Annotated in this window: 184 protein-coding genes and 6 tRNA genes (1 of these 190 running past the window's edge); 111 read left to right on the forward strand and 79 right to left on the reverse strand. The window is 75.1% G+C overall.

The window, feature by feature from the left end; translation table 11 throughout:
• Window positions 1-315, reverse strand: the start of a protein-coding gene (locus KPF22_RS23165) for a GTP-binding protein (protein ID WP_208822634.1). The gene continues 687 nt to the left of window position 1, outside the view; only the first 315 of its 1,002 coding nucleotides appear in the window; it begins with the start codon at window positions 313-315; its stop codon lies off the left edge, out of view.
• Window positions 316-413: 98 nt separating this feature from the next.
• Here KPF22_RS23165 and KPF22_RS23170 point away from each other — a divergent pair, with 98 nt between their 5' ends.
• Window positions 414-1,436 (forward strand): carbohydrate kinase, encoded by a 1,023-nt coding sequence (locus tag KPF22_RS23170; protein WP_224403266.1) that lies wholly within the window; start codon window positions 414-416, stop codon window positions 1,434-1,436.
• Window positions 1,437-1,439: 3 nt separating this feature from the next.
• On the opposite strand, the gene KPF22_RS23175 is transcribed toward KPF22_RS23170, so the two are convergent.
• Window positions 1,440-2,549 (reverse strand): glycoside hydrolase family 16 protein, encoded by a 1,110-nt coding sequence (locus KPF22_RS23175; RefSeq protein WP_224403267.1) that lies wholly within the window; start codon window positions 2,547-2,549, stop codon window positions 1,440-1,442.
• A gap of 348 nt (window positions 2,550-2,897) precedes the next feature.
• Here KPF22_RS23175 and KPF22_RS23180 point away from each other — a divergent pair, with 348 nt between their 5' ends.
• The gene (locus tag KPF22_RS23180; protein WP_224403268.1) at window positions 2,898-3,299 is read left to right on the forward strand and encodes a cupin domain-containing protein; all 402 of its coding nucleotides are present in this window, start codon (window positions 2,898-2,900) and stop codon (window positions 3,297-3,299) included.
• 128 nt (window positions 3,300-3,427) lie between these two features.
• Here KPF22_RS23180 and KPF22_RS23185 read toward each other — a convergent pair whose 3' ends face one another.
• From KPF22_RS23185 to KPF22_RS23200, 4 genes are read right to left on the reverse strand one after another with little or no spacing between them, the layout of a single operon-like run.
• A complete protein-coding gene (locus KPF22_RS23185; protein WP_224403269.1) occupies window positions 3,428-4,462 on the reverse strand; it encodes a PHP domain-containing protein in 1,035 nt (344 codons plus the stop codon).
• Window positions 4,463-4,472: 10 nt separating this feature from the next.
• Complete coding sequence (locus tag KPF22_RS23190) at window positions 4,473-6,059, reverse strand: CHAD domain-containing protein (protein WP_224403270.1); 1,587 nt, start codon at window positions 6,057-6,059, stop codon at window positions 4,473-4,475.
• Window positions 6,060-6,119: 60 nt separating this feature from the next.
• On the reverse strand, window positions 6,120-7,607 hold the full coding sequence (locus KPF22_RS23195) for an FAD-binding oxidoreductase (protein WP_224403271.1): 1,488 nt from the start codon (window positions 7,605-7,607) through the stop codon (window positions 6,120-6,122).
• A 40-nt stretch (window positions 7,608-7,647) separates the two neighbouring features.
• Window positions 7,648-8,601 (reverse strand): FAD-dependent oxidoreductase, encoded by a 954-nt coding sequence (locus KPF22_RS23200; RefSeq protein WP_224403272.1) that lies wholly within the window; start codon window positions 8,599-8,601, stop codon window positions 7,648-7,650.
• A gap of 73 nt (window positions 8,602-8,674) precedes the next feature.
• On the opposite strand from KPF22_RS23200, the gene KPF22_RS23205 reads away from it, so the two are divergent.
• Window positions 8,675-9,286 (forward strand): MSMEG_1061 family FMN-dependent PPOX-type flavoprotein, encoded by a 612-nt coding sequence (locus tag KPF22_RS23205; RefSeq protein ID WP_305080362.1) that lies wholly within the window; start codon window positions 8,675-8,677, stop codon window positions 9,284-9,286.
• Here the strand turns inward: KPF22_RS23205 and KPF22_RS23210 are convergent.
• A complete protein-coding gene (locus tag KPF22_RS23210) occupies window positions 9,273-10,244 on the reverse strand; it encodes an o-succinylbenzoate synthase (RefSeq protein ID WP_224403273.1) in 972 nt (323 codons plus the stop codon). The genes KPF22_RS23205 and KPF22_RS23210 overlap by 14 nt on opposite strands.
• A 50-nt stretch (window positions 10,245-10,294) precedes the next feature.
• On the opposite strand from KPF22_RS23210, the gene KPF22_RS23215 reads away from it, so the two are divergent.
• Genes KPF22_RS23215 through KPF22_RS23230 form a run of 4 tightly spaced genes read left to right on the forward strand, consistent with a single transcriptional unit; the run spans window position 10,295 to window position 13,988 of the window.
• The gene (locus KPF22_RS23215; protein ID WP_224403274.1) at window positions 10,295-10,900 is read left to right on the forward strand and encodes a TetR/AcrR family transcriptional regulator; all 606 of its coding nucleotides are present in this window, start codon (window positions 10,295-10,297) and stop codon (window positions 10,898-10,900) included.
• Window positions 10,901-10,926: 26 nt separating this feature from the next.
• Entirely contained in the window at window positions 10,927-11,688 is a 762-nt protein-coding gene (locus KPF22_RS23220; RefSeq protein ID WP_224403275.1) for a siderophore-interacting protein, read from the forward strand.
• A 52-nt stretch (window positions 11,689-11,740) separates the two neighbouring features.
• Window positions 11,741-12,481 carry a response regulator transcription factor gene (locus KPF22_RS23225; RefSeq protein WP_062400865.1) on the forward strand — a complete coding sequence of 247 codons (741 nt, stop codon included), beginning with the start codon at window positions 11,741-11,743 and terminating at the stop codon, window positions 12,479-12,481.
• 4 nt (window positions 12,482-12,485) lie between these two features.
• Entirely contained in the window at window positions 12,486-13,988 is a 1,503-nt protein-coding gene (locus tag KPF22_RS23230) for a cell wall metabolism sensor histidine kinase WalK (protein ID WP_224403276.1), read from the forward strand.
• Here KPF22_RS23230 and KPF22_RS23235 read toward each other — a convergent pair.
• The 3 genes from KPF22_RS23235 to KPF22_RS23245 form a co-directional block, all read right to left on the reverse strand.
• Window positions 13,977-14,771, reverse strand: coding sequence for a MerR family transcriptional regulator (locus KPF22_RS23235; RefSeq protein WP_224403277.1), 795 nt, complete (start codon window positions 14,769-14,771; stop codon window positions 13,977-13,979). The genes KPF22_RS23230 and KPF22_RS23235 overlap by 12 nt on opposite strands.
• Before the next feature lie 354 nt (window positions 14,772-15,125).
• Window positions 15,126-15,665, reverse strand: coding sequence for a spermidine N1-acetyltransferase (speG, locus tag KPF22_RS23240; protein ID WP_224403278.1), 540 nt, complete (start codon window positions 15,663-15,665; stop codon window positions 15,126-15,128).
• 62 nt (window positions 15,666-15,727) lie between these two features.
• Entirely contained in the window at window positions 15,728-15,928 is a 201-nt protein-coding gene (locus KPF22_RS23245) for a hypothetical protein (RefSeq protein ID WP_062400862.1), read from the reverse strand.
• A gap of 165 nt (window positions 15,929-16,093) precedes the next feature.
• Here KPF22_RS23245 and KPF22_RS23250 point away from each other — a divergent pair, with 165 nt between their 5' ends.
• Together KPF22_RS23250 and KPF22_RS23255 are read left to right on the forward strand one after the other, a co-directional pair.
• Window positions 16,094-17,752, forward strand: a complete 1,659-nt coding sequence (locus KPF22_RS23250; protein ID WP_224403279.1) for an AMP-binding protein — start codon at window positions 16,094-16,096, stop codon at window positions 17,750-17,752.
• 53 nt (window positions 17,753-17,805) lie between these two features.
• Complete coding sequence (locus KPF22_RS23255) at window positions 17,806-18,717, forward strand: sucrase ferredoxin (RefSeq protein WP_224403280.1); 912 nt, start codon at window positions 17,806-17,808, stop codon at window positions 18,715-18,717.
• On the opposite strand, the gene KPF22_RS33280 is transcribed toward KPF22_RS23255, so the two are convergent.
• Both KPF22_RS33280 and KPF22_RS23265 read right to left on the reverse strand, forming a co-directional pair.
• A complete protein-coding gene (locus KPF22_RS33280; RefSeq protein ID WP_208822608.1) occupies window positions 18,714-19,499 on the reverse strand; it encodes an HAD family hydrolase in 786 nt (261 codons plus the stop codon). The genes KPF22_RS23255 and KPF22_RS33280 overlap by 4 nt on opposite strands.
• A complete protein-coding gene (locus KPF22_RS23265) occupies window positions 19,496-20,014 on the reverse strand; it encodes a GNAT family N-acetyltransferase (protein ID WP_224403281.1) in 519 nt (172 codons plus the stop codon). Before KPF22_RS23265 ends, KPF22_RS33280 begins: the two co-directional genes overlap by 4 nt.
• 231 nt (window positions 20,015-20,245) lie before the next feature.
• Between KPF22_RS23265 and KPF22_RS23270 the strand changes: the two genes are divergently transcribed.
• The 5 genes from KPF22_RS23270 (at window position 20,246) to KPF22_RS23290 (ending at window position 28,295) form a co-directional block, all read left to right on the forward strand.
• Window positions 20,246-22,363 (forward strand): glycosyltransferase family 39 protein, encoded by a 2,118-nt coding sequence (locus KPF22_RS23270; protein WP_224403282.1) that lies wholly within the window; start codon window positions 20,246-20,248, stop codon window positions 22,361-22,363.
• Window positions 22,364-22,446: 83 nt separating this feature from the next.
• Window positions 22,447-23,733: a bifunctional glycosyltransferase family 2/GtrA family protein gene (locus KPF22_RS23275; protein WP_208821371.1), complete on the forward strand. Its 1,287-nt coding sequence runs from the start codon at window positions 22,447-22,449 to the stop codon at window positions 23,731-23,733.
• Window positions 23,730-25,937 carry a glycosyltransferase family 39 protein gene (locus KPF22_RS23280; protein ID WP_224403283.1) on the forward strand — a complete coding sequence of 736 codons (2,208 nt, stop codon included), beginning with the start codon at window positions 23,730-23,732 and terminating at the stop codon, window positions 25,935-25,937. Before KPF22_RS23275 ends, KPF22_RS23280 begins: the two co-directional genes overlap by 4 nt.
• Before the next feature lie 172 nt (window positions 25,938-26,109).
• Entirely contained in the window at window positions 26,110-26,661 is a 552-nt protein-coding gene (locus tag KPF22_RS23285; RefSeq protein WP_208821367.1) for a PH domain-containing protein, read from the forward strand.
• Complete coding sequence (locus KPF22_RS23290) at window positions 26,658-28,295, forward strand: PH domain-containing protein (protein WP_208821365.1); 1,638 nt, start codon at window positions 26,658-26,660, stop codon at window positions 28,293-28,295. Before KPF22_RS23285 ends, KPF22_RS23290 begins: the two co-directional genes overlap by 4 nt.
• 8 nt (window positions 28,296-28,303) lie before the next feature.
• Here the strand turns inward: KPF22_RS23290 and KPF22_RS23295 are convergent, their stop codons facing one another.
• Window positions 28,304-29,866: a helicase HerA-like domain-containing protein gene (locus tag KPF22_RS23295; protein WP_208821363.1), complete on the reverse strand. Its 1,563-nt coding sequence runs from the start codon at window positions 29,864-29,866 to the stop codon at window positions 28,304-28,306.
• A 79-nt stretch (window positions 29,867-29,945) separates the two neighbouring features.
• Here KPF22_RS23295 and orn point away from each other — a divergent pair, with 79 nt between their 5' ends.
• The 5 genes from orn (at window position 29,946) to KPF22_RS23320 (ending at window position 32,505) form a co-directional block, all read left to right on the forward strand.
• Complete coding sequence (orn, locus tag KPF22_RS23300; protein WP_208821361.1) at window positions 29,946-30,578, forward strand: oligoribonuclease; 633 nt, start codon at window positions 29,946-29,948, stop codon at window positions 30,576-30,578.
• A 64-nt stretch (window positions 30,579-30,642) separates the two neighbouring features.
• Window positions 30,643-30,715: transfer RNA gene (locus KPF22_RS23305), tRNA-His, on the forward strand.
• A gap of 81 nt (window positions 30,716-30,796) precedes the next feature.
• Window positions 30,797-30,869: transfer RNA gene (locus KPF22_RS23310), tRNA-Lys, on the forward strand.
• A 23-nt stretch (window positions 30,870-30,892) separates the two neighbouring features.
• Window positions 30,893-30,965 (forward strand) — tRNA-Lys (locus tag KPF22_RS23315).
• A gap of 94 nt (window positions 30,966-31,059) precedes the next feature.
• Window positions 31,060-32,505: an MFS transporter gene (locus tag KPF22_RS23320; RefSeq protein WP_224403284.1), complete on the forward strand. Its 1,446-nt coding sequence runs from the start codon at window positions 31,060-31,062 to the stop codon at window positions 32,503-32,505.
• 73 nt (window positions 32,506-32,578) lie between these two features.
• Here KPF22_RS23320 and KPF22_RS23325 read toward each other — a convergent pair whose 3' ends face one another.
• On the reverse strand, window positions 32,579-33,052 hold the full coding sequence (locus KPF22_RS23325; RefSeq protein WP_224403285.1) for a VOC family protein: 474 nt from the start codon (window positions 33,050-33,052) through the stop codon (window positions 32,579-32,581).
• An 11-nt stretch (window positions 33,053-33,063) separates the two neighbouring features.
• Window positions 33,064-33,822 carry a GntR family transcriptional regulator gene (locus KPF22_RS23330; protein WP_208821357.1) on the reverse strand — a complete coding sequence of 253 codons (759 nt, stop codon included), beginning with the start codon at window positions 33,820-33,822 and terminating at the stop codon, window positions 33,064-33,066.
• Window positions 33,823-33,969: 147 nt separating this feature from the next.
• Here KPF22_RS23330 and KPF22_RS23335 point away from each other — a divergent pair, with 147 nt between their 5' ends.
• From KPF22_RS23335 to KPF22_RS23345, 3 genes are read left to right on the forward strand one after another with little or no spacing between them, the layout of a single operon-like run.
• Window positions 33,970-34,602 (forward strand): class I SAM-dependent methyltransferase, encoded by a 633-nt coding sequence (locus KPF22_RS23335; RefSeq protein ID WP_224403286.1) that lies wholly within the window; start codon window positions 33,970-33,972, stop codon window positions 34,600-34,602.
• A gap of 9 nt (window positions 34,603-34,611) precedes the next feature.
• Window positions 34,612-35,853 (forward strand): FAD-dependent oxidoreductase, encoded by a 1,242-nt coding sequence (locus KPF22_RS23340; protein WP_224403287.1) that lies wholly within the window; start codon window positions 34,612-34,614, stop codon window positions 35,851-35,853.
• A gap of 32 nt (window positions 35,854-35,885) precedes the next feature.
• Window positions 35,886-36,857, forward strand: a complete 972-nt coding sequence (locus KPF22_RS23345) for an asparaginase (RefSeq protein WP_224403288.1) — start codon at window positions 35,886-35,888, stop codon at window positions 36,855-36,857.
• A gap of 9 nt (window positions 36,858-36,866) precedes the next feature.
• Here the strand turns inward: KPF22_RS23345 and KPF22_RS23350 are convergent, their stop codons facing one another.
• Window positions 36,867-37,844: a YafY family protein gene (locus tag KPF22_RS23350; protein WP_208821351.1), complete on the reverse strand. Its 978-nt coding sequence runs from the start codon at window positions 37,842-37,844 to the stop codon at window positions 36,867-36,869.
• Window positions 37,845-38,047: 203 nt separating this feature from the next.
• Between KPF22_RS23350 and KPF22_RS23355 the strand changes: the two genes are divergently transcribed.
• Complete coding sequence (locus tag KPF22_RS23355; RefSeq protein ID WP_020623433.1) at window positions 38,048-38,377, forward strand: putative quinol monooxygenase; 330 nt, start codon at window positions 38,048-38,050, stop codon at window positions 38,375-38,377.
• A 22-nt stretch (window positions 38,378-38,399) separates the two neighbouring features.
• Here KPF22_RS23355 and KPF22_RS23360 read toward each other — a convergent pair whose 3' ends face one another.
• The 3 genes from KPF22_RS23360 to KPF22_RS23370 form a co-directional block, all read right to left on the reverse strand.
• Window positions 38,400-39,404: a TerC family protein gene (locus KPF22_RS23360; protein WP_208821349.1), complete on the reverse strand. Its 1,005-nt coding sequence runs from the start codon at window positions 39,402-39,404 to the stop codon at window positions 38,400-38,402.
• A gap of 109 nt (window positions 39,405-39,513) precedes the next feature.
• A complete protein-coding gene (locus KPF22_RS23365) occupies window positions 39,514-40,413 on the reverse strand; it encodes a hypothetical protein (protein ID WP_224403289.1) in 900 nt (299 codons plus the stop codon).
• An 18-nt stretch (window positions 40,414-40,431) separates the two neighbouring features.
• Window positions 40,432-41,748: an SLC13 family permease gene (locus KPF22_RS23370; protein WP_208821345.1), complete on the reverse strand. Its 1,317-nt coding sequence runs from the start codon at window positions 41,746-41,748 to the stop codon at window positions 40,432-40,434.
• A gap of 205 nt (window positions 41,749-41,953) precedes the next feature.
• Between KPF22_RS23370 and KPF22_RS23375 the strand changes: the two genes are divergently transcribed.
• The 4 genes from KPF22_RS23375 (at window position 41,954) to KPF22_RS33290 (ending at window position 46,362) form a co-directional block, all read left to right on the forward strand.
• A complete protein-coding gene (locus KPF22_RS23375) occupies window positions 41,954-43,231 on the forward strand; it encodes an NAD(P)H-dependent oxidoreductase (protein ID WP_224403290.1) in 1,278 nt (425 codons plus the stop codon).
• On the forward strand, window positions 43,191-43,916 hold the full coding sequence (locus tag KPF22_RS33285; protein WP_224403291.1) for a GntR family transcriptional regulator: 726 nt from the start codon (window positions 43,191-43,193) through the stop codon (window positions 43,914-43,916). Before KPF22_RS23375 ends, KPF22_RS33285 begins: the two co-directional genes overlap by 41 nt.
• A gap of 68 nt (window positions 43,917-43,984) precedes the next feature.
• A complete protein-coding gene (locus tag KPF22_RS23385; RefSeq protein WP_062404310.1) occupies window positions 43,985-45,268 on the forward strand; it encodes an MFS transporter in 1,284 nt (427 codons plus the stop codon).
• A 698-nt stretch (window positions 45,269-45,966) separates the two neighbouring features.
• Window positions 45,967-46,362 carry a MarR family transcriptional regulator gene (locus KPF22_RS33290; protein ID WP_308010455.1) on the forward strand — a complete coding sequence of 132 codons (396 nt, stop codon included), beginning with the start codon at window positions 45,967-45,969 and terminating at the stop codon, window positions 46,360-46,362.
• Between the two features lie 50 nt (window positions 46,363-46,412).
• On the opposite strand, the gene glpK (KPF22_RS23395) is transcribed toward KPF22_RS33290, so the two are convergent.
• Both glpK (KPF22_RS23395) and KPF22_RS23400 read right to left on the reverse strand, forming a co-directional pair.
• Window positions 46,413-47,930, reverse strand: a complete 1,518-nt coding sequence (gene glpK, locus KPF22_RS23395) for a glycerol kinase GlpK (protein WP_083474585.1) — start codon at window positions 47,928-47,930, stop codon at window positions 46,413-46,415.
• Window positions 47,927-48,688: an IclR family transcriptional regulator gene (locus KPF22_RS23400; RefSeq protein WP_178374095.1), complete on the reverse strand. Its 762-nt coding sequence runs from the start codon at window positions 48,686-48,688 to the stop codon at window positions 47,927-47,929. The genes glpK (KPF22_RS23395) and KPF22_RS23400 overlap by 4 nt, the downstream gene beginning before the upstream one ends.
• 176 nt (window positions 48,689-48,864) lie before the next feature.
• On the opposite strand from KPF22_RS23400, the gene KPF22_RS23405 reads away from it, so the two are divergent.
• The 7 genes from KPF22_RS23405 to KPF22_RS23435 all read left to right on the forward strand — a co-directional run bounded on the left by KPF22_RS23405 (window position 48,865) and on the right by KPF22_RS23435 (window position 56,525).
• Entirely contained in the window at window positions 48,865-49,728 is an 864-nt protein-coding gene (locus KPF22_RS23405; RefSeq protein ID WP_208821336.1) for an MIP/aquaporin family protein, read from the forward strand.
• A gap of 60 nt (window positions 49,729-49,788) precedes the next feature.
• Window positions 49,789-51,306 carry a glycerol kinase GlpK gene (gene glpK, locus KPF22_RS23410; protein WP_208821334.1) on the forward strand — a complete coding sequence of 506 codons (1,518 nt, stop codon included), beginning with the start codon at window positions 49,789-49,791 and terminating at the stop codon, window positions 51,304-51,306.
• 130 nt (window positions 51,307-51,436) lie between these two features.
• Window positions 51,437-53,149 carry a glycerol-3-phosphate dehydrogenase/oxidase gene (locus KPF22_RS23415; protein ID WP_374107522.1) on the forward strand — a complete coding sequence of 571 codons (1,713 nt, stop codon included), beginning with the start codon at window positions 51,437-51,439 and terminating at the stop codon, window positions 53,147-53,149.
• 16 nt (window positions 53,150-53,165) lie between these two features.
• The gene (locus tag KPF22_RS23420; RefSeq protein ID WP_224403293.1) at window positions 53,166-53,486 is read left to right on the forward strand and encodes a hypothetical protein; all 321 of its coding nucleotides are present in this window, start codon (window positions 53,166-53,168) and stop codon (window positions 53,484-53,486) included.
• A 93-nt stretch (window positions 53,487-53,579) separates the two neighbouring features.
• Entirely contained in the window at window positions 53,580-54,173 is a 594-nt protein-coding gene (locus tag KPF22_RS23425; RefSeq protein ID WP_208821327.1) for a DinB family protein, read from the forward strand.
• A gap of 163 nt (window positions 54,174-54,336) precedes the next feature.
• Window positions 54,337-55,293, forward strand: coding sequence for a pyridoxal-phosphate dependent enzyme (locus KPF22_RS23430; protein WP_224403294.1), 957 nt, complete (start codon window positions 54,337-54,339; stop codon window positions 55,291-55,293).
• Window positions 55,294-55,361: 68 nt separating this feature from the next.
• Window positions 55,362-56,525, forward strand: coding sequence for an FAD-dependent oxidoreductase (locus KPF22_RS23435; RefSeq protein WP_208821323.1), 1,164 nt, complete (start codon window positions 55,362-55,364; stop codon window positions 56,523-56,525).
• On the opposite strand, the gene KPF22_RS23440 is transcribed toward KPF22_RS23435, so the two are convergent.
• Together KPF22_RS23440 and KPF22_RS23445 are read right to left on the reverse strand one after the other, a co-directional pair.
• A complete protein-coding gene (locus KPF22_RS23440; RefSeq protein ID WP_224403296.1) occupies window positions 56,502-57,023 on the reverse strand; it encodes a DUF2127 domain-containing protein in 522 nt (173 codons plus the stop codon). The two genes, KPF22_RS23435 and KPF22_RS23440, sit on opposite strands and share 24 nt — an antisense overlap.
• Complete coding sequence (locus KPF22_RS23445) at window positions 57,020-57,481, reverse strand: YncE family protein (RefSeq protein WP_224403297.1); 462 nt, start codon at window positions 57,479-57,481, stop codon at window positions 57,020-57,022. The genes KPF22_RS23440 and KPF22_RS23445 overlap by 4 nt, the downstream gene beginning before the upstream one ends.
• Before the next feature lie 123 nt (window positions 57,482-57,604).
• On the opposite strand from KPF22_RS23445, the gene KPF22_RS23450 reads away from it, so the two are divergent.
• Entirely contained in the window at window positions 57,605-59,338 is a 1,734-nt protein-coding gene (locus KPF22_RS23450; protein WP_224403298.1) for an MFS transporter, read from the forward strand.
• Window positions 59,339-59,404: 66 nt separating this feature from the next.
• Here KPF22_RS23450 and gndA read toward each other — a convergent pair whose 3' ends face one another.
• Window positions 59,405-60,841, reverse strand: coding sequence for an NADP-dependent phosphogluconate dehydrogenase (gene gndA / locus KPF22_RS23455; protein ID WP_224403299.1), 1,437 nt, complete (start codon window positions 60,839-60,841; stop codon window positions 59,405-59,407).
• A 177-nt stretch (window positions 60,842-61,018) separates the two neighbouring features.
• Window positions 61,019-61,891 carry an alpha/beta fold hydrolase gene (locus KPF22_RS23460; RefSeq protein ID WP_224403300.1) on the reverse strand — a complete coding sequence of 291 codons (873 nt, stop codon included), beginning with the start codon at window positions 61,889-61,891 and terminating at the stop codon, window positions 61,019-61,021.
• A gap of 74 nt (window positions 61,892-61,965) precedes the next feature.
• Between KPF22_RS23460 and KPF22_RS23465 the strand changes: the two genes are divergently transcribed.
• A complete protein-coding gene (locus KPF22_RS23465; protein ID WP_224403301.1) occupies window positions 61,966-62,811 on the forward strand; it encodes a sulfite exporter TauE/SafE family protein in 846 nt (281 codons plus the stop codon).
• A 62-nt stretch (window positions 62,812-62,873) separates the two neighbouring features.
• On the forward strand, window positions 62,874-65,153 hold the full coding sequence (locus KPF22_RS23470; protein ID WP_224403302.1) for a UvrD-helicase domain-containing protein: 2,280 nt from the start codon (window positions 62,874-62,876) through the stop codon (window positions 65,151-65,153).
• Here the strand turns inward: KPF22_RS23470 and KPF22_RS23475 are convergent.
• The 4 genes from KPF22_RS23475 to KPF22_RS23490 form a co-directional block, all read right to left on the reverse strand.
• Window positions 65,150-65,983 carry an SCO1664 family protein gene (locus KPF22_RS23475; protein ID WP_224403367.1) on the reverse strand — a complete coding sequence of 278 codons (834 nt, stop codon included), beginning with the start codon at window positions 65,981-65,983 and terminating at the stop codon, window positions 65,150-65,152. The genes KPF22_RS23470 and KPF22_RS23475 overlap by 4 nt on opposite strands.
• Before the next feature lie 50 nt (window positions 65,984-66,033).
• A complete protein-coding gene (locus KPF22_RS23480) occupies window positions 66,034-66,618 on the reverse strand; it encodes a DUF3090 domain-containing protein (protein WP_224403303.1) in 585 nt (194 codons plus the stop codon).
• A 97-nt stretch (window positions 66,619-66,715) separates the two neighbouring features.
• The gene (locus KPF22_RS23485; RefSeq protein ID WP_073575458.1) at window positions 66,716-67,423 is read right to left on the reverse strand and encodes a histidine phosphatase family protein; all 708 of its coding nucleotides are present in this window, start codon (window positions 67,421-67,423) and stop codon (window positions 66,716-66,718) included.
• 29 nt (window positions 67,424-67,452) lie between these two features.
• Window positions 67,453-68,274 (reverse strand): undecaprenyl-diphosphate phosphatase, encoded by an 822-nt coding sequence (locus KPF22_RS23490; RefSeq protein WP_224403304.1) that lies wholly within the window; start codon window positions 68,272-68,274, stop codon window positions 67,453-67,455.
• A gap of 168 nt (window positions 68,275-68,442) precedes the next feature.
• Between KPF22_RS23490 and KPF22_RS23495 the strand changes: the two genes are divergently transcribed.
• Both KPF22_RS23495 and KPF22_RS23500 read left to right on the forward strand, forming a co-directional pair.
• The gene (locus KPF22_RS23495) at window positions 68,443-69,390 is read left to right on the forward strand and encodes an aldo/keto reductase (protein ID WP_208821301.1); all 948 of its coding nucleotides are present in this window, start codon (window positions 68,443-68,445) and stop codon (window positions 69,388-69,390) included.
• 105 nt (window positions 69,391-69,495) lie between these two features.
• Window positions 69,496-69,780 carry a DUF5703 family protein gene (locus KPF22_RS23500; RefSeq protein ID WP_062400830.1) on the forward strand — a complete coding sequence of 95 codons (285 nt, stop codon included), beginning with the start codon at window positions 69,496-69,498 and terminating at the stop codon, window positions 69,778-69,780.
• A 13-nt stretch (window positions 69,781-69,793) separates the two neighbouring features.
• Here the strand turns inward: KPF22_RS23500 and KPF22_RS23505 are convergent, their stop codons facing one another.
• The 3 genes from KPF22_RS23505 to KPF22_RS23515 all read right to left on the reverse strand — a co-directional run bounded on the left by KPF22_RS23505 (window position 69,794) and on the right by KPF22_RS23515 (window position 72,393).
• A complete protein-coding gene (locus KPF22_RS23505; protein WP_062400829.1) occupies window positions 69,794-70,171 on the reverse strand; it encodes a VOC family protein in 378 nt (125 codons plus the stop codon).
• Between the two features lie 45 nt (window positions 70,172-70,216).
• The gene (locus KPF22_RS23510) at window positions 70,217-70,987 is read right to left on the reverse strand and encodes an SDR family oxidoreductase (RefSeq protein ID WP_208821299.1); all 771 of its coding nucleotides are present in this window, start codon (window positions 70,985-70,987) and stop codon (window positions 70,217-70,219) included.
• Window positions 70,988-71,061: 74 nt separating this feature from the next.
• The gene (locus KPF22_RS23515) at window positions 71,062-72,393 is read right to left on the reverse strand and encodes a M20/M25/M40 family metallo-hydrolase (protein ID WP_208821297.1); all 1,332 of its coding nucleotides are present in this window, start codon (window positions 72,391-72,393) and stop codon (window positions 71,062-71,064) included.
• Window positions 72,394-72,492: 99 nt separating this feature from the next.
• Between KPF22_RS23515 and KPF22_RS23520 the strand changes: the two genes are divergently transcribed.
• Window positions 72,493-72,577: transfer RNA gene (locus tag KPF22_RS23520), tRNA-Leu, on the forward strand.
• Between the two features lie 174 nt (window positions 72,578-72,751).
• Here the strand turns inward: KPF22_RS23520 and KPF22_RS23525 are convergent.
• Window positions 72,752-73,948: an MFS transporter gene (locus tag KPF22_RS23525; RefSeq protein WP_224403305.1), complete on the reverse strand. Its 1,197-nt coding sequence runs from the start codon at window positions 73,946-73,948 to the stop codon at window positions 72,752-72,754.
• A gap of 124 nt (window positions 73,949-74,072) precedes the next feature.
• Here KPF22_RS23525 and KPF22_RS23530 point away from each other — a divergent pair, with 124 nt between their 5' ends.
• On the forward strand, window positions 74,073-75,266 hold the full coding sequence (locus KPF22_RS23530; protein WP_208821293.1) for an aminotransferase: 1,194 nt from the start codon (window positions 74,073-74,075) through the stop codon (window positions 75,264-75,266).
• Window positions 75,267-75,292: 26 nt separating this feature from the next.
• On the opposite strand, the gene KPF22_RS23535 is transcribed toward KPF22_RS23530, so the two are convergent.
• Window positions 75,293-77,185 carry an ABC transporter ATP-binding protein gene (locus tag KPF22_RS23535; protein WP_224403306.1) on the reverse strand — a complete coding sequence of 631 codons (1,893 nt, stop codon included), beginning with the start codon at window positions 77,183-77,185 and terminating at the stop codon, window positions 75,293-75,295.
• Between the two features lie 84 nt (window positions 77,186-77,269).
• Here KPF22_RS23535 and KPF22_RS23540 point away from each other — a divergent pair, with 84 nt between their 5' ends.
• Both KPF22_RS23540 and KPF22_RS23545 read left to right on the forward strand, forming a co-directional pair.
• Window positions 77,270-78,706, forward strand: a complete 1,437-nt coding sequence (locus KPF22_RS23540; protein WP_224403307.1) for an MFS transporter — start codon at window positions 77,270-77,272, stop codon at window positions 78,704-78,706.
• A 56-nt stretch (window positions 78,707-78,762) separates the two neighbouring features.
• Window positions 78,763-79,890: a diguanylate cyclase domain-containing protein gene (locus tag KPF22_RS23545; protein ID WP_224403308.1), complete on the forward strand. Its 1,128-nt coding sequence runs from the start codon at window positions 78,763-78,765 to the stop codon at window positions 79,888-79,890.
• Between the two features lie 10 nt (window positions 79,891-79,900).
• On the opposite strand, the gene KPF22_RS23550 is transcribed toward KPF22_RS23545, so the two are convergent.
• Entirely contained in the window at window positions 79,901-81,556 is a 1,656-nt protein-coding gene (locus tag KPF22_RS23550) for an FAD-dependent oxidoreductase (RefSeq protein WP_224403309.1), read from the reverse strand.
• Window positions 81,557-81,719: 163 nt separating this feature from the next.
• On the opposite strand from KPF22_RS23550, the gene KPF22_RS23555 reads away from it, so the two are divergent.
• A complete protein-coding gene (locus tag KPF22_RS23555) occupies window positions 81,720-82,874 on the forward strand; it encodes a DegT/DnrJ/EryC1/StrS aminotransferase family protein (RefSeq protein WP_224403310.1) in 1,155 nt (384 codons plus the stop codon).
• A 25-nt stretch (window positions 82,875-82,899) separates the two neighbouring features.
• On the opposite strand, the gene KPF22_RS23560 is transcribed toward KPF22_RS23555, so the two are convergent.
• Window positions 82,900-83,559: an ATP-binding protein gene (locus KPF22_RS23560; protein ID WP_224403368.1), complete on the reverse strand. Its 660-nt coding sequence runs from the start codon at window positions 83,557-83,559 to the stop codon at window positions 82,900-82,902.
• 124 nt (window positions 83,560-83,683) lie between these two features.
• On the opposite strand from KPF22_RS23560, the gene KPF22_RS23565 reads away from it, so the two are divergent.
• The 4 genes from KPF22_RS23565 to KPF22_RS23580 all read left to right on the forward strand — a co-directional run bounded on the left by KPF22_RS23565 (window position 83,684) and on the right by KPF22_RS23580 (window position 87,651).
• Complete coding sequence (locus KPF22_RS23565; RefSeq protein WP_224403311.1) at window positions 83,684-84,283, forward strand: sigma-70 family RNA polymerase sigma factor; 600 nt, start codon at window positions 83,684-83,686, stop codon at window positions 84,281-84,283.
• A 185-nt stretch (window positions 84,284-84,468) separates the two neighbouring features.
• Complete coding sequence (locus tag KPF22_RS23570; RefSeq protein WP_208821282.1) at window positions 84,469-85,275, forward strand: DUF5134 domain-containing protein; 807 nt, start codon at window positions 84,469-84,471, stop codon at window positions 85,273-85,275.
• Window positions 85,272-86,678 (forward strand): PepSY domain-containing protein, encoded by a 1,407-nt coding sequence (locus tag KPF22_RS23575; protein WP_224403312.1) that lies wholly within the window; start codon window positions 85,272-85,274, stop codon window positions 86,676-86,678. Before KPF22_RS23570 ends, KPF22_RS23575 begins: the two co-directional genes overlap by 4 nt.
• A gap of 79 nt (window positions 86,679-86,757) precedes the next feature.
• Window positions 86,758-87,651: an oxidoreductase gene (locus tag KPF22_RS23580; protein ID WP_208821280.1), complete on the forward strand. Its 894-nt coding sequence runs from the start codon at window positions 86,758-86,760 to the stop codon at window positions 87,649-87,651.
• 54 nt (window positions 87,652-87,705) lie between these two features.
• Here KPF22_RS23580 and mftD read toward each other — a convergent pair whose 3' ends face one another.
• Window positions 87,706-88,923, reverse strand: coding sequence for a pre-mycofactocin synthase MftD (mftD, locus tag KPF22_RS23585; protein WP_062400817.1), 1,218 nt, complete (start codon window positions 88,921-88,923; stop codon window positions 87,706-87,708).
• Window positions 88,924-89,508: 585 nt separating this feature from the next.
• Between mftD and KPF22_RS23590 the strand changes: the two genes are divergently transcribed.
• From KPF22_RS23590 to KPF22_RS33300, 7 genes are all read left to right on the forward strand, one after another.
• Entirely contained in the window at window positions 89,509-90,390 is an 882-nt protein-coding gene (locus KPF22_RS23590; RefSeq protein WP_062404296.1) for a LytTR family DNA-binding domain-containing protein, read from the forward strand.
• 104 nt (window positions 90,391-90,494) lie between these two features.
• Complete coding sequence (locus tag KPF22_RS23595) at window positions 90,495-91,499, forward strand: hypothetical protein (protein ID WP_224403313.1); 1,005 nt, start codon at window positions 90,495-90,497, stop codon at window positions 91,497-91,499.
• Between the two features lie 783 nt (window positions 91,500-92,282).
• Window positions 92,283-94,646, forward strand: coding sequence for an LCP family protein (locus KPF22_RS33295; protein WP_224403314.1), 2,364 nt, complete (start codon window positions 92,283-92,285; stop codon window positions 94,644-94,646).
• A gap of 140 nt (window positions 94,647-94,786) precedes the next feature.
• Window positions 94,787-95,785, forward strand: a complete 999-nt coding sequence (locus KPF22_RS23605; RefSeq protein WP_224403315.1) for an ABC transporter substrate-binding protein — start codon at window positions 94,787-94,789, stop codon at window positions 95,783-95,785.
• 53 nt (window positions 95,786-95,838) lie between these two features.
• Window positions 95,839-96,840 (forward strand): iron ABC transporter permease, encoded by a 1,002-nt coding sequence (locus KPF22_RS23610; RefSeq protein WP_208821392.1) that lies wholly within the window; start codon window positions 95,839-95,841, stop codon window positions 96,838-96,840.
• A complete protein-coding gene (locus KPF22_RS23615; RefSeq protein ID WP_208821394.1) occupies window positions 96,837-97,889 on the forward strand; it encodes an iron chelate uptake ABC transporter family permease subunit in 1,053 nt (350 codons plus the stop codon). The genes KPF22_RS23610 and KPF22_RS23615 overlap by 4 nt, the downstream gene beginning before the upstream one ends.
• Window positions 97,886-99,334 carry an ATP-binding cassette domain-containing protein gene (locus KPF22_RS33300; RefSeq protein ID WP_308010457.1) on the forward strand — a complete coding sequence of 483 codons (1,449 nt, stop codon included), beginning with the start codon at window positions 97,886-97,888 and terminating at the stop codon, window positions 99,332-99,334. The genes KPF22_RS23615 and KPF22_RS33300 overlap by 4 nt, the downstream gene beginning before the upstream one ends.
• 19 nt (window positions 99,335-99,353) lie before the next feature.
• Here the strand turns inward: KPF22_RS33300 and KPF22_RS23635 are convergent, their stop codons facing one another.
• Complete coding sequence (locus KPF22_RS23635; protein ID WP_308010458.1) at window positions 99,354-100,991, reverse strand: asparagine synthase-related protein; 1,638 nt, start codon at window positions 100,989-100,991, stop codon at window positions 99,354-99,356.
• A 253-nt stretch (window positions 100,992-101,244) separates the two neighbouring features.
• On the opposite strand from KPF22_RS23635, the gene KPF22_RS23640 reads away from it, so the two are divergent.
• From KPF22_RS23640 to KPF22_RS23655, 4 genes are all read left to right on the forward strand, one after another.
• Entirely contained in the window at window positions 101,245-102,675 is a 1,431-nt protein-coding gene (locus tag KPF22_RS23640) for an NAD(P)/FAD-dependent oxidoreductase (RefSeq protein ID WP_208821398.1), read from the forward strand.
• Between the two features lie 91 nt (window positions 102,676-102,766).
• On the forward strand, window positions 102,767-103,210 hold the full coding sequence (locus KPF22_RS23645; RefSeq protein ID WP_224403316.1) for a nuclear transport factor 2 family protein: 444 nt from the start codon (window positions 102,767-102,769) through the stop codon (window positions 103,208-103,210).
• Between the two features lie 247 nt (window positions 103,211-103,457).
• Window positions 103,458-103,769, forward strand: coding sequence for an integration host factor, actinobacterial type (gene mihF, locus KPF22_RS23650; protein WP_020621796.1), 312 nt, complete (start codon window positions 103,458-103,460; stop codon window positions 103,767-103,769).
• A 118-nt stretch (window positions 103,770-103,887) separates the two neighbouring features.
• A complete protein-coding gene (locus KPF22_RS23655) occupies window positions 103,888-104,880 on the forward strand; it encodes an alpha/beta fold hydrolase (RefSeq protein ID WP_224403317.1) in 993 nt (330 codons plus the stop codon).
• Here the strand turns inward: KPF22_RS23655 and KPF22_RS23660 are convergent.
• Window positions 104,862-105,560: a response regulator gene (locus KPF22_RS23660; RefSeq protein ID WP_073575477.1), complete on the reverse strand. Its 699-nt coding sequence runs from the start codon at window positions 105,558-105,560 to the stop codon at window positions 104,862-104,864. The genes KPF22_RS23655 and KPF22_RS23660 overlap by 19 nt on opposite strands.
• Entirely contained in the window at window positions 105,557-107,185 is a 1,629-nt protein-coding gene (locus KPF22_RS23665; protein ID WP_224403318.1) for a sensor histidine kinase, read from the reverse strand. Before KPF22_RS23665 ends, KPF22_RS23660 begins: the two co-directional genes overlap by 4 nt.
• A 144-nt stretch (window positions 107,186-107,329) precedes the next feature.
• On the opposite strand from KPF22_RS23665, the gene KPF22_RS23670 reads away from it, so the two are divergent.
• The 6 genes from KPF22_RS23670 to KPF22_RS23695 all read left to right on the forward strand — a co-directional run bounded on the left by KPF22_RS23670 (window position 107,330) and on the right by KPF22_RS23695 (window position 112,424).
• Window positions 107,330-108,358, forward strand: coding sequence for a Bug family tripartite tricarboxylate transporter substrate binding protein (locus KPF22_RS23670; RefSeq protein ID WP_374107523.1), 1,029 nt, complete (start codon window positions 107,330-107,332; stop codon window positions 108,356-108,358).
• A gap of 224 nt (window positions 108,359-108,582) precedes the next feature.
• A complete protein-coding gene (locus KPF22_RS23675) occupies window positions 108,583-109,545 on the forward strand; it encodes a tripartite tricarboxylate transporter substrate binding protein (protein WP_224403320.1) in 963 nt (320 codons plus the stop codon).
• Entirely contained in the window at window positions 109,542-110,075 is a 534-nt protein-coding gene (locus tag KPF22_RS23680; protein WP_224403321.1) for a tripartite tricarboxylate transporter TctB family protein, read from the forward strand. Before KPF22_RS23675 ends, KPF22_RS23680 begins: the two co-directional genes overlap by 4 nt.
• Window positions 110,075-111,583, forward strand: coding sequence for a tripartite tricarboxylate transporter permease (locus KPF22_RS23685; protein WP_208821408.1), 1,509 nt, complete (start codon window positions 110,075-110,077; stop codon window positions 111,581-111,583). The genes KPF22_RS23680 and KPF22_RS23685 overlap by 1 nt, the downstream gene beginning before the upstream one ends.
• A 157-nt stretch (window positions 111,584-111,740) precedes the next feature.
• Window positions 111,741-112,115, forward strand: coding sequence for a hypothetical protein (locus KPF22_RS23690; protein ID WP_208821410.1), 375 nt, complete (start codon window positions 111,741-111,743; stop codon window positions 112,113-112,115).
• A gap of 156 nt (window positions 112,116-112,271) precedes the next feature.
• Complete coding sequence (locus tag KPF22_RS23695) at window positions 112,272-112,424, forward strand: hypothetical protein (RefSeq protein ID WP_224403322.1); 153 nt, start codon at window positions 112,272-112,274, stop codon at window positions 112,422-112,424.
• Here the strand turns inward: KPF22_RS23695 and KPF22_RS23700 are convergent.
• Together KPF22_RS23700 and KPF22_RS23705 are read right to left on the reverse strand one after the other, a co-directional pair.
• On the reverse strand, window positions 112,421-114,007 hold the full coding sequence (locus KPF22_RS23700; RefSeq protein WP_224403323.1) for an AMP-binding protein: 1,587 nt from the start codon (window positions 114,005-114,007) through the stop codon (window positions 112,421-112,423). The two genes, KPF22_RS23695 and KPF22_RS23700, sit on opposite strands and share 4 nt — an antisense overlap.
• The gene (locus KPF22_RS23705; RefSeq protein WP_073575484.1) at window positions 114,007-115,158 is read right to left on the reverse strand and encodes an acyl-CoA dehydrogenase family protein; all 1,152 of its coding nucleotides are present in this window, start codon (window positions 115,156-115,158) and stop codon (window positions 114,007-114,009) included. Before KPF22_RS23705 ends, KPF22_RS23700 begins: the two co-directional genes overlap by 1 nt.
• 67 nt (window positions 115,159-115,225) lie before the next feature.
• Here KPF22_RS23705 and KPF22_RS23710 point away from each other — a divergent pair, with 67 nt between their 5' ends.
• From KPF22_RS23710 to KPF22_RS23720, 4 genes are all read left to right on the forward strand, one after another.
• Window positions 115,226-115,840 (forward strand): TetR/AcrR family transcriptional regulator, encoded by a 615-nt coding sequence (locus KPF22_RS23710; RefSeq protein WP_062400803.1) that lies wholly within the window; start codon window positions 115,226-115,228, stop codon window positions 115,838-115,840.
• 269 nt (window positions 115,841-116,109) lie between these two features.
• A complete protein-coding gene (gene sfnG / locus KPF22_RS23715; protein WP_208821499.1) occupies window positions 116,110-117,228 on the forward strand; it encodes a dimethylsulfone monooxygenase SfnG in 1,119 nt (372 codons plus the stop codon).
• 147 nt (window positions 117,229-117,375) lie between these two features.
• Window positions 117,376-117,447, forward strand: a complete 72-nt coding sequence (locus tag KPF22_RS33730; protein ID WP_350590274.1) for a putative leader peptide — start codon at window positions 117,376-117,378, stop codon at window positions 117,445-117,447.
• Between the two features lie 193 nt (window positions 117,448-117,640).
• Window positions 117,641-118,879 carry an acyl-CoA dehydrogenase family protein gene (locus tag KPF22_RS23720; RefSeq protein ID WP_208821416.1) on the forward strand — a complete coding sequence of 413 codons (1,239 nt, stop codon included), beginning with the start codon at window positions 117,641-117,643 and terminating at the stop codon, window positions 118,877-118,879.
• A gap of 97 nt (window positions 118,880-118,976) precedes the next feature.
• Here the strand turns inward: KPF22_RS23720 and KPF22_RS23725 are convergent, their stop codons facing one another.
• Window positions 118,977-120,290 carry a TMEM165/GDT1 family protein gene (locus KPF22_RS23725; protein WP_224403324.1) on the reverse strand — a complete coding sequence of 438 codons (1,314 nt, stop codon included), beginning with the start codon at window positions 120,288-120,290 and terminating at the stop codon, window positions 118,977-118,979.
• Window positions 120,291-120,607: 317 nt separating this feature from the next.
• On the opposite strand from KPF22_RS23725, the gene KPF22_RS23730 reads away from it, so the two are divergent.
• The 3 genes from KPF22_RS23730 to KPF22_RS23740 all read left to right on the forward strand — a co-directional run bounded on the left by KPF22_RS23730 (window position 120,608) and on the right by KPF22_RS23740 (window position 124,173).
• Window positions 120,608-121,777 carry a thiolase family protein gene (locus KPF22_RS23730; protein WP_208821418.1) on the forward strand — a complete coding sequence of 390 codons (1,170 nt, stop codon included), beginning with the start codon at window positions 120,608-120,610 and terminating at the stop codon, window positions 121,775-121,777.
• Window positions 121,778-121,794: 17 nt separating this feature from the next.
• Window positions 121,795-122,541 carry an E3 ubiquitin ligase family protein gene (locus KPF22_RS23735; protein WP_224403325.1) on the forward strand — a complete coding sequence of 249 codons (747 nt, stop codon included), beginning with the start codon at window positions 121,795-121,797 and terminating at the stop codon, window positions 122,539-122,541.
• A 111-nt stretch (window positions 122,542-122,652) separates the two neighbouring features.
• Window positions 122,653-124,173 carry a S1C family serine protease gene (locus tag KPF22_RS23740; RefSeq protein ID WP_224403326.1) on the forward strand — a complete coding sequence of 507 codons (1,521 nt, stop codon included), beginning with the start codon at window positions 122,653-122,655 and terminating at the stop codon, window positions 124,171-124,173.
• Window positions 124,174-124,316: 143 nt separating this feature from the next.
• On the opposite strand, the gene KPF22_RS23745 is transcribed toward KPF22_RS23740, so the two are convergent.
• Genes KPF22_RS23745 through KPF22_RS23755 form a run of 3 tightly spaced genes read right to left on the reverse strand, consistent with a single transcriptional unit; the run spans window position 124,317 to window position 126,221 of the window.
• Entirely contained in the window at window positions 124,317-124,973 is a 657-nt protein-coding gene (locus KPF22_RS23745) for a VTT domain-containing protein (RefSeq protein ID WP_224403327.1), read from the reverse strand.
• Window positions 124,970-125,770 (reverse strand): MBL fold metallo-hydrolase, encoded by an 801-nt coding sequence (locus tag KPF22_RS23750; RefSeq protein ID WP_224403328.1) that lies wholly within the window; start codon window positions 125,768-125,770, stop codon window positions 124,970-124,972. Before KPF22_RS23750 ends, KPF22_RS23745 begins: the two co-directional genes overlap by 4 nt.
• Window positions 125,771-125,786: 16 nt before the next feature.
• On the reverse strand, window positions 125,787-126,221 hold the full coding sequence (locus tag KPF22_RS23755) for a TIGR03618 family F420-dependent PPOX class oxidoreductase (RefSeq protein ID WP_224403329.1): 435 nt from the start codon (window positions 126,219-126,221) through the stop codon (window positions 125,787-125,789).
• 211 nt (window positions 126,222-126,432) lie between these two features.
• Here KPF22_RS23755 and KPF22_RS23760 point away from each other — a divergent pair, with 211 nt between their 5' ends.
• Window positions 126,433-127,128 (forward strand): hypothetical protein, encoded by a 696-nt coding sequence (locus tag KPF22_RS23760; protein ID WP_224403330.1) that lies wholly within the window; start codon window positions 126,433-126,435, stop codon window positions 127,126-127,128.
• 164 nt (window positions 127,129-127,292) lie between these two features.
• Entirely contained in the window at window positions 127,293-127,859 is a 567-nt protein-coding gene (locus KPF22_RS23765; RefSeq protein WP_224403331.1) for a class F sortase, read from the forward strand.
• Here the strand turns inward: KPF22_RS23765 and KPF22_RS23770 are convergent.
• The gene (locus tag KPF22_RS23770) at window positions 127,799-129,046 is read right to left on the reverse strand and encodes a citrate synthase (protein ID WP_224403332.1); all 1,248 of its coding nucleotides are present in this window, start codon (window positions 129,044-129,046) and stop codon (window positions 127,799-127,801) included. The two genes, KPF22_RS23765 and KPF22_RS23770, sit on opposite strands and share 61 nt — an antisense overlap.
• Window positions 129,047-129,116: 70 nt before the next feature.
• Here KPF22_RS23770 and KPF22_RS23775 point away from each other — a divergent pair, with 70 nt between their 5' ends.
• From KPF22_RS23775 to KPF22_RS23795, 5 genes are all read left to right on the forward strand, one after another.
• Window positions 129,117-130,289 (forward strand): citrate/2-methylcitrate synthase, encoded by a 1,173-nt coding sequence (locus tag KPF22_RS23775; RefSeq protein ID WP_224403333.1) that lies wholly within the window; start codon window positions 129,117-129,119, stop codon window positions 130,287-130,289.
• Window positions 130,290-130,391: 102 nt separating this feature from the next.
• Window positions 130,392-131,864, forward strand: a complete 1,473-nt coding sequence (locus KPF22_RS23780; protein WP_224403334.1) for an MFS transporter — start codon at window positions 130,392-130,394, stop codon at window positions 131,862-131,864.
• Between the two features lie 541 nt (window positions 131,865-132,405).
• Window positions 132,406-134,355, forward strand: a complete 1,950-nt coding sequence (locus tag KPF22_RS23785) for a 3-oxoacyl-[acyl-carrier-protein] synthase III C-terminal domain-containing protein (RefSeq protein WP_208821430.1) — start codon at window positions 132,406-132,408, stop codon at window positions 134,353-134,355.
• 184 nt (window positions 134,356-134,539) lie between these two features.
• Complete coding sequence (locus tag KPF22_RS23790; protein WP_224403335.1) at window positions 134,540-140,161, forward strand: biotin carboxylase N-terminal domain-containing protein; 5,622 nt, start codon at window positions 134,540-134,542, stop codon at window positions 140,159-140,161.
• Window positions 140,158-140,925 (forward strand): beta-ketoacyl-ACP reductase, encoded by a 768-nt coding sequence (locus tag KPF22_RS23795; RefSeq protein ID WP_062400793.1) that lies wholly within the window; start codon window positions 140,158-140,160, stop codon window positions 140,923-140,925. The genes KPF22_RS23790 and KPF22_RS23795 overlap by 4 nt, the downstream gene beginning before the upstream one ends.
• Window positions 140,926-140,983: 58 nt before the next feature.
• Here the strand turns inward: KPF22_RS23795 and KPF22_RS23800 are convergent, their stop codons facing one another.
• Complete coding sequence (locus KPF22_RS23800; RefSeq protein ID WP_224403336.1) at window positions 140,984-141,943, reverse strand: YafY family protein; 960 nt, start codon at window positions 141,941-141,943, stop codon at window positions 140,984-140,986.
• Window positions 141,944-142,009: 66 nt separating this feature from the next.
• Between KPF22_RS23800 and KPF22_RS23805 the strand changes: the two genes are divergently transcribed.
• On the forward strand, window positions 142,010-143,119 hold the full coding sequence (locus KPF22_RS23805; RefSeq protein ID WP_224403337.1) for an epoxide hydrolase family protein: 1,110 nt from the start codon (window positions 142,010-142,012) through the stop codon (window positions 143,117-143,119).
• Window positions 143,120-143,128: 9 nt separating this feature from the next.
• Here KPF22_RS23805 and KPF22_RS23810 read toward each other — a convergent pair whose 3' ends face one another.
• Window positions 143,129-144,340 (reverse strand): glycoside hydrolase family 3 N-terminal domain-containing protein, encoded by a 1,212-nt coding sequence (locus tag KPF22_RS23810; RefSeq protein ID WP_374107524.1) that lies wholly within the window; start codon window positions 144,338-144,340, stop codon window positions 143,129-143,131.
• A gap of 94 nt (window positions 144,341-144,434) precedes the next feature.
• Window positions 144,435-145,424: a glutathione S-transferase family protein gene (locus KPF22_RS23815; RefSeq protein ID WP_208821443.1), complete on the reverse strand. Its 990-nt coding sequence runs from the start codon at window positions 145,422-145,424 to the stop codon at window positions 144,435-144,437.
• A gap of 35 nt (window positions 145,425-145,459) precedes the next feature.
• Here KPF22_RS23815 and KPF22_RS23820 point away from each other — a divergent pair, with 35 nt between their 5' ends.
• The 3 genes from KPF22_RS23820 (at window position 145,460) to KPF22_RS33310 (ending at window position 148,690) form a co-directional block, all read left to right on the forward strand.
• Complete coding sequence (locus tag KPF22_RS23820) at window positions 145,460-146,665, forward strand: acetyl-CoA hydrolase/transferase C-terminal domain-containing protein (protein WP_224403339.1); 1,206 nt, start codon at window positions 145,460-145,462, stop codon at window positions 146,663-146,665.
• A 340-nt stretch (window positions 146,666-147,005) separates the two neighbouring features.
• A complete protein-coding gene (locus KPF22_RS33305) occupies window positions 147,006-147,857 on the forward strand; it encodes a class I SAM-dependent methyltransferase (RefSeq protein ID WP_307799341.1) in 852 nt (283 codons plus the stop codon).
• Window positions 147,854-148,690, forward strand: a complete 837-nt coding sequence (locus tag KPF22_RS33310; protein WP_307799342.1) for a methyltransferase domain-containing protein — start codon at window positions 147,854-147,856, stop codon at window positions 148,688-148,690. The genes KPF22_RS33305 and KPF22_RS33310 overlap by 4 nt, the downstream gene beginning before the upstream one ends.
• 47 nt (window positions 148,691-148,737) lie before the next feature.
• Here KPF22_RS33310 and KPF22_RS23830 read toward each other — a convergent pair whose 3' ends face one another.
• The 6 genes from KPF22_RS23830 to KPF22_RS23855 form a co-directional block, all read right to left on the reverse strand.
• Window positions 148,738-148,962 carry a hypothetical protein gene (locus tag KPF22_RS23830; RefSeq protein ID WP_208821447.1) on the reverse strand — a complete coding sequence of 75 codons (225 nt, stop codon included), beginning with the start codon at window positions 148,960-148,962 and terminating at the stop codon, window positions 148,738-148,740.
• A gap of 26 nt (window positions 148,963-148,988) precedes the next feature.
• Entirely contained in the window at window positions 148,989-149,900 is a 912-nt protein-coding gene (locus KPF22_RS23835; RefSeq protein WP_208821449.1) for an alpha/beta fold hydrolase, read from the reverse strand.
• Window positions 149,864-150,439 (reverse strand): GtrA family protein, encoded by a 576-nt coding sequence (locus KPF22_RS23840; RefSeq protein WP_224403340.1) that lies wholly within the window; start codon window positions 150,437-150,439, stop codon window positions 149,864-149,866. Before KPF22_RS23840 ends, KPF22_RS23835 begins: the two co-directional genes overlap by 37 nt.
• Before the next feature lie 127 nt (window positions 150,440-150,566).
• Entirely contained in the window at window positions 150,567-151,121 is a 555-nt protein-coding gene (gene pcaG, locus KPF22_RS23845; protein ID WP_224403341.1) for a protocatechuate 3,4-dioxygenase subunit alpha, read from the reverse strand.
• Window positions 151,118-151,816 (reverse strand): protocatechuate 3,4-dioxygenase subunit beta, encoded by a 699-nt coding sequence (pcaH, locus tag KPF22_RS23850; RefSeq protein WP_062400788.1) that lies wholly within the window; start codon window positions 151,814-151,816, stop codon window positions 151,118-151,120. The genes pcaG and pcaH overlap by 4 nt, the downstream gene beginning before the upstream one ends.
• A 29-nt stretch (window positions 151,817-151,845) precedes the next feature.
• Window positions 151,846-153,069: a 4-hydroxybenzoate 3-monooxygenase gene (locus tag KPF22_RS23855; RefSeq protein WP_224403342.1), complete on the reverse strand. Its 1,224-nt coding sequence runs from the start codon at window positions 153,067-153,069 to the stop codon at window positions 151,846-151,848.
• Window positions 153,070-153,138: 69 nt separating this feature from the next.
• Here KPF22_RS23855 and KPF22_RS23860 point away from each other — a divergent pair, with 69 nt between their 5' ends.
• Window positions 153,139-153,897, forward strand: coding sequence for an IclR family transcriptional regulator (locus tag KPF22_RS23860; RefSeq protein WP_224403343.1), 759 nt, complete (start codon window positions 153,139-153,141; stop codon window positions 153,895-153,897).
• A 57-nt stretch (window positions 153,898-153,954) separates the two neighbouring features.
• Window positions 153,955-155,082: an epoxide hydrolase family protein gene (locus KPF22_RS23865; RefSeq protein WP_208821461.1), complete on the forward strand. Its 1,128-nt coding sequence runs from the start codon at window positions 153,955-153,957 to the stop codon at window positions 155,080-155,082.
• A gap of 4 nt (window positions 155,083-155,086) precedes the next feature.
• Here the strand turns inward: KPF22_RS23865 and KPF22_RS23870 are convergent, their stop codons facing one another.
• Complete coding sequence (locus KPF22_RS23870; RefSeq protein WP_208821464.1) at window positions 155,087-156,316, reverse strand: FIST N-terminal domain-containing protein; 1,230 nt, start codon at window positions 156,314-156,316, stop codon at window positions 155,087-155,089.
• Window positions 156,317-156,392: 76 nt separating this feature from the next.
• On the reverse strand, window positions 156,393-156,701 hold the full coding sequence (locus KPF22_RS23875) for a S24/S26 family peptidase (protein WP_208821468.1): 309 nt from the start codon (window positions 156,699-156,701) through the stop codon (window positions 156,393-156,395).
• 112 nt (window positions 156,702-156,813) lie between these two features.
• Between KPF22_RS23875 and sodN the strand changes: the two genes are divergently transcribed.
• The 3 genes from sodN (at window position 156,814) to KPF22_RS23890 (ending at window position 158,151) form a co-directional block, all read left to right on the forward strand.
• Window positions 156,814-157,221 (forward strand): superoxide dismutase, Ni, encoded by a 408-nt coding sequence (sodN, locus tag KPF22_RS23880; protein WP_062400785.1) that lies wholly within the window; start codon window positions 156,814-156,816, stop codon window positions 157,219-157,221.
• A 124-nt stretch (window positions 157,222-157,345) separates the two neighbouring features.
• Window positions 157,346-157,678, forward strand: a complete 333-nt coding sequence (locus tag KPF22_RS23885) for a helix-turn-helix transcriptional regulator (protein WP_208821471.1) — start codon at window positions 157,346-157,348, stop codon at window positions 157,676-157,678.
• The gene (locus KPF22_RS23890; protein WP_224403344.1) at window positions 157,675-158,151 is read left to right on the forward strand and encodes an SRPBCC family protein; all 477 of its coding nucleotides are present in this window, start codon (window positions 157,675-157,677) and stop codon (window positions 158,149-158,151) included. Before KPF22_RS23885 ends, KPF22_RS23890 begins: the two co-directional genes overlap by 4 nt.
• A gap of 9 nt (window positions 158,152-158,160) precedes the next feature.
• Here KPF22_RS23890 and KPF22_RS23895 read toward each other — a convergent pair whose 3' ends face one another.
• Window positions 158,161-158,589, reverse strand: a complete 429-nt coding sequence (locus KPF22_RS23895; protein ID WP_308010461.1) for a MarR family transcriptional regulator — start codon at window positions 158,587-158,589, stop codon at window positions 158,161-158,163.
• A gap of 490 nt (window positions 158,590-159,079) precedes the next feature.
• Between KPF22_RS23895 and KPF22_RS23900 the strand changes: the two genes are divergently transcribed.
• Window positions 159,080-159,634, forward strand: coding sequence for a DUF1697 domain-containing protein (locus tag KPF22_RS23900; RefSeq protein WP_208821477.1), 555 nt, complete (start codon window positions 159,080-159,082; stop codon window positions 159,632-159,634).
• Between the two features lie 255 nt (window positions 159,635-159,889).
• Entirely contained in the window at window positions 159,890-160,489 is a 600-nt protein-coding gene (locus KPF22_RS23905) for a superoxide dismutase (RefSeq protein ID WP_224403345.1), read from the forward strand.
• 62 nt (window positions 160,490-160,551) lie between these two features.
• Here the strand turns inward: KPF22_RS23905 and KPF22_RS23910 are convergent, their stop codons facing one another.
• Window positions 160,552-161,844 (reverse strand): competence/damage-inducible protein A, encoded by a 1,293-nt coding sequence (locus KPF22_RS23910; RefSeq protein WP_224403346.1) that lies wholly within the window; start codon window positions 161,842-161,844, stop codon window positions 160,552-160,554.
• Window positions 161,845-162,249: 405 nt separating this feature from the next.
• Here KPF22_RS23910 and KPF22_RS23915 point away from each other — a divergent pair, with 405 nt between their 5' ends.
• Window positions 162,250-163,695 carry a glycosyltransferase family 2 protein gene (locus tag KPF22_RS23915; protein ID WP_224403347.1) on the forward strand — a complete coding sequence of 482 codons (1,446 nt, stop codon included), beginning with the start codon at window positions 162,250-162,252 and terminating at the stop codon, window positions 163,693-163,695.
• 43 nt (window positions 163,696-163,738) lie between these two features.
• Here the strand turns inward: KPF22_RS23915 and KPF22_RS23920 are convergent, their stop codons facing one another.
• Complete coding sequence (locus tag KPF22_RS23920) at window positions 163,739-164,215, reverse strand: thioesterase family protein (protein WP_224403348.1); 477 nt, start codon at window positions 164,213-164,215, stop codon at window positions 163,739-163,741.
• Window positions 164,216-164,470: 255 nt separating this feature from the next.
• On the opposite strand from KPF22_RS23920, the gene KPF22_RS23925 reads away from it, so the two are divergent.
• The 3 genes from KPF22_RS23925 to KPF22_RS23935 all read left to right on the forward strand — a co-directional run bounded on the left by KPF22_RS23925 (window position 164,471) and on the right by KPF22_RS23935 (window position 166,259).
• The gene (locus tag KPF22_RS23925) at window positions 164,471-164,863 is read left to right on the forward strand and encodes an STAS domain-containing protein (protein WP_043280132.1); all 393 of its coding nucleotides are present in this window, start codon (window positions 164,471-164,473) and stop codon (window positions 164,861-164,863) included.
• Between the two features lie 6 nt (window positions 164,864-164,869).
• A tRNA-Sec gene (locus KPF22_RS23930) sits at window positions 164,870-164,962 on the forward strand.
• Window positions 164,963-165,005: 43 nt separating this feature from the next.
• Window positions 165,006-166,259 (forward strand): amidase family protein, encoded by a 1,254-nt coding sequence (locus KPF22_RS23935; protein ID WP_208825003.1) that lies wholly within the window; start codon window positions 165,006-165,008, stop codon window positions 166,257-166,259.
• Between the two features lie 13 nt (window positions 166,260-166,272).
• On the opposite strand, the gene KPF22_RS23940 is transcribed toward KPF22_RS23935, so the two are convergent.
• Together KPF22_RS23940 and selD are read right to left on the reverse strand one after the other, a co-directional pair.
• A complete protein-coding gene (locus KPF22_RS23940; RefSeq protein WP_224403371.1) occupies window positions 166,273-167,319 on the reverse strand; it encodes a PLP-dependent cysteine synthase family protein in 1,047 nt (348 codons plus the stop codon).
• 74 nt (window positions 167,320-167,393) lie between these two features.
• Complete coding sequence (gene selD / locus KPF22_RS23945; protein WP_208825005.1) at window positions 167,394-168,428, reverse strand: selenide, water dikinase SelD; 1,035 nt, start codon at window positions 168,426-168,428, stop codon at window positions 167,394-167,396.
• A 151-nt stretch (window positions 168,429-168,579) separates the two neighbouring features.
• On the opposite strand from selD, the gene KPF22_RS23950 reads away from it, so the two are divergent.
• The 5 genes from KPF22_RS23950 (at window position 168,580) to KPF22_RS23970 (ending at window position 173,733) form a co-directional block, all read left to right on the forward strand.
• Window positions 168,580-169,461, forward strand: a complete 882-nt coding sequence (locus KPF22_RS23950) for a hypothetical protein (RefSeq protein WP_224403349.1) — start codon at window positions 168,580-168,582, stop codon at window positions 169,459-169,461.
• 68 nt (window positions 169,462-169,529) lie between these two features.
• A complete protein-coding gene (gene selA / locus KPF22_RS23955; RefSeq protein ID WP_224403350.1) occupies window positions 169,530-170,861 on the forward strand; it encodes an L-seryl-tRNA(Sec) selenium transferase in 1,332 nt (443 codons plus the stop codon).
• Window positions 170,862-170,864: 3 nt separating this feature from the next.
• A complete protein-coding gene (locus tag KPF22_RS23960) occupies window positions 170,865-172,685 on the forward strand; it encodes a selenocysteine-specific translation elongation factor (protein WP_224403351.1) in 1,821 nt (606 codons plus the stop codon).
• Between the two features lie 48 nt (window positions 172,686-172,733).
• Window positions 172,734-173,147 (forward strand): STAS domain-containing protein, encoded by a 414-nt coding sequence (locus tag KPF22_RS23965; protein ID WP_062400770.1) that lies wholly within the window; start codon window positions 172,734-172,736, stop codon window positions 173,145-173,147.
• Window positions 173,148-173,406: 259 nt separating this feature from the next.
• A complete protein-coding gene (locus tag KPF22_RS23970) occupies window positions 173,407-173,733 on the forward strand; it encodes a WhiB family transcriptional regulator (protein WP_060710891.1) in 327 nt (108 codons plus the stop codon).
• 95 nt (window positions 173,734-173,828) lie between these two features.
• On the opposite strand, the gene KPF22_RS23975 is transcribed toward KPF22_RS23970, so the two are convergent.
• A complete protein-coding gene (locus tag KPF22_RS23975; RefSeq protein WP_208825014.1) occupies window positions 173,829-174,314 on the reverse strand; it encodes a hypothetical protein in 486 nt (161 codons plus the stop codon).
• Window positions 174,315-174,779: 465 nt separating this feature from the next.
• Window positions 174,780-177,077: a SpoIIE family protein phosphatase gene (locus KPF22_RS23980; protein ID WP_208825016.1), complete on the reverse strand. Its 2,298-nt coding sequence runs from the start codon at window positions 177,075-177,077 to the stop codon at window positions 174,780-174,782.
• Window positions 177,078-177,292: 215 nt separating this feature from the next.
• Between KPF22_RS23980 and KPF22_RS23985 the strand changes: the two genes are divergently transcribed.
• The 4 genes from KPF22_RS23985 (at window position 177,293) to KPF22_RS24000 (ending at window position 180,321) form a co-directional block, all read left to right on the forward strand.
• Window positions 177,293-177,721 (forward strand): STAS domain-containing protein, encoded by a 429-nt coding sequence (locus KPF22_RS23985; protein ID WP_178374162.1) that lies wholly within the window; start codon window positions 177,293-177,295, stop codon window positions 177,719-177,721.
• An 82-nt stretch (window positions 177,722-177,803) separates the two neighbouring features.
• Entirely contained in the window at window positions 177,804-178,235 is a 432-nt protein-coding gene (locus tag KPF22_RS23990) for an ATP-binding protein (protein ID WP_208825018.1), read from the forward strand.
• A gap of 1 nt (window position 178,236) precedes the next feature.
• Window positions 178,237-179,013: a SigB/SigF/SigG family RNA polymerase sigma factor gene (locus KPF22_RS23995; RefSeq protein WP_208825020.1), complete on the forward strand. Its 777-nt coding sequence runs from the start codon at window positions 178,237-178,239 to the stop codon at window positions 179,011-179,013.
• Window positions 179,014-179,103: 90 nt separating this feature from the next.
• A complete protein-coding gene (locus KPF22_RS24000) occupies window positions 179,104-180,321 on the forward strand; it encodes an NAD(P)/FAD-dependent oxidoreductase (protein ID WP_208825022.1) in 1,218 nt (405 codons plus the stop codon).
• Between the two features lie 53 nt (window positions 180,322-180,374).
• Here KPF22_RS24000 and KPF22_RS24005 read toward each other — a convergent pair whose 3' ends face one another.
• A complete protein-coding gene (locus KPF22_RS24005) occupies window positions 180,375-180,596 on the reverse strand; it encodes a DUF3618 domain-containing protein (protein ID WP_208825024.1) in 222 nt (73 codons plus the stop codon).
• A 221-nt stretch (window positions 180,597-180,817) separates the two neighbouring features.
• On the opposite strand from KPF22_RS24005, the gene KPF22_RS24010 reads away from it, so the two are divergent.
• The 5 genes from KPF22_RS24010 to KPF22_RS24030 all read left to right on the forward strand — a co-directional run bounded on the left by KPF22_RS24010 (window position 180,818) and on the right by KPF22_RS24030 (window position 183,589).
• Window positions 180,818-181,882: a spore photoproduct lyase family protein gene (locus tag KPF22_RS24010; RefSeq protein WP_224403352.1), complete on the forward strand. Its 1,065-nt coding sequence runs from the start codon at window positions 180,818-180,820 to the stop codon at window positions 181,880-181,882.
• 7 nt (window positions 181,883-181,889) lie between these two features.
• Window positions 181,890-182,282, forward strand: a complete 393-nt coding sequence (locus KPF22_RS24015; protein WP_161151331.1) for an HNH endonuclease signature motif containing protein — start codon at window positions 181,890-181,892, stop codon at window positions 182,280-182,282.
• 86 nt (window positions 182,283-182,368) lie between these two features.
• Complete coding sequence (gene bcp, locus KPF22_RS24020) at window positions 182,369-182,836, forward strand: thioredoxin-dependent thiol peroxidase (protein ID WP_208825028.1); 468 nt, start codon at window positions 182,369-182,371, stop codon at window positions 182,834-182,836.
• Window positions 182,837-182,871: 35 nt separating this feature from the next.
• Window positions 182,872-183,516, forward strand: a complete 645-nt coding sequence (locus KPF22_RS33315; protein ID WP_224403353.1) for an HNH endonuclease — start codon at window positions 182,872-182,874, stop codon at window positions 183,514-183,516.
• Window positions 183,516-183,589 (forward strand) — tRNA-Leu (locus tag KPF22_RS24030). Before KPF22_RS33315 ends, KPF22_RS24030 begins: the two co-directional genes overlap by 1 nt.
• 18 nt (window positions 183,590-183,607) lie before the next feature.
• Here KPF22_RS24030 and KPF22_RS24035 read toward each other — a convergent pair.
• Window positions 183,608-184,321 (reverse strand): TVP38/TMEM64 family protein, encoded by a 714-nt coding sequence (locus KPF22_RS24035; RefSeq protein WP_208825032.1) that lies wholly within the window; start codon window positions 184,319-184,321, stop codon window positions 183,608-183,610.
• A gap of 177 nt (window positions 184,322-184,498) precedes the next feature.
• Between KPF22_RS24035 and KPF22_RS24040 the strand changes: the two genes are divergently transcribed.
• Window positions 184,499-184,897 (forward strand): carboxymuconolactone decarboxylase family protein, encoded by a 399-nt coding sequence (locus KPF22_RS24040; RefSeq protein ID WP_208825034.1) that lies wholly within the window; start codon window positions 184,499-184,501, stop codon window positions 184,895-184,897.
• A gap of 4 nt (window positions 184,898-184,901) precedes the next feature.
• Here the strand turns inward: KPF22_RS24040 and KPF22_RS24045 are convergent, their stop codons facing one another.
• The 10 genes from KPF22_RS24045 to KPF22_RS24090 form a co-directional block, all read right to left on the reverse strand.
• Window positions 184,902-185,585 (reverse strand): non-canonical purine NTP pyrophosphatase, encoded by a 684-nt coding sequence (locus tag KPF22_RS24045; RefSeq protein ID WP_224403354.1) that lies wholly within the window; start codon window positions 185,583-185,585, stop codon window positions 184,902-184,904.
• Entirely contained in the window at window positions 185,582-186,382 is an 801-nt protein-coding gene (rph, locus tag KPF22_RS24050; RefSeq protein WP_224403355.1) for a ribonuclease PH, read from the reverse strand. Before rph ends, KPF22_RS24045 begins: the two co-directional genes overlap by 4 nt.
• A 22-nt stretch (window positions 186,383-186,404) precedes the next feature.
• Window positions 186,405-187,190, reverse strand: a complete 786-nt coding sequence (locus tag KPF22_RS24055) for an MBL fold metallo-hydrolase (protein ID WP_208825038.1) — start codon at window positions 187,188-187,190, stop codon at window positions 186,405-186,407.
• An 8-nt stretch (window positions 187,191-187,198) separates the two neighbouring features.
• Window positions 187,199-187,600, reverse strand: coding sequence for a hypothetical protein (locus KPF22_RS24060; RefSeq protein WP_208825040.1), 402 nt, complete (start codon window positions 187,598-187,600; stop codon window positions 187,199-187,201).
• Window positions 187,593-187,967, reverse strand: coding sequence for a hypothetical protein (locus tag KPF22_RS24065; protein ID WP_073576167.1), 375 nt, complete (start codon window positions 187,965-187,967; stop codon window positions 187,593-187,595). Before KPF22_RS24065 ends, KPF22_RS24060 begins: the two co-directional genes overlap by 8 nt.
• 62 nt (window positions 187,968-188,029) lie before the next feature.
• Window positions 188,030-188,860 (reverse strand): glutamate racemase, encoded by an 831-nt coding sequence (murI, locus tag KPF22_RS24070; RefSeq protein WP_062400757.1) that lies wholly within the window; start codon window positions 188,858-188,860, stop codon window positions 188,030-188,032.
• 3 nt (window positions 188,861-188,863) lie between these two features.
• Window positions 188,864-189,460 (reverse strand): rhomboid family intramembrane serine protease, encoded by a 597-nt coding sequence (locus KPF22_RS24075; protein WP_208825042.1) that lies wholly within the window; start codon window positions 189,458-189,460, stop codon window positions 188,864-188,866.
• A 49-nt stretch (window positions 189,461-189,509) separates the two neighbouring features.
• Window positions 189,510-190,457 carry a PLP-dependent cysteine synthase family protein gene (locus KPF22_RS24080; protein ID WP_208825044.1) on the reverse strand — a complete coding sequence of 316 codons (948 nt, stop codon included), beginning with the start codon at window positions 190,455-190,457 and terminating at the stop codon, window positions 189,510-189,512.
• Window positions 190,458-190,519: 62 nt separating this feature from the next.
• A complete protein-coding gene (locus tag KPF22_RS24085; protein ID WP_062404265.1) occupies window positions 190,520-190,795 on the reverse strand; it encodes a MoaD/ThiS family protein in 276 nt (91 codons plus the stop codon).
• A gap of 115 nt (window positions 190,796-190,910) precedes the next feature.
• Window positions 190,911-191,405 (reverse strand): M67 family metallopeptidase, encoded by a 495-nt coding sequence (locus KPF22_RS24090; RefSeq protein WP_100880863.1) that lies wholly within the window; start codon window positions 191,403-191,405, stop codon window positions 190,911-190,913.
• A gap of 134 nt (window positions 191,406-191,539) precedes the next feature.
• Between KPF22_RS24090 and KPF22_RS24095 the strand changes: the two genes are divergently transcribed.
• The gene (locus KPF22_RS24095) at window positions 191,540-193,228 is read left to right on the forward strand and encodes a bifunctional UDP-sugar hydrolase/5'-nucleotidase (protein WP_224400908.1); all 1,689 of its coding nucleotides are present in this window, start codon (window positions 191,540-191,542) and stop codon (window positions 193,226-193,228) included.
• 16 nt (window positions 193,229-193,244) lie between these two features.
• Here the strand turns inward: KPF22_RS24095 and KPF22_RS24100 are convergent, their stop codons facing one another.
• Entirely contained in the window at window positions 193,245-193,796 is a 552-nt protein-coding gene (locus KPF22_RS24100; RefSeq protein WP_062400754.1) for a DUF2017 domain-containing protein, read from the reverse strand.
• 2 nt (window positions 193,797-193,798) lie between these two features.
• Window positions 193,799-194,107, reverse strand: a complete 309-nt coding sequence (clpS, locus tag KPF22_RS24105; protein WP_060710877.1) for an ATP-dependent Clp protease adapter ClpS — start codon at window positions 194,105-194,107, stop codon at window positions 193,799-193,801.
• Window positions 194,108-194,145: 38 nt separating this feature from the next.
• On the opposite strand from clpS, the gene pncB reads away from it, so the two are divergent.
• On the forward strand, window positions 194,146-195,039 hold an 894-nt coding region (gene pncB / locus KPF22_RS24110), incomplete at its 3' end, for a nicotinate phosphoribosyltransferase (RefSeq protein WP_224403356.1).

Raw genomic sequence — 195,039 nt, forward strand, 5'->3', positions numbered from 1 at the left:
CAGCGTGCCGGGCTCGGCGATGCCGCTGGCCTCGATGACGACGACGTCGATCTCGTCGCGGCGGCGGGTCAGCTTCTCCAGCACCGAGGAGACGCCACCCTCACCGACCTCGCAGCACAGGCAGCCGTTGCCGAGCCCGACGACGTCGCCGGCCTGACCGGCCACGCGCATCGCGTCGATGCCGACCGACCCGAAGTCGTTGACGACCACGCCGATCCGCGCGTCCCCGCCCGCGGCGAGGAGGTGGTTCAGCAGTGTCGTCTTGCCGGCTCCGAGGAATCCGGCCAGCACCACGACCGGGATCTTCCGGGGCATCCGTCATGCCTACCACGTGCGTGTCGACGCACCGTGACGTGGTCGTGACCCGTCACGGACCTGTCCGGGGACCCCGATCGGACCACTACAGTGCGGCCATGCCCGACACAGCTGCCGGACGCCCGCCACGCGGAGTGATCGCCGTCGCCGGAGAAGCCCTCGTCGACATCGTCCCCGTGACCGCGCAGCGGGAAGCGCAGGCGGACCGCGCATCGACACAGCAGTACTGGGAGCTCGCGCCCGGCGGCAGCCCCGCGAACGTCGCGGTCGGGCTGTCCCGTCTCGACGTGCCGGCCCGGATGCTGGCCCGGCTCGCCGACGACCTGCTCGGGCGCAAGCTGCGCGACCATCTCGCGGACAACGGCGTCGACCTGTCGCACTCGGTCGAGGCGGACGAGCCGTCGTCGCTGGCGATCGTGGAGCTGGCCGCCGACGGGCAGGCGTCCTACGACTTCCGGATCGCGGGCACCGCGGACTGGCAGTGGACCGACGACGAGCTCGCCGGTGCCCTCGACGAGGGCCCGGCCGGCCCGGTCGTCGCCGTCCACTCCGGATCGCTGGCGCTGACCACCGCGCCCGGTCACGACGCGCTGCGCGAGCTGCTCGCCTCCGCTGTGGACACCGCGACGGTGAGCTACGACCCCAACTTCCGGCCGCTGCTGATGGGTACGCCGGAGGAGATCCTGCCCGGCGTGCACGAGCTGCTCGGCGTGGCCGACGTGGTGAAGGTCAGTGAGGAGGATCTGGGCTGGTTGCACCCGGGCCGCGAGCCCGGCGACGTCGTCGGCGAGTGGCTCGAGCTCGGTCCGGCGGTCGTCGTGGTCACCCTCGGGGCGAACGGGGTGCTGGCCGGGACGTCGTCGGGGCTGCACCTGGTGCTGCCCGGCCGCGCCGTCGAGGTCGTCGACACCGTCGGTGCCGGGGACAGCTTCTCCGCGGCGCTGCTCGCCGGTCTGCACCGGCGCGGGCTGCTCGGTGCGACCGCCCGCGACGACCTCTACCGCATCGACCGGCCGACGCTGGAGGCCGTGCTGACCGAGGCCGTCGCGGCGTCGGCGATCACCTGCTCGCGGCACGGCGCGAACCCGCCCACCCGCGCGGAGCTCGACGCCGCGGTCTGAGCCTCAGCGGTGCTCGCGGGCGAGCATCGCGGTCTGCGCCTGCTGCTCGGGCTCCGACAGCTCGCGCGGCTTCCGGTCGGGGAAGTCGCGGGGCTGCCCGGTCGCGGCCGAGCCGGGCGGCAGGCTCAGCGTGGCCACGGTGCTCTGCGGCAGCGCCCACTGCCGGGCCCAGTCCATGTGCATCGCGGTGGGACCGCCGGCGTTGCCGAAGTAGTCCAGCTGCATGGTCATGTTCATCGGGCGCGGCGGGAACTGGTCGGTGTCGGTGTTGGAGTACCACTCCTTCCCGTTCACGTACGCGGTGATCTTCTCCGGGGTCCATTCCAGCGCGTAGGCCGACCACTGCGTCGAGTCGTGCTTCACCGACCCGTAGTCCTGGTCGTTGCCCGGTCCGTAGTGGAGGAAGAAGCTGGTCTTCTGGCGGGAGTCGTCCATGATCTCCATCCAGTCGACCTCTCCGCCGACCGGGAAGTCCTCGGCCACCGGCCAGAGCAGCAGCAGGGCGTTGATCCCGCCCCGGCCCTCGTCCGACTTCACGCAGGCCTCCCACCGGCCGTAGCGCTGGCCGGGGTGCCAGCTGACGGCGCCGGTGTTGCCGTCGGCGTCGGCGGAGATGGTCATCGCCCCGTCGGCGACGGTGACCGCCTCCGGGGTGCGGGTGCCCTTCTTGTTGTGGCCGGGCTCGGGACCGTAGGGGTGCCAGTCCGGCGGGACCGTGGTGCCGTCGAAGTCGGACTCGCGGGCGGGCGCGCCCCAGCCGAGCTCCTGCGCCGCGGTCTCGGTGCAGTGCGACGACGCCGGGGGCGCGGCGGGGTCGGCCGGGGTCGCCTTCGCCGTCCCGCCGACCGGGCCGCCTCCCGGGGTCGCGGTGCCCGCGGCCGGGCCGGTCGGGTCTCCGCCGGCCGGGCCGGCCGGGTCTCCGCCGGCCGGGGCGGTGGGGGCGGGCGCGGCCGCGCCGCTGTCGTCCCGCGGGGGCACCGGGTCGTCGGCGACGGTCCGGGTCACGGCGGCCGCCGGAGCCGCGGGTGCCGCCGACGCACCGGCCGTCGTGACCGCCGACAGCGCGAGCGTCGCGGCGAGCACCGCCACCGTCGTCCTGGTCCTGGTCCGCACCGTGGATCACTCCCGTCACTCGGTCACCTGCGGTCCCATCTCACGTGCGCTGGGTGAGGAGCACCAGTCGAACCACCCGTCCGGGGAGCGCGCGGACGGGTGGGATGCGGTCGCCTGTGGACGGACGGTGATCCTCCTGCGGGTACCGGTGACGTCGGGTGACCGGCCGGTGCGCGACGGCGGGTGTGGCACCCGTCGCCGCGCGGGGCGCCCCGGGGACGGAGGTGTCGCACCCCGGCGGGGGCTCCCGCACCCGCCGCGACGGGTGCGGCGACCGCGCCAGGGGTGCGACGCGCCCCGGGGTGGGGACCGGGGACGGACCGCGCGTCCGCCTGCCACAGTGGCGGCGTGGCTCGCCCCGACCTCGCCGTCGCGCTGGACCTCGCCCCGCACCCGGAGGGTGGCTGGTACCGGCGGACCTGGACCTCACCGGTCGTCGTCGCGACCCCGTACGGTCCACGCCCCTCGGCGACGGCGATCCTCTACCTCTTCGACGCCCCCGGCCGGTGGCACCGCGTCCGGTCCACCGAGCTGTGGTGCCGGCACTCGGGCCCCGAGGCCGACCTGGTCCTCGGTGGTGACGGGCCGGACCCCGTCCCCGGCGCCCGGTTGCGCCTCGGGCCGGTCGGCCCGCAGCAGGAGGTCCCGGCCGGGGTGTGGCAGCGGGCGGAGCCGGCGGGGCCGGGGGCGGTCCTGGTCAGCTGCGTCGTCTCACCCGGCTTCGACGTCGCCGACTTCGAGTTGCGCTGACCCGGGCGCCCGGGTGTCCGCCGGCGCAGCGGGCCGGCGGCGCGGCCCTCACCGGCGCAGCGGCTCAGCGGCAGGGCGGCGCGGCAGGGCGGCAGCGCGGCACGGCGGCAGCGCAGAGACGCAGCGGGTCAGCGGCGCAGCAGGCCCGCGAGGTCGCGGGTGTTGCGGATCCGCTCCGGGTCCACCCCGCAGGCGACGGCGCGGGCGCAGCCGTGGTCGAGCCAGTCGAGCTGCCCGGGGGCGTGCGCGTCGGTGTCGATCGTGAACTCGCACCCGGCCTCGACGGCCAGGCGCAGCAGCCGCTTGGGCGGGTCGAGGCGCTCGGGCCGGGCGTTGATCTCCACGGCGACGCCGTGTTCCGCGCAGGCGGCGAAGACGGCGTCGGCGTCGAACTCGGACTCCGGGCGCGTGCGGCGGCCGGTGACCATCCGGCCCGTGCAGTGCCCGAGCACGTCGACGTGCGGGTTCGCGACGGCGGTGAGCATCCGCTCGGTCATCTCGTCGCGGGGCATCCGCAGCTTCGAGTGCACGCTGGCCACCACCACGTCGAGCGAGGCGAGCAGGTCCTCGGACTGGTCGAGGGCGCCGTCGTCGAGGATGTCCACCTCGATGCCGGTGAGCACCCGGAAGTCCGACCCGGACGCGGTGATCCGCTCGTTGAGCCGCGCGATCTGCTCGACCTGGCGGCGCAGCCGGTCCGCGGACAGCCCGTTCGCGACGGTCAGGCGCGGTGAGTGGTCGGTGACGACGAGGTAGTCGTGGCCCAGCCCGATCGCGGTCTCGGCCATCTCGGCGAGCGGGGAGCCGCCGTCGGAGGCGTCGGTGTGGCTGTGGCAGTCCCCGCGCAGACCCTCGCGCAGCCGCAGCGCCGCCTCGGCCAGGGGCACCCCGGTGGCGTCGGCGCGGGCGACGGCGTCCTCCAGCCGTCGCAGGTAGACCGGTTCCTCCCCGGCGACGGACTCCCCCACGCAGCGCGCGGTCACCTCGCCGACGCCCTTCAGGTCCGTGAGGGCGCCCGAGGCGTGCAGCCGGGCCAGCTCCTCGGCGTCGCGACCGCGCAGCGCGGCGGCCGCGGTCCGGAACGCGCGCACCCGGTAGGTCGACTCCTGGGCGCGTTCGAGGAGGAACGCGATCCGGCGGAGGTCGGCGACGGCGTCTCTCACCCCGCGCAGGCTAGCGGCGCATCCACCGGCGGGCGCGCCGCGTCCACGCCGTCTCCCACACCGTGGGCAGCCTGCGCTCCAGGTCGAGCATCGTCGCGGTGTCCCGGCCGTGCAGCACACCGAAGGTGAACCCGTTGTCCCGCTCGGCGCCGGCGCGGGCCCCGAGCGTCCGCAGGGTCTCCCGGGAGACGACGGCGTCCTGGTGCTCGCCGAGCACGTCAGAGACCTTCTTGAGCCTCTTCGCGAACGTCCGCGCGTCCTTCCCCACACTGGGCCGGGCGACCTCGGTGGCGTAGCGGAGCTGCTTGCCGGTCTTGCGGGCGTCGTGCAGCGAGTCGGGGGCGACCTGACCGGCGTCGAGGTCGGCCAGCGCGCGTTCCATCCGCCGCTCCAGCTTGCGGGCCGTGCGGCCCACCATCGCGGGGAGGACGGTGATCGCGGGCTTGCGGGCCCGGCGCGACAGCGGCGGGTCGGCGAGCAGCCGGCGCAGCGCGCCCTGCAGCGCGGCGTAGCGCTCCCCGTCGACGACGTCGAGCACCGCCGCCCCGGTCTCGGCGCGGGTGCGGGCGAAGTGCCGGGTGACGGCGGCCCGCACCGGTCCCAGCAGCAGCTCCGGCTCCAGTGCGGTCAGCCGGGCGTTCAGGCGCTCCTCCTGGACCTCGGCGTCGCGCTCACCGGCCAGCGCCCGGCCCAGCCAGCGCAGCTCGGCGACCAGGTGCGCGGCCCGCGGGCCCTCCAGGAGCCCCGCGTAGGTGCGCAGCGCGCTCCGCATCCGGCGGGCGGCGATGCGCATCTGGTGCACCGCGTCCGGGCGGTCGGCGCGCAGGTCCTGCTCGCGCGCGGCGAGCGCGTCGACCTGGTCCCCGAGGTAGCGCAGCAGCAGCGCACCGGCGCTGCCCCTGCGCCCGGTCCGCCGCGGCGGGTCGACGGGCGCCGCCTCGGCCAGCAGCGCGGTGAGCCGGGCGTACCCGCCGCGCGGGGCACGGACGAGGCCGGTGGTGCGCAGGGCGTCGTCGAGCTGCTGCAGCAGGGCGGTCCCGGCCGTCCCCGGTTCGACGACGGCCTCGGTCCAGCTCTCGACGGTCGCGGACCCGCCCAGCGTCGCGACGTCGACCTGCTCGCGGGTCAGGGTGGCCAGGTCGCGCCCGGCGTCGTCGCGCAGCCTGCTGACGGCGCGGGTGACGTGCACCCGACCCACCGGCACCAGCGGCGCGTCGCCGCGGACCCGGCGGACGAACGCGTCGATGCCGTCGGGGACCGACCGGTCGGCGACGCCCTCCACCTCGCTGCCGGACAGCGGGACGCGCAGGTCGTCGTCGGGACCGGCGTCGGGCAGCCGCAGCACCCAGGCCGAGCCGGGCGCCACCACCGAGGCCCGGTCGGGCACCACGTGCTCGACGACGAGCTCGATGCCCGCGGAGAACAGCCGCAGGTCGGCGGTGTCGAGGCGTTCGACCTCGCGGACCTCGGCCGCCACCACCGGCACCACCTCGTGCACGCCGTCCACGCCGGACAGCCGCGGCGCGCCGGTGTGCGCCGGACCCCGGTAGGTCAGGGCGAGCGCGGACGGGACCAGGGCCGGGTCGGTCGTACTCATCCTCCGGGGTTCCCCGGCGCGGGGACGATCACGCGCGGCCATCCGGGCGATACGGCCGGTTCAGACGGCCTTGCCCGGGTTCAGGATGCCGTCCGGGTCCAGGGCCGCCTTCACCGCCCGCTGCAGGGCGAGCACCTCCGGGCCGAGCTCGCGCTCCATCCCGTCGCGCTTGAGCAGGCCGACGCCGTGCTCGCCGGTGACCGTCCCGCCCAGCTCGACGGCCGCGCCGATGATCTCGTCGAACGCGGCGCGGGTGCGGTCCCGGGCGTCCGGGTCGTCGTGCGGGGTGAGCATCAGCGGGTGCAGGTTCCCGTCGCCGGCGTGCGCGACGGTCGCGATCCGGACCCCGCGGCGACGGCCGATGTCCTCGATCCGGGCGAGCATCTCGGCCATCCGTGGCCGGGGGACGCAGACGTCCTCGGTCAGCATCCCCATCCCGAGCTGCTCCAGCGCCGGGTAGGCCATCCGGCGGGCGGCGAACAGCGCCTCGGACTCGGTCTCGTCGGTCGAGGCCATCGCCTCGGTCGCCCCGTGCGCGGTGAACGCGGCCAGGATCGCCTCGGCCTCGGCCTGTGCGGCGGGCTCGGGCAGGTCGGTCTGGGCGATGAGCAGCGCCGCGGCACCGGTCGGCAGGCCCGCGTTGCGCCACGCGTTGACCGCGGCCAGGCACTCCCGGTCGACCAGCTCGAACACCGCGGGCTGCAGCCCCTGCTCGGTGACGGCGGCGACCGCGGCCCCGCAGTCGGCGAGGGAGTCGAAGAACCCGACGACGGTGCGCGGCGCGGCCGGGCGGGCCGGGCGCAGCTTCACGGTGATCTCGGTGATGATGCCGAGCGTCCCCTCCGAGCCGACCATCAGCCCGGCGAGGTCGTAGCCGACGACTCCCTTCGCGGTGCGCCGCCCGACCCGCACGACCTCACCGGCGGCGGTGACGACCTCGAGGGCGAGCACGTAGTCGCGGGTGACGCCGTACTTGACGCAGCACAGCCCGCCCGCGTTGGTCGCGACGTTGCCGCCGATCGTCGACCAGGGCGCCGACGCCGGGTCCGGCGGGTACCAGAGGCCCTGCTCCGCGCAGGCGGCCCGCAGGTCGTCGTTGACCACCCCCGGTTCGACGACGGCGAGCCTCTCCCCCGCCGAGATCTCGCGGATCGCGGTCATCCGTTCCAGGCTGACCAGGACACAGCCGTCGACCGCGTTCGCCCCGCCGGACAGCCCGGTGCCCGCACCCCGCGCGACGACCGGGACCCGGTGGGCCGCACAGGCCCGCACGGTCGCGGCGACGTCGGCGGTGGTCCGTGCCCGCACCACGCAGAGCGGCGTGCCGTACTCGGCCCACTCGGCCTCGTCGTGGACGTAGGGGCGCACGACGTCGGGGTCGGTGAGGACCCGGTCGGCGTCGAGCGCGGCGGCCAGCTCGGCGAGCACCGCGCGCCCGGCGGCGTCCGGGCCGGCGGCGTCGAGCTCCGCGGGCGCGGTGGACCCGCCGAACGGCCGCCCCTCCGGTTCGACGACGACGGGGGCGGCAGCGGTGGCGCGGTCGGGCATGCCCACGACGGTAGGTCGCCGACGCCGACGCGGCCAGGGATCAGCGACCCAGGCGTCCCGCGAGCTCCCCGGCCAGCTCCAGCCCGGACAGCCAGGCCGTCTGCACCCGGGACCGGCCCCAGCCGTCCCCGGCCAGGGCGACGCCGTCGTCGTCGAGGTGGAAGGGCTGCTCCCGCGTACCGGCGGGGGCGGCGAAGCGCCAGCGGTGCACGTGCGTCCAGTCCGGCTCCGCGGTGATGCCCAGCAGCTCCCGGACGGCGGCGGTCATCGCGGGCACCGCGCCGGCGGGGTCGGCGTCGTGGGCGCGGGCGAGATCGCCGGTGGAGTGCGCGACGAGCACCGGGGCGTCGTCGCCGCGGCGGTCGCCGTCGTCGGCGACGAGGGACAGGACGGGGTGGTCGTTGACGAACGCCGCGGGCAGCCGCGGCCAGTCCCGCGCGGCGAACCCGGCGGTCAGGGCGAGCACCGGGTTCCACTCCCGCCCGGCGACCGCGGCGCCCGCGGGGGTGTCCGGGTCGAGCAGCCGGGCGGCCTGCGGGTCGGGCATCGCCAGCACGACGGCGTCGGCGCGCTCGCCGTCGACGGTCGGGCCGTCCGGGCCGGGGCGGACCCGCTCGACGGTGCGGCCGGTGCGGACGACGAGGTCACGGGCGGTGTCGGTGACCAGCGACCGCAGCCCGGCCGGCGCCGCGAACCGCAGCGGGCCCGGGTTGTCCGCGCCCCGGCCGGTGCCGTCGAACACCGCGAGGGTGTCGGTCCACCCGCGGACCAGGCCGTCGTCGCGCCAGCGGCGGACGCGGGCGTCGAACCGGTCGTCGGAGACGGTGAAGTAGGCGGCACCGATGTCGGCGGGACGGCCGTCGTGGCGGTGCACCGCGAGCCGTCCCCCGGCTCCGCGGGCCCGCTCGAACACCGTCACGTCCACGCCGCGGGCGGCCAGCTCCGCGGCGCAGGTCACCCCGGCGATGCCGGCCCCGATCACGATCACGCCCACACCGGGACCCTAGGCGGGGGTCGCCCCGGCAGCACGTCCACGGTTAGGGTGACCTAACAACGAGGGGGATGCGATGGAACACGTGACCGACGAGGCCAGGCTCCGGGAGATCATCGGCGAGGTGCCCGCGTTCATCCGGGACAAGGCGCGCGACCGGGTCGACCCGGTGACCGCGGAGTTCCTGGCCGCGGCGCCGTTCTCCCTGCTGGCGACGACCGGGCCGGACGGCGTCGACGTCTCGCCCCGGGGCGACCCGGCGGGCTGTCTGCTGGTCCTCGACGAGCACACGATCGCCTTCGCCGACCGCAAGGGGAACCGCAGGCTCGACTCGATGCGCAACATCCTGCACGACCCCCGGGTCGGGATGATCGTCGTCGTGCCGGGGTCGAACGACACCGTGCGGATCAACGGGCGGGCCCGGATCGTGTACCGGCCGGACTTCGCCGACCGGCTCACCGTGAAGGGCTCGACGCCCGAGGTGGCGATCGTCGTCGAGATCGACGAGCTGTTCCTGCACTGCGCGAAGGCGTTCCTGCGCTCGGCGCTGTGGGACACGGCGACCTGGCCGGGCACGGGCGCGGTGCCCAGCGCCGGGAAGCTGGTGAAGGGCCAGTACCGGGTGCCCGGGCCGGCGCGGGCGATCGACGCGGCGCTGCGCCGCGACGGGCGGGTCAACCAGTACTGACCCGGCCGGCGCCGGTGGCCGCGTCGAGCAGGGCGGCGACGCGGTCGTGCCGGTCGCGCCACCAGGCGGCGCGGTCCGGGGCGGCGGCGACCGCGACCCGGTGCACCGGCTCGGGCGCGACCCGCGGCACGGGCAGGAAGCCCCGCTGCGGGGCGAGCGGCTCGGCGACGACGTCGGCGGCCAGCAGCGAGACCGTCCCGAGCCCGCAGGCGTGGTGCAGCTCCGGCAGCGCCCCGGCCAGCGCGAGTCCGGCGGCGAGCCCGACGCTCGACTCCACCGCCGAGGACACGACGACCGGCAGCCCGACCTCCTCGGCGATCCGCAGGGACCGGCGCACCCCGCCCAGCGGCGACACCTTCAGCACGACGACGTCGGCCGCCTCGGCCCGCACCACCCGCATCGGGTCCTCGGCGCGACGGATCGACTCGTCGGCGGCGATCGGCACGTCCACCTTCCGGCGGACGGCGGCGAGGTCCTCGACCTCCCAGCAGGGCTGCTCGACGTACTCCAGTCCCCCGGCGGCCCGGTCCAGCTCGCCGATCGCGGCGACGGCCGTGTCGACGTCCCAGGCGGCGTTGGCGTCCACCCGGACCAGCCCGGTGGGGCCGAGCGCGTCGCGGACGGCGGCGACGCGCTCGACGTCCCCGGACAACGGGGCACCGGCGTCGGCGACCTTGACCTTCGCGGTGGTGCAGCCGGAGGCGCGCACGATCCGCTGCGCGTGCTCGGGGCCGACGGCGGGCACGGTGCAGTTGACCGGCACGCGGTCGCGCACCGGCTGAGGCCAGCCCACCTCGGCCGCCTCGCGGGCCGCGGCCAGCCACGCGACGGCCTCGCGGTCGTCGTACTCAGGGAAGGGGCAGAACTCCCCCCAGCCGGCCGGGCCGGGCAGCAGGAGGCCCTCGCGCACGGTGATCCCGCGGAACCGGGTGGTCATCGGCAGGGAGTAGACGTCCATTCCCGCTCGCTTCCTACCGCCAGTAACTTACTGCGGGTAAAGTCTCCGACGTGACCGCGCAGACCGTACCCGGCCCCCGCCGCCGCGTGCCCAGGGCGGAGCGGGAGCGTCAGATCGTCGACGCGGCCGTCGCCGTCTTCGGCGAGCGGGGCTACGCCGAGGTCTCGATGGAGCAGGTCGCGGAGCGGGTCGGGGTCACCAAGCCGGTGCTCTACACCCACTTCGGGTCCAAGGAGGGCCTGCTGCTGGCCGCGATCGCGCGGGCCCGGTCCGAGCTGCTCGACGTCGTCGCGCAGGCGGCGGGGGCCGCGGAGTCGCCGGAGGCGATGCTGCGGGGCGGGACGCTGGCCTTCTTCCGCTACCTCGACCGGCGGGCGCCCGCCTGGCAGCTGTTCTGCTCCGAGGCCGGGGTCACCGACACCGCGCTGGAGGAGATCCGCGCCCAGCAGACCGACTTCACCGCCGCCCTGCTGGCCGCGCAGGTCCCCGGCACCGAACCGGCCCGGCTGACCGGCTGGGCGCAGGTGATCGTCGGGGCCTGCGAGCGGCTCGCCGTCTGGCGCGGCCAGGACGAGTCGGTCACCGCCGAGCAGGCCACCGAGTACCTGATGGACCTGGTCTGGACCGGCCTGGCGGGCCTCGGCCACCGGGCCTGAGTGCGCGTCCGGGACAATTCCCGGCCATGAGCACGACCGCACCACGCCTGCTGCAGGTGGCCCGCACCGAGCGGGTCACCCCCGGCATGGTCCGGGTGACCCTGACCGGCGAGGAGCTGGCCGGGTTCCCCGGGCACGGCCCGGACCGCCGGATCAAGATGTTCTTCCCGGTCGAGGGCCAGGAACGGCCCGCCGTCCCGCGCGCCTCGACCGGCGGACCGGTCTGGCCCGCCGGGGAGGCCCGCCCGGCGATCCGCACCTACACGGTGCGCCGCTTCGCCCCCGACGCCGGCGCCCACGGTGAGCTCGACGTCGACTTCGTCGTGCACGCCGGGCACGGCCCGGCCGCCGCCTGGGCCGTGTCGGCCGCTCCCGGGGACTGGGTCGGGGTGTCCGAGCCCGGCGGGCGCTGGGAGCCGGACCCGACCGCCGCGCACCACCTCGTGATCGGCGACGAGTCCGCGCTGCCGGCCATCGCGACCGTCTGCGAGACCCTCGCCGAGGCCGCCCCCGGGGTGTCGGTCCGGGTCGTCGCCGAGGTCGCCGACGCCGGCGAGGAGCAGACCCTGCCCGGCGACGCCGCCGTCACCTGGGTGCACCGGGGCGACGCCCCGGCGGGTGAGCCGCTGGTCGCGGCGGTGCGGGCCGCGCAGCTGCCGGGCGGGCGCGGCCAGGCGTGGCTGTCCGGGGAGTCCGCCGCGGTCAAGGAGCTGCGCGCGCACCTGCTCGGCGAGCGGGGGTTCGACCGGCGCGCCGTCTACGCCACGGGGTACTGGCGCGCCCGGTGAACCGACAGCGGGCGCACAGCCGTCGCACAGGTTCGTGCGGTGTGCTCCTAGCATGACCGAGGTGATGGACCGGGACGCCGACCCGCTGCGCCGCGCCGACGGCGGCCCGATCCGGGTGCTCGTGGTGGACGACGAGTCGACGCTGTCGGACCTGCTGTCGATGGCCCTGCGCTACGAGGGCTGGGAGGTCCGCGCCGCCGCCGACGGCATGTCCGCGGTGCGCCACGCCCGCGAGTTCCGCCCGGACGCGATCGTGCTGGACGTGATGCTGCCCGACGTCGACGGCTTCGAGGTGCTGCGCCGGGTCCGCGCCGACACCCCCGAGGTGCCGGTGCTGTTCCTGACCGCGCGCGACGCCGTCGAGGACCGGGTCGCGGGCCTCACCGCGGGCGGCGACGACTACGTCACCAAGCCGTTCTCGCTGGAGGAGCTGGTCGCGCGGCTGCGCGGGCTGCTGCGCCGCGCCGGGATGGCCGCCGCCCAGCGCTCCTCGGAGCTGGTCGTCGGCGACCTGGTGCTCGACGAGGACGCGCACGAGGTGTCGCGCGCCGGCGACCCGGTGGAGCTGACCGCGACCGAGTTCGAGCTGCTGCGCTACCTCATGCGCAACCCGCGCCGGGTGCTGTCGAAGGCCCAGATCCTCGACCGGGTGTGGAACTACGACTTCGGCGGCCAGTCCAACGTGGTCGAGCTCTACGTCTCCTACCTGCGCAAGAAGATCGACGCCGGGCGCCGGCCGATGATCCACACGGTGCGCGGCGCGGGCTACGTGCTGCGTCCCGCGGCGGAGTGACCCGGTGGTCGTCACCCGCGTCTCCGGCCGGGTCCGCTCGCTCCGGGCCCGGCTGGTCGTCACGGTGCTGCTGCTGTTCACGGTGGCCTGCGTGGCGATCGGCGTCGCGACGACGCTCTCGCTCGACCGCTACCTGTCCACCCGGCAGGACCACGAGCTGTCGTTCTCCCTGGAGGGCTTCGTCGCCCAGCAGACCGGGCGCGCCCCCGGGCGGCTGACCCAGGACGACGGCGACGGGACCGGCGCCCCGTCCGGGGACGGCGGCCGGCGCCCCGGCCCACCCGACGGGGTGTTCCTCGGTCCCGGGCCGAGCGCGAACGCGATCGGCGCGGTGTTCGACGACGGCCGTGTCGTCATGGCCCGGCTCGCCCAGCGCGGCGGCACCAGCACCGCGGTGTCCGGCGACGACCTCGGCGCGCTCCGGTCGGTGCCCGCCGACACCGCACCGCACGACGTCACCCTGTCCCTGGGCGACTACCGGGCGATCGGCTGGACCGAGGGGACGACGACCTACCTGATCGCCCAGCCGGACAACGCCGGTGCCACCGTGACCAGGCTCGTCGTCACCGAGCTCGTCGTGCTGGGCGGGGCGGTGGTGCTCGCGGGCATCGCGGCGGCCGTGCTGGTGCGCCGCGAGCTGCGCCCGCTCGAACGCGTCGCCGGCGTCGCCGCGCAGGTCGGGGACCTGCCGCTGGACCGGGGCGAGGTCCACCTCGCCTCCCGCGTCCCCGACCCCGACCCCCGCACCGAGGTCGGCCAGGTCGGCACCGCGCTCAACCACATGCTCGACAACGTCGAGGGCGCGCTCGCCGCACGCCAGGAGTCCGAGACCCGGCTGCGGCGCTTCGTCGCCGACGCCAGCCACGAGCTGCGCACCCCGCTGACGGCGATCCGCGGCTACGCCGAGCTGTCGCGCCGCGAGCGCGACCCGGTCCCGGAGCGGACCACGCACGCACTGGCCCGGATCAGCTCGCAGGCCGAACGCATGTCCACCCTGGTCGAGGACCTGCTGCTGCTCGCCCGGCTCGACGCGGGCCGCCCGCTGGAGCGCGCCGAGGTGGACCTCACCCGGCTGGTCCTCGACGCCGTCGGGGACGCCCACGTGGCGGGCCGCGACCACCGCTGGTTCCCGCAGCTGCCCGACGAGCCGGTCACGGTCACCGGCGACGCCCACCGGCTCGCCCAGGTGGTCACCAACCTGCTCGCGAACGCCCGCACCCACACCCCGCCCGGCACGACGGTCACCGTCTCCCTCGACCGGCCCGTCCCCGGCCGGGTCCGGTTGCGGGTCGCCGACGACGGCCCCGGCATCGCACCGGACGTGCTGCCGCGGGTGTTCGAGCGGTTCGCCCGCGGCGCGGAGGGACGCACCCGCGCCGGGAACGACACCCCCAGCACCGGGCTGGGCCTGGCGATCGTGGCCGCGGTCGTCGCCGCCCACGACGGGACGGTCGGGGTCGACAGCGCCCCCGGCCGGACGGTGTTCACCGTCGACCTACCGGTCTGAGTACGGCTCCGCGGCCCCGGGGTCGACGGGCGGGTCGGCCGGGGCGAGGTCGGTGGACAGCCGGCGGATGAAGTCGTCCATCGCCTGCTGCATCGTCTGGCGGAAGGCGCCGAGCAGCGACTGGGTGGCGACCGGCTGCAGGGCCTCGACCGCCGTGCGCAGGTCCGCGACGCCGCTGCGGGGCAGCCCGGCCGCGACGTGCGCCGCCCAGACCTGCTCCCGGAACAGCTCGACGAAGATCTCGGCGATCTCACGGGTGCGGGTCAGCAGCTCGTCGCCGACCTGCTGCACCGCCTCCGGGGCCAGACCGAGGGCGACGGCGTGCGCCCCGGACCGGACCATCGACGGGTTGAGCACGCGCAGCCGCCCCGGTCCGGTGCGCTCGATCATCCCGGAGGCGACCAGCTGCCCGACGAACTCGGGGGACGTCCGGGCGCCGGCCCACTCGGCCAGGTCCTCCTCGGCGATCTCGACCGGCTCCTCCGGCTGCCACGGGGCGAGCATGCCGCGGTAGAGGCGCAGCGCCTCCTCGGCGCTGCCGGAGGGGGTCTGGTTGATCAGCACACCGATCGCGGCGAGCGAGAACCCGCGCCGCTGCAGGCCGGCGATCAGCTCCAGCCGGGCCAGGTGGACGGGGCCGTACCAGGCGGTGCGCCCGCGCATCTCCCCCGGCTGCAGCAGCCCGCGGGACAGGTGGGCGCGCACGTTGCGGACGGTCATGCCGGCACGCGCGGCGAGCGTGTCGATCGGGAACTCATCCCCGGCCGTCGGCGTTCCGGACATCGGGGCGGATCCTACCCGGGGCAGCCGGGCGCGCACGGCGACGACGGGCGGGCCGCAACCACCCCGTGACCCGCGGCGACGACGGTAGCGGGCACTCACCCGACGATCAACGATGTCATCGGTTGCCCGATTCGCACCGCGACATCGCGCTGACACCGACCCACACCCGGTTCCTGCTGGTCATGGGCGCAGCGTAGCGGAACGTTGACACGAGTACGTGGCGGGATAGTACTGTTCATGGGTGTCGTCGTCATCATGGTCGACGCGCCCGACCCCGGTCGCATGCCCGCGACCGGTGCACGCCGGGCCGGCCGACGGGTCCCCCTCCCTGCCGGCCGGTCCGGTCCGGTCCGGTCAGCGCGGTCCGTCGACGGTGCGCCCGAGGTGCTCGCGCTGCAGCACCGCCATCCGGTACGCGTCGTGGTAGCGGCCGCTGGCGAAGTACTCCTCGCGCAGCTCGCCCTCGACGGCGAAACCGGTGCGTTCGTAGGCGCGCACGGCACGGGCGTTGTCGACGTCGACGACCAGGTACACCTTGTGCAGGTTCAGCACGCCGAAGGCGTGGTCGAGGGCCGCGGCGGTGGCGCGGGCGGCGAGACCCCGGCCCTGGAAGGCGGGGGCGACGATGATCTGGAACTCCGCGTTGCGGTGGATGTAGTCGATCTCCACCAGCTCGACCAGGCCGGCGCGCTCGCCCGCGCAGTCGATGATGAACCGCCGCTCGCGGTTGTCGTGCACGTGCCGGGCGAAGATCTCCTGCAGCTCGACGAGCGACTCGTAGGGCTCCTCGAACCAGTACGACATGATCCCGGAGTCGTTCGACAGCCCGTGGACGAACGGCAGGTCCTCGCGCTCGAGGGCGCGCAGCCGCATCTCGGGGGTGGGCGTACTCATGGGGCCTCCGCGGTCGGCGGACCCGGTGCCCGCCGACCCGGGAACCTACGAGGCCGGGGCGTTCAGCGCCCGGCGCGGGCCCGCTGCGGCGTGCAGGACGGACAGTCGCGCCACGGCAGGGCGCGCGCGTCGGCGGGCCGGGCCGCACCGCAGCGGCAGACACCGGCGAGGCCGCCGAACCCGGGCATCGACTTGGTCGGACGTCCCGCGCGGACCAGGGTGCGGCCGGAAGCGGACGTGCGTGTGGGCAGGTAGAGGCGCATCAGGATCCCCGACGGTCTGTGGTGGAGAGTGCGGCGACCTGTGGGTCACCGAAAGACACATCGTCTTCACCCTACGAAACATGACGGACATACTCAGTGACCTCTGACACAGATCACCGCACCGGACCCGGCGACCCGACGGGTGGCCCTGCCAGACTGCGCCGCATGGCTGGCTCCCCGCTGCTCCAGAACCTCTCCGGCACCGCCCGTACCGCCTACGAGCTGGGCAGCGGCACCGCCCGCGCCGCCGTGGCCCTGACCCGCTCGGGTGTCGTCCGCCCGCTCGGCCCCGGGAAGCTGTACGGGATGGGCCGGGCCCTGGTGCGCTACGGCAACAGCATCACCGCCGCGTTCGCCGTCGGAGCGGCCCGCCACCCGTACCGGCTCGCCGTCGTCGACGACGACGGGGTCACCACCTACGCCGAGCTGGAGGCCCGCACCGACAGCCTCGCGCTGGCGCTGCTCGACTCCGGTGCCGGGCCGGGCGCCCCGGTCGGCGTGCTGTGCCGCAACGCCCGCGCGCCGATCGAGGCGATGGTCGCGGCGGGCAAGGCGGGCGCCGACGTCGTGCTGGTGAACACCGGGCTCTCGGCCGAGCAGCTGCGCGGGGTGCAGGAGCAGCAGCAGCTGCACACCCTCGTCGCCGACCCGGACTTCCTCGACATCGTCCCGGACGGGCCGCGCGTCGTGCTGACCCGCACCCCGGACGGGCCGCGCCCCGCGGGCGACCGCGCGCTCGACGACCTCGAGGCGATGGTCGGGCGCGGCGGGCCGGGCGAGCTGCCGTTCAAGCCGGAGCCGTCCAAGCAGATCGTGCTGACCTCCGGCACCACCGGTACGCCGAAGGGCGCCAAGCGGCCGCACCCGTCGACCCTCGCCCCGGCGGCGTCGATCCTGTCGGCGATCCCGCTGCGCGCCGGTGAGCCGACGCACATCGCCGCGCCGCTGTTCCACACCTGGGGCAACGCGGGGTTGCTGCTCGCCTCGCTGCACGGCGCGACCGTCGTACTGCGTCGCAGGTTCACCCCCGAGGGGTTCCTCGACGCCGTGCGCGAGCGCCGGTGCACGACGGTGTTCGCGGTGCCGGTGATGCTCCAGCGCGTCCTGGAGTCCGAGGCCGAGGGCTGGGGCGACGCCGAGGGCCCGCGGATCGTGGCCGTCTCCGGGTCGGCGCTGCCCGGCGGGCAGGCCAACCGGTTCATGGACCGCTTCGGCGACTGCCTCTACAACCTCTACGGCTCCACCGAGGTCTCCTGGGTCTCGATCGCCGGACCGGAGGACCTGCGCGACGCCCCCGGCACCGCGGGCCGCGCCCCGGCCGGGACCACCCTGGTCATCCTCGACGACGACGACCGGCCCGCCGCGGCAGGCGTCGACGGCCGGGTGTTCGTGGGCAACGACCTGCCGTTCGAGGGCTACACCGGCGGCGAGGACGGCCTGGAGGAGCGCGACGGGCTGCTCGGGACCGGCGACGTGGGACACCTCGACGAGCAGGGACGGCTGTTCCTCACCGGCCGGGCCGACGACATGATCGTCTCGGGCGGGGAGAACCTGCACCCCGGCCCGGTCGAGGAGCTCGTCTCGGGGATGGACGGGGTGCGCGAGGCCTGCGTGCTCGGGGTGGACGACGACGAGTACGGCCAGCGGTTCGCCGCCTGGGTGGTGCTCGAGCCGGGAGCCGACGTCACCGCGGACGCGATCCGCAGCCGGGTGAAGTCCGACCTCGAGAAGTTCGCCGCCCCACGGGACGTGCACTTCCTGGACGAGCTGCCGCGCAACCAGACCGGCAAGGTCCTGCGCACGGAGCTCCCCGGCCGGGAGTGACCCGACCGGGCGTCCCGGGTTGAGGTCAGGGAAACCTTCCCTAAGATGGCCCGATGACGGTCACCGCGGCACGTGGCGCACTCGGCGGCCCCCCCGCCGGGGCGCCCGCCGGGGGCTGTGCCGGGCTGAGCGAGGCCGTCGGCGAGCCGATGACCGGCACCGCGCCGCACGTGCGCCGCCTCGTCGCCGTCGAGCACATCGGGGCGTGGCCGCGGAAGGTCGCCGACCACCCGGACCCGGCGGTCACCGCGCTGTCCGACCGGCTCCGCGCCGACGACGTCATCCTCCTGCTGATCCGCCGCCCCGGCCGCGAGGGCCGCTGCGACGCCGACGGCGACCGGACCGTCTACGTCGCCGACCTCGCCCCGGGCGGCTCGCGGGCGTGGTCGCGCACCGTGCGCGGCACCGACGACCTCGCCCGCATCGACCTCGACCCGGGCGCGGGCACCCCGGTCACCGATCCGGTGATGCTGGTGTGCGCGCACGGCAGGCGTGACGTCTGCTGCGCCGTCCGGGGCCGAGCGCTCGCCGGGGAACTGGCCGCCGAGGGCGCCGACGTCTGGGAGTGCACCCACCTGGGCGGGCACCGGTTCGCACCGACCGCACTGGTGCTTCCCACCGGCTACGCCTACGGCCGCCTCGACACCGGCGGCGCGCTGGCCGCGTTGAAGGCCGCGGCCGGGGGCGGCGTCGACCCGTGGGGCTGCCGCGGGCACACCGGGCTGGACCCGGTCCGCCAGATCGCCGAGCTCGCCGTCCGCGAGCACACCGGCACCGGCGACGTCGCCGCGCTCCTCGTCGACGCCGTCGACGGACCCGGGGACGTGACCGTCCGGTCCCGCGACGGCCGGACCTGGACGGTGCCGGTGGTCCTCGACACCTCGCTGCCGCCCCGGCCGCCGTCCTGCGGAGCGGCCCTCGAGGCGGCGACGCCGCTGGTCGCGGGCACCCCCGTCGAGCACTAGCCGAACACGCGCTCCAGGGCGCGGGCCAGGCCGTCCTCCGCGACGGTGCCGGTGGACTCGTCGGCGTCGGCGTGCACCTGCGGCGGGGCCTGCCCCATCGCGATCCCGCGGCCCGCCCAGCGCAGCATCGCGCGGTCGTTGTCGCCGTCGCCGACGGCGAGGACCTCGGAGCGGTCGACGCCGAGCCGGGCCGCGACCCGCGCGAGCCCGGACGCCTTGGACACCCCGGCCGGCACCAGCGTCACCCACGGCAGCTCGTGGTCCAGGGTCGGCTCGGTGCCGGGGACGTGCAGCCGGGCCGCGCGGGCGGCGGTCTCGTCCGGGTCGTGCCCCGGCCAGTACATGACGAGCTTGGGCGTCGGCTCGTCGAGCAGACCGGCGCGGCCGACCTCGGTCACGGTGCCGGCGAGCACGCCGTCCGGGAACGGGGCGCTGACCCGCTGCCCGACGCCGACGTGCTCGCAGGCGAACACCGCTCCCGGGAACAGCTCGGTCATCGCGTCGAGGGCCGCGGTCACGGCCTCGGGGGCGAGCCGCTCCATCGCCAGCACCCGGCGGGTCGCGGTCTCCATCTCGACCGCACCGTTGGAGGTCAGGGTGACGCCGTCGCGCAGCCCGATCGCGTCCAGTGCGCCGGCCACGCCGACGACGGTCCGGCCGGTGCACAGCATCACCTCGGCCCGGGTCCCGGCGAGCGCGATGGCATCGAGGACCGCGGGGCTCGGGGGCCTGCGCCCGTGGACGATGGTGCCGTCGATGTCGAGCGCGACGAGCCTGATCACGTGGTCGACCCTACGTCGAGCCGGAACCGTGCGACGCCGTCGCGGGTCCCGGTGGGGCGCATCCCGATCCGCTGCAGCACCCGCTCCGAGGCGGGGTTGCCGGGCTCGACGCCCGCGACCAGCGGTGACGCCCCGGCCGAGCGGGCCAGCGCGAGCAGCAGGCGGGCGGCCTCGACGGCGTAGCCGCGGCCGCGCCGGGACGGCACCACGCCGTAGCCGAGCTCGACGGCGGCCGGGCCGTCGTCGGGGGCGGGGAACAGACCCGCGCCGCCGACGACCGTGCCGCCGTCGCGTTCGACGAGCAGCCGGTGTCCGAGCTCGCCCCAGCCCGGCCCGGCCGGATCGCGGGCGAGCAGCCGGGCGATCGTCCGGTCGCCCTCGGCGGGGAAGTCCGGCGCCCAGTCGCCGCGCCGGGTCCCGGCGACGACGGCCGCCGCGACCTCCGGGGTCCAGCCGGGCAGCAGCAGCCGTGGCCCGGCCGGGACCGAATCCGGGGTCGACGCGGGGACCGGCACGTCGCCGATCCTCCCCCGCACCCGCCCACCCCGCACCGCGGCGCCGTCCCGCGTCACACCACCCGCGTCCGCCCGGCGTCCCTGCGTCCCTGCGTCGATCAGTACATGAGGGCCGGCACGGCCCGGGCTCGCAGCGCTCAGGTACTGATCGACGGACCGGGGGTGACCGGCACAGGTGGTTCACAGGTCGATCACCGGTTCCGCACAGCGCGGCGGAGCAGCGTCGCCCGGGTGACGAGCACCCTGTCCCGGCCCCGGCCCGCCCCCGCACCGTCTCCGCCGCCGACCCGCCGGTGGCGGCACCTGCCGCTCGCGGTGCTGCTCGCCGCGACGGCCGCGCTGTACCTGTGGGGGCTGTCGGCCTCGGGCTGGGCCAACGCGTTCTACGCGGCGGCCGCGCAGGCGGGCGGGCAGAGCTGGTCGGCGTGGTTCTTCGGCGCCTCCGACGCCGCCGGCGGGATCACCGTCGACAAGGCGCCGGGGGCGCTGTGGCCGATCGGGCTGGCGGTGCGGCTGTTCGGACTGTCGAGCTGGAGCGTGCTGGTGCCGCAGGCGCTGATGGGCGTCGGCGCGGTCGCGTTGCTGCACGCCGCGGTCCGGCGCGTAGCCGGGCCGGGGGCCGGGCTGGTCGCCGGGGCCACGCTCGCGCTCACCCCGGTCGCGGTGCTGATGTTCCGCTTCGACAACCCCGACGCGATGCTCGTGCTCGTCCTGACCGGCGCCGCCTACGCCCTCACCCGGGCGGTCGAGCAGGGCCGCACCCGGTGGCTGGTACTCGTCGGCCTCCTGGTCGGCTACGGCTTCCTCACCAAGATGCTGCAGGCGTTCCTGGTGCTGCCGGCGTTCTCCGCCGTGTGGCTGCTCGCCGCCCCGCTCGCCTGGTGGCCGCGGATCCGGGCGCTGCTCGCCGCCGGTGCCGCGCTGCTGGTCTCGGCGGGCTGGTGGGTGCTCGTCGTGGAGCTGTGGCCGGCCGCGGACCGGCCCTGGATCGGCGGCTCCCAGGGCGACAGCGTGCTGGAGCTGGTCTTCGGCTACAACGGCTTCGGCCGGCTCACCGGCGACGAGGTCGGCTCCGTCGGCGGCGGCGCGGGCGGACGCGCCGGTGGCTGGGGCGAGACCGGGCTGCTGCGGCTGTTCGGGTCGGAGATGGGCCGGGAGGCGTCCTGGCTGCTGCCCGCGGCGCTGGTGCTGCTCGGGGTCCTGCTGTGGTGGACCCGGCGGGCACCGCGCACCGACCCGCTGCGTGCGGCGACCGTGCTGTGGGGCGGCTGGTTGCTGGTCACCGGGCTGACGTTCAGCCTGATGGCCGGGATCGTGCACAGCTACTACACCGTCGCGCTGGCCCCGGCGGTCGCCGCGCTGGTCGGGATCGGCGGGGCGACGCTGTGGCGGGACCGTGCGTCCGCGGCCGCCCGCTGGTGGCTGGCCGCGGCGGTCGCGGCGACGGCGGTGTGGGCGTACGCGCTGCTGCCCGCGGCCTGGCTCGGGTGGCTGCGCCCGGCGGTGCTCGTCGTCGGGCTCGGCGCGGCGCTCGCCCTGCTCGGGGTGCACCGGATGTCGCGGGTGCTGGCCACCGGGGTGCTCACCGCGGCGCTGCTGGCGGGGGCCGGTGGGACGACGGCCTGGGCGCTGGCGACGGCGGCGACCCCGCACACAGGCGCGATCCCGAGCTCCGGGCCGGAGGGCTACGCGTCCGGACCGGGCGGGGGCCGGGGTGGCCCCGGCGGGATGCGCGGGCCGTGGGCCGGTCCCGGGTCCGGCGCCCCGGGTGGCGCATCCGGCCCGGCCGGAACCGTCACCGGTGGGGCCGTCGGGGCACCGGGCGCGGCCGGGGGCGGACCGGCTGCGGGCTCGGCCGGGACCGGCGGGGCCGCGGGCGCACCGGGTGCCGCGACGGCGGGCGGGCCGGGCGGCCGGTGGGCCGGTGGCGGACCCACCCGGGGGCCGGGCGGTGCCGGCGGGCGCGGCGGCGGCCCGGGCGGCATCCTCAGCGCCCCCACGCCGTCGTCGCAGCTCACGGGGTTGATCGCGGCGGACGCGGACGACTTCACCTGGGCCGCGGCCACGGTGAGCTCCATGCAGGCGGCGGGCTACCAGCTCGCCTCGGGGGCACCGGTGCTCGCCGTCGGCGGGTTCAACGGCACCGACCCCTACCCGACGCTCGCGCAGTTCCGGCAGATGGTGGCGCAGCACCGGATCCACTGGTTCATCGGCTCCGCGGGCAGCGACATGATCTCCACCGCCTCAGGCGGCAGCGACGACGCGCGCCTCATCGCCGAGTGGGTCGCGGCGACGTTCCCGGCCCGCACCGTCGACGGCGTCACCCTCCACGACCTGAGCGCGTCGTGACCCGGCGGGCGGCCGACCGGCTCACAGCCGACGCACAGGTCGATCACACGGCCGCGACAGCGCAGGCCCCGATCGTCGATCCCATGACCACAGTCGTCGCCGGCCCCGCCACCGGCACCCACCCGGGCCACCCCGAGGCGCGTCCGTCCGACCGCGGCCGGACCGTGCTCGACATCGTCGTCCCCGTCTTCGACGAGGAGCGCGACCTGGAGTCCTCGGTGCGGCGCCTGCACGCGTTCCTCACCTCCGGGTTCCCCTACTCCTTCCGGATCACGGTCGCCGACAACGCCAGCACCGACGCCACCCCGGTGATCGCCGGTCGGCTGGCCGCCGAGATCCCCGAGGTCCGCACGGTGCGCCTGGAGCAGAAGGGCCGCGGCCGCGCCCTGCGCCGGGTCTGGTCGGACTCCGACGCCGATGTCCTCGCCTACTGCGACGTCGACCTGTCCACCGACCTCGGCGCGTTGCTCCCGCTCGTCGCCCCGCTCGTGTCCGGGCACTCCGACCTCGCGATCGGGACCCGGCTGGGTCGCGGCTCGCGGGTGGTGCGCGGCCCGAAGCGGGAGTTCATCTCGCGCAGCTACAACCTGATCCTGCGCGGCGCGCTCTCGGCGCGCTTCTCCGACGCCCAGTGCGGGTTCAAGGCGATCCGCTCCGACGTGGCCCGGCGGCTGCTGCCGCTGGTCGAGGACACCGGCTGGTTCTTCGACACCGAGCTGCTGGTACTGGCCGAGCGGTCCGGTCTGCGCATCCACGAGGTGCCCGTCGACTGGGTCGACGACCCGGACTCCAGCGTGGACATCGTGGCGACGGCCGTCGCGGACCTGAAGGGCGTGTGGCGGGTCGGCCGGGCACTGGCGACGGGTGCGCTGCCGCTCGCCGAGGTCCGCGCGCAGCTCGGGCGGGCGCCGCTGGCCCCGCCGGAGGTGCCCGGGGTGCCCCGGGCGATGCCGTTCCAGCTGGCCCGCTTCGCCGCGATCGGCGTCGCGTCGACGGTGGCGAACCTGCTGCTGTTCCTCGCGCTGCGCGGGATGCTCGGGCCGATCGCGGCGAACGTCGTCGCGCTGCTGGTCTGCGCGGTCGCCAACACCGCGCTGAACCGGCGGTTCACCTTCGGGGTCCGTGGCCGGGACCGCGCGGTCACCCACCAGTTCCAGGGGCTGATCGTGTTCGCGCTCGGCCTCGTCCTGACCACCGGCGCCCTCGCCGTGCTCGGCGCCGTCGCACCCGGCGCGCACCTGGCCGTCGAGGCCGCGGTGATCGTCGGGGCCAACCTGGTCGCGACGGTGCTGCGCTTCGTCCTGTTCCGCTCCTGGGTGTTCCGCACCCGGTCCACCACCGCACCGCTCGAGAAGGCGACCGCCGCATGACCAGCACCCTCGACCGGTTCCCCACCCGGTCCGACGCTCCCCCGCCCCCGTCCGGCGGGCCGCACCGCTGGCCCCGGCCCGTCTCCGTCGCCGCGCTGCTCGTCGCGACGGGCGCGTTCTACCTGTGGAACCTGGGCGCCTCGGGCTGGGCCAACTCCTTCTACGCCGCCGCGGTGCAGGCCGGGGCGGACGACTGGACGGCGTTCTTCTTCGGCTCCCTCGACCCGGCGAACGCGATCACCGTCGACAAGCCGCCCGCGTCACTGTGGCCGATGGAGATCTCCGCACGGATCTTCGGGTTCTCGTCCTGGAGCCTGCTGGTGCCGCAGGCGCTGATGGGCGTCGCCGCGGTCGGGCTGCTGTACGCCGCGGTGCGCCGGGTGTCCGGGCACGGCGCCGGGCTGCTCGCCGGGGCGCTGCTGGCGCTCACGCCCGTCGCGGCGCTGATGTTCCGCTTCGACAACCCCGACGCGCTGCTGACGCTGCTGCTCGTCGCGGCGGCGTACCTGCTGGTGCGGGGCCTGGAGGACGGCCGGACCCGGTGGATCGCCGCGGTCGGGCTGGTGCTCGGGTTCGCGTTCCTGACCAAGTCGCTGCAGGCGTTCCTGGTGCTGCCCGGTCTGGTCCTGGCCTGGCTGTGGGCCGCACCCGGCCGTCCGTGGCGACGGGTCTGGCAGCTGCTCGTCGGCGGTGCCGGGATCGTCGTCGGCGCCGGCTGGTGGCTGCTCGCCGTCGCGCTGTGGCCGGTCGACGCCCGCCCGTACATCGGCGGGTCCGGCGACGACACCCCGCTCGGCCTGGCCTTCGGCTACAACGGGCTGGGCCGGATCGTCGGCGGCGAGGGCGGCCGCGGCCGTGACACCGTGGGCGACGCCGCGGCCGGTGCGTTCCCGGGTGGCGCCCCCGCCGGTGGCGGCATGCCGCCGGGCGGTCCGGGTGGTGGGAGCTTCGGCGGTCAGGCCGGGTTCCTGCGGATGTTCGAGACGTCGTTCGGCACCCAGATCTCCTGGCTGCTCCCGGCCGCGCTGCTGCTGCTCGTCGCAGCGCTGGTGGTGCGCGGCCGCGCGGTGCGCACCGACGCCGTCCGCGGCTCGCTGCTCGTGTGGGGCGGCTGGACGCTGGTGACGGTGCTGGTGCTGTCGTTCATGGAGGGGATCGTCCACCCCTACTACACGGTCGCGCTGGCGCCCGGGATCGCGGCGCTGGTCGCGGTCGGCGGTCGCGAGCTGCTCGGGCACCGGGACGCCCGGTGGGTCCGCGGGGTGCTCGCCGTCGCCGTCGCCGGGACCGCGGTGTGGGCGTTCGTGATGCTCGGCTGGTCGCCGCAGTTCCTGCCCTGGCTGCGCTGGGTGGTGCTGGTGGCGGGTGTCGTGGCCGGCGCGGCCCTGCTGGTCCCCGCCCGCGGACGGCGGTGGCTCGCCGTGGCACTCGGCGTCGCGGTCCTGAGCGGGGTCGCCGCCCCCGCGGCCTACGCGGTCCAGACCGTGGCGACCCCGCACGAGGGCTCCATCCCGACCGCCGGGCCGGAGGTCGCCGGCGGCGACCGGGGCCCGGGCGGGTTCCGCGACCGGCGGGGCGACCGGGACCGGGGCCTGGACGGGACCGGCGCGGCGGCTGCCGGCGCTCCCGGGGCCCCGGCGGCGGCAGCTCCCGACGGCACCGGGGCCCCGGTAGCGGCAGCTCCCGGTGGTACCGGAACCCCGGCCGGTGCCGACCCGTCGGCTGGCGGCGGACTCCCGGCCGGTACCGGGCAGGGCGCTGCGTGGCAGGGCGGAACCGGGCCGAGCAGAACCGGGCAGGGCGGCGCGGGTGGGCCGGGCGGGACGTCCGGCGGCGGTCCGGGGACCGAGCGGACCGGCGCGCAGGTCGTCGCGCTGCTGCGGGACGCGGGTCCGGCCCGCTGGGCCGCGGCGACCGTCGGCTCGCAGGGCGCGGCGTCGATGATGCTCGCCGCGGGCGGGGACACCGCCGTCATGGCGATCGGCGGCTTCTCCGGCAGCGACCCCTACCCCACCCTGGACCGGTTCCGGCAGTACGTCGCGCAGGGCGACGTCCGGTACTTCGTCAGCGGCGGCGGGCGAGGTGGTCCCGGCGGTGGCCGCGGCGGCACCGGGGCGGAGATCACCGCCTGGGTCGCGCAGCACTACACCGCGACGACCGTCGACGGCACCACGGTCTACGACCTGTCCGCGCCGGCCCACTGACCGTCCTCGCCCGCCGAGTGGCACACCACGTACCCGGACCCGGATCCCGGACGCTCGGGGTGTGCCCACTCGGCGGCACCCTCTGTCGGCCGCGCCCCTCTTTCGGCCACAGTGGGATCTCCGACGGCGTGCTCGGATGCTCCCGCCGGGTGCCGTTCGGCAGAGTGGGACCATGACCGCCACCGGCCCCCGCACCGGCGACCCCGGACCCGGGATCCCGACCGACGCGCTGCCGCTCCCGTTGCGCCCACCCGCGAACCGGGTCGACCCCCGCGCGATCTGGTGGTGGCGGCTCTCGGCGGTGCCGGTCCCGCTCGTGCTGCTCGCCGGCCAGGTCGTCGCGTGGTTCCTGCTCCCCGCGGTCCCGTGGCACGGGGTGCTGATCGCGACCGTGGTGCTGACGGTGCTGTGGCTGCTGGTCGGGACGCTCGTCGTGCCCGGTCTGCGGTACCGGCTGCACCGCTGGGAGGTGACCGAGGACGCCGTCTACACCCGGTCGGGCTGGCTGGTGCGGGAGTGGCGGATCGCGCCGATCCCGCGGGTGCAGACCGTCGACACCGAGCACGGCCCGCTGCAGCAGGCGCTGCGCCTGGCGACGGTGACCGTCACGACCGCGTCGGCCCGCGGCCCGGTCCGCATCGCCGGGCTCGACGCCGACGCCGCCGCCGAGCTCGCCCGCCGGCTCACCGAGACGACCGGGCGGCACAGCGGGGACGCGACGTGACCGAGCCCGCACCCGTCGCACCCGCGGACGGCACCGGCACGACCCCCGACGAGGTCGGTTGGCGACGGCTGCCGGGCCGGATGCTGCTCGTCGGCCCGGCCACCGCGCTGCTGCGGCTGGCCCCCGCGCTGGTCGTGCTGGTCCTGTTCGGCGCGGGCAGCGGCAACTCCACCCAGGTCTGGATCGCGGGGGCGGCGGTCGTCGTCGCGGTCGCGGTGGGCGTCGTGCGCTGGCGCACCACCCGCTACCGGATCACCGACGAGCGCGTCGAGCTGCACAGCGGCCTGCTGAACCGGCAGCGCCGCTCGGTGCCGCGGGACCGGATCCGCACCGTCGACCTGACCGCACCGCTGCTGCACCGGCTCGTCGGGCTGTCGGTGGTGAAGGTCGGCTCCGGGCAGAGCGGGTCGGACGCGGGCCTCGACCTCGACGCCGTCACCACCGACGAGGCCGAACGGCTGCGCCGCGAGCTGCTCGCCCGCCCCGCCCCGGCACGCGGACCGGCCGCGGTCGCCGGCGGGGCCGGGGCGGACCGGGCCCGGGTCGAGGAGGACGGCGCCGACGGCAACGGTGCCGACGGGGACGCGGCCGCCGGCGACGGGACCGCAGGGCCGGCGGTTCCCGTCGACCCCGCGGGCGAGGAGCTCGACCGGATCCACTGGTCCTCGCTGCGCTTCGCCCCGCTGACGGTCAGCTCGCTGGCCGCGATCGGTGCGCTGGCCGGCGCCGGCTGGAACGTGCTCAACGAGACCGGCCTCGACCCGCGCTCGCTGCCCGGCGCGGACGCCGTCGCCGGGGAGCTGTCGGCCGCACCGGTCTGGGCGACGGCGCTCGTCGCGGTCGGGCTCCTGCTGCTGGTCATGGTCGCCGGCAGCATCGTGCTGTTCGTGGAGCGCTGGTGGGACTACCGGCTCAGCCGCGAGCCCGACGGCACGCTGCGGGTGCGACGCGGCCTGCTGACCAAGCGGTCGCTGTCGGTGTCCGAGCAGCGGCTGCGCGGGGTGACGGTGTCCGAGCCGCTGCTGGTGCGTGCCCTGGGCGGCGGTGCCCAGGCCGGGGCGCTGACCGTCGGGCTCGCCGGGGAGGACAAGGACTCCGGCGGTGGCGCCCTCGGCCCGCCGGTGCGCCGCGCGCACGCCCACGCCGTCGCCGCGACGGCCGCACGCGCGACCGGCCCGGTCACCGACGGCCCGCTGCGGGCGCACCCGGCGCGGGCCCGGACCCGGCGCCTGGTGCGCGCGGTCGGCCCCGCGCTCGTCCCGGCCGTCGCCCTCGGGGTGGTCGCCTGGTTCGACGCCGCGGTCTGGCCGGTCGTCGTCGGCGTTGCGCTGGTCGTGGTGGCCGTACCGCTCGCGCTGGACCGCTACCGCGCCCTGGGGCACCGGCTCGACGAGCGCTACCTCGTCGCCCGGCACGGGTCGCTGCTGCGCACGACGACCGCGCTGCGCCGCGACGGCGTCATCGGATGGCGGGTGCGGCAGAGCCTGTTCCAGCGCCGCGCCGGGGTGCTGACGCTGGAGGCGACCACCGCCGCGGGCGGCGGGGCGGTGCAGGTGCTGGACCTCGACCCCGCCGACGCCGTCGCGCTGATGGCCGCGGTGACCCCGGACGCGGTCGCCCCGTTCCGGGCCTGACCCGTGGGTCAACGACGCCGGCGGGTCCCGAACAGGCTGCGGGTGATCTCGCGGGTCACCGTGTTGGTGAGCTGACGACCGGTCGGCGACTGCAGGAAGTCCCCGATCGTGGAGAAGAACCCGCCGCCCGGCGAGTCCTGCGGCGGGGGCGGCGGGGCCTGGCCCGGTTCCGGGGCGGGGGCCGGGGGCGCCTCGACCGGCGTCGCCTCGCCGCCCGGCCCGGCCGCGATGCTCGCGGTGAGCTTCTCGTAGGCGGACTCGCGGTCCACCATCTGGCCGTACTTCGCCTGCAGCGGTGAGGCGGCGGCGTCGGCGCGGACGTCGTCGACCGGCAGGGCCGCCATCAGCGAGCGCGGGGCCCGCAGCCGGGTCCAGGCGACCGGGGTGGGCGCGCCGCGCTCGGACAGCACCGTGACGACCGCCTCACCGGTGCCCAGCGAGGTCAGCGCCGACTCCAGGTCGTAGACGTCGGACTTCGGGTAGGTCCGCACCGTGCGCGACAGCGCCTTCTGGTCGTCCGGGGTGAAGGCCCGCAGCGCGTGCTGGATCCGCGCGCCCAGCTGGGACAGCACCTCGTTCGGCACGTCGGTGGGCAGCTGGGTGCAGAAGAAGACGCCGACGCCCTTGGACCGGATGAGCTTGACGGTCTGCTCGATGCGGTCGAGGAACGCCTTCGAGGCATCGGTGAACAGCAGATGGGCCTCGTCGAAGAAGAACACCAGCTTGGGCCGGTCGAGGTCGCCCGCCTCGGGCAACTCCTCGTACAGCTCGGCGAGCAGCCACATCAGGAACGTGGAGAACAGCACCGGGTTCGCGGCGCGTTCGGCCAGCTCCAGCAGGGTGACGACGCCCTTGCCGTCGATCTGACGCATCAGGTCGGCGGGGTCGAACTCGGGCTCGCCGAAGAACTCCTCGCCGCCCTGGGCCTCCAGGTTGACCAGCGCGCGCAGGATGACCCCGGCCGTCGCCGGGGAGACCCCGCCGATGCCCTTGAGGTCGGCCTTGCCCTGGTCGGAGGTGAGGTGCTGGATGACCGCGCGCAGGTCCTTGGTGTCGAGCAGCGGCAGCCCGCGCTGGTCGGCCCAGTGGAAGATCAGGCCGAGGGTGGACTCCTGGGTGGCGTTGAGGCCGAGCACCTTGGCCAGCAGGATCGGGCCGAACTGGGTCAGCGTCGCCCGCACCGGTACGGCGACGCCGCCGTCGCCCAGCGACAGGAACTGCACCGGGTACGCGGTCGGGACCCAGTCGTCGCCGGTGTCGGTCGCGCGGGCGGTGACCTTGTCGTTCGGCTCGCCCGCACGGGCCATGCCGGACAGGTCGCCCTTGACGTCGGCGAGCAGGACCGGGACCCCGGCGTCGGACAGCTGCCCGGCCAGGGCCTGCAGGGTCTTGGTCTTGCCGGTGCCGGTCGCCCCGGCCACCAGGCCGTGCCGGTTCAGCGTCGCGAGCGGGATCCGGACCCGTGCCTGCGGGTCGCACACCCCGTCGACCAGGACGGCGCCGAGCTCGAGCGCGGCCCCCTCGGTGGCGTATCCGGCGGCGATGGTGCGGGCAGGTGTGTCGTCAGCCACGGCGCGAGCCTAGGGCACTCCCCCGACGGTGACGGCCGAGGCTCGCGCCGGTCGCGACGACGTCACCTAGGCTGTGGCGATGACCGATCGGCTGGTGTGGATCGACTGCGAGATGACCGGGCTGGATCTGGGCTCCGACGCCCTGATCGAGATCGCGGCACTGGTCACCGACGGCGACCTCAACATCCTCGGCGAGGGCGTCGACGTGGTGATCGCCTGTGACGACGCGAAGCTCGACGCGATGCCCGACGTCGTGCGCGACATGCACGCCCGGTCCGGGCTGACCGAGGAGGTCCGGCGCGCGACGGTCACGATCGAGCAGGCCGAGAAGATGGTGCTCGACTACGTCCGCACCCACGTCCCGGACGCCCGCTCCGCGCCGCTGGCCGGCAACTCCATCGCGACCGACCGTGGCTTCATCGCCCGGGACATGACCGAGCTCGACGGTTACCTGCACTACCGGATGATCGACGTCAGCTCGGTGAAGGAGCTGGCGCGGCGCTGGTTCCCGCGGGTGTTCTACGCGAAGCCGGAGAAGGGCCTCGCGCACCGCGCGCTCGCCGACATCCGCGAGTCGATCCGCGAGCTGGCCTACTACCGGCAGGCGCTGTTCGTGGCCCCGCCCGGTCCGACGACCGAGCAGGCGCAGGCCGCGGCGGCCGCGGTCGCGCACGTCGCGGCACCCCCGGAGGGTGGTACGACCCCCGCCTGACACCCCCTGGAGCGGGCGGGCTACAGTGGTTCAGCGCTTCCGGGAGTGCCCGGGAGAACGCATGGTGGGTGTAGCTCAGTTGGTAGAGCACCTGGTTGTGGTCCAGGGGGCCGCGGGTTCAAGTCCCGTCACTCACCCGGTCGCCGCCTCGGCGATCGATCCCACCGCACGTCCGGGATCGATCTTCCGTGCGTGGGCGAGGCACGACAACTCCACAGGCGCCGTTAGCTCAATTGGCAGAGCAGCTGGCTCTTAACCAGCGGGTTCGGGGTTCGAGTCCCTGACGGCGCACGCAGTGCCACAACTGAACACATGCGCCGTTAGCTCAATTGGCAGAGCAGCTGGCTCTTAACCAGCGGGTTCGGGGTTCAAGTCCCTGACGGCGCACCGCCACGGCCGTCCTCCTCACACGGGAGGGCGGCCGTCGTCGTTCCCGGGTTATCGTCGTCCCAGTTTCGTTAGCTCCGGACAAGGAGATGTCGTGGGGAACGACGTCGTCGTACCGGCCGGTCCCGCCGGACGCCGGCACCGGCTGCTGATCCTGGCCGTGCTGTGCACGAGCATCCTCGTCGTCTCGATGGACGTCACGATCATCAACGTGGCGCTGCCCGCGCTGGTCACCGACCTGCGCGCCTCGATCACCGAGCTGCAGTGGACCGTCGACGCCTACACCGTCGTCCTGGCCTGCTTCCTGATGCTGGCCGGTGCGACGGCCGACCGGGTCGGGCGCCGCCGCGTCTTCCAGACCGGGCTCGTCCTGTTCGGGATCGGGTCGCTGCTGTGCAGCCTGGCCCCGACGGTCGGCTGGCTGATCGGGGCACGGGTGGTCCAGGCGCTCGGCGGCGCGATGCTCAACCCGGTCGCCATGTCGATCATCACCAACGTCTTCACCGACGTCCGGGAGCGGGCCCGCGCGATCGGGGTGTGGGGCGCGATGGTCGGCATCTCGCTGGGCGTCGGCCCGGTGCTCGGCGGGCTGCTCGTGGACAGCGTCGGCTGGCGGGCGATCTTCTGGGTGAACATCCCCGTCGTGCTGGCGGCCTGGGTCCTGACGGCCCGGCTCGTCCCGGAGTCGCGGGCCGCCCGTCCGCGGCGGGCCGACCCGGTGGGTCAGCTCCTCGTGGTGGCGCTGCTCGGGTCGACGGTGGCGGCGGTGATCGAGGGGCCGCGGCTGGGCTGGTCGTCGGCGGGGGTGCTCGGGCTGGCGGTGCTGGCCGTCGTCGCGCTGGTGTCCCTGGTCGTCTGGGAGCGGCGCCACCCCGAACCGCTGGTGGAACTGCGGTTCTTCCGGAGCGCCCCGTTCGCCTCGGCGACGGTGATCGCGGTCTGCGCGTTCGCCGCGTTCGGCTCGCTGCTGTTCCTGTCCGCGCTCTACCTGCAGGACGTCCGCGGGCTCGGTGCGCTGCAGGCCGGGCTGACCCTGCTGCCGGCCGCCGTCGCCACCACGGTGGTCGCGCCGCTGTCCGGGCGGATGGTCGCCGCCCGCGGGGCACGCCTGCCGCTGGTCCTGGGCGGGAGCGCGATGGTGCTGGTCGCGCTCACCTTCTCCCAGCTCTCCCCGACGACGCCGCTGTGGCTGATCCTGCTCGCGCACGGGGTGTTCGGCTGCGGGTTCGCCCTGCTCAACCCGCCGATCACGAACACCGCGGTCAACGGGATGCCGCCGGAGCGGGCCGGGGTCGCCGCCGCGGTGGCCTCGACGAGCAGGCAGGCCGGGCAGTCGTTCGGCGTCGCGGTCAGCGGGACCGTGGTCGCCACCGCGGCGAGCACCGCCGCCGGGGTCGCGACGGCGTGGGCGGTCGTGACGCCGCTGACGGTGGTGGTCGTGGTGCTCGGCGTGCTGGGGACGACGGCGCGGGCCCGTGCCTCGGCAGCACGGGTCGCGGCGCTGTTCCCCGCGGCCCCGTCCCCCGCCCGCGCGTCCTGAGCGGGGGGCGGCGGCATCCCGCCGATGACCCCGGCCGCGGGCCGTCCGGGGACGGGCCGCGACCGGGTACGGCTCAGACGGCGAAGAGCTGCTCCGGGTCGGCGAAGGCCTTGAACTCCAGCGCGTTGCCCGCGGGGTCGAGGAAGAACATCGTCCACTGCTCCCCCGGCTCGCCCTCGAACCGCACGTAGGGCTCGATGACGAAGTCGGTGCCCGCGGCGGTGAGCCGCTCGGCCAGCGCGCGGAACTCCGGGACGCTCAGGACCAGGCCGAAGTGCGGGACCGGCACGTCGTGGCCGTCGACGGGGTTGGTCCCGGCCACACCGGCGCGCGGGGTGTCCGACGGCTCGCCGACCTGGTGGGTGACGACCTGGTGCCCGGCGACGTTCCAGTCCGTCCAGCGCTCGGCGGAGCGGCCGCGGCCGAAGCCGAGCAGCGTGCCGTAGAACTCCCGGGCCGCCTCGATGTCGTCCACCGGGATCGCCAGGTGGAACGGCGGGCGGACGGACGTGACGATCGCGGGGGTTTCCGTGGTCGGTGCGGACACTGGGGTACCTCTCATCCTTCGGTGTCGCGGCCGGACACGATGGCGTCCAGACGCAGGGGATCCCCGGGCCGGAGCCGGCCGAGGAGGTCGATGTCGCACCTCGCCTCCCGTGCCGCCCAGAACGCGGACAGCTCGCCCCGGTCGGCCGACCAGGCCGCGTGCAGGCCCTCCTGGCCGCCGTCGATGTGGGCCAGCACGAGACGGCCGAGCTCGTCGGCGTCGCCGTCGGCCAGTGCCTGCACCATGCCCCGGTGCTCGTCCTGCACGCGCTCGTAGGCGCCGGTGCCGTGCACGTAGAACCGGGAGTAGGGCTCCAGGCGGTGGTAGAGCTGGGAGATCAGCTCGTAGCGCAGCGGCAGCCGGGCGAGCCGGTACATGTCGAGGTGGAAGGCCAGGTTGGTGCGGGACCACTCGGCGGCGCCGGTCCGGGCGACCTGGTCCATGTCGCCGGCCATGCCGTCGAACCGCGCGACGTCGCGCCGGGACACCCGGTCCGCGACGTGCGGGGCGAAGCTCGGCTCGACCATGCGCCGCAGGTCGTAGATCTCGTCGATCTCGGCCAGGTCCAGCTCGGTGACGAAGGTGCCGCGGCCGGCCTCGCTGCGCAGCAGGCCCTCGCCGACCAGGGTGCGCAGCGCCTCCCGCAGCGGGATGCGGCTGACGCCGTAGCGGTCCGCCAGCTCCTCCTGCACCAGCCGGTGGCCGGGCGGGTACACGCCTTCCACGATCGCGCGACGCAGGGCGTCGACCAGCGGGCCTTCCGGTGCCATGTGCTCTGTATACGGTGGCTACAGCGTGTACGGAAGCCCCTCGGCGCTCGCTCGACAGGAACGACACCGACCGACACACGCCCGTCGCCGGGTGACCCGGATCGCCCGGACATGACCGGGACCGCGCGAACGGCCACGATGTACCGCATGGGCCGACCCGACCACGCCGTCTTCCTCAAACGCTCGTTCTCGAAGATGGACCAGCTCGCGACCCCGTTCCTCACCGGACGGCGACTGTGCCGCCAGCTCGCCGCCGTCGTCCCGCGCGGGACGAACGGCGTCGTCGTCGAGCTCGGCGCCGGACCGGGGGTGCTCGCCGAGCCGATCCGCGAGCGGCTCGGGCCGCACGCGCGCTACCTCGCGATCGAGATCGACTCCGAGCTGGTCGCGCACCTGCGCCGGCACAAGCCGTGGCTGGAGGTCGTGCAGGGCGACGTCGCCGACCTGGACCGGATCCTCGACGAGGCCGGTATCACCGAGGTCGACGCGTTCGTCTCGACCCTGCCGTGGGCGGTGTTCCCGCAGACCCTGCGCCTGCAGGTCATGGGCACGATCGCGCGCCGGCTGGTCCCGGGCGGGGTGATGAGCATGATCATCACCTGGATGGCACTGCCGAACCGGGTGCGGGTGCTGCGCGACCTGCTCGACACCCACTTCGACGAGGTCGTGGAGACCGCGACGGAGTGGCGCAACCCGCCGCCCGCCCGCACCTTCCTGTGCCGCCGACCGCTCCCCCAGTTCAACTCTCTCGATGGGCAAGACACTCGCTCGGCGAGTTAACATCGCCGGGTGACCGCGGAACGGACGATCGTCGCGGGCGGTGGCCCCGGCGGCATGCTGCTCGCCTACCTGCTGGCCCGGGCGGGCCTGCCGGTGACGCTGCTCGAACGCCACCGGGACTTCGACCGCGACTTCCGCGGCGACTCCCTGCACCCGTGGACGCTCGAGCTGTTCGACCGGCTCGGGCTCGCCGGACGCCTGCTGGAGCAGCCGCACGTCCCGGCCCGGCGGTTCCGCTTCCGCACCGGTCGCGGGACGGTCACCACCACCGACTACGGCCTGCTCGACACCCCCTACGACTACGTCGCGCTCATGCCGCAGGCCCGGTTCCTCGACTTCCTCGCCGCCGAGGCGGCGACCCTGCCGACCTTCGAGCTGCGCACCGGCGCCGCGGTGAACGGCCTGCTCGGCGCGGGCACCGCCGACGACCCCGTCCGCGGGGTGACCCTGCGGTCCGGAGAGCGGATCGACGCCGGGCTGGTCGTCGCCGCCGACGGCCGGTTCTCCCGCCTGCGCACCCTCGCCGGCCTGACCGCGGAGTCCCAGGGGGCCACCACCGACCTGCTGTGGTTCGCCCTGCCCCGCCACGACGACGACCCGCCCGACGCCGCCGTCGACCTGTTCCTCGGCACCCGCAGCTACGTCGGCCTGCTCGGCGGCGAGGACCGCTGGCAGGTCGGCCTGTCGCTGCCCAAGGGCGGCTATCCGGCGCTGCGCGAGGCCGGGGTGGAGCACGTGCGCCGCGAGGTCGCCGGGCTGGTGCCGTGGCTGGCCGGCCGGGTAGGGATGCTCACCGACCTCAACCAGGCGACGCTCCTGTCGGTCGACATCTCCCGGGTCCCGGACTGGCACCGACCGGGGCTGCTGCTGATCGGCGACGCCGCGCACGTCATCTCCCCCGTCGGCGGCAACGGGATCCTGATGGCCCTGCAGGACGCGCTCGCCGCGGCGAACCACCTGGTGCCCGCGCTGCGGGCGGGCACGGTCGGCACCGCGACGCTCGCCGCGGTCCAGGCCGAGCGGGAGCCCGCGATCGTGTCCGTGCAGAGCCGACAGGTCCGCGTCGAGCGGGGCGTCGCACGGGCCCGCGAGCGCGGCCGCACCATCGCCCCGCCCGCGATCGTCCGGCTGCTGATGCGCCTGCCCCCCGTGCGGCGGCGCTCGGCCCGGGACAACGCCTACGGGCCCGTCCCGGTGCATCCGACGCCGGAGCTGGCACGGGAGCTGGGTCTGGCCCCGGTCCCCGCCTGAGCTCCCGCCGCGGCGGACGTAGCGTCGGCCGCATGAACACGGCAGGCACCGTCCCACCCGTCCTGGCCGCCGCCGTCCCGCTGGCCGTCGTGGAGCGGGCGGGCACGGTGGAGTCGGTGCACCTGGGCACCGTCGCGGTGCACCGCCCCGGCGGCACCGTCACCGGCTCCGGCGACCCGGACGTGGCGTTCCTGCCGCGCTCGGCGCTCAAGCCGGTGCAGGCGGTGGCGATGCTGCGGGCCGGACTGGACCTCGACGGCGAGCTGCTCGCGCTGGCCTGTGCCTCGCACTCCGGCGAGCCCGGCCACGTCGACGGCGTCCGGCGCATCCTCATCGGTGCCGGGCTCGACGAGGCCGACCTGGACAACACCCCGGACCTGCCGCTGGAGCCGGCGGCCGCGGCGGCCGTCCGCGCGGCGGGGACGGGACCGTCGCCGGTGCTGCAGAACTGCTCGGGCAAGCACGCCGCGATGCTCGCCGCCTGCGTGGCCGCGGGGTGGCCGACGGCCGGCTACCGCGACCCCGCGCACCCGCTGCAGCGGCTGGTCCGGGAGACCGTCGCCGAGCTGACCGGGGCGCCGGTCGGCGTCACCACCGTCGACGGCTGCGGCGCCCCGCTGTTCGGCACCACCCCGGCCGGGCTGGCCAGGGCCTTCGCGACGCTGGCGACGGCCGCACCGGACACCCCCGAGGGGCGGGTCGCGGCCGCGGTCCGCGCACACCCGTGGTGGGTCGGCGGCACGGACCGGCCGGTGACCCGGTTGGCCGGTGCGGTGCCGGGCCTGGTCGTCAAGGACGGCGCCGAGGGTGTGCTGGCGGCCGCGCTGCCCGACGGGCGGGCGTTCGCCGTCACCGTGCTGGACGGGTCGCCGCGACCGCTGCCGGTCGTCGCCCGCGCCGTGCTGGAGTCCCTCGGCGCCGGGTCCGACGCGCTCACCGCCGCGACCCGCACCGACGTGCTCGGCCACGGCGCGCCCGTGGGCGCGGTCCGCGCCGTGGGCTGAGCGGTCCGGTCAGCCGCCGCCGTTCGCGCGCGCGTGGTCCGCGGCCCGCCCGAGGCGGGCGGCGACCGCGTCGAGGTGCTCCACCAGCTCGACCGGCTCGACCACCTCGAAGTCGACGCCGAAGAAGCACAGCCACACCGCCAGCGACTCCAGGGTCCAGGCCCCGGCCGCGAGCTCGCAGCGGTCCCCGCCGAGGTCGGTCACGATCCCCGACGCCGGGGTGACGTGCTCGGCGATCCGCTCCGCCGGGGCGTGGAACACGATCCGCGCCCGGTGCGGGTAGGCACCCGAGGAGATGCCGCGCTGGGCGAACGCGGCGAGCCCGCCGTCCGGTTCCGGGCGCGGGACGAAGCGCGGCCCGGCGGGCAGCTTGGGCCGCATCCGGTCGACCCGGAAGGTGCGGCGGTCGTCGCGGCCGGTGTCCCAGGCGACGAGGTACCAGCGGCGCCCGGTGTGCACGAGACCCTCCGGCTCGGCGACCCGGCGGGTCTCGGTCCCGTCCCCCGCGACGTAGTCGAACCGCACGACCTCGTGGTCACGGCAGGCGGCGGCCAGTGCCGACAGCACGTCCGCGTCGACGGTCGGGCCGCGCGCGGCGAGCGTGGACGTCGCGGTGCCCAGCGCGGCGACGCGGCGGCGCAGCCGGTTCGGCAGGACCTGCTCCAGCTTGGCCAGGGCCCGGACCGAGGTCTCCTCGATGCCCGAGACCGACCCGCCCGCGGCGGTCCGCAGCCCGACCGCGACGGCGACGGCCTCGTCGTCGTCGAGCAGCAGGGGTGGCAGCGCGGCCCCGGCGCCGAGCCGGTAGCCGCCGGTCACCCCGGGTGTGGAGTGGACCGGGTAGCCGAGGGTGCGGAGCTTGTCGACGTCGCGGCGGACGGTGCGCACGTCGACGTCGAGGCGCTCGGCCAGGGCGGGCCCCGTCCAGTCGCGCGGCACCTGCAGCAGCCCGAGCAGGCGCAGCAGCCGCGCCGATGTCCCCATCACGACGACCAGTGTGCCGCCGATTCCGGTCCGATCCTGTCCTGGATGGCGGCGGGCGCATCGGAGTGGACCGGAACCACGGCACCCGAGGAGATCGTCGGCGCCGCCTCCGGTGCGGAGGGGCGGCCCCGGCGACGCCGACCAGCCCGCCGGCCGAGCCCGCCCCGGCCCCGCGACGCCGGGAGGGGCCGTCTACGGTCGCCGCCGTGGACACGAGCGAGCGGGTCGGCCGGTACGTGCGGATGGTGGCCCTGGAGGGACAGGGGACCGAGCTGGCGGGCGCGCTGCTCCGCGTCGCCGACGACATGGCCGCCCAGCCCGGCTGCCTCGCCTACGTCGTGAACGCCACCCCGGACGAGCCCGACGTCGTCTGGGTCACCGAGATGTGGTCCGACGCCGCGTCGTCGGAGGCGGCGCTGAGCCGCGACATCGGCGAGAGCGGCCTGGGCGACGTGCTGGCGCTGCTCACCGCCCCGCCGGACTACATCGAGGTCACCCCGCTCGGCGGGCCCGGCCTGGCCGGCCTGCCCGGCTGAGCGCCGGGCCGGCCGGACCGGCTCAGTCGCGCTGCTCGGAGCGCTCCTTGCGGGCACGCAGCGACCCGGCGTGGGCGGTCATCGACGGGTCGTTGCGCGTCTTGATCAGGCTCGCGACGGTGACCACGGCGAGGATCCCCAGGATCACGACCAGGCTGGCCATGGTCGGGATCTCCGGGACGGCCGGGTTGATGTCGACGTGGGCCCAGTGCAGGACCAGCTTCACCCCGATGAAGCCCAGGATGACCGCCAGGCCGGTCGAGAGGTAGACCAGGCGGTCCAGCAGGCCCTTGACCAGGAAGAACAGCGCCCGCAGGCCGAGCAGGGCGAAGGCGTTCGCGGTGAAGACGATGAACGCCTCCTGGGTCACGCCGAACACCGCGGGGATCGAGTCGAGCGCGAACAGCAGGTCGATGCCGCCGATCGAGACCAGCACGATGAACATCGGGGTGGCGACCCGGCGGCCGTTGTCCCGGGTGAACAGCTTCCCGCCGTCGTACTCCTCGGTGACCGGGAAGAGCCTGCGCGCACCCTTCACGACCATGTTGTCCTCGATGTCGGGGTCCTCGTCCTTGTGCCGGTAGAGCTGCACGGCGGTCCACAGCAGGAGCAGACCGAAGACCAGGAACATGAACGAGAACAGGTTCAGCAGCGTCGCCCCGACCGCGATGAAGATCGCGCGCATGATCAGGGCGAGCACGATGCCGAAGGTCAGCACCTTGTGCTGGTGCTCCTCCGGCACCGCGAACGTCGTCATGATCACGACGAAGACGAACAGGTTGTCGACCGACAGGCTCTTCTCGACGATGTAGCCCGTGAAGTACTGGGTGCCGAAGTCCCAGCCGTGGATCGTCGCGAACACCAGCCCGAACGCGATCGCGACCAGGATGTAGAACACCGACCAGGCGGTGGCCTCCTTGAATCCCACCCGGTGCGGCCGCAGCCAGCCCAGGACGAGGTCGAACGCGAGCAGCGCGATGATCACGCCGATCGTGACGGCCCATTCGAGGCCGCTGATCTCGAGCACCGGGGTCCTCCTGCAGGTCACCACACCGACCACGATGGTCGGTTGCGGAGCGCACCATATCGGGCAGTCGGGACACCGCGCCCGTCCTGAGGCCGGGCGCGGAGTGCGATCAGCCCTTCGGACGCGCCGCGAAGACCCCCTCGGCGGGGAACGCCCCGTTCGCCAGGGCCGTCCGGACGAACGCCCCGCCGAGCTCCCCGAGCCGCGCGGCTCCGTCGGCGCCGAGCGCGGACCACGGGGCGGCGCCGAGGCGATGGGTGTCGTTCTCGATCCGCTTGCGCAGCGCCGTGCCCTCCTCGGTCAGGACCGGTTCGACGGCGTCGTCCCCGGCCGTGTCGGCCGGCTGCAGCAGGCCGCGGTCCGCGAGTCCGGCGACGGCGGCGTTCCACTCGGCGGCCGACCAGCCGCGGCTGCCGCGGGCGAAGGCCACGGTGAACCCGGTGCCCGTCGCGGTCGCGGTGACCAGCGCCTCCAGCCCGGACAGCCCGGCCTCGACCAGCAGCGCGATGTGTCCGTCGCCGCGGTGCTCGCGCAGGATCGACAGCGCGTGCCAGAGGACCAGGTGCGGCGCGGTCGGCCAGGTCACGTCGAGGTGCCCGGCGGCGAGCGGGCGCCCGTCGGGGGTGACGGCCCCGGCCGCGGTCCGGGCCAGCCCGGCGGCCTCGGCCATCTCGGGCGAGGCGACGGCGTCGTCGCCCAGGGTGCGGCGCAGCGAGGCGTCGGCGACGGCGAACCGCACGTCGAGCAGGTCCGGTGCGGACACCAGGTCCCACGCCCGCGGGACCGACTTCGCGACCAGGCGCGGGGAGAAGTTGTAGAACGTCGCGGTGACCACCGAGGCGCCGACCGCGCCCATCGGTGCGGCCCGCGGGGCGAAGTAGCTCATCCGGCCCGGCTCCAGCCCGGCGGCGGTGTAGGCCGGTTCGCCCTCGGGGGCGAAGTAGACCTGGGAGTGCAGCGGTTCCAGCCCACGGGCGAGGCGCCCGGCGGCGACGGCGGCGTCGTTCATGCCCGGACGTTAACCCGTTCAGAGCACCCCGGGCAGTACGAGCAGTGCCCAGGCCAGCAGCGGACCGACCAGCACGACCACGCCGGCGTAGGCGAGCATCTGCCGGTAGAAGCGGTCCCGGTCGACGTCGGCGGGCGCGTTGGCGAGCACCAGCGCCCCGTTCGTGGAGAACGGGCTGACGTCGACGACGGTCGCGGCCACCGCGAGCGCCGCCACCATCCCGACCGCGGACACCTCACCCTGCTGCAGGAACGGCAGGGCCAGCGGGATCGCGACGCCGAGGATCGCCACCGAGGACGCGAACGCCGAGAGCACGCCGCCGACGTAGCAGAGCAGCAGCGCCGCGAGCAGCGGTGCGCCGATCCCGCTGATCCCCGAGGAGACAAGGTCGACCGCACCGGCCTCCAGGAGCACGCCGACGTAGGTGACGACACCGCAGATCAGCAGGACGGTGGACCAGGAGATCCTCCCGACGACGTCCGGGCGGCGCGGGGCGACCAGCCGCAGCACGATCGCGACGGCGAGCGCGACGACGCCGACGTCCCAGCCGAACGCGGCGGAGCCGACGGCCATGAGCGCGATGCCGGCCAGCGTGATGCCCTGCTCCAGCCCCACCCGGCCGACGACCGGGGCCCCGGTCACGGTGCCGGCCGCGGCGCCGCTCCCGGCCCCGGTGCCCCCGGCGGGGGCGGCGTCGGCGTCGGCGTCCGGAGCCTCGACCGGGTCGACCGTGCGCCCGACGAGCGACCGGCCTCCGAGCACCAGGAAGATCACGACGGCGATCACGACGTTGACCACGAGCGGGGTCAGGAACAGCGCGATCGGGTCGCTGGGCAGGCCCACGCCCGCCATCGTCGAGTTCACGAACGCGCCGTAGACGGTGATCGGCGAGAACGCCCCGCCGAGCGCGCCGTGCACGACCATCATGCCCATGAGCAGCAGGTTGATGCCGTAGCGCCGGGCGAAGGGCATCGCCAGCGGTGCGACGATCGCGACCGCGAACAACGCCCCGAGCCCCGAGAGCCCGCACGAGATCGCGAAGAACACGAACGGCGCGAGCACCAGCCGTCCGCGGACCGCCCGCATCGCCCAGTGGACGATCAGGTCGACGGTGCCGTTGGCCGTCGCCAGCGCGAACAGGTAGGTCAGCCCGACGAGCAGCAGGAACAGGTCTCCGGGGAAGCCCGCGAGGACGTCGTCGAGGCTCAGCCCCAGCACGCCGATCCCGACCGCGGTCGCGCCCAGCAACCCCAGTGCGCCGAGGTTGACCGGCATCGTCGTGGCGATCACGAACATGACCACCAGCACGGCGATCGCGATGATCTCGGGCCCCATCGGCCTCGCTCCTCGGTGTCGACCGGCCCGGACGGCGGTGACCGGGCCGGTCGACACCGTGACAGATCACCCACATCGTGAGCAAGCGACCACATCGCGGCGTTCCAGAGTCTGGTCAACCATTGACAGTCGACCGTGCACCGGCGCACGGTGCGATCGTCGGCCACAGCGGGGTGGCACGGCGGCGCGGCGTGGAGGGCACCGGATGGGTCTGTTCGAGACGATGCAGCAGCGCTCCACACCGGTCCGGGCCGGCGTGATCGGTGCGGGCACGTTCGCGACGATGTTCCTGCACCAGGCGGCCCGTGTGCCGAACCTGCAGGTCAGCGCCGTCGTCGACCTCTCGGAGGAGCGCGGCCGCGCCGCGCTGGACACCGCCGGGCTCACCGGGACCCGGGTCGCGACCTCGGTCGACGCGGTGCTCGGGGCCGACGACGTGGACGTCGTCGTCGAGGCGACCGGCTCCCCCGTCGCGGGCGCCGCGCACGCGCTGGGCGCGATCGAGGCCGGGCAGCACGTCGTGATGGTGACCGTCGAGGCCGACGTGCTCGTCGGTCCGGTGCTCGCGGCCCGTGCGGCCGATCGGGGCGTGGTCTACACGATGGCCTCGGGCGACCAGCCCAGCCTGATCTGCGAGCTGGTGGACTGGGCGCGGACCAACGGCTTCGCTGTCGTCGCCGCCGGGAAGGGGACCAAGTACCTGCCGGAGTACCACCGCTCTACGCCGGAGACGGTGTGGGGGCACTACGGGTTCACCCCCGAGCACGCGGCGGAGTCCGGGCTGAACCCGGTCATGTTCAACTCCTTCCTCGACGGCACGAAGTCCGCGATCGAGATGGCCGCCGTCGCGAACGCGACCGGCCTGCTCCCGCCGGAGGACGGGCTCGCCTTCCCGCCCGCGGGCACCGACGACCTGCAGCAGGTGTGCATCCCGCGCGAGGCCGGCGGGGTGCTGGACCGGACCGGGACGGTGGAGGTCGTGTCGTCGCTGCACCGCGACGGGAGCCCCGTGGACCGGGACCTGCGGTGGGGCGTCTACGTGACGCTGGAGGCGCCGAGCGACTACGTCGCGGGCTGCTTCGCGAACTACGGGCTGCGCACCGACCCCTCGGGCCGCTACACCGCGATGTACCGGCCGTACCACCTCATCGGGCTGGAGCTGGCCCAGAGCGTGTGCGCCGCGGGGGCCCGCGGCGCGGACTCCGGGCGGCCGCGGGGCTGGGTGGCCGACGTCGTCGCCACCGCCAAGCGCGACCTGGTCCCCGGGGACCGGCTCGACGGCGAGGGCGGCTCGACCGTGCACGGGGTGGTCCGCCCGGCCGCCGCGGCCCGGACCGGCGGGTTCCTGCCGATCGGGCTGGCCGACGGTGTCACGCTGCGCCGCGCCGTCGCCGCGGGCGCCGCGGTGACCCGCGACGACCTCGAGCCGGTGACCGGGTCCGGTGTCGCCCACCGGTTGCGGGCGGAGCTGGAGGCCGGATGACCAGCCCGACGCCGAGGTCGGGGACCTCGCCGCCCATCCCGGCCTCGGCGACGCGGCGGCCGACCGGGTGCGGGGCCTGATCCTGTCCGGGGAGCTGCGCGACGGTGACCGGCTGGTCGAACGCGAGCTCGCCGCGCGGCTGGGGATCAGCCGCGGCCCGGTCCGCGACGCGCTGCGCAGGCTCGACGCCGAGGGGCTGGTCGTGCTGCTCCCCCGCCGCGGCGCCCGGGTCGCGACGCTGACCGCCGACGACGCCGAGGAGATCATCGCGCTGCGCGCCGCGACCGAGCCGCTGGCCGTGCGGGCCCTGGCCACGACCGGATCGGCGGAGCACGCCCGGGAGCTCGGCCGGATCGTCGACGACCTGCACGCCGCCTGCGCCGCGCGGGACAGCGCCGCCGCGGTGACCCTGGACTTCGCACTGCACCGCCGGATCCACGAGCTCTGCGGACGACGACGCCTGCTGCACACCTGGGAGACGATCTCCGCGCCGCTGCAGCACGTCTTCCGGCTGTCCCGCGACCTCTACGACGACCTGGGCGACATCGCCGACAGCCACCGCACGCTGCTCGACGACATCACCTCCGGCGACCCGGCCCGCGCCGAGGCCGCCGCGCGGGCCCACGTGACCCGCTTCGGACCGGAGCTGCTGCGGCGGATGCCGCGCGAGGAGGGGGACCAGTGACCGAACCGGACGCATCGACCGGACCGGGTGCGACGAGGGGGCCGGCCGCGGGGACCGCCGCACCGACCATGTCGGCGCAGCGCATCGCCGTCGCCAGCTTCATCGGCACCGCGATCGAGTTCTACGACTTCTACATCTACGGCACCGCCGCGGCCCTGGTCTTCGGCACGCTGTTCTTCCCCGACCTCGACCCCCTGGTCGGCACGCTGGCGGCGTTCGCGACCTTCGGCGTCGGGTTCGTCGCACGCCCGGTCGGTGCGGTCGCCTTCGGGCACTTCGGCGACCGGGTCGGCCGCAAGGCGACCCTGGTGGTCTCGCTGCTGACGATGGGCGTCGGCACCGTCGCGATCGGACTGCTGCCGACGTACTCCACGATCGGGATCGCCGCGCCGGTACTGCTGGTGCTGTGCCGGTTCCTGCAGGGCTTCGGGCTCGGCGGCGAGTGGGGCGGTGCGGTGCTGATGGCCACCGAGCACGCGCCCGAGGGACGTCGCGGGCTCTACTCGAGCTTCCCGCAGGTCGGCCCGGCGGTCGGGTTCATCATCGCGAGCGGGGCGTTCCTCGCGCTCTCCGCCGCCCTGACCGACGCCCAGTTCGCCGCCTGGGGCTGGCGGGTGCCGTTCCTGGCCAGCGCGGTCCTGGTGGTCGTCGGGCTCTACATCCGGCTGCGGATCGCCGAGACCCCGGTGTTCGAGAAGGCGATGCGCGAGCAGGAGCGTGAGAAGGCGCCGGTCGCCGAGGTGGTGCGCCGCCAGCCCCGGTCCCTGCTCCTCGCGACCGGCGGGATGATCATCACCCACACGATCTTCTACACGGTCACCACGTTCAGCCTGTCCTACGGCACCTCCGAGCTCGGTCTGTCCCGGACGACCCTGCTGGTCGCGGCCATGGTCGCGGCGGCGGTGATGGGCGTGGCGACCCCGGTCCTCGCGGTGCTCTCGGACCGGGTCGGACGGCGCCGGGTGTGTCTGTGGGCCTGCATCCTGGCGGTGCTGTGGGCGTTCCCGCTGTTCTGGCTGCTCGGGACCGGCGACGGGGTCCTCATCGCCGTCGGCTTCTCGGTCGCGATGATCGCCTTCGCCGGTGTGTTCGCCCCGATGGGTGCGTTCCTGCCGGAGCTGTTCGCGACGCGCTACCGCTACACCGGCGCGTCGATCGGCTACAACGCCTCCAGCATCGTCGGCGGCGGCATCACGCCACTGCTCGCGACGAGCCTGGTCGCCACGACCGGCGCGTCCTGGCCGGTGTCGCTGCTGATCGCCGGACTGGCCGCCGTGTCGGGCCTGTGCGTGTGGGGCCTGCACGAGACCCGCACCGCCGACCTGACCGACGCCGGGGCGTTCACCCGCTGACCCACCGCACCACCCCGCGGCCCACCGGCACCGACACGGGCACCACGATCGCGAACCGTCCGACGGATTCCGGCGCGGCGGACCGGCAGGACTGCTACCGCTTCCCCATGCAGCGCGACACGGACCACGCCACAGCCGGTGGCGGACCCGACCGGGGCCCGCGGGGTACCTCTGTTCCGCGAATTCGCTTACCGGGTGAGCGAATTCGCGGAACAGGGTCCCCGGGTCCGTCCGACAGCGGCACATCGCCCGCTCCCGGCGCCATCTCCGACTCCGACGTCGGCTGCGGCTCCGGCCCCGGCTCCGACGTCGGCTGCGGCTCCGGCTCCGGCTCCGGGGCGGGTCGTCCGAGTGCGGAGGACGATCCGGCCCGGGCGCCGGGTGGGGAGGTCCGAGGAATTCGCTTACCCGGTAAGCGAGTTCGTCCGAACCTCCCTCCGGGGAGCCGGAGCACCGACCCCGTCGAGCCGCCGGAGTCCGACGGAACGACCGGGGACCCCGGGGACACCGATCGGGAGGACCCCGATCATCGGGACACCGGCCGGCAGGTCACCGAGCGGGACGCACGTGCGAGGCAGGCGGAGGAGGACCGGCTGGTCCGGGACGAGACCGCGGAGGAACTCGGACCGCTCCTCGCCCGGGCCGAGCTGCTCGGCTTCTACCGGATCCGGTCGGTTGCCGGGCGCTTCGGACTGACGGTGCACGAGTACACGGTGCTCGCCGAGCTGCTGCTGGGCCGGCGGGCCATGACGGGCGCCGAGGTCGCGGAGACCGTCGGGCTCGCCACCGGGGGTACCGCCCGGCTGCTCGCACGGCTGGAGGAGCGCGATCTGATCGAGCGAGAGCCGGACCCCGAGGACGGTCGACGGCTGCTCGTCCTCGCGACCGCGCGGGCCCACGAGATCCTCTGGAAGGACGTGACCGACACCGGCGCCCGGCGGATCGTGACCGGTGTCCCCGCGGAGTGGGTCGACTGGTTCCGGCCGGTGGCCGGGCGCCTGCTCGACGTCGGTGTGCGCCGGGTCCAGGAGATGCGGGACCGCGAGTACCGGGACCGGGTCCGACGGCGTCGACGGCGGGCGGCAGAAACGTGAGGGGTGCGCGGCACCGCCCGCCGAGGCGGGGCGGGCCCGGCGGCCGAGGCTCAGTCCGGGCGCGCCCACCCCGTGCTCCGCTGCACCGCGCGGCGCCAGTTGTCGTGCTCGCGGCGGCGCAGGCCGGGGTCCATCGTCGGCTCCCAGGCGGCCGCCCGGTGCCAGTTGCGGCGCAGCACCTCCGGGTCCGGCCAGTAGCCGACGGCCAGGCCGGCCGCGTACGCCGCGCCGAGCGACACCGCCTCCGAACCCAGGGGGCGTTCCACCGTGAGATCCAGGACGTCGGCGACGCACTGCATGAGCAGGTGGTTCGCGGTCATGCCGCCGTCGACCTTCAGGCGGGTGACGGGCAGGCCGGAGTCGGCGTTCATCGCGTCGAGCACCTCACGGGTCTGCCACGCGGTCGCCTCCAGCACCGCGCGGGCGAGGTGGCCGCGGTGGATGTAGGAGGTCAGACCGACGATCACGCCGCGGGCGTCGGGGTACCAGTGCGGGGCGTAGAGACCGGAGAAGGCGGGGACGACATAGCAGCCGCCGTTGTCCGGGACGGTCAGTGCGAGCGTCTCGATCCGGGCCGCCGTCGAGATCATGCCCAGCGCGTCGCGGAACCACTGCACCAGCGAGCCGGTCATCGCGATCGAGCCCTCGAGCGCGTAGACCGGCCGGTCGCCGAACAGGTAGCCGACGGTCGGGATCAGGCCGGCCTCGGACCCGGCGATGCGGGAGCCGGTGTTCTTCAGCAGGAACGCACCCGTGCCGTAGGTGCACTTCGCCTCGCCGGGCGCGAAGCAGGTCTGGCCGACCAGCGCCGCCTGCTGGTCGCCGAGGGCACCGGCGACCGGCACACCGTCCAGCAGACCGGAGCACCGGCCGTAGACGCGGGCGTTCGGCACGATGGTCGGCAGCATCCCCCGCGGCACCCGCAGCGCCGAGCACAGCGCGTCGGACCACTCCAGCGTGCGCAGGTCCATCAGCATCGTGCGGCTGGCGTTGGTGACGTCGGTGACGTGCACGCCGCCGTCGGGGCCGCCGGTGAGGTTCCAGATCAGCCAGGACTCCATCGTCCCGAACAGGACCTCGCCGCGTTCGGCGCCGTCGCGCGCGCCCGGCACGTGGTCGAGCAGCCACTGCAGCCGCGGTCCCGCGAAGTACGTCGCCGGGCCGAGCCCGCTGACCCGGGCCCAGCGGGCGGCGTCGGCGTCGGCGGCGAGACCGGCGACGATGTCCGTGGTCCGGGTGTCCTGCCAGGTGATCGCCCGCGCGAGCGGGACCCCGGTGCGGCGGTTCCAGACGACCGTCGTCTCGCGCTGGTTCGCGATCCCGAGCGCGACCACGTTCTGCGGCCCCAGGCCGGCGCGGCGCAGCGCGGCGGGCACGACCCGGGTCACCGCGCGCCAGATCTCCGAGGCGTCGTGCTCGGCGCGGCCCGGGCTCGGGAAGTGCTGCCGGTGCTCCCGCTGGGCGACCGCGACCATCCGGCCCGAGCGGGTGAACAGCAGGCAGCGCGTCGACGTCGTCCCCTGGTCGATCGCGGCGACCACCCGCTCCCCCGGCGACAGGCCGCTCACGTCAGTCCCTCCAGCCCGTCGGCGATCTCGGCGGCCGCGGCGACGAGCTCGACGACGACCTCCGGGCGGGCGCGGCCGTCCGCGGCGAACAGCTCCTCGACCGGGGCGCCGATCCCCAGCGCCGCGACGGTCAGCCCGCCCCCGCTGCGGACCGGCACCGCGAGCCCGCCGGCGCCCGGCTCCCAGCCGCCGGCGTCGGCCGCCCAGCCGCGCCGCCGCGTCGCCGTGATCTCCCGGGTCAGCGCCGCCGGGTCGGTCACGGTCGCCCGGGTGTAGGTCTCCAGCGGCTCGACCGCCCGCACCGACGCCGGCGCGAAGGCCAGCAGACACCTCCCCCACGCCGTCGCGTGCAACGGCTGGGTGGTGTTGGTCCGCAGCCGCTGCGGTGTGTCGTCCGGCCGGAACACGTGGTGCACCAGGTCGACCCCGGCCCCGTCGGCGGACGGCACTCCCAGGTACACCGCGCAGCCGGTGCCCGCCGCCAGCGCGTCGGCCCAGTTCATCGCCCGGGCGCGCAGGTCGTGCCGGTCCCACGGGGTGCCCAGCCGCCCCAGCCCCTCGCCCAGCAGGTAGCGGCCCGACGACGACTCCTGCGCCACCAGCCCCTCCTCGCGCAGGGTGCGCAGCAGCCCGTGCGCGGTCGGGCGCGGCAGGTCCAGCGCCGCCGCCAGCTCGGCCAGCGCCAGCGGGCGCCCCGCACCGCCGAGCAGCCGCAGCAGCGCCGCCGCCCGCTCCACCGACTGGATCGCCCGTGCCACGCAGCGATCCTAGGCCGTCCGGACGCTCCGCGGACTGGATCATGGACCGATCGACCCGCAACGTTCGGCATCGTCGAACGATCCTCGTTGCCCACGACCGCGAGCACTCCTAGCGTCCCACGTCACACAGCGGGGCCGCCCGGTCCCGTGAGGGGGACTCACCAGGAGGGGGTTCGATGACGAGCTCCGAGAACACCGCGGCCGATCCCGCACCCGCGGAACGGACCACACGGGCGACCCCGTCGGCCGCCCCGAAGGCGCCGTCGCTGATCGGCGAGCTGAGCGCCGAGTTCGCCGGGACGATGATCCTGATCCTGTTCGGCGTCGGCGTCGTCGCGCAGGTCGTCACCACACCCGACGGCTCGAAGGGCGCCTACGACTCGATCGCCTGGGCCTGGGGCTTCGGCGTGATGCTGGGCGTCTACGTGGCGGGCCGGATCTCCGGCGCCCACCTCAACCCGGCCGTCACTGTGGCCTTCGCCGTCTACGAGGGCTTCCCGTGGCGGAAGGTCGCGCCGTTCGTGCTGGCCCAGACCCTCGGCGCGTTCGTCGCCGCGCTGATCGTCCGGTTCGTCTACGCCGACTTCATCCGCTCGGTCGACCCCAACCTGACCGACACCCAGGGCATCTTCTCGACCTCCCCGGGCGACCCGACGACGATCACGACGGCGTTCTTCGACCAGGTCGTCGGCACCGCGATCCTGGTGTTCGTGATCTTCGCGCTGGTCCACCCGCGTAACAAGGGCCCGCTGTCCAACATGGCCCCGTTCATGATCGGCATCCTGGTCGTGGGCATCGGCATGGCCTGGGGCGCGAACGCCGGCTACGCCATCAACCCGGCCCGCGACTTCGGCCCGCGCCTGGCATCGTGGATCACCGGGTACGAGACCGCGTGGGTCACCGGTGACGGCACGCCGTACTGGTGGCTGCCGATCGTCGCGCCGCTGATCGGCGCCCTCGTCGGCGGTGGCCTGTTCAAGCTGCTGATCGACCGCTACATCCCCGCCGAGGACGCACCGCAGGAGGTCGGGCGGGCCTGACCCGGCCGAACGCCGTCCCCACCGCACCCACGCCCCGATCCCCGCAAGAAGGAGAGCTCAATGGCCGAGTTCGTCGGCGCCGTCGACCAGGGCACCACCTCCAGCCGCTTCATGATCTTCGACCACAGCGGCAACGAGGTGGGTCGCCACCAGCTGGAGCACGAGCAGATCCTGCCGCAGGCCGGCTGGGTCGAGCACGACCCGATCGAGATCGTCGAGCGCACCAACACCTGCCTGCAGCAGGCGCTCACCAAGACCGGACTGTCCGCGTCCGACCTGGTCGCACTGGGCATCACCAACCAGCGGGAGACCACCGTCGTGTGGAACCGGCGCACCGGGCGCCCGTACTACAACGCGATCGTCTGGCAGGACACCCGCACCGACCGGATCGCGACCGCGCTCGACCGCGACGGCCGCGGCGACGTCATCCGTCGCAAGGCCGGCCTCCCGCCCGCCACCTACTTCTCCGGCGGCAAGATCCAGTGGATCCTGGAGAACGTCGACGGCGTCCGCGAGGCCGCGGAGAACGGCGACGCGGTCTTCGGCAACACCGACACCTGGGTCATCTGGAACCTCACCGGCGGCACCCACGGCGGACTGCACGTCACCGACGTGACCAACGCCAGCCGCACCATGCTGATGGACCTCGAGACCCTCGACTGGGACGACGAGCTGCTCGGCTTCTTCGGCATCCCGCGCCAGATGCTGCCGGAGATCAAGCCGTCGTCGTCGGCGACCGCGTTCGGGACGACCCTCGGAGGGGGCCCGCTCGGCGGCGAGGTCCCCATCACCGGTGACCTGGGCGACCAGCAGGCGGCGACCGTCGGCCAGGTCTGCTTCGCCCCCGGCGAGGCCAAGAACACCTACGGCACCGGCAACTTCATGCTGCTGAACACCGGCACCGAGCTGGTCCGCTCGGAGTCCGGCCTGCTCACCACGATGTGCTACCAGTTCGAGGGCGAGCGTCCGGTCTACGCGCTGGAGGGCTCCATCGCGGTCACCGGCTCGGCCGTGCAGTGGCTGCGCGACCAGCTCGGCATCATCTCCGGCGCCTCGCAGTCGGAGTCGCTGGCCCGCCAGGTCGAGGACAACGGCGGCGTGTACTTCGTCCCGGCGTTCTCCGGCCTGTTCGCGCCGTACTGGCGTTCCGACGCCCGCGGCGCGATCGTCGGCCTGTCCCGGTTCAACACCAACGCGCACCTGGCGCGGGCCACGCTGGAGGCGATCTGCTACCAGTCCCGCGACGTCAGCGACGCCATGACCAAGGACTCCGGGGTGACCCTGGAGACTCTGAAGGTCGACGGCGGCGTCACCCAGAACGAGCTGTGCATGCAGATCCAGGCCGACGTGCTGGGTGTGCCGGTCTCGCGGCCCGTCGTCGCCGAGACCACCGCGCTCGGTGCGGCCTATGCGGCCGGGCTGGCCGTCGGGTTCTGGAAGAACACCGACGAGCTGCGGGAGAACTGGAACGAGGCCCGGCGCTGGGAGCCGACCTGGTCGCAGGAGCAGCGCGACGAGGGCTACGGCCGGTGGAAGAAGGCCGTCGAGCGGACCCTGGACTGGGTCGACGTCGAGTAGGACCACCCGCCCGGTGTCGCCCTCACCACACGTGGGGGCGACACCGGGCACACCCGCGATCGGACGGGTGTTCAGCGGGTAGTCCCCCGGCGGGACAGCACGAGCACGAACCACTCAGGAAGGTCTGATCATGAAATCGGTGGCGCTCTCCCCGGAGGCCCGTACCACGGCGCTGCAGGCGATGGGCGACCGCGAACTGGACGTGCTGGTCGTCGGCGGTGGCGTCGTCGGCGCCGGTGCCGCCCTCGACGCGGCCACCCGTGGTCTGTCGACCGGGCTGGTCGAGGCCCGCGACTTCGCGTCCGGTACGTCGAGCCGTTCCTCCAAGCTCATCCACGGCGGCCTGCGCTACCTGGAGATGCTCGACTTCCGCCTGGTGGCCGAGGCACTGCAGGAGCGGGGGCTGCTGATCCAGACCCTCGCACCGCACCTGGTCCGCCCGGTGCCGTTCGTCTACCCGCTCAAGCACCACGTGTGGGAGCGCTTCTACGCCGGTGCCGGCGTCGCGCTCTACGACTCGCTCGGGCTGCTGTCCGGCCGCGCCCGCGGCCTGCCGCACCACCGGCACCTCACCCGTCGCGGCGCCCGCAAGGTCGTGCCGTCGCTGCGCAAGGACGCCCTGGTCGGGGCCCTGGAGTACTACGACGCCCAGGTCGACGACGCCCGCCACACCATGGAGATCGCCCGCACCGCGGCCGCCTACGGCGCGCACGTGGCGACCCGCGCCCGCGTCGTCGGACTGCTGAAGGACTCCGGCCGCGTGATCGGCGCGACCGTGCAGGACCTGGAGTCCGGGGACCGGTTCGAAGTCCGCGCCAAGCAGGTCATCAACGCCACCGGGGTGTGGACCGACGACACCCAGGGCCTCGCCGGCGAACGCGGCCAGTTCAAGGTGCGCGCGTCCAAGGGCATCCACCTGGTCGTCCCGCGTGACCGGATCCGCGGCGACGCCGGGCTGATCCTGCGCACGGAGAAGTCGGTGCTGTTCGTCATCCCGTGGGGCCGGCACTGGATCATCGGCACCACCGACACCGACTGGGACCTGGACAAGGCGCACCCGGCGGCGAGCGCGGCCGACATCGAGTATCTGCTCGCGCACGTCAACGAGGTGCTGGAGCAGCCGCTGACCCACGAGGACGTCGAGGGCGTCTACGCCGGTCTGCGCCCGCTGCTGCACGGCGAGTCCGAGGCGACCTCGAAACTGTCCCGCGAGCACGCCGTCGCCACCCCGGTGCCCGGGCTGGTCGTGGTGGCCGGGGGCAAGTACACGACCTACCGCGTGATGGCCGAGGACGCCGTCGACGCGGCCGTGCACTCGCTCGACGCGAAGGTGCCCGCCTCCTGCACCGAGAAGGTCCCGCTGCTCGGCGCCGAGGGCTTCACGGCGCTGCGCAACTCGACCCACCAGCTCGCCGCGCGCAGCGGGCTGCACCCGGTGCGGATCGAGCACCTGCTCGGCCGGTACGGCTCGCTGATCGACGAGGTCCTCGACCTCCTCATCGCCGACCCGACCCTTGCCGAGCCGCTCACCGGCGCCGAGGACTACCTGCGGGCCGAGGTCGTCTACGGCGCCTCGCACGAGGGCGCGCGGCACCTGGAGGACATCCTCGCCCGCCGCACCCGGATCTCGATCGAGACCTTCGACCGGGGCGTGGGTGCCGCCGAGGAGACCGCGACGCTGGTCGCCCCGGTGCTGGGCTGGAACGACGAGCAGATCGCCCGCGAGGTCGACCACTACGTCAAGCGGGTCGAGGCCGAGCGGGAGAGCCAGAAGATGCCCGACGACGCCACCGCCGACGCCGCCCGCCTCGGCGCGCCGGACGTGGTGCCGGTCAGCGGCTGAGCACCGCCGCCATCCCGTGAGCGAACCCGAGCGGACCCCGGACGGGCGGTACATCGTCGTCCGGGGCCGCCGGTGGCGCGCCACCGACCCGACGATCCCCGACGACGTGCGGTCCGCGCTGCAGCAGCACCTCGGGAGGGCCCGCGCCGAGGTCGGGGCCGGCAGGCGGACCGGCGACGACGAGCGCGTCGCCGCCGCCCGGACACGGGTGTCCGCGGCCAAGCACGGCCTCGGCGAGCGCGGCACCCCCTGGTGGGAGCTGGACGACGACGCCCGCCGGGAGCGCTGGGAGACCGCGCTGCACGACCTCGGCGACCGCCCCGCCGGCAGTTCCTGATCGAGGACCGGATCCGTCCGCGATCGGTCCTATCGTCGTTCCCGTCGGACCGGGACGGCCCCGGTCCGCGGACCCCGAGAGGCGGCCCCGGAGATGAACGCCACCGACGAGAAGCAGGCCCTGACCGGCGAGCGTGCCGAGCTGATCGCCACCCTGGAACGGCACCGCGGCTTCCTGCTGCAGACCGCCGACGGGCTGACCGAACAGCAGGCGCGCACCCGCAGCACGGTGAGTGCGCTGACGATCGCCTCGCTGCTCAAGCACGTCGCGGACACCGAGGAGCAGTGGTTCCGCTTCGCCGTCGAGGGCGCCGCCGCGTTCGGTGACGTCGAGGTCTACAACGACTCCGTCGACTGGGACGCCGTCGACGCCGAGGCCGGCGCGAACGGCGGTGACTGGTCCGCCTCCGGCGAGGAGTGGGTGGACACCCGGTTCGTCCTGGCCGACCACGAGACCCTGGAGTACCTGCGGGCCCGGGTCGAGCAGGTCGCCGCACGCACCGAGGAGGTGCTGCGGACCGCGGACCTGGACTCCTCGCACGCCCTGCCGGTCGCGCCGTGGTTCGAGCCGAACACGTCCTGGTCGGTCCGCCGGGTCGCGATCCACATGCTCGCCGAGACCAGCCAGCACGCCGGGCACGCCGACATCATCCGCGAGGCGATCGACGGCGCGCGCACGATGGGCTGAGCCGGGCGAACGGCGCCGCACGGATCCCGGGCGGGTTCGACGCGGTCGTGCCGACCCGCCCACCGCCGGTTCCGCGGCGGCCGCCACGGGCCACACGGCCGCCGCCCGGGGCGGCCCCGGACGGCCGCGGGGCCGGGGTTACGTTGCGGCGGTGGCGGACCAGGTGAGCATCGCAGACATCGTGACGGCGGCGGAGCGGATCGCCGGGGGCGTGGTGCGCACCCCGACCGTCCCCTCCCCCGGACTGTCCGCGGCCCTCGGCGCGCCCGTGCTGCTCAAGCTGGAGCACCTGCAGCGGGCCGGGTCGTTCAAGCCGCGCGGGGTGCTGGCCAAGCTCGCGTCGCTGACCGACGCCGAGCGCGCCGCGGGCGTCGTCGCGGTGTCGGGTGGCAACCACGGGCTCGCCGTCGCCGAGGTCGCGGGCGCCGCGGGGGTGGACGCGGTCGTCGTCATGCCGCGCACCGCGCCGGCCCGGTCGGTCGCCGCGGCCCGCGCCGCCGGTGCCGACGTACGGCTCACCTCCGACGTCGCGGCCGCGTTCGCGCAGGCCGAGGAGCTGCAGCGGGCCGGGCGGACGCTGGTGCACCCGTTCGACGACCCGGTGATCGTCGCCGCGCAGGGCACCGTGGGGCTGGAGCTGGCCCGCGACGCCGTCGCTCTCGGCGAGCCGCCGACCGACGTGCTGGTCTCCGTCGGCGGCGGGGCGCTGATCTCCGGGGTCGCCACCGCGGTCCACGCGCTGCTGCCCGGCACCCGGGTGTGGGGTGTGGAGACCGTCGGCGCCGAGGCGATGTCCGCCGCACTGGCCGCGGGCGGCCCGACGCCCGTCACGATCTCCTCGGCGATCACCACGTTGTCCGCGCCGTCGGCGTCGCAGCTGACCTACGACCACGTCCGCGCGCTGGTGCACGAGGTCCTCGTCGTCGACGACGCCGAGGCCTGCCGCGGCACCCTCACCCTCGCCGAGCACGCCGGGATCTGGGCCGAGCCGGCCGCGGGCTGCCTGGTCCCGGCCGCCCGCCGGATCGTGCAGCGGCACCCGGACGCCCGGCTCGCCCTGGTGGTCTGCGGCGCCAACGCCGACGTCGCCGACGTGGTCCGCGCCGCGGCGCAGCCGTGATCACCGGTCGTGGGCGCGCAGCGTCCGCGAGGCGGACGTGATGCTCCCCCAGCGGTGATCACCGCGGGATGACCGTGTGCGGCCGGGGCGTTGACCCGGGTGTGGAGCGGACCGGGGTCGTGGTGATCGGCGCGGGCCAGGCGGGCCTGTCGGCGGCGGCCGGGCTGCGGCGCGGCGGGCTGGAGCCGGGCCCCGGGTTCGTCGTGCTCGACGGCGAGGACGGCCCCGGCGGCGCGTGGCGGCACCGCTGGCCGACGCTGCGGATGCGCACGGTGAACGGCATCCACGACGTCGCCGGGGTCCGCTCCGGGTTCGACGACCCCGGCGCCGACCCGGACCTCCCCGCACGCGACGCCGTCCCGGCCTACTTCGGGCGCATCGAACGCGAGCTGGACCTGCGGGTCGTGCGCCCGGTGCACGTCCACCGGGTGTCCGACACCGGCGGGTCGCCGGACGCCGACGCCGGCGGGCCGCCGGCCGTCGACACCGGCGGGCCGCTGACCGTCGACACCGACCGCGGCACCTGGGTCGCCGACCACCTGATCAACGCCACCGGCACCTGGACCCGCCCGTTCGTCCCCGCCTACCCGGGCCTCGCGACGTTCCGGGGCACGAGCCTGCACGCCCGTGGGTACCCCGGTCCCGCGGCCATGGCCGGCCGGCGGGTCGTCGTGGTCGGCGGCGGGATCACCGCGGTGCAGCTGCTGCTGGAGATCGCCCCGTACGCCGCCGCGACGACCTGGGTCACCCGCCGGGAGCCCGAGTGGCACAGCACGCCGTTCGGGCCCGAGCAGGGGCGCGCCGCCGTCGCCCGGGTCGAGGAGCGGGTCCGGGCCGGGCTGCCGCCGCGCAGCGTCGTCGGCGTGACCGGGCTGGGGCTCACGCCCGGGGTGCGGGCCGGGATCGCGAGCGGGGTGCTGGCGCGCAGGCCGATGTTCGCCCGGGTCGTGCCGGACGGGGTGGAGTGGTCCGACGGCACCCGCGAGCCCGCGGACGTGCTGCTGTGGGCGACCGGCTGGCGGCCCGCGCTGGGCCACCTCGCCCCGCTGCGGCTGCGCGGACCGGGCGGCGGGATCGTGATGGGCGGGCCGCGCGACACCGGCGTCGTCGCCGACCCGCGGGTGCACCTGGTCGGCTACGGCCCCTCGGCGAGCACGATCGGCGCCGACCGGGCCGGTCGCGCCGCGGCGCGCGCGGTCCTGGAGCGGCTACCGGTCGCTGCCGGTGCCTGAGTCGGCGGCCTCCCGGCCGAGCAGCCGGTACTCGCGGATCACCATCACGATGATCGCGAGGTCGAGCGCGGCGAGGAACGGCAGCACGACGGAGTGCGTGTGCCAGGCGTGGACCAGCTCGTACACGACGAACACCGCCAGGATCACCGCCGCGGGCGGGTAGGCGGGTCGCCAGCGGGTCAGCAGCGCCGCGACCAGGCCGAGCTTGAGCACGCCGTGCAGCCCGAGGTAGACGATCACGAAGGTGCGGTCCCCACCGGCGAAGCGGTCGACGCCCTCGGTCAGGTGCCGGGCCAGGGTGCCGTCCGGCGGGCCGATCAGGTCGCGGGCGAGGATCTGCGCGACGACCCGGTGCAGCCAGTCCCCCGACACCAGCACCAGCGCGACGGCGCCCAGCAGCTCCGCCGCCCCGTCGATGCCCTTCACGACCAGGGCGACGCGGAACAGCTGCTCGGTCCGGCGGGCCGAGGTCGTCGTCGCCGTCGGTCCGGCGGTCATCGGGTGATCCCGGTGTGGCCGAGGGAGTAGCGGCCGGGCTGCGGCCACACGCACAGACCGTGCGGGCCGTCACCGACCGGGCTCCGCCGGATCGGGTGCCCGTCGTCGGTGGAGAGCACGTACACCTCCCGGTCGTAGCGCCCGGACAACCACAGGGTCCGGCCGTCGTCCGAGACGTTACCCATGACGGGACCCGCCTTCCCGGGGATCCGCCAGAGCGCCTCCGTCGCCCCGGTGCGGGAGTCCGAGAAGTCGGCGATGGAGAACATCGAGCCATCCGGCGCGGGTGTGGTGGTCGGCGGAGCGGACGGGGCGCCGGGCACCGGGGACGGCGGCGGGGACGCCGTGGGGCCCGTGAAGCACCCGCCCGTCGCTGCGAGCAGGGCTGCGGCGGCCGCCGCGCGCAGCACCTCGCGCCGGGTCGTCCCGGCGGACGGCTCCACCCCTCGCCACCTCACGCCGCGGACTGTAGACCCCGTCCGACCTGGGAGTTCCTTTACCCGAGGGAGGATCGGGACGGACCGGACGAGCCGGGCGAGACCGTGGCGCGAACATGCACCGGAGAGCTACAGTTATTAGCGATGCTCAACAAATCGGGACCGGCCGACCGGTACAAGTGGGTCGCACTGTCGAACACCACGATGGGCGTGCTGATCGTGACGATCAACATGTCGATCCTGCTGATCGCGCTGCCGGACATCTTCCGCGGCATCGGGATCGACCCGCTGGCGCCGGACGACATCGACTACCTGCTGTGGCTGATCATGGGGTACCTGGTCGTCACGGCGGTGCTGGTGGTCAGCTTCGGCCGGCTCGGCGACATGTACGGCCGCACCCGGATGTACAACCTGGGCTTCGCCGTCTTCACGGTGTTCTCGGTGCTGCTGGCCGCCACCTGGATGCAGGGCGACGCCGGCGCGGTCTGGCTGATCACGATGCGGGTGCTGCAGGGTGTCGGCGGGGCGCTGCTGCTCGCCAACTCCACCGCGATCCTGACCGACGCCTTCCCGGTGCACCAGCGTGGCCTCGCGCTCGGGATCAACTCCGTCGCGGCGATCGCCGGCTCGTTCCTCGGACTGGTCGTCGGCGGGGTGCTCGCCCCGGTGAACTGGCACCTGGTGTTCCTGGTGTCGGTCCCGGTCGGGGTGTTCGGCACGATCTGGGCCTACGCCCGGCTCCGCGACACCGGCGCCCGCCGCGCGGCGCGGATCGACTGGTGGGGCAACCTGACGTTCGCGGTCGGGCTCGTCGCCGTCCTGATGGGCATCACCTACGGCATCCAGCCCTACGGCGACGGCGTCATGGGCTGGACCAGCCCGCTCGTCCTCGGCCTGATCCTCGGCGGGATCGCGGTGCTGGCGCTGTTCACCTGGATCGAGCGCCGGGTGCCCGAGCCGATGTTCCACGTCTCGCTGTTCTCGATCCGCGCGTTCACCGCGGGCAACATCGCGAGCCTGCTGGCCGCGCTCGGCCGCGGCGGGCTGCAGTTCATCCTGATCATCTGGCTGCAGGGCATCTGGCTGCCCGAGCACGGCTTCCCGTTCGAGACCACGCCGCTGTGGGCAGGCATCTACATGGTCCCGCTGACGATCGGGTTCCTCGTCGCCGGGCCGGTGTCGGGCATCCTGTCCGACCGCTACGGCGCCCGCGCCTTCGCCACCGTCGGGATGCTCGGTGCGGCCGCGACGTTCCTCGCGCTGCTGGCGCTGCCGGTGGACTTCGACTACCGGGCGTTCGCGCTGCTGCTGGCGCTCAACGGCCTGGCGATGGGCCTGTTCAGCTCCCCGAACCGGGCGGCGATCATGAACTCGCTGCCCGCGCACCAGCGTGGCGCCGGGGCCGGCATGACCTCGACGTTCCAGAACGCGGCGACGGTGCTGTCGATCGGGGTGTTCTTCTCGCTGCTCATCGCGGGCCTGTCGACGACGCTGCCCACGTCGCTGCACGACGGGCTCATGGCCCAGGGCGTGCCGGAGCTCGCGGCGGACCGGGTCGCGGCGCTGCCGCCGGTCGGGATCCTGTTCGCGGCACTGCTGGGCTACAACCCGATGGCGACGCTGCTCGGCCCGCAGGTCCTCGGCGCGCTGGCGCCCGCACAGTCGGCGTACCTGACCGGGCGGGAGTTCTTCCCGCAGCTGATCTCCGGCCCGTTCGCCGACGGGTTGACCTTCGCGCTCGGGTTCGCCGCCGTCGCCTGCCTGGTCGCCGCGGTGGCGAGCGCGCTGCGCGGCGGGAGGTACCACCACGACGACGGGCCCGTGGCGACCGACGGCGACGCGATCGGCACGGTGCGGCCGGCGGCCGCCCACGGCTGAGGGCCCGCCCGGCACACCGCGACCCCGGCCCGGCGGTGCCGGGGCCGGGGTGTCACGGCGCGGAGGTCAGTCCGCGGCGACCTCGCTGCCGTCCTGGCTCCAGCGGGTGTGGAACTTGCCGTCGGCGTCGGTGCGCGCGTAGGTGTGCGCGCCGAAGTAGTCGCGCAGCCCCTGGATGAGGTTGGCCGGGCCGCGCTCGCGACGGTAGCCGTCGTAGTAGGACAGGCTGGAGGAGAACGCGGGGATCGCCACGCCCTGCTCGGTCGCGGTCACCACGACCCGGCGCCACGCGTCCTGTGCGTTCGCGACGGCCTCGGTGAAGTACGGGACCATCAGCAGGTTGTCCAGGTCCGGGTGGGACTCGTAGGCCTCGGTGATCCGGTTGAGGAACTGTGCGCGGATGATGCAGCCACCGCGCCAGATCCGGGCCATCGCGCCGAGGTCGAGGTCCCAGTCGTTGGCCTGCGAGGCGGCGCGCATCTGCGCGAAGCCCTGGGCGTAGGCGACGACCTTGGACGCGTAGAGGGCCTGGCGGATGTCCTCGACGAGCTCGTCGCGGTTCTTCCCCGAGCCCGGGGTCGGGCCGCCCAGCGTGGTCGAGGCCTCCCGGCGCTCGTCGCGCAGGTTGGACAGCGTGCGGGCGAACACGGCCTCGGTGATGCCGGTCAGCGGGACGCCGAGGTCGAGCGCGTCGATGGCCGTCCAGCGGCCGGTGCCCTTCTGCTCGGCCTGGTCGACGATGACGTCGACGAGCGGCTTCCCGGTCTTCTCATCGGTCTTGGCCAGCACGATGCCGGTGATCTCGATGAGGAAGGACTCGAGGTCGCCCGAGTTCCACTCCTCGAAGATCTTCCCGATCTCCGGCGCGGACAGCCCGGCGACGTGTGTGAGCAGGTCGTAGGCCTCGGCGATGAGCTGGATGTCGGCGTACTCGATGCCGTTGTGCACCATCTTCACGTAGTGCCCGGCGCCGCCGGGGCCGACGTGGGTGCAGCACGGGGTGCCGTCGACGTTCGCGGCGATCGCGGTGAGGATCTCCTCGACCTCGCCGTAGGCCTCCTGCGGTCCGCCGGGCATGATGCTCGGCCCGTTGAGTGCGCCCTCCTCGCCGCCGGACACGCCGATGCCCATGAAGCGCAGGCCCCGCTCCTCGCAGTACGCGGCGCGACGGTCGGTGTCGGGGAAGTGCGAGTTGCCGGCGTCGATGATGATGTCGCCGGAGTCGAGCAGCGGCGCCAGCTCGTCGATGACGGCGTCGACCGGCTTGCCGGCCTTCACCATGACGACGATCTTGCGCGGGGTCTCCAGCGCGTCGACGAACTCCTGCAGCGACTCGGTGCCGGTGAAGGCGCCCTCGTCGCCGTAGTCCTTGATGAACTCGGTGGTCTTCGCGGTGGTGCGGTTGTGCACCGCCACCGGGAAGCCGCGGCGGGCCATGTTGCGGGCGAGGTTCGCCCCCATCACCGCCAGCCCGGTGACCCCGATCCGGCTCTTCTCCGCCATCCTGCGTCCTCCGTGTCGATGCGTCCGTAGCGTCGCGCGGTCCGCGCGTCCGATGTGCACGCCCACCCGCTCCGGGGCCGGCGTGGGCCGGCCCCCATCCTGGCCCGCTGCGGGTACTCCGCGCGCGGGACGGTCGTGTCCGGTTGGTCACGACCGGGTTCCCACCGGCCCGCCGGATCAGTCCCGGGCGGCGGCCAGGAAGTCCACGAGCAGCGCACTCGCAGCCTCCGGCGCCTCCTCCGGGATCCAGTGCCCGCAGCCTTCGACGCGCTCGAAGCGGAAGTCGTCGACGTACGCCGAGGAGCCCCGCATCTGCCCCTCGGTGAGCGCGAGGTCGCCGTCGCTCCACACCCCCATCGTCGGCACCGTGATCCGCGGGGGTTGCGGGATCGTGGTGGGCACGAACGTGGCCGGGTCGATGTTGGCGCGGTACCAGTTCAGCGACGTCGTCAGGGCGCCCGGCCGGGACAGGTCGGCGATCTGGCGGGCGGCCATCGGGTGCCTCTCGGGCAGCGTCGCGTGCAGCCAGCCGCGCAGGAACTGCCAGTCGTCGGCCGGCATCACCTGCTCGGCGACGCCGGGGAACTGGAACCAGAGCATGTACCAGGACATCGCCTTCTGCCGGAACCCCGCGGTGGCGAACGCGGCGGGATGCCCGACGGAGAACGCGGCGTAGCGGGTCACCCGCGGCGAGGCGAGGGTGAGGGCCCAGCCGAGGGAGGCGCCCCAGTCGTGCCCGGCGAGGGCGAACCGGTCGATGCCGAGCGCGTCCGCGACGCCGAGGACGTCGGCGGCCAGGGCCCGCATCCGGTAGTGCTCGACCTCGGCGGGCCGGTCGGAGTCCCCGAAGCCGCGCAGGTCCGGGACGACGACGCGGTACCCGGCGTCGGCGAGCGCGGCGGCCTGGTGGGTCCACACGGTCGCGCGGTCCGGCCAGCCGTGCAGCAGCAGGACGGGGTCGCCGTCGCCGCCGGTGTCGTGCACGGACAGGGTGATCTCGGGCAGCGTGGTGCCGGGGACGGTGATCCGCTGCGGGGCGGGGAGCGTCATGGCCCGACCGTAACCGGTTCCCGCCCGCTGGGACGGCGTGCTCCCGCGGGCCGGGCGGGGGTGACACTGGCCCGATGGCCCGCCTCTCCCCCACCACCGACGAGGACGGTCGCGCCGGACCGGTGAGCGTGGTCGGGGTGGTCGGCGGCGTCGTCGGCGGCATGATCGGCGGCGGGAGCGGGGTGCTGTTCGTCCCCGCGCTGGACCGGTTCACCGCGCTGTCGCGGGCCCGGGTCCACGGGTCGACCACGATCTCGAACATCGGCGTCTGCGTCGCCGGGGCGGCCGCCTACGCGGTCGGCGGCGGCGCGCTGGACCTGCGGACCGGGGCCGGCCTGATCGTCGGCGGGACGGTGGGCGGCTGGATCGGCCCGAAGCTGCTGGCCCGGGCGTCGGAGACGCTGCTGCGGGTGCTGCTGGTCGCCGTCCTGGTGGTGACGGCGGCGAAGCTCGTCGTCGATGCGCTGGGCCTGCCGCTGCTCGCCGGGGCGCTGGTCCCCCCGTGGCTGGTCACGCAGCCGTGGTTCCTGTACCCGACGGCGACGCTGGTCGGCCTGGTCATCGGCGCCTGGGCGGGCGCGATGGGGCTGGGCGGCGGGCTGCTCGCGGTGCCCGCGATGGTGCTGTTGTTCGGCACCGACCTGCACGTGGCGGCCGGGACCTCGCTGCTGATGTTCATCCCGAACTCGATCGTCGGGACGGTGGTGCACCTGCGTCAGGGCACGGCGTCGGCGCGCTGGGGCACGCTGCTGGCGGTGACCTCGGCGCCCGGCACGGTCGCCGGTGCGGCGCTGGGGCTGGCCCTGGACGCCCGGGTCCTGGGGCTGGTCTTCGGCACCTTCGCGACGGCGATGGCCGTCCTCGAGACGGCCGGACTGGTCCGCAGACGGCGGGAAGAGATGCGCAACACGAGCCGATAACGCTACCCTGTGGGGTGCGCCCAGAACACGAGAACGTGGACCTGCACTTTCACTCTAGCACGATGGGGAAGCCCGCGGCGACCCCCGACTCCGGGTACGCGGCGGAGCTCGCCGAGGAGACCCGGGACCTGCTCCGGCTGCACGCCCTGCTCGACGCGGAGCTGGCCGACGCCGACGGGCTCGCCCGCGGCGCGGCCGCCGAGCGCGCCGGGGAGCAGCTGAGCGCCCGCTGGGAGCGCGACGTCTCGGTGCAGCGCTGGTCGGACCGGGCACGGGCGCTGACCGCGGCCCGCGCGGGGCTGTGCTTCGGGCGGCTCGACCCCGCCGCGGACCCCGACGGCGGGATCGGGAGCGCCCCGCCGACCCGGGTGGGGCGCATCGGGCTGACCGACCCGGCCGACGGCGAGAGCGCGCTGGTCGACTGGCGGGCGCCGGCGGCGCAGCCGTTCTACTGCGCCACCCCGGTCACCCCGCTCGGGATGCGCCGGCGGCGCCACTACACGGTCGCGGGCACCGCGCCGCGGGAGCGCGTCGTGGCCTTCCACGACGACCTGCTCGACGGCGACGGCGGTCTGCCCGGGGCGACGTCGTCGGCGTCGGACCCGGCGCTGCTCGCGGCGCTCACCGCGCCGCGCGGGTCGCGGATGCGCGACATCGTCACGACGATCCAGTCCGAGCAGGACGAGATCATCCGGCTGCCGCTGTCGGGCACCGTCGTGATCGAGGGCGGCCCCGGGACGGGCAAGACCGCCGTCGCGCTGCACCGGATCGCGTACCTGCTCTACACCCACCGTGACCGGCTCGCCCGCAGCGGCGTGCTCGTCGTCGGGCCGAGTGCGGGTTTCGTGCACTACGTCGGCGGTGTGCTGCCCGCGCTCGGCGAGTCCGCGGTCGTGTTCACCACCCCGGGACGCCTCGCGCACGGCGTCGTCGCCGACGCGACCGACCCGCCGGGGACGGCCCGGCTCAAGGGCGACCTGGTGATGGTCGACGTGCTGCGCCGCGCCGTCGACGCCCGCCAGGAGCTGCCCGGGGCACCGATCCCGATCGAGCTGGACGACGTCACCGTCGAGATCGACACCGCGCTGGTCGCGGAGGCGCGCCGCCGGGCCCGCGCCACCGGGCGTCCGCACAACACCGCCCGCGCCACCTTCCGCGACACCCTCGGACGGCTGCTCGTCGACCGGGGGCTGGAGCGGCTGGAGATCGGCCTGGAGGACCCGCCGGAGCTCGCGGAGCTGCTGGCCGGGCTGGACATCCCGGAGGTCGAGCCCGCCGGGGCGGCCGAGGTGTCGGCCGAGATGCGGGCCGAGCTGCGCGACGCGCTGCGCACCGACCCCCGGTTCCACGCGGCCGTCGAGCGGCTGTGGCCGGTGCTGACCCCGCAGCGGGCTCTGGCCGAGCTGTACGCCGACCCGGACCGGCTGGCCGCCGCGGGCGCTCCGGAGTCGCTGCGGCGGGAACCGGGCACGCCGTGGACCGTGGCCGATGCGCCCCTGCTCGACGAGCTCGCCGAGCTCCTCGGCCCGGTCCCGGACGGGACACCGGCCGCGGCACCGGAGCCGGACAGCGCCTACGCCGCCGAGGTGCTGACCGTGCTGGAGTCCGCGGACCGGTCGCTCGCCGGGGAGGACCCGGACGAGCTGCGGCCCACCGACTTCGTGACCGCGGACATGCTCGCGCAGCGGCACGTCGCCGGGGTGCCGCTGACCGTGGCCGAGCGCGCGGCGTCGGACCGGGACTGGCGCTACGGGCACCTCGTCGTCGACGAGGCGCAGGAGCTGTCCGCGATGGACTGGCACGTGCTGCTGCGGCGCTGCCCGGCGCGGTCGATCACCGCGGTCGGCGACCTCGCCCAGCGCAGCGCCCCGGCCGGCGCCCGGGCCTGGGCCGACGTGCTCGCCCCGCACCTGGCCGGACGCTGGACGCACCGCACGCTGACGGTGAACTACCGGACGCCGTCGGAGATCATGGACGCCGCCGCCGCGGTGCTGGCGACCTACGCCCCGGACCGTCGTCCACCGGAGTCGGTGCGCAGCACCGGTGAGCAGCCGTGGACGCGCACGGTCCCGGCCGGGGAGCTCGGCGCCGCCGTCCGCGCCGCCGTCGACGACGAGCGCGCCCGCCGCCCCGACGGCACGGTCGCCGTGATCGCCCCGGCCGGGACGGACCCGGGGGTACCGGGCGTGCCGGTGCACACCCCGGTGTCGTCGAAGGGCCTGGAGTTCGACGCCGTCGTGATCGTCGCCCCGGACCGCATCCGGGCGGCCGACCCGGCGGACCTCTACGTCGCGATGACCCGCGCGACGCAGCGGCTCGGGCTCCTGGAGGTGACCGGCTAGAACGCCGGCCAGGGGATGGCCGGGCCGTAGCCGTCCGGGCCGGGGAAGCGCGGCTCGGCGAGCAGGTGGTCGATCCGGGAGCGCAGCGCCGCGACCTCTCGGCGGGTGACGTGCTCGCCGAGGACGTCGGCGAACTCGCCCGCCAGCCGGGCGCGCAGTTCCTTGAGGACGGCCGTGTGCTCCTCGCCGAGCTCGTCCCCGACCCAGCCCCACAGGACGGTGCGCAGCTTCGGCTCGGTGTGCAGGGTCAGGCCGTGGTCCACGCCGTAGACGTCGCCGTCCCCGGCGAGGATCACGTGCCCGCCCTTGCGGTCGGCGTTGTTGACGACGACGTCGAACAGCGCCATGTCCCGCAGCTGCGGGTGGTCGGCGTGGACCAGCACCACCGGGTCCCCCGCGCCGTCCCGGGCACGGAGCACCGGCAGCCAGCCGCCGGGGACCTCGTGCGGCTCGCACAGCTCGACCAGCGACTCGGTGGCGAGCTGGACGGTCTCCTCGGTGATGTCGCCGTCCAGCTCGTCGCCCGCGCCGTCGGCGGGCGGCTCGGACAGGGCGCTCTCGTCCCCCGAGGAGACCCAGGCCTGCACCATGCCGGTCCCGAACGGGGCCTGGTCGCGCAGCACCGTGGGCGGGACGACGTCGAGCCCGGAGATCTGGGAGACGAGGAAGGCACCGACCTCGCGCCCGGCGAGGGTGCCGTCCGGGAAGTCCCACAGCGGGCGCTCCCCGCGCACCGGCTTGTACACGCAGCGCAGCTCGACGCCGTCGAGGGAGACGGTGCCGAAGAGGGTGGCGTTGGAGGCGTCGACCATCCGGCCGGTGATGTCCATGCGGCCGGTGCGCAGGACCTCGAACACCGCGGGGTCGCGCAGGTCGAGCGTCACTCCGTCCCGGCCACGGGGTTGCGGTCGTGATAACCGTTGAGGCGCACGCAGACGTGGCCCGCCGGGTCGAGCGGCTCGGCGCACAGCGGACACGGGGCACGGCCGGCGTCGACGACCTTCTCGGCGCGCTCGGCGAAGGCCTTCGCCGCCGTCGGGGACAGGAACACGCGCAGCGCGTCCGGGCCCTCCTCGGTGTCGTCGAGGACGACCGACTCGTCGATCTCCTCCTCGGTGACCGCGAGCAGCTCGACGACGATCGAGCTCGAGTCGGCGTCCCAGCCCAGGCCCATCGTCCCGACCCGGAACTCCTCCTCCAGCGGGACCGCGAGCGGGTCGTTGTCCGAGGACCCCGTGGTCACGGCCGCGCCGAGCAGGTTGTCCTCGCCGAAGCGCTTGGACACCTCGCCCAGCAGCGCCGTGATGCGTTCGGCCAGCACCGAGACCTGCTGTTTCTCCAGCAGCACACTGATCGTGCGGCTGCTCTCGATCGCCTGCAGGTAGAAGGCGCGATCGCCGGGCTCGCCGACGGTCCCGGCCACGAAGCGGTCGGGTCGGCGGAAGACGTGGATGACGCGTGCCATGACCCTTCCCAGGGTAGGCGTATCCGGCTGCGGGGGCATCCCCGCGGTCACCCGTGGGTGCGTCCACCAGGGACGATGCGAGGTGGATCACCCCGCCTCACGCGTTCGTGGAACCCCCGACCACGGCGTCGGAGGCGTTCACCGGCTGCTCCTCGCCCTCGGCGGGCTTCGGCTTGGGGACCAGGCTCGCGACGTCGCCGGACTGCTCGTTCATCCGCGCGACGAACGGCCGCAGCTCGGTGTAGGTGACGACGCTCACCGAGCAGGTGTCGACGACGATCCGCTGGAAGTTGTCGAGGTGGCTGGCCAGCGCGTCGGCGAGGATCGCCTTGATCACGTCACCGTGGCTGCAGGCCAGGACGATCGCGTCCTCCCCGTGCTCGGCCCGGACCCGGGCGACGTGGCGACGCACCGCCGCGACCGAGCGGGCCTGCATCCCGGCCAGGGACTCGCCGTCCGGGAAGGTCGCGGCCGACGGGTGCGCCTGGACGACCTTCCACAGGTCCTCCTTGAGCAGGTCGGTGATCTTCCGCCCGGTCCACGCGCCGTAGTCGACCTCGGCCAGGTCGTCCTCGACGACCGGCTCCAGGCCGCGGGCCGCCGCGAGCGGCGCGACGGTCTGGCGGCACCGCTCCAGCGGGGAGGTCACGACCGAGGCGATCGGCAGGGCCGCGAGCCGGTCGACGACGGCCGCCGCCTGCTCCCGGCCGCGGTCGTCGAGCTCCACACCCGGGGTGCGCCCGGCCAGCACGCCCGCGGTGTTCGCGGTGGACCGGCCGTGCCGCAGCAGGATCAAGGTCGTCACGCCGACCGAGGCTACGGGAGTGACGGCGGTCAGTACGCGCTGACCGCGCCGAGCGACAGGGCGGCGAGCAGGGCGGCACCCAGCGCGATCCGGTAGGCGACGAACACGTAGACGGTGTTGTTCTGCACGAACCGGAGCAGCCACGCGATCACCGCGTAGCCGACGACGAACGCGACCACCACCGCCACGAGCATCTGCGCCCCGGACGGGCCGTCGCCGGCGAACACGTCGGGCAGCGTGAACAGGCCGGCCCCGAACACCGACGGGATCGCCAGCAGGAACGAGTACCGGACGATCGCGGGCCGGGTCAGCCCCAGGAACAGGCCGGCGGTGATCGTGCCGCCGGACCGCGAGACGCCCGGGATCAGCGCCATGGCCTGGGCGAAGCCGAGCAGGATGCCGTCCTTGACGGTGATCCGTTCGACCGGCTTGACCTGCTTGCCGAAGCGCTCGGCCAGGCCGAGCAGGACACCGAACACGATCAGCGTGGTCGCGACCAGCCAGAGGTTCCGGGCGACGCCCTCGATCTGGTCCTTGAACAGCACCCCGAGCACCGCGATCGGGACCGACCCGATGACGACCAGCCAGGCCAGCCGGTAGTCGTCGGTGGCGCGGACCTCCGCGTCGCGGAACCCGCGCACCCAGGTGAGGAACAGGTGCCAGATGTCCTTGGCGAAGTAGACGATCACCGCGGCCTCGGTACCGAGCTGGGAGACGGCGGTGAACGCCGCCCCCGGGTCCCCGCCGAAACCGACCGCCGAGACGATCCGCAGATGCGCCGAGGAGGACACCGGGAGGAACTCGGTGAGCCCCTGGACGATCCCGAGGACGACGACCTCGAGCCAGCTCACGAACGGCTCCCGTCGCGGCCGCGGTCCGGGGTGCTCCGGTCCGGGGTCGTCCGGTCCTGGCGGCTCGGCTCCTGGATGATCACGGGCCGTCACCGTACTCGCCGAGACGGGGGTCACTCTGCGCGCCCTCACCGGCCCCGCGGGCCCGCGCGCCTAGGCTCGACGACCGTGCAACGCAGACCGGTGGGCGGCAGCGGCCTCGAGGTGTCGCGGGTCGGCCTGGGCACCATGACCTGGGGCGAGGACACCTCCCCGGCCGACGCCGCGGACCAGCTGCGCGCGTTCGTCGACGTCGGCGGGACCCTCGTCGAGACCGCCGAGGACTACGGCGGCGGCGCCGCCCAGCAGGTGCTCGGCGGGCTGCTGCGGGGCACCGTGCGTCGCGACGACGTCGTCCTCGCCGGGCGCGGCACGGCCGCCCCCGACGCGGGTGAACGGGCCTCGCGGACCGCGCTGCTGCGCTCACTGGACCGCACGCTGCGCCGGCTGGGCACCGAGCACCTGGACCTGTGGCAGTTCCCCGGCTGGGACCCCCGGGTGCCGCTGGACGAGACGCTCTCCGCGGTACAGGTCGCCGTCTACTCCGGACGGGTGCGCTACGCCGGGCTGGTCGCCCCGGCCGGCTGGCAGCTGGCGACCGTCGCGGGTGGCGCCACCGCCGGGCCCGACCCGGCCGTCTGCCGTCCGGTGTCGGCGCAGGTGGAGTACTCGCTGCTCGCCCGGGAACCGGAGGCCGAGCTCCTGCCCGCCGCCCGGCACCACGGCCTCGGGCTGCTGGCCTGGGCCCCGCTCGGCCGGGGAGTGCTGACGGGCAAGTACACCGACGGCACCCCGGCGGACTCGCGGGGCGCGAGCGCGCTGCTGGCCTCGTACGTGGAGGCGCGCCGCACCGAGCACTCGGCGCGGATCGTCCAGTCGGTCCTCACCGCCGCCGACGGGCTCGGCACCTCGCCGCTGTCGGTGGCGCTGACCTGGGTGCGGGACCGCCCGGGGGTGGCCTCGGCCGTCGTCGGGGCGCGGGACGCGGCCCAGCTGCGGGCCTCGCTCGCAGCCGAGGACCTCGTGCTGCCCGCCGAGATCCGCACCGCGCTCGACGACGTGAGCGACCCCGTCTGAGCCTCCCCCGCCGGCCCGGGTGCCCTTTACAGTGGGAATGCCCGACGCGACACCCGCCGTTCATCCGGTGGGCACCGACGAGCACGGCACGACCGGGAGGCACGCATGACCGAGGGCGCTGGGAACGGGTCGGAGGACTCCGCCGCCGGGAATCGGGTGGCCGGGACTCGGGACGGCGACGGCTGGACCGACGACCGGTACGAGTACCGCCCGGTGCGCATCGAGGGGGACGTCTCCCGGCTGACGGCGTCGGTGCGGCTGGCGATCCAGGCCGAGTTCTCCGGCTGGGAACTGTCCCGGCTGCGCCTCTACCCCGGCGGCGTGCGCAAGATCGTGCTGCGACGACGGCTCGGTGCCCAGCAGGGCCTGCTGCCCGAGCCCACCTTCTGACGGTCCCCGCCCGTCAGCCGCCGTAGGGCACCGTGATGAGCTCCATGCGGTGCCCGGACGGGTCGTCGAAGTACACGCCCCGGCCGCCGTCGTGGGTGTTGATCTCGCCGGGACGGCTCCCGCCGGGGTCGGCCCAGTACTCCTGGCCGCGGGCGGTGATCCGGGCGAACGCGGCGTCGAACTCGTCGTCGGAGACCAGGAACGCGTAGTGCTGCGGGACGATCGTCGCCGGGTCGGCGTCCATGAAGTCCAGGTCGACGCCGTTCGCGACGCGCACGACCCGGAACGGCCCGAACGACGTCGGCTCGGGCAGCCCCAGGATCTCGGTCAGGTACGCCGCCCCGGCGCGCTTGTCACGGGAGTGGACGATGGTGTGGTTCAGCTCGGCCATGCCCCCAGGATGTGACCTGCACCGCAGTCGAGGTCAAGACCCGTCTCAGGCGTCCTGCCAGCCGACCTCCGGCGGCGTGCCCGCCCCGCGCGGGCTGGGCACCCCCCGGAAGCCGTAGGGCGCGGGCTCGCGGCCGGGCTGCACGTACCAGCACTCCCCCGGCTCGCCCCGCTCCAGGATCTGCTCGACGGCCGCGGCGACGTCGTCGGCCCCCAGCAGCGGGAAGTCGCCGAACTGGGCGCGGACGTTGCCGATCAGCGGGGTGTCGGCGAACCCGGGGCACACGGCGGTGACCCGGATGCCCTCCCCCGCCAGCGCCGGGCCCGCGGCCCGGACGTAGCCGACGACGGCGTGCTTGGTCGCGGTGTAGAGCGCGTCACCGGGCAGGCCGATCAGCCCGGCCAGCGACGCGGTCGCCACCACGTGCCCGCCCCCGGCGCGGCGCAGCGCCGGAACGGCGGCGTTGAGCCCGAACACCACGTGGTCGAGGTTCACGCCGAGGATGCGCCGGTAGCCGTCCAGGTCGAGGTCGGTGACGCCGGACTGGCCCGCCGTGATGCCGGCGTTGAGCAGCACGATGTCGAGCCGCCCGAAACGCTCCTCGGCCGCGGCCACCGCGGCGGCCATCGCCGCGGGGTCGGTGACGTCGGCCGCGTGGGCGAGCCCACCGGCCCTGTCCGCGACGGCCGCGGCGCCGTCGGCGTCCCGGTCGACGACCACGACCTGCGCACCCGCCGCCACCAGCCGGTCGACCGCGGCCGCGCCGATGCCCGACGCGCCTCCGGTGACCAGGGCGACCTTGCCCGAGAGATCCATGCCGCCACCCTGCCACCCGGCGGCCGGTGCCGTCACGGAGCGGGGTGCCGGGCCGGCCGGGCCCGGCGTCCCCGTCACACCGTGCGCAGGAAGCGGTCGAGCACCCGGGTGCCGAACCTCAGCGCGTCCACCGGCACCCGCTCGTCGATGCCGTGGAACAGCGACGCGAAGTCCAGCTCCGGGGGCAGCCGCAGCGGCGCGAAGCCGTAGCACTTCATGCCCAGCGTCGAGAACGCCTTCGCGTCGGTCCCCCCGGACAGCATGTACGGGACGATCTCGGCGGTCGGGTCCTCGGTGCGCAGCGCGGCCTGCATCGCGTCGGTCAGCGCACCCTCGAACGGCGTCTCGACGGCCGGCAGGTCGGTGACCCACTCGCGCTCGACGTCCGGGCCGAGCAGCTCGTCGACCTCGCGCAGGAACGCCTCCTCGCGGCCCGGCAGCACCCGGCAGTCGACGACCGCCTCGGCCGTCGACGGGATGACGTTGGCCTTGTACCCGGCGTCGAGCATCGTCGGGTTCGCGGTGTCCCGGACGGTCGCGCCGATGATCCGCGAGATCGGTCCGAGCTTGGCCAGGGCGCCCTCGAGGTCGTCCTCCGGGTACTCGACGCCGGTCAGCTCGGTCATCCGGTCCAGGAACGCCTGCACCGTGTCGGTGATCGTGAGCGGGAACGTGTGGTTCCCGAGCCGGGCGACGGCCTCGGCCAGGATGGTGACGGCGTTGTCGTCGTGCAGGAACGAGCCGTGGCCGGGCTTGCCCTTGGCCCGCAGCCGCATCCAGGCGATGCCCTTCTCCGCGGCCTCGATCAGGTACGCCCGCTGGTCCTCACCGAGGGTCAGCGAGAACCCGCCGACCTCGCCGACGGCCTCGGTGCACCCCTCGAAGAGATCGGGCCGGTGCTCGACCAGCCACTGCGCGCCCCACTTCCCGCCGGCCTCCTCGTCGGCGACGAAGGCCCACACGATGTCCCGCGGCGGCACGACCCCCTCGCGCTTGAAGCGGCGGGCGACCGCCAGCATCATCGCGTCCATGTCCTTCATGTCGACGGCGCCGCGGCCCCAGACGTAGCCGTCCTGCACGGCCCCGGAGAACGGGTGCACCGACCACTCGCCCGCGTCGGCGGGGACGACGTCGAGGTGGCCGTGCATCAGCAGTGCACCGCGGGTGCGGTCGGCGCCCTCGAGCCGGGCGATCACGTTCATCCGCCCGGGCATGCCGGACTCGACGAGCTCGACGTCGTAGCCGACCTCGCGCAGTTTTTCCGCCACGTAGTCGGCCGCCTCGGCCTCACCGACGAGGGTCTCCGGGTCGGCGGTGTTGGTCGTGTCGATCCGGATCAGCTCCGAACACAGCTGCACGACCTCGTCCTCGGCACTGCTCGGGTCGTCGTTCGCTGAAGCGGTCATGGGCGTCGTTCTACCACCGGCGCCGCGTGCCGACCCCGCCGCAACCCGGCCGTGGGCCTCGGTTATGCTTCCCCCACGACGCGATCGAGAGACCGCGACGTCCGAGTGGCGGAATGGCAGACGCGCTAGCTTGAGGTGCTAGTCCCCGTATAAGGGGGTGGGGGTTCAAGTCCCCCCTCGGACACACATCCTCCGAAACCGGTCACGGTCCTCCGTGGCCGGTTTCGTGCGTTCCGGGCCCGTCGCCCACCCGTGAGGGTGGATCGGCGCGCCGTGGTCGTCGCCGGACGGGCGGGACAGGCACGGCGCGCCACCACCGGCGGCAGGTCCCGGGGACGGGCACGGCCCCACAGCCGGGTCAGCGCGGATCACGGACCCGGGTGCCGACGGCCAGCACCGCCCCCACCGCCGCGGCCCCGGCGAGCACCGCGAACAACTGCGGGTAGCCCCCGAGCGGCCCGGCCAGCGCCGCGCCGGCCCACGGCGAGACCGCCACCGCCACCGTCGCGGGCGCCGACAGCAGCCCGCCGAGCCGCCCGTAGAACCGCGACGGCCACCGGTCCGACACCGCTGTGGCCTGCAGCAGCGTCGTGATCCCGCGGGCGGCGCCGGCCAGCACCGCCGCGCCGACCAGCAGCCACGCCGGGCCGGGCAGCAGTCCTAGCAGCGCGGTCGACGCGGCCAGCGCCGCCAGGACGAGCACCGCCCGTGCCGGTGGGGCCAGCCGTCCCACGGCGCGGGTGTAGAGGGCCCGCCCGGCGACCTGCCCGACCCCGCCGAGCCCGAGCGCCCAGGCCGCCGTCCGTACGTCGAGTCCCCGCTCGATGAGCAGCGGCACCTGGTTCACCGCGACCGCGAACCCGCAGAACGTGCCGAGGAACACCGCGGCCACGATCAGCAGGAACGGGCGGCTGCGCGCGATCGCGCCCGGGTCGGCGTGCTCGGGCGGGGCGGGGGCCTCCGGCCACGGGCCGCGCAGCCCGAACAGGTGCGCGGGGACCGTCACGACCAGTAGGACGACGGCGAGCACCAGGTAGCTGCCGCGCCAGCCGAATCCGCCCAGCAGCGCCGCCGACAGCGGCGCGAACACCGTGCTGGCCAGGCCTCCGGCCAGGGTGAGCCCGGTCAGCGCGCGCACCCGGTCGCTCCCCCACCAGCGGGTCAGCGCTGCGAACGCGGGCGGGTACAGCGTCGCGGACTGTGCGAGCCCCGCGACCAGCCACGCGGCGAGGAACCACGGCCAGGACGGTGCGACGGCGATCCCGACGACGGCGGGCACCCCCAGCAGCGATCCGGCCGTCATCACCCAGCGCGGGCCCCACCGGTCCAGCAGCCGTCCGACGACGATCCCGGCCAGCGCGGACACCCCGAGGCCCACGGAGAACGCGCCGGTCACCGCGCTCACCGACCAGCCGGTGTCCGCCGAGATCGACGGCGCGAGCACCGGGAACGCGTAGTAGAGGACGCCCCAGCTGGTGATCTCGGTGAGGCACAGGACGAGCAGGACCCGGCGGCGGAACCCCGCGCCGGGCGCCGTCCGGACCTCCTCGACCACCGTGCCACCTCGCAACGCCTCGTGCGGCGACCGTATCCCGAGGGTCGCTGGACCGCCCGGACCTCGTCGGCGACGATCGGACCGCAGGACCGACGCAGGACGACCCGGAAGGCGGCATCCCACGGTGCGACTCGACCCCACGACGGCGGCCGGCAGCGACTCCCCCATCGGTGCGGCCCTCGCGCTGGCCGGCGAGCGGGACCCGGCGCGGAACGCGAGGCACCCGTTGCTGGACCTGTCGCAGGCCGCGCCGCCGTACCCGCCGGCACCCGAGGTCGTCGAGCGCGTCGTCGAGGTCGCACGGGACCCCGGCCTGTCCGGCTACGCGCCGGTGCCGGGCATCCCGCCGCTGCGGCGGGCGATCGCCGACGAGCTGGCCCGCGAGCACGGCGGGGACCTCACGCCCGACGACGTCGTGGTCACCGCGGGCTGCAACCAGGCGTTCGCCGTGGTCGCCGACGCGCTCGCCGGACCGGGCGACGAGGTGATCTCGCCGCTGCCCTACTACTTCAACCACGACATGTGGCTGCGGATGCGCGGCGTCACGCCGGTGTATCTGGAGCCCGACGCCGACCTGGTCCCCCGCGCCGCCGACGCCGAGGCGCTCCTCACCCCGCGCACCCGGGCGATCGTGCTGGTCACCCCGGGGAACCCGAGCGGGGTGACGGTCCCGCCCGAGGAGATCACCGCGTTCGCCGAGCTGGCCCGGCGCCACGACATCGCGCTCGTCCTGGACGAGACCTACCGCTCGTTCCGCCCGGACACGACCGAGCCGTCGCACACGCTGTTCGCCGACCCGGCGTGGCGTTCGACCGTGGTCGGCCTGCACTCCTACTCCAAGGATCTGGCCATCCCGGCGTACCGGGTCGGATCGGTGATCGCGGGCCCCGAGTTGCGACGCCAGGTGCTCAAGCTGCTCGACTGCATCGCCATCTGCGCGCCGCGGACCGGGCAGGAGGCCGCGGTGGCCGGGCTCACCCGCGCCGGGGCGTGGCGGGCCGACCGGGTCGCGGAGATCGCCCGGCGGCGGGAGTGGGTCGGTGCCGCACTCGCCGACCGGCCGGGTGGGTTCGAGGTCGCCGCCCTCGGCGGGTTCTTCGCCTGGGTGCGCCATCCGTTCCCGGACCGCCCGACCCTCGACGTCGTCCGGACGCTCCTGCTCGACCACGACACGCTGACCATCCCCGGCACCGCGTTCCTGCCCGAGGACCGGCAGATGCTGCGGCTGTCGGTGGGGCGGGTGGACGAGGCGGCCGCGGCGCTGCTGGCCGAGCGGCTCACCGAGGCCGGGCGGCGGGCGGGAGTGGTCACCGGCTGACCCCGGCCGGGACGCGGCCGCACGGTTCACAGGGCGGCGTAGGCGGCCCCCTGCAGGGTGAAGAGCTCCCGGTAGGGGCCGTCGGCCGCCATGAGCTCGGCGTGCGTGCCCTGCTCGATGATGCGGCCGCGGTCGAGTACGACGATGCGGTCCACGCCGCGGATGTTCGCCAGGCGGTGCGTGACGAGGACGGTGATCCGGTCACGGCCACCGGACGGCTCGCGCAACGCGCCGAACACGGCGTGCTCGGCGCGGGCGTCCAGGGCGGCCGTCGGCTCGTCGGCGACGACGACGGCCGCGTCGCGGTAGAGACCCCGCGCGACCGCGATGCGCTGCCACTGCCCACCGGACAGATCCCGGCCGCCCCGGAACGCCCGGGACAGCACCGTCGCGCCGCCGTCCGGCAGGTCGTCGAGCACCGCGCGGGCCCCGGACCGCTCGACGGCGTCGGCCAGCGCGGTCCCACCGGCGTCGGGACGGTCGAGGCGGCCGAGGCGGATGTTGTCCTCCGCCGACACCGGCCAGTGCACCGGCTCCTGCAGCACGAGGGCCACCCGGTCGTGGAGTGCGCGCTGGTCGAGGCCGCCGGTGTCGAGGCCGTCCCACCGGACGCTGCCGGTCTGCGGCCGATAGAGCCCGACCGCGAGCTTGGCGAGTGTGGACTTCCCCGAGCCGTTCTCCCCCACCAGCGCGACGACCTCGCCGCGGCGGAGGGTGAGGTCGATCCCCGCCAGTGCCGGATCGGGCTGGCCGGGGTAGGTGAAGGTGACGCCGGAGAAGCGGATCTCGTCCGGATCTCCGGCGGGCGCAGCGGTCCCGCGGGACCGGCGGTCGCGCGCTTCGACGAGACACCGGTCGTAGAGCTCGGCGAACAGTCCGGCGTCGAACAGGTTGTTCACCCCCAGCACCACCCCCACCGCTGACGACGTCGCGGTCCGGAGCGCGATGACCCCCGTGCCCGCGAGCGCCAGCGGGAGCCATCCGCCGTGGAGCAACAGGCCGAGAACCGCATACCCCGCTCCGGCCCCGACGCCCCCGAGGACGCGGCCGACCGCGGTGACGAGCGTGGCGCGGTGGCCGACCCGGACGGATTCCTCCGCGACCACCGCGGCGATGCGCGCGTGCTCGGCCAGGAGTGTGCCCTGCACGGTGAAGGCGCGGACCTCGGCCGCGTCGCCGCGGCTGGTCAGCAGGCCGCCGCTGAGGGCGAGACGTCGGTGGTTGGCCATCATCCGCAGGTGGGACAGAAAGCTGTTGCGGATCGTGCGCAGGGTCGCCCACGCCTGCGGCAGGGCGGCGAGAAGCACGACCGGGATCAGCAGGGGATGGACCACGCCCACCGTGGCGGCCGCGGCGAGCAGGCCGATGCAGTTCCCGAGCAGATCGCCGACCATCCGGACGCCCTCCCTGATCCGGGCCGTCGCCTGATCGGCCCGCTGCACGAGCAGCGTGAAGTCGGCGTCGTCGAAGGCGATCAGCTCGACCTCGGCGACGTGCTCCAGCAGCTCGCGCTCGACCAGCCGCTCGACCCGGGGAGCGAGCGTCGTCGTCACGGCACGGACGGCGAGCTCGAGAGCTGCGCGCGCCGACAGCGCCACCACGACGAGGGCGACGGCCGGCAGGGACGCCACCACCCGTTCGGGGGTCGGACCGTCCGCGAGCAGCCGGGTGAACACGTCGGCCGTGGCGAGCAGTCCGAACGCGGTCGCGACACCGGCCAGCAGATGCACGATCCCGGCCAGCAGCGTCCATCCCGGCGCGGCCCGCCACGCCCACCGGGTCAGCGACATCGCGGTCCTCGGCACCGACCGGGCGACGGCGAGGACCCCGGCCTCGGCGGCCACCTGCATCGTCCGCGCCCACTCCGGGACCGCCAGGTCCTCGATCCCGATCAGCGGCCGCGCCGCCCGTTCCGCCATGGCCGACAGTGTGCAGGCACCCCCTGACAGGAACGGCACGTCGCGGCGACGGAAGAGACCAGGACATGCCGGTGTTCGCCGACCATGGACACCGGACTGCGCACCGGCACCGCGGCCGGCCGTTGGGTCATCACGGCCTGCGTGCTCGGCTCGGGCATGGCGATGCTCGACAACACCGTCGTCACGATCGCCCTGCCCCGCATCGCCGAGGACCTCGGCGCCGGATTCGCCGGTCTCCAGTGGACGGTCAACGGCTACACGCTGACCCTGGCCGGGCTGATCCTGCTCGGCGGCTCGCTGGGCGACCGGTTCGGCAGGCGGCGGATCTTCGTGACCGGGGCGGTCTGGTTCGCGCTGGCCTCGCTGCTGTGCGGGCTGGCGCCGAGCGTCGAGGTGCTCGCCGCGGCCCGCGCCCTGCAGGGGGTGGGCGGGGCGCTGCTGACCCCGGGCAGCCTGGCACTGATCTCGGCGTCGTTCCACGGGGCGGACCGGGCGGCGGCGATCGGGGCCTGGTCCGGTCTCGGCGGGGTCGCGGGGGCGCTGGGCCCGTTCGTCGGCGGGACGCTCGTGGAGTGGTCGTGGCGGGCGGTGTTCCTGATCAACCTGCCGCTCGCGGCGGTCGTCGTCGCGGTGGCGGTGCGGCACGTGCCCGAGTCGCGTGACCCCGACGCCGCGCACCGGCTCGACGTCCCGGGCAGCGTGCTCGCGGTCGCCGGGCTGGCGTTGCTGACCTGGGCCGGGACCGCGGCCGGCGCCGGTGCGTCCCCCGGGCTCCAGGTGTGGGGCGCGGGCCTCGCCGGAGTGGCGGCACTCGTGACGTTCGCACTGGTCGAACGGCGCAGCCGGTCCCCGCTGGTGCCGCCGGAGCTGTTCACCGGCACCGGCGACGCCGGGGACGGGCGCCGGTTCACCGGCGCGAACGTCGTGACCGTCGCCGTCTACGCGGCGCTGGGGCTGCTGTTCGTCATGCTCGCCGTGCAGCTGCAGATCGTGGCCGGGCTCTCCCCGTTGCTGGCGGGGACCGCGACCCTGCCGGTCACCGTGCTCATGCTGCTGCTGTCGGCCCGCGCCGGGCGGCTCGCGACGCGCACGGGCCCGGCGCCGCTGGTCACCGGCGGGCTGCTGCTGGCCGCGGCCGGGATGCTGCTGGCGTCGCGGATCGGGCCCGGCGCGACCTGGCTCACCGACGTGCTCCCGGCGACGGCGCTGGTCGGGCTGGGCCTGTCCGCGGCCGTCGCGCCGCTGACCACGGCGGTGCTCGACGCGGCGGCGGACCGGCACGCGGGCGTCGCGTCGGGGGTCAACAACGCGATCGCGCGGGCGGCGGGCCTGCTCGCGGTGGCGGCCGTGCCCGCGATCGCGGGGATCCGCGGGGACGCCCCGGCCGACCCGGCGTCTTTCGGGCCGGGGTTCACGAGCGCCATGTGGATCGGGGCGTCACTCCTCGTGATCGGTGCGGTACTGGCCGCTGCACTGTTACGGGGAGGGACCGAGACTCGCATCACACAGGCAACCGCTTAACCGTTCACGCACGTATAACTTTGTGACAAGCGTTACTGCAAATGAGTGAGGCGTGAGTGATCGGTGCCGGGGACTCCGCAATCATGCCCGGCGTCGCGCACCGCCCCTCACGGACCGTCACGAAGCCGCTGCTCGACGCGCTCGCCCTGGCGATCGAGGAGTTCGCCCTCGCCCCGTCCCGGGACCGGCCGATGGCGGTCGTCGGGCTCGTCCAGCGGTCGGAGTACCTCCGGCCGGCGCTCGGCGTCTGGGACCGGCTCGCCGCCGTCTGCGGGGACGGCGCCGTCGTCGCCACCGTCGGCGACGCCCCCGACGGGCTCCCCGACGGCCTCGGGCACATCCGGCTCACCGACGGCGAGGACGCGGCCCGCGAGTGGAGCGTCACCGTCCTGACGCCGCGGTCCGGGGCGACCGTCGTCGCCCACGACCTGGAGGCCGTCGACGGGGCGGCGCGCTCGCTGGAGCGCGGCAGGCTGTTCTCCGCCCGCTGGTCCTTCCGGCACGCCGACGCCCACTCCGAGCTGCTGCGGCTGCGTCACCAGCTCGGCGCGCGGCTCGGCTCGCGGCACACCGGCGGCCTCGACGAGGTGCTCTCCCGGGTCGTCCCCATCCCCGGCACGGCCACCGACCACCGTTACGACGCCGCCGCGGACACCCTCGCCCGTGAGCTGTCGCTGGAACGCCGTCGCGCCGACGCCGCGCAGACCCGGCTCGACGAGCTCGAACCCGGCGCCGAGCGCGACCCGCGCAGCGGGCTGCCGACCCGGGCGTTCCTGGACCGCTGGCTCGACGGGTCCGCGCCGGGGACCCTGCCGCTGGGCCTGGTGCTGCTGCGGGTGCAGGGGCTGGGGTCGATGACCCGGCGGCACGGGTTCCGTGCCGAGACCGCGGTGCTCCGCGGGATCGCCCGGCTGCTCACCGGGCAGGTCGGGTCCGCCGGGCGGCCGGTGCGCGTCGGGCGCGAGGAGTTCCTCCTCCTGCTGCCCGGCGCCGACGTCCGGTCCCTGGCCGCGGCCGCCCACCGGCTCTGCGAGACCGTCGCCGGGCTGGCGGCGGTGTTCCCGTTCGTCCCGACGCCGTCGCACGCGGTGATCACCCGGACCCGGCACCGCCCACTCCCCCTCGAGGAGATGTGGGCGGCGCTCGACGACGCCGGGACCGGCGTCACGCTGCTGCGCGGCTGACCGCGCGGGCTCAGCCCCGGACGTCGGCCGCGATCAGCTCCGCGGTCCGGCAGGCCAGTGCGACCAGCGCCAGCGTCGGCCCGACCGCCCCGGCCGACGGGAACACCGCGCTGGAGGCGACGTGCACGTTCGGCGTGCCGTGCACCCGGCACTCCGGGTCCACGACGCCGGTGCGCGGCGAGTCCGACATGCGCAACAGGCCCATCTGGTGGGTGCCGTCGGTCATGTCCATGTCGTGCACGCGCTCCACGTCGGACAGGTCGACGTGGGCGAGCCCGGTCCGCTCCAGCTCCTTGCCGATCAGGGTCAGCGACGTCACGATCGCCTCCCGGTCACCGGCGGAGACCCGGTAGTCGACCCGCAGCCGGTGCTGGCCCAGCGCGTCGCGCTCGCGGTCGAGCGTGACCCGGTTCGCCGGGTCGGGGGTCTGCTCGGCGTCGAACCGCAGCCGGCAGTGCGCGGAGTCCAGCGGCATGAACGACGGCACCCGCCGCTCCCCGGTGATCCGCGGCCGGGCCCACCCGCGGGCGAAGCGTGCCACCCGCAGCGGGTCGGCGGCGACGTTGCGCATGTGGTGGCCGATGTCGGTGGTGTGGCTGTACTGGGCGTGCGTCCCGGCGGCCTTGAACCCGGTGCGGAGCTTGCCCAGGCCCCAGTAGGTCAGTGCGAACGTCGACAGCAGCGCGTCGCCGTGCTCGGCGTCCTTCGGGTCGGCGAACCACAGCGCCGCCTTCAGGTTGCCCAGCCGGTGGTCGGCCTGGACCTGCGGGGACAGCGAGAGCATCCGGCGGGCGTAGACGCCGTCGTCGGTGGGCAGATAGCCCAGGCCCAGCGTGCGCCCGGCCGTGGTCAGCCGCAGCCGCCCCACCTCGCCCACCGGGTGGGTCATGTAGTGCCGCCCGACCTGGCCGTACTCGTCGCCGATCCCGGCTCCGGTCCCGGTGCCGCCGTAGCCGTCGGAGGCGAGCAGGATCCGGACCGACTCCAGGCCCCCCGCCGCGACGACGAAGTGCCGCGCCCGGATCCGGATGTCGCATCCCGGCCGCGGGACGACGACGGCCTCGGTCGCGGTGCCCGACACCGGGTCGCGCTCCAGACGGGCGACGGTGGCGTGCAGGAAGAGCCGGATCCGCCCCGCCTTCGCCATGTTCTCCACGGTCGGCGCGAACGACGTCGGCGGGCTCCAGCGCCACAGGTCGTCCCAGCGCAGGGTGTCGCTGTGGATCCCGGGTGGGCCGGCCGGGAAGCCCGACTCCGGGGCCGAGTACTCGCAGGCGCCGGCGTCGAGGTGCCGCTGGGCGGCCGGGTACCAGGCGCGCAGCTCCTCGTGCCGGATCGGCCACGTGGCACCGGGCATCCACTCGCGGTCGGAGAAGTCGACGTCGTCGAGCGGAGCGCAGCGCCCGCCCCACACCAGGGAGGTGCCGCCGAGGCGCTTCTGCCGGACGGCGTCGACCGGGTCGTGCTTGCCCCGCCCGGTGATGCCCCGGTAGGTGTCGCGGGCGGTGCGGCTCAGACCCGGGCCGCCACCCTCCAGGACGACGACGCGCAGGCCGCGGTCGGCCAGCTCGGTCGCGGCAGCGGCCCCGGCCGGACCGCTGCCGATCACGCAGACCTCGGCCTCGAAGATGGAGCCGGGGAGCGCGCGCCGGGTGTCGATGAGCATGGAGGGCGGTTCCTTCCGAACGTGGTGCGGTACTGCCACCGATGGTGCCCCGGCTCGGCTGTGAGGACGCTGTGGCTGCTCCCACCCTCCCTTCCCGGGGCGTGCCGACCCGCCCGGTACCGTCGTGTCCGGTTCACACGGTTCGCATCCGGAGGAGCACGGTATGGGACTCGCCGCCATGGCGACGACCGCACGGGGGATGGCCGCGACGGTCCGGGTCCTCGGGCGCGGGGAGCTGGGCCGCTTCACCGGTGGCGACCGCTCGGAGGTCGCACGGTTCGAGTCCGAGCTCGCCGGGTTCCTCGGGACCCCGCACGCACTGGCCGTCAACAGCGGCACCAGCGCCCTGGTCGCGGCACTCGTCGGTGCCGGGGTCGGCCCCGGCGACGAGGTGCTCGTCCCCGCCTACACCTGGGTGTCGACGGCCGCCGCGGCACTCGCCGTCGGCGCCGTGCCGGTCCTGGTCGAGGTCGACGACTCGCTCACCATGGACCCGGCCGACCTCAAGGACCGGATCACCCCGCGCAGCCGGGCGGTGCTGCCGGTGCACATGCTCAACCACGTCGCCGACATGGACGCGATCATGGACGTCGCGGCCGCCCACGACCTCGTCGTGATCGAGGACGCCTGCCAGGCCATCGGCGTCACGTACCGGGGGCGCCCGGCCGGGTCGATCGGCCACGCCGGCGCCTTCAGCTTCAACCAGCACAAGAACATCCGCTCCGGCGAGGGCGGCGCCCTGGTCACCCGGGACCCGAAGCTGTTCGAGCGGGCGTCGATGTACCACGACGTGGGCAGCTACGAACGCGCCGGATTCGCCGGGGCCGACGCGGACCTGATCGTCGGGGTCAACCTGCGGATGCCCGAGCTGTCCGCGGCGGTGCTGCGTCCGCAGCTGGCCGGCCTGCGTGCGCAGATCGCGCGGCGCGGGCGGCACCGCGACATCATGCTGTCGGCGCTGTCGGACCGGATCGGGCGCGACCTGGAGCCGGTGCCGCACCACGACCCGGCGCACGCCGCCGGCCTGGCGCTGGCCTTCCCGTCCCCCGAGGCGGCGGCGGAGTTCGGTGCCCGCCGCGGCGTGCACCGGCTCATCGACACCGGCCGGCACGTCTACACGAACTGGCGCTCGCTGCGGGCCCGCAACCCGCTGCACCCCGGGTTCGACCCGTACGCGGCGAACGGCACCGAGATCGACCACGGCCCCGGCGCCTGCCCGCGCACCCTGGAGATCCTGGCCCGGACCTGCGTGGTCGACCTCGCCCCCGAACTGCCGACGCCGGCGTTCCGGCTGCTCGCCTCCCGCACCGCGGGCTGAGCCGCCCGGCGGTCCCGGCCCGGTCTCAGCCGGCCGGGGCCAGCACGGCCTGCACGTGGCCGTCGCGGGCGACGGTGCCGGTGACCGCGACCGGCACGTCGTGGGCGAACCCCGGCCCGCCGGTGACGAAGGTGTGGAACTCGCCGTTCTCCCCGCACGGGTCCATCCCCGGTGGCAGCGCGGCCAGGAACTCCGCGTCGAACGCGGCCCCGGCGAGCCGCGCGGGGACCCGGCCCGGGTCGACGGCGACGACGACCGCCCGCAACCCGGCGTCGAGCATCCCGGCGGCCAGCGCACCGGTCGCCCCGCCCCACAGCGGGAACACCCCGGTGACCCCGGTGCCGTCGAGGACCTCCTCGCGGAAGGCACGGACGTCGGCCAGCGCCAGGTCGCCGTGCACCAGCCCCGTGACACCGGACGCGGCGGCCGGCGCGAGCGCGGCCCGCAGCCGGGCCCGGTACTCCCGGTCCGGGCACGACGGCGGCAGCTCCACCCGGTGCAACGGCAGGCCCAGCGCGTCGGCCTGGGCGGCGACGAGCGAGGCCCCCACGCCGTGCACCGCGATCTCCGCGCCACCGGGCCCGGCCGTGACGGTGCTGAGCAGCCCGGTCACCCGCGCTCCGGCCCGCCGCGCGGCGGCCAGCGCCGTCGCCGCGTCCTTGCCCCCGGACCAGCTGACCCACATGTCGGACACCCTGCGACGGTAGCGTCCGGACAGCATCGATCCGGTCACACACCGTGCTCCCACGGAGCGGACGGTGACCGGGTCGGGCTTCTGCCCCGCACGGCCGACGGCTACCGTGACCGGCGTGCCCGAACGCCACGACGACGCCACCGTGACGGCGTGGGCGTTGGCCGCGGGTGCCGGTGACACCGCAGCGCTCGCGGAGTTCGTGCGGGCGACCCAGGTCGACGTCCACCGCTTCCTCGTCCACCTCGCCGGCCGCGACGACGCCGAGGACCTCACCCAGGAGACGTTCCTGCGGGCCCTGCGGTCGCTGCCCTCGTTCGCGGGCCGCTCCACCGCCCGCACCTGGCTGCTGTCGGTCGCCCGCCGGGTCGCCGTCGACGCGGTGCGCACCGCGGTCCGCCGGCCCCGCGTGCGGGACCTGGGCGAGGACACCCAGGAGGTGCTGGAACGCGCGGTGCCGCGCACCGGTGCGCAGGAGGCCGTCCTGCTGCGGACACTCGTCGACGCGCTGCCCGACGACCGCCGTGAGGCGTTCGTCCTGACCCAGGTCCTGGACCTGGGCTACGCCGAGGCCGCGCAGGTCTGCGGCTGCCCGGTCGGCACCATCCGGTCCCGGGTCGCCCGGGCCCGCGAGGACCTCCTGCGCGCGCTCGGCGAGGACGGGACAAGGACCGCCGGGGCGGCCGCGCCCGGCGTCCGGCGCGCCGTCCGCCCCTGAGACCGCGCCGCACCCGACGGGTCCCACCGGGCCTCCGCGCCACCCGACCACCGCGGTCCGACGGTCTCGACGGGAGTGACCGGCGTCGCACCCACCGGACCGGTACGGGCGGGAACCGGACGGGCCCCGCCGGCGACCACTCCCGGCGTGCGCCCCCGCACCTCCCCCGCCCCCGAGGAGTACCCGTGATCTCGTCGTTGCCGCTGGCCTGGGCCCTGACGGCGGTGTTCGCCGCCACCGGGTTCTACGCGCTGGCCCGCTGGGCCGCCGCGGTCTCGGAGCGCCGCTCCGCCGCCCACCGCACCGCGGAGCTCGCGCACCTGCTGATGAGCGCGGCGATGGTCGTCATGACCTGGACCTGGTACGGCAGCGCCGGGCTGTGGACGCAGATCGTCCTGTTCGGAGTGCTGGGCGTGTTCTTCCTGGTCACCGCGTCGCGCGGGGTGCCCTGCGGCCCCTCGGGGCGGGTCGCGGGCGCGGCGCACGCGCTGATGGCCGCGGCGATGGTCTGGATGCTCGCCGCGATGCCGCTGATCATGGCCTCACCGGTGGCGGCCGCCGGCGGTGGCGGTTCCCACGCCCACCACGGCGGCGACACCATGGACATGTCCGGGACGGCCCACGCCGCGGGCCCGGCCGGATGGGCGGTCGCGGTGACCGTGGCGCTGTGCGCGGTGCTGCTGGCCGCCGCCGGCTACTGGGGCGCCCGCGCGCTGAGCCACGACCGCGACGCCGGGGACCCGCTGACCCCCGACGACGCGTCGACGGCCGCCGAGGGGACCGACCGGGCCGCCTGCGACTGCGCAGACCCCACGGCGGCCGCGCAGCCGGCGCCGGACGGGTCGGCGGGGGCGACCACCGCGCTCGCCGAGCGGGTCGGGGCGCCCGCGCGACCCGCGGGCAGGCTGGGCGCGCGCTCGGACGCCGCCTGCCACGCCGCGATGAGCGTCGGCATGGTCGTCATGCTCGCGGCGATGGTGGCGGGCTGGTGAGCGCCGGCCTCGACACCCGGCCCGGGGCGCCCGTCCCGCCCCCGGAGCGGCCCCCGCTGTTCCGGGGCCTGAAGGGCCTCATCACCCGCATCCACTTCTACGCGGGCCTGTTCGTCGGCCCGTTCCTGCTGGTCGCGGCGCTGACGGGGCTGCTCTACACGCTGTCGCCACCGATCGAGCGCTGGATGTACGCCGACGCGCTGACCGCCCCGGTCAGCGGCCCGGAGCTCCCGCTGTCCCGGCAGGTCGAGGCGGCCGTCGCGACCCAGCCCGGCCTGCCCGTCACCGAGATCCGGCCGTCGCGCGAGCCCGGCGCGACGACCCGGGTGTCGTTCGACGCCGACCTGCCCGAGAGCTACAGCCGCACCGTGTTCGTCGACCCGTACACGGCGCAGGTGCGGGCCACCCTCGACACCTACGCCGAGTGGCTCCCCGCCCGCGGCGCGATCGACAACCTGCACCGCTCGCTGCTGCTGGGCGCCCCCGGGCAGGTCTACACCGAGCTCGCGGCGTCCTGGCTGGCCGTGCTCACCCTGTCCGGCCTCGTGGTGCAGGTGACCCGCCGGGTACGACGACGCCGGGAGCGGCTGCTGCCGCGGACCGGTGGGTCGTCGCGGTCGCGGCTGCGGTCCTGGCACGGCGCGGTGGGCGTCTGGGCCTCGGCCGGGTTCCTGTTCCTCGCCGCGACCGGCCTGACCTGGTCCCAGTTCGCCGGCGCCAACGTGGGCGCGCTGCGCACCGCCCTGGACTGGACGACGCCGTCGGTCAGCAGCACGCTGCCCGCGGCCGGTGGCGACGCGGCCGCGCCCGTGACGGGTGCCGCGACCGCAACGGTGGCGCCGCGGGCGGTCCCGGCCGTCGCCCAGCGGGTCCTGGACGCCGCGCGCGCCGACGGCCTCTCCGGACCGGTCGAGCTCACCCCGGGCGAGCCCGGGGAGGCCTGGACGGTCCAGCAGACGGTCCGCAGCTGGCCGTCGCAGCAGGACTCCGTCGCCGTGGACCCGGCGACCGGGACGATCACCGACCGGCTCGCCTTCGCGGACTGGCCGGTCGCGGCGAAGCTCGCCCGCTGGGGCATCGACGCGCACATGGGCCTGCTGTTCGGCACCGTCAACCTGGTCGCGCTCGCCGCACTCGCGTCAGCCGTGGTCGTGCTGGTCGTGTGGGGCTACCGGATGTGGTGGCTGCGCAGGCCGACCCGGCCGGACGGGTCGCGCGGACTCGCCGGGCCGCCGGGGCCCCGGGAGCGGCCCTCCCCCGCCGCGGTGGCGCTGGTCGGGCTGGCCGCGGTGGCGGCCGGGCTGGTGCTGCCGGTGCTGGGGGTCTCGCTGATCCTGTTCCTGCTCGTCGACGCCCTGGTCGCGGCCCGGCGGGACCGGCGGACCGGCGAGCCGGCGGGCTGACCCGTCCGGGGCGCGGACGCGCGGGGCCCCGCGCGAGCGGGTAGACCTGGGGTCCCGTTCCCCGCGAAGGAGTCCTCCCGTGTTCCGGACCTCACCCGCCCCCTGGACGACGGCGGACATCCCGCCCCAGCAGGGCAGGACCGTGATCGTCACCGGCGCCACCAGCGGCCTCGGGCTGGAGACCACCCGGGCCCTGGTGCACGCCGGTGCGCGTGTCGTGCTGGCCGTACGGGACACCCTCCGCGGCGAGGAGATCGCCTCCGAGCTCGGTGGCGCTGTGTCAGTGCGCCGCCTGGACCTGGCCGATCTCACCTCGGTCCGCGAGTTCGCCGCCGGGTTCGAGGGCACCGCCGACGTGCTGATCAACAACGCCGGCCTGATGGCGGTGCCGTTCTCCCGCACCGCGGACGGATTCGAGACCCAGCTCGGGGTCAACTTCCTCGGCCACTTCGCGCTGACCGGTCTGCTGGCCGACCGGATCACCGACCGCGTGGTGACGCTGTCCAGCGTGGCCCACCGGATGGGCCGGATCGGCATCGACGACCTGAACTTCGAGCGCCGCCGCTACGAGCGCTGGACCGCCTACGGCCAGTCCAAGCTCGCCTGCCTGATGTTCGCCTACGAGCTGGAGCACCGGTTCGTGGCGGCCGGGTCGCGGCTGCGGTCGATGGCCGCGCACCCCGGGTATGCGGCGACGAACCTGCAGTCGCGCACCGAGTCCGTCCAGGACGCACTGATGGGCGTGCTCAACAAGGTGGTCGCCCAGTCCGCGTCGGCCGGGGCGCTGCCGACGCTGTTCGCCGCGACCGTCCCGGACCTGCCCGGCGGGGCCTACATCGGGCCGGACGGCATCGGCGAGGCCCGCGGCACCCCGCGGCCGGTGGGGTCCACGGCGGCCTCGCACGACCGCCGGATGCAGCGGGCGCTCTGGGAGCGCGCCGAGGAGCTGACCCGGGTCACGTACCCGCTGTGAGCACGCGGTGGTGCGGGGGCCCGGTCGCGCCCGGCCCCCGCACCGCCGGGTGTCTCAGAGCTTCGAGACGCGGGTGAAGTTCTCCGGGACGATCAGGTCGTCGCGGGAGAGCTCGTGGATCGACTTCTTGCCCAGGCCCAGCAGCGCCTCGTCGATCCCCTTGTAGAGGATCGACAGGACGTTGGTGACCCCGCGCTCGCCCTGCGCGGCCATCCCCCACAGGTAGGCGCGGCCGATCAGGACCGCGCGGGCACCGAGCGCGAGCGCCTTGACGACGTCGGCGCCGCGTCGGATGCCGCCGTCCATCACGACCTCGACCTGGTCCCCGACGGCGTCGACGATCGCGGGCAGCGCCCGGATCGCGGCCGGGGTGCCGTCGAGGTTGTTGCCGCCGTGGTTGGACACCGAGACCGCGGTGGCGCCCGCGTCGACGGCGCGACGGGCGTCGTCGGGGTGCATGATGCCCTTGATCATGAACGGGCCGCCCCACTTCTCGCGGAGCCAGGCGATGTCGTCCCAGGTCGGCAGCGGGGTGGTCCACCAGACGCCGTAGGCGCCGAAGAAGGTGGGGGCGTCGCCGCCGCCGGGGGGCGCCATGTTCGGGGCCTTGAGGTCCGGGATCCTCCCGGACTTCGCCCAGTCCAGCACGTAGCGCGGCTTGGTGATCATCTCGGGCGCGAACTGCAGCGCGGCCTTGACGTCGACCTTCTCGGGGATGGGCGGGCTGCCCCAGTCGCGGCGGGTGGCGAAGGTCCAGTCCAGGGTCACGATGAGGCCCTTGGCGCCCGCCCGCTTCGCACGCAGGGCGCGCTCGAGGATGTCCTCCTTCGACCCGGCCCAGTAGACCTGGAAGAAGACCTTGTCGTGGACCGCGCAGACGTCCTCGACCGAGCGGGACGCGAACGACGACAGGCCCATCGCCGTCGACACGGTCTGCTCGGGGTTGAGCGGGTTCTGGATGTTGGAGCTGTGCGCGGCGCGCGCGACCGCGACCTCGCCCTCGGGGTCGACGGCCTGCACACCGGTCGGGGAGATCATGACCGGGAAGTCGATGTCGACGCCCATCACCGACGTCTTCTGCTCCCGCTGCGGCGGCAGCCCCGCGATGTGCGGGCGGAAACCGAGCTCGTCGAAGGCGGCGACGTTGTCCGCCAGCGTGATCCCCTGCTCCGCGCCGGCGACCAGCGCGTAGTAGACCGACTTCGGCAGGCGCTTGCGCGCCCGGCGCTGCGCCTCCGCGACCGTCTCGAACCAGTCCTTCGTGCTCGCCATGCCTGCCCCTTCGCAGTCGGAGGTGTGCGCCCGGCCACCGTCGGTCGCGGCCGGCCCGACACGCCGACCGGGTACGAGACGGTCCCACGTGGCGGGTCTCACGGCACGGTAGCGTTTCGGCACCGAGTGCCACAATGGCACCCGCCCGCAGCCCGTCCGATCGGCGGGGGAACGACCCTCCGCCCGACCAGCCACGACGCCGTCCCACGCCCGGAGAACGGACCGCGTCCACGACCGGCTGCCACGACTCGTGACGCTCCGCTGTCAGGTCCACTCTGAAGGCCCACCCCGGATCGTGTGGGGCGGGAGGCCGGACCGGCCGTCGGTGACGCTCCGCTGTCTCGATACGGTGTGCCCGCAGTCACCGGTCAGCGGGCGGTGTGCCCGCGGCAAGGAGGAGCCGTGTACAGCCACGCGCGGGGTGGGCACGCTTCGGGCGCGACGCCCGCCGGCCCGGTCGGCCACGTGCTGCAGCCCGGGTACGGCGCCGCGAGCAACCACCGGCCCATCGGGGTCCCGGGACAGCTCCGCGCCCCGGAGCCGCCGCAACCACCGCCTGCCGCCCCGGCGGGGACACGGCTCACCGTGCTCGCCGTCGACGACGAGGAACCGGCCCTGCTCGAGCTGGCGCACCTGCTCGGCGAGGACCAGCGGGTCGCGACCGTGCTGACCGCGCCGGACGCCACCGAGGCGCTGCGCATCCTGCACGGCTCGCAGGCCGACGCGAGCACCCCGACCGTCGACGTCGTGTTCCTCGACATCCGGATGCCCGGCCTCGACGGCCTGGAGCTCGCCCGGGTGCTGAACGCGATGGCCGACCCGCCGCCGGTGGTGTTCGTGACCGCCCACGACGACCGCGCCGTCGACGCCTACGAGGTCGGCGCCGTCGACTACCTGCTCAAGCCGCTGCGCACCGAGCGCCTGTCCGGCTCGCTGGACCGCACCATGGCGCTGCGCGCGGCCCGCCGGGCCGAGAGCGGCCCGCCGCCGGCACCGCCGCGCCACGGCGTCGAACAGGGCGGCAGGCCCGATCCCGCGGCCGCCCGCCGGGGCGCCCCCGCCGCGACCACCGACGACGAGGTGGTGCCGGTCGAGCTGGCCGGCACCACGAAACTCGTCCCCCGCTCCTCGATCCGGTTCGTCGAGGCCCAGGGCGACTACGCCCGGCTGCACACCAGCGAGGGCAGCCACCTGGTCCGGATACCGGTCTCGGTGCTGGAGGACCGCTGGGGCGAGGCCGGGTTCGTGCGGATCCACCGCGCCTACCTGGTGTCGCTGCCGCTCATCACCGAGCTGCGCATGTCCGGGTCCGGATACGTGGTCCGCCTCGGCAACGGGCCGGGTGCGGTCGAGCTCCCCGTCAGCCGGCGGCACACCGCGGGCCTCAAGCGGATCCTGCGGGGACGTCCGCCGCGTCCGCAGCGCGGGCCCGAGGACGGCCCGGACGGCCCCGTCGTCCCGCGCTGACGCGGGGCCGCCGACCGCGGCGGGTCACGGCCCGTCGCGTGGCCGACACGCCCGGTCACCGTCCGTGCTGCCGTGCGCGATCCTGTCGCCTAGCCTGGTGACCGGTGTCCATCTCGGGTGAGTCCTCGCACGTCCTGTCCGTCACCAGCCGTCGTCGCCGCATGCGTCCGCCTGCGTTGCTCGTGGCGCTGCTGACCGCGTGCGCGCTGGTCGCGGGCTGCTCCGCGAACGCCGCCGCCCCCGCCCCGGCTCCGGCCGCCCCGCCGTCCCCCGCGCAGCCGGCGCCCACCTCCGCCGCGCCCGCGGTGCCGGAGCTCCCCGGTGGTGGCACCGAGGTCTTCCCGGGCCGCCGGATGGCAGCGCTCTACGGACACCCGGGCACCCCGTCGATGGGCGTCCTCGGCGAGCAGGACCTGCCACGCTCGATCGCCCGCGCGAAGGACCTCGCCGCCGACTTCCAGCCGCTCGTGCGCGAGCCCGTCGTGCCGGTGTTCGAGATCATCACGACGGTCGCCGACCGTGCCCCCGGCCCGGACGGCGACTACTCGGCGGAGATGAGCGTCGAGGAGCTGCGACCGTGGGTCGAGCAGGCAGGGAGGGCCGGCGTCTACGTGGTGCTGGACCTGCAGCCCGGGACCACCGACTTCCTGACCCAGGCGAAGCGCTATGCCGAGCTGCTCGCGCAGCCGCACGTCGGGCTCGCGCTCGACCCCGAGTGGCGGCTGGAGCCGGGCCGGCGCCACGGCGTGCAGGTCGGCTCGGTGACCGCGGCCGAGATCAACCGGACCTCGGAGTGGCTGGCCGGGCTGGTGCGCGAGAAGAGGCTGCCGCAGAAGGTGTTCCTCATCCACCAGTTCCGGGTCTCGATGATCTCCGACCGGCAGACCGTGGTCACCTCCCACCGCGAGCTCGCGACCGTGCTGCACGCCGACGGCTACGGCACCCGCCAGGAGAAGACCGAGACCTGGAACGCACTGCACGCCGCACCCCGTCCGCCGGGTCTGTGGTGGGGCTGGAAGAACTTCATCGACGAGGACGAGCCGACCTTCACCCCGCGCGAGACCTACGCCGTCCGGCCCGAGTCGCCCGTCTTCGTGTCCTACCAGTGACGGGTATGTCCGCCCTGCCCGGCGCCACCCACCGGGGTGGGTGGCCGCTCACCGAGATCGTGATCACGGCAAGTACCCTCACCGGGACCCGAGCGCCGTCGTCGCCGCCGGGTGCCCAGGCACGTGCCGCGGCTCCTCCGCGCGGCACGGCCACCCCGCCCGTGCCGACCAGTGAAGGGGGTGCTCCGGGTGGACGAACGACCGCAGGAGGGCTCCCGCCCGACCGGTCCGGACCGGCCACGACGACCCGGCCCTCCCGAGCGCACCCGCCGCGACGACCGCCCGCACCTGCGGGACGAGGCCCGGCGTGGCACCCCGCCCCGGGACCGCGGTGAGACCCCGCCGCCGCCCGCCCGTGGCGGTGGCACACCCCCGCCCGGCCCCACCGGGCCCCCGGCCCCGCAGTCCGGCAGGCCCGCTGACCGCAGGCCCCCGCAGTCCGGGAGGCCTCCGCAGGAGCAGCCGTCGGGCCCCCGGCGACGACCCGGTCCGCCCGCCCCCGGTGCGTCACGCCCGCCCGCCGGTGACCCGCGCCCCGGGTCCGGTCCCGCGGCGGGTCCCGGTGGCAGGCCCCCCGGCCCGCCGGACGGTGCCGGGCGCCCCGCCGAGGACGAGTCCTGGCTCCCCCGACGCGAGCGCGAGGCCCGGGCCGCGGCCCGGCGGGCCGCCGCCTGGTCGTCCCGCTCGGCCCGGGAGGAGACCCCGGGCCGTGGTGGGCACAGCGACAGCAGGCCCACCGACATCCGTTCCATCCGCGCGACCCGTCGTGGCATCGGTGACACCGTGAAGGTCCCCGGCCGGCCGGACACCGCCGCGGAGCACCGGCGGCACCGCGCCTCCGAGCCCGACGCCCCGCCGGAGGAGCGTGACCGCGCGGCCCGGCTCAGCGGCGAGCTGCCGATCGTCCCGCGCCGGCCCGGTGGCCCGGACCCCGGTGGCGCAGTGCCCGGTGGTGCCGGTGCGTCCGCGCCCACGGGTTCGCGCCCGGACGCACCGTCGCGCCCCGGCGGCCCCGCGGTCCCGAGCGGTCCGGGTCGGTCGCGTCCGGGCCGGGCGGGCCCGGGGCCGCTGCCGCCGGGTGGTCCCCGGCGACCCGGTGAGACCCGTCCAGGTGCTCCCGACCCGCGGTCCGGCGGCCGGCCCGACAGCGGACCGCAGGCCGTACCGGGCCGTCCCACCGCGACCGGGCAGCCCGGCGGCGCCACCGCGCCCCCCTCCGGTGCACGGTCGTCCGGCGCCGCCCGCCCGGACGGCGCCCCCGGCCGGCCCGACACAGGCAGGCCGGACGGCCCGCAGGGACGCCCCGCCGACACACGCCCGGCAGGTCCGGGCGGGTCCGCGCCGGAGGCCCCGCGCGACACCGCGCGTTCCGCTCCCCCGCGGCCGCCGCACACCGGTCTCGCCGCCGGTGCCGCGGCAGGCACCGCCGCAGCAGGCTCGGCGGGGGGAGGCTCCGCGGCGACGGCCCGTGGTGGCCGTGGCGAGGCGCGCGAGGGGAACGTCGCGCTGTCCCCGGCCGCCGGCGGGTCGGCCGCACCCGACCCCGCGCGGCGCACCCTCGCCGCCGCGCTCGGCCTCACCGCGGCGTCCACCGTGGTGCCCGGCAGCGGACATCTCGCGCTGCGCCGCCGTCGTACCGGTGGGCTGATCCTCGGCACGGTGGTCGCGATCATCGTCGGGCTGGCGGCGCTGGTGCTCCTGGCCCGGCGCTCGACGCTGCTCCAGAACCTGCTGTCGACGACCACGCTGACCGTGATCGCGGGGGCGCTGGTGGTCGCCGGGATCGCCTGGATCGCCCAGGTCGCGCGGACCTACGCACTGGCCCGGCCGCGCGGGATGCCGCTCGGCCAGAAGATCCTCGGCACCGGGACCGCGGCCCTGCTGTGCCTCACCGTCGCCGTGCCCTTCGGCTACGGCGTCGAGCTGGTGAACTCCCAGCGCGGACTGCTGAACTCGCTGTTCCAGGGCGGCGGGACCTCGGCGGCCGAGGCGCTGGGCAAGCCCCGGCTGAACGTGCTGCTGCTGGGCAGCGACGCCGGCGACGACCGGACCGGTACCCGTACCGACACCATGATGGTCGCCAGCATCGACACCGGTTCCGGCCGGACGACGCTGTTCAGCCTGCCCCGCAACATCCAGCGGGCCGAGTTCCCGCCGGGCAGCCCGGCCGCGGAGAAGTTCCCGAACGGCTTCCACGACCCGTCGCAGCCGCTGTCGGGCGACTACCTGCTCAACGCCATCTACGCCTACGCCGAGCAGCACCCGGAGATCGCGCCGTCGGGACCGACGCCGTCGCCGGGCATCAACCTGCTCCAGTCCTCGATCGCGTACATGACCGGCCTGCCGCTGGACTACTACCTCGAGGTCAACATGGCCGGGTTCTCCTCGATGATCGACGCCGTCGGCGGGGTCACCGTGAACGTCGGGCCCGAGCCGATCCCGGTCGGTGGCGTCACCGCGTTCGGCAGGCACGTCACCCCGGACCGCTACATCAGCCCCGGGGTGCAGACCCTGGGCGGCGAGGACGCGCTCTGGTTCGCGCGCTCCCGCCGGGACGGCACCGACTACCAGCGGATGGGCCGCCAGCGCTGCCTGATCCAGGCGGTCATCTCGCAGACGACCGCGACCGAGCTGATCTCCCGGTTCCAGAGCATCGCCGCGGTCACCCGGGACAACGTCGCCACCGACATGCCCCAGCAGGTGCTGCCCGCGCTGGCCGTCCTGGCCGATGAGGGGTTCCGGCTGGAGAGCGTCGCGTTCGACCCGTCGCTGCCGGACCCGAACTCCTCGACGGGCTACTTCGTGACCGCCGACCCCGACGTCTCCTACATGCGTGAGGTCGTCCGCAACGCCATCGCCGACCCGGCCCCGGAGCCGGCGCCCGGGACCGCCCCGGCGCTCGCCGCCCCGACGACGCAGCCGTCCCCGAGCACGGAGTCGTCGCGGTCGTCCTCGGCGAGCGCGTCGCCGACCCCCGACCCGGCCGCGGCGCTGCCGCAGTCGGTCGAGGAGTCCTGCGCGGCGACGGGCGCGGCCGACGTCCCCGCCGGGGGCGAGCCCGGCACGTCCCAGGACCCGTCCGCGACCGGTTCGACCGGGGTCTCCGGCTCCGATCAGGTCGACGGCCTCCGTCCCGACCAGGACTGAGCGCTCCGCACCCGGGCCCGCCGTACCGGGGGCCGCGCGGCGGCAGTTGTGGCGCAGACGGCTGCGGTCCGCCCTTCCGTTCGCCGCACCCGGGATGATGAAGTAAGGGTCACCTGTTCAGTGGAAAGGCGGCCCTTATCGTGCGTCGAACGCTCCCCCTGTTCGCCGGTCTGCTCACCGTGGTGATGGTGCTGGCCGGATGCGGCTCACCGGCGCCCGCGCCCGCGCCGGGGACGGCTCCGTCCGGGGACGGCGCGTTCCCGGTGACGATCCCGACCGCGTTCGGCGACGTCACCGTCCCCGAGCAGCCCCGCCGGGTCGTCGCCCTCGGGTGGAGCGACGCCGAGACCGCACTGGCCCTGGGCGTCGAGCCGGTCGGGGCCGCGGACTGGCTGGCCGTCGGCGGCGACGGCCTCGGACCGTGGGTGCAGGCCCGCTACACCACCCCGCCGCAGATCCTCGGCACGCTCGAGGTCGACCTGGAGGCCGTCGCCGCGCTGGACCCGGACCTCGTCCTGGACACCCGGGCATCCGGCGCCCGCGACCGCCACGACCGGCTGACCCAGCTCGGCGTCCCCGTGGTCGGCATCCCCGCCGGCGCGGAGAACTACAAGACGACCTGGCGCGACCAGCTCCGCATGGTCGGCGCCGCCCTGGGGAAGCCGCAGGAGGCGGCGCGCGCGCAGGCCGACCTGGAGCAGCGCTTCGCCGACGCCCGGGCACAGCACCCGCAGCTGCAGGGCGCCACCGTCGTGTCCGGGGCCCGCAACACCCTCGGCGAGTACGCCGCCTACACCGGTGACTCCGGGCGCCTGGCGTTCCTCCAGGAGCTGGGCATGGTCAACGCCCCGCAGATCGCGGCGCAGCGCACCGACGGCTTCTCCGTCCCGATCTCGCGGGAGCGGATGAATCTCCTCGACGCCGACGTCACCGTCATGCAGGCGATCTCGAAGGACACCTCGGCGATCGCGAACGACCCGCTGTGGAGGGCCGTGCCGTCGGTCGCCGCCGGTCGCGGCGTGCTGCTGTCGGACCGCGACGTCTCCCAGGCGTTCTCCAGCGCCTCGGTCGACGGCTGGCGCTACGCCCTCGACCGCACCGTGGCCCCGCTCGCGGACGCGGCGGCGAAGGCGCGGTGACCGCCCCGGCGACCACCGCCCCCGTCCCGCCCACGCCGGGCGCACGTGCGACGGTGCGGCGCCGGCGGTGGCCCGCCGCGGCCGGGCTGGCTGCCGCGCTGCTGACCGTGGCCGCGCTCGGCCTGCTGGTCGGCGCCCGGCCGCTCGCGCCGGGGTTCGTGCTGGACGTGCTCACCGGCGCCGTCGACCGGACCTCGCCGGACGCGCTCGTCGTCACCGAGGTGCGGCTGCCGCGCACGGTGCTGGCGGTCCTCGCCGGGGCCGCGCTCGGCGTGGCCGGGGTGCTCGCGCAGGGCATGACGCGCAACCCGATCGCCGAGCCCGGCATCCTCGGGCTCAACACCGGCGCCGCGCTCGCCGTCGTGCTCGGGATCGCGCTGCTCGGCGTCGACACCCTCACCGGTTACGTCTGGTTCGGCTTCGCCGGGGCGGCGGTGGCGGCCGTCGTCGTCGCGGGGGTGGCCGGGATCGGCCGGCGCGGCAGCGTCTCCCCCGCCACGCTGGCCCTGGCGGGCGCCGCGCTCGCCGCGGGCCTGCAGTCGATCACCACCCTGTTCCTGCTCACCGACCCCCAGGCCTTCGACGACTACCGGTTCTGGCAGGTCGGCTCGGTCGCCGGACGGGACCTGGGGATCGCTGCGCAGGCCGCACCGTTCGTCGTCGCGGGGCTCGCGCTGGCCCTGACCTGCGGTCCGCGGCTCAATGCGCTGGCGCTGGGCGACGACGTCGCCCGGTCGTTCGGCCGCGCGGTCGGGACCGACCGTGCCGTGTGCGGGGTGGCCCTGGTCGTGCTGGCCGGGGCGGCGACCGCCGCCGCGGGACCGATCGCCTTCCTCGGGCTGGCCGTGCCGCACCTGGTGCGTCGCCTCGCCGGGACCGACCACCGGGTGGTGCTGCCGCTGGCGGCGCTCGCCGGGCCCGTCCTGCTGCTGGCCGCGGACGTCCTCGGGCGGGTCGTCACCCCGCCCGGCGAGGTCCAGGCCGGGGTGGTGACGGCCGTGGTCGGCGCCCCGCTGTTCGTCGCGCTGGTCCGGCGGCGGAGGTTCCTGCGATGACGACCGCCGCGACCCTCGACGACGACCCCACCGCGGTGCTGCGTCGGCTCCGGGCCCGATCCCGACGCCGGCGCGCGGCGGCCGGGCTCGCCGTCACCGCGGCCGCGCTCGCCGCGTTCGTCGCCTCCCTCTCGGTCGGTGCGCAGGGCCTCGGTCCCGGCGACGTGTCGGCCGCGCTCGCCGGGCTCGGCACGCCGCGCACCGAGCTGGTGGTCCTGCGGCTGCGGATGCCGCGGGCGCTGACCGCGTTGCTGGTCGGCGCGGCGCTCGGCCTGGCCGGGGCGCTGTTCCAGCGGGTGCTGCGCAACACCCTGGCCAGCCCGGACGTGATCGGCGTGGGTGCCGGTGCGGCCGTCGGTGCGGTCACCGCCTCGGTCGTGCTCGGCCTGTCCGCCACCGGGACCTCGGCCGGCGCGGTCCTCGGCGCCGTCGCGGCGGCGCTGCTCATCACCGTCCTGGCCCGCCGCGACGGCCTCGGCGGCACCCGCTTCGTGCTGGTCGGGGTCGGGATCGGGTCGGCGGCGATGGCCGTCGTGTCCTACCTGATGATCACCGCGTCGCTGACCACGGCGCAGCAGACGCTGGTCTGGCTGACCGGCAGCGTCACCGAGACCGGCTGGTCCACCGCGGTCCCGCTGGCGCTCGCCTGCGCCGTGCTCGTCCCGGCCGGGCTGCTGCTGGCCCGCGCGCTGCCCCGCCTGGAGCTCGGCGACGACACCGCGACCGCGCTCGGGCTGCCCGTCGGCCGGGCCCGGGCCGCGCTGCTGGCGGTGGCCGTCCTGCTGGTCGCCGCCGCGGTCGCCGCGGCCGGGCCGGTCTCGTTCGTCGCGCTCGTCAGCGGGCCGCTCGCCGCGCGGCTCGCCGGCCCCGGGCGGGCGTCGCTGCCGCACGCCACCGGGGTCGGGGCCGCACTGGTGCTGCTCGCCGACGTCGTCGCCCGCACCCTGATCGCCGAGGTCGCGCTGCCCGCGGGCGTCGTCACCGGCGCGATCGGCGCCCCCTACCTGATGTGGCTGCTCGCCCGCTCCCGGACCGGAGGAACCCCGTGACCACGCCCGCCACCGCCCCCGCCGGGCCCGCGCTGGACGCCGACGACCTGGTCCTGCGCTACGACGAGCGCGTCGTCGTCGACGGCCTGACCGTGCACGTCCCGCCCGGCCGGATCACCGTGATCGTCGGTCCGAACGCCTGCGGCAAGTCCACGCTGCTGCGGGGGCTGGGTCGGATCGTCGCCCCGGCCGCCGGGACCGTGCGTCTCGACGGCACCGACGTCCGGACGCTGCCCGGCCGAGAGCTGGCCCGGCGGCTCGGGCTGCTCCCCCAGTCCCCGACCGCCCCGGACGGCATCACCGTCGCAGACCTGGTGGAACGCGGCCGGTCGCCGCACCAGGGCTGGTTCGGCGGCCGCGGCGACGCCGACGACGCCGCCGTCGCCGACGCGATGCGCGCGACCGGGGTGCTGGAGCTGGCCGACCGGCCGGTCGACGAGCTGTCCGGCGGTCAGCGCCAGCGCGTGTGGATCGCGATGGTGCTGGCCCAGGACACCGGGGCGCTGCTGCTCGACGAGCCGACCACGTTCCTGGACCTGCCGCACGCGGTCGAGGTGCTGGACCTGCTCGTCGACCGGAACCGGGAGCGGGGCAGCACGGTCGTCGTCGTCCTGCACGACCTGAACCTGGCCTGCCGCTACGCCGACCACCTGATCGCGATGGCCGACGGCGCGATCGTCGCGCAGGGCCCGCCCGCGACGACGATGACCGCCGACCTGGTGCGCCGGGTGTTCGGGATGGAGGCGCGGGTGGTGCCCGACCCGGTCGCGGGCACCCCGATGGTCGTCCCGGCCGGCCGGCACCACCCGCTCGCCGCACCGGGCACCGGCGCGGCCGACGATTCCGGGATCCGGACCGAGGAGGACCTGCGCGCCGTCGTCGCGGAGCCGCACCCGCTGGTCGCGCACAAGTCCACCGACCGGGTCGACGAGGCCGCCGCCCGGTTCGTCGCCGCGTCGCCGCTGGTCTTCCTGGGCACCACCGCCGCCGACGGCACCGTGACGGTGACCCCGCGCGGCGACGCGCCCGGCTCCGTGCGGGTCCTGGACGGCGGTCGCCGCCTCGCCGTCCCGGAACGACCGGGCAACCGCCGCGTCGACAGCATGCGCAACCTGCTCGCACGCGACGGCGTCGGCCTGACGTTCTGCGTGCCGCGCTCGGCCCACGTGCTGCGCGTGCACGGCCGGGCCCGGGTCACCCGGGACCCCGGGGTGCTGGCGCTGTGGGGGCCGTCCGACGCCGACGCCCGGGGCCCGGCGGCCCACCGGCCACCGCCGCTGGCGCTGCTGGTCGACGTGCACGACGCCTACGTGCACTGCGGCCGGGCGCTGACCGCGGCCGGGCTGTGGGACCCGGACAGCTGGGGCGACGGCGACGACACCCCCGGTCTGAAGGAGCTCGCCGACGCGTCCCGCGCCGACCGGGCGGCCCGGGCCCGGGGCTGACCCGGGGCCGACCTGCGGCTCAGGCCGTCGCGAACGCCCCGAGCACGTGGTCCGGCCGGATCCCGTCGAAGTGGGAACGCCAGATCCCGTGGTAGAGGACCTCCTCCTCGCTGCGCAGCGGCCAGGAGTCGGACGGGTGCTCGGGCACCCCGTCGGTCTCCCCGGCGTCGGCCGCGGCGGCGGCCTTGCGGGCGGCCAGCTCGGCGAGCACGGTGCCGGCGCCGGAGCCGGCGCCGAACTGCTCCTTGCCGCGCCACAGCAGGTCCTCGGGCAGCCAGCCCTCGAACGCCTCGCGCAGGATCGCCTTCTCGGGGCGGCCGTCCGGGCACTGCTTCCACTCCGGCGGCAGCGCCAGCGCGGCCCGGACCAGGCCGGAGTCCAGGAACGGCTCGCGGGCCTCCAGGCCGAAGTACATGGTGGTGCGGTCGCAGCGCTGCAGGTTGAGGTGGTGCAGCTGCTCCAGCGAGCGGACCAGCTCGGCCTGCAGGGTGTCCGGGTCGGCGTACTCGGGGCCGTGGATGTAGGAGTAACCGGCGAACAGCTCGTCGGCGCCCTCCCCGGTGAGCACGACCTTGACCTTCTTCGCCGCCTCGCGGGCGAGGATCAGGTTGGGCACCGCGCTGCGGACCAGGGCCGGGTCGTAGTGCTCGATGACCTCGACGGCGTGGTCGAGGGCCTCGGCGATGTCCTCGGGGGTCACCAGGATCTCGTGGTGGTCCGACCCGATGTGCGCGGCGACCTTGCGGGCCGCGATCAGGTCACCGGACTCGGCGGTCCCGACGGCGAAGGTGGGCAGCTGCTCGCCGCGGGCCCGGGCCTCCTGCGCGGCGATGGCCGCGACCAGCGCCGAGTCCAGGCCACCGGACAGGAACACGCCGACACCGACGTCGGACATCATCCGGCGACGGACCGCGGACACCACGGCCTCGCGCACCCGGGACAGGTCCGCGTCGTCCCAGCCGGGACGGATCGCGCGGCGTGCCGGGCGGACCTCGACCGGCACGGCGTCGGCGAACCGCACCAGCCCCGACGACGGGCTCCACAGGCAGCCGGGCGGGAACGAGCGCACGTACGGGCGGTCCTCGGGGTCGAACGCGCGGAGCTCGCTGGCGAACAGCACCGTCTCCGACGGGTCCGGCGCGGTGTACGGGACAGCCCCGGCCGCGCCGCCGCCGTCACGGAACTCTGCCGGCGGCACCCAGTACAGCGGCTTCACGCCGAACGGGTCCCGGGCGACGAGCCCGGCGCCGTCGGTGCGCCCCATGGCGACGGCGAACATGCCGTTCAGGGAGGCGACCGCGGCCTGGCCGTCCCACATCACCGCGTGCAGCGCGGCCTCGGTGTCGGACTTGGTGCGCACCGTGCCGTCCGGGAACGCCTTGGCGATGCGCTCGTGGTTGTAGATCTCGCCGTTGCCGACGATCCACGCGGTGCGGGCGACGTCGGACATCGGCTGGTGCCCGCCGCTGACGTCCATGATCGACAGGCGCTGATGCCCGAGCCAGGTGTTCCCCACGACCTGCACGCCGGTGTCGTCGGGGCCGCGGTGCGCCACCCGGGCGAGCATCCGCTCGTACTTCCCGGGGTCGGCGGGCTCACCGCCCGGCCACGCCGTGGGTCCACCGAACGCAGCCACGATCCCGCACATGGGCTCCATCGTCGCACGGTCGCGCGCACCCGCATCCCGGCTTCCGCTCCCCCACCGTGTGAGTTCGGACTCTGAAAGGCGTTTCCGGAGCGATCCGAATTGCCCCGGCGGCCGTGGGTTCGTACGGTCGGAGACCGGCCAGGACGGCCGCCGTCCACCGCCGACACCAGGACTCAGGGTCCGGAGGCGGGGACCGACACCGGCCATCGAGCAGGTGCGCGGTGACGCCGCGCCAGGACCGACCGACAAGGGGCGGACTCAGGTGAGCACGGCAGAGCACGACGAGCGGCAGGGCCGGCACAAGGTCGTGATCGTCGGCGGAGGGTTCGGCGGTGTGCAGGCCGCCAAGGCGCTCAAGGGCGCCGATGTCGACGTGACGATCGTCGACCGCACGAACCACCACCTCTTCCAGCCGCTGCTCTACCAGGTCGCGACGGGCATCCTGTCCCCCGGCCTGATCGCCCCGGCCCTGCGCCGGGTGCTGAAGAAGCAGAGCAACGTGCGCACCCTGCTCGCCGAGGTCGGCGACATCGACCTCGAGGCCAAGGTCGTCCACGCGGCCGCGCCGGACGGGCAGCGGATCGTGCTGCCCTACGACACCCTCGTCGTCGCCGCCGGCGCCACGCACGCCTACTTCGGGCACCCGGAGTGGGCCGAGCACGCGCCCGGCATGAAGTCGATCGAGGACGCCCGGCTGCTGCGCTCGCGCATCCTGGGTGCCTACGAGCTCGCCGAGGTCGCGACGACCGAGGAGGAGAAGCAGGCGTGGATGACCTTCGTGGTCGTCGGAGCCGGCCCCACCGGCGTCGAGCTCGCCGGTCAGCTCGCCGAGCTGGCGCAGTACGTGCTGCCGCGTGAGTACCGGTCGATCGACACCCGCTCCGCGCGGATCATCCTGCTCGACGCGGCACCGGCGGTGCTCCCGCCGTTCGCGAAGAAGCTGCAGAACTACACGCGCAAGACGCTGGAGAAGAAGGGCATCGAGGTCCGCCTGAACACCATGGCGACCGGGATGGACGCCGACTCCATCACGGTGAAGGGCCCGAACGGCGAGGAGCGCATCACCGCCCGCACCAAGGTGTGGGCCGCGGGCGTCCAGGCGTCGCCGCTGGGTGAGCTGCTGGCGAAGGCCTCCGGTGGCGAGGTGGACCGCGCGGGCCGTCTCACCGTGGACCCGGACTGCAGCCTGCCGGACCGTCGCGACGTGTTCGCGATCGGCGACATGGTCTCCACCATCGACCGGCTCCCCGGCGTCGCGCAGGTCGCGATGCAGCAGGGCACCTACGTCGGCAAGCTGATCAAGGCGCGGGCGAAGGGCGACGACACCACCCCGGCCCCGTTCAAGTACTTCGACAAGGGCTCGATGGCCACCATCGGCGCCCGCGAGGCCGTCGCCGACGTCCGCGGCATCAAGCTCACCGGCTGGATCGGGTACTTCATCTGGTGCTACGTGCACGTGATGTTCCTGATCGGCTGGGGCAACCGCTTCGGCACGCTCTACAACTGGCTGCGGTCGCTGCGCTACGCCCGCTTCCGCGGGCACCGGCTGATCAGCGTCACCGCCTCCTACGACAAGGCGGTCGACCCGGAGAAGCCGCTGGGCGAGAAGACCGACGAGCGCGCCGAGCTGGACCCGCGGGTCTCGCCCGGCACGCCGCCCGCGCCCGAGGAGCGCCCGGCCGCCACGGCCTGAGCCGGCCACGCACCACGACCGACGCCCGGGGGCACGTGCCCCCGGGCGTCGTCGCGTGCGCGGGTGGGCCGGGGCGTGGCACCGTGATCGGGTGACCCCGGCGATGCAGGTCCTGATGCGTGACATCGCACGGCTCTGGGACGCCGCGGCGGACGCGCTCTACGCCGCGGGCGACCCCGGCCCGGCGACGGCCGCGCTGGCCACCGACGTGAGCTGGACCGAGCTGCCGACCGGCGCCGGGGGCCACGGCCGGGACGCGGTCGCCGCGCACCTGGCCGCCCTCGCGGCGGCCCGGCCGTCCGGGCTGACCCGGACCCGGGTGTCGCGCACCGTCGACGTCCGCCGGGTGGTCGACGAGGTCCGCGTCCGCTTCACCCACGACCGGGAGCTGCCGTGGCTGGTGCCCGGACTCGCCCCCACCGGACGCGCGGCGGAGGTGCTGGCGGTGCAGCTGGTGCGGGTGCGGCAGGGCCGGATCGACGAGGTCCGGACCCTCTGGGACGTCACGGGACTGCGCTCCGTGCTCGACGGGTGAGCCCGACGTCACCGAACTCGGGCCTTCATGCCGCTGACCTGCGGCAACAGCCCCGACCCCGCGCCGTGCGACGGGCGGTCGCCCGGGTGCGGTGAGCAGCGCCACGGACGGCCCCGAACAGGGCCGACACGCCCTGAGGAGGGGGTTCCCGCAGGTCGTGGCGATGTCTCTGCCAGTCTGTAACGCGATCGGAGATGGCAGTCCACCCCGGTGAGCGGGGTGCGTGAACCGAGAGGAGTTGTCAGCGATGGCTCTGCCCACCCTGACCCCGGAGCAGCGCGCCGAGGCGCTCAAGAAGGCGGCTGCGGCCCGTACCGCCCGCAAGGAGCTCCGCGACAAGATCGCCAGCGGCGAGGAGACCATCCCCGCGGTGCTGGGTCGCGCGAAGACCGACCAGATCGTCGGGAAGACCAAGGTCGCGGACCTGCTCAAGAGCGTCCCGGGCTGGGGCCCGGCGAAGGTCTCCAAGGTGATGGAGGAGGCCGGCATCGACGTGTCGCGCCGTGCCGCCGGCCTCGGCGACCGTCAGCGCGCCGCGCTGATCGAGAAGGTCGGCTGACCTTCCCCAGCTCCGCGCGACGGCCCGGTACGCACGCTGTGCGGACCGGGCCGTCGCGCGTTCCGGGTAGGGCCCGGTCGGCGGAGGCGGGTCGTCACCGGTCTGGCAGCCTGCGCATGTGGAGATCGCCGGCACCGTACGCGAGGTCGAGACCGAGCCGGGCGTGACCCTCTGGGTGCAGGACCTGCCCGCACACCGGCCGACGCCGGCGGCGCCGGTGCTGCTGGTGAACGGGGCGGGCTCGGCCGGGTACGGCTGGCCGGACGCGCTGGTCGAGGTGCTGCGCGAGCGGCACCGGGTGGTCCGCTACGACCATCGCGACACCGGCCGTTCGACCCACGCGTTCGAGGACCGGCCCTACGCCGTCGCCGACCTGGCGACCGACGCACTCGCGGTGCTCGACGGCTGCGGGATCGACCGGGCGCACCTGGTCGGGATGGCGATGGGCGGGACGCTGGTCCAGCTGCTCGCGCTCGACGCGCCGCACCGCATGGTCAGCGCGACGCTGCTGTGCACCGCGGCGCTCGACACCGGCGACGCCGACCTGCCCGGCCCGACCCGGGACGTGCAGCGGATGTGGCAGGAGCTGGGCGACCCGCGTGACGAGGCCGGGGAGCTGGCCTGGCGGGTCGAGTACTGGCGACGCGTCTCCGGCGGGGTGCTGCCGTTCGACACCGCGGAGTTCGCCGCGCGGGAGCGGCGGATCATGGAGCACGCCGGGCGGGTCGAGCCGTGCACCGCGCACGCCCAGGCCGATCCCGACGGGCTGGACCGCGGCGTCGAGCTGGGCTCGGTCACGGTGCCGACGCTCGTCGTCGAGGCGCCGGAGGACCCGGTGCACCCGCCGCCGCACGCCGACCACCTGGCGGCGCGGATCGGGGCGGCCGCGCAGCTCGTCACGGTGGACGGGATGGGGCACGCCCTGCCGGACCTGCTGTGCGAGCCGATCGCGGCGGTGCTGCTGGAGCACGCCGCCGAGGCCGAGGAGGCGGAGGCCGAGCCGGCGGCACCGCAGGCGGAGGCCGACCCGGCGGCACCGCAGGCGGAGGCCGAGCCGGCGGCATCGCGGGCGGAGGCGCTGCGGGGGGCCGGTCAGCCGACCCAGCGGTAGCGGCGCTCCGGACGGCCGGTGCCGCCGTAGCGCAGTCGTACGGTGACCTGCCCGGTCGACACGAAGTGCTCCAGGTAGCGGCGTGCGCTGACCCGGGACAGCCGGGTGGCCTCGGCGCACTCGGTCGCCGACAGGTCCGCCTCCGCGTCGGTCCCCGAGTGCGCGCGCAGGGTGCCCGCGACGAGCTCCGCGGTCGGGGTGGTCAGCCCCTTCGGCATCCGTTCCGGGCCGCCGGGGGTGCGGGCCGGGGCGGCGCCGGTGCCGCCGAAGAGCCGGTCGATGTCGGACTGGTCGCGGACCCGGTCCAGGTCGCGTCTGATCCGCGTCGCGCGGTGCACCTGGGCGGCGAGCGCGGCGGAGTCGAACGGCTTGACGAGGTAGTGCAGCGCGCCGCCGTGCAGGGCGGCGGCGACCGTGTCGGAGTCGTCGGCGGCGGTCACGACCAGCACGAACGGGTCGTCGGCGGCCCCGGTGCGCAGCCGCGTCAGCACCTCCAGGCCGGACATGTCGGGGAGGTAGACGTCGAGCAGCACCAGCTCCGGGCGGAGCCGGGCGGCGGCGTCGAGGGCGTCGGCGCCGTTGTGCGCGACGCCGACCACGGTGCAGCCCTCGATCCGCTCCACGTAGCCGGAGTGGACCTTCGCGACCATGAAGTCGTCGTCGACGACCAGGACCCTCACACCCGCACCCCCGTCGGCGCCACCGGCAGCACCGCCTCGAACACCGCACCGACCCGGCCCGCCGGCGCCGGCCGCACCGCGATGGTGCCACCCCGGCGCAGACACGCCTGCCGGGCCAGGGCCAGGCCGAGCCCGCGGCCGCCGATCTCGGCGGCCTTGGTCGAGTAGCCGGCCCGGAACACCTCCTCGGCCAGCTCGGAGGCGATCCCGGGGCCGGAGTCGCGGACCTCGACCCAGACCTCGTCGCCGTCGGTGTCGCCGCCGCCGGCGAGCCCGATCTCGATCCGGCGCGGGCCGTCCCGCCCGGCGGTCGCGTCGATCGCGTTGTCGATCAGGTTGCCGAGCACGGTCACGAGGTCGGCGGACAGGTCCGGGTCGTGGTCGGGGTCGGTCGGGTCGAGCCGGGACTCCGGGTCCAGGGCCAGCTCGACGCCGCGCTCGGCGGCCTGGCTGTTCTTCGCGACGAGCAGCGCGGCCGTCGCCGGGTCGCCGACGCTGGCGGTGACCTCGCGGCGCCACCCCTCCGAGGCGGCGACGATCCCGGCGACGAACCGGCGCACCTCGTCGTGCTCGCCGAGCTCGGTGAGCCCGGCGATGGTGTGCAGCCGGTTGGAGAACTCGTGGGCCTGGGCGCGCAGGGTGTCGGTGACGGTGTGCGAGGCGTCGAGCCGGTGCTGCAGGGTGGTGAGCTCGGTGCGGTCCCGCAGGGTGACCACGGCGCCCACGTCGCGGCCGTCGACGCGGACCGGGCGGCGGTTGAGCACCAGGGCCCGGGTGTCGCGCAGCACGAGCTGGTCCTCGCCGTCGGCGGCACCGGTGAGGACCTCGCGGAGCCGGTCGTCGAGGCCGAGGGCGGCGACGGCGTCGCCCTCGCGGGCGCCGGGCAGCTCCAGCAGCTCGCGGGCGACCGGGTTGAGCAGGGTGATCCGGTCGGCGGTGTCCAGCCCGACCACGCCCTCCTTGATGCCGAGCAGCATCGCCTCGCGGCGCTGCACCAGCTCGACGATCTCGTCGGGCTCCAGGCCGAGGGTCTGGCGGCGGACCCGCCGGGCGAGCAGCAGCGACCCGAGGACGCCGACGCCCAGGGCCAGCCCCAGCAGCGCGCCGGTCTCCGCGCGGGCCCCGGCGAGGGACTCCCACAGCGACGGGGCGCGGATCCCGGCCGACACCAGTCCGGCGACGGCGCCGCTGTCGTCGATCACCGGCACCTGGGCGACGACGGCGCGCCCGTCGGGGTTGCCGACCCAGGCCCGGCCCTGCGGCGCGGTGCTGGCACCGGGGTCGAACCGCTGCCGGACCCGGGACGGGTCCGGTGAGGTGCGCACGACCAGACCGGCGTCGACGATCTCGATCTCGTCGGCCCCGGACAGGTTCTCCGCGCTGCGGGCGAACGACGGAAGCAGGTCGTAGCGGCGGGTCTGCAACGCCTCGCGCACGGTCGGTACGGACGCGACGTCCTCGGCGACCGACAGCATCCGGCGTCCCTGGGTCTCGCGGAACGACTCCGAGGACTGCACGGCGGCCAGCGCCGCGACCGCGCCGAGCAGCACGACCACGACCACCAGCTGCCAGACGAGGAACTGGCGGGCCAGCGGTCCACCCGTCCCCCCGGCGCGCCGTCGCATGCGCCCAGCGTAGGACGTGCGGCGACGGCGGCGGCCACGCGAGGCGGTGGGACCACGACGCGTCGCGCGGCTCACCCTCGGTGGACCGGCCCGGCCGCGGACGCGCAGACTCACCGGCGGCGGCACGGCGACGGGCGGGTGGGCATGGCGGGGACGGTGACGCGGCCCGGCGGGATCGCCCGCCGCGCCCGCCGGGGACCGGTCGTCTCGCTGGTCGTGGTGCTCGTGCTGGCCCTCGCCGCGGTCGTCGTCCCGATCGTGCTGACCGACGGGCCGCGGCCGCTGTCCGACCTGCGCATCCTGGTCCCCAACCCACCCGGCGGCGGCTACGACGTCACCGCCCGCAGCGCGGCCAAGGTGCTGTCCGACACCGGGATCGCCGGCCCGGTCGAGGTGTTCAACCTGTCCGGTGCCGGCGGGATCGCCGGGCTCGGCCGGGTCGAGGGCGAGGCGGGCAACGGCAGGCTCCTGATGAGCATGGGGCTCGGGATCGTCGGGGCGACCGCGTCCCGCGACACCCCGCTCTCGCTCGCCGGCACCACGCCGATCGCGCGGCTGACCGAGGAGTCGGAGATCGTCGTCGTGCCCGCGGACTCGCCCTACCGCGACGTCCGCGCGCTGCTCGACGCCTGGCGCGCCGCCCCCGGCGGGCTCACCGTGGGCGGCGGCTCGAGCGTCGGCGGGCCGGACCACCTCGCCACGATGCTGCTCGCCGAGGGCACCGGCATCGCGCCCGCCCGGGTCCGCTACCTGTCCTACGAGGGCGGGGGCCCGTTGCTCGCGGCGGTGCTGCGCGGCGAGGTGGCCTTCGCGGTGTCCGGGGTGGGCGAGTTCGCCGACCAGATCGGGTCCGGTGACCTGCGGGTGCTCGCGGTGACCGCGGGCGAGCGGGTACCCGGCCTCGACGTGCCGACGCTGCGCGAGGCGGGGGTGGACGTGGAGTTCAGCAACTGGCGCGGGCTGGTCGCGCCGCCCGGGCTGAGCGACGCCGACCGCGCCGCGCTGGCCGACGCCGTCTCCGCGATGCGCGACACCCCCGAGTGGCGGCAGGTGCTGGCCGCGAACGGGTGGCGCGACGCCTGGCTCCCGGGCGCGGACTTCGCCCGGTTCACCGCCGCCGAGAACGAGCGGGTGGAGCACGTCCTGGGCGAGCTGGGGCTGCGGTCACGCTGACCCGCGCACCCGGGCCGCGGTGACCGTAACGACCACAACGACCGTTGTGGCCGTTACGGAGACATCGGAGGCGTGACTCCGCACACTTCACCGCGTTCGCTTCGCAACGGTGAGATCGGACGCAGATGCCTCAGACGGCTCCTCCACGAACGCAGGACCGGCCCCCGCCGGACGACCCCACGTCGCCCGTGCCGCGGCCCCGGGTCGGCCCTCTCCTCGGCACGGTGGTGGCCGTGCTGGCCGCCCTGCTCCTCGTCCCGCCCGCGGTGGGCGCGATCGGGGGCGGCGGCGACGGCACCCAGCTCCGCGGGCTGCGCATGCTGGTCCCGAACGCCCCCGGCGGCGGCTACGACGTCACCGCCCGCAGCGCGGCCAAGGCCATGGAGGACGCCGGGCTGACCGGGTCGGTCGAGGTCTTCAACCTGCCCGGTGCGGGCGGCACGGTCGGTCTCGGCCGGACCGTCAACGAGGCCGGCGACGACCGGCTCGTGATGAGCATGGGCCTGGGCGTGGTCGGGAGCGTGTACTCCAACGACTCGCCGGCCACGCTCGAGCAGACCACACCGATCGCGCGGCTCACCGAGGAGACCGAGATCGTCGTCGTCCCCGGTGACTCGCCCTACCGGAACGTGGGCGACCTGCTGGCCGCCTGGCGGGCGGCCCCCGGGAAGACCCCGGTCGGCGGCGGCTCCTCCCCCGGCGGCCCGGACCACCTGGCCCCGATGCTGATGGCCGAGGGCGCCGGCGTGGACCCGCGCGCGGTCAACTACGTCTCCTACGACGGCGGCGGCGAGCTGCTCGCCGCCGTCCTCGGCGGCAAGGTCGCGTTCGGGGTGTCCGGGCTCGGCGAGTTCGCCGACCAGATCGCCTCGGGCGACCTGCGGGTGCTCGCGGTGACCGCGGGCGAGCGGATCCCCGGCCTCGACGCGCCGACGCTGCGCGAGTCCGGCATCGACGTCGAGTTCACCAACTGGCGCGGTGTCGTCGCGCCGCCGGGGCTGGACCCCGAGGGCGTCGCCGAGCTGGAGCGCGCCTACGCCGAGCTGCACACGACGCCGGAGTGGCGCGAGGTGCTGGCACGCAACGGCTGGCAGGACGCGTACCTGCCGGGGCCGGAGTTCGGCCGGTTCCTGGCCGACGAGGACGCCCGCGTCGAGCGGGTACTGACCGGGCTGGGGCTGACGTGACGACCATCGGGGACACGGGGGACACCGGGACCGCTCGCTCCTGGTGGAAGGAGCACTCGGAGCTGGGTGTGTCGGTGCTGCTGGCCCTCACCGGCCTGCTGGTGCTCGGCGACACCCTCGCCGAGGGCGGCGGCGGCAGCGCGTCCGACCCGCTCGGACCGCGCACCGTCGCGTTCGTGCTCGGCGCGGCGCTGCTGGTGCTGGCGGCGCTGCTGACCGTCGACGTCCTGCGCGGCGGCCGCGGCGAGGCCGAGGGCGGCGAGGACGTCGACCTCGGCACCGCCGCGGACCTGCGCACGGTCGGGATGCTGGCCGGGGTGATCGTCGCGACGGCGGCGCTCATCCCGCTCGCCGGCTGGCCGATCGCCGGGACCGTCCTGTTCGCCGGCGCCACCTACGCGCTCGGCTCGCGCGCGGTGCTCCGCGACCTCGGCATCGCCGCCGCGGTCTCGCTGCTGACCTGGGTGCTGTTCGACGGCGTGCTCGGCGTCGACCTCCCGGGCGGCCCGCTGATGGGGGTGTTCGGCTGATGGGCACGTTCGATCTGCTCATGAACGGGTTCGCGCACGCGCTGACCCCGCAGAACCTGCTGTTCGCCGCGTTCGGGGTGCTGCTCGGCACCGCGATCGGCGTGCTGCCGGGCATCGGCCCGGCGATGGCGGTGGCACTGCTGCTGCCGGTGACCTACGCGTTCGACCCGACCGGTGCGTTCATCATGTTCGCCGGCATCTACTTCGGGGCGATGTTCGGCGGGTCGACGACGTCGATCCTGCTGAACACCCCCGGCGAGTCCGCCTCGGTGATGGCGGCCATCGAGGGCAACCCGATGGCGAAGTCCGGGCGCGGCGCCCAGGCGCTCGCCACCGCCGCGATCGGGCACTTCATCGGCGGCATCGTCGGCGTGACCGGGCTGGTCCTGGTCGCCCCGCTGATCGCCTCGGTGGCCGTCGACATCGGCGCCCCGGACTACTTCGCGATCATGGTCCTGGCCTTCGTCGCCGTCAGCGGCGTGCTGGGCGCCTCGCGGGTCCGCGGGTTCGCCGCGCTCGCCCTGGGCCTCACGATCGGCCTGGTCGGGCTCGACCCGATCTCCGGGCAGCCGCGGCTCACCTTCGGGGTGCCGCAGCTGGCCGACGGCATCGACGTCATCATCGTCGCGGTCGGGCTGTTCGCGATCGGCGAGGCGCTGTGGGTGGCCGCCCACCTGCGACGACGCAAGCAGGAGGTCATCCCGGTCGGGCGTCCGTGGCTGGGCCGCGAGGACCTGCGGCGGACCTGGAAGCCGTGGCTGCGCGGCCCGTTCATCGGCTTCGGCTTCGGCTCGATCCCGGCCGGCGGCGCCGAGATGTCGACCTTCATGGCGTACGTGACCGAGCGGAAGCTCTCGAAGCACCCGGAGCAGTTCGGGAAGGGCGCCATCGAGGGCGTCGCCGGGCCGGAGTCCGCGGCCAGCGCGTCGTCGGCGGGGACGCTGGCGACGATGCTGACCCTCGGCCTGCCGACGACGGCGATCGCCGCCGTCATGCTCGCCGCGTTCCAGCAGTTCGGCATCCAGCCCGGCCCGCTGCTGTTCCAGAAGGAGCCGGACCTGGTCTGGACGCTCATCGCGAGCCTGTTCATCGGCCTGGTCATGCTGCTGGTGCTGAACCTTCCGCTGGCCCCGGCCTGGGCGAAGCTGCTGCGGATCCCGCGGCCGTACCTCTACGCGGGCATCCTGTTCTTCGCCTGTGTCGGCGCCTACGCGGTGTCCGGCCAGCCGGTCGACCTGCTGGTGCTGCTCGCGATCGGCGGCATCGGGTTCCTGATGCGCCGGTTCGGGCTGCCGGTGCTGCCGGCGATCATCGGCGTCATCCTCGGACCGGACGCGGAGCTGCAGCTGCGCCGCGCCCTGCAGATCGCCGACGGCGACGTCACCACGCTGGTCTCCACCCCGCTCGCGATCGTCGTGTACTCGCTGATCGCGATCCTGCTGGTCGCCCCGGTCGTGCTCCGCGCGGTCCGCGCCCAGCGGGGAGACCGGGAGTCCGAGACGGTCTGACCCGGTCGGTGCCCCGACACGCCCCGTGGCCGCACCGGCCGCGGGGCGTCGTCGTCCGCGCGGTGATCCGTGCGCCGCGCGCGTCCGGACGCACGCGCGGCACGGATCACCGCGCGCGCAGCGGATCACCCCACGGCGGGTGGGGCAGGATCGGGTCATGGGGTTCGACGCCGCCCGCGCGCTCGCCGAGACGCTGCTGGCCCACCAGCGCCCGGAGCTGTGGGAGCGCGCCCAGCGGGCGGCGATCGCGGCCCGCGCCGCCGCCGAGGACGGCGGGCACGACCGGGGCCTGCTGATGACGGCCGCGGTGCTGCACCCCATCGGGCACTCGCCGGTCGCCCGCCGGACCGGGGACCCGCAGCGCGACGCCGCCCGGTTCCTCGAGGTCCGCGGCTACGACGCGCGGGTCGTCGAGCTCGTCGCCGGGCGCGGCCCGCTCGCCGGTGCGCTGCTCGCCTGCACCGACGCGGCCACCGTCATCCCACCGGACCCGGACGATCCGCCCGCAGGAGCGGCGCCGACGGTGTCGTAGCGCAATCCTGGGCCGGTGGCGATCACCGAGGCCCCGCGGCGGGTCCGCAACCGGGTGGACTCCCGGCTCCTGCAGGACGCGCACCGTCCCCGACCGGCAGGGTCCGCACGCCCGGCCCGAACCGGAGCACCCGCGCCACGCCTGGTGGAAGGTCATGTGCCTGACCGGCGTCGGACCGAAGGCAACCCGGTGCGCCACTTCAACCGGTACCTGTCCACCGGCGTCGGTGAGGTCGCCCCGATCACCCGGGAGATCCTGCGGGAGGCCGAGCCCGACATGGCCCGGCGCCCCGTGGTGCGTGTCGGCTAGGGCGGACCGTAGTGGCCGGCGTGGGTCTCGCGGACGACGTTCTTGCGGATCTTCCCGGTCGAGGTGCGCGGCAGCTCGTCGGCGACGATCACCGCCTTCGGGACCTTGTAGGGGTCGAGGTGCTTGCGCAGCGCGACCAGCAGCGCCTCCGGGTCGACCGTCGCGCCGGGCCGGGGCACGACCACCGCGGTGATCGCCTCGCTCCACCGCTCGTGCGGCAGCCCGACCACGACCGCCTCCGCGACGTCCGGTGCGGCCGCGTAGACGGCCCGCTCGACCTCCAGCGAGGCCACGTTCTCGCCTCCCGTCTTGATCACGTCCTTGACCCGGTCGGCGAACCACAGCACGCCGTCCTCGCCGAGCCGGCCGACGTCGCCGGAGTGGAACCAGCCGTGCCGGAACGCCTCGTCGGTCGCGGCGCGGTCGTCGAGGTAGCCGTTCATGGTGGACGGGCCGCGGTAGACGATCTCGCCCTCCTCCCCCGGGCCGAGCAGGGTCCCGCCGGAGTCCATGACCGCGACCCGGACCCCGGTGATCGGGGTGCCGACCGCACCGATGTGGGTCAGCTGGTGCTCGGGACGGAACAGGGTGGTGCACGGGCTCATCTCGGTCTGCCCGAACAGCAGCGCGAAGTCGCAGCCGAAGCCGTCCAGGCAGGCCCGGATCAGCGGCTCGGGCATCGGCGCCATCGCGTACACCGCGCGCCGCAGCGACGACAGGTCCCGCCCGGCGAACGAGGGGTGATCCAGCGCCGCCCGGTACATCATCGGCAGTCCGAACACCTGGGTGATCCGCTCGCGCTCGACGGTGTCGAGGAACGCGGCGGGCTCGAACCCCCGGGAGAGGTGGATCGTCGCCCCGACCAGCACCGCCGGGGTGCAGAACGCGTTGAGCTGCGCGGTGTGGAACATCGGCATCATCGCCAGGAAGCTGTCCGCCGCCGACCAGCCCGAGTCCAGCGCCGCGGAGAACGACTCCAGGGTGACCGCCAGGTGCGAGGTGACGACGCCCTTGGGGAACGACGTCGTCCCCGAGGTGTACAGGTAGGACAGCGGGTCCCGGTCCTCGACCAGCACCTCGACCGGCCCGGCGCCGTCCCCTCCCCCGGCCTCGACGTCGGCCAGCGGGACCCCGGTGCCGGCCGGCCCGCCGGTGCCGGGCGCGACGAACACCTCGGTCACCGCGGGAGCCTGCTCCCAGGCCGGCGCGAGCGCCGCGACCAGCTGCGCCTCGACGACGATCCCGCGGGCCCGGGAGTGGCCCAGGACGTAGGCGACCTCGTCCGGGCGCCAGCCCAGGTTCACCGGCACGCAGACCAGGCCGAGGCGGGCGCAGGCGTAGTAGACGGCGAGGAACTCGGCGCTGTTGCCCGAGGCCAGCGCGAGCGCGTCGCCGCGGGTCCAGCCGCGCGCGGCCAGCCCGCGGGCCAGCCGGTCCACCCAGGCGTCCAGCTCGGCGTAGGTCCAGGACCGCTCCCCGTCGACGACGGCGGTCCGCCCCGGCCGGGCGGCGGCGCTGCGGCCGAGCGCGTCGGCGACGTTGACCCGCCCGATCAGGTTCCGGTCGAGCTCGCCGGCCCCCATCAGTACGACCTCGGCAGTCCGAGCCCGTGCTGGGCGACGTGGTTGAGGATCATCTCGCGGTTCACCGGCGCGACCTGCATGAGCCGGGCCATCCCCCAGTACGGGATCAGCCCGTACTCGCTCGCCAGACCGTTGCCGCCGTGGGTCTGCATGGCCGCCTCGACGGCGTGCGTCGCCGCCTCGGCCGCCGCGTACTTGGCCATGTTGGACTCCTCGCCCGCGGGCATCCCGCGGTCGTGCAGCCACGCGGCCTTGCGGGTCATCAGCGCCGCGAGCTCGGTCTCGATCCGGGCCCGCGCCAGCGGGTGCGAGACGCCCTGGTGGGCACCGATCGGGGTGTCCCAGACCTGCCGGGTGCGGGCGTAGTCGGCCGCCTTGGCCAGCGCGAACCGGGCGATGCCGACGCCGAGCGCGGCGCCGGTGATCCGCTCGGGGTTGAGCCCGCGGAAGACCTGGCGGAACCCGTCGCCCTCGGCGCCGACCAGGTTGCCCGCCGGGACGCGGACGTCGTCGAAGTGCAGGACGTGCTGCTTGTCCGGGGCGATGAGGTCCACCGGCAGCGGGGTGCGGGTCAGCCCGGGCGAGTCGACCGGCACGACGAACAGGCTCAGGCGCGCCTTCCCGTCCGGCGCCCTCCCGGTCCGCGCGACGACCAGCACGGCCTCGGCGTCGTCGGTGCCGGAGATGTAGTGCTTGGTGCCGGTGAGCACCCAGTCGTCGCCGTCGCGGTCGGCGCGGGTCGCCATCCGGTGGGTGTTGGACCCCGCCTCCGGCTCGGTGATCGCGAAGACCACCTTGGTCGAGCCGTCGGCGAGCCCGGGCAGCCAGCGACGGCGCAGCTCCTCCGAGCCGAACTCCCCGATCACCTCGGCCGAGATCGCGGCGGACACCAGCACCAGCAGCAGCGGGGCGCCCTGTGCCGCGGCCTCCTCGCAGACGATGGACAGCTCCACGAGCCCGCCGCCACCGCCCCCGTGCTCCTCGGCGACGTTGACGCCCAGGAACCCGGCCTGCCCCATGGCCTTCCACAGCTCGTGGGTGTGCCTGCCCTCCCGGGCGCACCGCAGGTAGTACTCGCTGCCGTAGGAGGCCGCGATGGCGGCGACGGCCGCCCGCAGATCGCGTTCCTCGTCGGTCTCGGTGAAGTCCACGCCGACTCCCTAGTGATCCGTTGTTCACTTATGGCGGACCGTACCGCGCGGATGCGATGCTGGATAGATGCCGACGCGAACCAGCTCCGGAACCGCGGGACCCCCGCGGCGGCGCGACCCGGAACGCGGGGAGCGGATCCTCGAGGCGGCGGCCCGGCTCGCGGCCGGTCGCGGCTTCCACACCGTCGGGATGGCCGAGATCGGCGCCGAGGCCGGCATCGTCGGGTCCGGGATCTACCGGCACTTCGCCTCGAAGGAGGCGGTCCTGCTCGCCCTGCTCGACCGCGGCATGGCCCGGCTGGAGGCCTCCGCGGCGGCGGCGCTGGCCGCGGGCACGCCCGAGCGCGAGACGCTGACCGTCCTGGTGGCCGACCACATCCGGCTGGTGACCGAGAACCGCACCGAGTTCGCCGTCTACTACGGCGAGGTCCACACCCTGCCCGCCGAGGCCCGCCGCGACCTGCGTCGCCGTCAGCGCCACCACGTCGAGGACTGGGTGCACGTGCTCGCCCCGCTGCGTCCGGACCTGTCCGACGGCGAGCTGCGCGTGCTGGTGCACGCCTGCGTCGGCGCGATCCAGTCGACGCTGTTCTTCCGCAGCGGCCTGGACCAGCACCGGCTCGTGGGGTTGCTCGGCGGCCTGGCGCACGGTCTGCTCGGCGTCGACCCGGTCCACCGGTGAGGACCCGTGGTGATCTCCCCGGCATCCGGTTGACAACAACCCGCTCCACGGGTTCGGTGGAAGCGTGACCGGCTTCCTGCTGACCCGACGCCGTCACGTCGACAACCTCGTCGTCGTGAGCCAGGCCTGTCGCTGATCGCGTCACCGCAGGTCCGTTTCCTCCCTCTTCCCTCACTTTCCGGCGCCGTCGTGTGCCCGTCTGCCGTGCCCGGCACACCCCCGAGGAGTCTCCCGTGTCCGATGCTCTCGCCACCACGCCCAACACCCGGATCCAGGAGCCGCTGAAGTTCGCGTACTGGGTCCCGAACGTCTCCGGCGGGCTGGTCACCAGCACCATCGAACAGCGCACCGACTGGGGCTTCGAGTACAACAGGAAGCTGGCGCAGACCGCCGAGAACAACGGCTTCGAGTACGCGCTGTCCCAGATCCGCTACATGGCCAGCTACGGCGCCGACCACCAGCACGAGGCCACCGCGTTCTCCCTCGCGCTGGGCCTGGCCACCGAGCGGCTCAAGGTGATCGCCGCCGTCCACCCCGGCCTGTGGGAGCCCTCGGTGCTGGCCAAGTGGGTCGCGACCGCCGACCACCTGACGAACGGCCGGCTCGCGGTCAACATCGTCTCCGGCTGGCTGAAGGCCGAGTTCACCGCGATGGGCCAGCCGTGGCTCGAGCACGACGAGCGCTACCGCCGCAGCAACGAGTTCATCCGGGTGCTGCGCGAGATCTGGACCTCCGACGGCGGCGCCGAATTCGCCGGCGACTTCTACCGGATCCGCGACTTCGACCTCAAGCCCCGCCCGGTCGAGGTCCCCGGCCGTCCGCACCCGGAGATCTTCCAGGGCGGCAACTCCACCGCGGCCCGCTACAACGGCGGCACCGTGTCGGACTGGTACTTCTCCAACGGCAAGGACTACGACGGCTTCTCCGAGCAGGTCGAGGAGGTCCTCGGCCACGCGAAGACCGCCGAGCGGCTGCAGCCCGTCCGGTTCGGCCTGAACGGCTTCATGATCGCCCGGGACGGCGAGAAGGAGGCCCGGGACACCCTGCGCGAGATCATCGAGAAGGCCAACCGGCCCGCCGTCGAGGGCTTCCGCGACGCCGTCCAGCAGGCCGGCAACTCCACCGGCGACAAGCGCGGGATGTGGGCGGACTCGTCGTTCGAGGACCTCGTCCAGTACAACGACGGCTTCAAGACCCAGTTGATCGGCACCCCGGAGCAGATCGCCGACCGCGCGATCGAGTACAAGCGGCGCGGCGCGAACCTGCTGCTGCTCGGCTTCCTGCACTTCCAGGAGGAGGTCGAGTACTTCGGCGCGAAGGTGCTGCCGATCATCCGCGAGAAGGAGGCCGAGCTGGCCGCCCGCGAGCCGCAGCTCACCACCGTCTGAGCGACACCGTCCGCACGGGCCCGGCGACCGTCGTCGCCGGGCCCGTCCGCGTTCCCGGGGCCCGTCCTGACCGGACATCCCGCGCCGCGTCCCATTCCCGGGAACGTCTCGTTGACTTCCACCGTGCTCTCCCCGAACACTGGGGCCGTGCTGTTCACCGAGCTCACCCGTCGACGCCACGTCGACCTCTCGCGTGTGACCTCGTCGCTCTGTCGCTGACCGGCATCCCCGCGGAGCAGGCTCCCTGACCTGCGCCGCGGCCGGCGACCCCGGTCGCCGGTGACCGCCCCGACAGTTCCCTCCCGTCCGGGCCCACCGTTCTCCGCCGATCCGGTGCGCATTCCCGCGCGTATCCGCCGAATCGTGCGCCGCCGCGCCCGGACACCTTTCTCCGACGACGAGGAGACACACCGTGACCACGACCGAGAACCGTTCCGAGCCCACCACCGTCGAGTCGCTCGACTGGTCCACCACGCCCACCGACGCACCGGGCTGGCTGGCCCGGGCCCGCGACGTCCGCCGTGTCCTGGAGCGTGACGCCGCGGCCCGCGACCGGGCGGGCGCCACCCCGCACGACGAGGTCGCCCTGCTCAAGGACTCCGGCCTGGTCACCATCCTGGGGCCGGTCGAGCACGGGGGCGGCGGACAGGAGTGGCCGCTGGCCTACCGGGTGATCCGCGAGGTCGCCGCGGGCGACGGCTCCATCGGCCAGCTGCTCGGCTACCACCTGCTCTGGTTCTGGGCCGCCCGGCTGGTCGGGACGCCCGAGCAGATCGCGGCGGTCGAGGCCGACGCCACCCGCAACCGCTGGTTCTTCGGAGGCGCGGTCAACCCGCGCGACGCCGAGCTGACCATCCGCGACGAGGGCGACGAGCTCGTGTACTCCGGCCGCAAGTCCTTCTCCACCGGCAGCAAGGTCTCCGACGTGACCGTGCTGGAGGGGGTGATCGAGCAGACCGACACCCACGTCTTCGCCATCGTGCCGAGCCACCAGGAGGGCATCGTCTTCGGCGACGACTGGGACAACATCGGCCAGCGCCTCACCGAGTCCGGCAGCGTCACGATCACCGACGTCCGGGTGCCGTGGGCGGCGGCCGCCGGGTTCACCGACAGGGTGTTCACGCCGCGGGTCTACAACACGCTCAACGTTCCGATCATCCAGCTCGTCTTCGTGGAGTTCTACCTCGGGATCGCCCGCGGGGCGCTCGAGACCGCGGCGCGCTTCACCCGCGAGCGGACCCGGCCGTGGCTCCACGGCGGCCACGAGCGCGCCGTCGACGAGCCCTACCAGCTCGACCTCTACGGCGACCTGCACGCGAAGCTGTGGGCGGTGGAGGCGCTGGCCGACGCCGTCGCGCAGGAGCAGCAGGTGATCCACCGTGACGCCGACGGCGTCACCGCCGAGCAGCGTGGCCGGCACGAGGTGCGGGTCGCCGCGGTGAAGGCGCGTGCCACCGACGTCGCCCTGGAGATCACCTCGGGGATCTTCGAGGGCCTCGGGGCCCGCGCGACGACCACGGAGCTGGGCTTCGACCGGTTCTGGCGCAACGTCCGCACGCACACCCTCCACGACCCGGTCGCCTACAAGCGGCGCGAGGTCGGGGCGTGGGTGCTGCGCGACGAGCTGCCCGAGCCGACCTGGTACTCCTGACCCGCCCGCGGACCCCGGTCCCCGGCGACGACACCGCCCGCCCCGGTCGCGCCGGGGCGGGCGGTGTCGTCGCCGCGGTGGCGTCGCGGCGGGCCGCTCAGCCGACGGTCGTGCGGTCGCCCTCACCCGCGGGGGTGCGGTCGGTGCGGACCCGCGGGAGGAACCGGCCGGTCCGGGCGCGGTACTCGTCGTACTCGGCGCCCAGTGCGCTGCCCAGACCGGGCTCGTAGACCGCACGGGCCTGGATCTGCACCGCGACCAGGATCAGCACCCCGGCGAGCACGCCGAGCAGGGTCGGGGCCATGAACAGCATCCCGGCGCACCCGACGATCAGGCCGGTCAGGGCGGGGTTACGGACGCGGCGGTAGATCCCGCCGGTGGCGAGCACCGGGCGTCGTGCGGCGTCCGGGTCACCGGCCGCGGCCGCTCCGGCCTCGGTGGCCGAGCGGCGCCACACCGTACCGAGCTGCAGCATCGCGACCGCGGCGACGGCGAAACCGAGCAGCAGCAGCCCCGCCCCGACGACGGCGACCGCCGGCCGGGCCAGCACCGAGATCGGCTGCAGCACGTCGAGGGCGACCAGCAGCGGCGCACCGAACCCGAGCACCGCGGCCAGCACGAACAGCGTGCGGGCCCACCAGGCCGGGCTGCCCGGGGTCCGGGCGACGTCGAGCCTGCGCTCCCCGCGGGCGCGGTGCGCACGACCGCGGAACCACAGCCCGGCACCGACGGCGAGGGTCCCCAGCACCAGCGCGGCCCAGCCGAGCCCGTGGTGCCCGGCGACGTCGACCACGCGGCCCCAGGCGTCCTCGCCCCACACCTGCGGGACGGCCTCGTAGAGCAGCCAGGCGCCGAAGACGAAGAACATCACCGCGGCGCCGATCGAGATGGCCCGCTCCGGGAGCCGCTTGCCGAGCTGACGCCCGACGACGATGGCCAGCCCGTCCGCGGCGACCATGCCGACCGTGGACCCGGCCCAGATGCCGATCGACCCGGCGAGGGTCCCGTGCTGGGCGGCCAGGGTGATCGTCGCGAGCATCGTCTTGTCACCGAGCTCGGCGAGGAAGAACGCGACCGACGCGGCGACGACGGCGGACCCGCCGGCCCGCTTGGCCTTCGCCTCCTCGTCCTCGGAGAGGCTGTCACCGCGCAGTGTCCAGGCACCGAACGCCAGGAACGCGACCGCCGCGACCAGCGCGATCCAGCCGGTCGGGATCGACGCGCCCAGGCCGTAGCCGACGGCGACCGACACGAGGTGGGTCACCGAGGTGGCGATCGTGATCCCGATCAGGACCGGGACCGCGTTGAAGCGCGTCGCGAACGTGAGGGCCATGAGCTGCGACTTGTCGCCCAGCTCGGCCACGAAGATGACGCCGAAACTGATCGCGAACGCGATCAGGAATCCGTCCATGTCCATCCCTCGATCTCGACCGGACCGAGGTTGGGGTGCCCTCGACCCGGTGCATCCGGATCGAAGGTCTCGCTCGCCTGGTGGTGGTCAGGCCGCTGCACCCGGGTCGGCCGTCGGAGTACGAGGCGGACCAGTATGTCGAGCGCAGCGTTGGGAGCTACTCCCCTTCGCGTACGCCGGAGACGGTACCTCATCGATCCAGAGCGCCTCGACACCTGATGCGCATCCGGCGCTGTGATCACCCTCTCAGCGCCGACCCCGTCCGATGGCTTAGCGTCGCGAACGAGTCGTGTCACCGGTGACCGAGGAGGACCCCCATGCCCGAGGCCGTCGTCTGTGCCGCCGTCCGCACACCGATCGGGAGGCGGAACGGGTCCCTGGCCGAGGTCCACCCGGTCGACCTGTCCGCCGCCGTGCTGAGCGCCCTGGCCGAGCGGACCGGGATCGACCCCACCGTCGTCGACGACGTCGTGTGGGGCTGTGTGAACCAGGTCGGCGACCAGGCCGCACAGATCGGCCGCTACGCGCTGCTCGCCGCGGGCTGGCCGGAGACGGTGCCCGGGGTGACGGTGAACCGCGCGTGCGGGTCGAGCCAGTCCTCGTTCGACTTCGCGGCCGGGATGGTGCTGGCCGGGCAGTACGACGTCGTCGTCGCCGGTGGGGTGGAGTCGATGACCCGGGTGCCGCTGGGCGCGGGCCGCGACCTGGGACGTCCCTACGGGCCGCTGGTGCGCGAGCGCTACCGCGCCGACCTGGAGTCCGGGGAGTTCCCGAACGGGGACTTCAACCAGGGCGTCGGCGCCGAGCGGATCGCCCGGGACTGGGGGCTGTCGCGGACCCGGCTCGACGAGTACGCGGCACGCAGCCACGAGCTCGCCGCCGCCGCGATCGACGCCGGAGTGTTCGACGACCAGCTCGTCGACGTGCCCGGAGCACCCGGGTTCACCGCCGACGAGGGCCTGCGCCGTGGCACCACCGCCGACACCCTGGCCGCGCTGAAGCCGTCGTTCGCCGCGGACGGGGTGATCCACGCCGGGAACAGCTCGCAGATCTCCGACGGCGCGTCGGCGGTGCTCGTGACCACGCCGGAGCGGGCCCGCGAGCTCGGCCTGACCCCGATCGTGCGCTACCACTCCGGGGCCGTGTCCGGCGCGGACCCGCTGCGGATGCTGACCGGGCCCGTCCCGGCGACGCAGAAGGTGCTGAAGCGCTCCGGGCTCTCGATCGGCGACATCGGCGCGTTCGAGGTGAACGAGGCGTTCGCGCCGGTCCCGCTGGCCTGGCAGGCCGAGCTGGGCGCCGGCGACGCCGTGCTGAACCCGCTCGGCGGGGCGATCGCCGTCGGGCACCCGCTGGGCGCGTCGGGGACCGTGCTGCTGACCCGGCTGGTGCACCACATGCGCGACCGCGGGATCCGCTACGGGCTGCAGACCATGTGCGAGGGCGGCGGCACCGCCAACGCCACGATCGTGGAGCTGGTCGCCTGACCTGCTAGGTTCCGCCCGTGCTGTGGGTGGGGATCATCGCGCTGCTGGCCGGGGCCGCCTGCATCGGGGTCGCGGTCCGCACCCAGCGCCGGGTGCACGCGATGATGGCGGCCGAGACACTGTCGGTACCCGAGCTGCTCGACCTCGCGGGCGTCGCGGCGGAGCTCGCCGGACGGCCGGGCACGTTCCGGAAGGTCTGCGAGGTCGTCGGGCAGACCGCGCCCGCCCCGGTCGGGGTGCTGCGCTCGGACCTCGCGGGCGTCGACTGCGTGTGGCACATGCAGCGGGTCGAGCGCCGGTTCGAGCGCCGTGAGCGCGACGACGAGGGCCGCACCCGGACGCAGACCCACACCGAGACCGTGTCCGAGCGGACGTCCCCGCACGGCTGGGCGCTGCTGCGCGACGGGCACACCATCGGCGTCGACCCGGGCGGGCGGCACCCGGACCCGGTGGAACGGGTGCTGGACCGGTTCGACCCGGCCGACGACCGGGGCCGGGGCGGGGACCGGACCGTCGGCTACCGCAACCAGGAGTGGGTGCTGCGCCCCGGCGTCGCGATGTACGTCCTCGGCGAGGTCGACGACCGCGACGGGCCACTGGTGATCCGGCCGCCGCAGGACGCCGGCGGGACGTTCGTGCTGTCCACCCGCACCGAGGCCGAGCTGACCGCCTCCGACCGGCGCGCGCAGCGGCTGTGGGCCCGCGGCGGGGCCGCCCTCGCGGTGCTGGGACTGGTGCTCACGGTGGTCGGCGCGATCTCCTGACCTGCCCGGACCGCCGGTGAGGACCCGCGTGCCGGGCACTCTCACCCGATGCCCGAGCGATTCCCAGCGCGGTCACAGGGTCGTCTCAGGGTCACGGCGCACAGTTGCCCCATGACCGAGAACGGGCCGGGAACGGGCGAGCCGTCCGACGGACGGACCTCCACCGGAGGCGGCGCCACCGACCCCGTCCGGCCCGCACGGCGTCACGAGGGGGCGGTCCCCGCCCACCCGGCCGGCGACGACGGCACCCACGCACAGGAGGCGACCACCGTGACCGACACCGACCACCGGCAGCAGGGCGGCAGCCAGGGGGGCGACCCGGGCGGCGGCCACGGGACCCAGACGCCCCCGCCGTGGGCGACGACGAGCAACCCCACGATCCCGGCCTACGGCGCGGGGAGCCCGCCCACCTCGGTGTACCCGCCGTTCCCGCAGCAGGGTCCGGCACCGAGGCCGCCGCGCCGGTTCGGTGCGGGCCTGGCCGCCGTCGCGCTGACGGCCGCCCTCGTCGGCGGTGCGGCCGGCGTCGGCGGCGCCTACCTGGTGCTCGACGGTTCCTCCACCCCGGCCACGCTGACCAGCGCCGCCGCCCCCGGTACCCCGGCCACCCCCGCCGACGGCTCGATCGCCGGTGCCGCGGCCGCGATCACCCCGAGCACGGTGGACATCCAGGTCCGCACCGCGCAGAGCGTCGCCGAGGGGTCCGGGGTCGTCCTCACCTCCGACGGCCAGATCCTCACCAACAACCACGTGGTCGCCAACGCCACCGACGGCGGCCGGATCACCGTGTCCACCGCCGACGGGAGGCAGTACACCGCGACCGTCGTCGGCACCTCCCCCAGCTACGACCTCGCCGTCATCAAGCTGCAGGGCGCCGAGGACCTCAAGCCCGCCACCCTCGGGGAGTCCTCGAGCGTGCAGGTCGGCGAGCAGGTCGTCGCGAACGGCTCGCCGCAGGGCCTGTCCGGCACCGTCACCGCGGGCATCGTCTCGGCGCTGAACCGGACCGTCACCGCGGGTGGCGACGGCCAGGCCCCGGTCGTCTACAACGGCCTGCAGACCGACGCCCCCATCAACCAGGGCAACTCCGGCGGCCCGCTGGTCAACCTGGCCGGGCAGGTCGTCGGCATCAACTCCGCGATCGCCACCGCCGGGCAGAGCTCCGGCTCGATCGGGCTGGGCTTCGCGATCCCGGTCGACACCGCCAAGCGGGTCGCCCAGGAGCTGATGGACTCCGGCGTCGCGACCAAGCCGCAGCTCGGTGTGCAGGGCTCGGTGTCGGCCTCCGGCAGCGCCCCGAGCGGGACCGCGGGCGCCCAGATCACGACGGTGGAGCCGAACTCGCCGGCGGCCGCCGCGGGCATCACGGCGGGCGACGTCGTCACCAAGGTCAACGAGTACCCGGTGTCGAGCTTCGCGGACCTGATCGCCCGGGTCGGCAACTTCACCCCCGGCCAGCAGGTCACGCTGACCGTCGGCAGCGGGTCCGGTGCCCGCGAGGTGCCGGTGACGCTCGGCAGCGTGCGCGACACCGCCGCCGCGACCGCCCAGAACGGGGCGCGCACCGTGCCCGAGGGCGGCTCCACCGGCGAGCTGCCGTTCGGCATCAACCCCTTCGGCGGCGGCAACTGACCTGATCCCCCCGGGGCGACGCCACGCCCCGGGCACCCGCCCCGGCCGGGCGCGACATCCCCCCTCCCGTCGCGCCCGGCCGGTTCCGTGTGCGCCGGCGGACGGGCGTGCCGTACGCGTGCCGGGACGGCGGCCGCCGGGGCTCAGCCGGTGGGGTGCCGGGCCCGTAGCCGGGTCCGCACCCGCCCGGCCAGCGCGGTGACCGCCGCGACGACGGCCACCAGCCCGACCGCGAGCAGCGCGGCCACCAGCGGGGAGTCGGTGAGGTTGCCGGTCAGCACCCCGAGCACGCCGTAGAGCAGCGTCCACAGCACCGCCCCGGCCGCGACCGCGGGCACCAGCTTCGCCCAGGCCATCCCGGAGACCGCGGCGGCGATCAGGGTCGGCACCCGCCCCGCAGGGGCGACCCGTCCGACCAGCACGACCAGCCAACCGCGCTCGGCGAACGCGCCGCGCATCCGTTCGATCCGGGCCGCGGTGCGCTCACCGCCGAGCCGCCCGCCGGCGACGGCGGCGCGGACCGGGTCACCGGCCAGGCGGGCGACGGCGAAGGTGATGACGTCACCGAGCAGGGCCGCGGCGAAGGACAGCAGCAGCACCACCGGCAGCGACAGGGCGGAGCTGGTCATCGCCGTCGCGGCGGCGGCGCCGACGATCGCACCGGTCGGCACGACCGGCACCACCGACCCGAGCAGCACTCCCCCGGCGACGACGAGGTAGGCGATCCGCCCGGCGTCCGGGCTGAGTTCGGCGTCCAGCCACTCCTGGGCGGACGCGGCCAGCAGGTGCGGCGCGCTCACGCCGGCGTTCCGACGGCGGCGCCGGGCGGGAGCACGAGGGTGCGGGTGGGCAGCCCGGCCGCGGCGACGGCGTCGGCGAAGTCGTGCGGCGGGCGCACGAGCAGCTCCCGCATCCGGGACCCGGTCCGCCCCGGGACCGAGCACAGCCCGGCCACGGCGAGGGTCCCCCAGTGCACCGGCAGCGCGACGGCCGGTGCGAGCCGACGGACGGCCTCGGCGGCGCCGGCCGGGTCGAGGTGGCCGGGGCCGAGGTTCGGGCCCCACCCCCACACCGGCAGCGCGGCGAGGTCGATCGGGCCCTGGGCGGCGACGTCGTCGAGCCCGGGGAACAGGCCGGTGTCACCGGCGACGTAGACGCGCAACCCGTCGCCCTCCAGCAGGTGCCCCATCGCGTCGGCCTGCGGGCCGTGGGTGAACCGGGGCCCCCACCGGTGCCCGGAGTGGTCGGCCGGGGTGCCGGTGACGCGCAGCCCGTCGAAGACACGGGTCTGTCCCACGGCGAGCTCGGACACCCGGGCGACACCACGACGGCGGAGCCAGTCGCCGGCGCCCGCGGGGACCACGACCTCCACCGCGCGGGGCAGCCGGCGCAACGAGGCGAGGTGCAGGTGGTCGGCGTGCAGGTGGGAGATCAGGACCAGGTCGGCGCCGGCGGGCCCCGCCGGGTCGACGGCCGGCGCGGCACGGCGCAGCGGCCCGACCGACCGCCCCAGCACCGGGTCGGTCAGGACGGTGCGCCCGCCGATCCGCAGCCGCAGGGTGCTGTGGCCGAGGAAGGTCGTCTCCGGCAGGTCCACACCGTCGAGTATCCCCTCAGGCGTTGCCGAGGACCCGGTCGACGGCGATCTGCAGCACCACCCGTGCGGGGTTCTCCCGGGGCTGTTTGTACTCGGCGGCGTAGCGGCGCTCGGCGTCGGCGACGACGTCGGGCTCGTCCCGCACGACGGCGCGGCCCTCCAGCGTGGACCAGGTGCGCCCGTCGACGACGGTGACGCTGACCCGCGCCCCGTCCGGCCCGGCCGCGGCGACGTTGCGCGCCTTCTGCGACCCGCCGCTGCAGATCACCCGGGCGGTGCGCCCGGCCACGTCGACGGTCACCCCCACCGGGACCGCGTGCGGGGTGCCGTCGCGGCGCGGGGTCACCAGGACGCACGGGCGGCGCTGGGACCAGAGCTCGACGAACGCGTCGGAGACACCGTCGTTGAGGGACCGGCGGCGGCGCCGGGGCGGTTCGGGGGTGGTCGTCACGGTCGCCATCCTGGACGTCGTGCCGGGCCCCGCGCGCCCCGGCACGCCGAGGCACCGGTCACTCCGGGCGACGCCACCCGCCCCGGTGATCCCCGTACGGGCGACTTCGCTGGCCCTGTCGACGGGGTGTCGCTTCACTCTCCGCCATCGGACTGGGCGTCACGTTCGCCCCACCGGTCACCAGGATCACGTTCGTCACAGGGAGTGCATCATGACCGCACGTTCGCTCGTCCGCCGCACCGGCGCCGTCGCCGCGTCCCTCACCCTCGCCGCGCTCGCCGGCGTCCCGCTGGCCGGAGCGGCGTCGGCCGCGGAACCGGCCCTCACCCCGGTGGCGGGCGCCGTCACGGTCCCGGCCGCCGTCGCCACCGCGGGCCCGGTCGTGACCGCCCCGGCCCAGGAGGACACCGAGGAGCCGCCCGCCGAGGAGCCCGCGGACGACGCGACGGCGGCCGACGAGGACCCCGGCGACGGCGCCCCGGACGCGACCGGTCCCGAGGAGACCGCGCCCGAGGAGACCGCCGCGGCCCCGGAGGCGACCACTCCCGCGGCCGGGGCTCCCGCCGCCGGGCGCGGCAGCGACCTGGACTGCGTCGATCTCTCCCGTGCCCAGGCCCAGGCCGTGCTCGCCGCCGACCCCACGGACCCGAACAACCTGGACCGCGACGACGACGGCCGGGCCTGCGAGGGCTCGGACCTCGTCGCGGCCGCCGGTACCGGGCAGGTCCGCGCGGTTCCGGGTGGTGGTGTCGAGGCCGGTGACGGCTCCGGCGGCGCCGGGGTCGACCCGGCGGTGTTCCTGCTGGTCGGGACGGGCGCGGTCCTCGCCACCGGGGCGGGCGTCGTCGTGTGGAGCGGGCGTCGCACCGGCCGCGCCGCGCTCCCCCTGACCACCCGTCACTCGTGACCCCCGCCCCCGCTCCGGCGGCCCCGTGGGGACACCGCACGCGCGCCGCTCCGGAGAACGCGCTCCCGATCGGGAACGCGTCCGCCGACCCCGCGCGCGTCCGCGGTCCGCGGGGGCCGCTCGGGCCCCGTGCCGTGCGACGGGTGTGGTGGGGGGTGCTCGTCGTGCTGGCACTGGCCGTCCCGCTCGGGGCACCGCCGGTGGCGATCGGCGGAACGGTGCCGCCGCTGCCCACGACCACGCTCCGCCCGGCGGCGGCCCCGCTGCCGCCGTCGGGGCCGGTGCGGGTGCGGGCGCCCTCGATCGGGCTCGACAGCGGGCTCGTCCCGCTCGGCCTGACCGGGCGGGGGACGCTGGAGGTGCCCCCCGACGGTGTCGCCACCGGCTGGTACACCGGCGCCCCCGCGCCGGGCTCCCGGGGGCCGGCGGTGCTCGCGGCGCACGTCGACTGGGACCACGAGCCGGGCCCGTTCCACCGGCTGCACACGCTCTCCCCCGGTGACCTGGTGTCGGTCGACCGCGCCGACGGCACCACCGCGACCTTCGAGGTCCAGGCCGTCCGCCGCTACGCCAAGGACCGCTTCCCCACCGCGGCCGTCTACGGCGACCTGCCCGGCGCGGGCCTGCGGATGATCACCTGCGGCGGGACGTTCGACCGGGGTGTGCGCAGCTACACCGACAACGTCGTGGTGCTCGCCTCGCTGGTCGACCCGGGCCGCGGCCCGGTGTAGACGCCGGTCGGCCGGAACCGCAGGCCGGGTTCGGCGTACTCCTCCAGGGCGTGCGCCACCCAGCCGACGGTCCGGGCGCAGGCGAACAGCAGCTCGCCGGCGTCGGGGCGCAGGTCGTGGGCGTGCATCAGCGCGGCGAGCGCGAGGTCGACGTTCGCGGCGGGGCCGTCGCCGCCGCGGTCCATCCCCGCGACGACGGCGTCGACGCAGGCCATGACGCGGTCCGCGGCCGGGTCCGCGCGGAGCCGGTCGAGCAGCACCGTGGCGCGCGGGTCGGTGCCCCGGTAGACCGAGTGGCCGAAGCCCGGGACCCGCTCGCCGGCCCGCAGCCGCTGGGCGAGCGCGCCGGGCGGGTCGTCCAGGGCGTCGGCGAGGAAGCGGTGCGCGAGCCCGCTGACCAGTCCGTGCCGGGGCCCGTCGAGGGCACCGAGCCCGGCCGAGACGACGGCGTGCACGTCGGCCAGGGTGCTCGCGGCGACCCGGGCCGCGACCGTCGACGACGCCAGGCCGTGGTCGGCGAGCAGGACCAGCGCGGCGCGGACGTGTCCGGCCGTTGCCGGCGCGGGTGCCCGGTCCGGGTCACGGACCAGGGCCGGAAGCAGCCGCTCCGCCAGGCCGGCCCCCGCGACACCCGGCCCGCCCGCGGCTCCCGGGTCCCCGGCGAGCGCGGTCACGACCGTCCCCAGCAACGACGACGCCGTCGCCACCACCGCTCCCGGCCGCGCGTCGGCGCGCAGCGGGTCGGCCGCGGCCACCGCGGCGACGGCGAGCCGGAACCGGTCGGTCGCCCGGGCCCCGGCGGGGGCGGCGGCGAGCACGGCACGCGCCGGGGCGAGCAGGTCCGGGTCGGCGTCGAACGGCACCCGGCCGGGGACCTCCCACAGCAGCGCCGCGACGTGCTCGAGATCCTCCGACCCCGCGAGCGCGGGCACCGCCAGCCCGCGGAACCACGGCCCGCCGTCGGCGACGAGTGTGATCCGCGTCCTGATGCGCTCGACCGTCCCGGACGGCTCGCCCGACTCGCGGCCGCGCGCGGCGAGGGCCTCCACCTCGTCCTGGGCGAACCGGCTGCCCCGCCGCTGCGCGCCGCGCACGCTGGTCAGCAGCCCGCGGCTGGCGTAGGCGTACACGGTCTCCCGCTTCACCCCGAGGCGTTCCGCGGTCTCGGCGACGGTCAGGTACTCCACGACGTGGACCGTATCAACATTGACTGCATCAATATTGACAATGGTTCCCGACGGGCGGACGGTCCCCGTCATGACCAGCACCGACAGCATCGGCGCCGCCGCCGGGCAGGTCCCACCGGGCCTGCGCGGCGTCGCCGTCACCAGCACCCGCATCGGGGACGTCCGCGGCGACGAGGGCTTCTACCACTACAGCCGGTACTCCGCGGTCGACCTCGCGCGCACCCGCACCTTCGACGACGTGTGGTTCCTGTTCGTCCACGGCCGTCTCCCGGACGCGGGCGAGGCCGCGGAGTTCGCCGCCGCCACCGCGGAGCGCCGGGCACTGCCCGACGCCGTCGCCGCGCAGCTGCCCGCGATCGCCGACGCCTGCGGGCCCGACCTGCTCGCCGGGCTGCGCACCGCGCTGTCGCTGCTCGGCCCGCAGCGCGGGATGCGCCCGCTCTGGGACGACCCGGCGGCGGGCACCCGCGACGCCGCGACCGTCTGCGCCGCGACACCGACCGTCCTCGCCGCGCTGCACCGGCTGCGGCACGGCCTCGACCCGGTCGCGCCGCGCACCGACCTGTCCTCCGCCGCGAACTGGCTGTGGATGCTGGACGGGGCCGAGCCCGCGCCGGCGCACGTCCGCGCGCTCGACGCCTACCTCGTCGCGACGGTGGACCACGGCTTCAACGCCTCCACCTTCACCGCCCGGGTGGTCGCCTCCACCGGCGCCGACGTCGCGTCCTGCGTGGTCGCCGCGCTCGGGGCGTTCGCCGGGCCGCTGCACGGCGGCGCCCCCGACCGGGCGCTGGAGAGCCTCGACGCGATCGACCGCGACGCCGGCGGCTCGCCGGAGCGCTGGGTGGCCGACCGGCTCGCCGCGGGGATGCGGATCATGGGGTTCGGCCACGCCGTCTACCGCGGGCCGGACCCGCGCTCGGCGCTGCTGCGCGAGGTCGCCGCGGAGCTGGGCGGGCCGCTGCCCGCGCGGGCCGCCGACGTCGAACGGCGGGTGGCCGCCACCCTCGCGGAGCTGCGCCCGGACCACCCGCTGTTCGCGAACGTCGAGTTCCACGCGGGCGTGGTGATGGAGGGCTGCGGGATCCCCCGCAGCATGTTCACACCGACGTTCGCGGTCAGCCGGGTCGTCGGCTGGTGCGCGCACGTGCTGGAGCAGGCCGCGCAGCGACGCCTGATCCGGCCCTCCGCGGTCTACGACGGCCCGCCGCCGCCCGAGCCGGTCCCCGCACGCGGGGGGTGACCCGGCTTGCCGGACGGGTGACCGGCGTGCTCATCTGATGGGTGACTCCCGCTTCAGCGGGGTCGTCCGCCGGCACGATCTGTCACCCACCACGGAGGTCGAGTGTTCCGGGCACGCCGTCCGCACCAGCAGCCCGAGAGCACCCACCCCGAGGGGTCCGCACCGGTGCCGCCACGCCCCGGCGTCGCGATCGCCGTCCTGGCCTCCTGCGGGCTGCTCGTCTCGCTGGTCCAGACCATGGTCGTCCCGCTGCTCCCGCGGTTCCCGGAGCTGCTCGACGTCAGCGGGTCGACCGCGTCGTGGCTGATCACCGCCAACCTGGTCGCCGGCGCGGTGTCGGCGCCGGTGCTGGGGCGGCTCGGCGACATGTTCGGCAAGCGGCGGATGCTCCTCGTCGCGCTCGGCCTGGTCGGGGTGGGGTCGCTGCTCGGCGCGCTGGCGCCCGGGATCGGGCTGCTGCTCGTCGCCCGGGTGCTGCAGGGCGCCGCGTTCGGGGTGATCGCGCTCGGGATGAGCCTGATGCGCGACGTCCTGCCCGCCGACCGGGTCGGGTCCGGGGTCGGGCTGATGTCGTCCTCGCTCGGCTTCGGCGGGGCCATCGGGCTGCCGATCACCGGCGTCGTCGCCCAGTTCGCGAGCTGGCGCTGGCTGTTCGCCGGGGCCGCGGTGCTCGGTGTCGTGCAGATCCTGCTGGTCCGGTGGCTGGTGACCGAGTCGCGGCTGCGCACCGGCGGCCGGTTCGACGTGCCCGGGGCGCTCGGCGTCGGCGGGGCGCTGGTGTGCCTGCTGCTGGCGATCTCCAAGGGCAACGACTGGGGCTGGGCCTCCCCGACCGTGCTCGGCCTGTTCGCCGGCACCGTGGTGCTGGTGGCCGCGACCGCCCGGTACGAGCTGCGCGTCCCCGCACCGCTGGTGGACCTGCGGGTCTCGGCACGGCCCGCGGTGCTGCTCACCAACCTGGCCTCGGTGCTGGTGGGCTTCGCGATGTTCGCCGGCTTCGTGCTCGCCACCCAGATCCTCCAGGCGCCGGTCACGACCGGCTACGGGTTCGGGCTCTCGCTCGTCGTCGCCGGGCTGGTGCTGCTGCCCATGGGCGGGTCGATGGTGGTGTTCTCCTCGGCCTCGGCGCGCCTGTCGCGGCGGCGCGGCCCGCGCACCACGCTGGTGCTCGGCACGCTCCTGCTGGGGGCGGGCAACTTCGCCTTCGCCGCGATGCCCTCGACGGTGCCGCTGCTGATGGCCGCCTCCACCGTGGCCGCGGTCGGCGCCGCGCTCGCCTACTCGGCGATCCCGCTGACGATCATGCGCGCGGTGCCGGAGTCGGAGACCGCCGCGGCGAACAGCCTCAACACCCTGGCCCGCCAGCTGGGCACGAGCTCGTGCACCGCGGTGGTCGCGGCCGTGACGGCGACCTACGTGCTCGGCGACGGCGGACCCCCCTCGGCGACGGCGTACACGATCTCCTTCGTCGCGGCGGGCGCCGCCGGACTGCTCGCCACGGTGCTGGTGCTGCTCACGCCCGCGCCGGCGGCGGAGACCGTCGCGGCCCCGGCCCCGGCCACCGCCCACGGCTGAGCACCGGCCCCCCGGGAACGGCGTCCCGGAAATGGCGATCGCATTCCGCCGACGCATTCCGTCCCGGGTACCGCCCGCCGGTCCGGCTCGCCCGCCGCGCCCCCCGGGACAACCGTCCACATCGGAGGCTCGACACCGTCCTCCCCCGTTCGGACGATGGTGCACCCCACCAGGTGCGGGTGACGGTCGCCGCGCGGGCTGTGACGCCGACGACCACGCTCCCGCCTGCATGTGCACGCGTCGGGACCGACCGGCCACGTCCAGTGATCATTCCACTGTGGACGACCTCCGCCCGCCAACCTGCGGATCTGCGGAATTCTTTCGAGGAACCGACGAGTAGAACCGACCGGTAACATTCTCGCCGGTAACAGTCCGAGTTGACCGACCATCCGTGAGAGCGCACACTCGGCGGCTGGATCACATTCCGATCGTGACTGTTCATCGATAGCGTTGCAGGCACCGCAACCGATCCGATCGACCAGGCCGCACCGTGTCCCGCCTGGCGATTCCGCCGGTCGACGCCGCTGCTGGAGGTCGTCACATGAAACCGTTCGTGGTCAACAACCACGACCGACTGGTCTTTCCCGCCAATTTTCTCGGAGAACTCGACTTCTCCGTCATCGACGATATGGAGCAGTTCACCGCCATCGTCGGTCGCGATTTCGAGGCAAAGGCGCCCACCGGCACCGACATCCTCGAGCGGGTCACCGGCGGCGCCTACGAGAGCCGCTTCGCGCTGCTGCGCGACATGAGCCAGAACCTGTTCTGGGTCAACCGGTACACGCTCACCATGTTCGAGAAGCGTCCGACCCGCTGGCGTGACCTCCCCCGCCACCGGAGCGACGTCTTCCTCCCGCTGCTCACCCCGTGGCGCGACGGCGACAAGAAGGTCCGGGCCGTCGCCGACGCCTTCGCCGCGCTCCCCAGCACCTGGGACGAGGCGACCGAGCGCCGCATCTTCGACCTCCTCTTCGACGTCTACGGCAACCGTCGGCACCACGCGACCGAGCTGCCGGCCGTCAAGCCGACCGTCGAGCAGTTCCTCACCACACCGGGTGCGCAGACCTTCGTCGTGCCGCAGCACGACCCGGACTACCCGGTCTTCTCCTTCAACGAGATCCTCGACGCGCACGCCGAGCGTCCCGAGCTCGAGGCCCTGACCCGCTGGGCGATGGTGCTGCACAACCAGTACCCCTGGGACCGTGCCGCCACCGAGCTGCGGACCGCCGACGAGATCGGCGACGACGAGTACGTCATCGCCTTCCACCCCCGCAACCGCGACGTCGAGCAGTTCCTGGACCGCGCCACCGGTACCCGCCCGGCGCGCCGGGGCCGGCTCTCCACGCAGTCCGACCCGGTCGAGCCCGCCACCCCGCTGCCGCCGATCCGGGTCCGTGAGACGTTCGCGGTGCAGCCGAAGGTCGAGGCGCTCGCCGTCGTCCGGGGCGAGCACGTCTGCTCCAACGACGACGTCGTCCGCAACTCCGCGTTCTCCTGGTCGCCGATGAGCGCCGACGAGATCTCCGCCAAGACCGGGATCGACCAGCGCCGCTACACCGAGCTGGACATCGAGGACCTGGCCTGGGCCGCCGCGGTCCGCGCGCTGGAGCACTCCGGCCGCGACCGCTCCGAGATCGGCGCCGTGCTCGTCGCCACCTGCACCAGCGAGCGGCTCATCCCGTCGCTGTCGACGTGGCTGTCCGGGCGGCTCGGGCTGCTCCAGACGCACTGCTCGGCCGACATCGTCGCCGCCTGCGCCGGGCTGCCCTACGGCCTGTCCGAGGCCGTGCGCCAGCTGCAGGAGGTGAACCGGCCGGTCCTGCTGGTCTGCGTCGAGAAGTTCTCCGACAAGATCGGCAACGTCCGCACCTCGCGGATGATCTTCGGTGACGGCGCGGCCGCGATGGTGATCGCCCCGGCCGCCGAGGGCGAGCGCGGCGACATCGACCTGCTGCAGACCTACGCGTCGGGCCCGGACACCCAGGTGAACTCGATCATCTGGCCGAACCCGGAGTTCGACAACGACATCACCGTCTACGGCCCCGAGGTCAAGGCGCTCGTCGCCCGCTACCTGTCGCAGATGATCGGCGAGCTCACCGAGCAGGCCGGCCCCGACGGCGAGGGCTCGATGCTCGACGCCGTCGACCTGATCGTCCCGCACCAGGCCAACAAGACGATGATCCTGCAGCTCGCGGGCAAGGCGGGGCTCTCGGCGGAGCAGCTGTACTTCAACATCGAGTCGATGGGGAACGTCTCCGCGGCGTCCATCCCGATCGCGCTGTTCGACTCCGTCGCCGACGGCGTCGTGGCCGGCCGGACCCGGGTCTTCGCACCCGGCTTCGGAGCCGGCGCGGTGGGCGGCTACGCGGTCCTCGAGGTCGACCCCGCCGTCATGGCCCCGGAGGTCCACCTCGACCCGACCGCCGCGGCGACGGCCGAGCCGGCCGCCGCGCCCACCTCCGACGACGTCCGGATCGCCTTCGGCGAGTAGCCACGACCGGGTGACACGGGCCACAGTGGGCGGGAAGATCCCTGTCCGAGAGGTGAGCCCGCCCGCATTCCGGCACCGACCGGGCCACCGTCCGCACCGACCCGCCGACCGCACGACGACGATGTCGATGCGGCACACCGCCGCCACCTCGTCGCAGCACCCGTAGGAGCAGTGAAGCCCAGCCATGTTCTCGCGCATCGCCATCGTCAACCGCGGCGAACCCGCCATGCGGCTGATCAACGCCGTCCGTGAGTGGAACGCCCAGAACGGGCCCGACCGCCGCCTGCGCACGATCGCGCTGCACACCGCCGTCGACCGGCGGGCGATGTACGTCCGCGAGGCCGACGAGGCCGTCCTGATCGGGCCGGACGACCCGGACCACATGGGCACCAGCCCCTACCTCGACCACGCCGAGCTGGAGCGCGCGCTGCGCGCCACCCGCGCCGACGCGGTCTGGCCGGGCTGGGGCTTCGTCTCGGAGAAGGCCGACTTCGCCGAGCTGTGCGAGCGGCTGGGGATCACCTTCGTCGGTCCGTCGGCCGAGGTGATGCGCGGGCTCGGGGACAAGATCGCCTCCAAGCAGCTGGCCGAGTCGGTCGGCGTGCCGATGGCGCCGTGGTCCGGCGGTCCGGTGGCCGACGTCGAGACGGCGCGCAAGGCCGCCGAGACCGTCGGCTACCCGCTGATGGTGAAGGCGACCGCGGGCGGCGGGGGCCGCGGCATCCGCTACGTGCCGGGCCCCGAGCAGCTCGACGAGGCCTTCGAGCGGGCCGCGTCGGAGGCGTCGAGGACCGCCGGGGACGCGACCGTGTTCCTGGAGCGCGCGGTGTCGGGCGGACGCCACGTCGAGGTGCAGGTCGTCGCCGACGCCACCGGCGACGTCTGGACCCTCGGGGTACGCGACTGCTCGGTGCAGCGGCGCAACCAGAAGGTCGTCGAGGAGTCGGCGTCCACAGCACTCGACGCCGAGCAGGAGGCGCTGCTGCGCAGCTCGGCCGCCGAGCTGGCCCGCGCCGCGGGCTACGTCAACGCCGGCACCGTCGAGTTCCTCTACCAGCCCGAGGAGAAGCTCCTCTCCTTCCTCGAGGTCAACACCCGGCTGCAGGTCGAGCACCCGGTCACCGAGGCGTGCACCGGCGTCGACATCGTGAAGCTGCAGCTGCACGTCGCCGCGGGCGGCACGCTCGCCGAGGTCGCACGCGAGGTCCCGGCCGCCCAGGGCTGGGCGATCGAGGCCCGGCTGACCGCCGAGGACCCGGAGCGCGAGTTCGCGCCCGCCCCGGGCCGCATCGAGCACCTGGCGCTGCCGTCCGGTCCGGGCATCCGGGTCGACACCGGCGTCGCCGCGGGTGACGTCATCCCGCCGCAGTTCGACTCCATGATCGCCAAGGTGATCGCCTGGGGCCGCGACCGCGACGAGGCCCGCGCGCGGCTGTCCCGGGCGCTGCGCCAGACCTCCGCGGTGATCGACGGCGGCTCCACGAACAAGGCGTTCCTGCTGGACCTGCTCGACCGCGACGAGTTCCGCTCGGGCGAGCTGCAGACCACCTGGCTCGACACCATGATGGCCGACGGCTACGCGCCGCCGCGCCGCCTCGACGTCGCGCTGCTCGCCACCGCCGTGCAGAGCCACGACGGCCACGTCGCCCGCCAGCAGGAGCGGCTGTTCCGCTCCGCCGAGGCCGGCCGGCCCGAGGTGGGCTACGAGACCTGGCACCAGACCGACGTCACCGTCGCCGGGCAGTCCTACAAGCTGACGGTCGCCCGCACCCGCGCCGGCCGCTACACCGTCGAGCTGGACGGCGTGTCGGTCGACGTCGACGTCGAGCGCAACGGCGCCTACGAGCGCCGGCTCACCGTCGGCGACCTGTCCTGGACCGTGCTGTCGGTCGCGCAGGAGGCGGACTACCTCGTCGAGGTCGACGGCGCCGTGCACCGCATCTCCGGCGGCGAGGCCGGCATCGTCCGCGCCCCCGCCCCGGCGATGGTCGTCGCGCTGCCGGTCAGCGCGGGCCAGACCGTGTCCGAGGGCGACACCCTCGCCATCGTCGAGTCGATGAAGCTGGAGACCTCGCTGCGGGCGCCGTTCGACGGCACCGTCGCCGAGATCCTCGTCCCGGCCAACACCCAGGTCGACGGCGGCACCAAGCTCGTGCGGCTGGAGCCGTCGGCCGACGCGGACGCGGCAGGCCCCAGCGGGGAGCGCGCCGACCTGTCCGCGTTCGCCGCGGCCGGCGCCGACACCGACGCCGCCGCGACCGCGGCCGACGCGCTGTCCGCGCTGCGCTTCCAGGTGCTGGGCTTCGACGTCGACGAGCGCCAGGCCCGCCCGCAGCTGCGGCGCCTCGCCGCCGCCCGCGAGCAGCTGGCCGCCGACGACCCGGCCGTGCTGGCCGGGGAGACCGCCGTCCTGCAGATCTTCGCCGACCTCTGCCAGCTCTCGCGCAACCGGTCCGAGACCGACGACGAGACCGGCGAGACCGAGCGCAACCCGCAGGAGTACCTCTACGCCTACCTGCGCTCCCGCGACGCCGACGACGAGGGCCTGCCCGAGTCGTTCCAGGCCAAGCTGCGCCGGGCGCTGGCCCACTACGGCGTCACCGAGATCGACGGCGGGACCGGCCGCGCCGACGACCTGGGCCCGGCGCTGTACCGGATGTTCCTGGCCCACCGCCGCGCGCCGCAGCAGGTGCCGGTCGTGCTGGACCTGCTGAACTGGCGGCTGCGCCACCCGGAGTCGGTCGCGAACCTCTCCCCCGCGGCGCGCGAGGACTACCTGCGCACCCTCGACGAGGTCGTCGTCGCCACCCAGCTGCGGCACCCCGTCGTCGGGGACACCGCGCGGCTGGCCCGCTACCGGGCGTTCGACGCCCCGGTCGTCGCCGCCGAGCGGGACCGGGCGCTGGCCGAGGTCCGGGAGAGCCTGGACGTGCTCGCCTCGGACCCGGGGACCGCGGACCGGGCCCGCCGGATCGACACCCTCGTCGGGTCCTCGGAGCCGATCCTGGGCGTGTTCGGGGAGCGGCACGACGCCGTGCTTCTCGAGGTCATGACCCGGCGCTACTACCGGGTGCGGGTGCTGCGCGACCTGGAGCTCGTCGAGCACGCGGGCAAGCCGCTGCTGACCGCCCGCTACCAGCACCTGGGCCGGGACCGCACGGTCTTCGCCTCGGTGATCGACAACAACGACCCGGCCGCCGCGCAGGCCGTGTCAGACGAGCTGCGCCGCCGCGTCGGCGAGCTCGACGGCGACCGCACCGCGCTCGTCGACCTCTACGTCACCTCGACCAAGGCCGACGACGGCGGTGACCCCGACGCCCGCGCCGAGCGCGTCCGCGCCGCACTGGGGAAGGTGCCCGCGCACCTGCACCGGGTCGCCGTCGCCGTCCGCCCGAACCCGCGCGCCGCGGGTACGGCGAGCGACGAGGCCGAGCCGCCGACCTGGTTCACCTTCCGGCCCGACGAGACCGGCGAGCTGGTCGAGGACCGCACGCTGCGGGGCATGCACCCGCTGGTCGCGGACCGGCTGCGGCTGTGGCGCTTCCGCAACTTCGAGCTGCACCGCCTGCCCGCCGCCACCGACGTGCACCTGTTCCGGGCCACCGGCCGCGAGGTCACCGCCGACGACCGGCTGGTCGCGATGGCCGACGTCCGCGAGCTGACCGTGCTGCGCGACGAGGAGACCGGGAAGGTCCGCTCGCTGCCGCAGTTCGAGCGCGCGCTCGACGCCTGCATCAACTCGCTGCGTGCCGCCCGCGCCGGGGACCGCACCCTGGCCCGGATGTCGTGGAACCGGATCGCGCTCTACGTGTGGCCGGAGGTCGACGTCCCGCTCGCCGAGCTGGACTCGGTGGTCCGCCGGCTCGCGCCGCGCACGGCCAACCTCGGGCTGGAGCAGGTCCTCGTCGAGTTCCGCACCGCCGACCCGCAGGTCACCGGCGGCCAGGGCGGTCCGCGCTCGATGCTGCTGCGCATGTCGCGCCCGCCCGGTGCGGGGCTCACGGTCAAGCTCGACCAGCCCCCGACCGAGCCGATGCGCGAGCTCGACGCCTACGACCAGAAGGTGCTCAAGGCCCGTCGCCGCGGCGCCGTCTACCCGTACGAGATCGTCCCGCTGCTCACCGCCCCGGTCGACGCCGGCCCGGGCACCTGGCAGGAGTACGACCTCGTCGACCCGGCCGACCCGGCGCTGCCGGTGCCGGTCGACCGCGCGCCCGGCGGCAACAGCGCCAACCTGGTGCTCGGCGTCGTCTCGGTGCCGACCCGGCGCTACCCGGACGGGATGAAGCGGGTCGTGCTGCTCGGCGACCCGACCCGGGCGCTCGGCGCGATCGCCGAGCCGGAGTGCCGCCGCGTGATGGCCGCGATCCACCTGGCCCGTGAGCTGGACGTGCCGATCGAGTGGTTCGCCGTCTCGGCCGGCGCGAAGATCGCGATGGACTCCGGCACCGAGAACATGGACTGGATCTCCCGGGTGCTGCGCGGGATCATCGAGTTCACCCAGGACGGCGGGGAGCTCAACGTCGTCGTCACCGGCATCAACGTCGGCGCCCAGCCCTACTGGAACGCCGAGGCGACGATGCTCATGCACACCAAGGGCATCCTGGTGATGACGCCGGACTCGGCCATGGTGCTGACCGGCAAGCACTCGCTGGACTTCTCCGGCGGTGTCTCGGCCGAGGACAACTTCGGCATCGGCGGCTACGACCGGATCATGGGCCCGAACGGGCAGGCGCAGTACTGGGCGCCGGACCTGGGCGGCGCCGTGGGCGTGCTGCTGGCGCACTACGCCCACACCTGGACCCAGCCGGGCGAGCGGTTCCCTCGACCCGCGCCGACCACCGACCCGGTCTCCCGCGACGTCACCACGGCGCCGCACTCCGGGCCGAACTGCGACTTCACCACGCTCGGCGAGATCTGGGCGCCGGAGACCAACCGGGAGCGGAAGAAGCCGTTCGACATCCGCTCGGTGCTGCGCGGCGTCGCCGACGCCGACCACCCGACGTCGGAGCGGTGGGCCGACATGCACGACGCCGACTCGGTCGTCGCACTCGACGCCCACCTCGGCGGCCAGCCGATCGCGATGATCGGCATCGAGTCGCGGCCGCTGCCGCGGCGCGGGCCGCGCCCGGTCGACGGGCCGTCGCAGTTCACCGCCGGGACGCTGTTCCCGCGCTCGTCGCGCAAGTGCGCGCGGGCCATCAACGCCGCGTCCGGCAACCGGCCGCTGGTCGTGCTGGCGAACCTGTCCGGGTTCGACGGCTCGCCGGAGTCGCTGCGCGGCCTGCAGCTGGAGAACGGCGCCGAGATCGGCCGGGCCATCGTCAACTTCGACGGCCCGATCGTGTTCTGCGTGGTCTCCCGCTACCACGGCGGCGCGTTCGTGGTGTTCTCCGGAACGCTGAACGACAACATGGAGGTCGCTGCGATCACCGGCTCCTACGCCTCCGTGCTCGGCGGGGCGCCCGCCGCGGCCGTCGTGTTCGCCGGCGAGGTCAACGACCGCACCGCCAAGGACGAGCGGGTCACCGACCTGGAGACCCGGATCAAGCAGGCCGTCACCGACGGGGACGAGGCGACGGCGGCACGGCTGCGCGGCGACCTCGCCACCCTCCGCCCGGACGTCCGCTCCGAGAAGCTCGGCCAGGTCGCGGACGAGTTCGACACCAAGCACTCCATCGAGCGGGCGCAGTCCGTCGGCTCGGTGCACCGGATCGTCTCCCCCGACCAGCTCCGGCCGTACCTGGCCGACGCGGTCCAGCGGGGCATGAAGCGCACTCTCGACACCCTTGGAGGAAACGCATGACCGCGATCACCGACACCCACCCGGAGCAGCGCGTCGCCATCGTGACCGGGGGTGCGCGCGGGATCGGCGCCGCGATCACCACCGCGCTGGCCCGCACCGGGGTGCACGTCGCCGCGGGGTACTCGTCGAACTCCAAGGCCGCCGACGAGCTGAAGGGCAAGCTGGAGGCCGAGGGCGCGTCGATCTCGGTGCACCAGGGCAACGTCGGCTCGCCCGAGGACTGCCAGCGGGTCGTCACCGAGGTCCTGGAGCAGCGGGGCCGCGTCGACTACCTGATCAACAACGCCGGCATCACCGTCGACAAGACCGTCCGCAAGCTGACCGTCGACGACTGGCACGCCGTGCTGCGGATCAACCTGTCCGGCGCGTTCTACATGACCAAGGCCGTGCTGGAGCACATGACCGGCAACGAGTTCGGCCGGATCGTGAACATCTCCTCGGTGATCGGCCAGACCGGCGCGATGGGCCAGGCCAACTACGCCTCGTCGAAGGCCGGCCTGATCGGCTTCTCGAAGTCGCTGGCCCAGGAGGTCGCCCGCAAGGGCGTCACCGTCAACTGCGTCGCGCCGGGCTTCATCGAGACCGAGATGGTCGCCGCCGTGCCGGAGAAGGCGCTCGAGAAGATCGTCTCGAAGATCCCGGTCGGCCGCCTCGGCCAGGCCGACGAGATCGCCCGCGCCGTGCAGTTCCTCGTCGACGACCGCGCCGGCTACGTGACCGGCTCGGTCATCAGCGTGAACGGCGGGCTGGACATGGCGTCCTGACCGTCGTTCTCCCCTGCCGAGGGCCTCGCACAGTGTCGTGCGGGGCCCTCGTGCGTACTCAGGGGACCGTGGTCGCCCGGGTGTAGCGGTCGGCCAGTGCGCGCAGCCGCGCCACCAGCTCCGGTGGCTCGGTGACGTGGAAGTCCAGGTCGAGCAGCCCGATGTACACCGCGACGGTCTCGATGCTGTCCGCCCCGGTCACGAGGACGCAGTGCGTGTCGTCGACCTCCTCGACCGCGCCGACGGCCGGGTTGATCCGGGCGAGCACCGTCGCCGCCGGTGCGTCGACGGTGATGCGGACGTGCACCTGCCACCCGGTCGACGCGGCCTCCCGCAGGACCAGGGCCGGGTAGTCCCCGCCGGGCAGCGGGTCCGGGACGAACCGGCGGCCGGTCGCCGTGCGCGGGCGGACCAGGTCGACCCGCCACGTCCGCCACCCGCCGTCGAGCCGCCCGACCAGGTACCAGCGGCCCTGCCAGGAGACCATCCGGTACGGCTCGACCGTGACCGGCCACTCCTGCCCGGGCAGGTCGAGCCGCACGCAGGTGTGGTCGCGGATCGCGGTGGCGAGCTCGGTGAGCACCGCCGGGTCGACCTCCGGATCCGGGTCGACGGTGTCGGTGTTGCGCGGCCCCGCGACGGTGCCGTCGTGGACGGCGGCGACGCGGCGGCGCAGCCGGTCCGGGAGCACCTGGTCGAGCTTGGCCAGGACGCGGTCGCCGCTGTCCCCCAGCCGCCCGCCGCTCGCGCTCACGGTGCGCAGCCCGATCGCCACGGCGACGGCCTCGGCGTCGTCGAGCTGCAGCGGGGGCAGCCGCGCGCCGGGCCCGAGCCGGTAGTGCCCGGCGCCGCCCCGGACGGCGTGCACCGGGTAGTCGAGTCCGCGGAGCCGGGCGACGTCGTTGCGGATGGTGCGGGTGCTGACGCCGAGCCGCTCCGCCAGCTCCGGCGCGGTCCACTCCGGACGGCTCTGCAGCAGCCCGAGCAGCGCGAGCATGCGGGCGGCGGTGTCGGCCACGAGAACCTCCGGATCCGGTCGCGAACAGGAAGGGAACGTGCCTGATCGACCGGCACCGTAGTACCCATGACGCCGTTCACCGTGCAGATCCCGCAGTCCGACCTCGACGACCTCGCCGACCGTCTGTCCCGCACCCGGCTGCCCCGTCCCGCGCCGGGCGACGACTGGACCCACGGCACCCCGAACGCGTGGCTGGCCGCGACCGTCGCGTACTGGCGCGACGGGTTCGACTGGCGGGCCCAGGAGGCCCGGATGAACGCCCACCCGCAGTACCTCACCGAGATCGACGGCCAGGTCCTGCACTACCTGCACGTCCCCTCGGCCGAGCCCGGCGCGACGCCGGTGCTGCTGCTGCACAGCTGGCCCGGCTCGTTCGCGGAGTTCCTCGACGTGATCGGCCCGCTGACCGACCCGGTCGCACACGGCGGCCGCGCCGAGGACGCCTGCTCGGTGGTGGTGCCGTCGTTGCCCGGGTTCGGCTTCAGCACCCCGCTCGCCGGGGGCGGCTGGACCACCGCCCGGATCGCCGCGACGCTGGACACCCTGATGCGCCGGCTCGGCTACACCTCCTACGGGGCGCACGGCAGCGACGCCGGGGCACTCGTCGCACGGGAGCTGGGCCTGCTCGACCCGCCCGGGTTCCTCGGCCTGCACGTGCTGCAGCTGTTCTCGTTCCCGTCGGGCGACCCGGCCGAGTTCGAGCGGCTGGGACCGGACGACCACGCCGCACTGGAGTTCATGCAGTGGTTCTCCTCGGTCGGCGGCTACAACGGGATGAACGCCTCACGCCCGCAGACGATCGGCGCGGCGCTGGCCGACTCACCGGTCGGGCAGCTGGCCTACTCGGAGCTGTTCGCGTCGTTCGGCAACGGCACCGCGCTGGTGACCCGTGACCAGCTGCTGACCCAGGTGTCGCTGTACTGGCTGACCAACACCGCGGCGACCTCGGCCAGGATCTACTTCGAGGACGCACGCGCCGGCGCGGAGCCGCGGGTGAACCACGCCCGGACCGGGGTGGCCGTGTTCGCCTCGGACTTCCGGACCGTCCGGGTGTTCGCCGAGCGCGACAACGCCCGGATCGAGCACTGGAGCACCTTCGACGAGGGCGGGCACTTCGCCGCCCTGGAACGGCCGGCCGACGTGGCGGGCGACATCCGGGCGTTCTTCGCCGGCTGACGGGCGAGCTCAGCCGCGGCTGCAGAGCCCCTTGGCCGCCAGCACCCGCGCGACGGCGGTGTCGTTGTCCTGCGCCGTGATCCGCCCCTCGGCCAGCGCCTTCTCCGCGGCGTCGAGCAGCGGGGCGACCGGGGTGACGTTGGAGAACAACGCCATGTCCGCGCCGGCGGTCAGGGCCCGGGTGGTGGCCTCGACGAGCCCGAAGCGGTCGGTGATCGCCTTCATCGCACCGAGGTCGTCGGTCATGGCGAGGCCGTCGAACCGGTAGTCCTCGCGCAGCAGCCGGTAGGCGGCCGGGGCGATGCTGGTGGGCACGTCGGTGGTCAGGCCCGGGACGTCGAGGTGACCGAGCATGACCCCGACCCGCCCGTCGAGCGGCTTCCCCGGTCCGACGAGGTCGGCGTAGGGCCGGAGGTCACCGGCACGCAGCCGGTCCAGCGGCGGCGTGCTCACCGATCCCTTGTGCGAGTCACCGGAGCTGTGCCCGTGGCCGGGGAAGTGCTTGAGGACCCCGAACACCCCGCCGGCCTGCTGCCCCTCGGCCCAGGCGGCGGCGTAGCGGGTGACGGCGGCCGGGTCGTCGGAGAACGAGCGGTCCCCGATGACGGCGGTGCGCGGCTGGTCGGAGACGTCGACCGACGGCGCGAGGTTCCAGGTGACACCACGGGCCCGCAGCTGCCCGGCGCGCTCGCGGGCGATCCCGGCGACCTCCTCGGGGCTGCCGGACGCGGCCATCTGCCGGGCGCTGGGGACGTCGCCGTCGAGCTCGTCGATGCGCTGGACCCGGCCGCCCTCCTCGTCGACGGCGACGGCGAGCGGCGTGCGGGCCGCCTTCTGCAGTGCCGAGAGCCGGTCGCCCTGCAGCAGCGCGGTCGCGTTGCCGCCGAGGAACACCCCGCCGACCTGCGACTCCCGCACGATCGCGGTGGCGCCGGCCGGGTCGGCGGCGTCCACCCCGACCATCAGGCGCTGGGCGAGCCGGTCGCGTGGGGACAGCGCCGCCACCATCGGGGCGCAGGTGTCCGGGTCCGGCTGTGCCGCCGGCGCCGCCTGCGGCTGTGCACCCGGCGGGGCGGCGTCGGTGCTGTTCGCGGTGAGCTGCGGCCCGGCGACGGCGACGAGCCCCGCCGTCAGCGCGCCCACGACGGCGGCGGTGAGCAGTCCGGTGCTGCGACGGCGTCGCTGCCGGATCACGGGGTGGGGTCGTCCAGGCACTCGCATCACGACCATCGTGACAGGCCCGTCCCGGCCCGGCGCTCCCGCCGCGCCGCGGTCACCGGCCCGCCGGCCCGGCCCGCTGCGCCGGGTGCGGGGCTCAGCCGACCGCGGGGACCCGCTCGGACTCCGGCGGCGGTCCGGGCGGGGTGCCGTCGCCGAACGGGCGCCCGCCCAGCTCCTCGCGGCCGTGGGCGGTCGTCCAGCCGGCGGTGTCGGGCCCCTTCGGGACGATCCCGGTCGGGTTCACCGACGCGTGCACGCCGTAGTAGTGCTGCTTGACCTGCTCGAAGTCGATGGTGTCGCCGAAGCCGGGGGTCTGGAACAGGTCCCGGGCATAGGCCCACAGCACGGGGAGCTCGGTGAGCTTGTGCCGGTTGGCCTTGAAGTGGCCGTGGTAGGCGGCGTCGAAGCGGACCAGGGTCACCCACAGCCGGATGTCGGCCTGGGTGATCGAGTCACCGACCAGGTAGCGGCGCGTCGACAGGTGCCCGGACAGCTCGTCCATCCGCGACCACAGGGCGTCGTAGGCGCGGTCGTAGGCGCGCTGGGACGAGGCGAACCCGCACTTGTAGACGCCGTTGTTGACGTCGTGGAAGATCCCCTTCCCGATCTCGTCGATCGCCTCCGGGTCGGTCCACAGGTCCGGGGCGCCGTCGCGGTGGAGCCCCCGCCACTGGGTGGACAGGTCGCGCTCCAGCAGCGCGTACTCGTTGGTGACGACCTTGCCCGAGGCGACCTCGACCATGGCGGGGACGGTGACGCCCTCGTCGTAGCCGGGGACGGCCTTCTCGTAGGCCTCGCGCAGGTACTCGATGCCGAGCACGGGGTCGACGTTCCCCGGGTCGAGGTGGAAGCGCCAGCTGCGCTCGTCGTGCAGCGGGCCCGCGATGCCCATCGAGATCGCGTCCTCCAGCCCGAGCAGCCGCCGGGTGATGATCACCCGGTTCGCCCAGGGGCAGGCGCGTGCGCCGACGAGGCGGTAGCGGCCCGCCTCGACCGGCCACGGCGACGACCCGTCGGCCGTGATCCGCTCGGCCACCCCGAGCGCCTCCCGTACGAACTCACCGCTGTCCTGGTCGGTCCCCATGCCCGCCAACGCTAGCCCTGTGGTCGGATGGGCGCATGGGCGTCGACGGTGACCTCGCACGCGGTCTGTCCGAGCTGGTCGCGCCGGGTTCCCGGGTGGCGCTGGCCGACGGCTGCGGGCTCCCCCACGCGCTCGCCCGCCCGCTCTCGGCGGTCGCGGCCCGGGCCGGGGGTGTGCGGCTCGTGCTGGGCTGGGTGCCCGGCCCGGCCCCGGACCTCGAGCCGGACGCGTTCGCCGACATCCGCACCGTCGTCGGGGGGCCGGGAGCGCGGGCGCTGATCGAGTCCGGGCGCGCGCACCGGGTCCCGGTCCGGCTCTCGGCGACGCCGGCGCTGCTGGCCGGTCCGCTGCGCCCGGACCTGCTGCTGGCGACCGTCGTCCGCGACGACCGCGGCGACCTGCGGTTCGGCGCGGAGGCATCCTGGATGCGCGGCCTGTACGACGCCGGGGTCCCGGTCGCGGCGGTCGTGTCCCGCTCCGCGCCGCACGCCGACGCCGGTCCCCCGCTGGCCGGGGTGGCGGTGCTCGGTGAGGTCGACGGACCGGACGGGGCCCCGCACACCGTCGCCACCCCCGCGCCGGGCGACGCCGACCGGGCGGTGGCCGCCGCGGTCGCGGGCCTCGTCCCGGCCGGGGCGCGGATCCAGTTCGGCCCCGGGCGGCTGGCCGCGGCACTCGTCGAGGCACTGGACGTGCCGGTCGCGGTGGACTCCGGGCTGCTCGCCGACGCGGTCGTCGACCTGGACGAGCGCGGGCTGCTGCGCGGGACACCGTCGTCGACGGCGCTCTACGGCAGCCCCCGGCTCTACGACTGGGCCGACCGGCTGGGCCGGGCCGGCCGCGGCACGGTCCGGCCGGTCGAGCACACCCACGACGTGTCCCGGCTCAGCACCGACCCGGGGCCGCTGGTCGCGCTGAACACCGCGCTGGAGATCGACCGGGACGGCCAGGTCAACGTCGAGGGCGTCGCCGGTTCGGCGGCCGGGATGATCGGCGGGCACCCGGACTTCGCGGCGGCCGCGGTCCGCGGGCCGGGACTGTCGGTGATCGCGCTGCCCGCGGCGCACCGCGGGCGCCCGACGCTGGTGGAGCGGCTCGGCGGACCGGTGACGACGCCGTCGCACGACGTCGACGTGGTCGTCACCGAACGGGGTACGGCGGACCTGCGGGGGCTCGGACGCGGAGAGCGGCGACGCGCGCTGAGCGCCCTGTGGGACGGCGCCGTTACGCCGGACGGATGAACTCCGATCCATGGTGTGACCGGAACCACAGATCACCCGGGGTGAACGGATCGCCGACGTCCCGGCCGCGGGCCGCCGCCGGCCGGACGGCCGTGCCACGCCGTCCACTCCGGACCCACGACGTGTGACGACCACATGACGTCACTGGTGGGCCCGCGCGCCGCCGGTCACCGCCCGGGCCTGCTCGCCGCCGCCCGGAAAATCCCCGGATGACCGGCTGAGTTGCGCATAACACAACTCCGGCGGCCGTTCCAGGCTCACCCTGGGTGAGCGGACAGGGGCCGCGGGGCCACCTACGGTCAGGGCCGTCCCGCACCCGAGCGCCGAGGAGGCGCGCCCCATGACGGCAGACCACCGCAGCGGGCTCCGGGGGCCCGCCAGCACCGTGCAGGAGTTCGGCGACGCGCCCACCGAGGTCCGCGAGTCCACCCACTACAAGCACGAGTACGTGCAGACGTTCGTCGACAAGTGGGACGAGCTGATCGACTGGCGGGCCCGCTACGCCAGCGAGGGGCGGTTCTTCGTCGACCAGCTCCGCACGCGCGGGGTCACCAGCGTGCTCGACGTGGCGACCGGCACCGGCTTCCACTCCGTCCGGCTGCTGGAGGAGGGCTTCGAGACCGTCGTGTCCGCCGACGGCAGCGCCGAGATGCTGGCGAAGGCCTTCGACAACGGGATGAAGTTCGGCGGGCACGTGCTGCGCGTCGTGCAGGCCGACTGGCGGTGGCTCAACCGGGACGTGCACGGCGAGTACGACGCGATCATCTGTCTCGGGAACTCGTTCACCCACCTGTTCTCCGAGCGGGACCGCCGCAAGGCGCTCGCCGAGTTCTACGCGATGCTCTCCCACGACGGCGTGCTGATCCTGGACCAGCGCAACTACGACGCGATCCTGGACAACGGCTTCACCTCGAAGCACCGGTACTACTACTGCGGCGACGACGTCGTCGCCGAGCCGGAGTACGTCGACGACGGTCTCGCCCGGTTCCGCTACCGGTTCCCCGACGGGTCCCAGTACCACCTGAACATGTTCCCCCTGCGCAAGGACTACACCCGCCGCCTCATGCACGAGGTCGGGTTCCAGCGGGTCGACACCTACGGCGACTTCCAGTCGACCTACGCCGACGACGAGCCCGACTTCTTCGTGCACATCGCCGAGAAGGCCTACCTCGACCAGGAGGACGCCGAGTGACACGGACGACCCAGGACACCGCCGAGCACACCGCCCGGTCCTACTACGACTCCGACGACGCCGACACCTTCTACTCCCGGGTCTGGGGCGGCGAGGACATCCACGTCGGCGTCTACGACGCACCGGACGAGCTGATCTCGGTCGCCAGCGCCCGCACGGTGACCCGGATGGCCGAGGTCGCCGGGGTCGGCCCCGGCACCCGGGTGCTCGACCTCGGGGCGGGCTACGGCGGCGCGGCCCGCCGGCTGGCGGCCGCACACGGGGCCACGGTGCACTGCCTCAACCTCTCCCCGGTGGAGAACGCCCGCAACGAGCGGATGACCCGGGAGCAGGGCCTGGCCGGCCGGGTCGAGGTGACCACCGGCAGCTACGAGGACGTGCCGGTCGAGGACTCCTCGGTCGACCTGGTGTGGTCGCAGGACGCGTTCCTGCACTCCGGCTCCCGCGACACCGTGCTGGACGAGGTCGCCCGGGTGCTCCGCCCCGGCGGGCAGGTGGTGTTCACCGACCCGATGGCCGTCGACGGGCTCGACCAGTCCTCGATCCAGCCGATCCTCGACCGCATCGCACTGTCCACGATGGCCACGCCCGGCTTCTACACCGACGGCCTGGAGCGGCGGGGCTTCACCGGGGTCCGGTTCCTCGACCACGCCGAGCACCTCGCGACCCACTACCGCCGGGTGCGCGAGGAGCTGGTGGCGCACGAGGAGGAGCTGTCGTCGTCGATCTCGGGGCCCTACCTGACGGCGATGAAGGCGGGCCTGCAGCACTGGGTGGACGGTGGCCGCGCCGGCAAGCTCACCTGGGGGATCGTGCACGCGGTCCGGGCCTGAGGACGGGCTCCGGCCCGGACCCCGCACGGGGCCCGGGCCGGGCGCGCTCAGCCGTCGTCGTCGGCGTCGTTGCCGCCGTCGTCGCCGTCCTGACGGCCGTCCTGGTCGTCGTCGCCGTCGCGGTCGTCGTCCGTGTCCTGCTGCTGTTGCTGCTGCTGGGGGGCCGGCGCGGGGGTCGCGGACCCGCCGCCGCAGGACGCGGCGGTGGTGAGGACGAGCGCGAGCGCCGCGAGGGTGCCGAGCAGAGCCCGGAGAGGGGTGGTTCGTCGCATACGCACGAGTCTTCCGGATCGCCCGGTCAGCCGCAGAGGAAGGCGCGCACCGCCGCGGTGGTGGCGGCGGGCTGCTCGTCGACGAGGAAGTGCCCGGCCCCGGTGACCGCCTCCCCGGTGACCAGACCGGGATCGGCGGCCGCGCGGCGCCAGACCTCCAGCGGGCTCTCGCCGTTGGCGCCGACGACGCCGCGATCGCCCCACAGCACCAGGGTGGGCGCGGCGATCCGCTCGCCCGCCGCGTCGGAGGCGGCGTCGTGCTCCAGGTCGATCGAGGCGCCGGCGCGGTAGTCCTCCAGCATCGCGTGCCGGGCCGCCGGGTCGGCGAACGCGCGCTCGTAGGTGGCCAGTGCCTCGGGCGGGTGCGCGTCCGGTCCGGAGCCCCAGCCGCCGAGCAGCGAGTGCAGGTAGCCGATCGGGTCCCCGGCGATGAGTCGCTCGGGCAGGTCGGCGGGCTGGATGAACAGGAACCAGTGGTAGTACGCCGTCGCCAGCGCCCGGTCGGTGTGCGCGTAGACGTAGGCGGTGGGGAGGATGTCGAGCAGCGCGGCCCGCGCGACGCGCTCGGGGTGGTCGAGCAGCATCCGGTGGGTGACACGGGCGCCGCGGTCGTGACCGACCACGGCGAAGCTGTCGAACCCGAGCCGCGCCATGACGTCGACCTGGTCGGCGGCCATCGCCCGGAACGAGTAGCCGGCGTGGTTCTCGCCGTCGGAGGGGCGGCCGGACTCGCCGTAGCCGCGCAGGTCGGTGGCGACGACGGTGTGGTCGCGCGCCAGGTCCGCCGCGAGCGGCCCCCACATGGCGTGGGTCTGCGGGAAGCCGTGCAGCAGCAGGACGGGCGGGCCCTCGCCGCCGCGCACCCCGTGGACGACGACCCGCTCCTCGGGCGGGCCGACGGTCAGGTCGAAGGCGTCGAAGTCGACTGTTCCGGGCACGGGTGCCGTCCTCCCTGGTCGGGTCGCGCACCGGCGGCCGGCCGCGCCACATCGAACACCCAGAACCGCAGCACCGCGAACCGCAGCAGCCCGCCGGCGAGGCTGGCGACCGCGACGACCGCGGCCTCCTCCCCCGGCGTGGTGGCCCCGGCCATCTGGTGCAGCGCGAGCAGCACCGCGGAGGTGTAGGTCGCGTAGAACGCGACGGTGCCCGCGTCCTGCACCCACTCGCGCAGCCGGTGCGCGGGGGCGCCGTCGAAGGCGAAACGGCGGCTGGCCTCGGTGCTGATCGCGGTGGTGAGGACCAGCGCGACCAGGTTCGCCGGGACGGCCGGGAGCACCGGGCGGAACAGCAGGAACAGCGCGGCGTTCAGCGCCGTCGCCCCACCGCCGACGGCGGCGTAGCGGGCGAGCTGCACGGCCAGCGGGTACCGCCGCGACAACGCGACGACGGCACCGGTGACGCGCCCGGGAACCCGGGCCGCGGAGGTCGCCGGATCCCCGAACGGCACGTGTGCCGCCGACTGTGCTGCGTCCACCGGTCCTCCCGCCCCTGCTGGGTAGATCTTCGCAGGAGTACCCCCGACGGATCACCGGGAATCAACCGGACGCGTCACACCTCCACGGTGTGATGCCCCGGGCGGGTGCGCGCGCGGCCGGGCACCGTCACAGAGCGAGGAACACCGTCTCCCCCTCGCCGCGCAGGCGGATGTCGAACCGGTACCGGCCCGGGCCCTCCGCGACGGCGACGAGCGTGTGCCGGCGCGCCTCCGGGACCGCCGCGAGCAGCGGGTCGGTGGCATGGGCGTCGGCGTGCTCGGGGAAGTAGATGCGGGTGACGACGCGGTCGAGCAGGCCGCGCGCGAACACCGAGACGTCGATGTGCGGGGCCTCGTCCGGCAGGGCCCCGGGCAGGACGGTGCGGACCTGCCAGCGGCCCTCGTCGTCGGTGGGGCAGCGACCGAAGCCGCGGAAGCCCTCCACCGTGGACTTCGCCGCGCCGCGCGGGTCGTCGGGGTGGTCGAAGCGGCCGTCCGGATCCGCCTGCCAGGTCTCGACCAGCGCGTCGGGCACGAGCGCGCCGGTGCCGTCGACCACGGTCCCGCCGACGAGGACGGCGCCCGGCGTGCCGTCGGGCACGACGTCCGGGCCGTCCGGCCAGGGCAACCCCAGCGACAGGTACGGGCCGACGGTCTGGGTGGGGGTCAGCGGCAGGCTCATGCGTGGGGCTCCTCGAACGGGGTGGCGCCGCGGCCGCGCAGCACGATGTCGAAGCGGAAGGCCAGTGCCCACTCGGGGCGGGTCGCGTCGAGGTCGAAGGTGGACACCAGCCGCCCGCGGGCCTCCTCCGGCGTCGCGTTGTAGATCGGGTCCTGGCCGAACAGCGGGTCGTCCGGGAAGTACATCTGGGTGACCAGCCGCTGGGTGAAGGCACGCCCGAACAGCGAGAAGTGGATGTGGGCGGGGCGCCAGGCGTTGTGGTGGTTGCCCCACGGGTAGGCACCGGGCTTGATCGTGGTGAACGAGTAGTTGCCCTGCGCGTCGGTGAGGACCCGGCCGCCGCCGGTGAAGTTCGGGTCGAGCGGGGCGGGCCAGTTGTCCCAGCGGTGGGCGTAGCGACCCGCGGCGTTGGCCTGCCAGACCTCGACGAGGGTGTCCGGCACGGGGCGGCCGTCGGAGTCGAGCACCCGCCCGGCGACGACGATCCGCTGGCCGAGCGCCTCGCCGCCGGCGCCGACGGTGAGGTCGTCGTCGCCGGGACGGACCGGGCCGGTGAGCAGCGGGCCGGTGATCTCGGTGAGCCGCTGGGGCAGGATCACCGGCTGCTCGGACGGCGCCCGCAGCGCGGTGCTGCGGTAGTCCGGTGAGAGCAGCGGTGCGTGGGTCCCGGCCGGGACGGGGGCGTAGCCCTGCATCGGCGGTCCTTCCTCGTGGTGGGTGGGATCTAGACGGCACCGTGCGGGAGGCCGACGTAGTTCTCGGCGAGGCTCGTCGCGGCGGCGCGGGAGGTCACGCTGTAGCGCAGCTGGGAGCGCTGCAGACCGACGCCGAACGCGTCGCCGCCCTCGGTGGCGGGGTCGAAGCGGTGGAGCATCGAGGTCATGAACCAGGAGAAGTGCTCGGCCCGCCAGATCCGGCGCAGGCAGGTGTCGGAGTAGGAGTCGAGGCCGCCGGTGTCGCCGTCGCGCAGCGCGCGCACGACCGCGTCGGCGAGCACCCGGACGTCGGCGATGGCGAGGTTCATGCCCTTCGCCCCGGTGGGCGGGACGATGTGCGCGGCGTCGCCGGCGAGGAACAGCCGTCCGCGGCGCATCGGGGAGGCGACCATGCTGCGCATCGGCGTGACCGAGGGCTTCTCGAGGAACTCGCCCTCGTTCATCGTGAAGCCCTCGCAGGCCAGGCGGGTGTGCAGGGCGTCCCAGATGCGGGCGTCGGACCAGTCGGCCGGGTCGGTGTCGTTCGGGACCTGGACGTAGAGCCGGGTCACCTCGGGGCTGCGCATCGAGTAGAGCGCGAAGCCGTCGTCGTGGTGGGCGTAGACGAGCTCGTCGGTGGTGGGCGCGGCCTTCGCGAGCACCCCGAGCCAGGAGAACGGGTAGACCCGCTCGGCGATGTCCGGTGCCACCAGCGGGCGGGAGACGCCGTGGAAGCCGTCGCAGCCGGCGACCACGTCGCAGCGCAGGACGTGCTCGGCGCCGTCGGCGTCGGCGTAGGTGACCGACGGGGTGTCGGTGTCGACGTCGTGCAGGGCGACGCCGGAGACGCCGAACTCGACCGGCAGGCCCGCGTCGTCGACGCGGTCGGCGAGCAGGTCCTTCACGACCTCCTGCTGGCCGTAGACGGTGATCCCGGTGCCGACGAGGTCGGCGAAGTCGATCCGGTGGTCGGCGGCGGGGGCGCCGGGGGCCTCGGCGAAGCGCAGCGAGATGCCGGTGTGCGGCATGCCCTCGCGGTCCAGCCGTCCGGCGACGCCCATCCCGCGCAGCAGCTCGACCGTGGGTGCCTCCAGCACCCCGGCGCGGACCCGCGCCTCGACGTAGGCGCGGTCGCGGGCCTCCAGCACAACCGAGTCGACACCGGCCAGCGCCAACAGTTTCGCCAGCACGAGCCCGGCGGGGCCCGCCCCGACGATGCCGACCTGGGTCCGGGACTCGCGTCGCTGCGTCATGGGAGTCACCTTCCCGTTCCCGGCACGGCCGTTCGACCGAGCTTCCGCTCTACGGAAGAATGCCCGGTCATGACGACGCGTCCGGTCCGCTCGGGGGTCACCGCGCGGGTGCTGGACGTGCTGGGCGCGTTCAGCGCGAAGGACCCGGTGCTCGGGCTGACCGACATCGCCCGGCGCACCGGGCTCCCGCTGACGACGGTGCACAGGATCGCCGGTGAGCTCGCCGCGGGCGGGGCGCTGGACCGCGGGGACGACGGCCGCTACCGGATCGGGCTGCGGCTCTGGGAGATCGCGCACCTGGCCCCGGCCAGCCAGGGGCTGCGGGAGGCGGCGATGCCGTTCCTGGAGGACCTGCACGAGGTCACCCGGCACAACGTGCAGCTCGCCGTCCTCGACCCCGACGACGCCGGCGAGGTCGTCTATGTCGAGCGCCTGTCCAGCCGCGACGCCGTCTCGATCGTCACCCGGACCGGGTCGCGGCTGCCGTCGACGGCGACCGGGGTCGGGCTCGTACTGCTCGCCCACGCCGACCCGGCCGCGGTCGAGGCCGTGCTGGCCCGCCCGATCCGCCGGTTCACCCCGTTCACGGTGTGCCGCGCCGACGGTGTCCGGGCGCTGCTCGCCCAGGCCCGTACCGGCGGGTTCGTGGTGTCCGACCGGCAGATCGAGGAGGTGTCGATGTCGGTGGCCGCCCCGGTGCGCAGCGGGGACGGTCCGGTGGTCGCCGGGCTGTCGATCGTCGTGCCGGCCGCGACGAACCCGCACACCCTGGTGCCCGCGGTGCGCGCGGCGGCCCGTGGGATCAGCCGGGCGCTCGCCGCATCGTGATCGTTCCGATGCCGTGACCGGTACGCCCGCCGTGGCGTTCCGTGCCACCGTGACGACGTGCGCGACTTCCGGATCGAGATCCCCGACGCCGAGCTGGACGACCTGCGTGAGCGGCTCGCCCGCACCCGCTGGCCGGACCCGGCGACCGTGGACGGCTGGTCCCAGGGCGTCCCGCTGGACTACGCCCGCGAGCTGTGCGAGTACTGGCGCACCCGCTACGACTGGCGCCGCGTCGAGGCCGAGATCAACGCGTGGCCGCAGTTCCGCACCGGCCTCGACGGCGGCGGCGACGACTCGGTCGAGATCCACGTGCTGCACGCCCGCTCGAAGCACCCGGACGCGATGCCGCTGCTGCTCACCCACGGCTGGCCGGGCTCGCTGGTCGAGTTCCTCGGCGTGCTGCCCGCGCTGACCGACCCCGAGGACCCCGCCGACGCCTTCCACGTCGTCGTGCCGACGCTGCCCGGGTTCGGGTTCTCCGGCAAGCCCACGACGACCGGGTGGGGGGTCGAGCGGATCGCCGTCGCCTGGGCGCAGCTGATGGACCGGCTCGGCTACGAGCGCTTCGCCGCGCAGGGCGGCGACTGGGGCTCGATGATCACCTCGGCGCTGGGGACCGCGGCCCCGGAGATGCTGTACGGCATCCACCTGACGATGGCGCTGGCGCCCAAGCCCGACGACGCCGCCGGGCTCACCGCGCAGGAGAAGGCCGACATCCGCTTCTCCAAGGAGTTCTCCCGCTACGGCTCCGGCTACTCCGCCGAGCAGTCCACCCGGCCGCAGACCGTCGGCTACGGGCTCGCCGACTCCCCCGCCGCGCAGTGCACGTGGATCGTGGAGAAGTTCTGGGACTGGACCGACTGTGCGGGCCACCCGGAGAACGTGATCAGCCGGGACCGGCTGCTGGACAACGTCATGCAGTACTGGCTGGGCTCGGCCGGCGCGTCGTCGGCGCGGATCTACTGGGAGAGCTTCGCCCGCCGCCGCCTCGACGACGTCGAGGTCCCGACCGGCGTCGCCCAGTTCCCGCACGAGATGGTCAAGCTCCCCCGGTCCTGGCTGGAGCGCCGCTACACCGACCTGCGCTGGTTCTCGCGTCCCGACGTCGGCGGGCACTTCCCGTCGCTGGAGCAGCCCGAGTCCTTCGTCGACGAGGTGCGGGGGTTCTTCCGCACCCTGCGCTGAGGTCTCAGACCACCAGCACGGACGCGGTGAACGCGTGCAGGTGGTTGCCCGGCCCGACCGGTCCGATCTCCCCGGCGGCGAAGAAGCCGGCCACCCGGGGTCCGGCCGCGTCGCCGGACCCGCCCGCGTGCGGGTCGAGGCCGACGCGCACGGCGTGCACGTCGTGGTCGGCGTCGCCGAACATGCCGGCGCCGCGACCGTTGCAGGAGAACAGCAGCGCGCCCGCGGCCGGCGCGGCGTGGCGCACCGGGGCGAGCAGCTCGTGCAGGTCCTGGGCGGCGCCCGCGGCGTCGCGGACCTGGAAGCGCACGGTGGTGCCGATCTCGACGACGTCGCCCGCGATGACGGCACCGTCGCCGACGTCGACGGCCAGCACCGCGCGGACCAGGAAGTCCCCACGGTCGTGGGACTCGGCGTACTCGTCGACCGCGACGCCCAGGTGCAGCCCGGTCAGCGCCTGCTGCTGCTCCTCGGGCGGCAGCGCGGTGACGATCTCGCGCAGCCGCTGGGCCGCGGGCCGCCCGGCGAGCTCGGCGATCCGGTTCCGCTCGGCGCGGGTGACGACCATCGGCGGCCCGATCGGGCGGCATCCCTGACTGACGACGACCCGCGCGTCGGACGTGCCGCCGAGCAGCACCCCGACCGCGCCGCCGTGGTGCACGGTGCCGCCGGCGAACAGCCGGTCGGCCCCGGGCCCGCCGGGGCCGCTCGCCAGGCCGCCGATCACCGGGAAGCCCGGGTTCGTCGACGCGAGCCGGTCCAGCACCCCGCTGACCGGGAACGTGAACGGGTCGGCGAGCAGGACGGCGACGCGGTCGTCCTCGGCGGGCGGGACCAGGCCGCGCACGCCGATCGCGTCGCGGCCGTCCGGTCCGGCGCCGGGGCGGCGCTCGGCGACCGGGAAGATCGTCCGGACCCGGGTGCCGGGCAGCGACGCCGCCCAGACCGCGACGGCGGGCTCGCCCTCGACGCCGCGGCCGTCGGCCATCACGCCGTGCGCGGTGGTCCCGATCGTCGCGCCGGGCGCGGCGAGCTCCATCACCCGCAGCCCCGCGGCCTCGACCTCCTCGACCGGCGCGGCAGCCCCCGCACCGGGGCAGACGAAGAACACCACGAGGTCGGGGACGACGCCGAGCGCGGCCAGCGCCTGCCCCGTCGCGACCTCCGCGGCGCCGACGAGATCCGGCCCGACGGCCAGCCCGTCCCCGACCTGCACACCCTCACCGGCACCCACGGCCCCGACGCTACGTCAGCCCACGGCTCCGGCACCGGTTCGGGACCGGTGTGGGACGCCGGGTCCCGTGCGGGGCTCAGTGACCGGGTCCGGGCACCCGGCCGGGGCGGGGCCAGAGGCGGTGGCGGGCGACGGCGTGGACGGAGGCAGGGCCCAGGGTCGCCGAGTCCGTGGAGCCGAACGGGTTGTCGCCGCGGACGTGCCAGCCGTCGCCGTCGGGGTGCACGGCCCGCTTCACCGACAGCTGTCCGGGGCGGGACGCCCAGGTCACGAGGACGACGTCGCCGGACCGGACGGGCGCGCCGAACCGGACCAGCACGACGTCGCCGTCGGACAGGGCCGGGGACATCGACGGCCCCCGCACCGTCACCCTCCGCAGGCGCATCACGGACTCCCTCCAGAGTGGATCTCTCGCGGCGGTGGTCGTCCTGCCCGACCACCGCCGCGAGGGTAGGGTCGCCGGTGCCAGAACGATCACCCCACCAGGGAGGACACTCATGCGGCTGTCCCGCATTCTCCGTCCGCGACTGGAGGCCACCGCGCACTGCGACCTCCCCTGCGGCGTGTACGACCCGGCCCAGGCCCGGATCGAGGCCGAGTCGGTCAAGGCGATCCAGGAGAAGTACCAGGGCAACGAGGACGTGGACTTCCGGGCCCGCGCCATCGAGATCAAGGAGCAGCGCTCCGACCTGGTCAAGCACCACCTGTGGGTGCTCTGGACCGACTACTTCAAGCCGCCGCACTTCGAGAAGTACCCGGAGCTGCACGAGCTGTTCAACAAGGCCACCAAGGCCGCCGGCGCGTCGGGCACCAAGGGCTCGAACGACCCGGCCACCGGCCAGGAGCTGCTCGACTACATCGCCCAGATCGACAAGATCTTCTGGGAGACCAAGCAGGCTGCCTGATCACAGGCCCTGAGACGGCGCTGACCAGCGGGAACCTTTCCCCGTGGTCAGCGCCGTCGTCGTTTCCGGGCCATTGCGGTCGTATGCCTTGACCGGCATATACCCGCCATGGCATGTTCAACGGGTGCGTGACTCCTTCGACGTCCTGGCGGACCCGACGAGACGAGCCATCCTGGATCGGCTGCGGACGCCGCAGGGCTGCGTCGTCGGAGAGCTCGTGACCGCGCTGGAGCTGAACCAGACCGCGGTGTCGAAGCACCTGCGCGTGCTGCGTCACATGGGCATGGTCGACGTCGTCGTCGAGTCCCAGCGCCGTCGCTACGTCCTCCGGGCGGACGCGCTGGCCGAGATCGAGACCTGGCTCGCGCCGCATCGCGCCTTCTGGGAGGAACGACTCGACGCCCTGGGCGCACACCTCGACTCCCTCGACAGCCCCCACGGAGAGGAACCATCGTGAGCATCCAGGTCACCGTCGATCCCGACGGCCCGGTCCTGCGCTTCGCGCGCCGCTATCCGCATCCGATCGAGAAGGTCTGGGCCGCACTGACCGAACCCGCCCAGATGAGCCGCTGGTTCCCCTGCGAGGTGCAGGCGGAGATGCGCGTCGGGGGAACGATCACGCTGACCTTCGAGGACGGCGAGCAGGACCACGCCGAGATCACCGAGCTCGAGGCACCGACGGCGCTCGGGTTCACCTGGGCCGGCGAGAGGCTGCGCTGGACCCTCGAACCCGACGGCGACGGCTGCGTGCTGCGTCTCAGCAACACCGTGCTCGACCCCCGCTGGTCGGCGAACACCGCCGCCGGGTGGGACCGCTGCTTCGAGGCACTCGCCGCGCACCTCGGCGGGAGCGACCTCGACACCACGACGGGGCCCGACGAGGCCCTCGTCGCGCACTACCGTGCAGTGCTGGCCGACCGCCCGTCGTGACCCTCGGGGTCAGGACGGCTCGTCGACCTGCGCGGTGTGGTCGCCCACCATCCGCCCGAGCGGCCGGGTGAGATCGGCGCGGTCGGTCTCCGACCAGCTCGCCATCGCGCCGGAGAACCAGCCGAGCACCTCGCGCAGGTAGCGCCCGACCGCGTCGGCGCCCTCGGGGACCAGCTCGACGAGCCGGGCCCGCTGGTCGGCCGGGTCGGCGACGCGGTGCACCAGGCCGCGGCGCTCGGGGTCGCCCACCTGCCGGGTGACGTGCGGCCCGACCACCTGCATCCGGGCGGCGATCTCCCCCACCCGCAGCGGACCGCCCGCCGTGTGCAGCGTGATCAGTACCGACAGGGCGGGGTCGATGCCCGCGGCGGCGACCGCGCGTTCGACCGCCCGCTCCCGGCTCAGGACGGTGCCGAGCCGGGTGATCCGCGGCAGCAGCGTCGGTCGAGGTCGTCGACCGGATGGGCCTGCCGTCCAGCGTGCGGGCGGCGCACGTCGACTCGCAGCGGCTCACCTTCCTCGACCCCGACGGCCCGCCTGGTCATCGGCGCGGACGGGCTGCACTCGGCCACCCGCGCGCCGACCTCCGGACCGGAGGAGCAGTTCCACCACCATCTCGGGTACCGGTTCGCCGGGTTCACGATGCCGAACCACCTCGGCCGACGACCTGTTCTTCGACGTCGTCGGCCGGATCCGGATGCCACGCTGGTCGTCGGGCCGGGTGGCGCTCGTCGGCGACGCGGGCCCACCCGCCGTCGTTCCTGAGCGGGCAGGGGTCGAGCACGCGCCGGTCGGCGCCTACGTGCTCGCCGCCGAGCCGGCAACGGGGTGCTGCGCGGGCCGGCGGGCCCGACCGGCGACCGCATCCGCGAGGCCGCCTCGGCCTTCACCCTTCCGACCGCCGCGTAGCCGCGGCACCATTCCCGGCGTGCGCACCCACGTCGCGCTGCTGCGCGGGATCAACGTCGGCGGCCACGGGAAGGTCCCGATGGCCGACCTGCGCCGGGTGCTCGGCGGGCGCGGCTGCGCCGACGTCGTCACCCACATCCAGTCCGGCAACGTCGCCCTGACCAGCCCCGCGGGCGACGACGAGGTCGCCGCCACGGTCGCCGCGGCGCTGGTCGAGGAGTTCGGCGTCGAGCGCCCGGTGGTCGTGTTCGGCCGCCACGACTACCTCGCCGCGGTGGCCGCGAACCCGTACCCGGAGGTCACCGACCCGAAGCAGCTGCACGCCCTGTTCCGGGCCGGGCCGGTGTCCGACGACGACCGCGAGCGGATCGCCGCCGCGCTGGCGGCCGAGCGGGCGAAGTGCGGGCGGGGCGACGTCGTCGCCCGCGGGCGGGTGGTCTGGCTGCACCTGCCCGACGGGCTGGGACGCAGCGAGCTCGCGACCCGGCTGACCGCCCGGACGAGGGCCGGCGACCAGGGCGGGACGATGCGGAACCGGGCGACCGTGGTGAGGCTGGCCGAGCTCCTGGGCTGAGCCGGACACGCGACGGCGCCGCGGCCCCGTCCGGTCGGACGTGACGCACGGCGCCGTCGACGGTGGATTCGAGCTGCCAGAACGATCCCCACCGCGTCACCCGCATTCCTGCAAGTGACTTGCAGCAGAGTACAGGTGGCGGATCGATCCGTCCATGCGTGCGCGTCGCTGGTCGCGGGTAGCCAGCAGTTGCTACATAGTGGCAATTGACTCCGTGTGGCACACCGCCGCGCGACCCCGAACCAGGAGAGGACCATGGCCGAGTACACGCTGCCGGACCTGCCCTACGACTACTCCGCGCTCGCCCCGCACATCGCGCCCGAGATCATGGAGCTGCACCACTCCAAGCACCACAACACCTACGTCCAGGGCCTCAACACCACCCTCGACAAGCTCGCCGAGGCCCGCGAGCGCGACGACTTCGGCGCGATCGTCGGCCTGGAGAAGACCCTCGCGTTCAACCTCGGCGGCCACGTCAACCACTCCGCCTTCTGGAACAACCTCTCCCCCGACGGCGGCGACAAGCCCACCGGCGACCTGGCCGCCGCGATCGAGAAGGACTTCGGGTCCTTCGACGCGTTCCGGGCCCACTTCACCGCCGCCGCCACCACCATCCAGGGCTCCGGCTGGGCCATCCTCGGCCACGACCGGCTCGGCGACCGCCTGCTCATCCACCAGCTCTACGACCAGCAGTCCCAGCTCCCCGCCGGCCAGACCCCCATCGTCCTGCTCGACATGTGGGAGCACGCCTTCTACCTGCAGTACAAGAACGTCAAGCCCGACTACGTCAAGGCCTGGTGGAACGTCGTCAACTGGGCCGACGCCGCCGAGCGGTTCGCCGCCGCGAAGGACTGAGCCGCACCGCACCGCACCGCGACCGCGCCCCGCCCGGGAGCCCCGGGCGGGGCGTCGTGCCCTCAGCGGTGCGCGCCCGGCCCGGTGACGCCGGTGGCGCGCAGCAGCAGGTGCATCGCCAGGTCGACCGAACGCTCGCGGACGTCGGCGCGCCCGCCGGGCAGCTGCGGGTCGCGCGCGATGACCTGGCCGTCGGCGGTGGTCACGCAGAAGCAGACGTAGCCGACGGGCTTGGCCTCGGTACCGCCGCCGGGGCCCGCGACGCCGGTGACCCCGACGCCGACGTCCGCCCCGAACCGCGCCCGCGCACCGTCCGCCAGTGCCCGCGCGACCTCCGGCGACACGGCCCCGTGCGCCTCGATGAGCGCGGCGGGGACGTCGAGCAGCGTGGTCTTGGCCTCGTTCGAGTACGCGACCACGCCCCCGGCGACGTAGGCCGACGACCCGGCCCGGTCGACGAGCCGCCCGGCCAACAGCCCGCCGGTGCAGGACTCGCCGGTCGCGACCGTCCAGCCCTTCGCGCCCAGCGCCGCGGCGAGCAGCTCGTCGGTGGTGCTGCCGTCGTCGCTGATGAGTGCGCGGCGGTGGCGGTCGACGATGCGGGCGGCCAGCTCGCGGGCCACGGGCTCGGCGCCGGGCAGCGGGTGCAGGTCGACCTCCAGCTCCGAGCGTCGCAGGCAGGTGGTCACCTCCACCCCGGACACGTCGAGCTCGGCCTCCAGGACGCGCAGCGTCTCGGCGATCTCGGACTCCGGCAGCCCGGCGAAGCGCAGGAGCGTGGCCTCCGCACGGGGCACCCGGGTCAGCAGCTCCGCCACGGGCGCCGACTCCAGCGCGGCGGGCCACATGCCCTGCAGCTCGCGCGGCGGCCCCGGCAGCACGACGACCAGCGGCCCACCCGGCCGGGTCACGGCCAGCCCCGGCGCGGTCCCGACCGGCTCGAGGACGCTCGCGCCGCGCGGCACCCTGGCCTGTTTGGCCGTCGCCGCGTCGAGCGCGGGCCCGGCCCAGCCGGCGCGGCTCGCCCAGCCGGCGACCCGGTCGTGGATACGGCCCTGCAGCGCGGTGTCGACCTCCATCTCCGCACCCGCGAACCCGGCGACGACCTCGGCGGTCAGGTCGTCGGCGGTCGGCCCGAGCCCGCCCGAGGTGACGACGAGGTCGTCGGAGGCGACGAACTCCAGCGCCGAGCGCAGGTCCTCCGGGCGGTCCCCCACCAGCAGGACCCGCGAGACGGCGAAGCCGAGCTCGCCGAGGGAGCGGGCGACGAAGGGGCCGTTGGCGTCGGCGACGTGGCCGGTGAGCAGCTCGCTCCCGGTGACCAGGACCGACGCGGTGGGACGGGACTCGCTCATGATCCGAACCTACCCGCGCCGGGAGGTCCGCACCCCGCCGCGCGCGGGGTCACCATCGGTGCAGGTCCGGTGCGTCGGGACGCCGTCCGGCGTGGACCTGCCACCCGTTCGGGTGATGATGGCGCACGACACGCCCGGAACCGGACCACTCCGGCGTGTCGTCGCATCGCGAATGCCGCTCGCCGTGCCCTCGGACGGCCGCGGGCAACCGCCCCGCGCGGCCGACGTCGTCACCCGTACGGCGCACGATCGGACGGTACGGCTCCGACCTGCGCCGACGCCGTCCGTCGCACCACATCCGGTGAACTCCGCGACCGCGCACACGCACGGTGTCCGTTTTCCGGCAACCACGCACTCTCAGTGTGAGCACAGCGGGCATACCCGACACTGTGTCCCATGTCAGGGATGTCTGCGTCGAACGACGCCGCGACCTGGGTCGGTGAGCTGGACAGGCTCGGCCCGCTGCGTGATCTGCGGGTCGACCCGGCCTTCCACGCCGCCCGTCTGCTCGTCACCGTCGGTGGCACTCCGCAGGGTCAGGTGACCGTGCCGCTGCGTGGCGGTCGCGCCACGATCGCGGAGCTGCGGTCCGCACTGATCACCCTGGGGTCGCCCGAGCGGGTGGCCCCGGCTCCGGTCGCGAGCGACCCCGTGACGGTGGTGATCGCGACCCGCAACCGGCCCGAGTCGCTGGCCCGCTGCCTGCGCGCGGTCCTCGCCTCCGACCACCCGGCACTGTCGGTCGTCGTCGTCGACAACGACCCGCCGGACGAGCTCACCCGCGACGCCGTCGCCGCCGCCGGGTCCCCGCGGGTCCGCTACGTCCGCGAGCCCCGCCGGGGCGCGTCGGTCGGGCGCAACCGGGGCCTGGCCGAGGCCCGCACCGAGATCGTCGCCTTCACCGACGACGACACCGAGGTCGACCCCGCCTGGGCCTCGCGCATCGCCGGCGCCTTCGCCGCGGACCCCGAGCTCGCCTGCGTCTCCGGCCCGGTACTGGCCGCCCGCCTGGGCAGCCCCGAGGAGCGCGCCGCCGACGTCGCCCTGGCCTGGAACAAGGGCTTCACCCCACGCCGGTTCACCCTCGCCGAGCCCCCCGCGGACTCCCCGATCTTCCCGTTCGCACCCGGCCTGTTCGGCATCGGCGCCAACCTCGCCGTGCGGGCCGGGGCCGCCCGCGCCGTCGGCGGCTTCGACGAGGCCATGGGCCCGGGCACCCCCACCCACGGCGGCGAGGACTGCGAGTTCCTGGTCCGCATGATCCTGGCCGGCAACGTCCTCGGCTACGCCCCGGGCGCCTACCTGTGGCACCACCACCGCCCCGACCAGGCCGCGCTGCGCAAGCAGATGGAGGGCTACGCCGTCGGGCTGGGCAGCTTCCTGGCCAAGGTGGCGCTGTCGCCGCAGGGCCGGTCGGTCGCGCTGCGCCGGCTCCCGGCGGCGGTCGCCCGGCTGCGCCACATCTCCGACCGCGAGGCAGGCGCCGGCGTGGCGATGCCCGCCGACGCCGACCAGACGCGCAACCGGGGTCTGCTGAACGGCCCGCGGGCCTACCTCCGGTCGCGCCGCGCGGTGCGGCGGGCCGGCGGAGCGGTGCCGCCGCTGATCGGGCCGGCGCGGGCCGGGACGACCGCCCCGCACAAGATCCTGGCGACCGGCGGCCACCCGGCCGTCACCCCCGCCCGGCCGCACGGCACCGGCGGGTACCCGGCCGTCGCCCCGGCCCGGTCCCAGGGCACCGGGGGCCACCCGGCCACCGCCCCCGGGCGGCCGCAGGACACCGGCGGGTACCGGCCCGTCCCCGCCCGCACCGGCGGCCCGTACGGCGCCGGCCCCGCCCGGCGCGGCTGAGCCGCCGCGGGTCCGTGGCGACGCCCCGCCGCCACGGCCCGCGTCAGGACGTGGTGACGTCCGGCCCCGGCCCCAGCAGGGCCGGGGCCGACGACGCGGCGACGAGCCTGCCGTGCGGGTCGGCGACCAGCCGTCGCGTCGTGGTGTCGAGGACCCCGAGGGTGCACTCCACCTCGGCCGCGAGATCGTCCGTCCGGTCCCCGTCGGCCGCGGCCACCCGGACGATCCGGTGACTCATCGTGAACGGCTTGCGCACCGTGAACGCGATCACCGAGTCGATCCGCAGCTCGTCCCCGGCGCGCAGCTCGGCCCGGAAGTGCACCGTCGTCGACAGCAGCACGATCGTCAGGCCGTGTGCGCCGAGCGCGTGCTGCGACAGCCCGGCGGCACGGAAGTGCTCCATCCGGGCGTGCTCGCCGTACTGATGGTAGACGGCGTGGTTGACGTGCCCGTTCACGTCCATCTCGTAGCTGCGGACACCGATCCGCACCCCGAACGGCGGAGACTGCTCGACGCTCATGGCCCACACCCTGCCAGCCGGGCCGGACCACCCCGGGCAGCGCGCCCGACCGTGTCCCGGGACGTTTGTGCCACCTGCGACCGCGGTCGTAGGGTGGGTGACCGCGCTGACTAGGCTGGTGCGGAGGCAGCACGAGCGGTACGTCAAGCAACGGCGGCCGGTTGTCACTCACGGTGACGTCGATGGTGCGTCCGGGAACGGACCACGAGCACGTCGACGGCGCCGACGGCGACGACTCGCGAGGGAGCACGACACATGAGCAGTGAGACGCCCACCGGGGTGGGGGGAGACCAGGGCCCCGACGTCGGCGAGGTCGTCCGCTTCGAGGTGACCGAGCACGGTGACGGCGCCGTCGTCGTCGGAGTGCACGGCGAGATCGACACGATGACCGCGCCCGTGCTGAGCGAACGGCTCGCCGAGCGGATCGGCTCCGCGAGCCTGCTCGTGGTGGACCTGACCCGGGTCACGTTCCTCGGGTCGGCCGGGCTGGCGGCGCTCGTCGAGGGCAAGGAGAAGGCGGAGAACGCCGGCAGCCGGCTACGGCTGGTCTGCGGCTCGCACGCCGTCACCCGCGCGCTCGAGGCGACCAACCTGATGTCCCTGTTCGACGTGGCCGACGGCGTGCCGGAGGCGCTCCGCACGGCCTGACGACCCGGAGGCGTATGGGTGCCTGGTGGCCCCCGCGGTCTTCAACACCGACGTGGCCGAGCATCTCGGCCAGGCGGGTTCGATTCCCGTCCGCCTCCGCCGACCACCACCCCCGACGACCGGGACGACGAGCCCCACCGCGATGAGCATCCTGCACCTGGACGAGCTGTCCCCCACCTCGGGTGACGGCCCGTCCGGTGTGCCGGAACTCGCGGCCGCGGTACGCGAGGGGCGGCTGAGCGCGGCCACCGTCGCCGAGCGGCTCCTCGCCACCCCCGACGACGCGGTCCCCGTGGGCGCCGGGCTGGTGGTGGACCCCGCGCCGCTGCGCGCGGCCGCCGCGGCGCTCGACCGGCGCACCGACCGATTCGCCCTGCCGCTGGCCGGGGTCCCGGTGGTGGTCGAGGACGGCATCTCCGTGGCCGGGCGCGGGGACGAGATCGTGCGCAGGCTGCGGGCCGCGGGCGCACTCGTCGCAGGGCGGGCGCGGACCGCCGAGCACGAGGTGGGCCTCGACGCCACCCCGGGTGGCCGGGCCACCGCGACCGTGGTCGCCTCCGGCGTCGTCCCGCTCGGGATCGGTGTCGACGGCGACGGCACGCTGCGCTGCGCCGCCGCCGCCCACGGGATCGCCGCGCTCAAGCCGGGCCGCCGGGTGCTCCCGCTGCCCGACGCCGCCGAGCGGCGCTGGTGCGGGCTGGCCGAGCCCACCCTGCTCGCCGGGCGCGCGGAGGACCTCACCGCGGTGCTCGACGCGCTCTCGCGCGGCACCGGCGGGCCACCCGCGCCGTCGTCGGTGCTGCGGCTCACCACCCCCGCCGGTACCGGCCCCGGGCCGGCCGCGGCGCCCGTCTCCTCGCTGGCCGCGTCGCTGCGCACCGGCCGCACCCGGCTCGCCGGGCCGGACTCCGCGTCCGCGGTGCACGCGGCGATCCGGCTGCTGCAGGACGCCGGGCTGGGCCTCGTCGCGGCCGACCCGCCGTACCGGGCCGTGCTGGTCGTGCACTCGGCCCGCCGCCGTCAGGCCGGGCTCGCCCGCCGGGTGGAGGACCTCGGCCTCGACCCCGCCGAGCTGCCGCGCAGCGCCCGCAGCCTGGTCCGGCGCGGCCGCCGCGTCCGGCGTCTGGGCGGGCTGCGTCCCGCGACGCCCGCGTCGTGGCGGCAGCGGATGGTCGCCTGGCTCGACGACGCCGGCGCCGAGGCCGGTCTGCTGCCCGCCCCGCCCGGGGCGTCGGGGGCCGGGTCCACCGGGGTGGCCGCGTGGAACCTGGCCGGGCTGCCGTCGCTGGTCGCGCCGGTGCACCGGCCCGGGGAGCACGGCTGCGTGCAGCTCGTGGGCCGGCCCGGGTCGGAGCGGCGGCTGCTCGCGACCGCCGCCCTGCTCGCCGGGGGATGATCCGCGGCCCGGCTCAGTCCGCGGGCGGGGACCAGACCCCGGTCGCGACGAACCGGTCGAGGGTCCGGGAGTAGGGCGCCAGGTCCATCCCCTGGGCGGCGACCCAGGCGTCGTCGTAGTAGCTGTGGCGGTAGCGCTCGCCGCCGTCGCACAGCAGGGTCACGACGCTGCCCGCGCGTCCGGCGCGGAGCATCTCCGCGACGACCTGGTAGACGCCCCACAGGTTGGTGCCGGTCGACCCGCCCGCCCACCGGCCGGTGCGGTCGCGCAGGTGCCGGGCGGCGGCGACGCTGGCCGCGTCGGGCACCGGGACCATCCGGTCGATCACCGACGGGACGAAGCTCGGCTCCATCCGGGGCCGCCCGATCCCCTCGATCCGCGACGCCGCCCCGGTCGCGTACGACGGGTCCCCCGCCGTCCAGCCGGGCAGGAATGCCGACCCCTCCGGGTCGACGACGGCCAGCCGGGTCGCGAGCCGCCGGTAGCGCAGGTAGCGGCCGATCGTGGCCGAGGTGCCCCCGGTCCCGGCCCCGACGACGATCCACTCCGGCACCGGGTGCGGCTCCTCGGCCAGCTGGGCCAGGATCGACTCGGCGATGTTGTTGTTGCCGCGCCAGTCGGTCGCGCGCTCGGCGTAGGTGAACTGGTCGAGGTAGTGCCCGCCGGTGTCCGCGGCGAGGCGCTCGGCCTCGGCGTAGACCTCGCCGCCGTGGTCGACGAAGTGGCAGCGCCCGCCCTCCCGCTCGATCAGCGCGATCTTCTCCGGGCTGGTCGAGCGCGGCATGACCGCCACGAACGGCACCCCGAGCAGCCGGGCGAAGTACGCCTCGGAGACCGCCGTCGACCCGGAGCTGGCCTCGACGACCGTGGTGCCCTCGGTGATCCAGCCCGACGCGAGCGCGTAGAGGAACAGCGACCGGGCCAGTCGGTGCTTGAGGCTGCCGGTGGGGTGCACCGACTCGTCCTTGAGGTAGACCCGCACGCCCCACTCGGCGGGCAGGTCCAGCACGTGCAGGTGCGTGTCGGCGGAACGGTTCGCGTCGGCCTGGACGCGGCGCATCGCCTCGTCGACCCAGGCGCGGGTACGGGCACAGGAGCGGTCGACGGGCTGCACGCCCCGACCCTAGATCGGCCTCAGAGCCGGACCAGCCCGGTCCCCTCGGTCACGGTGCCGATCCGGGCCGCGTCGTGCCCGCGCCCGCGCAGCCACGCGACGGCGGCGTCGCCGAGGCCGGGGGCGGCGCCGAACAGCAGCCCGCCGGAGGTCTGGGCGTCGGACAGGACCAGCAGGTCCTCCTCGCCCGCGGAGCCCGCGACGACCCGGTCGTCGATCCAGGCGCGGTTGCGCAGCGTGCCGCCGGGGACGACGCCGTCGGCGACCAGCTCCCGCACCCCGCCGAGCAGCGGCACCGCGGCGACGTCGACGTGGGCGTCCACCCCCGAGGCGACGGTCATCTTCGTGAGGTGCCCGAGCAGGCCGTAGCCGGTGACGTCGGTGCAGCCGGTGGCGCCCGCCTCGCGGGCGGCCGCCGCGGCGTCGGCGTTCGGGGTGGTCATGACGGCGACGGCGGCGTCGACGTCCGCGGGCACCCCGCGTTTCACCGCGGTGGTGGTCACGCCGATCCCGAGCGGCTTGCTCAGCACCAGCTCGTCGCCCGGGCGCAGCCCGGCGTTGGTCAGGACCCGGTCCGGGTGGACCTCCCCCACCACGGCGAGGCCGTACTTCGGCTCCGGGTCGTCGATCGTGTGCCCGCCGACGACGGCGAACCCGCACCGCCGCCCCACCCCGGCGCCGCCCTCCAGGACGGCGGCCAGCACGTCCGGCCCGAGCTGCTCGGACGGCCAGCAGACCAGGTTCAGCGCGAACAGCGGGGTGCCGCCCATGGCGTAGACGTCGGAGACCGCGTTGGTGGCGGCGATCGCGCCCCAGGTCCCCGGGTCGTCGACGACCGGGGTGAAGAAGTCGGTGGTCGCGACCAGCGCACGGTCCGCGGACAGCCGCCAGACCGCGGCGTCGTCCCCGGTGTCGGTGCCGACCAGCAGGTCCGGGTGGGACGGGGGCGTGACCGCCGCCAGGACCTCCCCCAGCTGGGCCGGTCCGAGCTTGCAGCCACAGCCCGCGCCGTGGCTGAACTCGGTGAGTCGTCGGGCGACACCGGTGTCGGACATGTCCCCATCCTGGCAGCGTCGCTCCGTGATCGCCCGTGTCACACACCGTCGACCGCCGGACTGCCGCCGTCCGCCGAACGGGGGCTGTCGGGCTGCGCCGGGGAGACGGACACTGACGCACCGTGAGCAGCTGCACGGGGGGTACGACGAGGTGACCGACGGTGTCACGGATACCGGCGCCGAGGTGACGGCCGAGGACGTACGCGACGACGAGACGACCCGCTCCGGGGACGCGGTCCCCCCGGCCGGGCCCGTCCCCGACGCCGTGCTCCCTCCGACGACGGCCGCCGGACTGCCGCAGCGCGCACCGCGCGGCGGCGACGGCGCCCGCAGCGTCGAGCACACCGTCGAGGACCTGGTGGGCCGCCTCGCCGCGGCCGAGCACGCCCGCGACGCCGCCGAGCGCCGGGCCGAGGCGCTCGCCGCCGCCCTCGAGGACGCCCGGTCCCGGCCCGCGGAGACCTTCGGCATGCGCGCGGACAAGGTGCTGCGGATGGCCGAGCACGAGGCCGCGATGCGGCGGCGCACCGCCGAGACCGAGGCCGCGCAGCTGGTGGCCGCCGCCCGCGACGAGGCCGCCCGGGTCGTCGCCGACGCCCGCGCGGAGGTCGACCGGCTGCGTGCGGCCGGGGTGGCCGCGCGGCGGGACAGCGAGCTCGTCGCGGACACCGCGGCGTCCATGCACGCCCACGTGTCCGCGCTGCGCTCCTCGGTGCGCGAGGAGATCGCCCGGCTGCACGGGATGCTGGGGTCCGAGCTCGGCAGGCTCGACGCGCCCGCCCGGGCCGCGCGGGGCGCCGACCAGGGCGAGCGTGTCCGGCGCCCGGTGGGCGGCCCGGCGCACGCCCTGCGGACCGGAGAGACCCACGGGAGCGGCGAGCTCGCGGCCGACGACGCAGTGGTCGTGGACCACGAGGAGGCCGTCGACCTGCCGGCTGTGGTGCTGCCCGAACAGCGCGAGCCGGAGCCGCCGGCCGATGCGGCCCCGGCGACCGGCACCGCCGCCGAGGACAGCGGGCAGCGGACGTCCTGACCCCGGGCCCCGGAACGCGACGGCCCGGAGCACGGGACAGCACGGCGTGACGGGGTTACGGTGCGCCGGTGACTCCCGCCGAGCCCGACCCGCGCCGGCGCGTCCCCCGGACCGACGTCGTCCTGGCCGACCCGGCGCTGGCCGGTGCCGCCGCACGGCTGGGCCGGCCGCGGGTCAAGCGCGCCGTCGTCGCGGCGCAGCAGGACGCGCGGGCGGGCCGGATCGCGCCCGAGGAGGTCGCCGCCGTCGCCGGGGCGTCGCTGCCCGCCGCCGCGACCGGGATCCGGGCGGTCCTCAACGCGAGCGGCGTCCTGCTGCACACCAACCTGGGCCGGGCGCCGCTGTCGGCCGCCGCCGTCGACGCGCTGGGGGTGGCCGCGGGCACCTGCGACATCGAGCTGGACCTGGCCACCGGGCGCCGCGGGCCGCGCGGCACGGACGCGCTGGCCGCGCTGCGCGACGCGGTCCCGGGTGCGGGGGCGGCCTGGGTAGCGAACAACGGCGCCGCCGCCCTCGCGCTGGTCTGCGCCGCCCTCGCCGGCACCGGCCGCGAGGTCGTGGTCTCCCGGGGCCAGCTCGTCGAGATCGGCGACGGCTTCCGCATCCCCGAGCTGATCGAGTCCACCGGGGCCCGGCTCCGCCCGGTCGGCACCACCAACCGCACCCACCTGCGCGACTACGCCGGCGCGATCGGCCCGGACACCGCGTTCGTGCTGGTGGTGCACCCGTCGAACTTCGTGGTGACGGGATTCGTCTCGGCCGTCGGGGTCCGGGAGCTGGCCGGGCTGGGACCGCCGGTCGTCGTCGACATCGGGTCCGGGCTGCTGACCCCGCACCCGCTGCTGCCCGACGAGCCCGACGCCGCGGGCACCCTCGCCGACGGCGCCGACCTCGTCACCGCCTCCGGGGACAAGCTCCTCGGCGGACCGCAGGCCGGTCTGCTCCTCGGCGGCCGGGACCGCGGCGCCGCCCTGGTCGAGCAGGTGCGGCGCTTCCCGCTGGCCCGGGCGATGCGCGTCGACAAGCTGACCCTCGCGGCGCTGGAGGCGTCGGTGGCCGGGCCGCCGACGCCCGTCCGGGAGTTCCTCGACGCCGACCCGGCGGCGCTGTGGGCGCGGGCCGACACGCTCGCCGCGGCCCTGGTCGCCGACGGGATCGACGCGACCGCGACGGACACCGTCGCCGGGGTCGGCGGTGGCGGCGCCCCCGGGGTGGCGCTGCCCAGCGCCGCGGTCGCGCTGCCCGAGCGGTACGCGGCCGCACTGCGTGCCGGTGACCCGCCGGTGCTGGGCCGGGTCGCCGACGGGCGCTGCCTGCTCGACCTGCGGGCGCTGCCGCCGTCGGCGGACGCGACGCTCGCCGGGGCCGTGCGCGCGGTGCCCGGGCGACCGGAGGACTGAGCCGTGCACGTCCTCTGCACCGCGGGCCACGTCGACCACGGCAAGTCCACGCTGGTCCGGGCGCTGACCGGGATGGAGCCCGACCGGTACGCCGAGGAACGCCGCCGCGGGATGACCATCGACCTGGGCTTCGCGTGGACCGAGGTGCCGGGGGCGGGCACGGTCGCGTTCGTCGACGTCCCCGGGCACGAACGCTTCGTCGCCACGATGCTCGCCGGAGCCGGGCCGGTCCCGGCGGCGCTGTTCGTCGTCGCCGCGGACGAGGGCTGGATGCCGCAGTCCGGGGAGCACGCCGACGCGCTCGCGGCCGCGGGCGTCACCGACGGACTGCTCGTGGTCACCCGCTCCGACCTGCTCGATCCCGAGCTGGCCCTCGACGACGCCCGCGCCGCGCTCGCCGCCCGCGGGCTCGGCGGCTGGCCCTCGGTCGCCGTCTCCGCCCGCACCGGCACCGGTCTCGACGCGCTGCGCGGCGCGCTGGCCGCGCTCACCGCACGGCTGCCCGCACCCGACCCGGACGGGCCGGTGCGGCTGTGGGTGGACCGGGCGTTCACCGTCCGCGGGGCGGGGACCGTCGTCACCGGCACGCTGCGCAGCGGCACCGTGCGCCCCGGCGACACCCTGGAGCTCGACGGCGGCGCCGGGCGGGCACCGGTGACCGTGCGCGGGGTGCAGGAGCTCGGCGAGCCGGTCGACGCCGCCGCCGCGGTCGCGCGGGTCGCGCTGAACCTGCGGGGCGTCCCCCGCGACCGGGTCGACCGCGGCGACGCACTGCTCGGCCCGGGGGCGTGGCCGGTGACCGGGGAGGCCGACGCCCGGCTGCACGGGGTCGGCGGGCCGGTGCAGCTGCCGTCGTCGCCGGTCGGGCTGACCCTGCACGTCGGCTCGGCGGCCGTGCCGGTGCGGGTCCGCCCGCTCGGTCCCGGCCCGGCGGGCGGCGACCCGGTCGTGCGGCTGACCCCGGCACGGCCGCTGCCGCTGCGGATCGGGGACCGGGCGGTGCTGCGTGACCCGGGTGCCGGGCGGATCGTGGCCGGGGTGACGGTGCTGGACCCGGCACCGCCGCCGCTGCGCAGACGCGGTGCGGCGCGCCGCCGGGCCGACGAGCTCGTGGGGGCCGGTGCCGTCCCCGACGCCGACGCCGAGCTCGCCCGCCGCGGCACCGTCCGGGCCGACGACCTGGTGCGCTGGGGCGTGCCCGCCGGCGAGGTGGCCGCGCTCGCGGCCCGGGTTCCCGGCGCGGCGGGCCGGTTGCTGCACCCGGCCACCGCCGCGTCGTCGGCCGCCGCACTGGCCGCCGCCGTCGCCGCGCACGACGCCGAGGACCCCCTCGACCCCGGGCTGCCGCTCGCCGCGGCCCGGCGCGCCGCGGGACTGCCGGACGTCGCGCTGGTGGAGGCCGTGCTGTCCGCCGTCGGCGGGGCCGGTCTCGTCCTGCGCGACGGGCGGGTGCGGGCCGCCGCGGACACCGGCCCGCCCGCGGCCCTGCGCGACGCCGCGGCCCGCGTGCGCGCCGACCTCGACGGGGCCCCGTTCGCCGCGCCGGGGGCGGCCCGGCTCGCGGAGCTGGGGCTCGGGCCGCGGGAGCTGGCAGTGCTCGACCGCGCCGGGGAGCTGCTGCGGGTGGCCCCGGAGGTCGTGCTCGGCCCCGACGCGCCGGAGCGGGCGGTCGCCGCCCTCGACGGGCTCGACGGCGCGTTCACCGTCTCCGCCGCGCGGGAGGTACTCGGGAGCAGCCGCCGCGTCGTCGTGCCGCTGCTGGAGCTGCTGGCCCGCAGGGGCCTCACGGTGCGGATGCCCGACGGGACACATCGCCTGCGCTGAGCGGGCTCCGAGTGGCGACGCCGTGCCGCGGTGCCTACCGTCGACCCAATGACCGACCCCCGTCCGCCCGCCGCCGGCACCACCGACGGCTCGGGCGGGACGTCACCCGATGTCACCGACACCTGCGACGGGCTGCGGCTGGAGACCTCCCGGCCCGCGGACGGGACGGTCGTCGTCGCCGTGACCGGTGAGCTGGACATGCTGACCGCGCCGGAGCTGCGGCACGCGGTGGCCGAGCAGATCTCCGCGGCCTCGCTGGTCGTGCTGGACCTCGACGGGGTCCGTTTCCTCGGCACCTCCGGGCTGGCGGCGCTGATCGAGCTGCGGGAGCAGGCCCACCGGGCCGGGGTCGAGCTGCGTCTGGCGTGCACCGAGCGGCGTGTCCTGCGCCCGATCGGCATCGCCGGGCTGCACCATCTGTTCGACATCCACGACGACGTGCAGGCCGCACTCGACTCCTGAGAAAGTGACCTGAGTCACATCTCTGTGTGTCCGGATCCGCCCCCTCGCGCGGCGGGGTGCGCGGCGCGGGAGTGCGTGGCGGTGTCGTGAACAGGGGCGATGCCCGGTCCGTCCGACCGCGCGGCCGGCCCGGGACGCCTCGCACGGCCCGTCGCTAGCACCGATCCCGGCATCGCGCAGGTTTGATCTCGGACCCCCTCGGGAACCGGGGTGAGGAGCCAACCCGGTCCTCCCGGGCCCCGAGCGACGAGGTGAGCACGTGAGCGACGTTTCCCGGCTTCCCGGCCCGATGGACGACGTGTGGCAGTGGCAGCGACTGGGTGCGTGCCGCGGCATGGACAGCGCCGTGTTCTTCCATCCCGACGGGGAGCGCAACCCCTCCCGGTCGCGTCGCACCGAGCGCGCGAAGCAGGTCTGCCGGGGATGTCCCGTGCTGCAGGAGTGCCGTCGCTTCGCGCTGGCCAGCCGTGAGCCGTTCGGCGTGTGGGGCGGGCTGGGCGAGTCCGAGCGCCGCGCCATCATCGAGCGTCGCGACGCCGAGCGCATCGTCGCCGAGCAGGGTCCCGGCCTCGCCGCCGTCGTCTGACGGACCACGGACGACGGATCACCGATCCGGCACGGCCCGCCCGGGTTCCGGGCGGGCCGTTCTGCTGCCCGGCCGGTCCGGCCGCCCGGCCGGCGTCACACCGCCGAGGGGAGGGCCTCCGGCTCCGTGACGTCCTCCGCGACGGGTCCGGCGGGCCGGTAGGGCAGCACCGGCAGGCCGTAGACCCGGGCGACGCGGCGCACCGCGCGGCGGACCACCTCGATCTCCGGGTCGTGCACCGGCCCGGCGGCGGCCGGGGCCACGCACCAGGTGTCGTCGTCGGGGTCGAACCCGACCAGCTCCGAGAGGGCCGCGACGAGGTCCGCCTCGTCGCCGTCCTGCACCGCCCAGCGCAGTCCGAGCCGGTGCACCCGCACCCGCTCGACCGGCAGCGCCTCGACCGGCACGTCCTCGGTGTCGTCCTCGGCCGCCAGCAGCTCCCGCGCCTCGGCCGGTGTCAGCGGGCGCCGGGTGGGGGCCGGGTCGTCCCGCACGACCAGCAGGTCGGTCTCCCCCGCCTCACCGGAGAGCGCCGCGAGCGGGCCCCCCGCACGGGCGGACTCGGCCGCGGTCAGTGCCACCGCGACCAGCCTCCGTGGTCGCGTCGTCCCCTGCCTCACGCTCGCCCCCGTCGATCCCACACGTCGTCGTCCGTCGAGTACAACGCCCGGATCCCCGATTCGGGCGTCGATTACCCACCCGGACGGACGAGTGGGGTCACCCGGTCCACGAGCGGGCGACGACCCCCTGTCCGGAACCCACGGACGGCGCCGACCGCAACACCGCCGTGACCTCGGCCCGCCCACCGGTAGCGCGGATGGGCCGGACGGTCGAACGGCGCCGGCCCGCCGCCGGGCGGGGCACCGCCGGTGGGCGGACGCCCCGGACGGTCGAACCCGGACGCCCGACGCGGCCGGAGCGGTCGACTCGTCCGGCCGGGAACGCCGACACGGCAGGCCGGCCGCCGATCGGGTCGGCCGGTGCGGCCGATCGGGTCGCTCCGCGCGGCCGGGTCCGGACGAGTGACGGTCCAGCCGACCGGACCGTCAGGCCGGGTGGTCCAGGCGGATCGCGAGCAGGGCGATGTCGTCGTCGAGCCGGTCCGGCAGGCAGACCTCGAGCACCCGCTCCACCACCCGCTCCGGGTCGGCGTCGGACGGCAGCTCCTCCAGCGTGCGCTCGATGAGCTCGGTGCGGGCGTCGGCGTCCTCACCGATGATGTCGGTCAGGCCGTCGGTGTAGAACACGAGCAGCGACCCGGCGGCACACGGGACCGTGGCGCCGCCGCGGTGCGCCCCGGCGGCCCGCCCGAAGTCCGGCACCGCGCCGAGCATCGGCGAGTGGTGCGCGTCGAGCCGGTGCAGCCGGCCCTGCGGGTCGCGCAGCAGCGGCGCCGGGTGCCCGGCATTGGCGTAGGTCAGCTCGCGTCCGCCGTCGGGGGCCACCGGCCCGAACCGGGCGTACACCGCGGTCGCCATCGCGGCGATGTCCAGGCCCTGCACCAGCTGGTCGCAGCGGTCGAGCACCGGCCCGGGCGCGTCCCCGCCCCAGGCGTAGGAGCGCAGCACGCCGCGCAGCTGCCCCATCGCGGCCGCCGCCGACAGGTCGTGGCCGACGACGTCGCCCACCGCTGCGCCGACCGAGCCGTCCGGCATCGGCAGCACGTCGTACCAGTCCCCGCCCACCTGGTTGCCGTCCGCGCCCACCAGGTAGCGGGCCGCGACCCGCATCCCCGGGACCTGCGGCAGCGCCGGCAGCAGGCTGTGCTGCAGGGTCGCCGCCGCGGCCCGCTCCACCTCGTAGAGCCGGGCGTTGTCGACGGCCAGCCCGGCGCGACCCGCGAGGTCCGAGGCCAGGTGCAGGTCGCGCTGGGTCCATCGACGGCCGTAGGGGAACTGCGTCGACAGCGTCACCAGGCCGAGCACCCGGCCGCGGCCGAGCAGCGGGACGACCATCGCCGACCGCAGTCGCAGCCGCTCGTAGGCGTCGGCCGCCTCCGGGTCGTCGGGGTAGACCTCGCGTCCGTCGTCGGGCAGCTCCTGCACCAGGTACGGCTTGCCGGTCCGCACCGCGGTCTCGGCCTGCTGCTCGATCCGCACGGCCCCCAGTGGACCGGACCGCGACAGCAGCGCCTCGTCGTCGGCGTCACGGGCGGCGACGGCCATCCGTTCGCGGGACGCCCCGTCGGGGGTGTCGAGCAGGTCCACCGTGCACAGGTCGGCCAGCTCCGGCACCACGATCCGGGAGAAGCGCCGGCAGGCGTCGGCCACGTCGAGCGCCGTCGTCATCTGGGTGGTCGCCTCGGCCAGCAGCCGCAGCTGGGCCCGCGCGGCCTCGGCGTCGGCGAGCGCCGCCCGCCGCTCCTGCTCGACGACGACCCGCTCGGTGACGTCGCTCTGCACGCCGACGAAGTTGACCAGCTCGCCGTCGCCGTCGTGCACCGGCGAGATGGACACCTGGTTCCAGAACGCGGTGCCGTCACGCCGGTAGTTGAGCAGCACCTCGGTGATCGCCCGCCGTTCCCGCAGCGCCTCGCGCACCCGGCGGACCGCGGACCGGTCGGTGTTGGGGCCCTGCAGGAACCGGCAGTTGCGCCCGACCACCTCGTCGAGGGGGTACCCGGTCAGCCGTTCGAACGACGGGTTCACCCAGGCCAGCGGGTCGTCCTCACGCTGCGGGTCGGAGATGGTGAACGACATCTCGGTGGCGAGCACCGCACGGTCGCGCAGGAACCCCATCCGGTCGCGGTCCTCGCCCTGGCCGGCCTCGGAGTCCGACAGCGGCAGCAGCACGGCCAGCGCGCGGCCGGGCCCGGTGGCCGAGGACTGCGCGTAGGTGCCCTGCCCCTGGGCTCCGGGGTCGGCCAGCGCGAACCCGGTCACCCAGACCAGGGTGCTGCTGGCCGTGGCCCCCTCCCCCGGGACCGGGACGCCGTCGCGGTCGGGCATGAGCCCCGGCCCGTGCAGCGCGACCGGCTCGCCGGACACCGCCTCGCCGGAGGCGATCCGGGCCAGCGGGGACCCCTCGCCGGTGTACGGACGGCCGTCCAGGTCGGTCAGCCGCGCGGCCTCGCTCCACTCGCGGACCCCGACGGGCAGCCGCACCGGGCGGTCACCGGCCAGCTCCAGCGCGGTCGTGTTGGCGTAGACGATCCGGCGCTCGGAGATGTCGATCATCAGGACGGCCACCTGCGCCCCGCCGCGCACGTGCGGCATGGCCGGGGTGCTCGGCTGCTCCCCGAAGGATTCCACCGAGGTCGCGACCGCCTGGTCGACGGCCCGGTCCACCGCGTCGCCGGGGGGACCGGCCGGGGCGTCGGGGCCGAGATCGGAGTACCGCGTCACCCGGGCGAGCCTAAGGGCAGGCGCCGTGCCGGGCCCGCCGAGCCCGGCCGGTATCGTCGGGCCCGGTCTCCTGTCGTGGGTGGACCGGACCCGGCGCGGGCCAGGACGGCCCCGCCGCGACCCCGGTGCGTCGTGCGGCGCGAGAAGACACCTGCCCGTCGAGAGCACGGCGGCGCTCCACCACGCTTCCGCGCCGCCCGGCGCCCGACACGGAGGTGATCACCCTGCCCGGATCCGCGCCGGCGCAACCGTCCCGGGGGGACGGGGACGCCGAGCTGGACGGCGCCGACTCCGCCCACCTCGGCGTCGGCTTCTCCTCACCGCGCAGCGGCCTGACCGTGCTCACCGTGCGCGGCGAGGTCGACACCCTGACCGCACCGCGTCTCGAGACCGCCCTCGACGAGCTGCTGGACCTCGCCCCCGACGGCGACGGCCGCGACCTCGCCGTGGACCTGGAGGGCGTCACGTTCCTCGCCTCCAGCGGCCTCGGCGTGCTCATCCACACCGCCCGGCGGGCCGCCCGGGACGGACGGCGGCTGTTCGTCGTCGCCACCAACCGGGCCGTGCTCCGGCCGCTCGAGGTCACCGGGTCCGCCCAGCTGTTCACCGTCCTGCCCGACCAGGCGGGCATTCCCGGCGCCTGAGCGGGCACCCGGTCCTGCACACCCCCGCCGGAGGCGACATGATCCGGCCCGACACCCCCGTCGCACGAAAGGACTCGTCAGCGTGGCCCAGGAGGACGTGGCAGGCACGGCGCACGGCGCCGGCACCGACAACACCGTCGAGATCAGGGTCGCGGCGCGGCCCGCGCTGATCCCCACGGTCCGTGCGGTGGCCTCCGACCTCGCCGCACGCGCGGACTTCGACCTGGACGCGGTCTCCGATCTGCGGATGGCCGTCGACGAGGCGTGCGCGACGCTGGTCGCGATGGCCGCCCCCGGATCGCCGCTGCGGTGCACCTTCGCCGTCTCCGACGAGCGGATCGAGGTCACCGCCCGGGTCGAGACCGGCACCGGTGCGCAGCTGCCCACCGACTCCTTCGGCTGGCGGGTCCTGCAGACCCTGGCCGACCACGTCGCGGTCGAGTCCGGTGAGGAGGACGGCGGGCGCCCGACCCTCACCATCCGCCTGCACAAGCTCGCGGGTCACGGGCTGTGACGTGACGTCGGACCCTCAGTACGCCCACCTGACCCCGCTGCTCGAGCAGTACGCGGGTCTCGACGACGGCGACCCCCGCCGGGAACGGCTGCGCGAGCAGCTCGTCACCGGCTACCTGCCCGTCGCCCAGCACATCGCCCGCCGGTTCAACCACCGCGGCGAGCCCCTCGACGACCTCGTGCAGGTCGCGACGGTCGGGCTGATCAACGCCATCGACCGGTTCGACCCGGAGAAGGGCGGTGAGTTCTTCTCGTTCGCCGTGCCCACGATCTCCGGTGAGGTACGCCGGCACTTCCGGGACCAGAGCTGGTCGATGCGGGTGCCTCGACGGCTCAAGGACATGCACGTGTCGATCAACGGCGCGGTGTCCGAGCTGTCCCAGACCCTCGGTCGCGCGCCCCGGCCCTCGGAGCTCGCCGAGTACCTCGACCTGCCCGTCGCCGAGGTCCTGGAGGGCCTGGAGGCCGCCGAGGCCTACCGCAGTTCCTCGCTCGACGAGATGCTGTCGTCGGAGGACGGCAGCGCCACCGTCGGCGAGCTGGTCGGCGACGCCGACGCCGAGCTCGACCGGGTCGACTACCGCGAGTCGCTGCGCCCGCTGCTCGCCGAACTGGCGCCCCGCGAGCGGACCATCGTGATGCTGCGGTTCTTCGGCAACCGCACCCAGACCCAGATCGCCCAGGAGGTCGGCATCTCCCAGATGCACGTCTCCCGGCTGCTCGCGCAGACGCTGTCCCGGCTGCGCAACCGGCTCGACCCGGAGGACCGCACCTTCTGACGCCCGGGCCGCGCGGCGGCGCCGTGCCCCGTCCGCGAGGATCGGGGCGGGACCGGCATACCGTCCGGGCCCGGAGCGGGGAGGTAGGAGATGAGCGTGCCGGAACACGTGCTGGTGGTCGGCGCAGGACTGGCCGGACTGCGCACGGTGGAGAACCTGCGCCGGGACGGTTACGAGGGCCGGATCAGCCTGGTGGGGGCCGAGGAGCACCTCCCCTACGATCGCCCGCCGCTGTCCAAGCAGTTCCTGGCCGGTGAGTGGGAGCGCACCAAGGTCGACCTGTGCACCGCCGAGGACCTCGACGAGCTCGGCGTACGCACCCACCTCGGCCGCTCCGCGGTCGCCCTGCGGCCCGCCGAGGACCCGGCCGACGGCTCCGAGGTCGAACTCGACGACGGCACCGTGCTGCACGCCGACGCCGTCGTCCTCGCCGTGGGGGTCACCTCCCGGGTGCTCGACGACCAGCCCGACTCCGCGCACCTGCTGCGCGCCGTCGACGAGTCCGAGCAGCTGCGCGACGCGCTGGCCGCGGCGTCGTCGCTGCTCGTGGTGGGTGCCGGGTTCATCGGGGCCGAGGTCGCGAGCACCGCCCGGGATCGGGGCGTCACGGTCACCGTGGTCGAGACCGGCACCGTGCCGATGGCACGGCTGCTGGGCGAGCAGGCCGGTGCGGTCGTGGCCCGGCTGATGAGCGACGCCGGGGTCGACCTGCGCACCGGGGTGTCGGTGTCGGAGCTGACGGACTCGGGCGCCACGCTCTCCGACGGGTCGACGGTGACGGCCGACGAGATCGTCGTCGGCGTCGGCGGGATGCTCGACCTGGGCTGGCTGGAGGCCACCGGCGTCGACGTCGCCGACGGCATCCCGTGCGACCACCGCGGCCGGGTCGACGGGCTGCCGGGGGTGTGGGCGGCGGGCGACGCGGCCGCCTGGACCGACCCGGACACCGGCGAGCGCACCCGGCTGGAGCACTGGACCTCGGCGAGCGACCAGGCCGCCGCGGTCGCCGCGGACATCACCGGCACGACCCCGCCGCCCGCCGCGGTGCCGTTCTTCTGGTCCGACCAGTTCGGCATGAAGATCCAGCTCGTCGGGCGGCCGGACCGCGCGGACTCGCTGCTGCCGCTGCACGGCGAGGGTCTCGACGACGGCCCGGTGAAGGGCACCGTGCTCGGCTACCTGCGCGGCGACGACCTCGTCGCCGTCGCCGGGTTCGGCGCGGCCCGGCTCGTCGCCCGCTACCGCCGCCCGCTGGCCGAGGGTGCCGACCGCGCCGCGACGCTGGAGCTGCGCGACTCGCTGTCCTGACACACGGACGCCCGGCCGGTGCGGGCACCGGCCGGGCGTGGCGTGCGGGCGGTCTAGCGGAGGATCGAGCGGACGATCGCCAGCCCGACCAGCGCGCCGACCGCGATCAGCGAGTACTTGACCTTCGGGTCGGCGAGCCGCTCCGCGAGCTGCTCCTTGCCGCCCTCGATGAGGTTCTTCGGGTTCGCCCGGTCCGCTAGGGCGTCCAGACTCTCGGCCAGCGCGTCCCGGGTCTTCTCGATCTCGCGCTGGATGTTCTCGGGGTCGCGGGCCACCACGTCCACCTCCGGTTCGGCCGGTACGCGTCCGCGCCCGGGACTCCTGCTGCTCGCGCCCGACGCTGCCCCGACACCGACGTCCGGGCACCGCGAGCGGCGTGGCCCACACCGTAGCCACCGCACGGGCCGGTCCGCGCGCCCGCCCACGGCGCGCCGCCGATTCGGGTGCCGCGGACGGTCGCCGGGCGGTACCCGCACGATCCTGCGAGGCTGGACCGGTGAGTGTGGAACAGTTGTTCGACATCCGCCGGATCTGGGCCGAACCGGACGCGCTGGCGTCGCCGCGCGGACAGCAGGTCGCACTGTCGTTCCCCGACGCCGAGATCGTCGAGGTCGCCTCGCACTGGAACATCGAGGCGCTGCACGGCAACGCCGGCAACGTGGACCGCTGGGTCCGGGTCAAGACCGAGAATCTGGTCCTGGGCGAGAAGAAGTCGCTCTCGGCCCGCCCCAACGGCCGCTCCGCGGACTTCATCGCCCCCTCCACCGCGAACGGCTGCGCGCTGGCCTGCGCCTACTGCTACGTCCCCCGGCAGAAGGGCTACGCGAACCCGGTCACCGTGTTCACCAACATCGACCGGATCGTCCGCTACCTGCGCGGGCACGTGCGGCGTCAGGGGCCCAAGACCGAACCGAACCAGGTCCACCACACCGACTGGGTCTACGACATCGGGGAGAACTCCGACGTCGCGGTCGACGCGCTGCTCTCGGACAACGTGGCCGACCTGGTCGGCTGCTTCCGGGATCTGCCCGGCGCGCGGGCCAGCTTCGCGACGAAGTACGTCAACCGCGAGCTGCTGGGCCTCGACCCGCAGGGCGGCACCCGCATCCGGTTCTCGCTGATGCCCGAACGGGACAGCAGGCTGCTCGACGTGCGCACCACCCCGGTCGCCCGGCGGATCGCCGCGATCGACGACTTCGTGGCCGCGGGCTACGAGGTGCACCTCAACCTGTCCCCGGTGGTGCTGCGCGAGGGCTGGCAGGCCGACTGGGCCGAGCTCCTGACCCGGATCGGCGACGTCACCGGCCCCGCGTTCCGTGCGCAGGCCGCCGCCGAGGTGATCCTGCTGACCCACAACGAGGGATTGCACGAGGTGAACCTCGGCTGGCACCCGCGGGCGGAGGAGGTGCTGTGGCGACCCGCGATCCAGCAGGGCAAGCGCAGCGGCAACGGCATGTGGAACGTGCGCTACCGGGACACTGTGAAGGCCCGCGGCGTGCGTGAACTGCGCGGCCTCGTCGAGCGGCACGCACCGTGGCTGCGCATCCGCTACGCGTTCTGACCGTTCCGTGACCCCCTCCCCCGCCCAGCCCGGGCGCGCGCAGCGCCTGGCGCTGGCCGCGCTCCGCGACGGCGGGCACTGTGTATGGTGCCGCCGCGACTGCACCGGACCGGTCCGCGCCACGACCGACCACCTCGTCCCGAAGGTGAAGGGCGGACCGTCGTGGCTGGAGAACGAGGTCGTCGCCTGCGGTCGCTGCAACCGGGCCCGCGGTCACACGAGCCCCGCGGACTGGTTCGCCGAATGCCGCAGGCGCGGCTGGGACCCGGACCTGCCCGCGGTGCTCGGCACGCTGCGCTCGCTCGCCGCGGCGATCGCCGAACGCGGCGGCCTGCGCCGTGCACGGCCCTACCTCGACGGCCAGCTGCGACGGCTGGAACGGCTCGCCGGGGAGCCCTGAGCCCACTCCGTCCACAACCGGACGGTCCGTCCACAGACCGCGTGCTCGACGCCGGGGGCGGGGACACGGGTGGCACGCTGATCGTCATGAGCACACGGCTGCAGGCGGGCGACACCGCCCCCGACTTCACCCTCGACGACGCCGACGGCACGGCCGTCTCCCTGGCGGACTACCGCGGCCGCAAGGTCGTCGTCTACTTCTACCCGGCGGCGAGCACCCCGGGCTGCACGAAGGAGGCCTGCGACTTCCGCGACAACCTCGCCGAGCTGAACGGCGCGGGCATCGACGTGCTGGGCATCTCCCCGGACAAGCCCGCCAAGCTCGCGAGGTTCCGCGACGACGAGGAGCTGACCTTCCCGCTGCTGTCCGACCCGGACCGCGAGGTCCTCACCGCCTGGGGCGCCTTCGGCGAGAAGAAGCTCTACGGCAAGACGGTCACCGGGGTCATCCGCTCCACCTTCCTGGTCGGCGAGGACGGCACGATCGTCGACGCGCAGTACAACGTGAAGGCGACCGGGCACGTGGCGAAGCTGCGCCGGGACTGGAAGGTCTGATGCCCGTCCGGCCGGCGGGCGCGGGGTGAGCGGACGTGCCCCGCGCCCGCCGGTGGACCGACGAGGAGCTGGTCGCGGCGGTGGCGGCGTCGCGGACCATGGCCGAGGTGTGCCGGGCCCTCGGACTGCGCCCGGGTCGCCACGACCGGCTGCGCGCCCACATCGCACGGGTGGGCGCCGACGCGAGCCACCTGCCGGGCCCGGTGGAGGGCCGCCGACGTCACCACTGGACCGACGACGACCTGGCCGACGCGGTCCGCAGCTCGGTCTCCCTCGCCGAGGTGATGCGCAGACTGGGCTACCGCCCCAGTGGTGGCATGCACCGGTTCCTGCGGTCCCACATCCGCACCCTCGGACTGGACACCTCGCACTTCACCGGCCGGGCCTGGGCCCGGGGGCGGACGTTCCCCGGGCGGCGGCCCGTCCGGCCGCTCTCGACGATCCTGGTGCGGGACTCGGACCACCGTGGCAGCGCGGGGCTGCGGCGCAGGCTGATCGCCGAGGGGCTCAGGGCCGCGCGGTGCGAGCAGTGCGGCCTGACCGAGTGGCGGAGCAGGCCCGCACCGCTCGAGCTCGACCACATCAACGGCGACCACACCGACAACCGGCTGGAGAACCTTCGTATCCTGTGTTCCAACTGCCACTCACTCACCGAGACGTGGTGCGGCCGAAAGAACTAGCCGGCGTACTCCAACTGGCAGAGAGGCACGGCTTAGAACCGTGACAGTGCGGGTTCGAATCCCGCCGCCGGCACGCGTCGCGTCGCCCGCCTCACCCGGCGGGCGGCGCGGTCCCGGCCGGCTCCGCGCCTCCGGGCGCGACGCCGTCGGCCTCGTCCGGCAGCGGCCGCCGTGCGGCGAGCAGCACCCCGCCGAGACCGAGCACCGCGCAGATCCCGGAGACCAGCAGCAGGGCCGGCGGTACGTGCCCGGTCACGGCGTCGCCGAGCGCGACGACGGCGATGGTGCTCGGCGCCGACCCGATCACGGTGCCGACCAGGTAGGGCCAGAACCGCACCTGGGACAGCCCGGACAGATAGTTGAGCACCGCGAACGGCACCATCGGGATCAGCCGCAGCGACGTCACCGCGAGCACGCCGTGGTGGTCGAGCCTGCGGCGCACCCACACCGCGCGCGGGTGGCCGGCGTAGCGGGCGACGAGCCGCCCGCCGGTGGCCCGGACGAGCGCGAACGCCACGACCGCGGACAGCGCGGTCGCGAACAGGGTCAGCGCCGCACCGCCGAGGGCGCCGAACAGCACCCCGGCGGACACGGTGAACACCGTCCGGGGAAAGGGCGGGACGTTCAGCGCGACCTGGAGCAGCACGAACACGACCGGGCCCCAGATCCCGGCGGCCTCCACGGCCCGGCGCAGCTCACCGAACCGGGGGACGGCGGACAGCCCCAGGGACCGGGCCACGAGTACGACGAGTGCGGCCGCGAGCACCAGCCCGAGGCAGCCCAGCAGAAACCGCCACCACCGCACGGAGATCACGGTACCGAGACCCGTGCCGGTGCCGTCGGCCGCGGTCGTCGCACGTGACCGGACTCCCCCGCGTGCGCCACCGGCCGCGGCCGTCCGCGTGGCCGGGCACCTCCGGGCGCGCCGCCGGCCGCGGTCGGCGCGCGTGCCGCCGCGGTCGGTCGTGAGAGGCTGCCGACCATGAGCGACTCGGGTATCGACCCCGCCGAACTGGACGCCGACGGGCTGGCCGTGCGCCGCGAGGTCCTCGGCTCGGACTACGTCGACGCGGCGCTGGGCCGCGTCGACGAGACGACCGCTGACTTCCAGAAGCTGATCACCCGCTACGCGTGGAACGAGATCTGGACCCGCCCCGGGCTGGAGCGCCGGATGCGCTCGGCGGTGACGCTGACCGCGCTCGTCGCGCACGGGCACTGGGAGGAGTTCGAGCTGCACGTGCGGGCGGCCCGGCGCAACGGCCTGACCCGCGACGAGATCGTCGAGATCATCCTGCAGACCGCGATCTACTGCGGGGTCCCGGCGGCGAACTCGGCGTTCCGGATCGCGCAGCGCGTCCTGGCCGAGCCCGCTCCCGAGTAGTCCCTCAGCCGTCGGCGAGCAGCGCCTGCAGGTGCGGGACGAGCGCGCGCAGCGCGGTCCCCCGGTGCGAGGCGGCGTCCTTCTCCTCGGCGCTGAGCTCGGCCGAGGAGCGGTCGTCGCCCTCCGGGGCGAAGATCGGGTCGTAGCCGAAGCCGTTCTCACCCCGCGGGGCGCGCAGCAGGGTGCCGCGCCACGTCCCGTGCACCACCGTGCGCCCGGGCACGGAGGCCTCCGCGTCCGGGCCGTCGGTGCCGTCGGTGTCGCCGGGGGCGGGGTCGGGGCCTGCGGTGGCCGCGTCGGGCGTCACCAGCGCGGCGGCGCACACGAACGCGGCGCCACGGCGCTCGTCGGGGACGTCGGTGGTCTGCCCGAGGAGCAGCCGCAGGTTGGCCTCGTCGTCGCCGTGCCGGCCGGACCAGCGGGCGGAGAAGATGCCCGGCATGCCGTTCAGGGCGTCGACGGTGATGCCGGAGTCGTCGGCGATCGCGGGCAGCCCGGTCGCGGCGGCGGCGTCGCGGGCCTTGGCGAGCGCGTTCGCGGCGAAGGTCGCGCCGGTCTCGGGGGCCTCCGGGAACTCGGGGACGTCGGCGAGCCCGACGATCTCCACCCCGGAGAGCCCGGCGGCCTCGGTGATCCGGCGCAGCTCGACGAGCTTCTTGGCGTTGCGGGTGGCGAGCAGGATCTTCACGCCTCGCCCTCCCCCGCGGTGTCCGGGACGTCGGCGGCGGCCTGCGCGGCGATCTTCGGGTGCGGCGCGGCGAGCACCTCGACCTGCAGACGCGCCAGTTCGGCGATCCCGGCGAGCGCGGAGTCCAGCATGGCGTCGAGGGTCGAGCGGGAGAACGTGGCGCCCTCGCCGGTGCCCTGGACCTCGATGAGGGTGCCGGTCTCGGTGGCGACGACGTTCGTGTCGACCTCGGCCCGCGAGTCCTCGGAGTAGGGGAGGTCGAGCCGGACGCGGCCGTCGACGACGCCGACCGACACCGCGGCGACCTGGCAGGAGATCGGCTTGGGATCGGACAGCTTGCCCTGCTCGCCGAGCCAGGTGACGGCGTCGCACAGGGCCACGTAGGCACCGGTGATGGCCGCGGTGCGGGTGCCGCCGTCGGCCTGCAGGACGTCGCAGTCGATCGCGATCGTGTTCTCGCCGAGCGCGCGCAGGTCGATGCAGGCGCGCAGGGACCGGCCGATCAGCCGGGAGATCTCGTGGGTGCGGCCGCCGATCCTGCCCTTCACCGACTCCCGCGACGAGCGGGTGTCGGTCGCCGAGGGCAGCATCGCGTACTCGGCGGTGACCCAGCCGAGGCCGGATCCCTTCCGCCACCGCGGCACCCCGTCGGTGACGCTGGCGGCGCACAGCACCTTCGTGTCCCCGAACTCCACCAGCACCGATCCCGCGGGGTGCTTCTGGAAGCCCCGGGTGATGGTCACCGGCCGCATCTCGTCGTCGGTCCGGCCGTCGGCCCTGCCCTCTGTTCGTGTCACCCGGCCATCGTAGGAAGCCGGTTCAGACCTCGAACACCGCGTCGGGCCGGGCGAGCTCGACGGTCCCGCCGAAGGCCGCCTTGGCCTCGGCGCCGAGGGACTCGCGGTCGAACCAGGCCGGGACGTGGGTGACGACCAGGCGCCGGGCCCCGGCGGCCGCGGCGTGCTCGCCCGCCTCCCGTCCGGACAGGTGCACCCCGGGCGGCCCGGCCTCGGCGTGCGGCCAGCTGGCCTCGCAGAGCAGCAGGTCGGCGTCGCGGGCGGCCTCGACGAGCCCGGGGCAGGCTGCGGTGTCCCCGGAGTAGGTCAGGACCCGGCCGCGGTGCTCGAGGCGCAGCGCGTAGGCGGGGCAGACGTGCACGACCTCGTACGCGGTGACGGTGACGGCGTCGTCCCCGGTGCCGACGGTGAACGGCTCGCCGACCACGAGGTCGTGGAAGGAGAAGACGTCGGTGAGATCGGTGCGGGCGTAGTCGGCCTCGGTGACGGCGTCGGCGCGGGCGAAGCGGGTGTGCGCACCGGCCGGGGCGTGCACGGCCAGCTTGCGCGCGGTCGCGTCGAACGGGGGCCGGGGGTGGTAGCGACGGTGCACCACCAGCGACGGGAAGTCCGAGCAGTGGTCGGGGTGCAGATGGCTGAACACCGCGGCGTCGAGGGAGAACGGGTCGGCGTGCCGTTGCAGGGCGCCGAGGGTGCCGTTGCCGAGGTCGAGCGTGAGGCGGGTCGTCCCGGCCTCGACGAGGTAGCCCGATGCCGGGGACTCGGGTCCGGGGCCGCTGCCGGAGCACCCGAGAACGATCAGCCGCATGCGCGACCCTAACCCGTTCGTGAGGTACGCCGCAGCCACCAGAGCCCGACGAACGGCAGCACCAGCGGGACGAAGCCGTAGCCGGCGCCGAAGTGCGACCAGACCGTCTCGCGGGGGAAGTCGGCGGGGACGAACGTGGTGAACGCGCCGACGACGAGCACGCCGACGAGCTCGAAGACCACGGCGGACCAGGCGAGGCGGCGGAAGCCGGGGCCGGTGCCCGCCAGACCGACGGTGGCCAGGATGTAGACGAAGCCGGCGAGCGCGGACAGCGAGTACGCGAGCGGCGCCTCACCGAAGCGCTCGGCGATCTGCACGCCGGCCCGCGCCGAGGCCGAGAGCGCGAAGATGCCGTAGACGGCGATGAGGATGCGCCCGGGGCCGGTGGCGGTGGCGCGGGGCTCAGGCACCGGGCACCCCCGGGATCCACAGGCCCTGCAGGCGCAGCACGGCGACGAGCGTCCCGATCGCGCCGACGGCGATCACGGCGCCGCCCCAGCGGCTCGGCTCGGCGGTGGCGAACTGCAGCGCGATCACCGGGACGCAGACCGCGACGGCGAGGTAGATGAGGAAGGTCGACTGCTCGGGCAGGGTGACCCCGCCGAGCAGGACCCGGTACGCCGCGATCGCCGCCTGCACGACGATGAGCGCCACACAGATCCCGACGGCGACGGTGTGCACCCGGCTCGGGGGCCGGTTCAGCGCCGTCGTGACCAGCCCGAACAGCGCGGTGGCCGAGAGCGCCACGGTGATCACCAGGACGAGCGTTCCGATCACGGCGGGAACGCTACCCCCCGCTCCCGGTGCGGCGCGGAGGACCCGCCCGTCGCGGCCGGTGGTCAGGCGGACGGGAGCGCGGCGCCCGCGCGGCCCACGACCGAGCCGATCTCGGGACCCAGGAAGCGGCGGCCGAGCCGGGCGAAGGGTTCCGGGTCGCCGGTGGCGAGGAAGCGGTGCGGCGCGGGCGGGGTCGTGTCGTCGCGCAGCAGGTCGTGCGCGTGCAGGGTCCGGACCAGGGTGCGGGCGGTCTCGTCGGCCGAGGACACCAGCGTCACGTCCGGGCCGAGGACGATCTCCAGCACCCCGGACAGCAGCGGGTAGTGGGTGCAGCCGAGGACGACGGTGTCGACCCCGGCGCGCTGCAGCGGCTCCAGGTAGCCCTGGGCGACGCCGAGGACCTGGCGTCCGCTGGTGGTGCCGCGCTCCACGAAGTCGACGAACCGGGGGCAGGCCACCGAGGTGATCTCGGTGTCGCGGGCGGCGTCGAAGGCGTCGGCGTAGGCGCCCGAGGCGATGGTCGCGGCGGTGCCGATGACGCCGATCCGGCCGTTGCGGGTGGTGGCGACGGCGCGGCGCACCGCCGGGCGGACGACCTCGACCACCGGGACCGGGTAGCGCTCGCGGAAGTCGGCGAGACAGGCCGCCGAGGCGGAGTTGCAGGCGATGACCAGCGCCTTGACCCCCGAGTCGACGAGCTCGTCGCCGATCGCGAGCGCGAGGCGCCGGATGTCGGCGAGCGGGCGCGGCCCGTAGGGGCTGTGCGCGGTGTCGCCGACGTAGACGATCTGTTCGGCGGGCAGCAGGTCGATGACCGAGCGGGCGACGGTGAGCCCCCCGACCCCGGAGTCGAAGATGCCGATCGGGGCGTCGATACCGGGCGCGTCGCTCACACCCTAGGAGGGTAGGCGGTCGGCCTTCGCGACCCAGCGGGCGGCGACGACGCCGCCGATCGCGCCGAACAGGTGCCCCTGCCAGGAGACCATCGGGTCCGACGGGAGCACTCCCCAGAGGATCGAGCCGTAGAAGAGGAACAGCACGACGGCGAGCAGGATCTGCCGTCCGTTGCGGGCCAGGAAGCCGCGGGTGAGCAGGAACAGGAACCAGCCGAACACGATGCCGGAGGCGCCGAGCACCGGCAGCGGCGAGGTCAGCCACACCCCCAGCCCGCTGATCACCCAGATCGTCGCGGTGACCGCGACCCACTGCACCGGACCGCCGGACATGGCGAGGAACCCGAAGATCAGGAACGGCAGACTGTTGGCGGCGAGGTGCGCCCAGTCGCCGTGCAGCAGCGGCGCGGTGAGGATCCCGGCGAGGCCGTCGGTGCTGCGCGGGTAGATCGCCGCGGCGGCGTCGACCATCCCGCCGGACGCCTGGTCGACCGCCTCGATCGCGTAGAGCGCGGCGGTGAACGCCAGCATGATCACCGCGGCGCGCACCGGCGCGGGCGGCAGCACGCGGGCGGGGCGGCCGTCCGGGAGTGCGGTCATGTCACCCACGGTACCGGCTCGGCCGCCCGCTATGCCCGTTGTGCCCGGTTCAGGCCCAGAGGTGCCCGTCGATGCCCTGCGCGGCGGTCCCCAGGTCACCGGAGTACGCGCCGGTGGACAGGTACTTCCAGCCGCCGTCACACACGATCATGACGACGTCGGCGCGCTGCCCGGCGTCGAGCGCCTTGTTCGCGACGCCGAGTGCGGCGTGCAGGATCGCGCCGGAGGAGATCCCGGCGAAGATGCCCTCCTGCTCGACGAGCTGGCGGGTGCGGCGCAGCGCGTCGTAGGAGCCGACCGAGAACCGTCCGGTCAGCACGGTCTCGTCGTAGAGCTCCGGGACGAAGCCCTCCGAGAGGTTCCGCAGGCCGTAGACGAGCTCGCCGTACCGGGGCTCCGCCGCGACGACCTGCACGTCGGGCTTGTGCTCGCGCAGGTAGCGCCCGGCGCCGACGAGGGTGCCGGTGGTGCCGAGCCCGGCGACGAAGTGGGTGATCGACGGCAGGTCCCGCAGGATCTCCGGGCCGGTGCCGCGGTAGTGCGCATCGGTGTTGGCCGGGTTGCCGTACTGGTAGAGCATCACCCAGTCCGGGTGCTCGGTGGCGAGCTGCTTGGCGACGGCGACGGCCTGGTTCGACCCGCCCGCCGCCGGCGAGGAGATGATCTGCGCGCCGTACATGGCGAGCAGCTGCCTGCGCTCGGAGGAGGTGTTCTCCGGCATCACGCAGATGATCTCGTAGCCCTTGAGCCTCGCGGCCATCGCCAGCGAGATCCCGGTGTTGCCCGAGGTGGGCTCCAGGATCGTGCAGCCGGGCGTGAGCAGCCCCTGCTTCTCGGCGTCCTCGATCATCGCCAGCGCGGGCCGGTCCTTGATCGAGCCGGTGGGGTTGCGGTCCTCCAGCTTCGCCCACAGCCGCACGTCCTCCGACGGCGACAGCGACGGCAGCCCGACCAGCGGGGTGTCGCCGACGGCGTGCAGCAACGAGTCGTAACGCACGGGTTCTCCTCACACGACGGCACCGGGCGGGGACGCCGCCCGGTGCCGGGGTCCGGTGGGGCTCAGCGACCGCCGGCCACGGCCGGGAGGATCGTGAACGTGGAGGACTCCGTGACCGGGGCCTCCAGGCCGCCGGCGAAACGGATGTCCTCGTCGTCGACGTAGATGTTGACGAAGCGGTGCAGCTTGCCGTCGGTGATCAGACGGTCCTTGATGCCGCTGTGCCGCGACTCCAGGTCGTCGATGACCGCCGAGACGGTGTCGCCCTTCGCCTCGACGGTCTTCTCACCGTCGGTGTGCGTGCGAAGGATGGTGGGGATGGAGACGGAGACGGCCATCTCGGTGATCACTCCTGGTGGGTCGCTCTGGCGTGGATTTCTCACGCGCGACAACGCGGCCGGAGTACGGCGACATTCCCGCGCGACCTCCGGCGCGGGTGCGCGAGAGGGTCGATCAGGCCCGGTCGGGCACGTCGTCGGAGCCGGTGTGGGAGAACATGTAGGACTCCACGACCGCCAGCTCGTCCTCCACGACCTCGCCGTCGGCGAGGTGGTAGGAGCGCACCTCGGGCTCGGCGTCGGCGGTGGCGAGGCCCACGATCAGCCAGTGCTGGTCGGGGGTCCACTCCATCTGGGCGACGTCCTTGGGCGACGGGTAGGCCTCGGGCAGACCGGTGTGCGCCACCGGCCGCCGCGGCAGTCGCGTGTGGGAGTGGACGACGAGCATGCGGCGCTCACCGGCCGCGTCCAGCTCGCGCTCCAGGCGGATGTCCTCGGCCGGGGCGAAGGCGAAGTCGCTCGCCACCTCGTCGGCGTTGGTCATCGGCACGTAGCGCTCGGGGTGCTCGCCGGTCTCGGGACCGACGAGCTGCCCGCACGACTCGACCGGGAAGTCCCGGCGGGCATGCGCGACGATCGCATCGACGAGGTCGGACCGGAGGACGAGCACGACCCGAGGATACGCGGCCCCGGCCGCGGGACCGAACACCCGCCGGGCCGGAACCGGCCGTTCACGCACCCGACACCACGTTCTGTGATCCCGGCCACGGCCTCCCGTGCAGGGGTGCGTCCATACTGCCCTGCGTGCCCGCCTCCGGTCGCCGTGTCGGATTCGTCCTCGCCGCCGTGCTCGTCGTCGTCCTCGCGGTCGCGGTCACCGTCGAGGCGGTGACGCTCTCGGGCCGCCCCGCCGCGGGCGCGCCCGGCTCGGGCACGGTGCGGCTCATCGCGCTCAACGACCTGCACGGCAACCTGGAGCCGCCCTCGGGGTCCTCGGGCCGGGTGACCGACGACGCCGGCGCGCAGGTCGAGGCCGGCGGCGCCGCGTTCGTCGCCGCGCACGTCGCGGCGCTGCGGGCGCAGGCCCCGGCGAGCGTGGTGCTGTCCACCGGCGACAACGTCGGCGCGTCCCCGCTGGCGTCGGCGCTGTTCCGCGACGAGCCGACCGTCGAGGTGCTGGAGCGGATCGGCGTCGCCGCGTCCGCCGCGGGGAACCACGAGTTCGACGAGGGCATCACCGAGCTGCGCCGGCTGCAGCGCGGCGGCTGCCACCCGGTCGACGGCTGCCGCTTCACCCCGTCCTACGACGGCGCGTCGTTCCCGATCCTGTCGGCGAACGTGACCGAGGGCGGGAAGCCCGCGCTCGCCGCGTCGACGGTGGTGGAGGCGGGCGGCGCCCGGATCGGCGTCATCGGCGCCACCCTGTCCGAGCTGCCCGACCTGGTCTCCCCCGACGGCATCCGCGGCCTGGAGGTCGGCGACGAGGTCGCCGCGGTCGACGCGGCGTCGCGCGAGCTGACCGCGCAGGGGGTACGGGCACAGGTGCTGCTGCTGCACCAGGGCGACGAGGCGACCGGCGACGGCGGCCCGGACGCCTGTGCGATCGAGCCCGGCGGGCCGGGGTCGCGGATCGCGGCCGCGGTGTCCGCCGACGTCGACGCGGTGTTCTCCGCGCACACCCACCAGCAGTACGCGTGCTCGGCGACCGACCCGGCCGGGAACCCGCGACCGTTCGTGCAGGGCCTGTCGTTCGGCAGGCTGCTGTCGGTGGTCGACCTCGCCCTGACCGGCGACGGCGACGTGGACCGCGCCGCGACCGGCACCGCCCGCAACGTGGTGGTCACCCGCGACGTCGCCCCCGACCCGGCGGTCGCCGACGTCGTCGACCGTGCGGTCGCGCAGTCGCGGCCGCTGGCCGAGCGCCCGGTCGGCACCCTGGCCGGCCCGCTGCTGCGCGCGGCCGCGCCGTCGGGACTGTCCCCGCTCGGCACGGTGATCGCCGACGCCCAGCTCGCCGCCTCGCGCGGCGACGGCGCACAGCTCGCGCTGACCAACCCCGGCGGGGTGCGCGCGGACCTGGTGCCCGGCGCGGGCGGGCGGGTCACCTACGGGCAGGCCTACACCGTGCAGCCGTTCGGCAACATCCTGCAGACCATGACGCTCACCGGCGCCCAGCTGCGCGCGGTGCTCGACCAGCAGTTCACCGTCGACGACGGTCCGACGGTCCTGCAGAGCTCGTCGAACCTGCGCTACACGGTGGTGGCCGGGAACCGGGTCGGTGACATCTCCATCGGCGGCGTCCCCGTCACCGACGACGGCCGCTACCGGGTCGCGACGAACAACTTCCTGTCCGCGGGCGGCGACGGCTTCGACACCGTCACCGCCGGGACCGAGCTGGTCGGCGGCCCGGTGGACCTCGACGCGTTCGTCGCGTACCTGGGCGCGAACCCGGGCCTGGCCGTGCCGTCGACCGACCGGATCGTGCGCCGCTGAGGGGCGGCCGGGCGGGTCAGAGCCCGCGGACGCGGACCCGGACCAGGGAGTCCTGCACGTAGGTCAGCCAGTGGTAGACGCCCAGGTGCTGGGCCCGCGGGTCGTCGTCGGGCAGCTGCTCGGGCATGTCCTCGTTCACGTCGAGGGCGGTGCCGAGCGCGAGCCGCACGTCGTTGAGGGCGGCCAGCCAGGCGTCGACCTGGGCCTCGGTGAGCTCGAGCCGTCCGCCCGCCTCGGGCAGGGTGTCCAGCACGGTCGCCGCGGCGGTGTCCTTGGCCTCGATCAGCGACGGCTCGTGCAGCGAGCGCATCCCGCCGGCGAGGTCGGAGTCCTCGGTGGTGAAGTCCGGCAGCAGCCGGGCCAGCACCCGGTCGGTCGGCCGCGACGTCGGGCCGGTGCGGATGCCGGTCAGCTCGGCCAGCTCGTCGGTGGGCGCGAGCTCGGCACGACCGGCGAGCATCTGGCGGATCTCGACGAACAGGCCCCGCAGGACGACGGCCTCCTCACCGGAGAACCCGGACGTGTAGCGGACGCGGTCGCCCCGCCCGCTGCGCTTCCAGCCGTTCACGCTCAGGCCCGCTGCATGGTGGCCCACAGGCCGGCCGCGTGGAGCTGGGCGACGTGGCCCTCCACGGTGTCCTTGTCCCCCGCCGACACCGCGGCGCGTCCCTTGTGGTGCACGTCGAGCATCAGCGCGGTGGCCTTCGCCTCGGGGTAGTGGAACACCTTCTGCAGCACGTAGGTCACGTACGACATGAGGTTGACCGGGTCGTTCCAGACGATGGCCTGCCACGGCGTGTCGGGGCCGGCGGACTCGTCCAGGTCGGGCGTGACCTGCTCGGTGGGCGCCGGGGACGGCGCTGGGGACGGCGCGGACATGCGCCCCATGGTGGCACAGGAGCCGTAGGCTCCCGGCCATGACCGGCACGGCCCTGCTGACCGACCGCTACGAGCTGACGATGGTGGCGGCGGCCCTCGCCGACGGCACCGCGGAACGCCACTGCGTCTTCGAGCTGTTCGCGCGCCGCCTGCCCGACGGGCGCCGCTACGGCGTCGTCGCCGGGACGGGGCGGTTGCTGGAGGCGCTGGAGCGCTTCCGGTTCTCCGCCGCCGACCTGGAGTTCCTCGCCCCGGTCGTCGACGCGGCGACCCTGGAGCGCCTGGGCGACTACCGCTTCTCCGGCGACGTCGACGGCTACCCGGAGGGCGAGCTGTACTTCCCCGGCTCCCCCGTCCTCACCGTGACCGGCACCTTCGCCGACGCGGTGATCCTGGAGACCGTCGCGCTGTCGATCTACAACCACGACTGCGCGATCGCCTCGGCGGCGGCCCGGATGGTGACCGCGGCGGCCGGCAGGCCGCTCATCGAGATGGGCTCGCGGCGCACCCACGAGGAGGCCGCCGTGGCCTCGGCCCGGGCCGCGTACCTGGCGGGCTTCGCGACGACGTCGAACCTCGCCGCGGGCGCCCGGCACGGCATCCCGACCGCGGGCACCGCCGCGCACGCCTGGGTCCTGCTGCACGACGACGAGCCGGCCGCCTTCGCCAGCCAGGTCGCCGCGCTGGGCACCGGCACCACGCTGCTCGTCGACACCTACGACATCCGCCGCGGTATCGAGCACGCCGTCGCGGCCGCCGGGCCCGGGCTGGGTGCGGTCCGCATCGACTCGGGCGACCTCGGCGAGCTGGCCCGCCAGGCCCGCGAGCAGCTCGACGCGCTCGGCGCCACCGGCACCCGGATCGTGCTCTCCGGCGACCTCGACGAATACGCGATCGCCTCGCTGCGCGCCGAGCCGGTCGACTCCTACGGC

This window comes from Pseudonocardia sp. ICBG1034, from assembly GCF_020131375.1.
GTDB classification, from domain to species: Bacteria; Actinomycetota; Actinomycetes; order Mycobacteriales; family Pseudonocardiaceae; genus Pseudonocardia; species Pseudonocardia alni.

Excerpts from the sequence above, each read along its gene's own strand:
- KPF22_RS23345 (WP_224403288.1), top strand. The coding sequence starts at position 35,886 with ATGAACACGGCAGGCACCGTCCCACCCGTCCTGGCCGCCGCCGTCCCG.
- pcaG (WP_224403341.1), bottom strand. The coding sequence starts at position 151,121 with ATGAGCCTGCCGCTGACCCCCACCCAGACCGTCGGCCCGTACCTGTCG.
- KPF22_RS23405 (WP_208821336.1), top strand. The coding sequence starts at position 48,865 with ATGACGAGCTCCGAGAACACCGCGGCCGATCCCGCACCCGCGGAACGG.
- KPF22_RS24040 (WP_208825034.1), top strand. The coding sequence starts at position 184,499 with ATGAGCGACTCGGGTATCGACCCCGCCGAACTGGACGCCGACGGGCTG.
- KPF22_RS23805 (WP_224403337.1), top strand. The coding sequence starts at position 142,010 with ATGACGCCGTTCACCGTGCAGATCCCGCAGTCCGACCTCGACGACCTC.
- KPF22_RS23965 (WP_062400770.1), top strand. The coding sequence starts at position 172,734 with ATGACCGACCCCCGTCCGCCCGCCGCCGGCACCACCGACGGCTCGGGC.
- KPF22_RS23560 (WP_224403368.1), bottom strand. The coding sequence starts at position 83,559 with ATGTGGGTCAGCTGGTCCGGGGGCAAGGACGCGGCGACGGCGCTGGCC.
- KPF22_RS23830 (WP_208821447.1), bottom strand. The coding sequence starts at position 148,962 with ATGCGACGAACCACCCCTCTCCGGGCTCTGCTCGGCACCCTCGCGGCG.
- bcp (WP_208825028.1), top strand. The coding sequence starts at position 182,369 with ATGAGCACACGGCTGCAGGCGGGCGACACCGCCCCCGACTTCACCCTC.
- sodN (WP_062400785.1), top strand. The coding sequence starts at position 156,814 with ATGCGGCTGTCCCGCATTCTCCGTCCGCGACTGGAGGCCACCGCGCAC.
- KPF22_RS23690 (WP_208821410.1), top strand. The coding sequence starts at position 111,741 with ATGGGGTTCGACGCCGCCCGCGCGCTCGCCGAGACGCTGCTGGCCCAC.
- KPF22_RS23375 (WP_224403290.1), top strand. The coding sequence starts at position 41,954 with ATGGGTCTGTTCGAGACGATGCAGCAGCGCTCCACACCGGTCCGGGCC.
- KPF22_RS23470 (WP_224403302.1), top strand. The coding sequence starts at position 62,874 with ATGGGGAAGCCCGCGGCGACCCCCGACTCCGGGTACGCGGCGGAGCTC.
- KPF22_RS24075 (WP_208825042.1), bottom strand. The coding sequence starts at position 189,460 with ATGACCGCACTCCCGGACGGCCGCCCCGCCCGCGTGCTGCCGCCCGCG.
- KPF22_RS23760 (WP_224403330.1), top strand. The coding sequence starts at position 126,433 with ATGACCGCACGTTCGCTCGTCCGCCGCACCGGCGCCGTCGCCGCGTCC.
- KPF22_RS33305 (WP_307799341.1), top strand. The coding sequence starts at position 147,006 with ATGACGGCAGACCACCGCAGCGGGCTCCGGGGGCCCGCCAGCACCGTG.
- KPF22_RS23815 (WP_208821443.1), bottom strand. The coding sequence starts at position 145,424 with ATGGGGACCGACCAGGACAGCGGTGAGTTCGTACGGGAGGCGCTCGGG.
- KPF22_RS23195 (WP_224403271.1), bottom strand. The coding sequence starts at position 7,607 with ATGCCCGACCGCGCCACCGCTGCCGCCCCCGTCGTCGTCGAACCGGAG.
- KPF22_RS23920 (WP_224403348.1), bottom strand. The coding sequence starts at position 164,215 with ATGAGCGTCGAGCAGTCTCCGCCGTTCGGGGTGCGGATCGGTGTCCGC.
- clpS (WP_060710877.1), bottom strand. The coding sequence starts at position 194,107 with ATGTCCGCGCCGTCCCCAGCGCCGTCCCCGGCGCCCACCGAGCAGGTC.
- KPF22_RS23910 (WP_224403346.1), bottom strand. The coding sequence starts at position 161,844 with ATGAGCGAGTCCCGTCCCACCGCGTCGGTCCTGGTCACCGGGAGCGAG.
- KPF22_RS23280 (WP_224403283.1), top strand. The coding sequence starts at position 23,730 with ATGACCAGCACCCTCGACCGGTTCCCCACCCGGTCCGACGCTCCCCCG.
- KPF22_RS24000 (WP_208825022.1), top strand. The coding sequence starts at position 179,104 with ATGAGCGTGCCGGAACACGTGCTGGTGGTCGGCGCAGGACTGGCCGGA.
- KPF22_RS23500 (WP_062400830.1), top strand. The coding sequence starts at position 69,496 with ATGACCGAGGGCGCTGGGAACGGGTCGGAGGACTCCGCCGCCGGGAAT.
- KPF22_RS23535 (WP_224403306.1), bottom strand. The coding sequence starts at position 77,185 with ATGGCGGAACGGGCGGCGCGGCCGCTGATCGGGATCGAGGACCTGGCG.
- KPF22_RS23925 (WP_043280132.1), top strand. The coding sequence starts at position 164,471 with ATGAGCAGTGAGACGCCCACCGGGGTGGGGGGAGACCAGGGCCCCGAC.
- KPF22_RS23480 (WP_224403303.1), bottom strand. The coding sequence starts at position 66,618 with ATGGCACGCGTCATCCACGTCTTCCGCCGACCCGACCGCTTCGTGGCC.
- mftD (WP_062400817.1), bottom strand. The coding sequence starts at position 88,923 with ATGGCGAGCACGAAGGACTGGTTCGAGACGGTCGCGGAGGCGCAGCGC.
- KPF22_RS23365 (WP_224403289.1), bottom strand. The coding sequence starts at position 40,413 with ATGAACGACGCCGCCGTCGCCGCCGGGCGCCTCGCCCGTGGGCTGGAA.
- gndA (WP_224403299.1), bottom strand. The coding sequence starts at position 60,841 with ATGGCGGAGAAGAGCCGGATCGGGGTCACCGGGCTGGCGGTGATGGGG.
- KPF22_RS23775 (WP_224403333.1), top strand. The coding sequence starts at position 129,117 with ATGACCAGCACCGACAGCATCGGCGCCGCCGCCGGGCAGGTCCCACCG.
- KPF22_RS23790 (WP_224403335.1), top strand. The coding sequence starts at position 134,540 with ATGTTCTCGCGCATCGCCATCGTCAACCGCGGCGAACCCGCCATGCGG.
- KPF22_RS23700 (WP_224403323.1), bottom strand. The coding sequence starts at position 114,007 with ATGGGGGCCGGCGAGCTCGACCGGAACCTGATCGGGCGGGTCAACGTC.
- KPF22_RS23795 (WP_062400793.1), top strand. The coding sequence starts at position 140,158 with ATGACCGCGATCACCGACACCCACCCGGAGCAGCGCGTCGCCATCGTG.
- KPF22_RS24085 (WP_062404265.1), bottom strand. The coding sequence starts at position 190,795 with ATGGCCGTCTCCGTCTCCATCCCCACCATCCTTCGCACGCACACCGAC.
- KPF22_RS23385 (WP_062404310.1), top strand. The coding sequence starts at position 43,985 with ATGTCGGCGCAGCGCATCGCCGTCGCCAGCTTCATCGGCACCGCGATC.
- KPF22_RS23225 (WP_062400865.1), top strand. The coding sequence starts at position 11,741 with ATGACCGAGGTGATGGACCGGGACGCCGACCCGCTGCGCCGCGCCGAC.
- KPF22_RS23415 (WP_374107522.1), top strand. The coding sequence starts at position 51,437 with ATGAAATCGGTGGCGCTCTCCCCGGAGGCCCGTACCACGGCGCTGCAG.
- KPF22_RS23465 (WP_224403301.1), top strand. The coding sequence starts at position 61,966 with ATGGCCCGCCTCTCCCCCACCACCGACGAGGACGGTCGCGCCGGACCG.
- selD (WP_208825005.1), bottom strand. The coding sequence starts at position 168,428 with ATGTCCGACACCGGTGTCGCCCGACGACTCACCGAGTTCAGCCACGGC.
- KPF22_RS23635 (WP_308010458.1), bottom strand. The coding sequence starts at position 100,991 with ATGGAGCCCATGTGCGGGATCGTGGCTGCGTTCGGTGGACCCACGGCG.
- KPF22_RS23330 (WP_208821357.1), bottom strand. The coding sequence starts at position 33,822 with ATGGCACCGGAAGGCCCGCTGGTCGACGCCCTGCGTCGCGCGATCGTG.
- KPF22_RS23820 (WP_224403339.1), top strand. The coding sequence starts at position 145,460 with ATGGGCGTCGACGGTGACCTCGCACGCGGTCTGTCCGAGCTGGTCGCG.
- KPF22_RS23665 (WP_224403318.1), bottom strand. The coding sequence starts at position 107,185 with ATGCGACGGCGCGCCGGGGGGACGGGTGGACCGCTGGCCCGCCAGTTC.
- KPF22_RS23475 (WP_224403367.1), bottom strand. The coding sequence starts at position 65,983 with ATGGACATCACCGGCCGGATGGTCGACGCCTCCAACGCCACCCTCTTC.
- KPF22_RS23515 (WP_208821297.1), bottom strand. The coding sequence starts at position 72,393 with ATGACCGCTTCAGCGAACGACGACCCGAGCAGTGCCGAGGACGAGGTC.
- speG (WP_224403278.1), bottom strand. The coding sequence starts at position 15,665 with ATGAGTACGCCCACCCCCGAGATGCGGCTGCGCGCCCTCGAGCGCGAG.
- KPF22_RS23425 (WP_208821327.1), top strand. The coding sequence starts at position 53,580 with ATGAACGCCACCGACGAGAAGCAGGCCCTGACCGGCGAGCGTGCCGAG.
- KPF22_RS23935 (WP_208825003.1), top strand. The coding sequence starts at position 165,006 with ATGAGCATCCTGCACCTGGACGAGCTGTCCCCCACCTCGGGTGACGGC.
- KPF22_RS24055 (WP_208825038.1), bottom strand. The coding sequence starts at position 187,190 with ATGCGGCTGATCGTTCTCGGGTGCTCCGGCAGCGGCCCCGGACCCGAG.
- KPF22_RS23540 (WP_224403307.1), top strand. The coding sequence starts at position 77,270 with ATGGACACCGGACTGCGCACCGGCACCGCGGCCGGCCGTTGGGTCATC.
- KPF22_RS23220 (WP_224403275.1), top strand. The coding sequence starts at position 10,927 with ATGAGCACGACCGCACCACGCCTGCTGCAGGTGGCCCGCACCGAGCGG.
- KPF22_RS23450 (WP_224403298.1), top strand. The coding sequence starts at position 57,605 with ATGCTCAACAAATCGGGACCGGCCGACCGGTACAAGTGGGTCGCACTG.
- KPF22_RS23440 (WP_224403296.1), bottom strand. The coding sequence starts at position 57,023 with ATGACCGCCGGACCGACGGCGACGACGACCTCGGCCCGCCGGACCGAG.
- KPF22_RS23205 (WP_305080362.1), top strand. The coding sequence starts at position 8,675 with ATGGAACACGTGACCGACGAGGCCAGGCTCCGGGAGATCATCGGCGAG.
- KPF22_RS23170 (WP_224403266.1), top strand. The coding sequence starts at position 414 with ATGCCCGACACAGCTGCCGGACGCCCGCCACGCGGAGTGATCGCCGTC.
- glpK (WP_208821334.1), top strand. The coding sequence starts at position 49,789 with ATGGCCGAGTTCGTCGGCGCCGTCGACCAGGGCACCACCTCCAGCCGC.
- KPF22_RS23275 (WP_208821371.1), top strand. The coding sequence starts at position 22,447 with ATGACCACAGTCGTCGCCGGCCCCGCCACCGGCACCCACCCGGGCCAC.
- KPF22_RS23710 (WP_062400803.1), top strand. The coding sequence starts at position 115,226 with ATGCCGACGCGAACCAGCTCCGGAACCGCGGGACCCCCGCGGCGGCGC.
- KPF22_RS23550 (WP_224403309.1), bottom strand. The coding sequence starts at position 81,556 with ATGCTCATCGACACCCGGCGCGCGCTCCCCGGCTCCATCTTCGAGGCC.
- KPF22_RS23785 (WP_208821430.1), top strand. The coding sequence starts at position 132,406 with ATGAAACCGTTCGTGGTCAACAACCACGACCGACTGGTCTTTCCCGCC.
- KPF22_RS23905 (WP_224403345.1), top strand. The coding sequence starts at position 159,890 with ATGGCCGAGTACACGCTGCCGGACCTGCCCTACGACTACTCCGCGCTC.
- KPF22_RS23370 (WP_208821345.1), bottom strand. The coding sequence starts at position 41,748 with ATGGGGCCCGAGATCATCGCGATCGCCGTGCTGGTGGTCATGTTCGTG.
- KPF22_RS23510 (WP_208821299.1), bottom strand. The coding sequence starts at position 70,987 with ATGGATCTCTCGGGCAAGGTCGCCCTGGTCACCGGAGGCGCGTCGGGC.
- mihF (WP_020621796.1), top strand. The coding sequence starts at position 103,458 with ATGGCTCTGCCCACCCTGACCCCGGAGCAGCGCGCCGAGGCGCTCAAG.
- KPF22_RS23555 (WP_224403310.1), top strand. The coding sequence starts at position 81,720 with ATGGGACTCGCCGCCATGGCGACGACCGCACGGGGGATGGCCGCGACG.
- KPF22_RS23235 (WP_224403277.1), bottom strand. The coding sequence starts at position 14,771 with ATGTCCGGAACGCCGACGGCCGGGGATGAGTTCCCGATCGACACGCTC.
- KPF22_RS23740 (WP_224403326.1), top strand. The coding sequence starts at position 122,653 with ATGACCGAGAACGGGCCGGGAACGGGCGAGCCGTCCGACGGACGGACC.
- KPF22_RS23505 (WP_062400829.1), bottom strand. The coding sequence starts at position 70,171 with ATGGCCGAGCTGAACCACACCATCGTCCACTCCCGTGACAAGCGCGCC.
- KPF22_RS23210 (WP_224403273.1), bottom strand. The coding sequence starts at position 10,244 with ATGGACGTCTACTCCCTGCCGATGACCACCCGGTTCCGCGGGATCACC.
- KPF22_RS23435 (WP_208821323.1), top strand. The coding sequence starts at position 55,362 with ATGACCGTGTGCGGCCGGGGCGTTGACCCGGGTGTGGAGCGGACCGGG.
- KPF22_RS23615 (WP_208821394.1), top strand. The coding sequence starts at position 96,837 with ATGACGACCGCCGCGACCCTCGACGACGACCCCACCGCGGTGCTGCGT.
- KPF22_RS23250 (WP_224403279.1), top strand. The coding sequence starts at position 16,094 with ATGGCTGGCTCCCCGCTGCTCCAGAACCTCTCCGGCACCGCCCGTACC.
- KPF22_RS23855 (WP_224403342.1), bottom strand. The coding sequence starts at position 153,069 with ATGACGCAGCGACGCGAGTCCCGGACCCAGGTCGGCATCGTCGGGGCG.
- KPF22_RS23860 (WP_224403343.1), top strand. The coding sequence starts at position 153,139 with ATGACGACGCGTCCGGTCCGCTCGGGGGTCACCGCGCGGGTGCTGGAC.
- KPF22_RS23245 (WP_062400862.1), bottom strand. The coding sequence starts at position 15,928 with ATGCGCCTCTACCTGCCCACACGCACGTCCGCTTCCGGCCGCACCCTG.
- KPF22_RS23190 (WP_224403270.1), bottom strand. The coding sequence starts at position 6,059 with ATGAGTACGACCGACCCGGCCCTGGTCCCGTCCGCGCTCGCCCTGACC.
- KPF22_RS23285 (WP_208821367.1), top strand. The coding sequence starts at position 26,110 with ATGACCGCCACCGGCCCCCGCACCGGCGACCCCGGACCCGGGATCCCG.
- KPF22_RS23255 (WP_224403280.1), top strand. The coding sequence starts at position 17,806 with ATGACGGTCACCGCGGCACGTGGCGCACTCGGCGGCCCCCCCGCCGGG.
- KPF22_RS23725 (WP_224403324.1), bottom strand. The coding sequence starts at position 120,290 with ATGGACGGATTCCTGATCGCGTTCGCGATCAGTTTCGGCGTCATCTTC.
- orn (WP_208821361.1), top strand. The coding sequence starts at position 29,946 with ATGACCGATCGGCTGGTGTGGATCGACTGCGAGATGACCGGGCTGGAT.
- KPF22_RS23685 (WP_208821408.1), top strand. The coding sequence starts at position 110,075 with ATGGGCACGTTCGATCTGCTCATGAACGGGTTCGCGCACGCGCTGACC.
- KPF22_RS23670 (WP_374107523.1), top strand. The coding sequence starts at position 107,330 with ATGGCGGGGACGGTGACGCGGCCCGGCGGGATCGCCCGCCGCGCCCGC.
- KPF22_RS23940 (WP_224403371.1), bottom strand. The coding sequence starts at position 167,319 with ATGCGCCGCGTCCAGGCCGACGCGAACCGTTCCGCCGACACGCACCTG.
- KPF22_RS23460 (WP_224403300.1), bottom strand. The coding sequence starts at position 61,891 with ATGACGCTCCCCGCCCCGCAGCGGATCACCGTCCCCGGCACCACGCTG.
- KPF22_RS23915 (WP_224403347.1), top strand. The coding sequence starts at position 162,250 with ATGTCTGCGTCGAACGACGCCGCGACCTGGGTCGGTGAGCTGGACAGG.
- KPF22_RS23730 (WP_208821418.1), top strand. The coding sequence starts at position 120,608 with ATGCCCGAGGCCGTCGTCTGTGCCGCCGTCCGCACACCGATCGGGAGG.
- pcaH (WP_062400788.1), bottom strand. The coding sequence starts at position 151,816 with ATGCAGGGCTACGCCCCCGTCCCGGCCGGGACCCACGCACCGCTGCTC.
- KPF22_RS23335 (WP_224403286.1), top strand. The coding sequence starts at position 33,970 with ATGGGCCGACCCGACCACGCCGTCTTCCTCAAACGCTCGTTCTCGAAG.
- KPF22_RS23810 (WP_374107524.1), bottom strand. The coding sequence starts at position 144,340 with ATGCGAGTGCCTGGACGACCCCACCCCGTGATCCGGCAGCGACGCCGT.
- KPF22_RS23875 (WP_208821468.1), bottom strand. The coding sequence starts at position 156,701 with ATGCGCCTGCGGAGGGTGACGGTGCGGGGGCCGTCGATGTCCCCGGCC.